General features: G+C 64.7%; 196 protein-coding genes (2 of these 196 running past the window's edge). 103 read left to right on the forward strand and 93 right to left on the reverse strand.

The genetic code is table 11. The features are described from left to right. The 5 genes from ACSQ3P_RS21745 to ACSQ3P_RS21765 all read right to left on the reverse strand — a co-directional run. A protein-coding gene (locus ACSQ3P_RS21745; RefSeq protein ID WP_436167567.1) for a sugar ABC transporter ATP-binding protein crosses the window boundary here: on the reverse strand, positions 1–586 show its start. The gene continues 992 nt to the left of window position 1, outside the view; 586 of the gene's 1,578 nt are visible here — the first part of the coding sequence; it begins with the start codon at positions 584–586; its stop codon lies beyond the left edge, outside the window. A gap of 218 nt (positions 587–804) precedes the next feature. After that, a complete protein-coding gene (gene ytfQ, locus ACSQ3P_RS21750) occupies positions 805–1,758 on the reverse strand; it encodes a galactofuranose ABC transporter, galactofuranose-binding protein YtfQ (RefSeq protein ID WP_436167785.1) in 954 nt (317 codons plus the stop codon). 142 nt (positions 1,759–1,900) lie between these two features. Next, complete coding sequence (locus ACSQ3P_RS21755; protein ID WP_436167568.1) at positions 1,901–3,001, reverse strand: aldose epimerase family protein; 1,101 nt, start codon at positions 2,999–3,001, stop codon at positions 1,901–1,903. Between the two features lie 152 nt (positions 3,002–3,153). Continuing rightward, a complete protein-coding gene (locus ACSQ3P_RS21760; protein ID WP_436167569.1) occupies positions 3,154–4,782 on the reverse strand; it encodes a PAS-domain containing protein in 1,629 nt (542 codons plus the stop codon). A gap of 264 nt (positions 4,783–5,046) precedes the next feature. Next, a complete protein-coding gene (locus tag ACSQ3P_RS21765) occupies positions 5,047–5,913 on the reverse strand; it encodes a LysR substrate-binding domain-containing protein (protein WP_436167570.1) in 867 nt (288 codons plus the stop codon). A 276-nt stretch (positions 5,914–6,189) separates the two neighbouring features. On the opposite strand from ACSQ3P_RS21765, the gene ACSQ3P_RS21770 reads away from it, so the two are divergent. The 3 genes from ACSQ3P_RS21770 to ACSQ3P_RS21780 are packed head-to-tail and all read left to right on the forward strand — an operon-like array spanning position 6,190 to position 9,184. Beyond that, positions 6,190–6,789 (forward strand): glutathione S-transferase family protein, encoded by a 600-nt coding sequence (locus tag ACSQ3P_RS21770; protein ID WP_436167571.1) that lies wholly within the window; start codon positions 6,190–6,192, stop codon positions 6,787–6,789. After that, positions 6,786–8,156: a 3-carboxy-cis,cis-muconate cycloisomerase gene (pcaB, locus tag ACSQ3P_RS21775; RefSeq protein ID WP_436167572.1), complete on the forward strand. Its 1,371-nt coding sequence runs from the start codon at positions 6,786–6,788 to the stop codon at positions 8,154–8,156. The genes ACSQ3P_RS21770 and pcaB overlap by 4 nt, the downstream gene beginning before the upstream one ends. A 44-nt stretch (positions 8,157–8,200) precedes the next feature. Next, on the forward strand, positions 8,201–9,184 hold the full coding sequence (locus tag ACSQ3P_RS21780; protein ID WP_436167573.1) for a tripartite tricarboxylate transporter substrate-binding protein: 984 nt from the start codon (positions 8,201–8,203) through the stop codon (positions 9,182–9,184). A 202-nt stretch (positions 9,185–9,386) separates the two neighbouring features. Here the strand turns inward: ACSQ3P_RS21780 and ACSQ3P_RS21785 are convergent, their stop codons facing one another. Further along, a complete protein-coding gene (locus ACSQ3P_RS21785) occupies positions 9,387–10,145 on the reverse strand; it encodes an SDR family NAD(P)-dependent oxidoreductase (protein ID WP_436167574.1) in 759 nt (252 codons plus the stop codon). Positions 10,146–10,328: 183 nt separating this feature from the next. On the opposite strand from ACSQ3P_RS21785, the gene ACSQ3P_RS21790 reads away from it, so the two are divergent. The 8 genes from ACSQ3P_RS21790 (at position 10,329) to ACSQ3P_RS21825 (ending at position 19,117) form a co-directional block, all read left to right on the forward strand. After that, positions 10,329–11,588, forward strand: a complete 1,260-nt coding sequence (locus tag ACSQ3P_RS21790) for an extracellular solute-binding protein (protein ID WP_436167575.1) — start codon at positions 10,329–10,331, stop codon at positions 11,586–11,588. 81 nt (positions 11,589–11,669) lie between these two features. Continuing rightward, the gene (locus tag ACSQ3P_RS21795) at positions 11,670–12,575 is read left to right on the forward strand and encodes a carbohydrate ABC transporter permease (RefSeq protein ID WP_436167576.1); all 906 of its coding nucleotides are present in this window, start codon (positions 11,670–11,672) and stop codon (positions 12,573–12,575) included. Then, positions 12,568–13,419: a carbohydrate ABC transporter permease gene (locus ACSQ3P_RS21800; RefSeq protein ID WP_436167577.1), complete on the forward strand. Its 852-nt coding sequence runs from the start codon at positions 12,568–12,570 to the stop codon at positions 13,417–13,419. Before ACSQ3P_RS21795 ends, ACSQ3P_RS21800 begins: the two co-directional genes overlap by 8 nt. A gap of 46 nt (positions 13,420–13,465) precedes the next feature. Continuing rightward, positions 13,466–14,563, forward strand: coding sequence for a Gfo/Idh/MocA family protein (locus tag ACSQ3P_RS21805; RefSeq protein WP_436167578.1), 1,098 nt, complete (start codon positions 13,466–13,468; stop codon positions 14,561–14,563). Between the two features lie 36 nt (positions 14,564–14,599). Beyond that, the gene (locus tag ACSQ3P_RS21810) at positions 14,600–15,241 is read left to right on the forward strand and encodes a ThuA domain-containing protein (RefSeq protein ID WP_436167786.1); all 642 of its coding nucleotides are present in this window, start codon (positions 14,600–14,602) and stop codon (positions 15,239–15,241) included. Continuing rightward, positions 15,241–16,320, forward strand: a complete 1,080-nt coding sequence (locus tag ACSQ3P_RS21815; RefSeq protein ID WP_436167579.1) for a LacI family DNA-binding transcriptional regulator — start codon at positions 15,241–15,243, stop codon at positions 16,318–16,320. The genes ACSQ3P_RS21810 and ACSQ3P_RS21815 overlap by 1 nt, the downstream gene beginning before the upstream one ends. 464 nt (positions 16,321–16,784) lie before the next feature. Further along, on the forward strand, positions 16,785–18,671 hold the full coding sequence (locus ACSQ3P_RS21820) for a S8 family serine peptidase (protein WP_436167580.1): 1,887 nt from the start codon (positions 16,785–16,787) through the stop codon (positions 18,669–18,671). A 230-nt stretch (positions 18,672–18,901) separates the two neighbouring features. Next, positions 18,902–19,117, forward strand: a complete 216-nt coding sequence (locus ACSQ3P_RS21825; protein ID WP_436167581.1) for a hypothetical protein — start codon at positions 18,902–18,904, stop codon at positions 19,115–19,117. A gap of 143 nt (positions 19,118–19,260) precedes the next feature. Here ACSQ3P_RS21825 and ACSQ3P_RS21830 read toward each other — a convergent pair whose 3' ends face one another. From ACSQ3P_RS21830 to ACSQ3P_RS21840, 3 genes are all read right to left on the reverse strand, one after another. After that, the gene (locus tag ACSQ3P_RS21830; RefSeq protein WP_436167582.1) at positions 19,261–20,226 is read right to left on the reverse strand and encodes a hypothetical protein; all 966 of its coding nucleotides are present in this window, start codon (positions 20,224–20,226) and stop codon (positions 19,261–19,263) included. Positions 20,227–20,329: 103 nt separating this feature from the next. Further along, positions 20,330–21,244: a hypothetical protein gene (locus ACSQ3P_RS21835; protein WP_436167583.1), complete on the reverse strand. Its 915-nt coding sequence runs from the start codon at positions 21,242–21,244 to the stop codon at positions 20,330–20,332. A gap of 76 nt (positions 21,245–21,320) precedes the next feature. Beyond that, on the reverse strand, positions 21,321–23,303 hold the full coding sequence (locus ACSQ3P_RS21840; RefSeq protein ID WP_436167584.1) for a BTAD domain-containing putative transcriptional regulator: 1,983 nt from the start codon (positions 23,301–23,303) through the stop codon (positions 21,321–21,323). A gap of 825 nt (positions 23,304–24,128) precedes the next feature. Here ACSQ3P_RS21840 and ACSQ3P_RS21845 point away from each other — a divergent pair. The 4 genes from ACSQ3P_RS21845 to ACSQ3P_RS21860 all read left to right on the forward strand — a co-directional run bounded on the left by ACSQ3P_RS21845 (position 24,129) and on the right by ACSQ3P_RS21860 (position 26,654). Next, positions 24,129–24,473, forward strand: coding sequence for an ArsR/SmtB family transcription factor (locus ACSQ3P_RS21845; RefSeq protein ID WP_436167585.1), 345 nt, complete (start codon positions 24,129–24,131; stop codon positions 24,471–24,473). An 87-nt stretch (positions 24,474–24,560) separates the two neighbouring features. After that, positions 24,561–25,019 carry an SRPBCC family protein gene (locus ACSQ3P_RS21850; protein WP_436167586.1) on the forward strand — a complete coding sequence of 153 codons (459 nt, stop codon included), beginning with the start codon at positions 24,561–24,563 and terminating at the stop codon, positions 25,017–25,019. 107 nt (positions 25,020–25,126) lie between these two features. Continuing rightward, the gene (locus ACSQ3P_RS21855) at positions 25,127–25,873 is read left to right on the forward strand and encodes a DUF899 domain-containing protein (RefSeq protein WP_436167587.1); all 747 of its coding nucleotides are present in this window, start codon (positions 25,127–25,129) and stop codon (positions 25,871–25,873) included. Between the two features lie 70 nt (positions 25,874–25,943). Then, on the forward strand, positions 25,944–26,654 hold the full coding sequence (locus ACSQ3P_RS21860) for a DUF1428 domain-containing protein (RefSeq protein WP_436167588.1): 711 nt from the start codon (positions 25,944–25,946) through the stop codon (positions 26,652–26,654). Between the two features lie 83 nt (positions 26,655–26,737). On the opposite strand, the gene ACSQ3P_RS21865 is transcribed toward ACSQ3P_RS21860, so the two are convergent. After that, the gene (locus ACSQ3P_RS21865) at positions 26,738–27,964 is read right to left on the reverse strand and encodes an SMP-30/gluconolactonase/LRE family protein (RefSeq protein ID WP_436167589.1); all 1,227 of its coding nucleotides are present in this window, start codon (positions 27,962–27,964) and stop codon (positions 26,738–26,740) included. Positions 27,965–28,330: 366 nt separating this feature from the next. On the opposite strand from ACSQ3P_RS21865, the gene ACSQ3P_RS21870 reads away from it, so the two are divergent. After that, a complete protein-coding gene (locus ACSQ3P_RS21870; RefSeq protein ID WP_436167590.1) occupies positions 28,331–29,164 on the forward strand; it encodes a sulfite exporter TauE/SafE family protein in 834 nt (277 codons plus the stop codon). Between the two features lie 13 nt (positions 29,165–29,177). Continuing rightward, complete coding sequence (locus tag ACSQ3P_RS21875) at positions 29,178–29,666, forward strand: N-acetyltransferase family protein (protein ID WP_436167591.1); 489 nt, start codon at positions 29,178–29,180, stop codon at positions 29,664–29,666. Between the two features lie 225 nt (positions 29,667–29,891). On the opposite strand, the gene ACSQ3P_RS21880 is transcribed toward ACSQ3P_RS21875, so the two are convergent. Together ACSQ3P_RS21880 and ACSQ3P_RS21885 are read right to left on the reverse strand one after the other, a co-directional pair. After that, the gene (locus tag ACSQ3P_RS21880; protein ID WP_436167592.1) at positions 29,892–30,068 is read right to left on the reverse strand and encodes a DUF1289 domain-containing protein; all 177 of its coding nucleotides are present in this window, start codon (positions 30,066–30,068) and stop codon (positions 29,892–29,894) included. Further along, the gene (locus ACSQ3P_RS21885; protein WP_436167593.1) at positions 30,065–30,937 is read right to left on the reverse strand and encodes an adenosylcobinamide-GDP ribazoletransferase; all 873 of its coding nucleotides are present in this window, start codon (positions 30,935–30,937) and stop codon (positions 30,065–30,067) included. Before ACSQ3P_RS21885 ends, ACSQ3P_RS21880 begins: the two co-directional genes overlap by 4 nt. A gap of 115 nt (positions 30,938–31,052) precedes the next feature. Here ACSQ3P_RS21885 and cobT point away from each other — a divergent pair, with 115 nt between their 5' ends. Beyond that, entirely contained in the window at positions 31,053–32,084 is a 1,032-nt protein-coding gene (gene cobT / locus ACSQ3P_RS21890) for a nicotinate-nucleotide--dimethylbenzimidazole phosphoribosyltransferase (protein WP_436167594.1), read from the forward strand. Between the two features lie 7 nt (positions 32,085–32,091). On the opposite strand, the gene ACSQ3P_RS21895 is transcribed toward cobT, so the two are convergent. Beyond that, entirely contained in the window at positions 32,092–32,973 is an 882-nt protein-coding gene (locus tag ACSQ3P_RS21895) for a LysR substrate-binding domain-containing protein (RefSeq protein ID WP_436167595.1), read from the reverse strand. Positions 32,974–33,235: 262 nt separating this feature from the next. On the opposite strand from ACSQ3P_RS21895, the gene ilvD reads away from it, so the two are divergent. After that, positions 33,236–35,077 (forward strand): dihydroxy-acid dehydratase, encoded by a 1,842-nt coding sequence (gene ilvD / locus ACSQ3P_RS21900; protein WP_436167596.1) that lies wholly within the window; start codon positions 33,236–33,238, stop codon positions 35,075–35,077. Positions 35,078–35,135: 58 nt separating this feature from the next. Here the strand turns inward: ilvD and ACSQ3P_RS21905 are convergent, their stop codons facing one another. Continuing rightward, positions 35,136–36,653: a sensor histidine kinase gene (locus ACSQ3P_RS21905; RefSeq protein ID WP_436167597.1), complete on the reverse strand. Its 1,518-nt coding sequence runs from the start codon at positions 36,651–36,653 to the stop codon at positions 35,136–35,138. A gap of 86 nt (positions 36,654–36,739) precedes the next feature. On the opposite strand from ACSQ3P_RS21905, the gene ACSQ3P_RS21910 reads away from it, so the two are divergent. The 8 genes from ACSQ3P_RS21910 (at position 36,740) to ACSQ3P_RS21945 (ending at position 44,560) form a co-directional block, all read left to right on the forward strand. Then, a complete protein-coding gene (locus ACSQ3P_RS21910; RefSeq protein WP_436167598.1) occupies positions 36,740–37,291 on the forward strand; it encodes a thermonuclease family protein in 552 nt (183 codons plus the stop codon). Positions 37,292–37,562: 271 nt separating this feature from the next. Next, the gene (locus tag ACSQ3P_RS21915) at positions 37,563–38,057 is read left to right on the forward strand and encodes a MarR family winged helix-turn-helix transcriptional regulator (RefSeq protein ID WP_436167599.1); all 495 of its coding nucleotides are present in this window, start codon (positions 37,563–37,565) and stop codon (positions 38,055–38,057) included. Between the two features lie 51 nt (positions 38,058–38,108). Continuing rightward, positions 38,109–38,945, forward strand: coding sequence for a carboxylating nicotinate-nucleotide diphosphorylase (gene nadC, locus ACSQ3P_RS21920; protein ID WP_436167600.1), 837 nt, complete (start codon positions 38,109–38,111; stop codon positions 38,943–38,945). A gap of 22 nt (positions 38,946–38,967) precedes the next feature. Continuing rightward, positions 38,968–41,019: a phosphonate metabolism protein/1,5-bisphosphokinase (PRPP-forming) PhnN gene (gene phnN, locus ACSQ3P_RS21925; protein ID WP_436167601.1), complete on the forward strand. Its 2,052-nt coding sequence runs from the start codon at positions 38,968–38,970 to the stop codon at positions 41,017–41,019. Between the two features lie 133 nt (positions 41,020–41,152). Next, a complete protein-coding gene (locus ACSQ3P_RS21930) occupies positions 41,153–42,142 on the forward strand; it encodes an ABC transporter substrate-binding protein (protein ID WP_436167602.1) in 990 nt (329 codons plus the stop codon). Further along, positions 42,139–42,987: an ABC transporter ATP-binding protein gene (locus ACSQ3P_RS21935; protein ID WP_436167603.1), complete on the forward strand. Its 849-nt coding sequence runs from the start codon at positions 42,139–42,141 to the stop codon at positions 42,985–42,987. The genes ACSQ3P_RS21930 and ACSQ3P_RS21935 overlap by 4 nt, the downstream gene beginning before the upstream one ends. After that, a complete protein-coding gene (locus ACSQ3P_RS21940; RefSeq protein WP_436167604.1) occupies positions 42,984–43,733 on the forward strand; it encodes an ABC transporter permease in 750 nt (249 codons plus the stop codon). Before ACSQ3P_RS21935 ends, ACSQ3P_RS21940 begins: the two co-directional genes overlap by 4 nt. Before the next feature lie 38 nt (positions 43,734–43,771). Then, positions 43,772–44,560: an ABC transporter permease gene (locus tag ACSQ3P_RS21945; protein WP_436167605.1), complete on the forward strand. Its 789-nt coding sequence runs from the start codon at positions 43,772–43,774 to the stop codon at positions 44,558–44,560. An 85-nt stretch (positions 44,561–44,645) separates the two neighbouring features. On the opposite strand, the gene arsJ is transcribed toward ACSQ3P_RS21945, so the two are convergent. Together arsJ and ACSQ3P_RS21955 are read right to left on the reverse strand one after the other, a co-directional pair. Beyond that, entirely contained in the window at positions 44,646–45,890 is a 1,245-nt protein-coding gene (gene arsJ, locus ACSQ3P_RS21950; protein WP_436167606.1) for an organoarsenical effux MFS transporter ArsJ, read from the reverse strand. Positions 45,891–45,895: 5 nt separating this feature from the next. Further along, positions 45,896–46,939 (reverse strand): ArsJ-associated glyceraldehyde-3-phosphate dehydrogenase, encoded by a 1,044-nt coding sequence (locus ACSQ3P_RS21955; protein WP_436167607.1) that lies wholly within the window; start codon positions 46,937–46,939, stop codon positions 45,896–45,898. Between the two features lie 134 nt (positions 46,940–47,073). Between ACSQ3P_RS21955 and ACSQ3P_RS21960 the strand changes: the two genes are divergently transcribed. Both ACSQ3P_RS21960 and ACSQ3P_RS21965 read left to right on the forward strand, forming a co-directional pair. Beyond that, positions 47,074–47,592: an arsenate reductase ArsC gene (locus ACSQ3P_RS21960; RefSeq protein ID WP_436167608.1), complete on the forward strand. Its 519-nt coding sequence runs from the start codon at positions 47,074–47,076 to the stop codon at positions 47,590–47,592. A 41-nt stretch (positions 47,593–47,633) separates the two neighbouring features. Continuing rightward, positions 47,634–48,485 (forward strand): helix-turn-helix domain-containing protein, encoded by an 852-nt coding sequence (locus ACSQ3P_RS21965; RefSeq protein ID WP_436167609.1) that lies wholly within the window; start codon positions 47,634–47,636, stop codon positions 48,483–48,485. A gap of 207 nt (positions 48,486–48,692) precedes the next feature. Here ACSQ3P_RS21965 and ACSQ3P_RS21970 read toward each other — a convergent pair whose 3' ends face one another. Together ACSQ3P_RS21970 and ACSQ3P_RS21975 are read right to left on the reverse strand one after the other, a co-directional pair. Beyond that, on the reverse strand, positions 48,693–51,803 hold the full coding sequence (locus ACSQ3P_RS21970; protein WP_436167610.1) for an efflux RND transporter permease subunit: 3,111 nt from the start codon (positions 51,801–51,803) through the stop codon (positions 48,693–48,695). Continuing rightward, positions 51,800–52,924, reverse strand: coding sequence for an efflux RND transporter periplasmic adaptor subunit (locus tag ACSQ3P_RS21975; RefSeq protein WP_436167611.1), 1,125 nt, complete (start codon positions 52,922–52,924; stop codon positions 51,800–51,802). The genes ACSQ3P_RS21970 and ACSQ3P_RS21975 overlap by 4 nt, the downstream gene beginning before the upstream one ends. 95 nt (positions 52,925–53,019) lie before the next feature. Here ACSQ3P_RS21975 and ACSQ3P_RS21980 point away from each other — a divergent pair, with 95 nt between their 5' ends. After that, complete coding sequence (locus ACSQ3P_RS21980) at positions 53,020–53,658, forward strand: TetR/AcrR family transcriptional regulator (RefSeq protein WP_436167612.1); 639 nt, start codon at positions 53,020–53,022, stop codon at positions 53,656–53,658. A gap of 86 nt (positions 53,659–53,744) precedes the next feature. On the opposite strand, the gene ACSQ3P_RS21985 is transcribed toward ACSQ3P_RS21980, so the two are convergent. Both ACSQ3P_RS21985 and ACSQ3P_RS21990 read right to left on the reverse strand, forming a co-directional pair. Beyond that, positions 53,745–54,272, reverse strand: coding sequence for a GNAT family N-acetyltransferase (locus tag ACSQ3P_RS21985; RefSeq protein WP_436167613.1), 528 nt, complete (start codon positions 54,270–54,272; stop codon positions 53,745–53,747). Next, complete coding sequence (locus tag ACSQ3P_RS21990) at positions 54,260–54,655, reverse strand: DUF1778 domain-containing protein (RefSeq protein ID WP_436167614.1); 396 nt, start codon at positions 54,653–54,655, stop codon at positions 54,260–54,262. Before ACSQ3P_RS21990 ends, ACSQ3P_RS21985 begins: the two co-directional genes overlap by 13 nt. A gap of 392 nt (positions 54,656–55,047) precedes the next feature. On the opposite strand from ACSQ3P_RS21990, the gene ACSQ3P_RS21995 reads away from it, so the two are divergent. The 4 genes from ACSQ3P_RS21995 to ACSQ3P_RS22010 are packed head-to-tail and all read left to right on the forward strand — an operon-like array spanning position 55,048 to position 57,271. Continuing rightward, entirely contained in the window at positions 55,048–55,659 is a 612-nt protein-coding gene (locus tag ACSQ3P_RS21995; RefSeq protein ID WP_436167615.1) for a glutathione S-transferase family protein, read from the forward strand. Continuing rightward, positions 55,660–56,145: a hypothetical protein gene (locus tag ACSQ3P_RS22000; RefSeq protein ID WP_436167616.1), complete on the forward strand. Its 486-nt coding sequence runs from the start codon at positions 55,660–55,662 to the stop codon at positions 56,143–56,145. After that, positions 56,142–56,615 carry a hypothetical protein gene (locus ACSQ3P_RS22005; RefSeq protein WP_436167617.1) on the forward strand — a complete coding sequence of 158 codons (474 nt, stop codon included), beginning with the start codon at positions 56,142–56,144 and terminating at the stop codon, positions 56,613–56,615. The genes ACSQ3P_RS22000 and ACSQ3P_RS22005 overlap by 4 nt, the downstream gene beginning before the upstream one ends. Then, on the forward strand, positions 56,612–57,271 hold the full coding sequence (locus ACSQ3P_RS22010) for a uracil-DNA glycosylase family protein (protein WP_436167618.1): 660 nt from the start codon (positions 56,612–56,614) through the stop codon (positions 57,269–57,271). Before ACSQ3P_RS22005 ends, ACSQ3P_RS22010 begins: the two co-directional genes overlap by 4 nt. On the opposite strand, the gene ACSQ3P_RS22015 is transcribed toward ACSQ3P_RS22010, so the two are convergent. From ACSQ3P_RS22015 to ACSQ3P_RS22025, 3 genes are all read right to left on the reverse strand, one after another. Further along, on the reverse strand, positions 57,262–57,630 hold the full coding sequence (locus ACSQ3P_RS22015; protein WP_436167619.1) for a hypothetical protein: 369 nt from the start codon (positions 57,628–57,630) through the stop codon (positions 57,262–57,264). The two genes, ACSQ3P_RS22010 and ACSQ3P_RS22015, sit on opposite strands and share 10 nt — an antisense overlap. 185 nt (positions 57,631–57,815) lie before the next feature. Beyond that, positions 57,816–58,910, reverse strand: coding sequence for a TRAP transporter substrate-binding protein (locus ACSQ3P_RS22020; RefSeq protein ID WP_436167620.1), 1,095 nt, complete (start codon positions 58,908–58,910; stop codon positions 57,816–57,818). Between the two features lie 335 nt (positions 58,911–59,245). Continuing rightward, on the reverse strand, positions 59,246–60,331 hold the full coding sequence (locus ACSQ3P_RS22025; protein WP_436167621.1) for a TRAP transporter substrate-binding protein: 1,086 nt from the start codon (positions 60,329–60,331) through the stop codon (positions 59,246–59,248). A gap of 330 nt (positions 60,332–60,661) precedes the next feature. On the opposite strand from ACSQ3P_RS22025, the gene speB reads away from it, so the two are divergent. Both speB and ACSQ3P_RS22035 read left to right on the forward strand, forming a co-directional pair. Beyond that, complete coding sequence (gene speB / locus ACSQ3P_RS22030; protein WP_436167622.1) at positions 60,662–61,714, forward strand: agmatinase; 1,053 nt, start codon at positions 60,662–60,664, stop codon at positions 61,712–61,714. After that, entirely contained in the window at positions 61,711–62,196 is a 486-nt protein-coding gene (locus ACSQ3P_RS22035) for an Lrp/AsnC family transcriptional regulator (RefSeq protein WP_436167623.1), read from the forward strand. The genes speB and ACSQ3P_RS22035 overlap by 4 nt, the downstream gene beginning before the upstream one ends. A 108-nt stretch (positions 62,197–62,304) precedes the next feature. Here ACSQ3P_RS22035 and ACSQ3P_RS22040 read toward each other — a convergent pair whose 3' ends face one another. Further along, a complete protein-coding gene (locus ACSQ3P_RS22040; RefSeq protein ID WP_436152454.1) occupies positions 62,305–62,766 on the reverse strand; it encodes an Lrp/AsnC family transcriptional regulator in 462 nt (153 codons plus the stop codon). Here ACSQ3P_RS22040 and ACSQ3P_RS22045 point away from each other — a divergent pair. Next, positions 62,765–63,898 carry an ornithine cyclodeaminase family protein gene (locus tag ACSQ3P_RS22045; protein WP_436167624.1) on the forward strand — a complete coding sequence of 378 codons (1,134 nt, stop codon included), beginning with the start codon at positions 62,765–62,767 and terminating at the stop codon, positions 63,896–63,898. The genes ACSQ3P_RS22040 and ACSQ3P_RS22045 overlap by 2 nt on opposite strands. A gap of 169 nt (positions 63,899–64,067) precedes the next feature. On the opposite strand, the gene ACSQ3P_RS22050 is transcribed toward ACSQ3P_RS22045, so the two are convergent. Beyond that, the gene (locus ACSQ3P_RS22050; protein WP_436167625.1) at positions 64,068–64,724 is read right to left on the reverse strand and encodes a TetR family transcriptional regulator; all 657 of its coding nucleotides are present in this window, start codon (positions 64,722–64,724) and stop codon (positions 64,068–64,070) included. A 112-nt stretch (positions 64,725–64,836) separates the two neighbouring features. Here ACSQ3P_RS22050 and ACSQ3P_RS22055 point away from each other — a divergent pair, with 112 nt between their 5' ends. Both ACSQ3P_RS22055 and ACSQ3P_RS22060 read left to right on the forward strand, forming a co-directional pair. Further along, the gene (locus ACSQ3P_RS22055) at positions 64,837–65,424 is read left to right on the forward strand and encodes an isochorismatase family protein (RefSeq protein WP_436167626.1); all 588 of its coding nucleotides are present in this window, start codon (positions 64,837–64,839) and stop codon (positions 65,422–65,424) included. A gap of 30 nt (positions 65,425–65,454) precedes the next feature. Beyond that, positions 65,455–65,805 (forward strand): DUF1330 domain-containing protein, encoded by a 351-nt coding sequence (locus ACSQ3P_RS22060; RefSeq protein WP_436167627.1) that lies wholly within the window; start codon positions 65,455–65,457, stop codon positions 65,803–65,805. A 138-nt stretch (positions 65,806–65,943) separates the two neighbouring features. Here ACSQ3P_RS22060 and ACSQ3P_RS22065 read toward each other — a convergent pair whose 3' ends face one another. Further along, complete coding sequence (locus ACSQ3P_RS22065; protein WP_436167628.1) at positions 65,944–66,807, reverse strand: DMT family transporter; 864 nt, start codon at positions 66,805–66,807, stop codon at positions 65,944–65,946. Positions 66,808–66,892: 85 nt separating this feature from the next. Between ACSQ3P_RS22065 and ACSQ3P_RS22070 the strand changes: the two genes are divergently transcribed. Continuing rightward, complete coding sequence (locus tag ACSQ3P_RS22070; protein WP_436167629.1) at positions 66,893–68,317, forward strand: PLP-dependent aminotransferase family protein; 1,425 nt, start codon at positions 66,893–66,895, stop codon at positions 68,315–68,317. A 74-nt stretch (positions 68,318–68,391) separates the two neighbouring features. On the opposite strand, the gene ACSQ3P_RS22075 is transcribed toward ACSQ3P_RS22070, so the two are convergent. After that, positions 68,392–69,063 carry a spermidine synthase gene (locus ACSQ3P_RS22075; protein WP_436167630.1) on the reverse strand — a complete coding sequence of 224 codons (672 nt, stop codon included), beginning with the start codon at positions 69,061–69,063 and terminating at the stop codon, positions 68,392–68,394. A 290-nt stretch (positions 69,064–69,353) separates the two neighbouring features. Between ACSQ3P_RS22075 and rocD the strand changes: the two genes are divergently transcribed. The 5 genes from rocD (at position 69,354) to ACSQ3P_RS22100 (ending at position 74,790) form a co-directional block, all read left to right on the forward strand. Then, positions 69,354–70,574 (forward strand): ornithine--oxo-acid transaminase, encoded by a 1,221-nt coding sequence (gene rocD, locus ACSQ3P_RS22080; RefSeq protein WP_436167631.1) that lies wholly within the window; start codon positions 69,354–69,356, stop codon positions 70,572–70,574. 477 nt (positions 70,575–71,051) lie between these two features. Further along, the gene (locus ACSQ3P_RS22085; RefSeq protein ID WP_436167632.1) at positions 71,052–72,296 is read left to right on the forward strand and encodes an MFS transporter; all 1,245 of its coding nucleotides are present in this window, start codon (positions 71,052–71,054) and stop codon (positions 72,294–72,296) included. Between the two features lie 198 nt (positions 72,297–72,494). After that, the gene (locus ACSQ3P_RS22090) at positions 72,495–73,274 is read left to right on the forward strand and encodes a transporter substrate-binding domain-containing protein (RefSeq protein ID WP_436167633.1); all 780 of its coding nucleotides are present in this window, start codon (positions 72,495–72,497) and stop codon (positions 73,272–73,274) included. 74 nt (positions 73,275–73,348) lie between these two features. Further along, positions 73,349–74,077 carry an ABC transporter permease gene (locus tag ACSQ3P_RS22095; RefSeq protein WP_436167634.1) on the forward strand — a complete coding sequence of 243 codons (729 nt, stop codon included), beginning with the start codon at positions 73,349–73,351 and terminating at the stop codon, positions 74,075–74,077. Then, positions 74,074–74,790 carry an ABC transporter permease gene (locus ACSQ3P_RS22100; protein WP_436167635.1) on the forward strand — a complete coding sequence of 239 codons (717 nt, stop codon included), beginning with the start codon at positions 74,074–74,076 and terminating at the stop codon, positions 74,788–74,790. The genes ACSQ3P_RS22095 and ACSQ3P_RS22100 overlap by 4 nt, the downstream gene beginning before the upstream one ends. 27 nt (positions 74,791–74,817) lie before the next feature. On the opposite strand, the gene map is transcribed toward ACSQ3P_RS22100, so the two are convergent. Next, positions 74,818–75,567 (reverse strand): type I methionyl aminopeptidase, encoded by a 750-nt coding sequence (gene map / locus ACSQ3P_RS22105; RefSeq protein ID WP_436167636.1) that lies wholly within the window; start codon positions 75,565–75,567, stop codon positions 74,818–74,820. A 147-nt stretch (positions 75,568–75,714) separates the two neighbouring features. Here map and ACSQ3P_RS22110 point away from each other — a divergent pair, with 147 nt between their 5' ends. After that, the gene (locus ACSQ3P_RS22110; protein ID WP_436167637.1) at positions 75,715–76,581 is read left to right on the forward strand and encodes an NAD(P)-dependent oxidoreductase; all 867 of its coding nucleotides are present in this window, start codon (positions 75,715–75,717) and stop codon (positions 76,579–76,581) included. A 201-nt stretch (positions 76,582–76,782) separates the two neighbouring features. Here ACSQ3P_RS22110 and ACSQ3P_RS22115 read toward each other — a convergent pair whose 3' ends face one another. The 5 genes from ACSQ3P_RS22115 to solA form a co-directional block, all read right to left on the reverse strand. After that, the gene (locus ACSQ3P_RS22115; protein WP_436167787.1) at positions 76,783–78,447 is read right to left on the reverse strand and encodes a TRAP transporter large permease; all 1,665 of its coding nucleotides are present in this window, start codon (positions 78,445–78,447) and stop codon (positions 76,783–76,785) included. Between the two features lie 206 nt (positions 78,448–78,653). Beyond that, complete coding sequence (locus ACSQ3P_RS22120) at positions 78,654–79,253, reverse strand: TRAP transporter small permease subunit (RefSeq protein ID WP_436167638.1); 600 nt, start codon at positions 79,251–79,253, stop codon at positions 78,654–78,656. A 116-nt stretch (positions 79,254–79,369) separates the two neighbouring features. Then, complete coding sequence (locus tag ACSQ3P_RS22125; RefSeq protein WP_436167639.1) at positions 79,370–80,560, reverse strand: multidrug effflux MFS transporter; 1,191 nt, start codon at positions 80,558–80,560, stop codon at positions 79,370–79,372. Between the two features lie 11 nt (positions 80,561–80,571). Further along, on the reverse strand, positions 80,572–81,468 hold the full coding sequence (locus ACSQ3P_RS22130) for a DMT family transporter (protein ID WP_436167640.1): 897 nt from the start codon (positions 81,466–81,468) through the stop codon (positions 80,572–80,574). Between the two features lie 27 nt (positions 81,469–81,495). After that, entirely contained in the window at positions 81,496–82,635 is a 1,140-nt protein-coding gene (gene solA, locus ACSQ3P_RS22135) for an N-methyl-L-tryptophan oxidase (protein WP_436167641.1), read from the reverse strand. A gap of 314 nt (positions 82,636–82,949) precedes the next feature. Here solA and ACSQ3P_RS22140 point away from each other — a divergent pair, with 314 nt between their 5' ends. The 4 genes from ACSQ3P_RS22140 (at position 82,950) to bioB (ending at position 87,321) form a co-directional block, all read left to right on the forward strand. Continuing rightward, positions 82,950–84,722: a methyl-accepting chemotaxis protein gene (locus ACSQ3P_RS22140; RefSeq protein WP_436167642.1), complete on the forward strand. Its 1,773-nt coding sequence runs from the start codon at positions 82,950–82,952 to the stop codon at positions 84,720–84,722. A gap of 113 nt (positions 84,723–84,835) precedes the next feature. Next, positions 84,836–85,468 (forward strand): GntR family transcriptional regulator, encoded by a 633-nt coding sequence (locus ACSQ3P_RS22145; RefSeq protein WP_436167643.1) that lies wholly within the window; start codon positions 84,836–84,838, stop codon positions 85,466–85,468. Between the two features lie 279 nt (positions 85,469–85,747). Next, complete coding sequence (locus tag ACSQ3P_RS22150; protein WP_436167644.1) at positions 85,748–86,338, forward strand: biotin transporter BioY; 591 nt, start codon at positions 85,748–85,750, stop codon at positions 86,336–86,338. Then, entirely contained in the window at positions 86,335–87,321 is a 987-nt protein-coding gene (gene bioB, locus ACSQ3P_RS22155) for a biotin synthase BioB (RefSeq protein ID WP_436167645.1), read from the forward strand. Before ACSQ3P_RS22150 ends, bioB begins: the two co-directional genes overlap by 4 nt. 457 nt (positions 87,322–87,778) lie before the next feature. On the opposite strand, the gene ACSQ3P_RS22160 is transcribed toward bioB, so the two are convergent. The 4 genes from ACSQ3P_RS22160 to ACSQ3P_RS22175 form a co-directional block, all read right to left on the reverse strand. Continuing rightward, the gene (locus ACSQ3P_RS22160; RefSeq protein ID WP_436167646.1) at positions 87,779–88,543 is read right to left on the reverse strand and encodes a hypothetical protein; all 765 of its coding nucleotides are present in this window, start codon (positions 88,541–88,543) and stop codon (positions 87,779–87,781) included. Positions 88,544–88,561: 18 nt separating this feature from the next. After that, on the reverse strand, positions 88,562–90,019 hold the full coding sequence (locus tag ACSQ3P_RS22165; protein ID WP_436167647.1) for a hypothetical protein: 1,458 nt from the start codon (positions 90,017–90,019) through the stop codon (positions 88,562–88,564). Between the two features lie 6 nt (positions 90,020–90,025). Beyond that, positions 90,026–90,622, reverse strand: coding sequence for a hypothetical protein (locus ACSQ3P_RS22170; RefSeq protein ID WP_436167648.1), 597 nt, complete (start codon positions 90,620–90,622; stop codon positions 90,026–90,028). Between the two features lie 183 nt (positions 90,623–90,805). After that, positions 90,806–91,690 (reverse strand): LysR substrate-binding domain-containing protein, encoded by an 885-nt coding sequence (locus ACSQ3P_RS22175; protein ID WP_436167649.1) that lies wholly within the window; start codon positions 91,688–91,690, stop codon positions 90,806–90,808. Between the two features lie 128 nt (positions 91,691–91,818). Between ACSQ3P_RS22175 and ACSQ3P_RS22180 the strand changes: the two genes are divergently transcribed. Further along, positions 91,819–92,520 (forward strand): SDR family oxidoreductase, encoded by a 702-nt coding sequence (locus ACSQ3P_RS22180; RefSeq protein ID WP_436167650.1) that lies wholly within the window; start codon positions 91,819–91,821, stop codon positions 92,518–92,520. A gap of 303 nt (positions 92,521–92,823) precedes the next feature. On the opposite strand, the gene moaA (ACSQ3P_RS22185) is transcribed toward ACSQ3P_RS22180, so the two are convergent. Then, positions 92,824–93,858 carry a GTP 3',8-cyclase MoaA gene (gene moaA / locus ACSQ3P_RS22185; RefSeq protein WP_436167788.1) on the reverse strand — a complete coding sequence of 345 codons (1,035 nt, stop codon included), beginning with the start codon at positions 93,856–93,858 and terminating at the stop codon, positions 92,824–92,826. A 190-nt stretch (positions 93,859–94,048) separates the two neighbouring features. Here moaA (ACSQ3P_RS22185) and ACSQ3P_RS22190 point away from each other — a divergent pair, with 190 nt between their 5' ends. Beyond that, positions 94,049–94,417: a gamma-butyrobetaine hydroxylase-like domain-containing protein gene (locus ACSQ3P_RS22190; RefSeq protein ID WP_436167651.1), complete on the forward strand. Its 369-nt coding sequence runs from the start codon at positions 94,049–94,051 to the stop codon at positions 94,415–94,417. 368 nt (positions 94,418–94,785) lie between these two features. Here the strand turns inward: ACSQ3P_RS22190 and ACSQ3P_RS22195 are convergent, their stop codons facing one another. Beyond that, positions 94,786–95,466: a hypothetical protein gene (locus ACSQ3P_RS22195; protein WP_436167652.1), complete on the reverse strand. Its 681-nt coding sequence runs from the start codon at positions 95,464–95,466 to the stop codon at positions 94,786–94,788. A gap of 233 nt (positions 95,467–95,699) precedes the next feature. Here ACSQ3P_RS22195 and ACSQ3P_RS22200 point away from each other — a divergent pair, with 233 nt between their 5' ends. Both ACSQ3P_RS22200 and ACSQ3P_RS22205 read left to right on the forward strand, forming a co-directional pair. Next, entirely contained in the window at positions 95,700–96,122 is a 423-nt protein-coding gene (locus ACSQ3P_RS22200) for a tripartite tricarboxylate transporter TctB family protein (protein ID WP_436167653.1), read from the forward strand. Further along, a complete protein-coding gene (locus tag ACSQ3P_RS22205) occupies positions 96,122–97,624 on the forward strand; it encodes a tripartite tricarboxylate transporter permease (protein ID WP_436167654.1) in 1,503 nt (500 codons plus the stop codon). The genes ACSQ3P_RS22200 and ACSQ3P_RS22205 overlap by 1 nt, the downstream gene beginning before the upstream one ends. A 269-nt stretch (positions 97,625–97,893) precedes the next feature. Here the strand turns inward: ACSQ3P_RS22205 and ACSQ3P_RS22210 are convergent, their stop codons facing one another. The 3 genes from ACSQ3P_RS22210 to ACSQ3P_RS22220 all read right to left on the reverse strand — a co-directional run bounded on the left by ACSQ3P_RS22210 (position 97,894) and on the right by ACSQ3P_RS22220 (position 99,940). Continuing rightward, entirely contained in the window at positions 97,894–98,475 is a 582-nt protein-coding gene (locus tag ACSQ3P_RS22210; protein ID WP_436167655.1) for a L,D-transpeptidase, read from the reverse strand. A gap of 191 nt (positions 98,476–98,666) precedes the next feature. Beyond that, positions 98,667–99,551, reverse strand: coding sequence for a transglycosylase SLT domain-containing protein (locus tag ACSQ3P_RS22215; RefSeq protein WP_436167656.1), 885 nt, complete (start codon positions 99,549–99,551; stop codon positions 98,667–98,669). Positions 99,552–99,580: 29 nt separating this feature from the next. Further along, positions 99,581–99,940, reverse strand: coding sequence for a RidA family protein (locus tag ACSQ3P_RS22220; protein WP_436167657.1), 360 nt, complete (start codon positions 99,938–99,940; stop codon positions 99,581–99,583). 198 nt (positions 99,941–100,138) lie between these two features. On the opposite strand from ACSQ3P_RS22220, the gene ACSQ3P_RS22225 reads away from it, so the two are divergent. Beyond that, positions 100,139–101,599, forward strand: a complete 1,461-nt coding sequence (locus tag ACSQ3P_RS22225) for a cryptochrome/photolyase family protein (RefSeq protein WP_436167658.1) — start codon at positions 100,139–100,141, stop codon at positions 101,597–101,599. Between the two features lie 26 nt (positions 101,600–101,625). On the opposite strand, the gene ACSQ3P_RS22230 is transcribed toward ACSQ3P_RS22225, so the two are convergent. Then, positions 101,626–101,940: a hypothetical protein gene (locus ACSQ3P_RS22230; protein WP_436167659.1), complete on the reverse strand. Its 315-nt coding sequence runs from the start codon at positions 101,938–101,940 to the stop codon at positions 101,626–101,628. Positions 101,941–102,077: 137 nt separating this feature from the next. Beyond that, positions 102,078–102,407, reverse strand: coding sequence for a hypothetical protein (locus ACSQ3P_RS22235; RefSeq protein ID WP_436167660.1), 330 nt, complete (start codon positions 102,405–102,407; stop codon positions 102,078–102,080). Between the two features lie 52 nt (positions 102,408–102,459). Here ACSQ3P_RS22235 and ACSQ3P_RS22240 point away from each other — a divergent pair, with 52 nt between their 5' ends. Then, positions 102,460–102,825, forward strand: a complete 366-nt coding sequence (locus ACSQ3P_RS22240) for a hypothetical protein (RefSeq protein ID WP_436167661.1) — start codon at positions 102,460–102,462, stop codon at positions 102,823–102,825. Positions 102,826–103,423: 598 nt separating this feature from the next. On the opposite strand, the gene ACSQ3P_RS22245 is transcribed toward ACSQ3P_RS22240, so the two are convergent. Continuing rightward, the gene (locus ACSQ3P_RS22245) at positions 103,424–104,161 is read right to left on the reverse strand and encodes a S24 family peptidase (protein WP_436167662.1); all 738 of its coding nucleotides are present in this window, start codon (positions 104,159–104,161) and stop codon (positions 103,424–103,426) included. A gap of 515 nt (positions 104,162–104,676) precedes the next feature. Here ACSQ3P_RS22245 and ACSQ3P_RS22250 point away from each other — a divergent pair. From ACSQ3P_RS22250 to ACSQ3P_RS22260, 3 genes are all read left to right on the forward strand, one after another. Continuing rightward, positions 104,677–104,886 carry a hypothetical protein gene (locus tag ACSQ3P_RS22250; RefSeq protein WP_436167663.1) on the forward strand — a complete coding sequence of 70 codons (210 nt, stop codon included), beginning with the start codon at positions 104,677–104,679 and terminating at the stop codon, positions 104,884–104,886. 187 nt (positions 104,887–105,073) lie between these two features. Further along, positions 105,074–105,922, forward strand: a complete 849-nt coding sequence (locus tag ACSQ3P_RS22255) for a hypothetical protein (protein WP_436167664.1) — start codon at positions 105,074–105,076, stop codon at positions 105,920–105,922. Continuing rightward, on the forward strand, positions 105,919–106,458 hold the full coding sequence (locus tag ACSQ3P_RS22260) for a hypothetical protein (RefSeq protein WP_148663416.1): 540 nt from the start codon (positions 105,919–105,921) through the stop codon (positions 106,456–106,458). The genes ACSQ3P_RS22255 and ACSQ3P_RS22260 overlap by 4 nt, the downstream gene beginning before the upstream one ends. A gap of 24 nt (positions 106,459–106,482) precedes the next feature. On the opposite strand, the gene ACSQ3P_RS22265 is transcribed toward ACSQ3P_RS22260, so the two are convergent. Beyond that, positions 106,483–106,908, reverse strand: a complete 426-nt coding sequence (locus ACSQ3P_RS22265) for a type II toxin-antitoxin system VapC family toxin (protein ID WP_436167665.1) — start codon at positions 106,906–106,908, stop codon at positions 106,483–106,485. Beyond that, a complete protein-coding gene (locus tag ACSQ3P_RS22270; protein ID WP_436167666.1) occupies positions 106,908–107,150 on the reverse strand; it encodes a type II toxin-antitoxin system Phd/YefM family antitoxin in 243 nt (80 codons plus the stop codon). Before ACSQ3P_RS22270 ends, ACSQ3P_RS22265 begins: the two co-directional genes overlap by 1 nt. Before the next feature lie 554 nt (positions 107,151–107,704). Between ACSQ3P_RS22270 and ACSQ3P_RS22275 the strand changes: the two genes are divergently transcribed. From ACSQ3P_RS22275 to ACSQ3P_RS22345, 15 genes are all read left to right on the forward strand, one after another. Beyond that, positions 107,705–108,871, forward strand: coding sequence for an ABC transporter substrate-binding protein (locus ACSQ3P_RS22275; protein WP_436167667.1), 1,167 nt, complete (start codon positions 107,705–107,707; stop codon positions 108,869–108,871). After that, complete coding sequence (locus tag ACSQ3P_RS22280; protein ID WP_436167668.1) at positions 108,868–109,647, forward strand: ABC transporter ATP-binding protein; 780 nt, start codon at positions 108,868–108,870, stop codon at positions 109,645–109,647. Before ACSQ3P_RS22275 ends, ACSQ3P_RS22280 begins: the two co-directional genes overlap by 4 nt. Beyond that, positions 109,640–110,371 (forward strand): ABC transporter ATP-binding protein, encoded by a 732-nt coding sequence (locus ACSQ3P_RS22285; RefSeq protein ID WP_436167669.1) that lies wholly within the window; start codon positions 109,640–109,642, stop codon positions 110,369–110,371. Before ACSQ3P_RS22280 ends, ACSQ3P_RS22285 begins: the two co-directional genes overlap by 8 nt. Then, positions 110,368–111,261, forward strand: a complete 894-nt coding sequence (locus ACSQ3P_RS22290; RefSeq protein ID WP_436167670.1) for a branched-chain amino acid ABC transporter permease — start codon at positions 110,368–110,370, stop codon at positions 111,259–111,261. Before ACSQ3P_RS22285 ends, ACSQ3P_RS22290 begins: the two co-directional genes overlap by 4 nt. Then, positions 111,258–112,283, forward strand: a complete 1,026-nt coding sequence (locus tag ACSQ3P_RS22295; RefSeq protein WP_436167671.1) for a branched-chain amino acid ABC transporter permease — start codon at positions 111,258–111,260, stop codon at positions 112,281–112,283. The genes ACSQ3P_RS22290 and ACSQ3P_RS22295 overlap by 4 nt, the downstream gene beginning before the upstream one ends. Positions 112,284–112,377: 94 nt before the next feature. Further along, positions 112,378–113,622, forward strand: a complete 1,245-nt coding sequence (locus tag ACSQ3P_RS22300) for an alpha-hydroxy acid oxidase (protein WP_436167672.1) — start codon at positions 112,378–112,380, stop codon at positions 113,620–113,622. Positions 113,623–113,624: 2 nt separating this feature from the next. Then, complete coding sequence (locus ACSQ3P_RS22305; protein ID WP_436167673.1) at positions 113,625–114,932, forward strand: NtaA/DmoA family FMN-dependent monooxygenase; 1,308 nt, start codon at positions 113,625–113,627, stop codon at positions 114,930–114,932. Between the two features lie 60 nt (positions 114,933–114,992). After that, positions 114,993–115,853 carry an amidohydrolase family protein gene (locus tag ACSQ3P_RS22310; protein WP_436167674.1) on the forward strand — a complete coding sequence of 287 codons (861 nt, stop codon included), beginning with the start codon at positions 114,993–114,995 and terminating at the stop codon, positions 115,851–115,853. A 170-nt stretch (positions 115,854–116,023) separates the two neighbouring features. Then, positions 116,024–116,980: a LysR family transcriptional regulator gene (locus ACSQ3P_RS22315; RefSeq protein WP_436167675.1), complete on the forward strand. Its 957-nt coding sequence runs from the start codon at positions 116,024–116,026 to the stop codon at positions 116,978–116,980. Between the two features lie 30 nt (positions 116,981–117,010). Beyond that, complete coding sequence (locus tag ACSQ3P_RS22320; RefSeq protein WP_436167676.1) at positions 117,011–117,991, forward strand: flavin reductase; 981 nt, start codon at positions 117,011–117,013, stop codon at positions 117,989–117,991. Positions 117,992–118,234: 243 nt separating this feature from the next. Further along, positions 118,235–118,942, forward strand: coding sequence for an RraA family protein (locus ACSQ3P_RS22325; RefSeq protein WP_436167677.1), 708 nt, complete (start codon positions 118,235–118,237; stop codon positions 118,940–118,942). A gap of 643 nt (positions 118,943–119,585) precedes the next feature. Next, on the forward strand, positions 119,586–120,791 hold the full coding sequence (locus ACSQ3P_RS22330) for an AAA family ATPase (protein WP_436167678.1): 1,206 nt from the start codon (positions 119,586–119,588) through the stop codon (positions 120,789–120,791). Next, positions 120,784–123,291, forward strand: a complete 2,508-nt coding sequence (locus tag ACSQ3P_RS22335; RefSeq protein ID WP_436167679.1) for a S8 family peptidase — start codon at positions 120,784–120,786, stop codon at positions 123,289–123,291. The genes ACSQ3P_RS22330 and ACSQ3P_RS22335 overlap by 8 nt, the downstream gene beginning before the upstream one ends. Positions 123,292–123,774: 483 nt before the next feature. Continuing rightward, on the forward strand, positions 123,775–125,037 hold the full coding sequence (locus ACSQ3P_RS22340) for a HEPN/Toprim-associated domain-containing protein (protein ID WP_436167789.1): 1,263 nt from the start codon (positions 123,775–123,777) through the stop codon (positions 125,035–125,037). Between the two features lie 37 nt (positions 125,038–125,074). Beyond that, on the forward strand, positions 125,075–126,139 hold the full coding sequence (locus tag ACSQ3P_RS22345; RefSeq protein WP_436167680.1) for a hypothetical protein: 1,065 nt from the start codon (positions 125,075–125,077) through the stop codon (positions 126,137–126,139). Between the two features lie 114 nt (positions 126,140–126,253). Here ACSQ3P_RS22345 and ACSQ3P_RS22350 read toward each other — a convergent pair whose 3' ends face one another. Further along, positions 126,254–127,027 carry a hypothetical protein gene (locus ACSQ3P_RS22350; RefSeq protein WP_436167681.1) on the reverse strand — a complete coding sequence of 258 codons (774 nt, stop codon included), beginning with the start codon at positions 127,025–127,027 and terminating at the stop codon, positions 126,254–126,256. A 59-nt stretch (positions 127,028–127,086) separates the two neighbouring features. Further along, positions 127,087–127,632: a hypothetical protein gene (locus ACSQ3P_RS22355; protein ID WP_436167682.1), complete on the reverse strand. Its 546-nt coding sequence runs from the start codon at positions 127,630–127,632 to the stop codon at positions 127,087–127,089. A gap of 66 nt (positions 127,633–127,698) precedes the next feature. On the opposite strand from ACSQ3P_RS22355, the gene mauJ reads away from it, so the two are divergent. The 6 genes from mauJ (at position 127,699) to ACSQ3P_RS22385 (ending at position 132,760) form a co-directional block, all read left to right on the forward strand. Beyond that, positions 127,699–129,117, forward strand: a complete 1,419-nt coding sequence (mauJ, locus tag ACSQ3P_RS22360; RefSeq protein ID WP_436167683.1) for a methylamine utilization protein MauJ — start codon at positions 127,699–127,701, stop codon at positions 129,115–129,117. A 613-nt stretch (positions 129,118–129,730) separates the two neighbouring features. After that, a complete protein-coding gene (locus ACSQ3P_RS22365; RefSeq protein WP_436167684.1) occupies positions 129,731–130,075 on the forward strand; it encodes an ArsR/SmtB family transcription factor in 345 nt (114 codons plus the stop codon). Continuing rightward, on the forward strand, positions 130,072–130,545 hold the full coding sequence (locus ACSQ3P_RS22370; RefSeq protein WP_436167685.1) for an SRPBCC family protein: 474 nt from the start codon (positions 130,072–130,074) through the stop codon (positions 130,543–130,545). Before ACSQ3P_RS22365 ends, ACSQ3P_RS22370 begins: the two co-directional genes overlap by 4 nt. Continuing rightward, on the forward strand, positions 130,542–131,195 hold the full coding sequence (locus ACSQ3P_RS22375) for a glutathione S-transferase family protein (RefSeq protein WP_436167686.1): 654 nt from the start codon (positions 130,542–130,544) through the stop codon (positions 131,193–131,195). The genes ACSQ3P_RS22370 and ACSQ3P_RS22375 overlap by 4 nt, the downstream gene beginning before the upstream one ends. A gap of 112 nt (positions 131,196–131,307) precedes the next feature. Beyond that, complete coding sequence (locus ACSQ3P_RS22380) at positions 131,308–131,820, forward strand: N-acetyltransferase family protein (RefSeq protein WP_436167687.1); 513 nt, start codon at positions 131,308–131,310, stop codon at positions 131,818–131,820. A 271-nt stretch (positions 131,821–132,091) separates the two neighbouring features. Further along, positions 132,092–132,760 carry a haloacid dehalogenase type II gene (locus ACSQ3P_RS22385; RefSeq protein ID WP_436167688.1) on the forward strand — a complete coding sequence of 223 codons (669 nt, stop codon included), beginning with the start codon at positions 132,092–132,094 and terminating at the stop codon, positions 132,758–132,760. 303 nt (positions 132,761–133,063) lie between these two features. Here ACSQ3P_RS22385 and ACSQ3P_RS22390 read toward each other — a convergent pair whose 3' ends face one another. From ACSQ3P_RS22390 to ACSQ3P_RS22410, 5 genes are all read right to left on the reverse strand, one after another. Continuing rightward, entirely contained in the window at positions 133,064–133,555 is a 492-nt protein-coding gene (locus ACSQ3P_RS22390) for an Lrp/AsnC family transcriptional regulator (protein ID WP_436167689.1), read from the reverse strand. A gap of 268 nt (positions 133,556–133,823) precedes the next feature. Continuing rightward, positions 133,824–135,167, reverse strand: coding sequence for an aspartate aminotransferase family protein (locus ACSQ3P_RS22395; RefSeq protein ID WP_436167690.1), 1,344 nt, complete (start codon positions 135,165–135,167; stop codon positions 133,824–133,826). Positions 135,168–135,251: 84 nt separating this feature from the next. Continuing rightward, the gene (locus ACSQ3P_RS22400; RefSeq protein ID WP_436167691.1) at positions 135,252–136,367 is read right to left on the reverse strand and encodes a phosphotransferase; all 1,116 of its coding nucleotides are present in this window, start codon (positions 136,365–136,367) and stop codon (positions 135,252–135,254) included. 447 nt (positions 136,368–136,814) lie between these two features. Beyond that, positions 136,815–137,411, reverse strand: a complete 597-nt coding sequence (locus ACSQ3P_RS22405; RefSeq protein WP_436167692.1) for a hypothetical protein — start codon at positions 137,409–137,411, stop codon at positions 136,815–136,817. Between the two features lie 71 nt (positions 137,412–137,482). Continuing rightward, positions 137,483–138,445, reverse strand: coding sequence for an extracellular catalytic domain type 1 short-chain-length polyhydroxyalkanoate depolymerase (locus tag ACSQ3P_RS22410; protein ID WP_436167693.1), 963 nt, complete (start codon positions 138,443–138,445; stop codon positions 137,483–137,485). 76 nt (positions 138,446–138,521) lie between these two features. On the opposite strand from ACSQ3P_RS22410, the gene ACSQ3P_RS22415 reads away from it, so the two are divergent. Beyond that, entirely contained in the window at positions 138,522–139,142 is a 621-nt protein-coding gene (locus ACSQ3P_RS22415) for a TetR/AcrR family transcriptional regulator (protein WP_436167694.1), read from the forward strand. A gap of 59 nt (positions 139,143–139,201) precedes the next feature. Here the strand turns inward: ACSQ3P_RS22415 and ACSQ3P_RS22420 are convergent, their stop codons facing one another. The 5 genes from ACSQ3P_RS22420 to ACSQ3P_RS22440 are packed head-to-tail and all read right to left on the reverse strand — an operon-like array spanning position 139,202 to position 144,092. Beyond that, complete coding sequence (locus ACSQ3P_RS22420; RefSeq protein ID WP_436167695.1) at positions 139,202–141,463, reverse strand: ATP-binding protein; 2,262 nt, start codon at positions 141,461–141,463, stop codon at positions 139,202–139,204. 28 nt (positions 141,464–141,491) lie between these two features. Continuing rightward, on the reverse strand, positions 141,492–141,995 hold the full coding sequence (locus ACSQ3P_RS22425; protein ID WP_436167696.1) for a hypothetical protein: 504 nt from the start codon (positions 141,993–141,995) through the stop codon (positions 141,492–141,494). A gap of 36 nt (positions 141,996–142,031) precedes the next feature. Next, positions 142,032–143,093 carry an HD domain-containing phosphohydrolase gene (locus ACSQ3P_RS22430; protein WP_436167697.1) on the reverse strand — a complete coding sequence of 354 codons (1,062 nt, stop codon included), beginning with the start codon at positions 143,091–143,093 and terminating at the stop codon, positions 142,032–142,034. Further along, a complete protein-coding gene (locus ACSQ3P_RS22435) occupies positions 143,090–143,656 on the reverse strand; it encodes a chemotaxis protein CheW (RefSeq protein WP_436167698.1) in 567 nt (188 codons plus the stop codon). The genes ACSQ3P_RS22430 and ACSQ3P_RS22435 overlap by 4 nt, the downstream gene beginning before the upstream one ends. Beyond that, the gene (locus tag ACSQ3P_RS22440; protein ID WP_436167699.1) at positions 143,571–144,092 is read right to left on the reverse strand and encodes a hypothetical protein; all 522 of its coding nucleotides are present in this window, start codon (positions 144,090–144,092) and stop codon (positions 143,571–143,573) included. Before ACSQ3P_RS22440 ends, ACSQ3P_RS22435 begins: the two co-directional genes overlap by 86 nt. Before the next feature lie 346 nt (positions 144,093–144,438). Between ACSQ3P_RS22440 and ACSQ3P_RS22445 the strand changes: the two genes are divergently transcribed. Further along, positions 144,439–147,030 (forward strand): methyl-accepting chemotaxis protein, encoded by a 2,592-nt coding sequence (locus tag ACSQ3P_RS22445; RefSeq protein ID WP_436167700.1) that lies wholly within the window; start codon positions 144,439–144,441, stop codon positions 147,028–147,030. Positions 147,031–147,079: 49 nt separating this feature from the next. Here ACSQ3P_RS22445 and ACSQ3P_RS22450 read toward each other — a convergent pair whose 3' ends face one another. From ACSQ3P_RS22450 to ACSQ3P_RS22505, 12 genes are all read right to left on the reverse strand, one after another. Further along, positions 147,080–147,484 carry a group III truncated hemoglobin gene (locus ACSQ3P_RS22450; protein WP_436167701.1) on the reverse strand — a complete coding sequence of 135 codons (405 nt, stop codon included), beginning with the start codon at positions 147,482–147,484 and terminating at the stop codon, positions 147,080–147,082. Between the two features lie 71 nt (positions 147,485–147,555). Then, complete coding sequence (locus tag ACSQ3P_RS22455) at positions 147,556–148,146, reverse strand: DUF2478 domain-containing protein (RefSeq protein WP_436167702.1); 591 nt, start codon at positions 148,144–148,146, stop codon at positions 147,556–147,558. A 60-nt stretch (positions 148,147–148,206) separates the two neighbouring features. Further along, the gene (gene moaA / locus ACSQ3P_RS22460; RefSeq protein WP_436167790.1) at positions 148,207–149,226 is read right to left on the reverse strand and encodes a GTP 3',8-cyclase MoaA; all 1,020 of its coding nucleotides are present in this window, start codon (positions 149,224–149,226) and stop codon (positions 148,207–148,209) included. Positions 149,227–149,288: 62 nt separating this feature from the next. After that, positions 149,289–150,050 (reverse strand): carbonic anhydrase, encoded by a 762-nt coding sequence (locus tag ACSQ3P_RS22465; protein ID WP_436167703.1) that lies wholly within the window; start codon positions 150,048–150,050, stop codon positions 149,289–149,291. Continuing rightward, entirely contained in the window at positions 150,050–150,601 is a 552-nt protein-coding gene (locus ACSQ3P_RS22470; RefSeq protein ID WP_436167704.1) for a hemerythrin domain-containing protein, read from the reverse strand. The genes ACSQ3P_RS22465 and ACSQ3P_RS22470 overlap by 1 nt, the downstream gene beginning before the upstream one ends. Beyond that, a complete protein-coding gene (locus tag ACSQ3P_RS22475; protein ID WP_436167705.1) occupies positions 150,588–150,929 on the reverse strand; it encodes a hypothetical protein in 342 nt (113 codons plus the stop codon). Before ACSQ3P_RS22475 ends, ACSQ3P_RS22470 begins: the two co-directional genes overlap by 14 nt. A 9-nt stretch (positions 150,930–150,938) precedes the next feature. After that, the gene (locus ACSQ3P_RS22480; RefSeq protein WP_436167706.1) at positions 150,939–151,787 is read right to left on the reverse strand and encodes a peptidylprolyl isomerase; all 849 of its coding nucleotides are present in this window, start codon (positions 151,785–151,787) and stop codon (positions 150,939–150,941) included. A 6-nt stretch (positions 151,788–151,793) separates the two neighbouring features. Further along, positions 151,794–152,525: a respiratory nitrate reductase subunit gamma gene (gene narI / locus ACSQ3P_RS22485; protein ID WP_436167707.1), complete on the reverse strand. Its 732-nt coding sequence runs from the start codon at positions 152,523–152,525 to the stop codon at positions 151,794–151,796. A 3-nt stretch (positions 152,526–152,528) separates the two neighbouring features. Then, on the reverse strand, positions 152,529–153,290 hold the full coding sequence (gene narJ / locus ACSQ3P_RS22490; RefSeq protein ID WP_436167708.1) for a nitrate reductase molybdenum cofactor assembly chaperone: 762 nt from the start codon (positions 153,288–153,290) through the stop codon (positions 152,529–152,531). A gap of 1 nt (position 153,291) precedes the next feature. After that, complete coding sequence (gene narH, locus ACSQ3P_RS22495) at positions 153,292–154,818, reverse strand: nitrate reductase subunit beta (protein WP_092177482.1); 1,527 nt, start codon at positions 154,816–154,818, stop codon at positions 153,292–153,294. Between the two features lie 14 nt (positions 154,819–154,832). Next, positions 154,833–158,585, reverse strand: a complete 3,753-nt coding sequence (locus tag ACSQ3P_RS22500; RefSeq protein ID WP_436167709.1) for a nitrate reductase subunit alpha — start codon at positions 158,583–158,585, stop codon at positions 154,833–154,835. 41 nt (positions 158,586–158,626) lie between these two features. Beyond that, positions 158,627–161,389 carry a nitrate/nitrite transporter gene (locus ACSQ3P_RS22505; RefSeq protein WP_436167710.1) on the reverse strand — a complete coding sequence of 921 codons (2,763 nt, stop codon included), beginning with the start codon at positions 161,387–161,389 and terminating at the stop codon, positions 158,627–158,629. A gap of 236 nt (positions 161,390–161,625) precedes the next feature. Between ACSQ3P_RS22505 and ACSQ3P_RS22510 the strand changes: the two genes are divergently transcribed. Beyond that, entirely contained in the window at positions 161,626–162,324 is a 699-nt protein-coding gene (locus ACSQ3P_RS22510; protein ID WP_436167711.1) for a cyclic nucleotide-binding domain-containing protein, read from the forward strand. A 219-nt stretch (positions 162,325–162,543) separates the two neighbouring features. On the opposite strand, the gene ACSQ3P_RS22515 is transcribed toward ACSQ3P_RS22510, so the two are convergent. From ACSQ3P_RS22515 to ACSQ3P_RS22530, 4 genes are all read right to left on the reverse strand, one after another. Beyond that, positions 162,544–164,148 carry an ABC transporter substrate-binding protein gene (locus ACSQ3P_RS22515; protein ID WP_436167712.1) on the reverse strand — a complete coding sequence of 535 codons (1,605 nt, stop codon included), beginning with the start codon at positions 164,146–164,148 and terminating at the stop codon, positions 162,544–162,546. Between the two features lie 497 nt (positions 164,149–164,645). Beyond that, a complete protein-coding gene (locus tag ACSQ3P_RS22520; protein WP_436167713.1) occupies positions 164,646–165,479 on the reverse strand; it encodes an IclR family transcriptional regulator in 834 nt (277 codons plus the stop codon). A 137-nt stretch (positions 165,480–165,616) separates the two neighbouring features. Next, on the reverse strand, positions 165,617–167,161 hold the full coding sequence (locus ACSQ3P_RS22525) for an AMP-binding protein (RefSeq protein WP_436167714.1): 1,545 nt from the start codon (positions 167,159–167,161) through the stop codon (positions 165,617–165,619). A 17-nt stretch (positions 167,162–167,178) separates the two neighbouring features. Beyond that, positions 167,179–167,955, reverse strand: coding sequence for an enoyl-CoA hydratase/isomerase family protein (locus ACSQ3P_RS22530; protein ID WP_436167715.1), 777 nt, complete (start codon positions 167,953–167,955; stop codon positions 167,179–167,181). 161 nt (positions 167,956–168,116) lie between these two features. Here ACSQ3P_RS22530 and ACSQ3P_RS22535 point away from each other — a divergent pair, with 161 nt between their 5' ends. Genes ACSQ3P_RS22535 through ACSQ3P_RS22545 form a run of 3 tightly spaced genes read left to right on the forward strand, consistent with a single transcriptional unit; the run spans position 168,117 to position 171,575 of the window. After that, complete coding sequence (locus ACSQ3P_RS22535; protein WP_436167716.1) at positions 168,117–169,682, forward strand: AMP-binding protein; 1,566 nt, start codon at positions 168,117–168,119, stop codon at positions 169,680–169,682. Between the two features lie 10 nt (positions 169,683–169,692). Then, complete coding sequence (locus ACSQ3P_RS22540; RefSeq protein WP_436167717.1) at positions 169,693–170,661, forward strand: ABC transporter permease; 969 nt, start codon at positions 169,693–169,695, stop codon at positions 170,659–170,661. After that, positions 170,658–171,575, forward strand: a complete 918-nt coding sequence (locus ACSQ3P_RS22545; protein WP_436167718.1) for an ABC transporter permease — start codon at positions 170,658–170,660, stop codon at positions 171,573–171,575. The genes ACSQ3P_RS22540 and ACSQ3P_RS22545 overlap by 4 nt, the downstream gene beginning before the upstream one ends. Positions 171,576–171,722: 147 nt before the next feature. Here ACSQ3P_RS22545 and ACSQ3P_RS22550 read toward each other — a convergent pair whose 3' ends face one another. Next, a complete protein-coding gene (locus ACSQ3P_RS22550) occupies positions 171,723–172,184 on the reverse strand; it encodes a cupin domain-containing protein (RefSeq protein ID WP_436167719.1) in 462 nt (153 codons plus the stop codon). A 120-nt stretch (positions 172,185–172,304) separates the two neighbouring features. On the opposite strand from ACSQ3P_RS22550, the gene ACSQ3P_RS22555 reads away from it, so the two are divergent. Beyond that, positions 172,305–172,739, forward strand: a complete 435-nt coding sequence (locus tag ACSQ3P_RS22555) for a MarR family winged helix-turn-helix transcriptional regulator (RefSeq protein ID WP_436167720.1) — start codon at positions 172,305–172,307, stop codon at positions 172,737–172,739. 129 nt (positions 172,740–172,868) lie between these two features. Here ACSQ3P_RS22555 and ACSQ3P_RS22560 read toward each other — a convergent pair whose 3' ends face one another. From ACSQ3P_RS22560 to ACSQ3P_RS22585, 6 genes are all read right to left on the reverse strand, one after another. Beyond that, complete coding sequence (locus ACSQ3P_RS22560; RefSeq protein ID WP_436167721.1) at positions 172,869–173,738, reverse strand: DUF4118 domain-containing protein; 870 nt, start codon at positions 173,736–173,738, stop codon at positions 172,869–172,871. Positions 173,739–173,859: 121 nt separating this feature from the next. After that, positions 173,860–174,030 (reverse strand): hypothetical protein, encoded by a 171-nt coding sequence (locus tag ACSQ3P_RS22565; RefSeq protein WP_436167722.1) that lies wholly within the window; start codon positions 174,028–174,030, stop codon positions 173,860–173,862. A gap of 45 nt (positions 174,031–174,075) precedes the next feature. Further along, complete coding sequence (gene dapA, locus ACSQ3P_RS22570) at positions 174,076–175,041, reverse strand: 4-hydroxy-tetrahydrodipicolinate synthase (RefSeq protein ID WP_436167723.1); 966 nt, start codon at positions 175,039–175,041, stop codon at positions 174,076–174,078. Positions 175,042–175,048: 7 nt separating this feature from the next. Further along, the gene (locus tag ACSQ3P_RS22575) at positions 175,049–175,261 is read right to left on the reverse strand and encodes a hypothetical protein (RefSeq protein ID WP_436167724.1); all 213 of its coding nucleotides are present in this window, start codon (positions 175,259–175,261) and stop codon (positions 175,049–175,051) included. A gap of 314 nt (positions 175,262–175,575) precedes the next feature. Beyond that, positions 175,576–181,998 carry an autotransporter-associated beta strand repeat-containing protein gene (locus ACSQ3P_RS22580; RefSeq protein WP_436167725.1) on the reverse strand — a complete coding sequence of 2,141 codons (6,423 nt, stop codon included), beginning with the start codon at positions 181,996–181,998 and terminating at the stop codon, positions 175,576–175,578. Between the two features lie 1,211 nt (positions 181,999–183,209). Continuing rightward, positions 183,210–184,580, reverse strand: a complete 1,371-nt coding sequence (locus tag ACSQ3P_RS22585) for a winged helix-turn-helix domain-containing protein (RefSeq protein WP_436167726.1) — start codon at positions 184,578–184,580, stop codon at positions 183,210–183,212. 320 nt (positions 184,581–184,900) lie between these two features. Between ACSQ3P_RS22585 and ACSQ3P_RS22590 the strand changes: the two genes are divergently transcribed. Next, positions 184,901–185,959 carry an AraC family transcriptional regulator gene (locus ACSQ3P_RS22590; RefSeq protein WP_436167727.1) on the forward strand — a complete coding sequence of 353 codons (1,059 nt, stop codon included), beginning with the start codon at positions 184,901–184,903 and terminating at the stop codon, positions 185,957–185,959. Positions 185,960–186,044: 85 nt separating this feature from the next. Here ACSQ3P_RS22590 and ACSQ3P_RS22595 read toward each other — a convergent pair whose 3' ends face one another. Next, positions 186,045–186,971: a LysR family transcriptional regulator gene (locus ACSQ3P_RS22595; protein WP_436167728.1), complete on the reverse strand. Its 927-nt coding sequence runs from the start codon at positions 186,969–186,971 to the stop codon at positions 186,045–186,047. A gap of 136 nt (positions 186,972–187,107) precedes the next feature. On the opposite strand from ACSQ3P_RS22595, the gene ACSQ3P_RS22600 reads away from it, so the two are divergent. The 6 genes from ACSQ3P_RS22600 to ACSQ3P_RS22625 are packed head-to-tail and all read left to right on the forward strand — an operon-like array spanning position 187,108 to position 193,257. Next, positions 187,108–188,955 (forward strand): CocE/NonD family hydrolase, encoded by a 1,848-nt coding sequence (locus ACSQ3P_RS22600; RefSeq protein WP_436167729.1) that lies wholly within the window; start codon positions 187,108–187,110, stop codon positions 188,953–188,955. Further along, positions 188,952–189,488 (forward strand): GAF domain-containing protein, encoded by a 537-nt coding sequence (locus ACSQ3P_RS22605; RefSeq protein WP_436167730.1) that lies wholly within the window; start codon positions 188,952–188,954, stop codon positions 189,486–189,488. The genes ACSQ3P_RS22600 and ACSQ3P_RS22605 overlap by 4 nt, the downstream gene beginning before the upstream one ends. Then, entirely contained in the window at positions 189,485–190,285 is an 801-nt protein-coding gene (locus ACSQ3P_RS22610; protein ID WP_436167731.1) for an ABC transporter permease, read from the forward strand. Before ACSQ3P_RS22605 ends, ACSQ3P_RS22610 begins: the two co-directional genes overlap by 4 nt. Positions 190,286–190,309: 24 nt before the next feature. Then, positions 190,310–191,362, forward strand: a complete 1,053-nt coding sequence (locus tag ACSQ3P_RS22615) for an ABC transporter ATP-binding protein (RefSeq protein ID WP_436167732.1) — start codon at positions 190,310–190,312, stop codon at positions 191,360–191,362. 29 nt (positions 191,363–191,391) lie between these two features. Then, entirely contained in the window at positions 191,392–192,420 is a 1,029-nt protein-coding gene (locus tag ACSQ3P_RS22620) for an extracellular solute-binding protein (protein ID WP_436167733.1), read from the forward strand. A gap of 6 nt (positions 192,421–192,426) precedes the next feature. Further along, the gene (locus ACSQ3P_RS22625; protein ID WP_436167734.1) at positions 192,427–193,257 is read left to right on the forward strand and encodes an ABC transporter permease; all 831 of its coding nucleotides are present in this window, start codon (positions 192,427–192,429) and stop codon (positions 193,255–193,257) included. A gap of 238 nt (positions 193,258–193,495) precedes the next feature. On the opposite strand, the gene ACSQ3P_RS22630 is transcribed toward ACSQ3P_RS22625, so the two are convergent. The 5 genes from ACSQ3P_RS22630 to ACSQ3P_RS22650 all read right to left on the reverse strand — a co-directional run bounded on the left by ACSQ3P_RS22630 (position 193,496) and on the right by ACSQ3P_RS22650 (position 198,478). Continuing rightward, positions 193,496–194,224, reverse strand: a complete 729-nt coding sequence (locus ACSQ3P_RS22630; protein WP_436167791.1) for a L,D-transpeptidase — start codon at positions 194,222–194,224, stop codon at positions 193,496–193,498. Between the two features lie 186 nt (positions 194,225–194,410). Next, entirely contained in the window at positions 194,411–195,160 is a 750-nt protein-coding gene (locus tag ACSQ3P_RS22635; RefSeq protein WP_436167735.1) for an SDR family NAD(P)-dependent oxidoreductase, read from the reverse strand. A gap of 158 nt (positions 195,161–195,318) precedes the next feature. Beyond that, positions 195,319–196,470: a serine hydrolase domain-containing protein gene (locus ACSQ3P_RS22640; protein ID WP_436167736.1), complete on the reverse strand. Its 1,152-nt coding sequence runs from the start codon at positions 196,468–196,470 to the stop codon at positions 195,319–195,321. Then, positions 196,467–198,047, reverse strand: coding sequence for an ABC transporter substrate-binding protein (locus ACSQ3P_RS22645; protein ID WP_436167737.1), 1,581 nt, complete (start codon positions 198,045–198,047; stop codon positions 196,467–196,469). The genes ACSQ3P_RS22640 and ACSQ3P_RS22645 overlap by 4 nt, the downstream gene beginning before the upstream one ends. 35 nt (positions 198,048–198,082) lie before the next feature. Further along, positions 198,083–198,478: an acyclic terpene utilization AtuA family protein gene (locus tag ACSQ3P_RS22650; protein ID WP_436167738.1), complete on the reverse strand. Its 396-nt coding sequence runs from the start codon at positions 198,476–198,478 to the stop codon at positions 198,083–198,085. Positions 198,479–198,549: 71 nt separating this feature from the next. On the opposite strand from ACSQ3P_RS22650, the gene ACSQ3P_RS22655 reads away from it, so the two are divergent. Both ACSQ3P_RS22655 and ACSQ3P_RS22660 read left to right on the forward strand, forming a co-directional pair. Beyond that, positions 198,550–199,440, forward strand: coding sequence for a LysR family transcriptional regulator (locus ACSQ3P_RS22655; RefSeq protein WP_436167739.1), 891 nt, complete (start codon positions 198,550–198,552; stop codon positions 199,438–199,440). Positions 199,441–199,990: 550 nt separating this feature from the next. After that, the gene (locus tag ACSQ3P_RS22660; RefSeq protein WP_436167740.1) at positions 199,991–202,426 is read left to right on the forward strand and encodes a DNA translocase FtsK; all 2,436 of its coding nucleotides are present in this window, start codon (positions 199,991–199,993) and stop codon (positions 202,424–202,426) included. A gap of 817 nt (positions 202,427–203,243) precedes the next feature. Here the strand turns inward: ACSQ3P_RS22660 and ACSQ3P_RS22665 are convergent. From ACSQ3P_RS22665 to ACSQ3P_RS22680, 4 genes are all read right to left on the reverse strand, one after another. Beyond that, positions 203,244–203,549, reverse strand: coding sequence for a hypothetical protein (locus ACSQ3P_RS22665; protein WP_436167741.1), 306 nt, complete (start codon positions 203,547–203,549; stop codon positions 203,244–203,246). Positions 203,550–203,553: 4 nt separating this feature from the next. Continuing rightward, a complete protein-coding gene (locus ACSQ3P_RS22670) occupies positions 203,554–206,952 on the reverse strand; it encodes an acyl-[ACP]--phospholipid O-acyltransferase (RefSeq protein WP_436167742.1) in 3,399 nt (1,132 codons plus the stop codon). 448 nt (positions 206,953–207,400) lie between these two features. Then, positions 207,401–207,679, reverse strand: a complete 279-nt coding sequence (locus tag ACSQ3P_RS22675; protein WP_436167743.1) for a YiaA/YiaB family inner membrane protein — start codon at positions 207,677–207,679, stop codon at positions 207,401–207,403. A gap of 37 nt (positions 207,680–207,716) precedes the next feature. Next, complete coding sequence (locus ACSQ3P_RS22680; protein WP_436167744.1) at positions 207,717–208,409, reverse strand: PspA/IM30 family protein; 693 nt, start codon at positions 208,407–208,409, stop codon at positions 207,717–207,719. A 103-nt stretch (positions 208,410–208,512) separates the two neighbouring features. Between ACSQ3P_RS22680 and ACSQ3P_RS22685 the strand changes: the two genes are divergently transcribed. The 7 genes from ACSQ3P_RS22685 (at position 208,513) to ACSQ3P_RS22715 (ending at position 228,976) form a co-directional block, all read left to right on the forward strand. Further along, positions 208,513–209,160, forward strand: coding sequence for a TetR/AcrR family transcriptional regulator (locus ACSQ3P_RS22685; protein WP_436167745.1), 648 nt, complete (start codon positions 208,513–208,515; stop codon positions 209,158–209,160). Between the two features lie 1,524 nt (positions 209,161–210,684). Continuing rightward, a complete protein-coding gene (locus ACSQ3P_RS22690; protein ID WP_436167746.1) occupies positions 210,685–211,359 on the forward strand; it encodes a transposase in 675 nt (224 codons plus the stop codon). Between the two features lie 980 nt (positions 211,360–212,339). Continuing rightward, positions 212,340–213,143 (forward strand): hypothetical protein, encoded by an 804-nt coding sequence (locus tag ACSQ3P_RS22695; protein ID WP_436167747.1) that lies wholly within the window; start codon positions 212,340–212,342, stop codon positions 213,141–213,143. A gap of 121 nt (positions 213,144–213,264) precedes the next feature. Next, positions 213,265–213,807 (forward strand): hypothetical protein, encoded by a 543-nt coding sequence (locus tag ACSQ3P_RS22700; protein ID WP_436167748.1) that lies wholly within the window; start codon positions 213,265–213,267, stop codon positions 213,805–213,807. Positions 213,808–214,346: 539 nt separating this feature from the next. Beyond that, positions 214,347–225,806: a calcium-binding protein gene (locus ACSQ3P_RS22705; protein ID WP_436167749.1), complete on the forward strand. Its 11,460-nt coding sequence runs from the start codon at positions 214,347–214,349 to the stop codon at positions 225,804–225,806. Between the two features lie 108 nt (positions 225,807–225,914). Continuing rightward, positions 225,915–227,654: a type I secretion system permease/ATPase gene (locus ACSQ3P_RS22710; protein WP_436167750.1), complete on the forward strand. Its 1,740-nt coding sequence runs from the start codon at positions 225,915–225,917 to the stop codon at positions 227,652–227,654. Beyond that, positions 227,651–228,976, forward strand: coding sequence for an HlyD family type I secretion periplasmic adaptor subunit (locus ACSQ3P_RS22715; RefSeq protein ID WP_436167751.1), 1,326 nt, complete (start codon positions 227,651–227,653; stop codon positions 228,974–228,976). Before ACSQ3P_RS22710 ends, ACSQ3P_RS22715 begins: the two co-directional genes overlap by 4 nt. Positions 228,977–229,229: 253 nt before the next feature. Here ACSQ3P_RS22715 and ACSQ3P_RS22720 read toward each other — a convergent pair whose 3' ends face one another. Next, positions 229,230–229,290: the end of a PhzF family phenazine biosynthesis protein gene (locus tag ACSQ3P_RS22720; RefSeq protein ID WP_436167752.1), read on the reverse strand. 815 nt of this gene lie beyond the right edge of the window; the window shows 61 of its 876 coding nt (coding positions 816–876); its start codon lies off the right edge, out of view; its stop codon occupies positions 229,230–229,232.

Raw genomic sequence — 229,290 nt, forward strand, 5'->3', positions numbered from 1 at the left:
CGACCTCATGAGCGTCGAGGCTGGCCGTCGGCTCGTCCAAGATCAGGATCCGTGCCGACATGTCGACGGCGCGCGCGATCGCCACCAGATGCTGCACGGCGACCGAATAATCGCCCAGCGGCGCGCCGACATCGATATCGAGGTCGAAATCACGCAGCAGGGCGGCCGCGCGGCGGCGCATCTCGCCTTCCCTGACGAGACCAAAGCGCATCGGCTGGCGTCCGAGGAACAGGTTTTGCGCGACCGAGAGGTTGGGCAGCAAGCTGACCTCCTGGTAGACGGTCGCGATACCGGCCTGCAGCGCCTCCTGTGCCGAACGGGGCGCGATCTCGGCGCCGTCCAGCGCCACGGTTCCCGCGTCGCGCGCGATGACGCCGGTGACCGCCTTTATGAAGGTCGACTTGCCTGCGCCGTTCTCGCCGAGCAGGGCATGGATTTCGCCATGCCGGAGCGTGACGTCGATGCCGGCGAGCGCGGGAAACCCCGCAAAAGTCTTCGAGAGCCCGCGTACGGCCAAGAGCGGCACGGCGTCGATCGGCGGCGCGGCCTCGATCGGGGGCAGGGGGCGGGTCGGGGGTAAGGACATGGGCAAGAACTCCACGCAGGCCGCGCCGGTGGCGCGGCCGTGGGACCAACCTCAGGAGAGAGCGCGTACGCCCTCAGAGTCTGTTTTGAAACTCGCTCTGGTGAGTCGGCTGGCGCGGATTTCGAGAACCGGAGCGCAGCGGACTTCATGTCCGTGAGCACCGGAAGCGCAGAAAGCCGCGTCAGACGGCCGCCGGAGTAGAGTTTCGGGGCAGACTCTCAGTAGCCGAGGCCCTTCTTGGAATCGTAGACCTTCTGCGGATTGTCGGCGGCGGTATAGAGCTTGGATTCGGTCTGGATCCATTTGGGCGGCACGGTGCCCTTGCTCTTATAGGCGGTCAGCGCGTCGAAGGCGGGGCCGGCCATGTCGGGTGTCAATTCGACCGTGGCATTGGCCTCGCCGGCCGCGATCGCCTTGAAGATGTCGGGCACCGCGTCGATCGAGACGGTCAGCACGTCCTTGCCCGGCTTCAGGCCGGCTTCCTTCATGGCCTGGATCGCGCCGACCATCATGTCGTCATTATGCGCATAGACGGCGCAGATCGACTTGCCGCCGCCCTCGGCCTTGATGAAGCTCTCCATCACTTCCTTGCCCTTGGCGCGGGTGAAGTCGCCCGTCTGGCTGCGCACGACCTTGATGTTGGAGGCCGATGCGATCGCCGTATCGAAGCCCTTCTTGCGGTTGGTCGCGACGCTGGCGCCGACCGTGCCCTGCAGCTCGACGACGTTGCAGGGCTTGGAGCCGACCGTCTTGGCGAGCCATTTGCCGGCGACCTCGCCCTCATGGACGCTGTCGGAGGTCACGGCAGTCAGATAAAGCTCCTTGCCCGCCGGATCGATGTCGCGATCGAGCAGGATGACCGGGATTTTGGCTTCCTTGGCTTCCTTCAGCACGGAATCCCAGCCGCTCGCGACGACGGGAGCGAGGAAGATCGCGTCGACGCCCTGCGCGACGAAGGAGCGGATCGCCTTGATCTGGTTCTCCTGCTTCTGCTGTGCGTCGGCGATCTTGAGCGTGATGTTGCGTTTCTTGGCCTCGCTCTTGGAGACCGATGTCTCGGCTGCGCGCCAGCCCGATTCCGAGCCGATCTGTGAAAAGCCGACTGTGAGTTCCGCCGCGCTGGCGGCATTGAGACCGCCGGCCAGCATGGTCGCGGCAAGCAGCGTGGTCATGGATGAAAGACGGCGCATGAGCTTCTCCCGGAACATTATCAATCGAGGCGCCTCTACGTGCGCAGCCTCGTTCTACCGGGGTCTTTTGAGCCTGTAAATAGTCATACTATCTTACTAATGGGCAGGGACATGCAGGAGCCGCTCAGGCCGTGAAACGATAGAGCGTGCGATGTCGGTAGATCATGCCCGGCGTCAGCCTGGCCGATGGGAAATCCGGACGATTGGGTGCGTCGGGCCAGATCTGCGGCTCCAGGCAAAAGGCGTCGGCCTGGCGGTGAAGCCTGCCGTGCTTTCCCGCCACGCTGCCGTCGAGAAAATTGCCGGAATAGAGCTGGAGACCGGGCTGATTGGTATGGAGCTCCATGATCCGCCCGGAGCGGGGCGCCTCGACGCGAGCGGCCAAACGTAAGCCATCCACCGGCAAGCCGTCCGTCGGCAAACCATCCGCCGGCAAGCCACCCGCAGGAACCAGGCAGAAATTATGGTCGTAGCCGCGGCCGCGCCGCAGCTGTTCGTCGGGGTGCCGGATGCGGGCGCCGATCGGATGCGCCTCGCGGAAATCGAACGGCGTGCCAGTGACGCTTCGCGGCGGCTCCTGCAACGGGATCGCGGTCTCGTCCACCGCAAGGAAATGATCGGCGGCGATCTGCAGCCGATGCTGGAGGATATCGCCTGCCGTGGTGCCGTCGAGATTGAAGAAGCTGTGATTGGTCAGGTTGACCACCGTCGCCCGGTCGCTCGTCGCGGTGATGTCGAGCAGGAGTTCGCCAGGGGCCGGCAGGCTATAGCGCAATCGGGTCTCGACCGTGCCGGGATAACCTTCCTCACCATCGGGGCTGCGGCAGGCCAGCGTCAGCGTGGGAACCGGTCCATCCTCTGCCGAGACGATCCTCCACGCCTTGCGGCTGAAGCCATCGATGCCGCCATGCAACGCATTGGGGCCATTATTGCGGGCAAGCGAAACCTGCGCCCCGTCGATGACGAAGCGGCCGCCCGCGATGCGGTTGGCGTAGCGCCCGACCGTCATGCCGAAATAGCAGCCGGGCCGGGTATAGGGCTCAAGCGCGTCAAAGCCGAGAACGACGTCGTCGATCGCCCCTGCGCTATCCGCCACCAGCAGCGCCTGGAGAGCGGCGCCATAGCTGATGATGCGCGCCGTCAGCCCGCCATCCCGCCTGAGCGTGACGCGCTCGATGGCGGTGCCGTCCGGCAGGTGCCCGAAGATCTCGCGTTCGACCGGCATTCGTCTCTCTGGTTCGGCGCTCTTCGGCAAGTCGATGTCGACAAGCCGAGGCTCACCGTCATGACTGAAGTCTGCCGCCGCAGCGGTGCGATGTACACCGTTCTCATATCCGCCGGCATGCAGCCCGCGGTGAGCGCAGTGTCCGGGGCCGGTCAGCCTGTTCGCAGCCGCGGCATCGCGGCGGCCTGTTCGGTCTGGTCTTCGATCAGGCTGATCAGGTACTGCGCTCCGTCTTCACCGCCCGAGGCGGGAAGATGCCGGATCGCCGCGACACGCTCGCCATTACCGGGCGTCGTTATCCTCCGGATCGCGACCGCGGCGGCCTTGACGGGCGGGGCCTTGCTGGTGCCCTCGATCGCCTCGGCGGTCTCCTCGCCGAAGACATCCCTTGCCGTTCGTCCGACGATGGCGGCACGCGGCAGGCCGAACAGGGTTTCCGCGGCCCGGTTGACGAGCAGATAGCGGTGGCTGAGCGCGTCCTTGGCCAGGATGGCCTCGTGCACATTCTCGACGATCGTTCCAAACAGGCGCTCCATCCGCTCAAGCGTCTGCTGCAACTGCTGCTGTTTGGTGAAGTCTTCATGGGTCGCGACCCAGCCGCCATCGGGTGTCGGCTGCTCGAACACGCGGATCTTGCGGCCGTCCTTCAAATCGACATGGCTTACCGACGGTTGACCGAGCGCGATCCGGGTCAGGATCGTTCTGACGTAGGTCTTGCTGTCTCCGGAAAACAGGCCGGATTCGGCGCGGTATCGCAGTATGTCGCGAAGATTGCAGCTCGAAGCCATGATCTCCTTCGGCAGATTATACATCTTCCGGTAGGATTCGTTCATGAGAATGACGTTCGCGTGCACATCGAGCATGATCAGGCCCTGGGCCATATTGTTGATCGCCGCAATGAGATGGACCTTGTTCTCTTCGAGGTGATCGCGTTCCCGCGATGTCGCCAGTTCGCTCTTCTGGAGCTCACGGTTTCGCTCAGTCGTGCTCTGCAGTTGCTGGACAGCCAAGGCGAGCTTGCCGATTTCATCCTTTCTGCCGGCGTACGGGATCGCTGCCAGAACCTTGCCGGAGGCGATGCTGTCGGCTGCCCATGTGATGGCGAGCAGCGGCTCGATCACCGAGGCCTTGAACAGAGAGGCTGTCAGCCAGGTCAGGGCGATAGCGCCGATGCCGAGGATCATCAGCAATACGGTGGTGAACTCGACCTGCTCTCCCAGCTTGGCGTTGGCGTGGGCGCGCTTGAAGTAGACCGTCGCGAGAGCCGCGAGATCCTCGTTGAGTGCGATGCGCACCGTGCGGTTCGCGTCGTTGTCTCCCCATTCACGACCCGCCGCCTGACTGACGACGTTCGCGCGCCGCACGAGCTCTGCGCGGAAACGGATAAACTCGGAGACACGGGTCTTGAAGGCCGCGAAGAGTTCCGTGTCGTCATCACGAACGATCCGCTGCCATTGATCCATGACCTCGGCCAATTCGCGGTTTCGCCGCAGGAGCGCGTCGCCATAGCGCTTCACAGTCGCCATATCGCTCGACATGTAGATGCCGCGCGATTCCATAACGACGGCGAAGATCAGGCCGTTGACCTTTTCGACGTTGGTGGCAGCCTGCGAGGAAACGTCAAGTTGCCTGTGATAGGCGGATTGTTCGCGGACCGAATAAACCGAAAGCCCGACCAGCATCAAAATCAGGATTAATAAACCGGCAAAGGCAGCATAAAATTTTACTTTTATACTGGATTCATGCAGGCTGTACGGTAATTTATTCGTTAACGCAGCCATTACATCTGCCTTTTGTCGCCCCTGTTTTGAGGTTTATAGCGTAGAGTATTGAATTTTTCTTTCGATCCAGCGTTTTTGAAGTTCGCTCGATTGAGCGCCTTCTGCGCAGGGCGCCCGCCGGCGGCGGCGCAATGGGCCTGTCCGCGAGCCAGCTAGTGGATAGAACCTAACGCTTGGCACGCACCCAGGACTGTCCTTCCGGCACGTCGCAAGCGACGGCCCACGCTGAATCCCGCAGGACTAACGTCTCAGGTCGGCCCCTGGTCAGCGCCTACAGAGCACTAGAAAATTGCGAAGGGCGGCACCGACGCGCTTGTCCCGCCTTACGGCCAACAACGTCTCAACCTCGCTCATATCGCGAGGCAAGGCATGGACCCGAAGGCTGTCGGCATAGTGCGACCCGGCGACGACGGCACGGGGCAGCAATGTGATGCCCATGCCCGCCGCGACGCAGCCCAGCAATCCGTCGAGCGTGCCGAGTTCCAGCCGGTTGAAGGCAGGCAAACCGATCCCGGCCAGCACATGCTCCAGTCGCTGACGATACGAACAGCCGATGCGGAACATCAGCGCAGTCAGACCGTCGGAGGCAGATTGGCGCAGGGCCTCAAGCGTATCGATGGCCGGGTCTGTCACGAGGACGAGTTCCTCGGTGAAGGCCAGGACGACATCGAGCTCCGGATGGTTGATTGGTCCGGCCACGAAGGCGCCGTCCAGCCTTCGGGCGACGACCTCATCGATCAGATGCGCAGTGGGCCCGGTGACAAGCGTGAACTTCACATACGGGCAATCGCGATGAAATCGCGCGAGCAGCGCCGGCAGGCGTACGGCAGCGGTCGTCTCCATCGATCCGATCTTCAACATACCGCGGAGCGCGCCGTCGTCCCGCGCGGCTTCCTTGGCCTCATGGAACAAGACGATCAGGTTTTCGGCATAAGGCAGCAGGCGCTCACCAGCCTCCGTGAGCATCATGCCGCGGCTTTGACGGTCGAATAAGGCAAGGCCGATCTCCTCCTCGAGCTTCTTGATGCGCGTCGTCACGTTCGACGGGACCGTGTTCAACTCGCGGCCCGCTGCGGTGATACGCTTACCCTTGGCGACTTCGAGAAAGGTGCGGAGATCGATGAGGTCCATGGAGTGCATTCTGCTCAAGAGAATGGAATGTTCAGATTAATTCAATTCTACAGAACACAAAGCCCTTTTACGGTAGGTCACACCTTGTCGGGAAGGGGGATTATGGCGCTCACGACCGTTCACACTCGATCGCTGGATACCCGGGGTCCAGTCACGCTCGCGCCCAAGCGCTCGCTCGCTTTGTGGTCGAGGCGGCTGAAGGGCTCATGGTCCGCTTGCCGCGTCGTCGCCCTCCCGCTGCGCGTGGCGGTTTGAGCAAGCCGGATGGATCGTCCCATGCAGCTCTTCTTCAACCGGACCTCGCCTTACGCCAGGAAGGCGCGCGTCGCAGTCATCGAGCTCGGCCTGGAGCAGCAGGTTACCTTCGTCGAGATCGATCCATGGACAGAGCCAGCGGAGCTGGTGAACGTCGCTCCTCTGTCCAAGGTCCCAGCCCTGCTTCTTGCTGATGGCAAGCTGGTCACCGAAAGCGACACGATCCTGCAGGTTCTGGATAGTTTGGCGCCGAATGGCCAATTGTTGCCGGCCGCTCCCGCCCAGCGGCGCGACGGCCTGGCCCGCGCTGCGCTCTGCCAAGGGCTGATCGATGCGAGCTTCATCACAGTGATCGAGGGGCGCCGGCCTGAGCCGCTGCGCTGGTCCGACTGGGTGATGCGGCAAGAACGGGCCATCGCGCGCGCCTTGTCGTTCATCGACGCCTCCTTCGCGCTGGTCCCGGGGCGCTTCGATGCAGGGGACATCAGCTTTGCCTGCGCACTCGCCTATCTCGACTTTCGCCTCCCGCATATCGAATGGCGCGAGCCGCACCCGCGTCTTGCGCAGTGGCTCGACGACGTCTCAGCCCGACCATCCATGATCGCGACACGCCCCGCATGACCTTCGCTTCCGCAACGCCATTCGCCAGTCGGCACCTTGCCGATCTTTTCAGTACGCCCGCCATGCGTGCGGTCTTCAGCGAGTTGCGGACGCTGCAGGCGATGCTCGACGTGGAGGTGGCGCTGGCTCGTGTTCAGGCGCGTGCCGGCCTGATTCCAGTCGAGGCGGCCGAGGCCATCGCAAACGCTGCCGACGCCGCTGCACTCGATCTCGACGAGTTGGCCGCAGGCACGCTTCGGGCGGGCCTGCCGATCGTCAATCTGGTCGAGCAGTTCATCCGGCTCACGGGACCGGCTTATGGCGAGTTCGTCCATTGGGGCGCGACCAGCCAGGACATCATGGACACGGCTCTCATCCTGCAGATCCGTGATGCTCTGGCGCTGGTCGAGCAGGACCTCGACCAGCTCGCGCAGGCCTTGGCCGAACTCGCCCGCCGAGAGCGGGACACCGCCATGGTCGGGCGAACCAAGCTTCAGCACGCGCTGCCGATCACGTTCGGCTTCAAGGCCGCCGTGTGGCTTTCCAGTCTGATGCGCCATCGGCAGCGCCTGGGCGAGCTTAAGCCGCGCCTGCTGCAAGTGCAGTTCGCAGGGGCTGTCGGCACCCACGCCGCGCTTGGCGCCGATGGTCCCAACATCTGCCAGGCCCTGGCTGAAGAACTGGGGCTGGCCCGACCGCTCATCGCCTGGCACGCCGTGCGCGACACGCTGGCGGAAGCCATGACCTTCCTGGGCCTGTTGTCGACGAGCCTCAGCAAGATTGCCGGCGACATCGCGCTGATGGCGCAGACGGAGGTCGGCGAGGCGCTGGAGCCGGGCGGTCCGGGGCAGGGCGCCTCCAGCACGATGCCGCACAAACGCAACCCGATCACCTGCGAACGGATTCTGAGCAGCGGCCTCGCATTGCGTCGTCTTGTGGGCAGCTTTCTGGATGCCTCCATTCACGATCATGAGCGGGCGACCGGTCCCTGGCAGGCCGAATGGCTTCTGCTGCCGGAGGCCTTCCTGCTGATCTCGGGCTCGCTGAAGGCCTGCCTGACCCTGTGCTCCGGCCTCAAGCTCCAGCCAGACGCCATGCGAACCAATCTCGACCGGACGCGGGGGCTGATCGCCGCCGAGCAGGTGATGATGACGCTCGCGCCGCATATGGGCCGGCACCACGCTCACGACGTCGTTGGCAATGCCTGTCGCAGCGCGGCCTCCTCTCACACCTCGCTGGCCGAGGCGCTGGCGCGCGACCCTGCTGTCACGGGCCTCCTTACCCCCGAGCAGATTGCATTCGCCGCCGACCCGGGCCGCTACACCGGCCAGGCGGGCGAAGAAGTCGACCGTGTCCTCCTCGCCTGGTCACACGCACCTCACAGCTGATTCCTCCGAGCTCTGTCCGTCGTTTCAACAGGAAGGCCGAGATCATGAAGCGTGCTTTGACAACGTGTCTGATACTCGCCGCAGCGCAGGCATTCCTCTCTTCAGGCAACGCCCAGACACCTTATCCAAGCCGACCGATCAGTCTGGTGGTTCCCTTTGCGGCCGGCGGCCCGAACGACGTCATGAGCCGCATCGTGTCCGAGCATATGTCTCGCACGCTCGGGCAACCCATCATGATCGAGAATGTGTCCGGCGCGGGCGGCACGACGGGATCGGGCCGGGTCGCCCAGGCGCAACCCGACGGGTACACCCTCGTCAGTGGCCATGTCGGCACCCATGCCGCGGCTCCGGCGCTCTATCCGAACCTCCGCTACGATCCGCTGAAGGACTTTACGCCGGTGAGTCTGGTGGCGGAAACGCCCATCGTGATCGCGGTGAAGCGCGACTTCCCGGCGTCGTCTCTCCAGGACTTCGTCGATGTCGCAAGGCAACGCGGCGCGGCTCTCACGCAGGGCCATGCGGGCGTTGGCTCGATCAGCCACATCAGCTGCCTCCTGCTCATGTCGGCCTTGAATCTGAAGCCGGCCGAGGTTCCCTATCGCGGCTCTGCACCCGCCATGACCGATCTTGTCGCGGGTCAATACGATTTCACCTGCGCTCTGCTCGTCGATGCCCTGCCGTTCATCAGCGGCGACCGGCTGCGGTTCCTCGCCGTCTCCGCTCCCGCGCGCGTGCCGCAACTCCCGGCTACGCCGACGGCCGCCGAGGCAAACCTCCCGCAATTCGTCGCCTCCAGTTGGTTCGCTTTCTATCTGCCGCGCGCAACGCCAATCGCAATCCGGGACCGACTGGCCAATGCCGTCGATGCCGCCCTCAACGATGTGAGCGTACGAAAGAAGCTGGAAGCAGCAGGGATGATTCTTCCCGCCTCGGATCAGCGCGGCCCGGATGCATTGACAAGAAAGATGGTCGAAGAAATCGGTAAGTGGAGAGATATTATCAAGAAAGCGAACATTCAGCTAAATTAGGTTGTTTCCAGAGATTCTGGAAGAGGTTGGTGGATTGTAGGTTTCGCGACCGGGATGTCGCAAGGCATGATATCCGGAGTTGCTGCTTATCTGTAAATATTGTACTCGGTACGGCCGCCTAATCTGAGCCGTAAACTGAGTAACGACTTACAGATTCCGCATTTTATGAACGAGAAGCATGTCTATTTCGCTCGAAGACGCGCTAGACCCACCCGCCATCCACGACATAATGCTGCGCGGTGCAGGCTGACGCTTCATCCGATGCGAGGAAAACGGTGAACTTCGCCAATTCGTCCGGCGTCAGCCGGCGCTTGAGGCATTGCCGCCGCATCAGCTCGGCCTCGCTCTCCGGCGTCAGCCATTTCTCGATCTGTCGCTCGGTCATGATCCAGCCGGGCGCGATGGCGTTCACGCGGATGTTGTAGGCGCCGTAATCGCGCGCCAGCGAGCGGGTGAGACCGATCACGCCGGATTTGCTGGCGGTGTAGGCGGCCATGCCGCCTTGGCCCGCCATCCAGGAGGTCGATCCGAAGTTGATGATGGCGCCGCCATTGTTGGCCTTCATGTCCGGCAGCACGGCTTGCGCCGCGAAGAACTGGTGCTTCAGGTTGACCGCAATCCGATCGTCCCAATACTCCGGCGTTACCTCCTCGGTCGCATGCCGCTCATCATGGGCCGCATTGTTCACGAGGATTTCAATCGGCCCATGCAGCGCGCGCGCCTGTTCGATGCCGGCCCTCAGTGCCGGGATGTCGGTCAGGTCGACAGGCTGGAAATGCGCCGCCAATCCAGCCGCGCGCAGGTCCTGCGCCAGCGCCTCGCCGGCGTCGTGCATGATGTCGAACAGCACCACGGTGGATCCCTGCTCGGCAAATCGACGCGAGATCGCCGCGCCGATGCCTGAAGCGCCGCCTGTGACCAGAACCACCTTGCCGGCAAGATCGCGATATAGGGCAGCCATCATCAACTCCGACATGCATTGGCGCTGACCGCTCGGCGCGGTTCCGCCGTGAACGGCCAGTCAGTTGCGGTACGGACGAAAGCATTCGGCGAGCGGTCATGCAACGCATTTTCTGAGTTGCGTACCTCAGAATTTGAGTTAGGTTGGCGTCAACCCGCAGACAGACGGGACTGGGAGGATGCGATGCGATTTTTCACGAGGCTGGCGCTCGCCGCCGCAGGATTGACATTGGCCGCCGGCGCAGCCGCCGCGCAGACCACCGTCCGTTGGCTCCATCTCGAGCAGAACCCCGCCCAGGTGAAGATCTGGGAGGAGGTCGCCCGGCGCTTCGAGGCCAAGAACGCCGGCGTCAAGGTCGAGATGCAGTTTCTGGAGAACGAGGCCTACAAGGCCAAGCTTCCGACCATCCTGCAGTCCAAGGACCGGCCGCACATTCTCTATTCCTGGGCCGGCGGCGTGCTGAAAGCCCAGGTCGAGGCCGGGGTTCTGGAGGATGTCACCGCCGGCGTCGGCGCCTACAAGGACAATCTTTCGGCGAGCGCAGTCGCGGCCTTCGCGATCGATGGCAAGCTCTACGGCCTGCCTTACACGGTCTCGCAGGTCGGGTTCATGTACAACAAGGATCTCTTCGCCAAGGCTGGCGTCGACGGCGGCGCGATCAAGACCTGGGACGACCTCCTGGCCGCGGTGAAGACGCTCAAGGCTGCCGGTGTCACGCCGATCGCCGTTGGCGGGCAGGACAAGTGGCCGCTGCATTTCTACTGGACGCATCTCGCGGTCCGGCTCGGCGGCAAGCCGGCCTTCGAGGCCGCGCTCAAGGGCCAGAATGGCGGCTTTGAAGGCGAGGCCTTCCAGAAGGCCGGCGAGTTGATGAAGCAGCTTGTCGATCTCGAGCCGTTCCAGAATGGCTTCCTTGGCTTCAAGAACCAGCAGGCGCTCGGCTTCTTCGGTGATGGCAAGGCCGCGATGAACCTCGCGATCTCTAGTCACTCAGCGACGCAGCGAGCGCTGGCGGCCGACAAGAAGGGCATCTCCGAGGAGAAGCTGGGCTGGTTTGACTTCCCGATGCCCGCCGGCGCCAAGGGCCGGCCGTCCGATACGCTTGGCGGCGTCAATGGCTGGATCATCACCAAGGGCGCGCCGAAGGAGGCGGTCGAATTCGTCAAGTTCTTCATCTCCGACGAGGTCCAGCGCGAGCTCGCCAAGCAGAATTTCATCATCCCGACCTTCAAGGGGGCGGAAGCGGCCCTGAGCGCCGCCTTCATGCAGAACGTGGCCAGGAACATCGCCGCGTCCCAATACCACCAGAACTTCTACGATCAGGATCTGGGCCCCTCGGTCGGCCGGGTGGTGAATGACGCGACGGCCGAGATCGCCGGCGGCTCAATGACGCCGAAACAGGCCGCCAAGGCGATCCAGGACGCCTTCAAGCAAGGCAATTGAGCAAGCTAGGCAATTGAGACCGGGCCCGGGCGCCTCAACCTGCGAGCGACATCGATGTCTCAGTACAGCGGAGCGGCCGTCATGAGCGGCAAGCCTGCAGCCTCCGGTGCTCGCCGGAGAGCGGCGACCGACGGACGCCTCGCCTCGCTCCTGCTGTTCCTGCCGCCGGCGCTGTTGCTGTTCACCTTGTTCGTGGTGCTGCCGATTGGCGAGGCAGCCTGGTATTCCGGCTTCAACTGGAACGGGTTTGGCAGCCCGACGCGCTGGATCGGCTTCGACAATTACCGCTTCGTCTTCGATTCGCGCGGCTTCGGCACGGCGTTTCGCAACAACCTGCTGATCATCGCGGTGTCGCTGGTGATCCAGCTGCCTCTGGCGCTGACGCTGGCTCTCATCCTCGCCGAGAAGTTTCGCGGCTCGGTGGCGCTGCGAATGCTGTTCTTCCTGCCCTATGTGCTGGCCGAGGTCGCGACCGGCCTGATCTTCAGCTTCATCTATGACGGTAATTACGGCCTGCTCGCCTCGATCTATCGGGCTTTTGGGGCCGAGGCGCCGCACTTGCTCGCCAGCACGCAGACCTCGATGCTGGCCATCCTGGTCGTCGTCATCTGGAAGTATTTCGGCTTCCACATGATGCTGTTCATCGCCGCGCTGCAGGGCATGGACCGAAACCTGGTCGAGGCGGCGCGGATCGACGGCGCCTCGCGCTGGCAGGTGCTGCGCCATGTGGTGATCCCGCTGCTTTACCCGACGATCCGCCTCTCCGTGTTCTTCGCCGTCGTCGGCTCACTGCAGCTCTTCGACCTCGTCATGCCGCTGACCCGGGGCGGGCCGGCCGACTCCTCCAACACGATGGTCAGTTTCCTTTACAACAACGGCGTCTCGCGCATGCGCGTCGGCTATGGCAGCGCCATCGGCGTGATCCTGTTCGTGATCTGCGTGACCTTTGCCATCACCTACAAACGCTGGTTCATGCGCGATGAGTGACACGTCCATCGTTGGCCGCCGGCCACTCGACCTTATCGTCGTCTACAAGATCCTGTTCCTCGCGCTGGTGGCGGCATTCGTCGCTGTGCCGCTGCTGGCGACCTTGCTCGGCGGCTTCAAGACGCTCGGTGAGCTGCGCACCAATCCGTTCGGCCTGCCTGAGACATGGGAGTGGCAGAACTACACGGACATCCTGTTGTCCAAACGCTACTGGCAGTTGCTGTGGAACTCGTTCGTGATCGGGAGCTTCACCGTCGTCCTGACGCTGCTCGTGGCGTCGATGGCGGCCTTCGCCTTTGCTCATATCCATTTCTTCGGCAGCTCCATGTTGCTGAGCTATCTCACCATGGGACTGTTGTTCCCGGCCGCCACCGCCATCCTGCCGCTCTTCATCAAGGTTCGCGATCTCGGCCTGCTGGACAATTATTTCGGCGTCATTCTGCCTCAGGTCGCCTTCAGCCTGGCCATGAGCATCCTGCTCCTGCGGCGCTTCTTCAAGGATCTGCCCCACGAGTTGCTGGAGGCCGCGCTCGTTGATGGTTGCAGCTACTTCGCCTTCTTCCGTCACGTGACGCTGCCTCTGTCGCGACCGATTCTCGCGACCGTCGGCACCATCACCTTCGTCCACAGCTGGAACAGCTACCTGATGCCTCTGGTGATGCTGAATTCCGAACAGCTTTATCCCTGGCCGCTCGGCATCATGATCTATCAGGGTGAATTCTCGTCGGAATGGCACCTGATCCTGGCGTTCATCACGCTGACGCTGCTGCCGACGATCCTGCTCTTCATCTTTGCTCAGAAGCACATCGTCGCGGGCCTCACCGCCGGCGCGGTCAAGGGCTGAGCGCGTCTCGAATAACCGGCCTTAGACATCAGCTATGGAGACAAGAATGCGCAAAGTCGGAATCGGCGTCATTGGCTGCGGCAACATCAGCACGAAATATCTTGAGGCGATGCGGCAGTTTCCGATGGTGGAGCTCAAGGCTGTCGCAGATATGCGCAGCGCCGCGGCGGAGAAGCGTGGCGCCGAGTTCGGCGTGCCCGGGCTGCGCGTGGGCGAACTCCTCAAGCGCGACGACGTCGAGATCATCGTCAACCTGACCGTTCCGCTCGCCCATACCGATGTCAGCCTCGCGGTGCTCAATGCCGGCAAGCATGTCCACTCCGAGAAACCGCTTGGCATCAACACGGTCGAGGCCCGCAAGGTCATGGATCTCGCCGCCCAGAAAGATCTGCGCGTCGGCTGCGCGCCGGACACCTTCCTCGGCGGTGGCCACCAGACCGCGCGGAAGCTGATCGACGACGGCGCGATCGGCACTCCGGTGGCCGGCAGCGCCTTTTTCGGCTGCCCCGGCCATGAGAGCTGGCATCCGGCGCCGGGTTTCTACTATCTGCGCGGCGGCGGCCCGATGCTCGACATGGGGCCCTACTACATCACGGATCTGGTGCAGTTGCTGGGGCCCGTGGCCGGCGTGATGGGTTCGACGGCGCGGCCGCGCTCCGAGAGGCGCGTCACCAGCCAGCCGATGAACGGCGCGCTGATCCCGGTCGAGGTCGAAACCCATGTCGCCGGGACGCTGGAGTTCGAGAGCGGTGCCGTGGTCTCGATCACGATGAGCTTCGATGTGCCTCAGCACACCCATTCGCCGATCGAGATCCATGGCGACAAGGCAAGCCTGCTGGTGCCCGATCCGAACAAGTTCGGCGGCGAGGTCAAGATCGCCAAGCCGCGGGGCAGTTGGGAATCGGTTGCCCTTTCGCATGGCCATGCCGATGGCGAGTTCCGCTCGATCGGCGTTGCCGATATGGCCGCCGCGATCATTGCAGGCCGCCCGCATCGCGCCAGCGGCGCACTCGCCTTCCACGTCCTCGAGGTGATGGAGGCATTCCAGAAATCGGCCGACGAGGGGCGCCGGATCAAAATCGAGAGCCGTGTCGAGAGACCGGCTCCCCTGCTCGCCGGGCGCACGACCGGCCAGATCGACTAAACCGAAGCAAGATCGACTGAACGAAAGATGACGAGAATGCGCAAGGCGATGATCGTATGGGGCGGCTGGGCGGGTCACGATCCCGATCTCTGCGCCTCGATGATGAGGGGCTGGCTGAAGGCTGAAGGGTTCGAGGTGCGCGTCGAGACCTCGACGGAGGCCTTTCTCGATCCCGCGATCCGCGATCTGTCCCTGATCGTGCCGATCTACACGATGTCGAAGATCGAGAAGCCGGAGGCGCTGGCGCTGTGCGATGCCGTCCGTGGCGGGGTCGGGCTGGCCGGCCACCATGGCGGCATGTGCGACGCGTTCCGCGATTCTGTGGACTACCAGTTCATGTGCGGCGGCCAGTGGGTTGCCCATCCCGGCAACATCATCGACTACAAGGTCGATATTACGAGGCCAGATGACCCGATCATGGCTGGCATCTCCGGTTTTGAGCACCGTTCGGAGCAGTACTATATGCATGTCGACCCCGCCAACGAGGTCCTGGCGACGACGCGGTTCAGCGGCGAGCATGCCTCCTGGATCGACGGCGTCGAGATGCCGGTCGTGTGGAAGAAGCGCTATGGGCAGGGCCGTGTGTTCTACTGCTCGCTGGGGCACCGCGCCTATGAGCTGGATCTGCCGGAGATACGCACCATGCTGACGCGCGGGATGCTCTGGGCGGCGCGATAATGGGGGCAGGAGACGCAGCGATCATCGGCGCAGGGGTCATCGGCCGGGCGACGCTGGAGCGGGCGACGCTGGAGGATGTCGCGCGCGCCGCGGGCGTGTCGCTCGCGACCGCGGACCGCGTCGTCAACCGCCGCGACGGCGTGCGCGACAAGACGATCGCGCGGGTCGAGGCGGCCGTCTCCAGGCTCGGCTACCGGGCCGATCCCGCAGCGGCCCGTCTCGCCCGCAATCAGAACTTCCGCTTCCTCTTCGTGCTGCCCAGCGGAGCCAACAGCTTCATGACCATGCTGGGCGAGCAGGTCGCGCGTACCGCCGAGTGGCTCGCCGCCCAGCGCGCCTTCATCGATGTGGAGCATGTCGACGTCTTCGATGCCGATGCGCTGGCGCGCGTCCTCGAGGGCGTCTTGCCCGGCTATCACGGCGTTGCGACGATCGCGCTCGATCATCCGCGCGTGCGCGCCGCAATCGACGATCTCACCGATCGCGGCGTCCCCGTTGTCACTCTGGTCTCCGACGTGCCGAGCGCGCGGCGCCTGCATTATGTCGGCATCGACAATCCCGCTGCGGGACGCACAGCGGCGACGCTGATGGGCCGCTTCCTGCGCGGCCGCCAGGGCGTCGTCGCTGTGGTCGCCGGTTCGCTTTCGCTACGCGACCATGCAGAGCGCCTCTATGGCTTCAATCAGGTCATGGCGCGCGAATTTCCTGATCTGATCATGCTCCCAGTGGTACAAGGGCGCGACGACAACGAGCAAACGCTGGCAGCGACAGCGGCCCTGTTACGGCAGCATGCTGATCTCGTCGGTCTCTATAATGCCGGCGCCGGCAACCGTGGCATTGCAGCAGCGCTGCAGCAGGCCGGTCGTGCCCAGGAGACCGTCTGGATCGCTCATGAATTGACGCCGCATACACGGCGCTTCCTGCTGCACGGCGACATCGACGCGATCATCAGCCAGGATCCAGGTCACGAAGCGCGCTCGGCGGCGCGCGTGCTGCTGGCATATTGCTCAGGCGATCGGCTGGTGGCGGATCAGGAACGCATCGGGATCGACATCTTCCTGCGGGACAATCTGCCTTGATCTTGGCGTCCAATATCTTGGCGTCCAGGCCAAGATTTTCTCGACCCAGCGATCTCTCCTGATCTTTCTGATCCCTGCATCTCGGCAAGTACCGCGTACACTGTACCAGAATTTACTATTGAATACAAAGTTTGGCGGTTTTGTCTCCCGCTAATAGCCGCGTTTTGGGCTCTGCATATCCATGGCCGTCCCCAAGACGGAAGGCAATGGTTTTGACGCTGTATTCACGGGCTCCTAACGCCCGAATGACGACCGCAACCTATCGTGGCTTTCACCGCACCCGCCACGAGGGGCACTTCTCCAATGAGCCGTTTTCACCCTTGTAACATCCGTCTTTGCCCGACTGTAGCATCGTGGAGACTGGTCGAGAGGGCCTTCAAGGCAAGCGCCACATACTATGACGAGAGCAGATCTGGCCTCGGGGTCGATGCGGGCGCTTTCCTCCGGTCAATTGGGCGGCCGATATGAAGGCCCCTCGATCCGCGGTCGACTGGTATCAGCGCCTGCCTGGCTTGGAGGCCTTGCACGCTCTCGGCGAAGGCGACCCTCGTGTCCGTATCGCTGTTCTCGATGGCCCTGCTCGGGGCTACGGCGTCATCCAGACGGAGGGCTCCGATGCCGCGCTTCGGCACGGAACGGCGATCGCTTCGATCATCGGAGGGCCAAGAGATCGGGCGCCAGCCGGCTTAGCGCCTGCATGCACAGTTGATCTCATCAATATCTATCCCGTCCTAGCCGAGCATTCATCTTCGCCGACATGCAGCTACACCGATCTGGCGCGATACATTCGCCAGGCAATCGGCTCCGGCGCGAATATCATCAACATCAGCGCTTCCCGGCAAATCGAAGGCACTGCCTTCTCCGCCGAGCTTAGTGACGCCGTAGCGGAAGCAGAGCGGTCAAATGTCCTGATCGTGGCGGCTTCCGGGAACGACGGCTGTTCGTGCGACACGCTTCCGGCGGCTTTGCCCAACGTGCTCGCGGTCGGCGCCCATGACCACGCCGGCAAACCTTTGCCGATGAGCAATTGGGGCATGAGCATGCGGACTCAGGGCATCCTCGCCCCCGGACTGGATGTTCCGAGCGCTTGCCTGGAAGGCGGGGTTTGCCGTTTCGACGGTACGAGCTTTGCCGCGGCGATCGTCTCCTCGATCGCGGCCTTGTTGATGAGCGTCGATGTGACACGAGGCATCGCCCCGAGCGGAGCGCGCATCCGGCACATCCTCACGGCCTCCGCCGACCCATGCATCCCGGAGAATACCGGACAATGCGGTCCGTTTCTGCTTGGGCGCCTGAACATAGCTCGGGCGCTTCGCATGTTGACCGAAACCACCACGCCTAACCAACAGGGGAGTAACATGGACACGATCAATGAGTTGGCGGGCTCAGGCCTCGCCAGCATGCGTGCTCTCGCACCTGCCGGCGAGCAGCGGGCCACCCATCACCCAATGCCTGGTCCGGGTGATGGCATCACCCCAGCCTGCGGCTGCGGCGGAAAGTGCGACGGAAAATGCGGAGGCGGCGCAGGCTGTACCTGCGGCGAGAAACCCAAGCCGCAGCTCGCCTATGCGATCGGTCGGCTTGGCGTCAGCTTCTCGACGCTTGCGCGCCGGGACTCGATCTGGCGCAGCGTGAACGGCGGGATGGAGGGCGACCTCAAACCGATCAGCAACGCCGCTCTGCTCGATCTCTTCGGCAAGCAGCCTTTCCAAACTCAATCGGTGCTCTGGACGCTGAGCCGGACCGAAGTGCCGATGTATGCCATCGTCCCCACTGGAGCCTTCGCGGCGGAGACCTATAAGTGGTTCGTCGAGGAATGGGCGGATGCCGAGGTCGAATTTGCTTCGATTCCTGGCGTCATTGCCGGTCAGACCACTCTTTATGACGGCAATGTGGTCGATGTGCTCGTCCCCGACCTGCGGGGCATGCACAGCTGGTCGGTCGGGGCCTACACAAAGGCGATCGTCGACGAGCGCAAGAAGGTCGAGCCAAAGGCCTCCGAGGCGATCCTGAAGCAGGACGTCTCGCGGTTCCTCGGCAAGATCCTGTTTAGCATCCGCAATAAGGGCGTGACGCCGCAGGATCGCGCGCTGAACGCGGCCGCAACGAATGCCTTCAACTTCAGCGAAGTCCTGAAGGATGCCGGCCGCGAGAGCATGACGTTGCGCGATATCTCTGTCGAACGCAGTCCGATCAATCGGGCTGGGAGTGAGTATTACGACGTCCTTCTGACATTCTTCGATCCAAGACGACGCACAGAAGTCGCGCCGTTGCTGGCCCGCTTCACTATTGACGTCAGTGATACGGTGCCAGTCCTGATCGGTGAGCCAACCGTCTGGTACGAATACTGATAATTATGGCTCCCGGGCATCCCGCCCGACGAGGAGAGGAGAGAAACCATGAAGATGCCTCAACATTTCAAGGCGAGACCAAAGGCCGAAGGCCGCCCCGCGCAGCCGGTCCGACAGCCGGCGCAGGCGGGGGCGGTGGCGCCCGCAGGCTGCTGCGCCTGGGTCGAACTACCTTTCGTCGGGCGCCACTGCGTCTCAGAATCACCGTTCTGCCCATAAGGGAGCGCATCATGAAACTTCCAACCAAATCGTCCCCTACGTTCCGTTCGCTGGACCAGATCGGCGCCGCTCAGTTGATGCGGTATGATGATGGCGTCAGCCCTCAGGGCTGCGACTTTTTTAAGAAGGCAGCGTGCGCGGTTTCGATCGCCGCCTGCGTCGCCAGCGGCACGCCGGTTCCGGCCTGCCTTGCGGCTGCGGCGCCGCATTGTCTCGAGTGCCTTTGAGGTATGATCCGTTCGGTTAAACCGAACTCTGCCAGAGGCGATCATCATCGCCTCTGGCGCCAGCCGTCGGTCCATCCGGATGCGACATCAAGGCAACGGGAGCAGCACTGTCTCGCAGACCGACCGCCTGCGCCGCCGCCCCATCAATCGAACACCAGATACTCCCAGCAAAACAGGTCGATATGCAGGGCCGAGATGACCCCATATCCCGGGGCCGGCACGCCATATTCGTCCACGTCTGCATTTCTGCCGAAGTCGCGGCCGAGGCTGTTGCGAAAGATGAACCAGCCGAGATCGTCGGGCTCTTTTCCTTCCTGAAAGCCTATGAGGCAGACAGCGTGGCCGGCGAAGGGCAAAGCTTGGGCGGGGATATCGTGCCCCTTATCGCATGGTGCCCGGACAACGCCCTGACTCTGCGCTTCTACCGTCGCCCAATTACCGACCTTGCCGTTCTCGCCCGTCGGCCATACCGGGACGGCGACGACCACCGGCTTCCCGGTGGACAAGGCGTCATGAAACAGCCGTGACAGGCGCGCCCCTCTCGGCCCTTTCGGCAAATGCGCATAACCGAATTTCGCGGCTTCCAGCTTCCTCGCCTTGGCGTCCTCATTCGCAGCGAGTAACGTGCTCGCGAGCTCGTTTGCGTTCCTAGGCTCAACCCACGTAATATTGAAGCCATCCTCGGTTCGTCCAAATCTGGCCGAGCTATAAGTCAGTTTGACCTCCAGACATGCCCCAAAGGTTGAAATCACATCTCGCGCCTGGCTGAGCAGCGTTGCTCCGTCTTGATAGCCCACAGGCGGATCACTTGTGATTGGAAATTCACAACGCATCTTCCAATACAAATAGGCTGGAGACAGCCATTGCGGCTTCGCCGCGGACCTGTGGGCAATGCGCAGCTCCAGTGCGGCTGCAGCCGCGAATGCGACGCAAGTTGGGTCGAAATCCTGATCGCGGACCGGCCAATCCGAGATCAGGTCGTGAGCGGGTGCGATACTCTTAAGTTTCTTTTCTTGTGGATCGAGTGGCAACAAGTTGTCGAAGAAATCCGACCAGGTTCGGCCTTTCAGGAAGTGCAGAGGGATCGCCGCGCCGCCGACAAATGGCATTATTTTTCTCATGCGCCACTTCCTCGCAAAAATTCAACGCCGATTCGTGTATTACATCTTATCCATCATGAGTATTTGTATATATTGACGAATTAACGCTTCTTTATTCTAATCTTAATTTCACCGGCCGAGTTAATTTTGGCTGTATGGACAATCCATCGGACAGATCCCATTCCAGCCGTGCGTCGTCGACTACCTTTTTGAAGCCAGTGCAGTCCTTCAGTTTGTCAAAAGCGAGGACGGCAAACCGTTTTCCCCCCAGCGTATCTTCCTGAAAGTGGACTCCAGCGATCTCACGGTTGTCAGCGATACGATCCGTGAGAGCTTTGATTGGCGCGTGCATCGGATGTTTGGCGCCGAAGCCGACACCGGCACTGTCGTTGAGAATGTGCCTGATGAGATGCGATTGAAGCGAGTGGCCCGAAGGAAAGGCTGGATGCGGCGGGACGGGGATCGCCGGTATTAGCGCGGGGAGCAGGTGCGACGGTCGCGGAGCTTTGAACTTGTCCTTGATATGCATCCCGACGAGTGTCCCCACTGCCATGCCGATCTCGATCAGGACGGCAGTATTGTACTTGAGGCGCAGATCGATCGAGAGCAGATGCCACCAATAGGCTTGTGGGTTCTGGTCTTGAACCGATATTTCGAATGTACGAGATGCACGTTCATTATTGCGCTTATCTAGGAGGTGATGCAGAGATGATTGCACTTTCGCCGCATCGTCTAGATCAAGCGGCAGGCATTGTTTGTCCTCGCCGATGCTTTGCCAGTCTGTCTGCGCGAATTCAGCGAGGGCCAGCTGGGCCCTCAGATGTGGCGCCCAGGCATTGTCCCGGTACTTTGCGCGCGTGTAAACATAGTACTCGGGGCCTGGAATTTCGAGCACGCCATCGAAAGGAACGGAGGGCGCGGTCGGCGCGAAGGGATTGCCCGAAGGGCCTGAGAAGGAGCCGCCATTCGATCCACCATTTGAACCGCCGTTCGAGCCACCATTTGAGATTGCGCGCTTTTCGGACATCAATGTCTTCCTCCGCTTTTGGGAAGACCACCATAAGAACGCCAACGTGATTGCAGCGTGAAAAAGCCTGAGGCGCCTACTCAGGCAGCCCGGCCCGGACGAGATGACGACCGAAGGCGGCCCGGCGAGCGGGATCGCTGAAAGCCTGGCGGCCAATGAAATCGGTGACGGTGAATTTCGGCTCCAGGACCATGACCCTGGCCGCAAGCTCCCTGGCGTCGCCAATGCGCCCCTGCTCCATGAGCCCGGCGACGGTCACCCGGATATTGGACGTATAATTTGGGTTTCGCTCATGGGAGCGCAAGCCATATCTGACGGCCTCATCGTAGTCGCCTGCGGAGAAGTGCGATATACTTGCAAAATGCTCGTAGCGAAACAGCAAGGGATCGAACGGAGACAAATCAATCGCACGCACCGCATGGCGGATCGCCGTCTCGTGATCGCCTGTATAGGCGTAGGTCGGGCTGCTCCACATCAGCGTCTCGGCATCGTTGGGAGCCAAATCCGTCGCCCGTTTCATCAGCGACAGCGCGTCGTCATAGGCGCGCGAATAGATCGCACGGTTGTGTCCGAGCAAGGCAAGAGCCCGGCCATTCATGCCGCCCAAGCGCAGCGCCGTTTGTGCGCAGCGGATCAACTCCAACGTGTCTTGCTGTGGGTTGGACGACCAGCTCTGCCCTAGCCTGAGGCTGTGCCAGTCGGCCTTCGCCACATAGGCGGCAGCGAAATTCGGTTCCCGTTCGACTGCGAGTCTGAGCAGCTCTTCGGCTTCGAAAAATGAGGCGCGATCCAGACGATATGTAGCCTCCTGCGCCCGCAGGATGAGCTGATAGGCCGTGAGCTGCTCGATTCCGTAAGCACTGGCGATCCGCAATTCGGTATTTCGAAGCGAGGGTACGATCTGCCAGGTAATCATCTGCGCAATCTTCGACTGGGCAGTGGGGAAGTCGGCCAGATCGAGATTGACAGTGTCGGCCCAGACGACCAACCCGCCATGCGTACGTGCCAGCTGCGCCGACAGCCTGAACGACTCGCCGAATTGGGTTATGGCACCGGTGAGATAGTAGTCCGCGTTGAGCTGGATCGCGGCCCTGTGAACATCCGCCTCCAAGGCTAACACGCTTCTGGTCGAGGCCGATGAAATGACGCCGATTTCGCGCAGGGCAAATATATTGCAGATCAACTCGTCTGCGATGAGGTCGCCAATGCGGGTTTGCGAGCCGTCCAGGGGCGCGCTGCGGAACGGGAAAATCGCGACAACCGGCTCGCCGGCTCCCGCTGCTCTGACGGCCTTCGTTTCGACGACGGGCGTCGTTAGGCTGAAGTCCCCCAGCTTGATGCGGACGATCAGGTCCTGTGTGCCCAGGGTCGGCTCCATCCCCATCTCCTGATCGAGAAGCTTGTAAAGCTTCTCGTATCGTGTGAGGGCAGTACCAACATCGCCGCGACGAGCGGCAGCTTCGATAAGCACGCGGCACGCGCTCTCGTTCAAGGGTTCGACATGAACCAAGATCTCTGCCAAGGTCTCCCGTGCCTTCCAGTCCAATTGACTGTTATCGGCGCCTGATGAAAGTGCCTTTGACACTCGACGTCGGATATCTGATCTAAATAAATTTAACCAATCTTGATATGTTTCACTAATATTGTCCAGATAATTTAGAAAGGAGTCATTGAATACACTTAGTATCTGGGCGTCTTCTCTTACTAGTCCGGATTCAATTTCTGGAATAAGTAATTTAATATCAACATCAATCTCGTCTATAGAGGTGTTTATGTTGACCGCTTCAAAATGAACTACTCTATTAAATTCATTCGATATAGAGCGTATTTCTTTAACAACTTGACGCATCGAATTGTTGGCTTTTGCTGCGTCGGATTCATCCCAAAGCAGTGAGGCTATTTGAGTTCGTTCAACGAGCTTGCGAGAGTTAAGGGCTAAATAAATAATTATCGCTCGAGCTTTTTTTCCTTTTACGATTATATTCCGGCCTGACTCAATAATTGAGAGTCCGTCTAAAATATTCAATCTGATATGATTGCCCGCCGATGTTTTATGCATTTTGCCAAATTTCCGAGCCTCTTCACGGCGACGTGACCCATGGGGCGATGCTAAAATACAAGACCATATACTAGACACTTACGTCAACTTGGCGGTGCTTTTCGAAGAAATCCGATATTCCTCAACGTCACTGATCGTTCGTATTGCCGCTCCGGGTCAAGGTTACCCCTGCAACAGACTTGCTGGCCAAGTTCCCGGTGCTGCTCTCTGGCCGGTGAAACCAGCGCCCCAGAGATTCATAGCTTTTCTCAGTCTGCTCATAACGATACTCTAGCACCTGGAGTTCATCCGCGAGTGCTTGCAAGCTTATCGGTCCACCTCTCTGTCGCAGCTATTTCACTCCCAATTTTTTGTAGAGACCGTTTGTCTATCGTTTTCGGATAAATTTGCTCTTGCGATTATACAATCGCGGCGATTGGCGCTGCTGCCGGTGGCGCAAGCCTTCGTAATTTGGCTGCCGCAGAAGCGCGACATGCATGTGGCATTGTGGCTATTGGACTAGTTGGCCGACAGGGATCATGTCGGCCCTGATCGTCTCTACGACGATCTAGGTATTCTCTTCGCTTGTCATGAGCGCCGACTACTAAAACGAGACGCGGCGTCGATCGGGAAACCTCCTCACGCTAATAGGTGATAAGATCTAGGTCTGCAGCGAGCCTGCGCGGCTTCTATTTACCCACAGTTCGTCGACCCAAATCCAGACGTCACGAAGATTAGCTATGGGCCAGCTTCGGAAGCGCTCCCCTCCAGTGACCGACACGTTTTTCTCTTCCTCGCCCATCGCGAGGCTTGACGGCGCCGTGTCGCGCGCCTAAACTTAACCCAATGGTTAAGTTTCAAGAGACGCAGCTCGACCGCACCTTTTCCGCTCTGTCCGATCCGACGCGGCGGGCGCTGCTGGCGCGTCTCGAGGGGGAGGACGGGCTGTCGATCAGCGACTTGGCGCGACCCTTTCCGGTCTCGCTGCCGGCGATCATGAAGCATCTCGACGTGCTCTCCGATGCCGGGCTGGTCACGCGCTCGAAGCAGGGGCGCACGGTGTCGTGCCGCCTCAACGCGGAACCGATGGAGGAGGCGATGGGCTGGCTCGCGCGCTACCAACGGTTCTGGACGCAGCGCCTCGACGCGCTGGAGGCGATGCTGAACACGCAGCGCCAAGAGAAGACGTGAAAGAGAAGACCTGAACGCGAACCGCTGAAAGACGGCGCCCGAACGAGGGCGGCGCCTGAAACAAGAAACGCGCCGGGAGGCGATGCGATGGATGCCCGAGCCAAGACCACTCCGAAAGCCAAGACCACTCCGAGCCTGACGATGAAGCGGCGCTTGAACGCCAGCCCCGCCGAGGTCTATCGGGCCTGGACCGATCCCAAGTTGCTGACGCGCTGGTTCGGGCCGGAAAACGTCGAGACGCTGGAGGCCGAACTCGATGTCCGGGTCGGCGGCGTCTACCGCATCGTGATGCTGGAAAACACCGGCGAGCGGCATCAGGTTTCGGGCGCCTATCAGGAGGTCGTCGCGAATGAGCGGCTGGTCTTCAGCTGGTCCTGGGTGACGACGCCCGAGCGCGTCTCGCGCGTCACGGTCACGCTGAAGCCCGATGGCGACATCACCATCCTGACGCTGCTGCATGAGCAGCTCTTCGACGAGCAGGCGGTCAAGGGCCACACCCATGGCTGGACCGGCTCGATGGTCAAGCTGGAGGCGCTGTTCGCTTGATCGTGAATGCGATCGGGAACGGCTTGGGGGGAAAACCGACCGGGTCATGTCCCGTCGACAACAATGTCCCGTCGACGAAACGCCCGGCCCAACACGGAGACGAGACGATGCAACATCAAGTCGTATCCCGCGATGAATGGCTCTTAGCCCGCAAGGCGCATCTCGCCCACGAAAAGGCGTTCACCCGGCAGCGCGACGCGCTCAGCGCCGAGCGGCGCGCCTTGCCCTGGGTCAAGCTCGACAAGGATTATGCGTTTGAGGGGCAGGGTGGCCGCCTGACGCTGGCCGATCTGTTCGGCAGCAACAGCCAGCTCGTGATCTATCATTTCATGTTCGGGCCGGGCTGGACGGAGGGCTGCTCGGGCTGCTCCTTCCTCGCCGACCATTTCGACGGTGCCAATCTCCATCTGAAGCACCATGACGTCAGCCTGGTGGCGGTCTCGCGCGCGCCCTTCGCCGAGTTCCAGGCCTTCAAGCGGCGCATGGGCTGGGATTTCGACTGGGTCTCCTCGGCTGGCAGCGACTTCAACTACGACTTCCACGTCTCGCCGAGCCCAGCCGAACAGGCCGCCGGCCGCTATGAATACAATTACGAGACGCGTGACGGGGAGGGCGGCGAGATGCCCGGCTTCTCGGTGTTCTATCGCAACGAGCAGGGTGAGATCTTCCATAGCTACTCGTCTTATGAGCGCGGCTGCGACCTGCTCGTCGGCGCCTATAACTTTCTCGACATGACCCCGAAGGGCCGCAACGAGGACGAGATCATGGACTGGATGCGCCACCATGATCGTTACGAGAAATCCGCCGCGACGGGAGCCCCCGAGCCGGCGCCCGCGAGCGCCTGCTGCGGCTGAGCCGCGCAACTGAACGATCCAATCGGATCGGAATTGCTCTAACCCACCTCGAACCCATGGGAGTGAAGCCATGACCTATGTGCAGGGATTCGTCGTCGCCGTTCCGGCCGCGAACAAGGAGGCCTATCGCAAGCATGCCGCAGAGGCCGCCCCGATCTTCAGGGAGTTCGGCGCGACACGCATCGTCGAGGCCTGGGGCGACGACGTCCCCGACGGCAAGCTGACCGACTTCAAGGGCGCGGTGAAGGCGACGCCGGACGAGGTCGTCGTCTTCTCCTGGCTCGAATTTCCCGACAAGGCTGTCGCCGACGCCGCAAATGAGAAGATGATGAGCGACCCGCGCATGAAGGAGATGGGCGCGTCCATGCCCTTCGACGGCAAGCGCATGATCTATGGCGGCTTCGCGTCGCTTGCCCAGCAGGGCGCCAGCAGTGGCATGGCCTATGTCGACGGCATGGTCGCGGCGGTTCCAACCGGCAACAAGGACGCCTATCGCGACTTCTGCAAGCATCATGGCGCCGTTCTGTGCGAACACGGCGCCGCCCGCGTCGTCGACAGCTGGGGCGAGGATGTCCCCGACGGCAAGCTCACCGATTTCAAGCGGGCGGTGAAGGCGACCGGCGACGAGAAGGTGGTCTATTCCTGGATCGAATGGCCCTCAAAGCAGGTCCGCGATGCCGGCTGGCAGAAGGTCATGGCCGATCCGCGGATGCAGCGCGAGATGCCCTTCGACGGCAAGCGCTTGATCCATGGCGGCTTCGCACCGATCCTCGACGCGTAGGGCCGCCTGCTTGGCCGCCGGAATGATGGAGAAGCCCCGGAGCAGACGCCCCGGGGCTCCTCCATGAGTGACATCAGGCTGGCTCAGCCCGGCCCAGCCCCCTGCGTCGCAAGATACACCGCGTAGATCGACTGGCTCGCGGCCATGAACAGCCGGTTTCGCTTGGGGCCGCCGAAGCAGATATTGCCGCAGACCTCCGGCAGCCTGATCCGGCCGATCACCTTGCCGGCCGGGTTGAACACCGTGACGCCGTTATAACCGACATTGCGCCCGGCATTGGACGAGGCCCAGAGATTGCCCTCGACATCGCAGCGCAAGCCGTCCGGCCCGCAATTGATGCCGTCGATCATGCAATCCGCGAAGAGCTTCTGGTTCGAGAGCTTGTTGTCGGCGCCGACATCGAAGACATGGATGTCGCCCTTGCCGCCCGGCCCGGTGTCGCCCGGTCCCTTGCCGGTCGAGGCGATGTAGAGCTTCTTGAAATCGGGCGAGAAGCACAGGCCGTTGGGGTCGGGCACCTGCTGCTCGGTGGCGACGATGTCGAGGCGCCCGCTCGGATCGAGCCGGTAGGTGTTGGTCGGCAATTCGCGCTTCGCCAGCCCGATGCCGGGCAACTGGCCGAGCCGCGGATTGATCTTGCCACTGGCGTTGCTTGGGCCGCCGGCCGCGTCCGGTGCGCCCTCATAGAGCTGGCCGCCATAGGGCGGATCGGTGAACCAGTAGCTGCCGTCGGGATGGGCGACGATATCGTTGGGCGAGTTCAGCTTCTTGCCCTGGAAACTGTCGGCGAGCACGGTCGCCGAACCATCGAGCTCATAGCGCACGACGCGGCGGTTGAGATGCTCGCAGGAGAGCTGCCGGCCCTGGAAATCGAAGCTGTTGCCGTTGCTGTTGCCCGAAGGCGCGCGGAAGACGCTGACACGCCCGTCATCCTCGATCCAGCGCATCTGGCGGTTGCGCGGAATGTCGCTCCAGACCAGGTATTGCCCTTGTGCGTTCCAGGCCGGCCCCTCGACCCAGAGCCCGCCGGTCCAGAGCCGTTGGATCGAAGCATTGGGCTGCGCCAGGCCATTGAAGGACGGGTCGACCGCGATGACGTCAGGATCCCAGAAATAGGTCGTAGGCTGACCGTGCGGGCTGAAATCGCGCGGTGGGTTGGTGATGGTGGTCGGCGGTGCGGCGGGGGTGGCTGCAGTCTGCGCCAGAACGGGGCCGGCTGCCGCGGCGAGCACGCCGGCGCCGGTCGCTCTGATCAGGGCTCGCCGCGAAAGCGCGCCTTGCTGGGATGTCGCTTCATAGGGGTCTGTCATCATAACCTCCCTCAATTTTTATTGATTGAAACGATTTAGTCCGGGTGCTGCGTGCCCTCTCCGAGTGGTCTCCGATCCTTTCCGATGATGGGTTGCAGCGGCGTCGATTTCAAACGTTTAGAGCATCGCTCCTGCGAAGGATGCGGTCTCAGGATCAGCCGCACAGTTGCGCGCGGTCGAGCCCCCGTGGCAAGGGGGCTGCCTTGCCGCAGCCGCATGGGATGAGCCCCGCCGCGGTCCGGCTCTTGCTTGCCTGGCTCCTGTCCAGTCCTTTCCTATCTCGGCATGCCGGCCCTGCCGCAGGCGCCTTGCCGTCGCGGGCGAAATCGCCCACAGGATGCACCTGAAAATCACCGGGCTCATCCCATGTTTGCTGGAATACCGATCGGCGATCTCGTCTTCCTCGCCGTCTCGCTCGTCATCGCAGGCGCCTTTACCGGCGTGCTCGCAGGCCTTTTCGGCGTCGGCGGCGGCGCGGTCATCGTACCCGTGCTCTACGAGGTCTTCCGCGTCATCGGCGTGCCCGAAGAGGTGCGCATGCCGCTTTGCGTCGGCACCTCGCTCGCCATCATCATCCCGACCTCGATCCGCTCCTTCAACGCCCATCGCGCCAAGGGGTTGGTCGATCTCGACATCCTCAAGGTCTGGGCCGTTCCGGTCGTGCTCGGCGTCATCCTCGGCAGCTATGTCGCCCGCTTCGCGCCGCCCGATCTGTTCAAGATCGTCTTCGTCGTCGTCGCGGTCGCCAGCGCCATGCGCCTGCTCTTCGCCTCGGATCGCTGGCAGCTCGGCTCCGAGATGCCGGGTCGGCCGCTGATGACGGTCTATGGCGGCGTCATCGGCGTACTCTCGGCCCTGATGGGTATTGGCGGCGGCCAATTATCGAGCCTGTTCATGACCTTCTATGGCCGTCCGATCCACCAGGCCGTCGCGACCTCCTCGGGGCTGGGCGTCCTGATCTCGATCCCCGGCGCGCTCGGCTTCATCTACGCCGGCTGGCCGAAGATGAACGTGCTGCCGCCGCTCTCGCTCGGCTATGTCTCCTTCATCGGCTTCCTGCTCTTCATCCCGACCTCGATCTGGACGGCCCCGATCGGCGCGCGCCTGGCGCACAGGCTCTCGAAGCGCAAGCTGGAGGTGGCCTTCGGGCTGTTCCTGCTGGTCATCGCCGCGCGCTTCCTCTGGTCGCTGCTTGTCTGAAGGAGGGCAGGTGATGACTGCTCAGGCCCGGCAAATCCGCATTCGCCCTCTCACGGAAGCCGACCATCCGGCGCTGGTGGCGCTGATGGTCGAGATGCAGGGGCATTACCGCGTGCCGTGCCCGGAGCCGGCGCAGATCCTGGCCGGCATCGCGTCGCCGCCTGCCGGCGTAGAGCTTCTGATCGCTGGGGATGGCGCGGCGCTGCTCGGCTTCGCCGCGGCGGCGGCGATCTATCCGGGACCCGGCCTGACCTCGGGCTTCTTCCTGAAGGAGCTTTACGTGGCGCGTGAGGCGCGCGGAGCCGGCATCGGCCGCGCCCTGATGCGCGCGCTTGCCGACCTCGCCTTGGCGCGCGGCCATAAGCGTCTCGACTGGACGGCGGACGCCGCCAATCCCGAATTGCTGCGCTTCTATGAGAGCCTGGGCGCAGTCGCGCAGCGGGAGAAGATCTTCTACCGGCTGGCGGGCGAAGCGCTCGTCGCGACAGCCCGAGCCGAGTGATGTCAGCTGGAACCACACCGTCATTCCGGGGCAGGTCGAAGGCCTGAGCCCGGAACCCAGAACCGATGCGTGTCGTCGTGAAGCGAGCCTGCTCCCCGTGCCTCCTCAGGCTGCGGCATCGGTTCTGGGTTCCGGGCTCGATCCTGCGGATCGCCCCGGAATGACGGCGGTGTGTCCCGAGCAATTCATCCCGCTCTGGTAGCACCGCTACGCAAGACGAAGCGGTCAGCTTCGTTGCGCCCGCATGCGCTCCGGCAGCAGCGCCATCACCGCCAGCCGCTGCGCCTCGCTCATGCCGGCCCATTGCGCGATTTCCCGGAGCGTCCGGCCGCAGCCCTGGCAGAGCTTGCTGGCGGGGTCGATCACGCAGATCTTGACGCAGGGACTGGATGCCGCCGTCACGGCTTGGCCGCTCCCAGCATGAGCGCGAAGCCGAGATAGATCGCGATTTCCGAGAGCTGCTGCATTGCGCCGACGATATCGCCGGTCTGCCCGCCGATCAGGCGGCGGCAGAGCCGCTTCAAGACCGCCCCGGTGCCGAAGCTCAGGAACAAGCCGAGCACCAGGCCGAAGGGCGGCAAGGAAAGCCAGGTGTCGAGAGCGATCGCAAAGGCCGCCGACAGGCAAAATGCGATCAGGGCCGTGCGTCCTGTCGGCCGGCCGACTGCCACCGATGCGCCCTCCCTGCGCGCCGGTTTCTCGGTCGCGAGCAGATAGATGCCCTCGCTGCGCGACCAGGGCGCGGCGATGAGGACGGCGCCGGCTGCCGCCCAGGGGCCTGCCGCCGCCAGGATCGCGGCCAGCGCGGTGACCCGCAGCAGCAGCGACAATCCCAGCGCCATCGCGCCAAATGTGCCGACGCGGCTGTCCTTCATGATCTCCAAGCGCCGCTCCGGACTATGTCCGCCAAACAGCCCGTCGGCTGTGTCGGCGAGACCGTCCTCATGGAAGGCCCCGGTGGTGAGCACGAGCGCGGTGACGGCGAGCGCGGCTGACAGCGTCGGGTTGATGCCGGCCAGGCCTGCGCCCAGCACGAGCAGTGCCGCCGGCAGCGCGATGAGGAGAGCGGCCAAGGGCAGGGCGCGCGGCACCAGCCGGAAATCCGGCATGGCGTGAGCGTCGCCCTCGCTCGCCAGGCGCGGAAACGGCAGCCGCGAATAGAAGCGCACGCAGATCGCGGTTGCCGCCAGCCAGCCCGGCCAAGTCGGCGCGTCTTGAAATGACGGCTCGTCTTGCCCAGCGTTTGCGTTCTCGGCCTGCGTCTCGCTCATGCCGTCTCGTTGTCCTCGATTGTCTTCATGCGTCCGAGCCTATAGCAGCAGCGGCGAGCCGGCCGCCATGGCGAAGCGCCCGGTGCCTTTGTCCGCATCGCCCGACGAGACGCCCATGCCCGCTTCCGGCTTGCCCTTCGACGATATCCGCCAGCTCATTGCCGCCATGCCTGGCCCCGACATGGCCGCGGCCAATGCGGTGCGTGCCCGCGACAAGGAATTGACCAAGCCCGCCGGCAGCCTCGGCCGCATGGAGGAGATCGCCGAATGGCTCGCCGCCTGGCAGGCCAAGCCGATCCCGCGCGTCGACCGGCCGCTGGTCTGCGTCTTCGCGGGAAATCATGGCGTCGTCGCCCAGGGCGTCTCCGCCTTTCCGCAGGCGGTCACGCGCCAGATGCTGGAGAATTTCGCCGCCGGCGGCGCGGCGATCAACCAGATCTGCGCGGCCTTCGATATCGGCTTCAAGGTCTTCGACCTCGCGCTCGACCTGCCGACCGGCGATTTCACGCAAGGCGACGCGCTCGACGAGCGCGCCTGCGTCGCCACCATGGCCTTCGGCATGGAGGCGCTCGCGGGCGGGGCCGATCTGCTCTGTCTCGGCGAGATGGGTATCGGCAACACCACCTCGGCAGCCGCGATCTATGCCGCGCTCTATGGCGGCGATGCCGCGATGTGGTGCGGCCGCGGCACCGGCGTCGATGATGCGGGGCTGAAGCGCAAGGTCGCCGCTGTCGAAGCGGGGCTTGCCCTGCACGCGGCCCATCTGCGCGACCCGCTCGAGGTCCTGCGCCGCTTCGGCGGACGCGAGATCGCGGCGATCTGCGGTGCCATCATCGCCGCACGCTCGCAGCGCATCCCGGTCATTCTCGACGGCTACGTCGTCACCGCTGCCGCCGCCATCCTGCACGCGCTGGAGCCGTCATCGATCGACCATTGCCTCGCCGGCCATCTCTCGGCCGAGGGTGCGCATGCGCAGGTGCTGGCCCGGCTCGGCAAGCAGCCGCTGCTGGCGCTCGACATGCGGCTGGGCGAGGGCACGGGGGCGGCGCTCGCCGCCTCGCTGGTCAAGGCCGCCGCCGCGATCCATTCCGGCATGGCGACCTTCGCTCAGGCTGGTGTGGCGGGGAAGGGGACGGCGGAGGCCTGAGGCGTCGTCAGGCTTCGCCCTGGCCGCTCTCGTCGCCGCTTTGCGTCAGCGCCTGCCGCAGGAAGTCGCGTAGCGCCCGCATGGCGGGGCTGGCCCGGCCCGGCGCCATGTGCAGCGCGATCTCGGAGGCCGGCAGGGCCGGCAATCCGTCGGCCGTGTCGAGCAGGCGCAAGCCCGGCCGCGCCGTGCCGGCCTTGACGATGGTCACGGCGGCGCCCGAAGCCGCCATGGCCTCGACCGCGCCGATGCTGGAGCTGCTGAACAGGATGCGCCAGCTCAGCCCCGCCGCATTCAGGGCAGCTAACCCCCATTCCCGGTACATGTTGGGGGCGCTGAGCAGAGCCAGCTTGAGGGGCTCCTCCAGTGACAGACCATGCCGGTCCGAGCAGGCCCAGAGTGTCCGTTCGCTGCGCAGCACCTCGCCGCGCCCGTCGCCCTGCTTCTGGGTGGTGAGCACGAGGTCGAACTCTTCGCCGAGCCTGGTCAGCAGATCGCGGGTGAAGCCGGTCGTGACCTCGAGCTCGACATCGGGATGGGAGCGGACGAAGCGGGCAAGCGTCTCCGGCAGCACGATCGTGGCGTAGTCGTCCATCACCGCCAGCCGCACCGGTCCGCTCACGCTCTGCGCATCGGCGACGTCGAGCGCTTCGTCATGCAAGGCCACGATGCGGCGCGCATAACCCAGGAAATCCTCGCCGGCGCGCGTCAGCGCCACCTCATGGGGCGAGCGCTGCAGCAAGGTGTGGCCGACCAGCTCCTCCAGCCGGCGCACCTGCGAGCTGATCGTCGACTGGCTGCGGAACAGCGCTGCCGCCGCCCGCGTAAAACTGCCCTTCTCGGCGATGGTCACCAGGCAGCGCATCAGGTCGATGTCGATGTTGCGGATCATGCGGTGTCTTCCCGACGCGCCTGCCGTCGAAACCTCCGGCCATACCTGGTTATGCCAACTCCGGCGGGCCGCCTCCAGCCACTTGCGATCGGTAATGCCGATCCTGGAAATCGAAGAATTCAATTTTGCCGGCGATGCAGCAGCGATTAGAGCAGGATGCGAAAAAGTGGAGACCGGTTTTTCGCGTCGATCCTGCTCTCACTCTTTGATGAGTGCCGGCGATATTTTGACGTCCAGTCTCCCGGGGCGGAGAGGGTGAACCATGCCGAAGCTGAGATCCGACACCACCACCAAGGGCCGCAACATGGCCGGCGCGCGCGGCCTGTGGCGCGCCACCGGCATGAAGGACAGCGATTTCGGCAAGCCGATCATCGCCGTGGTCAACTCCTTCACCCAGTTCGTGCCGGGCCATGTCCATCTCAAGGATCTCGGCCAGCTCGTCGCCCGCGAGATCGAGCAGGCCGGCGGCGTCGCCAAGGAGTTCAACACCATCGCGGTCGATGACGGCATCGCGATGGGCCATGACGGCATGCTCTACAGCCTGCCCTCGCGCGAGATCATCGCCGACAGCGTCGAGTACATGGTCAACGCCCATTGCGCCGACGCCATGGTCTGCATCTCGAACTGCGACAAGATCACGCCCGGCATGCTGATGGCGGCGATGCGGCTCAACATCCCCACCGTCTTCGTCTCCGGCGGGCCGATGGAAGCGGGCAAATACATCGCCGAGGGCGTGCTCAAGAAGGTCGACCTCGTCGATGCGATGGTCGCCGCCGCCGACAGCAAATATTCCGACAGCGAAGTCGATGTGATCGAGCGCTCCGCCTGCCCGACCTGCGGCTCCTGCTCGGGCATGTTCACCGCCAATTCGATGAACTGCCTGACCGAGGCGCTGGGGCTGGCGCTGCCGGGCAACGGCTCTGTGCTGGCGACGCATGCCGACCGCAAGCGCCTCTTCGTCGAGGCCGGGCACCTGATCGTCGACATCGCCCGGCGCTGGTACGAGCAGAACGACGAGAGCGTGCTGCCGCGCAATGTCGCAAGCTTCAAGGCCTTCGAGAACGCGATGACGCTCGACATCGCCATGGGCGGCTCGACCAATACGGTGCTGCACCTGCTCGCCGCCGCCCATGAGGCCGAGATCGCCTTCACCATGGCCGATATCGACCGGCTGTCGCGACGCGTGCCCGTGCTGTGCAAGGTCGCGCCCTCCGTGGCCAACGTCCATATGGAGGATGTCCACCGCGCCGGCGGCATCATGGCGATCCTCGGCGAGCTCGAGCGCGCCGGGCTGATCGACACCTCGCTGCCGACCGTCCATGCGGCGACGATGGCTGAGGCCCTGTCGCGCTGGGACATCACACGCACACAGAGCGAGGCGGTGCGCTCATTCTACAGCGCAGCGCCTGGCGGCGTGCCGACCCAGGTCGCCTTCAGCCAGGAGCGCCGCTTCGAGGAGCTCGATCTCGATCGCGCCGGCGGCGTCATCCGCGACAAGGACCATGCCCATTCCAGGGATGGCGGGCTTGCCGTGCTGTCCGGGAACATCGCGCTCGACGGCTGCATCGTGAAGACGGCCGGCGTCGACGCCTCGATCCTGAGCTTCTCCGGGCCGGCGGTGATCTTCGAGAGCCAGGACGCCGCCGTCGAGGGCATCCTCAACCGCAAGGTCAAGGAGGGCGACGTTGTCGTCATTCGCTATGAGGGGCCGCGTGGCGGGCCGGGCATGCAGGAAATGCTCTATCCGACGAGCTATCTGAAATCGAAGGGGCTCGGCAAGGCCTGCGCGCTGGTCACCGATGGGCGCTTCTCGGGCGGCTCGTCGGGGCTTTCGATCGGCCATGTCTCGCCGGAAGCGGCGGAGGGCGGCGCGATCGGCCTCGTCGAGAATGGCGATATCATCGCCATCGATATCCCCAACCGCGGCATCAGCCTGCAGGTCTCGGAGGAGGAGCTGGCGCGCCGGCGTGCCGCGATGGAGGCCAAGGGCAAGGACGCCTGGAAGCCCACCGCGCCGCGCAAGCGCAAGATCACGACCGCGCTCAAGGCCTATGCCGCGATGACGACGAGCGCCGCCAAGGGCGCGGTTCGGGTCGTGGACTGAACTTGGGGGCGAATGGCCCGGCGAATGGCGAAGCGTAGCATCTTCGCCATTCGCCTGTTCAGGCTGCCCGCGTCGTCGGTTCCGGCAGGGCCGCCAGCGTATCCATCACCCGCTCGGCCGGGAGCGTGATCGTCACTTCGGTTCCGGCGCGCGGCTTCGATTTCAGGTGGAAGCCGCCGCTATGCAGGTCGATCAGCCCCTTCACGATCGGCAGGCCGAGGCCTGAGCCCTGCTCGGCTGTCTTGATCGCCAGCGAGCCGCGCCCGAAGGTCTGCAGCACGATCGGGATTTCATCCTCCGGGATGCCCGGTCCCGTATCGGTGATCGAGACATATTGCCCGCCATTGGCGGTCCAGCCGACCTTGATCGAGATCTCGCCGCCCTGCGGGGTGAACTTGATCGCGTTGGAGAGGATGTTCAGCACCACCTGCCGGATCGCCCGCTCATCGGCCCAGACCTTGGGCAGATTCGGCTCGATCGCCTCGCGGATCGTCTGGCCCTTGGCCTTGGCGCGCAGGTTCAGCATGTGGCGGCAATCATCGGCGATGGCGGCGAGCGAGAGCGCCTCCTCGTTCAGCTCGTATTTGCCGGCCTCGATGCGCGAGAGATCGAGGATCTCATTGATCAGCTCGAGCAGATGCTGGCCCGAGCCGTGGATGTCGGCGGAATATTCCTTGTAGGCGGCGTTGGCGTGCCCACCGAAAACCTCGTTCTTCATCACCTCCGAGAAGCCCAGGATCGCGTTGAGCGGCGTGCGCAATTCATGGCTCATCGTGGCCAGGAAGCGCGATTTGGCGAGGTTGGCTTCCTCCGCCTTGCGCCTGGCCTCGTCGGAATTGGCGGTCGCGGTTTCCAGCTCCGCGATCAGCGCGTCCTTCTCGGCGCGGAATTCGATGGTCGAGACCGAGCTGGCATAGAGCCGGTTGGCCAGGAAGATGAAGAAGAACTGGGCTGAAGCCGCCATCAGCGCCATCGTCACGCTGTCGATGTCGTTACGGCCCCAGAAGAACAGGCCGATGCCGACGGTGATCGGAAGCAATCCGGCATAGACCGCAATCGGAATCGAGGCCGACAGCATCACGGTCAGCGCGCTGACGATCAGCAGGGTCGTGGTGACGAAGACCTTGGCGCCTGGCGCGCTGCTCTGCGCGAACAGCAACAGGATCAGGGACCAGGTGAAGCCATGGACCCCTTCCGCCAGGGCGAAGAGACGGCGCCACAGCCCGATCCGGACATCGCCGGCCTCCTGCGCGAGGAAACGCCGACACAGGATCACGATGACCAGGGAGCTGAGGATGACGGCGCCGACCCAGGGCGCGACCCTGGAGATCGGTGTCCACAGGCAGGCAGCCGCCGCGATGCAAAGTGCCAGCACCAGCGTGCCGACCGTGCCGTTCATGCGGTATTGCGCGAACAGGCGCAGCAATTCGTAGTCAAAGGCGCGTACGAGCCCGGTCGATGAGGTCAGTCGCTCGCGTACCGACTTGACCTCGCGCGTGACGAGCTTGCGGCGCGCCAATGCGTTCGGGTCGGGCCCACGCCCGCGTTGCACCTGTTCAGCCGTGACTTCTGCCATGATCGAAGCAAAAATGTCCTCGCCCGGCAGCGCAGGATGCACCGCCGGCTCGCCATCATGGTCGGTAAATCGTTAAGCTCTTCCTGATGGCGCGCTTCGGATTCGGTCGTTTCAGGTCAGGCCCCTTCGGCTGGCGGCGCGTCAGCCGGCTGGTCGATCTCGTGGTCGCCCTTGGAATCCTTGGTTTATTGGCGATAGCGGGCGCCGTGCTGCAATATCGGCTCGGGCCTGCGCGCATGCTGACCGGCGCGGCGCAGGCGATCGACGGCGACTCGCTGCGGCTGAACGGCGAGGAATTGCGCCTGGAAGGGCTGGATGCACCCGAATACCGCCAGAGCTGTACGACCAAGGCGGGCAGGCCGGTCGATTGCGGACGTAGCGCGCGCCGCGCCCTAGCCGATTTGCTGGAGCGTGGCCTCGTCACCTGCGAGATCGGCAAGATCGATCGCTACGGCCGCGGGCTTGCCCATTGCCGCGTTGGCGAGATCGACATCAATGCCGAGCTGGTGCGGCAGGGCCAGGCGGTGGCCTATGGCGGCTATCGCAGCGAGGAAGAGCAGGCGAGGGCGGCCGGGCGCGGGCTCTGGGCGCTCGACTTCGAGCGGCCCGAGACCTGGCGACGGGAACATCCGCGTTAGGCGACGACACTAAGAGCCGGGTTTCCCCTATAAACAGGGTACACTCTTCTTTCTGGTCGACAGCCTGCGGCGCGGAATCCTTGCCCTGGTTCAAATTGCTCATTTTTTGGATTATTTTTGCCGCATGCGGCGGCGCCGCAGCTGCAAAGCGCTATTGACGCCCCCTTTGGAATAGTGTGCACTCTATAAATCGAAGAGTTTAAAAGCACTCGCATCTCACAAATACTCGCGTCTTTCACAAGCACCTGTGTCTCCCAGCGGAAGGACTCGCATGCTCGCGTCAGGACAGTCGGGACCGGCGCAAGAAGCCGTCGAGAACCAACTAGCCGCCGAGAACGCGGCCCGCGCGACGCCGCCTTACGACGTCACCGAGCAGATCGGCTACCTGCTGCGGCGCGCCTATCACCGGCATCTCGCGATCTTCCAGGAGCACATCGGCGACCCGCAGATGACGGCGGTCCAGTTCGCGACTTTGTGCGCCCTCGAGCGCCAGGGCCAGGCCTCCCAGAAGGATCTCATCGCCGCCACCGCGATCGACCAGGGCACGATCCGCGGCATTCTCGAGCGCCTGCAGGCGCGCGGCTGCATCACCCTCGACAAGGATCGCCAGGACGCCCGCAAGGTCCTGGTCGCGATCACGCCGGCGGGGCGGGCCCTGCTCGACGAGATGATCCCGCGGGCGCGCGAGATCACGCACCGCACCTTGGCGGAGCTCAATCCCGCCGAGCAGGCGGCGGCGATCTTCGTTCTCAGGAAAATGTTCTGACCCGCAACCCGTTCGCATCCAACCCGTTCGCATCATCGTGAGGCAAGACGCATGTATGACCGCTTCTCCGCACTTCGCATGATCGACCTCTGGCTGGCGGAGGACATCGGCTTCTTCGACCTGACTGCCCAGCTGATGATCGATCCCAAGGCCCAGGCTACCTTTCACATGAATGCGCGCGAGCCGATCACGGTCGCCGGCATCGAGGTCGCCGCCGCTGTCTTCACGCGCTACGAGCCGTCCTGCCAGGTGGAGCTGAAGGTCGAGGATGGGCAAGCCGTCGACAAGGGCGCGGTGCTGATGATCGTCAGCGGGCCGGCCCAGGCCCTGCTCACCGCCGAGCGCGTGGCGCTCAACATCGTCCAGCGCCTGTCGGGCATCGCGACCGAGACCGCGAAATATGCCGCCGCCATCGCCCACACCAAGGCGCGGCTGCTCGATACCCGCAAGACGACGCCGGGCCTGCGGATGCTGGAGAAGCATGCCGCCGCCTGCGGCGGCTCGCTCAATCACCGGCTCGGGCTCGACAATGGCGTGATGCTCAAGGACAACCACATCGCGGTCTGCGGCAGCATCTCTGAGGCGGTTCGCCGGGCGAAGCTGAAGGTTCCGGCGCTGACCAAGATTGAGGTCGAATGCGACCGGCTGGAGCAGGTCCGCGAGGCGCTGGCGGCAGGCGCCGATGTGATCATGCTCGACAACATGGCGATCCCGGCGATGCGCGAAGCCGTTCTCTTCGTCGCTGGCCGGGCGGCGCTGGAGGCCTCGGGCGGGATCAGGCTCGATACGATCGCGGCGATCGCCGAGACCGGCGTCGATTACGTCTCGACGAGCCGGCCGCTGCAATCGGCGCCGGCGGTCGATATCGGCCTCGACGAGCCGCGCTGACGAGGCAGGCGGACGAAACCCGATGAAACCCGGCATTCTCTTCGTCATTGTTGGTGCGAGCGGTGTCGGAAAGGACACGCTGATCGCCGGTGCGATGGCCACTCTTGCGGCATCGGGCCGCTATGTCGCCTGCCGGCGGGCGATCACGCGCGCGGAAGGGCCGGGCGAGGATCACGAGCCCGTCTCTCCCGAAGAGTTCGAACGCCGCGTCGCGGCCGGCGGCTTTCTGCATCGCTGGCAGGCGCATGGGCTGAGCTATGGGCTGCCGATCGAGCTGCGTGCCGAGCTGGAGGCCGGGCGCCATGTCATCGCCAATGGCTCGCGCGGGGCCTTGGTGGGGCTTGTGGACGTCGTGCCGCGCCTCGTCGTCGTCGAGATCACGGCGCCACGCGCCAGGCTGCGGGAGCGCCTCTTGGCGCGTGGCCGCGAGACCGCCGCCGAGATCGACCTGCGCCTCGACCGCAGCCCCGATCCGCTGCCGGAGGGGATCGAGCTCCTGACGGTCGCCAATGATGCGACCGTCGAGGCCGGGATCGAGAAGCTTGTCGCGGCGATCGAGAGCGCTGCCGCGCGCATGGCGCTGCGCCGCATGCCGATCCATGCGGGGCGCACGAACATGGCGTTCCTGCCGCTGGACAGCAGCGCGGTGCCGGCTGCGACCTATGCGGGCAGCGGGCGCATCGAGCTCATGGCCGCCGGGCGCAGCGTGCGGGCCGCGGTCAGCATGGTCGAGCCGGGCACGCTTCTCGGCGACGACGAGATCGGTCTGTCGACCGAGGCCTTCGATACGCTCGCGCTGCCGGAGGGCCATAGGGTGTCGATCAGGCGGACGCCGACACCTGGCAGCCGCGCGCTGCTCTGCCGCAAGATCGATGGCGGGCGCCTATGCGCCGACGAATACGAGACGCTGTTCCGCGACATCGTCGAGGATCGCTATCCCGAGAGCGAGGTCTCGGCCTTCCTGGTCAAGACGATCCAGAACCTCGACGATGTCGAGGTCGTCGCCGTCGCCCAGGCGCGCTGCCGCTTCATGGCCAGGATCGCCTGGGACGCGCCGATCGTCGTCGACAAGCATTCGCTCGGCGGTATTCCCGGCAGCCGCATCACCCTGATCGTGGTCCCGATCGTCGCCGCCCATGGGCTGCTGATGCCGAAGACCTCGTCGCGCGCCATCACCTCGGCATCGGGCACGGCCGATGCGATGGAAGCCGCCTGCCGGGTCGACCTGACGGCTGCCGATGTCGCCCGCGTCGTGCGTCAGACCGGCGCCTGCATCGCCTGGAACGGCCGGCTCAACCATTCCGCGCTCGACGACGTGGTCAATGCGATTACGCGGCCGCTCGGCCTCGACAGCAACCGCTGGTCGGTCGCCTCGATCATGTCGAAGAAATGGACCTCGGGATCGACCCATGTCGCGGTCGATTGTCCCTACGGCCCCAACGCCAAGCTGAAGACCCTGACTGACGCGCGCGAACTCTGCCGCGTCTTCGAGCTGGTCGGCGCCGGGCTTGGCCTCACGGTGCGTGCGCTGGCCACCGACGGCAGCAGCGCGATCGGCCGCGGCATCGGGCCCGCTCTGGAACTGCGCGATGTCGGCCTGGTGCTGGATTGCGACCCGGCGGCCCCCAGTGATCTGCGCGAAAAGGCCCTGACCTTCGCCGCAGAGATCCTGTCCTTCGATCCCGCGATCGGCGATTCCACACGCGGACGGGCGCGAGCCGAGGCGCTGCTGGCGTCCGGCGCGGCGCGCGAGCGCTTCGACCGTATCGTGGCGGCGCAGGGACGGACAGTCCGGACCGAGCCGGGACCCCTGACCCATGTCGTGCGGGCGGCGCAGGCGGGCCGCGTCACCGCCATCGACGGCTGGCAACTGGCCGGTGTCGCGCGCAGCGCCGGCGCGCCGGCGGTCAAGGCGGCAGGCATCGATCTTGCGACCTCGGTCGGACAGCGCGTCGCGGCCGGCGGGGCGCTCTACACCATTCACGCGACGGGAGCGGCCGATCTGGACGCGGCCATCGAGCTGTCGTCGAGACGATCGGGCATCACGCTGAGCGAGGTTTTCGAGACGGTCTGAGTACGGTCGGGGCCTGCTGACCGCGAGCGGGACCTTGCTGATCACGGGGCTTGGCTATCCACGGGCTTTGGCTATCAACTGCGGCCGCGTTCTCCCCTTCGGAGTGCGGGCGGCGATTTTCGGGAGAAATCGTATGGCTTTCAAGACACGCAGTAAGGCTCGATCCCTGGCGGTGGCGGTGGCGTTCGCCGCGACATCGATCCTGTCCGGCGCGGCCGGCGCGGTCGAAATCTCGATCACGCAATGGGGCGCCAGCCTGTATGGCGCTCCGGTGGCTGTTGCAATCGAGCAGGGCGATTTCAAGAAGGCCGGCATCGACGTGACTGGCGTGGTCGGCTCGGGTGGCGGCGGCACGAGCGTTCGCAACATCCTGGCGAGCGATGTGCCCTATGGCGAGGTTGCCACGGCCGCCGCCCTGGCGGCCGCCCGGCAGGGGCTGCCGGTCGTGCTGATCCATTCCGGCACCCGCACGGTCGCCGAGGCCAGCCTGGTGACGATGCCGAATTCGGAGATCAAGAGCCTCGAGGACCTCGTCGGCAAGAAGGTCGCGATCACCTCGCCGAAATCGACCTCCGAAATGGTCTTCCTGATGGAGCTGGCGGCGAAGGGTATCGACGCCTCGAAGATCCAGCGCGTAGCGTCCGGCGGCTATACGCAAGGGCTGACCATGCTGGAACAGGGAGCCGTCTCGGCCGCCGTCCTGATCGAGCCGCTCTCGATCCTGCGTAGGGACCGCTACCGCACGGTGATCGCGGCCAAGGGCCTGCTGCCGGCGATGACGACTTCGGTCGGCATCACCACCCGCGACTTCGCCAAGGCCAAGCCCGAACAGCTGAAGGCCCTGATCGCGGGCCGCCGCATGGGCGTGCAGGCGATCTACCGCGCGCCGGAAGCCGCCTCCGACATGGTCGCCAAGCAGTTCAACATGGATCCCGGCCTGGCCAAGGTTGCGATGCTGAACATGATCGAGCCGCAGATGTGGAGCGAGGGCGCCTTCAGCACGGCCGAGCTGAACCGGATCGGCGAGGGCCTCAAGCTCGTCGGCGAAATCTCGGCCCTGCCGGATTGGGGCGCGCTGATCGACCGCTCCTTCCTGCCGGCCGACCTCAAGGCCGACCAATGACGGTCCTCGCCTTGGCGTCGCGCGACGCGCCGAAAGCAGCCGAGCCGCCGGCCGCGAGCCTCAGGGGCGTGACACGCCATTACCGCTTCCCCGGCAGCGGCAAGACGCTGCACGCGCTGGGGCCGATCGATCTCGACCTCCGGCAGGGCGAGTTCTTCTCGGTCGTCGGTCCGTCGGGCTGTGGAAAATCGACGCTGCTCGATGTGCTGGCGGGGCTGAACCCGCCCAGCGAAGGCACGGCGAGCTTCGAGGGCAAGCCGATCGCCGGCGTGCCCGACGGCATCGGCGTCGTCTTCCAGGAGGATGCCTCGTTTCCCTGGCTGACGGTCGAGGCCAATGTCGCCTTCGGCCTGAAGCGGGCCGGTATAGGCCAGGCCGAGATCGATCGCCGCGTCGATTATGCCGTCGGCTTCATGGGTCTGCGCGATTTCCGGCAATCCTATCCGGCGCAGCTCTCGGGCGGGATGCGCCAGCGCGTCTGCATCGCACGCACGCTCGTGCTGCAGCCGCGGCTGATCCTGCTCGACGAGCCTTTCGGTGCGCTCGACCAGCAGACCCGGCTGATCATGGGCGACGAATTGCTGCGGCTCTGGCGCGAGACCAGGGCGACCGTGCTGCTGATCACGCATTCGCTCGACGAGGCCGCGATGCTGGCCGACCGTGTCGGGGTGATGTCGGCGCGGCCGGGCCTGTTCATCGACATCATCGAGACCGGCTGGCCCAGCGACCGCGACAGCCGGATCGTCGCCGATCCGCGCTTCGGCGAGATGACCGGCCGGATCTGGGAGAAGCTGCGCACTGAGACGATGAAGCACATGCAGACGCAAGGCGCCGGACCGCGATGAGGTATCGTGCGCTTGTCACCCTGGCCGTCGTGCTGGCCTGTGTGCTGGCGCTGGAGCTGGCCTGCGCCTTGGGCTGGGTCGCCAGGACCGTGATCATCCCGCCCAGCGAGATGGTCGGCAGCCTCCGCGACATCCTGTGGTCGGGCGAGTTCAACCGCGCGATCGCCCTGACCCTGACCAATGTGATGATCTCGGTCGTGATCTCGATTTCGGCGGGGTTCGTGCTGGGTGTGGCGATCCACGCCAGCGATTTCCTGCGGCGCGCGGTCGAGCCCTATCTCGCAAGCTATTACGCCGTCCCGACCTTCATCTTCTATCCGGTCTTCATCGTGCTGTTCGGCGTCAACAGCGCCGCCATCATCGCCATCGCCGTGCTGCTCTCGATCGTAGCGATGATCACCGCCACGATGAACGGCCTCGACCGGATTCCGACCGTGCTGCTGCGCACCGCCCGGATCATGCGCCTGTCGCCGGTCAAGACCGCGCTCCTGATCCAGCTGCCGGCGGCGGCGCCGTATTTCTTCACCGGAGCGCGGCTGAGCGTGGCCTATTCCTTCATCGGCGTCATTGCCTCGGAGTTCATCCTGTCGGGCGACGGGCTCGGCTACGCCATCGCCTATGCCTACAACAATTTCGAAAACCGGCAGATGTACGGGCTGATGCTGCTCATCGTGATCGCGGTCACGGTCGTCAACATGACGCTCGACAGGCTCGACCGCCGCCTGCAATCGCGCCTGCGCCGCTGAGGTCCAAGATGCCGAGCAAAACCTTGTCGAGCAAAGCCATGCCGAGTAAAACCCTGCCGAGCCAAACCTTGCCAGGCGAAGCCTTGCGAAACATCGTGCCGCCGATCGTGCTGGCCCTGGTCCTGATCCTGTGCTGGCAGGGCCTGCACCTCGCCACCGCATCGGGCGCAATCAGTTCGCCCGCCGCGACCCTGGCGCGGCTCGTCGTCTTGATGGGGAGCGGCCGTTTCTGGCTCGACGTCGTCGAGACCGGCACGGCCTTCGCCTGGGCGCTGGTGCTGTCGATCGTGCTCGGCATCGGGCTGGGCGTCGTGCTCGCTCTGCTGCGACCGGTCGGGGAGGTGATGGAGCCGATCCTGGTGACGTTCTACTCGCTGCCGAAGGTGACGCTTTATCCGCTGGTGCTGCTGATCTTCGGGCTCGGAATGCCGGCGAAGGTCGCCTTCGGCATCATGCATGGGCTCGTGCCGATTACGCTGCTGACACGCAACGCCATCACCCAATTGAAGCCGGTCTATCTGCGCACGGCCAAGGTGATGCGGCTCAGCGCGTTCGAGGCGGTGCGCTCCGTCGTTCTGCCGGCGATCATTCCCGAACTCGTCGCCGGCATCCGGATCGGTTTCTCGCTGAGCCTGCTCGGCGTCCTGATCGGCGAAATGTTCGCCTCGAAGCGGGGCCTGGGCTTCACCGCCGTCAACGCGATGGGCCTGGGCGATCTCGACACGATCATGGCGATCGGCGTGTTCCTGGCGCTCTTCGCGGTGCTGGCGAATGGCGGGCTCCTGTCGCTGGAGCGCGCGATCCGCCACCGCTCGGCCGGCCGCTAGAGTGTTCTCGAGCGAACCGGTATCCACTTCGCTCCGCGTAGTCATCGCCGATCGAGCCGCGGGATGCACCTGTTGAAGGCTGCTTTCAGCCTTGTGCAGCTACAAGAGTACCGCGTCTTGGCAGTGCAAGCGTCGCGAGGAAGCAGGCTGCCAACATCAGTGCGGAACCGATCAGGCAGGCTGAGATGCCCCCGACTTGGTAGAGCAGGCCCGAAAGAAGCGTCCCCGCGAAGCGGCCGAGCGCGTTCGCCGCATAGTAGAAGCCGACATCCTCTGCCGATTTCTCAGAGCCGGCATAGGCCAGGATGAGGTAGGAGTGCACTGAAGAATTCACTGCGAAAGCGAAGCCGAAGACGCATAGCCCGACGACCAAAACCATGTCAGCGGGCAGGCCAGCGGTGCTGGCAAGGACCGCGGCGATAGCCACCGGCACGACGGCAAGGGCCAAAGACCACATCCGCGCCGCCGGCACCTCCGCCGAAAGCCCGTCGGAGCTCCTCTTCACGAATGCGGGCGCCGCTGCCTGAACGACACCGTATCCGATAGTCCAGAGCGCCAGAAAGGTGCCGACCATGGTGAAGGTCCACCCGGACGCATAGAGGAACACCGGCACGCCCACCACGAACCAGACATCGCGTGCGCCAAACAGCGCGACGCGGGCGAGTGCCAGCAGGTTGACGGCCCGGTTCTTGGCGAAGAGCTCGCGGGCAGTCTTGCTGGCTTTGGCCTTGCCGAGCATCGCCGGCAGCGAGGTGACGACGCCCAATAGGATCAATGCGAGCATGGCCGCCATCGCCCAAAGCGCGCCAGGGAAGCCCAGCGCCTCCAACAGCAGCCCGCCGAGGAAGAAGCCGATGCCCTTCATCGCGTTCTTCGAGCCGGTGAACCAGGCGACCCAGCGGAACAGGCGGCCCTCCGCGTCTTCGGCCTTGGCGGTGGCTTCCGCCACCTTGATTGCCGATTTCGAGGCGGTCTTGGTCAGATCCTTGGCGACCCCGCAGATTCCCTGCGCCATGACGACCCAAGTCACTGAGGCGGCCGCGGTCCAGTCCGGCGAAAGGCCCGAGAGCAGCAGGAATCCCGCGATCTGGGTCGTCAACCCCACCGCCAGCATGCGGGTGATGCCATAGCGAGCCGCGAGCCAGCCGCCGATCAGGTTGGCCGCGATGCCGGCGGCTTCATAGAGAACGAAGAGGAAGGCGAGCGTGAACGGCGAATAGCCGAGCCTGAAGAAGTGCAGCAGCACGAGCATCCGCAACGCGCCGTCGGTCAGGGTGAAGCCCCAATAGGCGGTGGTGACGATGGCATAGTTGCGCGAGCCCTCGGTCATGGGCCTCAGATCCCGACCTGTTCGAGATGGCAGGCGAGATCGACCATGCGGCAGGCATAGCCCATCTCGTTGTCGTACCAGGCGTAGACCTTGAGCATGGTGCCGTCGGTGACCAGCGTCGACAGGCCGTCCACGATCGAGGAGCGCGTGTCGCGCTGGTAGTCGATCGAGACCAGCGGCCGCGCCTCGAAGCCCAGGATGCCGGCGAGCGGCCCCTTCGCAGCAGTCCTGAACAACTCGTTGACCTCGGCGGCCGTCGTCGGGCGCTCCAGTTCGAAGACGCAATCGGTCAGCGAGGCGTTGAGCACCGGCGCACGAACGGCGTGGCCGTCGAGCTTTCCCTTGAGCTCAGGATAGATCAGCGCGATCGCGGTGGCGCTGCCGGTCGTCGTCGGCTGGAGCGAGAGCATGGCGGAGCGGGCGCGGCGCAGATCCTTGTGCGGCGCATCGACAACAACGTTCGTGTTCGTCGGGTCGTGGATCGTGGTGATCTGGCCGTGGCGGATACGCAGGTTCTCATGAACGACCTTCACCACGGGGGCGAGGCAGTTGGTGGTGCAGGAAGCGGCCGTCACGATCGGATGCAAATCGGGCTTGTAGAGATGTTCGTTGATGCCGACGACCACGTTGAGGACCGACGCGTCCTTCACCGGCGCGGCGACGATGACGCGTTTGGCACCGCGCTTCAGATGCCCCTCGATCGTCGCAGGCATCAGGAATTTGCCGGTACATTCGAGCACGACATCGACGCCGAGGTCGCCCCAAGGGATATCTCCGGGCGCAGCGTGAGCCGAGAAGCCCATCCGGCGCTCGCCGATGCGGATTCCGTCCTCGCTCTCTGGGCCTATGTCGGCGCGCCAACGGCCCTGCATGCTGTCGAATTCCAGCAAATGGGCCGTCGCCAAGGCTCCGCCCTTGATCTCGTTGAGATGCACGACGTCAAGCCGGTTGCCTGCACGCGGATCGTCGCCCTGGCGCTCGGCGGCGCCGAGTGCCGCCCTCAGAGCCAGGCGCCCGATGCGCCCCATGCCGTTGATGCCGACCCGCATGATCCATGCTCCCTACGATGATCCTGATGGGTCAATCGCCCGAACCAACATGACATGTCAATATGTCGATTGACTCCGACATATAAATCAATCAGCTATTATGTCGGCCTTAACCGACATAATGAGATCAAGCTATGGAAACAGCTCCCCTGAAGGTCCTCTTCGTCTGCAAGGGCAACCACGCCCGCTCGATCATGGCGGAATCCATCATGCGGCGGCTCGCCGGCGACAAGTTCATGGTCTTTAGCGCCGGAAGCCAACCGCAGCCGGAGATCAGCCCATTCGTTGCTCGGCTGCTGAAATCCCTGAATCACGATATGGCGGGCTTGCATCCCAAGAGCTGGAACGAGTTCGCCCAACCCGGCTCGCCGGAGCTCGATTTCGTCTTCACCTTGTCCGAGACCGCAGCCAACGCGGTGCCGCCCGCCTGGCCCGGCAACCCGATGGCTGCGCTCTGGACGCTGCCCGACCCTGCCACCGTCGAAGGGGAAGACGTGCAGAAGGCGCTTGCCTTCGCGGACGCCTACCGCATGCTCAATAATCGGATCTCGATCTTTTCGAGCTTGCCGCTGTCAACGCTGCAAGGCATGGCGCTGCAGCACCGTCTCGACGCAATCGGGAAGGATATGGGCAGAAGGGACGACGCGGCGTGACGCCAGGACTTGACGGATCGAGGCTGGATTCTCCCGACGCAGTGGCGCTGCTCGGCGCGCTGGCGCAGCCCACGCGGCTGGAGATCTTCCGCCTGCTCATGCGGTATCGCCCGCATGGGCTTGCCGCCGGAGACATCGGCCGGCTGCTGGCCGTGGCGCACAACACTTTGTCGACCCATCTGGGCGCGCTCGAACAGGTCGGACTGCTGGCGTCGCGGCGGGAAGGCCGCCACATCATTTTCGCCGCTCAGGCCCCGCGCGCCGACGCGCTGCTCGCCTTCCTCTCCGACGCCTGCTGCAGCGAGAGGCCTGTGGGATGCGCGCCCATTTTGCTATCCGTCCCGGCTCGCCGGGAGTTTGTTGCCAGCGAGCGTCCCTTGCGCGTGCTCGTGGTCTGCACGGGTAATTCGGCCCGCTCGATCATGGCGGAGGCGGTGTTGAATCGTGAAGGTCTCGGGCGGATCCAGGCCTATTCGGCCGGTAGCCGTCCGCAGGAGGTGCCTCATCCGCTGGCTCTCGGCCTGCTCGCCGACCTCGGCTATGACATTTCGGCGATGCGCTCGAAGTCCTGGGACGAGTTCCTCGCTACCGCTGCCCCTGAACTCGATCTCGTCATTACGGTCTGCGACGACGCGGCCGAGGAGATATGCCCCGCTTTCCCTGGCGTGCCGATGCGGGTGCATTGGGGGCTGGACGATCCTGCGTCGGTCTCGGGCCCGCAAGCGGCCAAACGTGCCGCCTTCCTGCAGAGCTATCGCGACCTGACCGCTCGCGTCACGGCCTTCGTCAACCTGCCGTTCGAGGAGATGCCGCTGCGCGAGCTGGAACCTGTTCTGATCGCCATCGGCCGGATGGACGGCGCGACTGATAAATCGCTGGAGCAGGCCGCATAACCACCGCTCCGGCCACAACCTCGCCGGCAGGATCTCACGCAAAGTTCTCTGTAAAGCTGGCATGGAGCCCGCATGTCATCGAGCTCTTCCAGTTGCTAGAGCAATTTCCGATCCCATTGGATCGTTCACAGCTAGAACAGGATCGCTCATGTGCGGACCGTCGAGCCCGACGGTGCCGTTCAGCCGTTTCGGCGCTTGGCCGGAACCCTACTCGGCAGCCAGTGCCGGTCGCAGTTCCGGTTCCCCCGTTGAAACCTCATGGTTCCCGTCCACAGTCGGCTTGATGCGGAACCATGTGGCATAGAGGGCCGGGAGGAAGAGCAGGATGAGCACGGTCCCGGCCGCCGTGCCGCCGATCAGCGTGTAGGCCATTGATCCCCAGAACACCGAATGGGTGAGTGGAATGAAGGCCAGGACCGCTGCCAACGCGGTCAGGATGACTGGCCGCGTCCGCTGCACCGTCGCCTCGATCACGGCGTGATAATCGTCAAGTCCGGCCGCCTGGTTTTCCTGGATCTGCTCGGTCAGGATCAGCGTGTTGCGCATCAGGATGCCCGCCAGACCGATCAGGCCGAGGATGGCGTTGAAGCCGAACGGCTGGTCGAAGACGACCAGCATCGGAACCACCCCGGCTAGCCCGAGCGGCGCGGTCAGCATGACCATGGTCATCGTCGAGAGGCTGCGGACCTGCAGGATGATGACGATCAGCATGGCGGCGATCATCACCGGGAATATCTTGGCGAGCGCATCGTTGGCCTTGATCGATTCCTCGATGTTGCCCGCCATCTCGATGCGGTAGCCGACCGGGAGCGAAGCGATCAGGGGCTGCAGCGTCTTCATGACCTGCTTAGAGACTTCCGGTGGCTGGGTCGCCTCGTTGACGTCGGAGCGGATCGTAATGATCGGCGTGCGATCGCGGCGTTTAAGGATCGGCTCCTCGAACCGGATTTCGGAGCGCCCGATCTGATCGAGCGGTACCTGGCGGCCATCCCGGCTCATCAGCGAGAAATCGGCCAGCCTTGCCGGGTCCAAACGGTTCTCGCCGGCGCTGCGGGCTACGACCGGCACGTTGCGAATATTTTCGCGAACCTGCGTCACCGGGATACCGCTGACCAGCATCTGCATCTGCTGGCCTGCCTCTGCCGGCGACAGCCCGATCAGATTGAGCCTGTCCTGGTCGGGAATGTAACGCAGCACGGGCGAACGGTTGCCCCAGTCCCGGTTCGCCTGCCGAACATCGGCGACGCCCTTCATCAGGCCGAGGGCTTTTTCGGAGATCTGGTAAAGCTGCGCCGGATCGGGCCCCATGACGCGGAATTCGACGGGGAACGGCGTGTAGGGCCCGAACACGAGCTGCGTGACGCGGATGAAGGCTTCGGGCGCGAGGCCCTCCGATATCGCATCGCGCAGCCGATGCTTCAGCGTCTCGCGCGCTTCGGCATTCGCGGTCAGCACGACGATCTTGGCAAAGGCCGGGTCCGGCAGTTCCGGCGCCATGGCGAAGAAGAAGCGCGGCGCGCCCTGGCCGACATAGCTCGTGACGATCTTCGCCTCGGCCTGATCCTTCAGCCAATGTTCGACTTTTGCGACGGCGGCCGTCGTCGTTCCGATGCTGGAGCCCTCCGGCATGCGAACCTCGATCAATACCTCCGGTCGATCGGATGTCGGGAAGAACTGCTGTTTCACCGCGCCCATGCCGAGCCCGGACAGGCCCATGGCGATCACGACGACGGCGCAGGTCACGAACTTGTGGCGCACGGTGAACTTGATGACGCTGCGCAAGCGCCGATAGTTCGGCGTGTTGTAGATCGCGTTATGGCCACCCTCGACCGGCTTGATGTCCGGCAGCATCTTGACGCCGAGATAAGGGGTGAAGACCACGGCGACGATCCACGAGACGATCAGCGCGAAGCCGACGACCCAGAAGATATTGCCGGCATATTCGCCGGCGCTCGAACCGGCGAAGCCGACTGGCATCAGGCCGATGATCGTGACCAGCGTGCCCGAAAACATCGGCGCGGCCGTGTGGCTCCAGGCGTAGGCAGCCGCCTTGATCCGGTCCATGCCTTCTTCCATCTTTACCACCATCACCTCGATGGCGATGATGGCGTCGTCGACCAGCAGCCCCAGCGCGAGGATCAGCGCGCCGAGCGTGATGCGATCGAAGAAGCGGCCGGTTTCCAGCATGATGAGGAAGACGACGGCAAGGGTGAGCGGCACCGCGAGCGCGACGACGATGCCGACGCGCCAGCCCAGGGCGACAAGGCTCACGAACAGCACGACGCCGAGCGCCATCGCGAATTTCAGCATGAACTCGCTGACCGCGGCTTCGATGTTGACGGCCTGGTCACTGACTTTCGCGAGCGTCATGCCGAGCGGAAGCCGCTCGGCGATCGCGCTCGATCGCGCTTCGAGCGCCTTGCCCAGTTCCAGCCCGTTCCAGCCCTGCTGCATCACCGCGCCGAGCATGATGGCGGGTTCGCCATCATGGCGGATGATGTAGGTCTCCGGGTCCTGATAGCCGCGGCGGACATCCGCAACATCGGAGAGTTTCAGCGTACGTCCGCCGGCGACGATCGGCGTGTCGGCGATCGCCTGGATGCTGTCATAGGCGCCGTCGAACCGGACGAAGACCTGCGGGCCGCGCGTGTCGATGGAGCCTGCCGGCGTGACGGTATTCTGGCGTTGCAGCGCACTGGCGATGTCGCGTGCGGACACGCCGAGGGTTGCGAGCTTGGCATAGGAGAACTCGACGAAGATCTGTTCGGGCCGCTCGCCGAGAATGTTGATCTTCTTGACGCCGGGCACATGCAGAAGGTCCTGACGGATGACCTCGGCCTGACGCGCCAGTTCGCGCATCGGCATGCCCTTGGCTTTGAGCGCATAGAGGCCGAAGCTGACATCGGAGAATTCGTCGTTGACGAAGGGCCCGAGCACGCCCGGGGGCAGGTTGCGGGCCTCGTCTCCCAGCTTCTTGCGGGCCTGATAGAACTCCTGTTCGACCGCCGAGGGAGGCGTGCTGTCCTTCAACGTGATCGTGAGAAAGGCGAAGCCGGGACGCGCTATGGTTTCGACGCGATCGTAATATGTCAGCTCCTGGATACGTTTCTCGAGCGGCTCGGAGACGAGGTCCTGCATCTCGCGGGCGGTCGCGCCGGGCCATGCGACGGTGACCGTCAGGCTCTTGATCGTAAAGGACGGATCCTCCGCCCGTCCCAGCTTGACGAATGCGTAGAGGCCCGCGGCCGCCAGCAGAATGATGAAGAACAGGGTGATGGCTCGCTCGCGAACCGCGATCGCTGAAAGATTGAAGCTCATCGACTCGCCGCCTGTGCTTGAACACCGGTCCGGACGGCGGCGCCGTCCGTCAGAAGATGAGCACCGAGCGAAACAACCGGCTCGCCCGCGCTCAGTCCGGAGATCACGGCAGTCTCGTTGGTCACGCGCACCAGCCTGACGGGGCGAAACCTCACCGTCGAGGTCGCTTCATCCATCAGCCAGACACCGGTTTTCTGGCCGTCATCCAGGACCGCTCCGAGCGGCACTTCCATCTCCGGCTGGCTCGCCTGGTTTGCCAGCCGGATGGTCACGGTTGCCCCGAGCGGTGCTGCTGCGCCCTCGCCATCAAGCACATAGCGCGCTTCATAGGTGCGGGTCTGGGCATCCGCAGAATCCGACAATTGCCGGAGCGTGGCCGCGTAGCGGCGAGCCTCGCTCCCATAGAGGCTGGCCACGGCCGCCGAGCCGATGGCCGGCCTGATCGTCTCGGGCAGTGCGACGACCGCCTCGCGAGGGCCGGCCTGGGCCAGCCTGATGACGGTCTGGCCGGCGGTGACGACCTGTCCCGGCTCACCGAGGGTTTCGACAACCGTGCCATCGGCATCGGCGATCAGAAGGGAATAGCTCGATCCGTTTTCCGCGACCTTCTCGTCCGCTTCCGCGGCGGCGAGCTGCGCTGAGGCTGTGTCCAGCGCCGCCTTTGCCTGTTCGTAGCGCTGCGGGCTCGCGGCGAAGCCATCCCTGACCAGAACGGCGTAGCGCTTTTCGTCAGCCCTTGCCTGAACCAGGACGGCGCGCGCCGCCGCAGCGGCATTGCGTTTTGCGGTGAGCGCGAGCCGCAGGTCGGTTTCGTCGATCCGCATCAGCGCCTGGCCGACTGTCACGGCCTGGCCGACATTCACGAGCCGTTCGACGATCTTGCCGGTAACGCGGAAGCCGAGATTGCTCTGGACCCTGGGAGCGATGACGCCGGTGAAGCGGCGTTCGGCTTCGGCGACCGGTGTTGCCGCAACCAGCCTGACGATCGGAGCATTCTGCCGCGGGTCGCTCACGGCAGAAGCCTTCTGCGGGCGCGCCGAGAGCACGACGAACGCCGCCACCACTGAGGCTGCGAGCACGACGCTTCCTGCGGCGATCACCGATCTCTTTCTCTTGCCCATAGCCTTCTTGCCCATCGCCTGCTTGCCAATTAGATTGTATTCGAACTCTATATCGATTATAGATGTCGAACGCAATCTAATTATGGAGATCGGCAATGCGGGTCAGTCGTGTCCAGGCGCAGGAAAACCGGCAAGCGGTGATCGATGTGGCAAGCCGGCTTTTCCGGGAGCATGGTTTTGACGGCATCGGCCTGAAGGATCTGATGGCTGGTGCCGGGCTGACGCAGGGCGCCTTCTACAAGCAGTTCGAATCCAAGGACGACCTGGCCGCGCAGGCCTCCAGGCGCGCCTTGGAGAGCGCCTTGGGCAGGTGGTCGGCCGCTGCCGGGGCCAGCCCTGAAGACCCGCTTTCGGCCGTGGTCGAATTCTATCTCAGCATGGGTCATTGCGCGGAGAAGACAGATGGCTGCCCGGTCGTCGCGCTGGGTTCCGATGCCGCCAGGCAAGGTCCCGACGTGAAGGCGTCGTTCGAAGCCGGGATAAAGGACTATCTGGACATGATGGCAGGCTGGGTCGGCAAGCCGACAGACGACAAGTCGACCGACGACAAGCTGGCCGAGGGCGACGAGCCGGACGGTCGGGCCATGGCCGTCCTCTCGACGATGGTCGGAGCGGTGCTCCTCGCGCGCGCCGTCAACGACGAGCAGATGTCGAAGCGGTTCCTGCAGGCTGCTGCCGAGAGCGTGCTGCTGCAATCGTCGGCGGGCCATGCACGGCCGGGACAGCACCAATGACGATGGCTTGCGTTAAGGCGCGCAGCGCAATTGTCGCAATTCCTGCGGCTGCAGCCTTATGAGGTTTCGTTGAACTTCGCTGTGTTTCAGCCGAGAGCCCTAATCGCAGTCTCAATCGGCATGAACATCGTCCTGCTCTCCGCAGGGAACTCAATGAAGTCGAAACGCTTGTAGAAGGCCGCGGCATTATCATCGACAGCGTGCACGAGGACGCCTCGCACGCCGATGATTTTGGACGCTTGGATTGCCCGAAGAAGAGCGTCCTTCAGAAGGCCGGCACCAATACCTCGTCGCTCGTGAGATTTGCACACCGCCAAGCGACCAAGCACGATCATCGGCACGGGGTCCGGGCTATTTCTCCGCAGCTTTCCAGGGGCTGCAGCCAATCTGACAGAGGCGCTCGAAATGCAGTAGTAACCCACGACGAGATTGCGCTCGGCGCAGACATATGTGCGGCTGGTTTGCCCTTCGCTTTTCACGGCGCGAGCCTTTAACCAATCGTCGAGGGCATCGTGGCCGCAGGCGAATTGGCTCAGATCGTGATGAGAGGTGATAGGGCTCGGGGGCGACAGGCCGCCCCCGAGCTTCGTCGATATGTCCGTTACTTCTCCCATGGGGATTTCTCTGCGAACAATCTCTTCAGTCGTGAGCTAGGCGGCGGCGGATTGTCGAGGACATCCATAAACGCTTCGAACTGCGCCTCATTCAGAGAGAACAGCTTCTGATCGATCAAGACATCGATCGCGTGCTGCTTCGCACTCTCCAGCATGAACTCCGTACGCGTTTTCCCGACGACATTTGCAGCGGTATCGATGAGATCTCGTGTCTGCCGGGGTACTCTCAGATTTATCGTTGTCGTCTTCGTCTCCGATGCCGGTCGCTTCATTACAGCTGCGGCGGGTGGCATTGTCAGGGTTCCATTCTCTCCGGGTTGATCGCGCTTGGCTGCGCGGGTTGATCGATCTGCCAATCGGTCAACACATCGTTGATAAGCCATATTCGTATCCACATCGTCAACACACATAACGTCGTATGCGCATTGCAGTTCCAGCACGCAGCAATCTGGGCACGGACGAAATCTTGACCACGATCGGCAATGATCGAGCATGATTGCCCCAGATTCGACCCTAGGAGTGATTTGGGCCTGAACCGCACCGTCATTGCGAGGAGCGCAGCGACGAAGCAATCCAGGTGCGGCAGAGCAAGCCTTCCTGGATTGCTTCGGCTCATGCTCGCAATTGTCCTGGATGGTATCGACCGAACCGAGGCCCGCTTCCACGCGTCGCCCGTGATAGTCATCGCCAAACATCGATCATGAAATGGCGTCATCCTGTTGACCGCAAAGGCCTCGCCATGGTCGGGTCGGCCCGCAAAAGGGAGGGGTCTTCGATGAAGCTCTATGATGGCGGGCGGGCGCCCAATCCACGGCGGGTGCGGATCTTCTTCGCCGAGAAGGGTATCCCTCTGCCCGAGCTCGTGCCGGTGGATATCGCCAAGAAGGAGCACAAGAGCGAAAGCTTCACGCGCATCAACCCGCTGCAGCGGCTGCCGGTGCTCGTGCTCGACGATGGCACCGCGCTCGCCGAGACCATCGCGATCTGCCGCTATATCGAGAGCCTCCACCCGCAGCCGCCATTGTTCGGGGTCGATCCGAAGCAGCAGGCGCTGACCGAGATGTGGAACCGCCGGGTCGAGCTCGGCCTGTTCAGCAGCGTCACCGCCGTCTTCCGCCACAGCCACCCCTCGATGGCGGAGCTGGAGGAGCAGGTTCCCGAATGGGCCGAGGCCAATCGCGAGCAGATCGAGGACCATCTCTGGATCCTCGAGCTCCAGCTTGCCGGCAACCGCTTCGTCTGCGGTGAAAACCTGACCGTGGCGGATATCACGGCCGGCATCGCGATCGATTTCATGAAGCCCTCGCGTATTTCGCTGCCCGAGGATTTCGTCCATATCCGCCGCTGGCACGCCGAGCTCTCGGCGCGCCCGAGTTGGAAGGCCTGAATGCGCGCGATTGTCGTCTTAGTGCTGGCAACATTGGCGCTGGCATCTCTGGCGCTGGTCTCACCCGCCTCCGCCGCCGAGCGGCTGAGCGGCGAGGCGATCAAGCGCGCTTTTGAGGGCAACACGGTCAGCGGCCGCTATACCAATGGCGGCTTCTTCACCGAATATCACGACACGGATGGCCGCGCGCTCGGCCATAATGGCTGGCAGCCCAACAAGGACGCCTGCTGGATCACCAAGGAGGATCAGGTCTGCTATTATTACGGCCCGCCGACCGACCGCACGGTGCATTGCTTCACGGTCGAGGCCACCGAGAAGCTCTATGTGCTGCGCAACGTCTCCAACGGCCAGATCAATGCCTTTGCGACGGTCGAGCTCGGCAATCCGCGCAAGCACAGCGACAATGGCGCGCCCTGGTATTGCGACGGGCTGATCTCGCGGGCGCCGGCCCTGCCGATGTCGCGGCGCAGGTTCGCGGCCCGATGATGCGGCGGCTCGCCTGCGCTGTCCTGGTCGTGGGCCTGTCGCTTTCCGCCGGTGCCGTCGGCCATGCCGCCGAGCGCCTGAGTGGCGATGCCATCCGCAAGGCATTCGAGGGCAATACGGTGAGCGGCCGCTATTCCAACAACAACCTGCCCTTCAGCGAATTCCACCACCCCGACGGCCGCGCCAGCGGCCACAACCGCAATGTCGCCAATACGGACGCCTGCTGGATCACCACGGCGGAAGCGGTCTGCTACTACTATGGACCGACCGAGACGCGCCGGACCTATTGCTTCACGGTGGAGCTGAGCGGCCGGCTCTATGTGCTGCGCAGCCGGTCGAGCGGGCGCATCAACGGCGTCGCCACCATCGAGCCCGGCGATCCGCATGGCTTCAGTGCCGGCGCTGCGCAATGGACCTGCGACGGGCTGATCTCGCGTGCGCCCGGCCGGTCCCGCTTGGCGCGGCGGTGAGCCTGGCGGAGCCGCTCGAGGCGGTGCTGCGGGATCTGCGCGCCTGCCGGATCTGCCGCGATGCGCCGCTTTATCCGCCGCCCTTGCCGCATGAGCCGCGCCCGGTCATCCAGGCGAGTGCGACGGCGAGGCTCTGCATCGCCGGGCAAGCGCCGGGCACGCGCGTCCATGCCAGCGGCAGGCCTTTCACCGATCCCTCCGGCGTCCGTTTGCGCAGCTGGCTCGGGCTCGACGAGGCCGCCTTCTACGATGAGGCCAGGGTCGCCATCGTGCCGATGGGGCATTGCTTCCCCGGCCTCGACGACAAGGGCGGCGACCGTCCGCCGCGCCGCGAATGCGCGCCGCATTGGCGCGCCCGCGTCCTCGCGGCGCTGCCGGAAATCGAGTTGGTGCTGGCGATCGGTCGCTATGCCCAGGCCTGGCATCTGGGGCCGAGCGGGGGCGCTTCGCTGTCCCAGACGATGGCGAGCTGGCGCGAGATCCTGGCGCGGCCGGTCATGCCGCGCGTGCTGCCGCTGCCGCATCCCTCCTGGCGCAACAATGCCTGGCTGACGCGCAACCCCTGGTTCGAGGCGGAACTGGTGCCGGTCCTGCGCGCCGAGATCGCGCGGCTGGTTTCGAAAGCTGTAACGGTGGCCCCGCCAGCTCAGCGATAGCCGTAAGTGTAGCCGTCGAGCCCGCGGTCGACGCGGCCCCTGGCCTGGATGACGGTGCGCACCGGACCCAGGGTCGTCTGGTCGCGGGTTTCGAGACGCACGCCAGCCTGTGCCGCCGAGCCGGTCCGGCCGCCCGTGCGGACACCGTATTCGACGGCGACGGAGCCGCCGAGCCGCACGCAGGCCGTGCTGCCTTCCATGCGCACGAAGCCCGGGCCGTATTCGGGGCAGGGGCGGGCGGTCGTGGCGGGTTTCCAGGGCGTCGCCTTGGAGGTCGTCGTGCTCTGCCCGGGAATCGGCTCGCCGATGACTTGCGCCATGGCGGGACCAGCCGCGACCGCGAGCGTCGCGAATGCCAAGGCTCGGATCAGTACAGTGAATCGGATCAGCACGGTCGGAACCTTCGGATGCGCGATGCGACGATGGTAACGACAGAATTCCGGCGAAGCCATGGCCGCGGGCCTTGGGAGAGGAAAAACCCCGGCCTTGCGGCCGGGGTTCGTCAGGCTTCGAGTTGGACCAGAAAACTGGCCGGTCGCTCTTTTCAGAGCTGATTGGCCGCGCGCGCGCGGATCAGGAAATTGTCATAGGAATATTCGGCGATCTGGAACCAGAGATACTGGTCGCCGCGGAAGGCGGACATCGCCTCGTAGATCTTCTTGAAATCGGCGTTCTTGGCCGAGGTCTCGGCATAGACCTCCTTCGAGGCCTTGAGGCAGGCTTCCAGGATCTCCTGGGAGAAGGGTCGCAACTGCGCGCCCGCACCGACGAGCCGCTTCAGCGCGGCCGGGTTGCGCGCGTCGTATTTGGCCTGCATGTCGACATTGGCGAGTGCCGCGGCCGTGGTCAGGATCGATTTGTAGACCTTCGGCAAGGCGTCCCATTTCGCCGTGTTGATGAAGAAATGCAGCGCTGCGCCGCCCTCCCACCAGCCCGGATAGTAATAAAATGGCGCGACCTTGTTGAAGCCGAGCTTCTCGTCATCGGCGGGGCCGACCCATTCGGCCGCGTCGATCGTGCCCTTTTCCAGCGCCGGATAGATGTCGCCGCCGGCGATCTGCTGCGGCACCACGCCGAGCTTGCTCATCACCTGCCCGGCGAAGCCGCCGATGCGCATCTTGACGCCTTGCATGTCGGCGACGGTCTTGATCTCCTTGCGGAACCAACCGCCCATCTGGCAGCCGGTATTGCCGCCGGGCAGCGCGTAGATATTGGCCTTCTTGTAGAACTCGTTGAGCAGCTCCATGCCGCCGCCATGGTAGAACCAGGCGTTCTGCTGGCGGGCGTTGAGGCCGAAGGGCACGGCGGTGCCGAAGGCGTAGGTCGGATCCTTGCCGACATAGTAATAGGACGCGGTGTGGCACATCTCGACGGTGCCGTTGGTGACGGCGTCTGCGGCCTGCAGCCCGGGCACGATCTCGCCGGCGGAGAAGACCTGGATCTGGAACTTGCCGTCGGTCGCCTCCGAGACGGCCTTGGCCAGGATTTCCGAAGCGCCGTAGATCGTATCGAGCGATTTCGGGAAGGATGAAGTGACGCGCCACTTCACCTCGGGCATCGCTTGCGCGATGGCCGGGCTCGCGATCACGCCGGCGGCTGCGCCGGCTCCTGCAGCCTTCAGAAAATAGCGACGCTTCATCTGGACTTGTCCTCCCTCAAAGACGGTGCGCGTGCCGGGTTGGTCCAGTCTTCGCGTTCCCACAAACAAAGCAGGTCTTTTCGCCAGCGCAAGCGAAAAAGCATGGCGAGCATGCAAAAATGACATGGCTGCTTTAAAATCCACTACCTTTGCGCGCAAGACTCTGCATTTCCGGCGGGGCAGGGGCATATCAGTGAGTTCATGCTGTCAGCTGACATGAAAAAAGCCCGGCAACCGCCGGGCTTTGAGGGAGAACTGTCGTTGAGGGGGAAGGCCGCGCCGGAGCGCGGCCGTCCACGAAGTGGGAAATGCCGCGCCGGAGCGCAGCCCCTGCCTCAGCGAGAGCGCGTGCGCACCTGGAAGACGTCGAAGGTCAGTTCCGCGACCTGCCACCAGAGATAATGGTCTCCGCGGAAAGCGGCCATCGATTCGATCGCTTTCTTGAAGTCGGGGTTCTTGGCCGAGATCTCGGCATAGAGCTCGTTCGAGGCCTTGAGGCAGGCTTCCAGGATCTCCTGCGAGAACGGCCGCAATTGCGTGCCGGCACCGACGAGGCGCTTCAGCGCCGGCGGGTTCACGACGTCGTACTTCGCCGCCATCCAGTTGTTGGCATGGGTGCAGGCGGCGGTCAGCGCGGCCTGGTAGGCCTTGGGCAGCGAATTCCACTTCTCCAGGTTGACGAAGGCATGGACCGTCGGCCCACCCTCCCAGAAGCCCGGATAATAGTAGAACGGCGCGACCTTGGAGAAGCCGAGCTTCTCGTCGTCATAGGGGCCGACCCATTCGGCGCCGTCGATCGTGCCTTTTTCCAGGGCCGGGTAGATATCGCCGCCGCCGATCTGCTGCGGCACCACGCCGAGCTTCTGCAGCACCTGCCCGGCGATGCCGCCGATGCGCATCTTGATGCCCTGCAGGTCGGCGACGGTCTTGATCTCCTTGCGGAACCAGCCGCCCATCTGCGCGCCGGTGTTGCCGCAGGGCAGGCCGTAGATGTTGAACTTCTTGTAGAACTCGTTGAACAGCTCGTTGCCGCCGCCCTGGTACAGCCAGGCGTTCTGGCCCCGCGCATTGAGGCCGAACGGCACCGAGGCCGCGATCGCGAAGGTCGGATCCTTGCCGACATAGTAATACGACACCGTGTGGCACATCTCGACGGTGTTGTTGGTCACGGCGTCGGCCGCCTGCAGCGCCGGCACGATTTCGCCGGCGGCGAAGACCTGAATCTGGAATTTGCCGTCGGTCAGGTCGGAGACCATCTTGGCCATGACCTCGGCGGCGCCATAGATCGTGTCGAGCGACTTCGGGAAGCTCGAGGCCAGGCGCCATTTCACTTCGGGGTTGGACTGGGCGACGGCCGGCATGGCGACCGCTGCGGCGGCAGCGCCGGCAGTGGCGGTCTGGATGAATTGACGACGCTTCATGGGAACATTTCCTCCGGGATTTCAGCAAAATGATGCGCAGACGGGTTTGCCCCCATCCTGCGATGTTTCAGGACAATGATGGCTGGCGGCAGCAATCATCAAGGCCGGGCGCATTGTTCTTTGGTGCAACGCGCTCTTGTGTGCGGCCCTATACTTGCACGTTTTTCTAGCACATCTCCCCAAACATCCCGTGACCGTCGAGCAATCCTGTGGGCTCGACAATTGCGCCTGGAACATGGCACGGCTGCGCCGGGAGCGCATGAAACTTTTCACGCATGCGGTCAACCTCCGCGCGATCTCAAGCGGACGAAATTGCGAAAGGCGCGCAAGATGGACCAGGACAAGCTAGCCAGCCTGAGGGCGCGCTATGCCGGCGCGAGCGGGGCCGATATCCACGATCCGCGCTTCGCCAAGGTCGCCGCCGACCAGTTCAAGGGCGACAAGCGCAAATGGCCCTTCTCCGACGTCGCGACCTTCATCAGCGCGCCCTATAGGCCCGATGCGCTGAGCCTGCCCGATCTCGGCGGCCTCGATGTCGCGATCGTCGGACTGCCGATGGATCTCGGCGTCACCAACCGCGCCGGCACGCGGCTCGGGCCCCGCGCCGTGCGCGCCGTCGAGCGCATGGGGCCGATGGACCATGTCCTGGGCACGGCCCCCTTCGGCATGCTGAAAGTGGCCGATATCGGCGACGTGCCGTTCCGCTCGCGCTATTCGCTCGAAAGCTGCCATGAGGACATCGAGGCGACCTTCAAGACCATCGTCGCAGCCGGCGTCTCGCCGCTCGCAGTCGGCGGCGATCATTCGATCACCTATCCGATCATGCGGGCGGTCGGCGAGAAGCGCCCGGTTGGCATGGTCCATATCGACGCCCATTGCGACACTTCGGGGCCCTATGAGGGCTCGAAATTCCACCATGGCGGCCCGTTCCGGCAGGCGGTGCTCGACGGCGTGCTCGATCCCGCTCGCGTGATCCAGATCGGCATCCGCGGCGGGGCCGAATATCTCTGGGAGTTCTCCTATGAGAGCGGCATGACCGTGATCCATGCCGATGAGGTCGACGCGCTCGGGCTCGACGCCGTCATCGCCAAGGCGCTTGCCGTCATCGGCGACGGGCCGACTTACGTCTCCTTCGATGTCGATTCGCTCGATCCGGCGTTTGCGCCCGGCACCGGCACGCCCGAGGTCGGCGGGCTCACCCCGCGCGAGGCGCTCGCCATCCTGCGCGGGCTGAAGGGCTCAAACATCGTCGCCGCCGACGTGGTCGAGGTCGCGCCGCAATATGATGCGACCTCCAACACGGCCCAATGCGCGGCGCAGGTGCTCTTCACCGAATTGTGCCTGATCGCGGAAGCCCGCGCCCTGGGCAAGGGCAGGCCGTGAAGCGCAGGACGCTGACGCTCGACGCGATCGACCGCCGGATCATCGCGGTCCTGCGCGGGGAGGGGCGCATCACCAACCAGGCCCTCTCCGAGCGGGTCGGGCTCTCCGCCCGGCCCTGCCTCGAGCGCGTGCGAAAGCTGGAGGCGTCCGGCCTGATCCGGGGCTATGGCGCGCGTCTGGCGCCCGAGCTTGCCGGCCACGCCATCGTCGCCTTCGCCCAGATTTCGCTGCGCGACCACTCGGTCGGCCGGCGCGAGCGCGTCGAGAAGGTGCTGAAGAGCTGCCCCGATGTCGTCGAGGTCCAGGTCGTCAGCGGCGAGGCCGACTATCTCGCCCGCATCGTGGCGGGCTCGCTGGCCGATTATGAGGAATTGACCGGCGCCTGGCTCGCCGACGCGCAGCTCGGCGTGGCGAGAATCGCCACCACCTTCGCGCTCAAGGCGCTGAAGGAGTTCGAGGGTTATCCGCTGGGCGAGGACTAAGCGTTTTCGAGCGAAGTGGCTGCCGGTTTGCGTGAAGACAACGCGTTAAAACAAAGAGCAGCAGCTGTTGAACGATCCAATTGGATCGGAAATTGCTCTAGGCCGGCGTCAAAGCGGCAGCAGCGCATCGGGCTTCACATCGCCGATCGATGCGTAGCTGTGCGTCTCCCTGACGCCCGGAAGCGGCAGGATGACCCGCTGCAGGAATTCCTGAAACGTCGCCATGTCGGCGATGCGCGCTTTGACCAGATAGTCGAAACCGCCGATCACCATATGGCATTCAATGATTTCGGGCGCCTTCGCGACAGCCTCCGCGAAGCGGTCGAAGACATGCGGGGCGGTGTGATCCAACCTGACCTCGATGAAAACGAGCGTGCCGCGCCCGATCTTCGACGGTTCGAGCACGGCCCGGACGGCGCGGATGAAGCCTTCGCTGAACAGGCGCTTGATCCGCTGCGACGCTCCCGTCGGCGACAGCCCGACGCGCTGGGCGAGATCGAGCACGGTGCGGCGGCCGTCCTCCTGCAACAGCCCGAGCAGCAGCCGGTCGACGCGGTCAAGATCGCTCATGTTGGATTCGCACTTATCCGGGGTTGATTGCGTGATAATCGCGCAAACGAAGCGAAATCATCATATTTCATCGCGCTGCTTTGCCGCAATACCGTTGAAAGGCACTAAGCGCCGAAACGGAACCAAGGCAACCAACATCATGGACAGCACACAAGCTGCATCGAGCAATCACGCAAAAGGCGAGATCGAGCTTCTTTCGCTGAGCGAAGCGGAGATCAAAGACTGTATCGACCTGCGCAAGCTGCTCGATGCGTTGGCGGAGGGCTTCAAAGCCCTTTCCGGTGGCCGCGTCGTCATTCCAGCGCGGCCACAACTCGACATTCCCGATGTAGGCTATTCGCTGGCGATGCCGGCCTGGACCGCGGGCATGCATCTGACCGTAAAGCTGGTCAACGTCTTCGAAGGCAATATCGCCCGGGGCATGCCAAGCCACCTCGCGACGATCCATCTCTTCGATCCGGAGACGGGAATGCCCGTCTGCATCATGGATGGAACCTATATCACGGCGGTGCGCACCTCCGGCTCGGCCGTGCTCTCGGTGCGCGAGCTCGCCAGGCGCGATGCCAGGATCGCGACCGTCGTGGGTGCCGGTGTCCAGGCGAGCCAGCACCTCAACCTGTTGCCGCTCGTTCGCGATTTCGAGGAAATCCGGGTATTCTCGAAGAACTTCGCCGATGCGCAGGCGCTGGCTTCGCGCCATGCAGGTGTCACGGCCGTCGCGGATATCGAGGCCGCCGTGCGTTCTTCGGATGTCGTATGCCTCGCGACGCACTCATACGTCCCCGCAATATCCGCCGAATGGGTCCAGCCGGGAACGCATGTCTCCTCGGTCGGCGTGGCGCCGCCGGGCGGCGAATTGCCGATCGACCTCATCGCCCGCGGCAGTCTCTTCGTCGAGGCGCGGGATGCCTTCGCGCCGACACCGGTGGGCTGCTGCGAACTTGCCGATATCGATCCCGCAGCAGGCACCGATCTTGGCGCGATGCTGCTGGGACGACGACCGGGCCGGACATCGGACCGGCAGATCACGATCTACAAGGCCATGGGGGTTGCCATGGAAGACATGGTGGCGGCCGACCTCGCCTACCGCGAAGCCAGGCGCCAGGGTGTCGGCCGAGCCATGTTTCTTTAGCCTCCACGGCAGCAGCGCCATGCACCATCCGCGTGGCGCTGCTGCGGACTGGAATGAGGGTCGCAAGCCGACAGGGCGGTGCCTTCTTCGCATGCCGCCCTGCGGCGAATTACCAAGTCCTGTTGCCCTGACAACGGATCGGCTACGCGGCTCGACATGAGCCAGCCGGTCAAGCCGTCTCCTGCGTAGCCGCGAGATGCCGCCGCAGCATCTCGCGCAGCTCTGCAACCGCAGGGTCACGGATGGCGAGATCATCGTCGGCGCGCAGCATCGCCGCCATGCGGATCAGATGCAGGATCAGAGCGGCCAGAGGCGCGAGCCGTTCGCGCGGCAGCGGCGGCTCGATCGTCTGCAGCAGGCCGGCAATGCCGCCGCGCAGCCGCGCCCGCGCCTGCTTCTTGACCACTGGGTCGAGGCTGCGGCGCTCGCCCAGCACGAGGAAGGCCGGATTGGCCTCGAGATAGACCAGCAGGCGCTGGAACAAGTCGTCGATGATCCCGTCGCTCGCCGCGCCGTGCTCGCTCGCAGCACCTTGCGCCTCGGCGGCGAGGTTGTCGAAGACGGCGGCAAGGCTGTCGAGATGGCGGGCATGCAGCGCCGCCGCCAGATGCTCCTTGGTCGGGAAGAACTGATAGAGCGAGCCGATCGAGGCCTTGGCGCGCCGCGCGATCTCGGTCGTGGTCGCCGCCTCGTATCCAGCCTCAGCGAACACGGCGGATGCGGCGTCGAGCAGGGCGCAGACGCGCTGCACGCCGCGGCCGCGGCTGGGCGCCTTGGTGATCTTGGCAGTCTTGCCCGCGCTTGCGCTTGACTTTTGTGAGTCCATTCTCATAAATCATAAATGTGAGGATTACCTCATATTGACGAGCGCCGCCTGGCTCAAGCCTGCAACTGGCCCGAATCTGCCCGGCGCGACGCCCCGGCTTCCGGAGATCACCATGACCTTTCATCTCGACCCTGGCAAAACCGCTCTTATTCTCATCGATGTCCAGAACGGCACGCTCGCCATGCCGCTGGCGCCCTATGACCGCGCCGCGCTCGTCACGGCGACGCAGCGGCTCGGGCAGGCTTTTGCGGCAGCCGGAGCGCCGATCGTGATCGTGACGATCGCGTTCTCGCAGGACGGCGGCGACCGGCTCGCGCAGGCCGTCGACATGCCCATGCAATTGCCGGCTGGCGGGCCACCTCCCGGCTGGTCGGAACTGGCGCCCGAGATCGCCGCGCTGCCGGCCACGGTCAGCATCGTCAAGCGCCAATGGAGCGCGTTCTTCGGTACCGAGCTCGACCTGCAATTGCGGCGGCGTGGCGTCAGCAGCATCGTGATCGGCGGCATCGCCACCAATTTCGGGGTCGAATCGACGGCACGGGATGGCTGGCAGCATGGCTACGCCGTCATCGTCGCGCAGGATGCATCGACCTCGCTGGGCGCGGAGATGCATGAATTCGCCCTTACCAAGACGCTGCCGCGCGTTTCGCGCATCCGCAGCAGCGCCGACATCATCGCCGCGCTCGGGCAAAAGGCCTGAGTGGGCGAGCTATCCGGGAAGGAGCACGGCATGGCGCGCGCTTATGTGATCTCCGACGTGACCCTCCGGGATGGCGAGGCGCTGGCGGCCTACCGGGAGCTGGCAGCCCGGTCGATCGCGGCCTTCGGCGGGCGCTATCTCGTGCGCGGCGGCGAGATCGGCGTGCTGGAAGGCGATTGGCGGCCGAGCGCGATCGTGATCGCCGAATTCGTGGACGCCGCGACCGCGCGGGCCTGGTACGGCTCGCCGCTCTATGCTCAGGCGCTCGCCTTTCGCCAGGAGGCGCTGACGCGCAACCTCATCCTGGTCGAAGGCGTCGCGGATGCAGATGCGCTGCCGCTGCGCGCCGCCGCCTTGGACGAAGGCCGGTCCGGGCTGTAGGCTGCGACGTGATCGAAGCTCCTGCTCGGGACGGCGCGGACGTGGTCCGACCCAAAAGCAGCTTCATGACGGGTCACCTGACAATGGCACGCGTGGGGCTGCCGATTGGGCGGTCAGATCGGCGCCAGGCCGGAGGCGCTAGCTGGCGTATTTCTTGGCGCCTGCGACGCAGGCGACGACCGCGACGGTCACGAGCACCATCAGGGAGTTGACCTGCTCGCCAAGCAGCGTCGCCGCGAGCGTCAGGCCGAAGAACGGCTGCAGCAGTTGCAACTGTCCGACAGCCGCGATCCCGCCCAGCGCCAGCCCCCGGTACCAGAAGACGAAGCCGATCAGCATGCTGAACAGCGAGACATAGGCGAGGCCGATCCAGGCCGGTTCCTTGACCGCTGCGAAGGAGGCCGGCCAAGTGAATGCGGTCAACAGCATCATCAACGGCAAGGACAGGACCAGCGCCCAGGAAATGACCTGCCAGCCGCCGAGCTTGCGCGACAATGCCGCCCCTTCCGCATAGCCGAGACCGCAAACCAGGATCGCCGCCAGCATGAGAAGGTCTCCGGTCGAGGACGCCGCCACACCCTGAAACAGGGCAAAGCCGGCGACGAGGGCGCTCCCCAGGCAGGAAAACACCCAGAAGGCCGCGCGCGGCCGCTCGCCGCCGCGAAGCACGCCAAACAGCGCCGTCGCCAGAGGCAACATGCCGATGAAGACGATGGAGTGTGCCGAGCTCACATGCTGCAGGGCCAGGGCGGTCAACAAGGGGAAGCCGACCACGACGCCGAATGCGACGATGATGAGCGACAGCAGGTCGCTCGTCTGGGGCCGCTTCTCGCGGAAGATCGCGAGCAGCAGCAGCGCCAGAACGCCGGCGATCGCGGCGCGTGCCACGGTCAGAAAAATCGGATCGAAATCCATCACCGCCACGCGTGTCGCGGGCAGCGAGCCGCTGAAGATGATCACGCCCAGCAATCCGCTGATCCAGCCGCTTGTCGCCTTGTCCATCTCATTCTCCGAAAGCCGGGCGGACTATTCGGGAAATCGGGCTCGCCGAGCAAGGGACGATTGGGTACAATCTGGATAAACCGTCATGCTCACTGGAGCAGTACAGATGATGCGCGCGACACGAAGGCCGGATGAGACGCTGACCGAAGCCGTCGCCAGTGAGATCCGCAACCGGATCAACACCCGCGCCCTCAAACCCGGGGCCAGGCTCCCGTCCATAAGGGCGTTTGCCGATATGATGGAGGTGTCGAAATCCACCGTCGTCGAGGCTTATGAACGGCTATCGGCCGAGGGCACGATACGGGCGCGCAAAGGCTCCGGGTTTTATGTGGATGCCCCCCTTGCACCGCTTTCACTGGCCGATATGGGCCCGAAACTCGACCAGGAAGTCGATCCGCTCTGGATTACGCGGCAATCGCTCGGCCGCAATGAAGAGCTTCTCAAGCCTGGTTGCGGCTGGCTGCCGCCGTCATGGCTCCCGCATGATGCCATTCGTCGCGCATTGCGATCGCTGTCCCGGGCCGAGGCGGCAGTGCTGACCGACTATGGCACGCCGCTTGGATTGCCCGCACTCAGGCAATTGCTCGCCAGGCGCATGCACGCCCAAGGCATCGAAGTGTCGTCCGACCAGATCATCTTGACGGAGTCCGGCACGCAATCGCTCGATCTGATCTGCCGGTTCCTGATCGAGCCCGGCGATACCGTTCTGGTCGACGACCCCTGCTACTTCAATTTCCATGCGCTGCTTCGCGCGCACCGGGCAAAGGTCGTCAGCGTTCCCTATACGCCGGCAGGCCCGGACCTGGAGCTGTTCGAGCGCGTCCTGAGCGAGCATCGGCCGAGGCTCTACATCACGAATTCCGGCATCCACAATCCAACCGGTGCGACGCTCTCGCCGATCATCGCACATCGCCTCCTCAAGCTCGCCGAACGGACGGAGATGACCATCGTCGAGGATGATATCTTCGCCGACTTCGAGGTGGCTGCAACGCCCAGGCTCGCCGCCTTCGACGGCGTGGAGCGCGTCGTCTATTGCGGCAGCTTTTCGAAAACGCTCTCGGCCTCCGTGCGCTGCGGCTTCATCGTCGCCAAGCCGGCCTGGATCGACGGCCTGAGCGACCTCAAGATCGCCACGACATTCGGCGGCGCCAGCCTGTCGGCGGAGCTGGTGCTGTGTTTGATGACGGATGGCGATTACAGGCGCCATGTCGACGGCCTGCGCACGCGGCTTTCCCGCGCGCGCACTGAGACGGCAGGCAAGCTGCGCGAGCTCGGCATCAATCCCTGGATCGATCCGCAGGCCGGCATGTTTCTCTGGTGCCGGCTGCCTGGCGATATCGATGCCGCCGATGTCGCGCGCCGCGCTTTGGCCGACAATGTCGTTCTGGCGCCCGGCAACGCCTTCAGCCTCTCGCAGACGGCCCGCGGATACATGCGTTTCAACGCCGCGCAATGTGGGGAAAATCGGGTTTTCTCCGCTGTGCGCAAAGCGCTTCATGCGGCAGCGTGACCGGCAGACGGAGCCGGTCGCGAGCTTCTAACGCTCTGATCCAGCGCACGCACCGCTTGCCTGGAGCCCGACCGTCAGCGCCGCGCCGCCAGCCAGATCACATGCCGGGCGCCGCTGCGGCCCTTATGGGCCCGCACCATCTTCTCCTCGACCGAAAAACCCGCCTGCCGCAGTCTCTGCGTGAAGCGGCGGTCCGGGCCTTGCGACCAGACGGCGAGCACGCCGCCGGGGCGCAAGGCCTGGCGCGCGACATGCAGGCCCGCATCGCTGTAGAGCCCGTCATTGGCCGGTATGGTCAGCCCTTCCGGGCCATTGTCGACATCGAGCAGGATGGCGTCGTAGCGCGCAGGCGCGGCGGCGATGGCAGCGCCGACATCGGTGACCGTCACGCTGACGCGGGGATCGTCGAGACAGCCCGCGAAGACCTCCGCCATCGGCCCCTTCGCCCAGGCGACGACCTCGGGCACCAGTTCTGCCAGCTCGACGCTGGCTCCGGGCCCGAGAACCTGTAGCGCCGCGCGCAGGGTGAAGCCCATGCCGAGCCCGCCGATCAGGATCTGGGGCTGCGGCGCATCCCGCAATTGCGCGCAGGCCAGCGTGGCGAGTGCTTCCTCGGAGCCGCTGAGCCGGCTGTTCATCAACTCGATCGTGCCGAGCATGATCGAGAATTCGCTGCCGCGCCGCTTCAGCCTGAGCTCGCCCTGGCCGGGCAATTTCGCGCTGTCGATCAGGGTCCAGGGGATCACGGGCTAGGGTCTCACGGCGGGGCAGGGGGGTGGCAGGTATGGCTATAGCCTTGTCGCGGCGACGCGGCGAGCCTGGCCCACCTGGTCCTGTCGTGCGAACGACAGATTCGGCTGCGTTCTTCGGACATCCCGGACATGTTCGGCTGCTCCTGCGGGCCTATCCTCGTGCCCAGAGCGTTTTCGAGCGAAGTGGATACCGGTTCGCGTGAAGAAAACGCGTCAAAACAAGAATCTAGAGCAATTGAACGATCCAACTGGATCGGACATTGCTCCAGCGAGGGAGAGCCGCCATGAACGCCATCGACCGGGAACAGGCCGTCTGCGCGCAGAATTATGCGCCGCTGCCGATCATGCTCTCCCATGGCGAGGGCGTCTGGCTGACCGATACCGCCGGCGTCCGCCGCCTCGACATGATGAGCGGCTATTCCGCCGTCAGCCTCGGCCATGGCCATCCGCGCATCCTGAAGGTGCTCTCCGAACAGGCGCGCAAGCTCGCGGTCACCAGCCGCGCCTTCCACACCGAGCCGCTCGGCCCGTTCCTGGCCAAGCTCTGCGCGGTCTCCGGGCAGGAGATGGCGCTGCCGATGAACACCGGCGCCGAGGCCGTCGAGACCGCGATCAAGGCGGCGCGGCGCTGGGGCTATCGCGTCAAGCGCATTCAAGACGGCGCAGCCGAGATCATCGTCGCGGCCGGGAATTTCCACGGTCGCACCACGACCATCATCGGCTTCTCCTCGGAGGAGAGCTATCGCGACGGCTTTGGCCCGTTCACGCCGGGTTTCGTCACCGTGCCCTTCGGCGATGAGGCGGCGATGGCGGCCGCGATCACGCCCAACACCGCCGCGATCCTGATCGAGCCGATCCAGGGCGAGGCCGGCATCGTCGTGCCGCCGCCCGGCTATCTGCGCGCGCTGCGTGCGCTCTGCGACCGGCACAATGTCCTGCTCATCCTCGACGAGGTCCAGTCGGGGCTTGGCCGCACCGGGCGCTGGTTCGCGCATCAGCATGAGGGCATCCGCGCGGACGGGCTGATCGTCGGCAAGGCGCTGGGCGGCGGGGTCTACCCCGTCTCGGCCTTCCTCTCCTCGCGGGCGGTGATGAGCCTGTTCGAGCCCGGCTCGCATGGCTCGACCTTCGGGGGCAATGCGCTCGCCGCCGCGATCGGGTTGGAAGCGCTTGCCGTGATCGAGGAGGAGCGCCTGGTCGAGCGCTCGGCAGAGCAGGGCGCTTATATGAAGGCGCGGCTGGAGGCGATGAGCGCGGGCCTAGCCCGTTCCGTGCGCGGCCTCGGCCTCTGGGTCGGCGTCGAGATCGATCCCAGGGCCGCTTCCGCCAAGGCTCTGGTCAAAACCCTGGCCGGGGCCGGGGTGCTGACCAAGGAGACGCATGAAACCGTCATCCGCTTCGCTCCGCCTCTGACCATCACGCGCGCCGAGCTCGACTGGGGGCTCGCCCGCTGCGAGGCGGTGTTCAAGGAGGCGATAGCCTCAGGAGCCAGGGCGGCCGCCTGAGCGCCGCGCATCGCATATGGGGCTATCGCATTTGCCCCCCACAGCCCTCATCCTTCGAGGTCTGACATGAATGGGCGAAAGGCGCGGGGAACCCTTCTCCTGCATCGAAGTCGGGTTTACCCGACTTCGACACTTTGAGTGCTGATCTCGGGCAAGCCCGAGATCAGTGAGAAGGGCAGGGATGAGGTGTCGGCCCCTTGACCAGCGAGACGCCGAGCCGACCGTATGAGGCGGTAAGGGCTCGCTGCACGCGGCGAACGGCCTACACCTCACCCTGCCCTCTCCTTACAGGAGAGGGTTCTCTGTCGAGGGTCCGGTGTCATTCAAAATGGGCGCGGGAGGCACATCCCCATCATGCGATAAAGGCATGGCTCGTCCCGCCATTGCCTGTTGATCCGGCGCGGGCAGCATGGGTAACACTCATGCTGCGCTGCAGCGCGATTGCTGCGCTGCCGGTATAGGGAAGGGACGACATCCATGACGGCCGCGACCGAGACGCGCCATGCCGACATCGCCGTGGCGGTCGGCCAGCCCTCGACGCATCTGGCGCTCGTCCTGTTCGCGCTCGCCATGGGCGGGTTCGCCATCGGCACCACCGAATTCGCCGCGATGAGCCTGCTGCCCTTCTTCTCCAGGGGGCTGGGCATCGACGAGCCCATGGCGGGGCATGTGATCAGCGCCTATGCGCTGGGCGTCGTCGTCGGCGCGCCGATCATCGCGGTTCTGGCGGCGCGGATCACGCGCCGCACCCTGCTGATCGGTCTGATGAGCGTCTTCGCCGTGGCCAATCTGCTGAGCGCACTGGCGCCGAGCTATGGTTGGATGCTCGCCTTCCGCTTCCTCAGCGGCCTGCCGCATGGCGCCTATTTCGGCGTGGCGGCGCTGGTCGCAGCCTCGCTCTCCCCGCCCAACCGGCGCGCCCAGGCCGTGGCGCGGGTGATGCTGGGCTTGACGATCGCCACCATTCTCGGCGTGCCGCTCGCCAACTGGATGGGCCAGGCTCTCGGCTGGCGCTGGGGCTTCGGCATCGTGGCGCTGCTGGCGGTCTCGACCGCGCTCCTGGTCTACGCCTTCGTGCCGCGCGATCGCTTGCAGCCGGGCGCCAGCCCCTTGCGCGAGCTCGGCGCGCTGAAGCGCCGACAGGTCTGGCTGACGCTCGGCATCGGCGCGATCGGCTTCGGCGGCATGTTCGCGGTCTACACCTATGTCGCCTCGACCTTGCTGGAGGTGACCCAGGTTTCGCCGGCGCTGCTGCCGATGGTGCTCGCCATCTTCGGGCTCGGCCTGACGGCGGGCACGCTCATCGGCGGCTGGGCGGCGGACAAGGCGACCATGCCGGCCGCCGGCGCGATGCTGCTCTGGAGCGCGGCTTCGCTCGCGCTCTTTCCCATCGCTGCCGGCAACATCTGGGCGATCTCGCTGGTGGTCTTCCTGATCGGCTGCGGCGGCGGGCTCGGCATCGTGCTGCAGACCCGCTTGATGGACGTGGCCGAGGATGCGCAGACGCTTGCCGCCGCGCTCAACCACAGCGCCTTCAACACCGCCAATGCGCTCGGTCCCTGGCTCGGCGGCATGGCGATCGCGGCCGGCTATGGCTGGACCTCGACGGGCTGGGTCGGCGTCGCGCTGGCGCTGGGCGGGCTCGCCGTCTGGCTGATTGCGCTCCTCGACGACCGTCTCAATGCGGCCGCGCGTCGCTCGCGCGCCCATCTCATCGGCTGAAGCAGCAGGCCGTTTTTCGCGGGGTGGCTGATTTTCCCAATGAAAACAGCGGATTGATCTGCGGAATAATTGGGCGCGCCGGCCCATAAAAGGCGCGCATGCCCACTTGCGGCAAGGATGCAAGATCGCCCAATCTATGAGCACAAGCTGGACCAGGGAACTCGAAACGCCCGGCCGGCCGAACCTGTGGGAGGTACTATGAAAGGTTTCGTTCGTTTCATCGCCGCGGCCGCGTTGACGGTCGTCGGCGCGACCGGCGTTCTGGCGCAAGCCAAGGAGTGGAAGGAGATCCGGATTGGCACCGAAGGCGCCTATCCCCCCTTCAACAACCTCAACGCCAAGAAGGAGCTGGAAGGCTTCGAGATCGACTACGGTAATCTTCTCTGCGAGAAGATGAAGGTGAAATGCAGCTGGGTCGTCCAGGACTGGGACGGCATCATCCCGGCGCTGCTCGCCAGCAAATACGACATCATCATCGCCGGCATGAACGCCACCGATGAGCGCAAGAAGCGGGTCGATTTCACCTCGGTCTACACCAAGACCCCGATCTGGATCATCGGGCCGAAGACCACGACCTCGACCGACGTCTCGCCGACCGCGCTCAAGGGCAAGGCGATCGGCGTCCAGGGCTCGACCGTGCACGCCAACTTCGTCGAGAAGATCTACAAGGACTCGACCGCGCGCCCCTATCCGACGCAGGAGGAGGCCAACCTCGATCTGCTCAGCGGCCGGCTCGACTACATCATCGCCGACTCGCTCTCGCTCGAGGATTTCCTCAACGGCAAGGGCAAGGATTGCTGCAAGCAGATCGGTGTGATCGAGCGCGATCCCGCGATCCATGGCGCCGGCGTCGCCGGCGCGGTGCGCAAGGAGGATGCTGCGCTGAAGGAGATGTTCAACAAGGCGATCGCCGAATCGCTTGCCGACGGCTCGCACAAGAAGATCGCCGACAAGTATTTCAAGATCCCGATCCTCTGATCGGGCCGGCCTGATCGACCGGCGCGGGTTCTCCGCGCCGGCTCACACCTTCAGCCCCGAGCACCGGCTGCTTCATGTTCGACAAGTTCGCTTTGCTCGGCTTCGGCCCCGGCGGCTGGGGTCTTCCTCTGCTCCAGGGCGCCGGCATCACCATCTCGATCGCGCTTGCGACCCTGCCTTTCGGCCTGGCGCTCGGCCTGATCGTCGCGCTCGGCAAGCGCTCGGAGAAGATCGTTCCGCGCTGGCTGGCGACGGTCTACGCCACGGTTTTCCGCGGCGTGCCCGAATTGCTGACGCTCTACATCATCTATTTCGGCATCCAGGTGGTGCTGCAGGAGCTCTGGCAGCGGCTTGGCCTGCCCGGTAATTTCTCGATGCCGCCCTTCGTCGCGGGCATGGTCGCGCTCGGCGTCGTGCTCTCGGCCTTTTCCAGCGAGGTCTGGGTCGGCGCGTTGAACTCGATCCAGAAGGGCCAGCGCGAGGCCGCCGCCGCGCTCGGGCTGTCCCGGAGCCAGGCCTTTCGCCTGATCGTGTTTCCGCAGCTCATCCGGGTGGCGCTGCCCGGGCTCGGCAACAACTGGATGGTGCTGCTGAAGGAGACCTCGCTGGTCTCGGTCATCACCTTGCCCGACATCATGTTCATCACCACGCGCGCCAATGTCACGACCAAGGAGCCGTTCCTGTTCTTCGGCGCGGCGATGCTGATCTATCTCGCCTTTTCGCTGGCCTCGGCCTGGGGCGTGGCGAAGCTGGAGGCCCGCAGCAATCGCGGCATCGCCGCCTTCGGGGGCGCGACGCGATGAACTGGTGCGAATATCCCGGCTGGCTCCTCGGCAGCGAGGTCTTCCAGAACTATGGCTGCCGCATGGCCGGCGGCCTCTGGATCACCACCGAGCTGGTCGTCATCTCCGTCGTGATCGGCTTCATGCTGGCCGTCGGGCTCGCCATTGCCAGGCTGTACGGGCCGCGCTGGGCGCAAATCTCGATCAACGGCTACACCACCTTCTTCCGGGGCACGCCGCTGCTCTGCCAGCTCTTCCTGATCTATTACGGCCTCGGCCAGTTCCGCCTGTTCTGGCAGGATGTCGGGCTGTGGTGGTTCTTCCGCGAACCGTTCTATTGCGCGCTCTTCACCTTCACCATCAACACCGCCGCCTACCAGGCCGAGATCCTGCGCGGCGCCATCCAGTCGATCCCGCGCGGCCAGTTCGAGGGCGCGCTGTCGCTCGGCCTGCATCGCTGGGCGACCTTGCGCCATGTCATCATGCCCCAGGCGATGATCCTGGGGCTGCGCCCGCTCGGCAATGAGTTGATCGTGATGATCAAGTCGAGCGCGGTCGCCTCGCTGGTGACGCTTTACGATCTGATGGGTGCGACCAAGCTCGCCTTCTCCCGCTCCTTCGACCTGACGATCTATCTCTATGCGGCGCTGATCTATCTCGTGCTGGTCGAGGTGATCAGGCGCATCTGGGACAGGGTCGAAATCAGGCTGACGCGACATATGGCGCTGCGCTGACGGGGCGCTGCGCCGGCGCCACGGCCATCAACCCGGCAATGTCAGGACCAGCGGCCCGTTCGTCGTCGCCACGACGGTATGCTCGTACTGGACCGTCGGCGCGCGCGGCTCGCCATAGAGCGTCCAGGGGTCGTCGCCGCTCTCGGCCCAGTTCGCGCCCAGCGACAGGAAGGGCTCGACCGTGAAGACCAGGCCGTTATGCATCAGGCGGCGTTCCGAGCGCTCCGGCCAGGTCGCGATCTCGGTCGGCTCTTCATGCAGCGAGCGGCCGACGCCATGGCTCGCCAGGTTGCGGACCAGCGTATAGCCGTTCTTCCCCGCAAAGCGGCCGATGGCCTGCCCGATCCCGGCGAGCGGCTTGCCGGCGCCGACCTGGCCGAGCCCGGCCCAGAGCGCGCGGCGGCCGTCGCGGCACAACCGCTCGGTTCGGCGCGAGACCGGCGGCACCGCAAAGGAGGCGCCCGTATCGGAGAAGAAGCCGTTCTTCTCGGCGGAGACGTCGATATTGACGAGATCGCCGGCGGCGATCCGGCGCGGGCCGGGAATGCCGTGAGCGATCTCCTCGTTCACGCTGATGCAGGTCGCGCCGGGAAAATTATAGGCGAGCTCCGGAGCCGGGCGGGCGCCGGCGCTTTCCAGCGCCGCGCGGCCGATCTGGTCGAGCTCGGCCGTGGTCATGCCGGGTTCGAGCGCCTTGCCCATCGCCGCCAGCGTATTGGCGACGATGCGGCTGATCTCGCGCAACTCCTTCAGATCGTCATCATTGGATATCGTCATGGCCGCATGCCCTATCCGCTCCGGCGGCGGGCGACAACATGCGGTGCCCATTGCGTGCATGAGCGGGACACGGGCGCGCTGCTTTTCAGTTGGCCCGCCGCGCGCTAAGCCGGTTCCGGCATTTCAAGAAAAGCAGCGGAGCGGAACATGACCAAAGTCGCCTTCCTCGGTCTCGGCGTGATGGGCTATCCCATGGCCGGCCATCTCAAGGCCAAGGGCCACGAGGTCACGGTCTACAACCGCAACCCGGCCAAGGCGAAAGCCTGGGTCGCCCAGCATGGCGGCACCAGCGCGCCGACCCCGGCCGCGGCGGCCAAGGGCCAGGAGATCGTCTTCGCCTGCGTCGGCAATGACGATGATCTGCGCTCGGTGACATTGGGCGAGGGCGGCGCCTTCTCTGGCATGGAGAAGGGCGCGATCTTCGTCGACCACACCACGGCTTCCGCCGGCGTCGCCCGCGAGCTCGACGAGGCTGCGACCGCGGCCGGCTTCGGCTTCATCGATGCGCCGGTCTCGGGCGGCCAGGCCGGCGCCGAGAACGGCGTGCTGACGGTGATGTGCGGTGGCGAGCCGGAGGTCTATACCCGCGCCGAGCCGGTGATCGCGAGCTTCGCGCGCATGTGCAAGCTGATGGGCCCGGCCGGCTCCGGCCAGCTCACCAAGATGGTCAACCAGATCTGCATCGCCGGCCTCGTCCAGGGCCTGTCGGAGGGCGTCCATTTCGCCAAGCGCGCCGGGCTCGATGTCGAGGCGATGCTGGAGGTGATCTCCAAGGGCGCGGCCGGCTCCTGGCAGATGGAGAACCGCGGCAAGACCATGAATGCCGGCAAGTTCGATTTCGGCTTCGCCGTCGACTGGATGCGCAAGGATCTCGGCATCGTGCTGGAGGAGGCGCGCCGCAACGGCGCGCAGCTGCCCGTCACCGCGCTGGTCGACCAGTTCTACGCCGAAGTCCAGAAGATGGGCGGACGGCGCTGGGACACCTCGAGCCTGATCGCGCGGCTCGAGGACTGAGCGGCGTCTTCGCTGCACCCGTCATTGCGGGCGTGAGCCGAAGCAATCCAGAGGGCTGGGCTCCACGTCCCCCCTGGATTGCTTCGTCGCTGCGCTCCTCGCAATGACGGCCAGGAAAGCGGCGACTTAAGAAAAAGGCCCCGGATCGCTCCGGGGCCTTCCACGTTTTGAGGGCCGCGCCTTTGGAAAGCGCTGTTCGCCTCAGTTCAGGTTGAGCTTCGGCGGGGCGTTGAGGTCGAGCCCCGGAAGGCCGCCGGAGCCGCCGAGGCCCGGGATCTGGATCGAGTCGAACTGCTTGTCGATCGACTTCTGGTCGAGCTGCACGGCCGACGCCTTGTAGTGCATCACCATGCTCGGGAAGACCACGACGAGCGCGACCATGATGCACTGGATCACCACGAAGGGTACGGCCCCCCAATAGATCTGCGCGGTCGTGACCGGATCCATCATCTTGGAGGTCACCTTGTCGCGATAGGGGTTCTTCGGTGCCACCGAGCGCAGGAAGAACAGCGCGAAGCCAAAGGGCGGGTGCATGAACGAGGTCTGCATGTTGACGCCCAGGATGACGCCGAACCAGATCAGGTCGATGCCGAGCTTCTCCGCGGCGGGGCCCAGCAGCGGCACCACGATGAAGGCGAGCTCGAAGAAGTCGAGGAAGAAGGCGAGCAGGAACACCATCACGTTGACGACGATCAGGAAGCCCGTCGCGCCGCCCGGCAGGCCGACCAGCAGATGCTCGACCCAGACATGGCCGTTGACGCCGTAGAAGGTCAGCGAGAACACGCGCGCGCCGACCAGGATGAACAGCACGAAGGCCGAGAGCTTGGCGGTTGATTCGGTCGCCTGCTTGAGCAGGTCGAAGGACAGGCGCCGCTTGCCGAAGGCGAGCAGGATCGCGCCGGCCGCGCCCATCGCGCCACCTTCGGTCGGGGTCGCGAGGCCGATGAAGATCGTGCCGAGCACCAGGAAGATCAGCGCCAGCGGCGGCACCATCACGAACACGACCTGCTCGGTCATGCGCGAGAGCAGGCCCAGGCCCAGCCATTTGTTGGTGAGCGCGATCACGAAGGACACGCCCACCGCGATCGACATGGTCAGCACCACGAAGTCGGCGCCGGCGCCGACCTTGGTGAAGTACTTCATATAGGCGATGGCGATGCCGAAGGAGAGGATCGTCACCACCAAGAGCGAGCGCCGCCGCGTCTGGCCGTCGGAGTCGCGCAGGGTCTGCGCCTCCGGCGGCAGGCCGGGCGCGCGGTCGGGATAGACGATCGTCACCAGGAAGACATAGCCGGCATAAAGGCCCGCCAGCACGAGGCCGGGAATGAAGGCGCCCTCATACATGTCGCCGACCGAGCGGCCGAGCTGGTCGGCAAGCACGATCAGCACGAGCGAGGGCGGGATGATCTGCGCCAGCGTGCCGGAGGCCGCGATGACGCCAGAGGCGAGGCGGCGATCATAACCGTAGCGCAGCATGATCGGCAGCGAGATCAGGCCCATCGAGATGACTGAGGCCGCGACCACGCCGGTAGTGGCCGCCAGCAGCGCGCCGACGAAGATGACCGCATAGGCGAGGCCGCCGCGGATCGGCCCGAACAATTGGCCGATCGTGTCGAGCAGGTCTTCCGCCATGCCGGAGCGCTCCAGCACCAGCCCCATGAAGGTGAAGAACGGGATCGCCAGCAGCACGTCGTTGTTCATCGTGCCGTAGATGCGTTCCGGCAGCGCCTGCAGGAAGTTCTCCTGGAACAGCCCGAGCTCGATGCCGACGATGGCGAAGAACAGGCCGTTGGCGGCGAGCGCGAAGGCGACGGGATAGCCGAGCAACAGGAACAGCACGAGCGCCGCGAACATCACCGGCGCCATGTTGACGCGCAGGAAATCGCCGAGGCCGGCCGCCTGGGCGTCACCGGTATGGAGGCTGAAGAAGGCGGTGACGGTGAGCGCGACCAGAAGGCCGGCGCCGCGCGCGAGGCGGGATGCGGTCATGGAAGGGGTCCGGACGTCTCTGGAGGTCTCTGCGCGGCCAGGAGTTTTCACGAAGCCGAGTTGCTTCCCGAAGCCAAGGTTCTTCACGAAGTCAGGCCTTGAGCCTTGGCCTGGTCGAGCAGGCGCTGGGCTTCGGCCTCGGCCGCGGCGGCGTGGCCGCGCAGCGTCTCGTCGTCTTCGAGATCTCCCCGCATGATCGCGATCTGCTTGATGATCTCGGAGACGCCCTGGAAGGCGAGCATCACGAAGCCGATGAACAGCAGGCCCTTGGCCGGCCATTGCGGCAGGCCGCCGGCCGAGAGCGATTGCTCGCCGATCACATAGGAACGGGTGAAGAAGGGCCAGGAGTGGTAGATCATCAGCACGCAGAACGGCATCAGGAAGAGCGTGTGGCCGATCAGGTCGATCCAGCGCTGCACGCTCTTGGGCAGCTGGCTGTTCACGATGTCGATGCGGATATGCTCCTTCACCTGCAGCGTCCAGGAGGCGCAGAGCAGGAAGACCGCGCCGAACAGCATCCATTGCAGTTCGAGCCAGGCATTGGACGAGACGTTGAAGAGCTTGCGGACGATCGCATTGATTGTCGCGACGATGACGGCGAGCAGGATCAGCCAGGCCACTTTCCTGCCGATCTGGCCGTTGATCGTGTCGATCACGCGGCTGACCTTGAGTAGTCCTTCCACGTCTATCCTCCCGAAGCGCGCAACATCCCGCCTGTGTCCCGCTTATGGCGGGTATGCAGCGCTGTTATATCAAGGCGTGGGACAGCACAAGATTGTGCGCTGCAATCTGCGGGGGATCAGGGATTGCGTGTGATCTCATTGAAACGCAACGCGAATAGCCCCGCCGCCATCATCAGCCACATCATCACGACGAGCGCCTGCGGCCAAAGTGTAACGAGCCAGCTGATCAGAATGGTCACAAGCGCGCTCGAACCGAGCTGGATCGCGCCCATCAGCCCCGCCGCCGAGCCCGCCAGTTCGGGCCTGGCCGAGAGCGCCTCGGCCGTCGCGCCGGGGATCGTCAGCCCGTTGCCCGCTGCGTTGAAGGACAGCGGCAGGAACAGGGCGAGCGGCGTCCAGACCGGGCTCAGCGAGAGCGCCAGCGCCACGCACATGGCAGCAAAGGAGATGATCAATCCGATCCGGATCAAGCGCTTCGTGCCGAGCTTCACGGCCAAGCGCGACATCGCGAAATTGCCGGCCATGTAGCCGAGGGCGTTCAGGATGAAATAGGCGCCATAAGCGTCGGGCCCATGCCCCATCGTCTCGACCACGATGAAGGGGGCCGCGGCCACGAAGCCGAAGAAGGCCCCCGAGGTCATCGACAGGGCGATCACATTGGTGACGAAGCCGCGGTCGCCGATCAGCAGCGGGAAGGCGCTGAAGACGCCGAGCAGCGGGCTGCGCTGGCCGAGATTGGGTGCGGTCTCCGGCAGCCGGGCTATCGTCAGCAGCAGCACGCCGGCCCCGAACGCCGTCATGAACCAGAAGATCATGCGCCAGCCGAACCAGGTCTCGATCTGGCCGCCGAGATAGGGCGCGAGCATCGGCGCCACCACCATCACCATGGTGACGCTGGCGATCTGGCTTGCCGCCTCGTCGCGGCTGGCGCTGTCGCGGATGATGGCGCGTGACAAGGCGAAGACCGAGCCCGAGCCAGCGCCTTCGAGCACACGCGCCAGCAGCAGCATGTCCGTCGAATGCGAGAGGGCGCCGAGCACGGAGCCGAGCAGGAACAGCGCGATGCCGGCATTGACGCAAGGCCGCCGGCCGAACCTGTCCGAGAGCGGGCCGATGACGAGCTGCATCAGCGCGACCGCGACGAGGAACAGCGTCAGCGTGAGCTGGATCGTGGCGTAGCTCGCGGTGAAATGCCGGGCGAGTGCCGGCGTCGAGGGGGCGAGCAGGTTGAGCGCGATCGGCTGCAGCGTCGAGATCGCCACCAGCACGGTCAGCGTCGGTTTGGCGCGCAGGGACTCAGGGCGCATGGCGGCGGCGTTCATTCGGCTCTGGCGATCTTGAGATTGGAATCGGGGCGCACCCGCTGCCGGTGCATGGTGTAGAGCCCGCTGCCGACGATGAGCGCGATGCCGGCGAAGGCGAGGGGGTCTGGAACTTCGCCCCAGCCGAGATAGCCGATGATGACGGCGAAGATCACGATAGAATAGCGGAAACCCGAGATGACGCCGACATCGGCGTCGCGGAAGGCGCTGATGATGAAGAAGCTGCCGGCCGAGACCAGCACGGCCGCGACCGCGACATAGGCTGTCTCGCGCCGCCAGACCGGCTCCCAATCCTCGGCGATGCCATAGCCCAGGGCGATGATCCCGACGATCAGCGTCGTGGTGAAGGAGACCACGGTCGAGGGGATGTCCTTGTCGATCCGGCGGGTCAGGAGGTCGCGGAAGCCGACGAGCAGGGCGCTGAGCAAGGCGACGATCGCGGCGGGGCTGAAGCCTTCCGCCGTCGGCCTGACGACGATCAGCACGCCGCAGAACCCGACCGTGACGGCAGCCGTGCGCCGCCAGCCGACCTTCTCGATGCCCATCAGCACGGCGAGCACGACGATGATCAGGGGCGAGGCCATGCCGATGGCGGTGATGTTGGCAAGCGGCAACCGGCCGAGTGCCCAGACCATGGACAGGGCGACGCCGGCCTCGATCACGCCGCGCAGCAGCACCACGGGGCGCAATGCCAGCAGCAGCTTGTCGCCCTCGCGGAAGGCGAGCACCAAGGCGAGCCCCGCTGCCATCGCAAAGATGGTGCGCAATGCGATCGCCTGGCCGGCGGGATAGGCTTCGCGCGCCAGTTTCATCAGCGCGTCATTGCAGACGAAGAGCGACATCGCCGTCAGCATGGCGATGATGCCGCGGCGATTTGTGGCTGCACTGGCCAAGGCTGGCTTTCGTTGCGCGGCTGTCGCTCAGGCCGCGAGGCGGGCGAGCGAGAACGGCGTGAGGTCGAAGGCCGATTGGCCGGAGGTGGAGAGATCGGCGAGGATCTCGCCGATCGCGCTGGCGAATTTGAAGCCGTGGCCGGAGCAGCAGGAGGCGAAGACGGCCTGCGGCACGCCCGGCACCGCATCGATGATGAAATCCTCGTCGGGCGAGACGGTGTAGACGCAGCCCTTGAGGGTCAGCGGGTCGCCGGCGGCGTCGGGGATGTAGCGCCGCAGGCATTCGCGGATCAGTGCGACCTGGCGCGGGCTCGGCGTGCGGTCGTCGTCGCGCGGATCCATCGGCTCCCGGCCGAAATGCGGACCGCCGAGCTTGAAGCCCGGATGCTCGTAGAGCGGGAAGCCGTAGAAGGCGCCTTCCTCGACGCTGAGGATGAACACCGGAAAGGCGCCCTCGCGAAACAGCTCCGGCCGGCGCGTCGTGAACCAGCCGATCGCCTGGCGCACGGTCGAGACCTTGCTGGCGAGCGCCGGCACGGCATCCGCGATCCAGCCGCCCGAGGTGATCACCAATCGCCCGGCCGAGTAAGTGCCGCGCTCGGTGCGCACCACGACACCGCCTTGCGCGGTCGGGGTCCAGTCGAGCATCGGCTCGCCGGTGCGGATCTCGGCGCCGCGCGACTGCGCCAGGCCGACATGGGCGTAGATCGCCTTTTCCGAGGCGACGAAGCCGCCATCGGGCTGCCACAGGCCGACATGGCCCTCCGGCAGCTGGAAGGCGGGGAAACGCCGGGCGATCTCGCGGCCGTCGAGCCGCTCATGGACGAGCCCGTGGTCGAGGCAGGATTGCAGCGAGGATTCGACCGGGCCCAAGCCCTCCGGCGCGAGGTCGATCGAGCCGGTGACGTGCAGGAGCTTCATCCCCGCCTCGTCTCCGGTCATGCGCCACAACTCATGGGCGCGCCGCACGATCGGCACGTAATGCGAGCCTTCGAAATAGGCGAGGCGGATGATGCGATTGAGCCCGTGCGAGGAGCCCATGGCATGGCCGAGGTCGAAGCGCTCGAGGCCGAGCACCTTGAGGCCGCGCTTGGCGAGGTGCCAGCAGGCGGCCGAGCCCATGGCTCCGACACCGGCGACGATGACATCGTAGCTATGGCTCGTCATGGCAAGGTACTCGGGGAAAAGGCTGGACTCTGGCGGCAGCAGGCGAGGCGGGCGCCGAGCTTTATCGTCCGCTTTCCCCAGGGTCCATGCCCAGAAGGTCTAGCGCAGGATGCGAAAAAGTGGGGACCGGTTTTTCGCATCAATCCTGCGCTCACTTTTAGATGAGAGACGGATTCAGATTTCAGATGGAATCACGGAGTGATCCCATCTGAAATCATCCGGCTCTCGGCCGGTCTGCGGCCTGCGCCGGTGAAGCTTTGTTAACGATGTCGGCTGATAAAAGATCGCTTTCTCCATGACTTCAGGATTGGCTGATGCTCGGCAAGGTTCGGCGCTGGTTAGGCAGTCGAAACCACGTGGCGGCCGGGCAGGGTCCCGCCATGGGCGAAGCGCTGTCGGTGCCTGTGAGCGAGGCCTCGCTTGAAGGCGCCGCCGACGACGGCGCGCTGCACGAGGCCGTCAGCACGCTGGAGCAGGATGTCGTGGCGGCGATGCGCCGCCTGACCGGCGGTCTTGGCGAGGCCGAGCAGTTCTCCGCCCATGCCGAGGGGCGCTCGCGCGAGATCCATGACAGCATCGTGGCGCTACGTTCCGCGACCTTGACCGCCAGCATCAATTCGACCTCGCTGGCGACTGCGACGCAGCAGGTCTCGGATGCGGCCGAGCATGTCGGCGCGACCATGATCAGCGCCCGCGACAGGCTCGACGCCGCCGCCATTCGCGCCGGCGAGGCGACGGAGATGATGACCGGGCTCGCGGTCGCCACGGTCGAGATCCGCAGCATCGTCGATTCCATCGCCGAGATCGCCAGGCAGACCAATCTGCTCGCGCTCAACGCGACGATCGAGGCGGCGCGCGCCGGGGAGGCAGGGCGCGGCTTCGGCGTCGTGGCGCAGGAGGTCAAGACGCTCTCGGTCGAAGTGCGAGAGGCGGTCGACCATATCCGCCGTCGTGTCGACAACCTCTCCCAGACGGCGCAGGGCTCGGCCGCGATCGTCAACGACGCGCTCACCATGGTGCGCGACGTCAACCCGGTGATCGCCTCCATCGGCGGAGCTGCGCAGGAGCAGGCTGCGGCTGCAGCCGAACTCTCCCGCAGCGCCGGCGAGACGGCGCGCTTCGTCGAGACCGTGCTGCATCGTGTCGACGAGATCGACCGCGTCGCGCTCTCGGCCGCCGACGACAGCGCCAGGGCACGCAGCTCCCTGTCCGATGGCGTGCGCCAGGCCGACAACATGCTGCGGCGCTTCATCCCGACCTTGCGGCACGCCGCCTTCGCCGACCGTCGCCAGCATGACCGCTTTCCCGCCGAGCACCGCGCCGAGCTCAGCCTCGGCGCGGTGCACATCATCAGCCAGACCATCGATCTCGGCTTTGGCGGAGCGCTGCTTGCAAGCGTCGCCCAGGCGCCGCGGCTCGGCGTCCGGGGCACGATCAGGATCGATGAGCTTCCGCCGCTCGCCTGCCGCCTGATGGCGACGAGCGAACTCGGCCTGCATATCGCCTTCGAGCCGGGCGCGGTCGAGGCGAATGCGCCATTGCGGGCGCTGCTTGGCGAGATCGAGCACTCATACAGGCCCCTGATCGTGGCGGCGCAGGGTTTTGCCGACAGCATCGCCGAGGCCATGCTGCAGGCGCTGCGGGCGCGCCGGCTGAGCGAGGACGAGCTCTTCGACATCAACTACCGGCTGCTGCCCGAGACCGATCCGCCGCAATACGCCAACCTCGCCTTGCCGACGCTCGAGGAGACCCTGCCGCCGCTGCTGGCGAAGACCCTGGCGAGCGATCCCCGCCTGGTCTTTGCCCTGGCGATCGACCGCAACGGCTATATACCGGTCCACAACGCAGCCTTCGCGCAGCCGCAGCGTCCAGGCGATCTGGCTTGGAATATCGCCCATAGCCGCAACCGCCGCATCTTCGACGACCGGGCCGGCATCATGGCGGCGCGCTCGGTGCGCCCCTTCCTGGTCCAGTCCTATCGGCGCGACATGGGCGGCGGCGTCACCGACCTGATGCGCGAGGTCGATGCGCCGCTCCGGATCAATGGCCGCCACTGGGGCGGCGTGCGCATGGCGTATCGGATGTGAGTGCGAGCGGCCGCGAGGCCGGCGCGACGACGGGGCAATGTCTTGGCTCGACGGTTTCCTGGCTCGCTGTTTCTTGGCTCGACGGCAGGTGCCGCCCGAATTATCTATAAAATATGACCACGGCCAAGGACGACACGCTCGCCATCCGGATCAGCAGGGTTTTGGCGGACCGGATCATCTCCGGGGCGCTCGAGCCCGGCTCACGGCTTGGGCAGGACCATATCGCCGAGGAGTTCGGCGCGAGCCATGTGCCGGTGCGCGAGGCGTTCCGGCGTCTGGAGGCGCAGGGGCTTGCCGTGAGCGAGCCGCGCCGGGGCGTGCGGGTCGCCGGCTTCAGCATGGGCGAGGTCAAGGAAGTGGCCGAGATGCGCGCCGCGCTCGAGGTTCTGGCGCTGCGCCATGCCGTGCCGCATCTGACCAGGGCCGTGCTGGACCAGGCCGAGGAGGCCAACCGGGCCGGCGACAGGGCCGGCGACGTGCAGGCCTGGGAGGAGGCGAACCGCAGCTTTCATCGCCTCATCCTGACGCCTTGCGCCATGCCCCGCCTGCTCAAATCCATCGACGATCTGCACACGGCAAGCGCCCGCTTCCTGTTCTCGGGCTGGCGCGCTGAATGGGAAGCGCCGACCGATCGCGATCACCGCGCGATCCTGGATGCCCTGAGGGCAGGGCAGGTCGAGACGGCGGCCTCGGTGCTTGCCCGGCATGTCCAGTGGGTCGGCCAGAAGCCGCGCAAGGCCGGCTGATCGCGCGGCAATCGCTCGATAGACGACCGCTCGGCCGCCCGCCCCGTCATTGCGAGGAGCGTCAGCGACGAAGCAATCCCGGAGGGCTCGCTCTACGCCTCCCTGGATTGCTTCGTCGCTGACGCTCCTCGCAATGACGGAAAGGGCAGCACGGACAGCCCTCCGACAGCCTCCAAAGCGAACCACACGCCCCAGCCCTTGCCATGCTCACGCTTCTATGGATTCATTTAGCGATAGAATCTCAAAATTATCTATAATTATCGCTGAAGGAGTATCGAGATGAGCGACGCCGCCGCAAGGCCGAACGAAAACCGCATGGCGCCATCCGCCCGGACCGCGCTGACCGTCCTCACTGGCGCGGCCGTGATGACGCTTGCCGCCAAGGTGCAGATTCCGTTCTGGCCGGTGCCGATGACCCTGCACACGCTGGCCATGATGGCCTTCGCCGTGGCCTTCGGGCCGCGCCTCGCCATCTCGATCTTTCTCGCCTATCTCGCGGCCGGCGCAGCCGGCCTGCCGGTCTTCTCCGGCACGCCGGAGCGCGGCATCGGCCTTGCCTATATGGTCGGCCCGACCGGCGGCTATCTCATCGGTTATCTCGTCGCCTCCGGGCTGGTCGGCGCGCTGGCGCAGGGCAGGAGCAGCCTTGGACGCATTGGCGCGATGCTGGCCGGGATGCTGGTGATCTATGCGATCGGCGCGGCCTGGCTCGCGCTCTTTGTCCCGGCCGGCCAGCTCCTCGCCGTCGGGGTCGTGCCCTTCCTGCTCGGCGATCTCGTGAAGATCGGCGTCGTCGCAGTCGGCAGCGCGCTGCTGCCGGCGTCATTCGCCCGGCACCTGGGCGCCCGGCTCCTGGGCAAACGCCCATGACGGCGGCGGATGAAACGATCCGGCATGATTGGACGGTCGAGGAGATCGTCGCCCTGCATGATCTGCCGCTGCTCGAGCTGGTCGGGCGGGCCAATGCGGTGCATCGCCGGCACCACGACCCGAACAAGGTCCAGAAGGCCAGCCTGCTCTCGATCAAGACCGGGGGCTGCCCGGAGAACTGCGCCTATTGCCCGCAATCGGCGCATCACCGTGAGGTCGACCTGACCCGCGACAGGCTGATGGACCCCGACAGCGTGGTCGCGCTGGCGGCGACCGCCAAGGCGGCCGGCGCCGAGCGTTTCTGCATGGGCGCGGCCTGGCGGCAGGTCCGCGATGGCCGCGAGTTCGACGCCGTGATCAGGATGGTCGAGGGCGTGCGCGGGCTCGGCATGGAGGCCTGCGTCACGCTGGGCATGCTCAGGCCGCATCAGGCCGAGCGTCTCGCCGCAGCCGGGCTGACGGCCTATAATCATAACCTCGACACCAGCCCGGAATTCTACGGGCGGATCATCACCACGCGCACCTATCAGGACCGACTCGACACGCTGGCGACAGTGCGCTCCTTCGGCATCGATCTGTGCTGCGGCGGTATCATCGGCATGGGCGAGACGATCCGCGATCGGGCCGCGATGCTGCAGGTCCTGGCCGGAATGGCGCCGCATCCCGAAAGCGTGCCGATCAACGCGCTCGTGCCTGTCGAGGGCACGCCATTGGCCGGGCGCCCGCGCATCGATCCGCTGGAGCTGGTGCGGATGGTGGCGACGGCCCGGCTGGTCATGCCGGGTGTGACCGTGCGGTTATCGGCCGGCCGCTCCAGCCTCAACCGCGAAGCGCAGATCCTGTGCCTCGTCGCCGGAGCCAATTCGGTCTTCTACGGGGACACACTGCTGACGACGCCCAATGCGGGCATTGGCGAGGATGCGGAGCTCTTCGCCGCGATCGGCCGGCCGGAGCGCTCCTGCATCTCCGCCTCCGCAGCTTGAGAAACCAGGGGGCGGTCATGCAGGAGAGGGTTGCTCCCCGGGACAAGTCATACCAACGGCGTTTGACCGTAACTTATGGCTGAAGCTCCGCCGTCATTCCGGGGCGATCCGCAGGATCGAGCCCGGAACCCAGAACCGATGCCGCTGCTTGAGAAAGCACGGGCAGCCGGCGCGCTTCACGAGGACGCGCATCGGTTCTGGGTTCCGGGCCCATGGCTGCGCCATGTCCCGGAATGACGGTGGAGAATAACGCCCGCGCTCAGCGCCGAAGGCCATCAGTATAAGATCCGCTTCACATCGAGGTTGAAACATCCGGGTCATCCCGGATCGGCGCGGCTAAAGCCGCTTCGCGCGGGATGGCAACCTCTTGAATCTGGCTGACAGAGACGTGCCGTAAGATCTTGGAAATGATCAGGTTTATCCCATTCTGACGACGCCGTCAGAATGGGATGCGACCCTAAAGCCGGTCCCAGGCGAAGGGGATGTTGAGCGCCCGCAAGGCCTGCTGCCAGAGCGAACTCGCCTGTTCGAGCCGGGCGGCATCGTAGACGCCCTGGACCTGATGCACCTGCAGACGCCATGAGGCGCCGTCGGCATCAGACCAGGTCTTGCCGACGAGCCGGCGCAGGCGCTCGGGATCGCGCGCGCCGGGGCTGTTGCCGAAGACGGTGAATTGCGGCGAGTTCTGCAGCATGTCGGAGACCAGGAGCAGCGCCCGGTCTCCGCTCGGCACGCGGTTCTCGCGGCGCGCCAGCACGTCGCCGATCGCCTCGACGATCGGCGACTGGTTGCCCTTGGCCGGCTGGGCCAGCACGGTCAGCGCCTCGTCGAGCGGGCGGCCGAATTTCTCGACCCATCTGACATAGTCGCGGCGCGGATTGCCGATCAGTTCGCTGACCGTGCGGCCGGGATTGCACAGCGCCAGCAGCGGCGGGAAATTCGGCTCGAACACGTCCTTGAAGACATAGATCGACATCAACCGGTCGGCCGGCAGCGCCTCGCCGACCTCCTTGACCAGCTTCTTCAAGCGCGCCGCCTGAACCTCGCTCCAGGGGTCGGTCTTGTCGACGAGGATCAGCGTATGCCCGACCGGCCCGCTCTTCTGGCAGAGCGTCTCGGCGTCGCGCGGCGGCCCGCTGAGCAGTTTTGGGGCGGCGAAGAAACCGGCCAAAGAGAGGCCGGCCAGGATGGTGGCGGTGATCGCCCAATGTTCGCTTTTCATGCCTCGTCGCAATTCAGCTCAGCGCGGCGTCGCGGAAAATTCCGCATGGATCGTCTTGCGGTTGGCTTCCTCCCGCTCATAGGCCTCGCGCCCGGCCTCGACCGCGCGTGTCTTCAGGCGCTCGATCTCGCCGGCGAGATCGACCCCGCGCACCAGCGCCAGCTGGTCCTTGAGCTTGGCCTCGATCAGCGCCGGCATATTGACGAACTGGCGCTCGACATCTTCGATCAGCGCCCGCAGCCTTGCATGGTCGACGAGCTCCGCCGGCTGGTCGATCTCGGGCAGGTTGATGCCTTGCGAGAAATAGGCCGGCGGCAGATCGGTGCGCACCCTGAGATTGGCCTCGCGATACTGCATCACGGCGGCGTCCTTGGCGGCGCGCAATTGCGCGACGCGGGTGAGATAATGGTCGCGGATCTGGTCGGCGCTGGCCTTGGCGAGCTGGAGCCGGCTGATCTCGCGCTGGCAATCCTCGCGGAACCCCTCGACCTGGCCGCGGATCTGTTCGAGTTCGGGCGCGAGCTCGGTGTCGAGCCGGCGGCGCTCCCGCTCCACCGCCTCCCAGCGCTGCCGCCAGCGCTTATAGGCGAAGGCCTGGCCGGGATAGCTGCCGAAGGCCGAATAGCCCTTGGAGGCGGAGAGGAAGGCGATCAGGCAGCCGATCAGCACGAGCGCGATCGATTTGAGCTCGTAGACGCCAAGCGGGTTCGCCAGCATATGCGGCACCACCTGCTGCGAGGCGGCGTCGGGATTGGCGATCAGCAACTCGCGGTAATGCCCGACGGCAAGGTTGAACAGCACGATCAGCGCGATCATCCCGGCATAGGCCGGCAGCGCCCAGAACAGATGCGAGGCCTTGACGTGCTGGCAATAGCGCGCCGGCCACAGGCCCATGACGAAGCCGAGCGAGATGTTCAGCGCCGAGATGATCACGGCGGTCGCCGCCCCGCCGATCAAGCCGAAATCGCTGGCATCGGCGAAGAAATTGCCGTTGAGCAGGCTCTCGATCGCCAGCGGCACCACCAGGAAGGCAAGGATGAACTGCCATTTGTCCAGCTTCGGGTCGCTGCTGCGCTGGTTCACATAGTTGAAGTACTCATATTCGCGCTTGGCCTTCAGCGCGTCGAAGACAGTCTGCTCGAGCTCGCCGCCATGCTTGTTCAGCAGCGCCCGCATGCCGGATTCGATGCGCCTGATGCGGGTCTCGTAGCGCTCCGCCGTCAGCGCCTCGCGCTTGCCGATGATCTCGGCATGGAGCGCGTTGAGCTTCGCCGTCGCCTCCTGCCGGATGCCGTTGAAAAGCTCGCTGACGCGGGCGAGCAGGCCGAGTTCGGTCTGCGAGGGCAGGGCGGAATGAGCCGGCGGGTTGTTGGCGAGCGCGTCGCCGGCGCCGCGCAGGCCGGCCTGCACCGTCTCGGCCAGATGGTAGCCGGAAATCGGTGGCGCGCCTGTGCCGTTGCCGCGATCATCCGTCATGCGCGATCAACCATCATGGGAGGCTCTCGCCAGATAGCCCCGGACATCGACGATATCGGCGTGGAAATCGCGGAAGCGCGGAAAGGCCGGGCGGCGATAGGCCCTGTCGAACCAGAGCGCGGCCAGAATCAGGATCGGCGTGGCGATGAAGAGCCCGCTGTGACCAGGCAGCGAGGCCGAGCCGGCAGCCACCGCCGCAAGCCCCAGGGCCGCGACGCCGGCAGCGATGAGCGCAAGCATCGTCAAAAGCGCGCCGATCCGGTGTCGGCCGGTGTCGTAGGACAGGCGCAGCAGCCCTTGCAGCGCAGTCAGCGCGCTGGCGGCGCATAATTCCAGCACGATGAGGAAGGCGAAGGCCGCGGCGATGCCGGGGCCGATCGCCGTGGTCGCTGCCGGCCGCAAGGTCGAGAACACCGCTTTCGCCGAGAAACCGGCGAATGCCAGGCAGAGAACGAGGACGCCGGTCAGCAGCAAAGCGGGGAAGCGGACATCGCGCCATAGCTTGATCGCCGCCAGCACGAGCCTCACGAAGACGGTGTCCTGCACCAGGCGGAACGCGGCGCGCAAGAACGCCTTGATCCGGGAATGGACACGACTCAGCATGAAACGCCTGCAACCGGAACGGGCCAAAACGTTAGCCCAACCGGCTATCGGGTCAAGTTGTAACGAGTTGGGGTGGCGGGACAGCTTGAGTTCCTGCCGCGCTTCAAATCGTCATGCGCCAGAGCATTGCGCGAAAAAGTGGGTACCGGCTTTTCGCAAGAGCAATGCTCTAAACTTTTAGAATCACTGCGGCCTCGGCTTGCTCTCGTCGAGCAGCCAGGCGCGAAACAGCGCGACCTCGGGGCGTGTCCGCGCCAGCTTCGGCGTCAGCAGGTAGAAAGCCCGCTCCGAGACGAGGCGGATATCGGTCCCGAAGGGGGCGATCAGCCGGTGCTGCGCGATATCGTCGGCGACCAGGGCGAAGGGAGCGAGTGCTACGCCCTGGCCATCGAGCGCCGCCCCCAGGGCGAGCGCGGTCTGGCTGAAGCGCTTGCCGACTGTCAGGGGCGCCTGGGCGTTCGCCAGCTCCAGCCAGAGCGGCCAGGCGTCATGGGCGTCGTGCAGAAGCGTTGTCGTCAGGAGATCGGCCGGTGTCATCAGCGTCGCGGCGAGCGCCGGACTGCAGACCGGAAACAGATCATCGGCGAGCAGCCGCTCGGCCTCAAGCGCGCGATCGAAGGGCGGCGCCGAGAGCCGCACGGCGAGATCGGGCAGGCCGGGCCCGCCTAGCCGCTCCGTCGCTTCCGATGCCAGCACGCGCACCTCGACATCGGGAGCGAGCGCGGAAAAGCTGCCGAGCCGCGGGATCAGCCATCTCGCCGCGAAGGAGGGCGTCACCGTCACCGTGACGCCGCGCCGCTCATGCTCCTGCCTCGGTTCGATCGCGGCCATCGCGCCCGCGATCAGGGCGAAGGCACGGCGGATCTGCGGGTGGAAGGAGCGTCCTGTCGGCGTCAGCGCCAGGCCTCTGGGCTCGCGCTCGAACAGCGCCACGCCGAGGCTGGCCTCCAGCGCCCGGACCTGCTGCGCGACGGCGCCATGCGTCACGTTCAGCTCTTCGGCGGCGAGCCTGAAGTTAAGATGGCGAGCGGCGGCGTCGAAAGCGCGCAGGGTTGCGAGAGGAGGCATTCGCTGCATGGCAGGCGTGTACATGGCAAGGGTGTAGCAGCGCTACAGGGTCCCTGCACGGGAAATCGATGGTTCAAGGCGGCGCCGAACCCTATGAACAGTGGCATCAACCAGGAAAAGAGCGCGCTATGACGAAGAAGGTGGCTATCATCACGGCCGGCGGCAGCGGCATGGGCGCAAGCGCCGCGCGGCGTCTCGCCAAGGACGGCTTTGCGGTGGCGATCCTGTCCTCATCCGGCAAGGGCGAGGCGCTGGCCAAGGAGCTCGGCGGTATCGGCATCACCGGCTCGAACCAGTCGAATGACGACGTCAAGCGCCTGGTCGACACGGTCTTCGAGCGCTGGGGCAGGGTCGACGTCCTGGTCAACAGCGCCGGGCACGGGCCGCGCGCTCCCATCCTGGAGATCCCGGACGAAGACTGGCAGCGCGGCATGGAAGTCTATTTCCTCAGTGCGGTGCGGCCGGCGCGGCTGGTGACGCCGATCATGCAGGCGCAGCGCTCGGGCTCGATCATCAACATCTCGACGGCCTGGGCCTTCGAGCCCGCCGCGATGTTCCCGACCTCGGCGGTGTTCAGGGCAGGCCTTGCCTCCTTCACCAAGATTTTTGCGGACACATACGCGCCCGACAACATTCGCATGAACAATGTGCTGCCCGGCTGGATCGACAGCCTGCCGGCGACGGATGAGCGCCGTCAGAGCGTTCCCCTGCAGCGTTACGGTCGGGCCGACGAGATCGCCGGGACGATCGCCTTCCTGGCCTCGGACGACGCCGGCTACATCACCGGGCAGAACATCCGCGTCGATGGCGGCATAACCCGGTCGGTCTGATGGACCGGCGAACTCACTGACGGCCTTCAGCTCTGAGCGATGGCGTCATTCTCCGCCGTCATTCCGGGACATGGCGTAGCCATGGGCCCGGAACCCAGAACCGATGCGTGTCGTCGTGAAGCGAGCCGGCGACCGGCGCTGTCTCAAGCAGCGGCATCGGTTCTGGGTTCCGGGCTCGATCCTTCGGATCGCCCCGGAATGACGGCGCGGGGGTGTCAAGCGATAGGAAGTCCCCTGATATCGCTCGGTTCATTTCGAACCACGCTCTCAGGATGAGGGCTCGCGGAGTTTCAAAACGGGCTCTCAGCCGCCGGTGACGCTCATATGGCGGCCGACGGCGGGTTTTGCGCGGCGCCGGTCGATGATGAAGTCATGGCCCTTGGGCTTGCGCGAGATCGCCTCTTCCATGGCGCGGTGGAGGCCCGCATCGTCGGGCGAGGCGCGTAAGGGTGCGCGCAGATCGGCGGCGTCCTCCTGTCCCAGGCACATATAGAGCGTGCCGGTGCAGGTCAGGCGCACCCGGTTGCAGCTCTCGCAGAAATTATGCGTCATCGGCGTGATGAAGCCGACGAGCCCGCCGGTCTCCTTGACGCGGACATAGCGCGCCGGCCCGCCGGTCCGGTAGGGATCCTCGACCAGATTGTAGCGATCCATCAATCGCGCCCTGACGACCGAGAGCGGCAGGAACTGGTCGATGCGGCCGGGTTCGATTTCGCCCAGCGGCATCACCTCGATCAGGGTCAGGTCCATGCCCAGCCCGTGCGCCCAGGTCATCAGCCCTTCGATCTCGTCCTCATTGACGCCCTTGAGCGCGACCGCGTTGATCTTGACCCGCAGGCCTGCCTTGCGCGCCGCCTCGATGCCGCCGAGCACCTTGTCGAGATCGCCCCAGCGCGTGATCTTGCGGAACTTGTCGGGGTCGAGCGTGTCGAGCGAGACATTGATCCGGCGCACGCCGTAATCGGCCAGTTCCTGCGCATAGCGGTCGAGCAGCGAGCCGTTGGTGGTCAGCGTCAGCTCTTCCAGCACACCGGTGGTGAGGTGGCGCGAGAGCGAGCGGAACAGGCTCATCACATCGCGCCGCACCAAGGGCTCGCCGCCGGTGAGCCTGAGCTTGCGGGTGCCGCGCGCGACGAAGGCGGTGGCGACGCGGTCGATCTCCTCCAGTGTCAGCAGGTCGCGCTTGGGCAGGAAGGTCATGTCCTCGGACATGCAGTAGACGCAACGGAAATCGCAGCGATCCGTCACCGAGATGCGCAGATAGGAGATGTCGCGACCGAACGGATCGACCAGCGGCGCGCGCGCGAGCTGCTCGATCGCATCGGGCTTGGCGGTCATATCGGGCTTGATGTCGTCGAGGAGCACTCTGCTTCATCCCTGAAGACGGCCAAATTCTGAAAACGACCTTGCTGCACGCGGGCAGGTGCATGGCGGTGGCCGCATCGCTATATCCGGTGAGACATTGGCATTGCGGCTGCCAAGGTCAAGCGCGGCCATCGTCGCACAGGCCACGGGAGTGAACACAACCATGTCAGCATGGCCGACCGAGATCCGCCTCGCCAAGGATCGCCGTACCCTGCATGTCGCCTTCGAGGATGGCGCGGCCTACGCGCTGCCGGCCGAATTGCTGCGGGTGGAAAGCCCCTCGGCCGAGGTCCAGGGCCATGGCCCCACGCAGAAGAAGACCGTGCCGGGGAAGGCCGAGGTCGAGATCATCGGCGTCGAGCCTGTCGGCCATTACGCCGTCAAGCTCACCTTCGACGACATGCACGACACCGGCATCTTCGCTTGGGACTATCTGCGCGAGCTCGGCGAGCATGGCGAGGCGAAGATGCAGGCCTATCGCGACGCGCTGGCGGAGCAGGGTCTGTCGCGGGAGCGGGTGAAGCGAGGGTAGCGCGGCTGGGAGCCGCTTAGCGCCTGTTTGAGGGCTCAGAAGATTTTCAAACGGGCGCTGCGCAATATCTCAAGGCAACGAGCGCAAAGGAAGCATGGCGATGAGGTCGTTCGTGGCGCGCTCTTCCCTTCTCCCACTCATCTCGGGCTCGCCCGAGATGAGCAACCCAAAGTGCCAAAGTCGGCAACAGTCGACTTTGATGCGGGAGAAGGTGGCGCGCAGCGCCGGATGAGGGGGCGCCGTGCCCTATCCAACTAGCGTTGTGTTCGGCCAGGCGGAAAGCTCACGGCGCCCCCTCATCCGTCAGCGCTACGCGCTGCCACCTTCCCCCGCCAGGGGGGAAGGGAAACTCGCCCGCGCTCGATTGCCTACCTGCCGAGGCCGGCTTCGCCGATCTGGCGGGCGACGCCTCCCGTCACCAGGTCGATACCGGTTCGATACTGGCTCGGCATCCAGCGCTCCTTGGCCAAGCCGGCGGTGAGATCCATCTCCGTCGCAATGCGGCGTGTCAGAGGGGCTCTTGCATAGGCATCGATCACGTTTTTCAGGAGGCGCGGGGTTGGATTGCTCATATCCGCTCCCTCTTCTGACCGCTTCACTTGCGCCAGTTCCGCGACCGCCTCCGGCACCAGGCAATCGAGCTTGACGGTGGCGTGGAAGCGGCCATCGGCCGGTTCGCTGCCGACCCTGCTGCCGACGGCCGTGCAGCGGATGCGCTTCGAACTCTCGACGATGTATCTGGCCATCAATCGTTTCAGCTCGCTCCCCGAGGGATCGGTCTTCACGGTCAAGGTCGCCATCCGCTTGAGCTGCCACGCGATCGGATCGTTGAACATCGTCATGTCGATGTAATCCCGGCCTGCGGATTCCGGCCGCAGGGCCTTGTTCAAGCGCAAGGCTCCGGAGCGATCGTAATTGAGCCAGGCGCGATAATAGAGTTCCGCCGTCTGTTCGAGCGTCGGCTCCGAGGCCCTGGCGGGGAGGGCGCCCTGATATCCGGTCAGGGCCGCGATGAGCAGGAAGGCTGAAAGAAGGCTGGTTTTTCTCATATCTGATGCGTCGGTTCTCGCCGGATGATGGCTGAAGCGTCGCAGAACGGCGGCTTTGCGACAAGCTTGTGGAGCTGCCATGGCGCGGCCTGACGGCCCGCTCCATGCGCCGGGCGCAGGTCTGCTGGCTCGCGACCGCTTGGCAGGAGCGTGGATAGCGCCGGTGTTCCGCTTGACGGTGGTTCCATGGAAAATAACAATCAAATGAAATAATCCGCCCAGGGAGCACAGGCATGGTCAACCAGAATTCCGCGCGAGGGATTTTCCTCGCGGCGGTAGCGCTCTTCTTCATGCTGAACGCGCTGCGCTATCCGCTTGGTGATCTGGCCCATGCCGGCCCCGGGCTCTTCCCGCTCCTGCTGAGCGGCCCGCTGCTCGCCATTGCCTTGCTGATGATCGTGCAAGCGCGCCTGGCCGCTCCCGTACCGCTCAGCTTCAACCTCAAGAACATCGCCTTGATCATGCTCGGGCTGGTGGCCTTCGTCGTGGGGGCCCAGCTCGTCAACGCCGCCTTGGGGATCGTCCTGATGGTCTTCATCGCCGGCTTCGCGGCGGCGACCTATTCCTGGACGCGCAATCTCAAGATCGCGCTCGGCCTCATCGTCGTGGCCTATGGCTTCGAGCATTTCCTCGGCCTCAATCTGAGGCTCTTCTGATGGAGATCCTGCATAATCTCGCCTTCGGCTTCGAGCACGCGCTGACGCCGGAGAACCTGCTCTATTGCGCCATCGGCTGCGTGGTCGGCACGCTGGTCGGCCTGCTGCCCGGGCTTGGGCCATTGGCGACGATCAGCCTGCTCCTGCCATTGACCTATTCGCTGCCGACCGGCGGCGCTCTGATCATGCTCGCGGGCATCTATTACGGCGCCCAATATGGCGACAGCGTCAGCGCCATCACCATGAAGATCCCCCATGCCAGCAGCATCGTGGCCTGCATCGACGGCTACCAGATGACGCTGAAGGGCAAGACCGGCCTTGCCCTCTTCACCGCCGGCGTCTCGAGCTTCATCGGCGGGACGGTGGCGATCCTCGTGCTGGCGAGCCTTGCGCCGACGCTCGGCCAGGTCGCGCTGCTGTTTGGCCCCACCGATTATTGCGCGCTGATGCTGGTCGGCTTCGTCTGCGTCAGCTTCATCACCACCGGCAGCCTGCTGAACGGGCTGGCGATGTGTCTGCTCGGCGTGCTGCTGGGGCAGGTCGGCACCGATCTGGAGACCGGCCTGGAGCGCTTCACCTTCGGGCTGCCCTCGCTCACCGACGGCGTCAGCCTTGTCAGCCTGGCGCTGGGCTGCTTCGGCATCGCCGAGATCACCAAGAACCTCGATGCGCGCGAGGAGCGCACCCCCTTCAACGGCAAGATCCACCTGATGCCGACCTGGCCGGAGTTCAAGCGCATCATCCCGAGCGCACTGCGCGGCAGCGTCGTCGGCTCCTTCCTCGGCATCCTGCCGGGCGGCGGCCCGGTGATCGCGCAATTCGCCGCCTATGCCCTCGACAAGAAGGTCAGCAAATACAAGGACGAGATCGGCTCCGGCGCGATCGAGGGCGTCGCGGGACAGGCGGCGGCCGACGAGGCGGCGGCGCGAACCAGCTTCATTCCCCTGATGAGCATCGGCATCCCCGAGAACGCCGTCATGGCGCTGATGATGGCGGCTTTCATCATCAAGGGGATTCAGCCGGGCCCGAACATGATCGCCAAGCATCCCGACCTGTTCTGGGGCCTCGTCGCCAGCATGTGGGTCGGAAACTGCTTCCTGCTGATCTTGAACGTGCCGCTGGTGCGGTTCTGGCTCTCGGTCTTCAAGATCCCCTACAACGTGCTGTTCCCGTCGATCCTGTTCTTCTGTTGCATCGGCACGTTCAGCGTCAACAACAGCCTCAACGACATCTTCACGACGGCGGCGTTCGGCCTGATCGGCTACACCATGATGCGCCTGTCGCTCGATCCGGCGCCGATGATGCTCGGCTTCATCCTCGGGCCGATGCTGGAAGAGTATTTCCGCCGCGCGATGATCATCAGCCGGGGCAGCTTCACGACCTTCTTCACGCATCCGATCAGCGCGACGCTGCTCTGCCTGATCGGGCTGTTCTTTGCCTTTCAGCTGTTCGTTGCGTTCCGGGCCAAGCGGGCGATGGTGGTCGAGGCGCCCGCCGCATAGGGCGGAGCGCTGGTGATTCGAAGTCCGCTGTACGCGTCGCGTTACCCGTCATTGCGAGGAGCGCAGCGACGAAGCAATCCAGGGGGCGTCGAGCGAGACCCTCTGGATTGCTTCGCTGTGCTCGCAATGACGGTTCGGGCTGCGTGGAAAGCGCTCCAGACGCGCGACGGCGCTCCCGCCTTCCGTCAGGACAAACGAAAAGGCCGGCGTCACCGCCGGCCTTTGCTTTGGAAACGAGCTTCGTTGAAACCCGGTGTGTCTCGTGCCGCTCAGCGGGCGACGACGACCCGGGTGCCGACCTTGGCGCGCTCATAGAGGTCGATGACGTCCTCGTTCAGCATGCGGATGCAGCCGGAGGAGACCGCCTGGCCGATCGTCTCCGGCTCGTTCGAGCCGTGGATGCGGTAGAGGGTCGAGCCGAGATACATGGCGCGCGCGCCGAGCGGGTTTTCCGGGCCGCCGGGCATGAAGCGCGGCAGGTCGGGGCGGCGCTTCAGCATCTGCGAGGGCGGCGTCCAGCTCGGCCATTCCGCCTTGCGGGTGATGCTCTGCGAGCCGGCCCAGTCGAAGCCAGGGCGGCCGACGCCGACGCCGTAGCGCATCGCCTTGCCGTCGGGCATCACATAGTAAAGCCGGCGCTCGCTGGTGTTGATCACGATGGTGCCAGGGCGCTGCTTGCCGTCATAGGAGACGAGCTCGCGCGGGATCGCGGTCGCCTGCGCCTTGGCCGGGTCGGCGCTCTGCATCAGCGGCTGGCGCGTCAGCGGATCGATCTCATAGGCATGGGCGGATGAGGCAGCAGCGAGCAGGCCAAGCCCGGCAAGCGTGGCCATACGGAAGAAACGGTTCATCGGGACCTCGGACGGATGGCAGGGGAGCGCTAGGCTCGAAGTTGACCCAAATGTGTCAACATCTCCTCAATTTTCTGTCAGAGCGGCTCGGTCGGCGCAATTGCGCCATCATCACATCGGTGCGAGGTCAGGGGCTTTGACGCGCTCCGTTGCGCGTGAGCAACAGGCCGCAAGTCGGCTCAGCTCTCGCCTCAGCTTTTCAGCACCACGCAGGCGCCCCGGTTGTCCTGAATGCGCCGGCACAGGGCGGTGGCTTGCGCCCGAGTCGCTGCCGGCAATCTGACCCGGTAGAAGGCGCGCGTGCCCCGGCTGCGCAGCCTCGTGCCGATCACCATCGGGGAGAGATCGGCAATGATGGCGCGATGCCGGGCGCTCGCCCGCTGAAAGGCCGAAAGCGCCCGCGCCTTCGAGAAATTGGCCGCGAGCTGCACGCCCCAGGGCGCGAAGGGCGCCTGCGCGATGGCAAGCGCGCCGCGTCCCGCACGGATCAGCGCGACCGTGGCCAGGCACGGCGCGTGGCTGTCCGGGCTCGCCGGCCGGGCGGGGCGGGTCTCGCCTTCCGTCCCTGCCCGCGCATACTCGGCCCAGGCCTCGGCGGTCGCGCCGGTGATCGAGAGGACATAGTTCTCGGTCTCCATGGGCAGGAAGCCGCGCCCCGCGATCCAGCTCGAGACGCGGGTGGGGCCGCCATTATAGGCTGCCGCCGCCAGCCCCCAATTGCCGAAGCGCTGGCGCAATTCGCTGAGGAAATGCGCCGCCTTGGGCACGGCCTGCTCGGGGTCGAACGGGTCGGCGAGCCCGCGTTCGCGTGCCGTTCCGGGCATGAACTGCGCCACGCCCTGCGCGCCCGCCGGGCTGGTGACGCTCGGGCGGAAGCTCGATTCCTGGAAGATCAGCCGCGTCAGGAAGCCGGCGGGCACGGCCTGCGCCGCCGCCGCATCGTCGATCAGGCGGCAGAGCGCAGCATCGATGCCCGAGGAGGGCGGCTCCTGCGCCAAAATGGGCGAGGCACCCAGCAGGGCAAGCAGCAGGCCTGGCAGGAGTAAGCCGAGGATAAGCCATGGCCGCCTTGTCATGCCGCGCCCATCCCCATCCCTGCGGTGGTTCAGACGGAACGCTTGGCAGCGACCGCGGTGATCTCGATCGCATAGCCCGGCGAGGCCAGTTCCGCCTGCACCGTCGCCCGCGCCGGGGCATTGCCGGGCGCGACCCAGGCGTCCCAGACCGCGTTCATCTCGCCGATCGCCTTGATATTGGTCAGGAAGATCTGGACGCTGAGGATGCGCTCCTTGCCGCTGCCGGCGGCCTCCAGCGTTTCCTCCAGCAAAGCGAGAACCTCCTGCGTCTGCTCCGTGAGGGAAGCGCCTTGCGTCTTCTCCGCGCAATGCCCGGCCAGGAAGACGATGCCGTTGAAGGCGGCGGAATCGCACCAGCGCGGCGTCAATCCGGTCCGTTCGATGGTCATGTCTTCAGTTCCTCATCCTGGATCACGTCCGAATCCGAAAAGCGCGATCGATCCTAAAAGCCGTGAGCAATGCTCTGGTCGGTCCAAGCGCCTGCTTACCCGCAATGTCGCGCAGCGGACAGGCCCCGATGTCGCGGCGTCCACAAAGCGCAGAGCAGCACCTTGCCGGGCGGCACCGCCGCACCCTACTCAAGCGGGATGACAAGAGCCGCCTTGCACTGGTTCCGCGACGATCTGAGGCTCGCCGATAATCCGGGGCTCGCCGCCGCGATCGCTCACGGCCCGACGCTGTGCCTCTATATCCTCGACGAGGGCGGCGAGCGTCGCCGCCTCGGTGGCGCCTCGCGATGGTGGCTGGCGCAATCGCTGCGCGCGCTCTCCGCCTCGCTTCGCGAGAGGGGCGCCGAACTCGTGCTGATGCGCGCAGATCCCGCCGATCTCCTGCCGAAGCTCGTGGCAGCGGCCGGAATCGATCTCGTGACCTGGAGCCGGCGCTATGAGGCGGCCGCGATCGCGCTCGATCGCGGTCTGAAGGAGACGCTGGTCGGCGCGGGCGTCACCGTGCGCAGCTTCAACAGCCATCTCCTCAACGAGCCCTGGCAGGTGTCGAGCAAGCTCGGCGAGCCGATGAAGGTGTTCACGCCCTATTGGCGCGCGGCGCGCGCAAAGGGCGAGCCGGCTGCGCCCGAGCCTGCGCCGCAGCGCATTTTGCCGCTGCCGCTCCCGAGCGCTCTCGCCAGGGCGGCGGTCGACCTCGCCGATCTCCCGCTCGAGCCTTCCAGGCCGGACTGGGCCGGCGGCCTGCGCGCCGAATGGACGCCAGGCGAGGCGGGCGCGGCCGGGCGGCTCAGTGATTTTCTCTCCGGTTCGCTCGGGGGCTATGGCGAAGGGCGCAACAGGCCTGATTTTGTCTCGACATCGCGGCTTTCGCCGCATCTGCGCTTCGGCGAGATCGGCCCCCGCCAGATCTGGCATGCCTGCCAGACGGCGTCAGCGGCCGGCATGGCGGCGGGCGGCGTGTCCGATATCGACAAGTTCCTCTCGGAAATCGGCTGGCGCGAGTTCTCCTACCATCTGTTGTTCTACAATCCCGAGCTCGCGACGAAGAACTACAATGCCCGCTTCGATGCCTTTCCCTGGAGCCCGGAGGCCGAGGCGCTGAAGCGCTGGCAGCGTGGCCAGACCGGCTATCCACTGGTCGATGCCGGCATGCGGGAGCTCTGGGCGACCGGCTGGATGCATAACCGGGTGCGCATGGTCGTGGCCTCCTTCCTGATCAAGCATCTGCTGACCGACTGGAGGCAGGGCGAGGACTGGTTCTGGGATACGCTTGTCGATGCCGACCCGGCCAGCAACGCCGCGAGCTGGCAATGGGTCGCGGGCTCAGGCGCGGATGCCGCACCTTATTACCGCATCTTCAACCCGGTGACGCAGGGCGAAAAATTCGACCCCGGGGGCGACTATGTGCGCCGCTGGCTGCCCGAGCTCGCACAACTCGACGCCGGCACGATTCACGCGCCCTGGCAGGCGAATGCGGCGACCCTGCGCGATGCCGGCGTCAGGCTTGGCGAAACCTATCCGCGCCCGGTCATCGACCTGGCCTTTGGACGCCAGCGCGCGCTCGACGCGCTGGCGACGATCCGCGGCGCTGCGGATTGATCCGCAGGCGCCGCGTTGCGCGAAAGCTACTGGATGATGCCGCGCTTCGAGCCGAAGCCATCGATATAGCAGCCGCAGCCTGCGCCGACCGGGGCGGGACGGGTCTCGCAGCTGCCGCGTGAGGTCACGCACATTTCGCCGAAGCGGCGCTGGCGATAATAGGGCCGCTCGTCGTCATAGCGCGGCCGCCGGCGCTCATATTCCCAGTCGCGCGGCGGCGGCCGGTCATCGTAGCGTGGCGGGGGCGGGCGGCCATAGGGGTCGTAATACTGCGCCTGGGCGGCAGTTCCCGACAGGGCGGCCAGCCCCGCCAAGGCGACCAACGCAAAAATCCTCGACATGGCGAACTCCCTTCCGGATTGCCGTGACCGGCCGTGAGGCCGAACAAAGGCGCAAGCTGCACGCCAGGACATGAACACAGCCTGACGGGCGATGTTCCGTGCGGCCGGGCGTCGAGGGCCCGGGCCGAGAAAGCCCTTCACGCCGCCACCGCGTTCAGCCGCATGTCATGGGCGAAATCGGCGGCGTCTGCGGCGCTGCAATCCTCGCGCTCCGCGATGTGGCTCTGATAGGCCTTGCGGATGCGAGACTGGCCCCGGGGGCGGGCGAGATCGCCGGCAACCCACTCGGTCACGCCCATGACCAGCCACGGCATGGTCTGGCTGCGCTTGCTGGCGATGATGTCGATGACGGCGAAGTCGACGCCGTCCTGCGTCTCGATCTCGATCAGGTCGACGCCGCCGATGCAGACATCGCCATGATCGAAATCGCAATCCTCGAACGGGAATGTCGCGGCGCTGGCGCTCATCCGGGTCTCTCCTGCGATGGAGAAATGATACAAAATGTATCGAGTTGCGTCAATGCGTATCGTATCGCCGTTGCTGCGATTTATTTTGAGGAGGCAGCCGATTTTCGACTCGACTTCAGGTTGCCGGGCTGGCTTAAATGAGAACATTAAGGGAACAAAAGAGGGTTCGGCCATGAGCAGCGTTTGCCGGGAGATGTCGCGAGATAAGCCCGGCCTGGCCGATTTTGCTGCGCTTTATATCCGCTGCGACGATTGCGGCAACGAGAAGCGCATGACGCCGCAGGTGCTGGCCCGGTTCGTCGATCGCGGCATTCATTGCGCCGACGAGCTCAGGCCGAAATTGACCTGCTCGGTCTGCCGGGCCGGCGGCGGAATCGGCAAGAACGTCGCGCTTATCCCGGCCTTCAGATGGGGGTAGGGGGGCGTTCCAGTGAAGTGGAGACCGGTTCGCGTGGAGACAAAGCGCCGGAGCTTGCTGCCTTGGCAGGGAAACGCGCCGTCATCCCGGACAAGCGGCCCCCGGATCCGGCCTTTGGCCGGCCCGAGGACAGGCTCCGCCGCGCCGATCCGGGATCCATCGTAGAGCGTCATTCTCGGGGCTCTGCGCTTCGCTCCGCCCGAGAATGACGCGCCCTTTTTCCCTTCTCCCCTCGTGGGAGAAGGTGGCGCGCAGCGCCGGATGAGGGGGCGCCGTGCCCTGTCCGATTGGCGTCATGTTCAGGCCAGACGGTTGAGCTCACAGCGCCCCCTCATCCGTCTCGGCTGCGCCGAGCCACCTTCTCCCGCGAGGGGAGAAGGGTTCCCCGAGCCCTGCCGTCACGCTCGGGCGCGGGCCTGAGAAACTCACAACCAGAGTGCTCTGATTTACGAGATGGTCGGGTCAAACCCGACCATGACGCGCTTCGGATCCCGGGGCTGCGCGGAGTTTATCCTTGGGCGATCGAAGATTGGACCCGAGGGCTACGCCCAGGATGAGCGCCGCGTTTCCGAGCATAAACAGCCTGCTCCAGGCTCCTTCACTCGCCCCGAAGCTCCCGCTCCGGGATCACGCGCAGGATTTGCTTGATCGCGTTGGCGTCGAATTCGAGCCGGCCGGCGGGGTTGAACTGCTCGACCGTGACCCTGCCGGAATTCATCGAGACCAGGCGCTTGATGAAGGATTTGCCGGGGCGGCCGTCCTCGGCCGGCTTCAATTCGATGACGACATAATCGCGGATCGCGGGCTTGCGCTTCTCGACATAGACGCGCTCGCCATCCTCATATTTCGGCGCCATGCTGTCATTGGAGACGCGCAGCGCGAAGACGTCCTTGCGGTCCAGGATGCCGATGGGCCGCTTGACCATGTCGATCACCTGGCCGTTCATCTCGAAGGCGTCGTCATCGCTGGCAAAGCCGCCGACCGTGATGCCGAGTTCCTGGATGTCGCTGGGCCCATGGGTTTTCGGCAGCGCGGCCTGGCCCTCGAAGACCACGTTGGGCTCGGCCAGATAGCCGCGCGGCGAGGCGGGCCTTTGGACGACGCCGTGGCCGTCAGCGCCGCTGGGCGCCTCGCCATCGCCGAACAGGATCCAGCCCGCCTTGACGCGGAAGGCGCTGGCATATTTCTCCGCCACGGGCTGCTTGATGCCGCGCCCGCCATTCTCATGGGCGCGATAAGTGACCTCGTTCCAGCCGAAGGCCTGGGCGGCCTCCGTCGGGCTGGGGAAGCCTCTCAGCTCCCGGGCGTTTCGCAGGCGATTGGCTGGTGTGTCCATTGCTCCTGTATCGCACGCTTCACGATACGTTTCATCTTGACTCGGTACGATACGTTATGTATCGCAAGAGGTCATGGCAACCCCGTTCACCAATCCGCCGCCCGGACGGCGCGTGTCGCGCGGCGCTTCAGCGCCCCGATGCAAAGCGATGGCCCTATGAAGGCCATCGCATCCGAGGCTTTTCCCCCGCGCTCGTCTCGGCGCGCAACTGGCGGGGCGGCCCGTGACCGCCGCCCCGCGCTTTCCGGATACTCCGCGAGCGCTCATCCTGACGGCCTTCAGCGATGGCCGATGGCGTCATTCTCTGCCGTCATTCCGGGGCAGGCCGCAGGCCTGAGCCCGGAACCCAGAACCACAGGCGGACAAGAAAGAGTGCTTGACCGGGCCGCTTCGTTCGGCAGCGACAGCGGTTCTGGGTTCCAGGCCCATGGCTACGCCATGTCCCGGAATGACGGTGGGCGCGACCACAGCGCGATCCGCCATGCCTGCCGGAAGATCGATGCGAGGACCGGGCAATGACCGCCAGCATCATCTCCTTCAAGGACGCCTCGACCCGGCTCTACCGTCAGGCCCAGCTCAGGCGCGAGCAAGAACTGCGCGAACAAGAGCTGATCGAGGCGGCGGAAGCCGAGCTCGACAAGACGCCTGTCCTGTCGGGGTTGATCATTCGCTCGCTCGCCCATCTCCGCGATCGGGACACAGGTCGTGATCGGGACGCGCCATGAAGCCGTTGTTCTCCACCGTCATTCCGGGGCAGGCCGCAGGCCTGAGCCCGGAACCCAGAACCACAGGTGGAACAGAAAGAGCACGTGACCGGGCCGCCTCGTTCGGGAACGGCATCGTTTCTGGGTTCCGGGCTCGATCCTTCGGATCGCCCCGGAAAGACGGCCGCTGCACAAGCGAGGCATCGCGATGAGCCGCTGGTATCGCGCCTATGCCGGCACGGTGAAGGACGACAAGCTGGCCGAGGTCGCGGTCATCGCGGCCTGCTCGCGCTCTGTTGCCATTGCGGTCTGGCATGCGCTGCTTGAAAGCGCGGCAGAAACCGATGCTGGCGGCCGCTTCGAGACCACGCCGCGCCGCGTTGCCGCCGCCCTGTGCGAGCCGGCCGGCACGATCGCGGCCACCTTCGCCGCGATGGCCGAGATCGGCATGATCACGGGTGATGCGGTGAGCGCCTGGAAAACCCGCCAATATGAGAGCGACAAGAGCACCGAGCGCTCGCGCAGGCACCGTGAGGCCAAACGCAGCGGCGAGGCTGTGTTGCCGGGACGTTGCGCAACGCCCCCAGAGTCAGAGGCAGAGTCAGATTCAGAAGACGATTCCGCTGGCGCGGCATCGTCTGCGCCGCGCGCGCCTGATCTGGATCTGATCGAAGCCGAAAGGCGCTGCTGCGAGGCTGCAGGCTCGGAGAGGCTGGGATCCTTCGCGCCGATCGCCGAATTGCTGCATCGCCAGGCCGATCTCGAGCGCGACATCCTGCCGGTCATCCGGGCCAGGCCTGCGTCGGGCGGCCGGGTCAGCTCGTGGAAGTTCTATGGCCCGATCATCACCGAGGCGCTGCTGAAACGCAGCCCAGTGCCAGCGAGCCAGGGGCCGCCAAAAACCTTCGTCGTCAAGGGCACGGCGGAATGGCGCGAGCGCGTGGCGGCCGGCCACAAGCCGGGGATGACGACGCAGGACCCCAGGACCAAGGCCGAGGGCTGGTATTTCCCGGCCCCTGAAAACCACGACAAGGCAGAAAAGGACAAGGCAGCATGAGCAGGCCCGGAAAGAAGCGCGCGATGGTCTTGCGCGAGCCCAATGGACGCCCGCAACGCCCCACCGCCGCCGAGCGGCAGGCGGCGCGCCTCAAGCGCGAGCAGGGCGAGCGGGCAACGGTGCTGGCCCAGCCGCATCGCCGAGGCAATCAGGACCAACTCTGCGCCTCGCCGCTCGGCCGGCATGTGCTCGATTGCCGCCTGCGCCGCGAACTCTACGACGCCGGCGAGGAATATACCGAGACGACGCGGCGCTGGCGGGCGGCCAAGGGCGTGCCGGTCGGCCTCATCGTGGTCGGGGTGGGCTCGGGGCGGGAGTTGTCGGATGAAGTGATCCTGCGCCTCCAGTCGCGCCTCAACGCCATGCGCAAGGCCGTCATCGACGGGGCAGGGGAGGCGACGCTCCAGGCGCTCGACCGCGTCGCCCTCGACCATGAGACGATTCCAGGCGCGGTCGGCTTCCGCGTCACGGCCGCGCTGCTCATCCTCGCCGAATATCTCGGGCTGGTCCCCCGCAATGCCCATCCGTATCGGTGAGGGCGATCACGCCAGCAATCTGGATCACGCCAGCAATTGCGTGGGCACGCCGAGCGCTGGGCCGGCCTCGGTGAGCCGCTGGTCGAGCGTGTGCACGGTGGCGCCATGCTCCGATGCGATGGCGAGATGCAGCGCGTCGCCGGCGCGAAGCCCCAGGGCATGCTGATCGGCAAACTTCGCTGCCGTCCGGAACTGCCCGCTTGTCACGCCGAGCACGGTGAAGCTCTCGGTGGTGAGCTTGTTGAACATGGCGAGCGCTGCCGCGCGCTGCTCCAGGCTGATCTGTCGCGTCCGCAATTTGATCGCCATGGCTGAGGACATCTCGGTGATGGTCCAGTCGCTGATAAGAAGCTGCGCCGGATCCTGCTCCGCCAGCCAGGCTTGCACGCGTGGCGTCATCGCTTCGTTGGAGAGCGCCGCCACGATCAGCGATGTGTCGAGATAGAGCATCAGTAGCGGTCGCCATCCCGCATCGACCGCACCAGATCGGCGGCGCTCTGGGGCTGCGCCGGCATGGTCACTGTCAGCGCCGCGAGCAGGGCGGCGTCGATCGGCTTGCGCGGCCTGGCCAGGGCGGTGAGCCGGGCAACCGGCTTGCCGCGCCGGGTGATCTCGATCGAAGCGCCAGCCTCGACCCGGTCGACCAGCTCGCTCAGATGGGCCTTGGCATCGGCCAGATTGATCGCGTTCATGTCAGGCCCCTGCAAGTCACGCTCATGACCATCTAGATGGTCATATAGCGCGTCGCGTCTAAGAGTTCCAGCGCGGCCGCCATGCCTAGCAGTCCGAGAGGCCAACGGCCTCGGCGGTGAACTCCGGGCCGATCCGGGATGATGGCGTGGTTCCGAGGATGAACGGCCTATTCTAACGCCCCCAAGGCCGTACTTTCGAGCGAAATGGGCTCCGTTTCGCTTGACCGCACATCCGCCGTCACGGCGCGACCTATTAGCTCAGCCGATGAAACCCATCATGATTTGCCCGGTTTTCAAGAAGGCTCGGATGATCCTAGTTTACAGGCAGACAGGTTCGGCGGGGGGCGCAGGGCGCAGTTCGGGGGCAGGGCGTAGCGCCCGGTTGCGAGGCCAGGAGATGCGGGACTGACGAGGCAATTCTGACGACGAACACCAAAGCGCTTCGGCGGCTCATGAAGACGCCTATGCCGACCGCCGCACTCCCTGGAGATGCGGCGTAGCGGATCAAAAAAATCGATAGGGCTGGAAAACGGCCATTGCGGAGGGAAGACAAGATGGATTTGCGCGAACTGGCACGTGCGGGGCTCTGCGCCGCGATAAGCCTTGGCCTGTGCACGGCCTCTGGAGCCGCTGATACCTACAAGATCGGGATGCTGACCTCGCTCTCCGGCTATGTCGCCAATATGGGGCTCGGCGGTCGCGACGGTCTCATGCTCGCGGTCGAGGAAATCAACAAGCGCGGCGGCGTCAACGGTCGCAAGCTCGAGATCGTCCAGCTGAACGACGAGTCGGACGCGACCAAGGGCGTGCCGCTGGCGGTCAAGCTGATCGAAGGCGAAAACGTGCTGGCGATCGTGGGGCCGGTGCGCAGCGACATCACCGAGGCGGTCGCGCCGATGATGACCAAGGGCAAGGTCGTCAACATGGTCGGCTCGACGATCCTGCCGACCAAATCGGATTACAGCTTCGCCACCGCCCCGACGCCGGAAGAGGAAGCGCCCGCCGCGATCGCCTTCCTCAAGCAGAACGGTGCGAAATCGGTCGCCATCCTGAGCGCGATCGACGTCTGGGCGCGCACGCTGGGCAAGACTTGGGCCGAGGAGGCCAAGAAGCAGGGCCTGACGGTCGTGGCGGCTGAGAGCTATAATTCCGCGACCGACAAGAACTTCATCCCGCAACTCTCGAAGTTCAAGGCGGCCAAGGCCGACTGGATTCTCGTGACCGGGGCTGGCCCCGCCGCCGGCCTGATCCTGAAGCAGAAGGCGGAACTCGGCTACGACGCCAAACTCTTCGGCAGCACGACCTTCCCCGTGGCCGGAATTGCGGCGCTGATCGATATCGGCGGGCTTGCCGCGGTCGAGGGCACCTATTTCGCGGCGACCCCGTTCTCGGTCTGGGATACCTTCCCCAAGGACGATCCGCGCGCCAAAACGATCGGCGCCTTCCGCGAGGCCTTCAAAGCCAAATACGGCCGCGATCCCGAACAGGCGCAATGGTGGGTCGCGCAGAACTACGACATCGGCATGCTGCTTGCGGCGGCCATGACCAAGGCCGGGCCGAATGTGACCGGCGAGACGCTGAAGGCGGCGCTCGAAGCCACGCAAGGCCATCAGGGCGTGCTGGGGGTGACCTACGGCTATGATCCGGCGCGGCATTCCGGCGTCAGCGGCGTCGTCGTCGCGCAGATCAAGGATGGAAAAGTGGTGCTGGTGTCGAAATGACGGCGGCGCCGCTCATCGATGTCCAGGGGCTGTGCAAGCGGTTTGGCGGTGTCACGGCCCTGGACAATGTCGATTTCTCCGTCGAGCCCGGTCAGATCTCGGGGCTGATCGGGCCGAACGGGGCGGGGAAATCGACCTTCTTCAATGTCCTGATCGGCGTCTTTCCCGGCAATGGCGGCGAGATCCGCTTCGACGGCAAGCGGATCAACCATGTCCGGCCCCATGACCGGGTCGTGCTGGGGATGGTGCGGACCTTCCAGAAGATCCACCCCTTCCACGGCATGACGGTGCTCGAATCCGTCATGGTCGGTTGCCACGCCCGGGGTCGCGCCGGGCTGATCGCCGCCATGCTGCGCTTGCCCTTCGTCAAGCGGGAAGAGCGCGGTTTCCGCGAGGCGGCCGAGAGCGCCCTGGCCTTTGTCGGGCTGACCGGTCAGGCGCAGATGCTCGCCGACGTGCTGCCGCTCGGCCATCAGCGCCTGCTGCAACTGGCCTGTGCGCTGGTCACGCAGCCGCGCGTCCTGCTGCTCGATGAGCCGGCCTCGGGGCTGGATGCGAGCGAGACCGCGCGCCTGGCCGATCTGCTCCTGGCCATCCGGGCGCAAGGCAAGACGCTGGTCGTCGTCGAGCATGACATGAGCCTGGTGATGAAGATCTGCGACCGGATCACCGTTCTCAGCTTCGGCAAGCGGCTGGCCAACGGCACCCCGGAGCAGGTGCGGCACGATCCGAAAGTCATCGAGGCCTATCTGGGAGGCGGTGAGCCGCGTGCTTGAAGTTCAAAATCTCAAGGTTTCCTATGGCCGGATCGAGGCCCTGAAGACCGTCTCGCTCAATGTCGGCGAGGGTGAGTTCGTCGGGGCGATCGGCTCGAACGGGGCGGGCAAGACCTCGCTGCTGATGGCGATATCCGGCGCTGTCGGTGCAAGCGGTGGCCGCGTCTCTTTCGACGGCGAGGACATCACCCATCTGCCGCAGCATCTGCGGGTCTCGCGCGGCATCGCGATCGTCCCCGAAGGCCGCCAGGTCCTGGGGCCGCTCAGCGTCATCGAGAATCTGGAGCTCGGCGCCTACTGCCGCCGTCGCCAGCCCCGCGCCGCGATCGCCCGGGATCTCGACATGGTGCTCGAGCTGTTCCCGATCCTGCGCCAGCGGGCGCAGCAGCTTGCAGCGACGCTTTCGGGCGGCGAGCAGCAGATGCTGGCGATCGGGCGCGCCTTGATGAGCCGCCCCAAGCTGCTGCTGCTCGATGAGCCGTCCTTTGGGTTGGCTCCAAAGATCTTCGCCGAGATCCTCGCCACCTTGCGACGGCTGCATGCGGACGGCCTTGCCTGCCTGATGGTGGAGCAGGACGCCCATGTCACGCTGGAGACGACCAGCCGAAGCTACGTCTTCCGGACCGGTCAGATCATCATGGCGGGCTCGAGTTCGCAGCTGCGCGAGCGCGGCCTGGTTCTCGTGGAAGAGAGCTATCTGGGTGCGGGAGAGCTTGTCCAATGATGGACCTCATCCCCCTCCTGTTGCTGAACGGCGTCGTCTTCGGGGCGATCTATGCCCTCAACGCCGTCGGGATCGGCCTGGTCTACAATACCACCGGGATCATCAACTTCGCCCAGGGCGATTTCGTCATGCTCGGCGGCATGACCACGGCCTATTTCTACGGCTTTGCCGGCCTGCCGCTGCTGCTCGCGATCCTGTGCGGCGTGACTGTGACGGTGCTGGTGGGGTTGCTGGTCGAGCGGCTCCTGATCAGGCCGCTCTGGCGGCGCGGCGCCAAGGACTGGACCTATGTGTTCATGCTGTTTGCCGCAGCCACCGTCATTCCCAACATCGTCATGCTGGCCGTCAGCCGCGACCCGCTGACATTCCCCGCCTTCGGATTGCTGCCGGCGATCCGGCTGGATTCGCTCAATCTGAGCAGCCAGGCGGTCTGGGTGCTGCTGACCACGGTGGTGCTGTTCATCGCGCTCCAGGGCTTCTTCAGCCGCACCATGCTGGGCAAGGCGATGAAGGCGACGGCGATCAACCGCCGTGTCGCCGCCTGGCTCGGCATCGGCACCGAGCGGATGGTCGCGATGTCGTTCGGGCTCGCAGCGCTGCTCGGCGCGATCGGCGGGGTGATCTTCACGCCGCTGATCAGCACGCAGTTCGATATCGGCGTCTCCATGACCTTGAACGGCTTTGCCGCCGCGATCATCGGCGGGCTCGGCAATATGCGCGGCGCGATCGTCGGGGGCCTGGTGATCGGCATCCTGCAGTCGCTCAGCACGGCGTTCATCTCCTCGGTCTACGGCGATGCGGTGACCTATGGCGTGCTCTTCGCCCTGCTGATCGTCCGGCCGGCCGGCATCTTCCGGCCTCTCGTCGAATTGAAGGACGAGGAAATATGAGCAGGCTGACGAACAACACCAAGGGCGTCGTCCTGCTGGTTGCAGCCGCGATCGCCTTTCCGCTCGTCGCCAGCGGCTCGTTGGTGACGGTGATGGCGCTGGGCGGGCTCTTCGCCATCGTCGCCATCGGCCTCAACCTGCTCGTCGGCTATGCCGGCAAGATCTCCTTCGGGCACAACGCCTTCATGGCGCTCGGCGCCTACGCCACCGGAATCCTGACCGTGAACTACCAATGGTCGCCGCTCGCCGCCATGCTCGCCGCGACCATCGGCACGGGGCTGGTGGCCCTGCTGATCGGCGCGCCGATCCTGCGCCTGCGCGGGCATTACCTGGCAATGATCACGCTCGCCTTCGCCCAGATCGTCATCATCGTCAGCACGCGCTGGACGGAGGTCACCGGCGGTTTGACCGGGATACCGGCTGTGCCGAACTTCAGCCTGTTCGGCTTCGAGTTCGATACGCGCCTGAAGATGTATTACCTGATCTGGTTCGTCGCGATCGTGCTGTTCCTGCTCTCGTTCAGGATCGTCGATTCCCGCTTCGGCCGGGCGCTGCGGGCCCTGGGCGCGCATCAGGCGGCGGCAGGTGCGCTGGGCATCGATGTCGTGCGCTGCCGCATCCAGATCTTCGTGCTGAGCGCGGTCTATGCGGCGCTCGCTGGCAGCCTCTACGCGCATTTCCTCAACTATGTGAACGGCACCTTCTTCGACCTCAGCGTCATGATCCAGTTGATGGCGATCCTCGTCGTCGGCGGCATCGGCACGCTGTGGGGGCCGATGGTGGGCTCGATCCTGCTGATCTGGATTTCCAACAGCCTCGGCGGCTACGCCGAATACAGCCATCTGATCTTCGGGCTGATCTACGGGGCGGCGCTGCTCTTCCTGCCGCGCGGCCTGGTCGGGGAGATCGCCGGGCGGCTGCAGCCGCGCGGCAAGCGCGTGCCGGTCGATCAGCCGGATGCCGCGAGCTCGCCGGCCGCGGCCTCGCCAGCTGCGGCCTCGCCAGCCGCGAGTTCGTCATGACGGCAAGGACCCGCGACCTCGTGTTCCCGACGTCGCGAAGGGCTCCCGGCCTTATCGCGCCGCCCATGCAATCCAAGGGACTCGATACGACACCATGAGACTGGATCAGGCGATCAATCTTGACGATATCAGGATCCTGGCCCGCAAGGCCCTGCCGCGGATCGCGTTCGACTTCATCGATGGCGGGGTCGATGGCGAGGTCGCGCTCGAGCGCAACCGCGCCGCCTTCGAGCGCTACAAGCTGCTGCCGCGCTATCTCGTCGATGTCGAAAAGCGCCACCAGAAGGTGACGCTGTTTGGCCATGACTATGCCAGCCCCTTCGGGATTTCGCCGATGGGGATCGCCGGCTTCTTCCGGCCCGGCGCCGACCTGATGCTGGCGCGGGCCGCCGCGCGCTTCGAGCTGCCCTATATGATGTCGAGCGCCAGCTGCGATTCCATCGAAGCCGCGATGGCGCTGGCGCCGAAGACGACCTGGCTGCAGATCTACGGCACCCGCGACCCCCATATCACGCTCGATCTCGTCGCCCGCGCCAAGGCGCTCGGCGTCCGGGTGCTGGTGATGACCGTCGACACCCCGGTCATGGGCAAGCGCGAGCGCAATATCCGCAACGGCTTCCGCCGCCCGATGAAGCTGACGCCGGGCGTCATCCTGCAGGGGCTGAGCCGGCCGGGATGGACCTTTCGCTATCTCGCCAAGGGCGGGATTCCGATGATGGAGAACTGGCGGCCCTATGCGGCGCCGGGCGCCGATGCCAATGCCGTCGCCGATCTCTACGGCACGCAGACGCCGGCGCCGGCGCAGACCTGGTCGATCTTCGCCGAGGTCCGCAAGGCCTGGGACGGACCCCTCGTCGTCAAGGGGGTGATGCACCCCGCCGATGCGCAGAAGGCGGTGTCGCTCGGCGCCGACGGGGTCATGGTCTCCAACCATGGCGGCCGCCAGCTCGACAGCGCCCCAGGCTCGCTCGACATGCTGCCGGTGATCGCTGATGCGCTCGCGGGCAGGGCCGAACTCATCATCGACAGCGGCTTCCGGCGCGGCAGCGATATCGCCAAGGCGCTCTGCCTGGGCGCGAAGGCGGCCTTTCTCGGCCGCCCCGCCATGTTCGGGGTCGCGGCTGCGGGCGAGGCCGGCGCTGCCAAGGTGCTCGAGATCATGCGCCAGGAGCTCAGCCTGGTGATGGGCCAGCTCGGCTGGACCGATACCGGCTGCGCCGGTGCGGAAAGCCTCATTGACCTGATGGAGCCGCGCCCTGCCGCGCGGGCCGCACCCGCGACCGACCAGATCGACGCCAACACCGAGATCGACGCCAACACATTGCGAAAGGCCGGCTGACGATGAGCAAGCGCATGCATCTGATCGGCTTCTACATGCACAGCCCGATCAACCACACCTCGCTGAGCTGGGCCGATCCGGAGGATGACCGCCTGGAGGGGCTGGCCTCGTTCGAGCACTGGAAGAAGCTGGCGCGGACGCTGGAGCGCGGGCGCTTCGACGCCGCCTTCTTCGCCGACACGCCCGGCGGCATGGAGCGCTACAAGGACAGCTTCGACGATTATGTCCGCTACGGCGTGACCTGGCCCTGCCATGACCCGATGGCCGTCGTCGGCGTCATGCTGGCCGAGACCAAGCATCTGGGCCTGGCGGTCACGATGTCGACCTCGGGCGGGCACCCCTACAGCACCGTGCGACGCCTCTCGACGCTGGACTATCTCAGCGGCGGGCGCGTCGGCTGGAACATCGTCTCGGGCCATCTGCGCGGCGAGCATCGTGCGCTCGGCATAGCCCAGCTCGAGCATGACCTGCGTTACGACCATGCCGACGAGTACATGGAGATCTGCTACGCGCTCTGGAACGGGGTGAAGCCCGGCGCCATCCTTGCCGATGCTGAGAGCGGCCATTTCGCCGATCCGAGCAAGGTCTCGGTGATCGACTTTTCCGGCGAGCATTTCCAGTGCCAGACGGTGCCGCCGGTTCTGCCCTCGGCGCAGGGCCGGCCCGTGCTGTTCCAGGCGGGCTCCTCCGGGCGCGGCCAGAAATTCGCGCTGAAGCATGGCGACATCGTCTTCGCCATCCAGTCCCGCGAACGCGAGATGCAGCAATTCGTCGAGAAGCTGAACGCGGCCTCGCATGCCGAGGGGCGGGCTGAGGCGCCGAAGGTGACCTTCGGCATCCAATGCGTGCTCGGCGGCACCGAGGCCGAGGCGAAGCGGCGCCAGGTCGAGATGTCCGAGCGGATTCCGCTGGATGCGGCGCTCAGCCGGATGTCGGGCACGATGGGGATCGACTTCAGCAAGATCGATCTCGACACGCCGCTCGCCAACAACACCACGGACGCATCGCGCGGCATGCTGATGGCGCTGGCGAACATGACCGGCGACGGCAAGGCCACGGCGCGCGACGCGGCTCGGGTTTTTGGGGCCAGCGTCGGCATGCCGCAACTGGTCGGCACGCCCGAGCAGGTCGCCGACCAGATGGAGCATCTCTGGCGGGTGAGCGGCTGCCACGGCTTCAACATCACGCCGACGACGAACCTCAAGAGCATCGAGCATTTCGTCGACGAGGTCGTGCCGCTGCTGCAGGCCAAGGGCATCCACCGCACCGATTACGAGGGCGAGACCCTGCGCGACAATCTGGCGAACTGACGCCATGGCCGCCTCCCGAGAAACCGCATGTCTCACCAAACCGATTTCAGGTCAGCCGGCATGACGACCACAACCACAACCACGCCCCTGCGCCGGCCGCGCCTGGCGCTCCCCCCGGGCGCCTGCGACACACATATGCATTTCTACGACAGCGCCTATCCGGCCTCCGACCGGGCCTGGCTGTTTCCGCCCGATTTCACGGTCGCGCAGTATCGCAAGGTGCAGGCGCGGACCGGCCTGCAGCGATTGGTCCTGGTGCAGCCGGTGACCTATGGCTTCGACAATCGCTGCATTCTCGACAAGGCGGCCGAGTTCGGCGACGCCGCCCGCGCCGTCGTCACCGTGCCGGTGAGTACGAGCGATGCCGAGCTTGCGGCGCTCTGGCGGCGGGGCGCGCGCGGCCTGCGCTTCCACCAGATGCGCGGCGGCATGATGGACTGGGCCGAGCTTCCGGTGATGGCTGAGCGCATCCGGGGCTCAGGCTGGCATGTCCAGCTCCAGCTCGATGGGCTCGAACTGCCCCGCTATGAGAGCCTGATCGCGAGCCTGCCCTGCACCGTGGTGATCGACCATATCGGGCGCTATTCTGAGCCCGTGCCGGTCGCGCATGCGGCGTTCCAGGCGCTGCTGCGGCTCGCCGCGCGCGAAAACATCTACGTCAAGCTGTCCGGCGCCTATCACATCTCGCGGACCGGCGGGCCGGCTTACGCCGATGTCGCGCCGCTGGCCCGGGCGCTTGTCGCCCAGTCCAGCGAGCGCCTGCTCTGGGCCTCCGATTGGCCGCACCCGACGGAGACTGCCGAGACCATGCCTGATGAGGCGGATCTGCTCGACCTGCTGCTGGACTGGGCGCCGGAGCGTCAGGCGCAATGCGCCATCCTCAGCGACAACCCGGCCCGCCTCTATGGCTTTGGTGGGTAAGCCCGATGCAACCCGCCGCAGCTCTGTCCCGGTCACCGAAAGCAGCCTTCCCGCAAGCGGCCGGGCGCATCCGGGATCGATCGGCTGTATGGATCGATCGCCGGGCCGGTTCCACCACGACGCAAAAGCGCCCGGCCTGGCCCTACTCCAGCCATCGGGTTGAACGCAGCATGCTCACCAGAGTGACCTTGGATCAGCTCCAGATGCTGATCGCCATCGCGGAGGCGGGGAGTTTCTCCGCCGCCGCCCGCAAAGTGAATCGCGGCCAGTCCGCCGTCAGCCAGGCGATCCAGTCGCTGGAGGCTGTGCTCGAACTCAAGCTCTTCGACAGGTCGCGCAAGCTGCCCTTCCTCACCGAGGCCGGCCGGGCGATCGTCGAGGATGCGCGCAAGATCGTGAACGGCACCGATGCGCTGCGCATGCGCGCCAAGAACATGGCGACGGTGGCCGAGCCGGAAATCAGCCTCGCGATCGAGCAGGTTTTTCCCAGCACGGTGCTGATCGAGAGCCTGAGCGCCTTTCGCACCCAGTTCCCGCTGGTTTCGGTCAACCTCTTCGCCGAGGGGCTCGGCGCCCCCGAACAATCCCTCTTCGAGGGCTTGGTCAGGTTGGCGATCTACTCGACCGCGCGCGACGGCATGCCCGGCTTCCAGATGGAGTTTCTCGGCGAGGTGCCGATTTCGCTCGTCGCCTCCGCCCAGCACCCGCTGGCGCAGGTCGAGGGCCTGATCCCGCAAGCCGTGCTCGAGGAGCATATCCAGCTCACCATGATCGACCGCACCAAGCGCTATCGCGGCGTCGTCATGGGCACGCGCACCTGGAGCTTCATCGACCAGTTCAGCCGGCTCGATTTCGTCCGCAACGGTTTTGGCTGGTGCGCCATGCCGACGCATCTGGCGCAGGCCTATCTCGAAACCGGCGAAATGGTCGAGCTCAAGCTCGCGGCCCATCGCGGTTTGCCGCTGAAGTTCCCGCTCTATGCCGTGCACCGGATCGAGCAGCCGCCAGGCCCCGCCGCGCTCTGGCTCCTGAGCGATCTCAGGCAGCGCTTTTCCGACTGGATCGACGCCTCCACCGCCGAGCGGCCGCCGGGGCCGGGAATCCAGATCCGGGTCACGACCGTCTGACGGGGGATCAAAAGGGATGACGAGGTCACCATGAGGACACCGGTTGAAAGCGGGGACCCCCGCATCGAGCCCGCAGGTTTTCGGCGCAGCCTTGGCGAATTCGCCACGGGCGTGACCGTCATCACCACCAGCCTCGGTGGCATCAGCTACGGCATGACCTCGAACTCCTTCGCCTCGGTCTCGCTGGAGCCGCCTCTGGTGCTCTGGTCGATCCGCCGGGAAAGCACCAGCTACGCGGCCTTTGAAAGCTGCTCGCATTTCGCGGTCCATATCCTCGCCGACAACCAGATCGACCTGTCGCAGCGCTTCGCGCGCTCGGGCGCCGACAAATTCTCAGGCCTGGATTGCCAGGCCGGGCTCGGCGAGGCGCCGCTTCTCGACCATGTCGCGGCACGCTTCGAATGCAGCCGCAGCCAGGCCTATGACGGCGGCGACCATCTCATCCTGCTCGGCGAGGTCCAGCGCTATTGCCGCTACGACCGCCCGCCGCTGCTCTTCGCCAAGGGCCGCTACGCCGTGGCGGCCGACCACCCGGAGACGCGCGTCTTCGACATCGCCGGCATCGTGCCCGGCCAGGATGGCGGCGAGGAGCGGGTTCTCTCCAACCTGATGATCCGCGCCTACAGCACGGTCGCCGCGCGCTTGGAGACCGGGCGGAAATCGGCCGGGCTGGGGCTGACGCTGATGCAGGCGCGGCTGCTGCGCGCCGCGGCGACCTCCCCGGACAAAACCCTGGAGGATCTGCTGCCCGAGCTTCTGCTCGATTTCAACGCCAGCCAGAACCTGCTGAGCTCGATGATCGCGCTCGGGCTCGTCGCGGTGGATGGAGAGGCCCGCATGCGCCTGACGGGCGCGGGCGAGGAGAGCTTAAAGGCCATCATCGCCCATGCGCGCGCCAATGAGGAGCTGCTGTTCCAGGGCATCCCCGAGGACGATCTCGCCACGGTCAGGCGCGTGCTCGCCGGCATTGTCTCAAGCCAGACCGGCGGACCAGCCCGAGCCACGGCGTGAGAGCCGGTTTGGGCCTGGCCTTGACCACCCACGCGCCGTCATTCCGGACAAGCCGCGTCAGCGGCGCAGATCCGGAATCCATCGGAGGGCTCCGGAACTCTACGATGGATTCCGGAGCTCCGCTGCGCTGCGTCCGGAATGACGGCGCGGGTGATGGCGAGCGATCAGGGGCCAAGCCCAGCGCCCCCGTATCGAAACCCCAGCCCCAGCACATCGACAATCCAGCCGAAAGAGGACTACGCCATGCAACCCGTCGTCTACACGAAGATTCCCCGCCTCGATCCGGCCCTGATCGAGCGCGCGAAAAAGATCAACGTCGCCGATCTGCATGAGGGGCTCGGCCCCATCATCGGGCGGCAATGCCTGATGCAGCCGCAGATGCGTGGCCTGTTCCAGACGGCGCGCATTTGCGGGCCGGCGATCACCTCGTTCAACTTTCCCGGCGATAATCTCATGCTGCACGCGGCCTTCCGCGTCGCCGAGCCCGGCGACATCCTGGTCGTCAGCAATGGCGGCAGCCCGCATGGCGCGATGTGGGGGGAGATGGCGACCTATTACAGCCGGATCAGGAAGCTCGGCGGGGCGCTGATCGACGGCGCCGCGCGCGACTCGCTGCAGGTCTGCGAGGCGGGTTTCCCCGTCTTCGCCTCGCATATCTCGGTGTCCTATCCCGGCAAGCGCGGCCCCGGCGCGGTCAATATCCCCATCGTCGTCGCCGGCGTCACCGTCAATCCAGGCGATCTCGTCGTCGGCGATGCCGATGGCGTCATCGTCATCCCGCCCGGCCATATCGAGACGGCGATCGTCAATGCCGAGGCGCGCATGGCCAAGGAGGCGGGGCTCAAGCGGCGGCTCGACGAAGGCCTCAACATGTATGACGCGATGGGCCTGGAAGCCGCCTTCAAGGCAGCCGGCATCGTCGAGATCGAGGGCACCTGGAACGGGCGGTGAGCGCGTGAGGGGGTTGGGCGGGGGCGGGCGAAGCGGCGCGTTGATCATGCGCGCCGGGCTTCCGGGGCTGATCGCCCGCAAGGCCCGAGGGAGGGCGGCTGGTCGTCCATGTTTGAAATCGCGGCGCCGCTGACGGGCCTGTCGCCGGGCTGGTGCAACGCCTGGTGGCGGCATGGGCGGATCGCATGGCCGTCCAACGCCTGCTCCTGGGGCAAGACAATCATATGAGGGGCGGCGTGCTTGTGGCGCATTGCCGACGTTTGGGACGTCCGCTTGCTGGCCGGCTGGTAGAGATGCCTCACAATGGGCAGGTCCGAGTTTTCTCGTAATCTTGGAAGGCTTGCATCCCGGGTGGTGTCAACGGCCCGGTCGCCGACCGAGGCTGATTCACCCGATGTAATATGTAGTTGCCGGACTTGAGTCTTTGGCCGCGGCCTTGTGTTTTTCGCGCTTCCCGCGGGTCTGGAACGAGCTTTACACCATGACCGTCCCTAGTGTGCAGCGTCAGCGGACGCTGCTTCTCATCGGCCTAGCGCGCATCAAACAAGAGAATTTATGCAACAAATGCTTGTTGATTGGCATCAACATATGGATTATACGCATTAATATCGCGCTGTGACGCAACGAAGCGCAAAGGGCAAAGATGGATCATTTCACAATCGTGCAAGCGCTTTGCCGCGCGGCTATGGCCGACGCCTCCCCGGCCTTGCGCAAGCAAATTGAGCGTTTACGGGACGCCCTAGCCAAGGATGGGGTCTCGAAGCAGGCTGCCGCACTTACGAGCATCCTGACGACGGCGGATCGGACGAAGGAGCTTTCGCCGAGCCGCATAGAGCGTTCGAAGGCTCAGATTCCTGGCGAGATACTGACCCGAAACACGCCCGTTCCTGTTGATCGAGAGACCGCCGCAGCGCTGGCAGAGGTGATCTTCCCGGCGGATATTCAGCCGGCCGCGCCGCTGTTCAATGCGACGGTCAGTCAAGCCATCGGCACCATCATCGAGGAGTGGGCCAATTTCGACGCCCTATCCGAAATCGATATCCGGCCGTCGAAGACTTGCCTCATCTACGGGGCGCCGGGCACGGGGAAGACACGGTTAGCGTTGTGGATTGCTCAGCAGCTTGATTTGCCAGTCGTGCTGGTGAAGCTGGACGGCCTTGTGTCGTCCTTCCTGGGAACCACAGCGCGCAATATCGGCAATCTATTCACGTTCGCAAACCGCCATCGTTGCATTCTTCTGCTGGATGAGTTCGACGCGATCGCGAAAGTCCGCGATGATCCGCAGGAAGTGGGGGAGATCAAGCGTGTCGTGAACGCGCTCCTGCAGAACTTGGATGCGCGCCGGGATGTTGGATTCACGATTGGGATCACCAATCATCCCAAGCTGCTCGACACAGCCGTCTGGCGACGGTTCGAGGTTCAGCTCGAAATCCCCAAACCAGACTTTGAGATGCGAAAAGCGATCGCGGCGTATTTCATGCCGCCCGTGAAAGCTCCAAGCATCCATTTGCGGTTGATTTCGTGGTTCACGGAGGGATCGACGGGGGCGGAGATCGAGTCTCTGGTGCGCACTTACAAGAAGGCCACCACTGTTCGAGAGGAGGACCGGCGGGGACTACTCGACACCTTGCGCCAGTTCGCAACGTTGAACGCGGCCCGTGTTCAAAGTGAGCGCCGCGCGCTGCTGTTTGACGATTCGAGCAATTTGTTTCGCGCGATGCGGGACGATCCGATCCTCGGCTTCTCCCTTGCCGACATTGGCGAGATCGCCGGCAAGGACAAGTCGACAGTAAGCCGTCAGCTCGGCCGAGCAATCAAGTCCGGTGAAGGCGAGGTGGCGAATGGCTAGCCCGATCCAGATTGTGCTCAATCCAGAAAATTACGAAGAGGCCCGCGAGGCTGGCGGCGGCGGCGGACGAAAGGATTTCTTTGCACACCGCGATGCCGAGTTTGTGACCCATAGAAACGCCCTGCTAAGCCAGCTTGACACGATTTCCGGCGTGCTCAGCGCTCAGTCGCAGGGGGACGTTGGTTATGTGAAGGTCGTCTTGCGCCGCGATGCATGGGCCAAGAGTCATCGGCCTGTTGCAAGCCTCTTTCGCGACAATCGCACACCTGTCGTGGGCGGTGGCGATCTCGGCGTCATGATCGTCGAAGCGAGACCCGGCACGCTCCGGCAAGTTGCAGCTGAGATGGCACGGGCCGAAACTCACACTGAGATGCGGTTCAACGAACAAAAGCAAAAGGATGAGCCACATCCGTCCGCGCGAAAGAGCGAGACAGGCGCGATCGACCGTGTCGAACTTTATGGGCCAGCTGACCGTCGCAGCTTTTCAGTCGAGGAGGCCGTTGCGTGGCTTTCAAATCCGATGACCGGAAGCGCCTATCAAGTTGAGTTGTTCGACAACCCACCGCCGCGCTCCGAGTGGGATCGCCTCGATGCTGGTCACCGTCGCCTCGCGGAAAGTTTCGTAGCCGGCTTCAATGCGCTGGAACACGGACTCTCAGTCGAGCGGCTGCCAAGCCATCGTAACAAGCAGCCGATCCTATCGGTCAGGCTCGACCAATCAAGCGATCAGCCCGTCCTGCGGTTGAATGAGGCGCCGGTCGGAGAGCGTCGTCGCGAACTGGCTTTGTTCAATCCCGACGCCAATCGCCACGCACGGCTTCTCGCCTTTCTCGACCGCCATCCGTTGGTCCGGCGGATCGAACTGCCTGGAATCGTCGTCCGGGCTGCCAGTCCGTCCGTGCCAAGCACGCGCATTCGACCAACCGAAGTGACCGTTCCGGTTCGCGACAGCCGACGCACCCATCCCCGCATGGGCATTATTGATGGTGGAATCAGTGAGGCGCTGTCGGATTGGGTGATTGACCGTTGGGACATCCTTGCTGACGAAGACGTTGATCTTGCCCATGGCACGTTCATCGGTGGTCTGGCTGCGATCGGTGGTGCACTCAACGGCGTGGAAATCTGTCCGGAGCCGGACGGTGCAGAGTTGGTCGATGTTGCTGTCTTCCCGAACGAGCGTAAGGCTGGCGCCTTCGCCTCCTACTATCCGGACGGCCTGCCGCAGTTCTTCGACGAGATGGAATCAGCCGTCTCGGATGCCCGCGCCCGCCACGGGGTGCGGGTGTTCAATATGAGCCTCAATATCCTTCAGCCCGCCGCACCGGATCGATACAGCCCCCACGCGGCGCGGCTCGATCAGATTGCGGAGGCCAACAATGCAGTGGTGTTCATTTCGGCCGGCAATATCCAACCCCAGGATCTCCGCGCCGAGTGGCCCGCAGATCCCACGGCGGCTCTCGCTAGTCTTGTCAACGCCCGCAATGACGGCTTGCTCACGCCTGCGGAAAGCGCCCGCAATGTCGCTGTGGCCGCTCTCAATCCGCCCGGGCACGACGGCTGTGTGCCCTTTGCCCCGACACGTTTCAGCCGGCGGGGGCCTGGCTTGCGCGCCGGGGTGAAGCCTGACCTAGCCCATATTGGCGGAGCGGGTTCCCAGCATTCGACGCTTGGGCACGGGCTGTTCTCGATCTTGCCCGACGGAACGATCATCGACGGATGCGGCACGAGCTACGCTTCGCCGCTTGCTGCAAAAACGGCCGCTGTGCTCGACCACGCGATCGAGGGAGAGGTCTCGCGCGAGACTCTGATCGGTTTGCTCGTCCACCACGCGCAGATGCCGGTGCCATTGCAGGCCACGGCGCTTGCACCCATTGCGCGGCACATGGTCGGCTTCGGCATGCCGCCATCCGCTGACCGGATTCTCGAGACCGGCGACCATGCGATCACGCTCGTCTTCGCATCCCGCATCAGGCGCGACCAGCAGATCAACTTCCGGTTTCCATGGCCCGCCTCGCTGGTCGGTCCAGGCGGAAGGTGCCGCGGCCGAGCGAAGATCACACTCGTCTCAACGCCACCGCTTGATGCACGATTCGGTTCGGAGTTCGTCCGCGTCAACATCAACGCGACACTGCAGCAGGAGCAGGCGAGCGGTGGATGGAAGGGACGGCTTGAGCCGCTCTATCTCCCCACGAGACGCGAATCGCCGGCGGTCGAAGCGGAATTGATCGAGCACGATCTGAAGTGGAGCCCGGTCAAGGTTCTGGCCAAGAATTTCCCGCAAGGCGTCGGCCCATCTTCGAACTGGCGATTATTCGTCGATTACCTGACCCGAGCGGGTGAAGCTATGCCCGAGGAAGGTGTACCCTTCACGGCTATCGTCACGATCAGCGATCCCGATGCCGAGCAGCCGGTGTTCAACGACATGCGCCAAAACCTGCAGGCCCTCGGTACGCAGATCGCCGATATTCGAACGGCCGCGCGGATCACGCCGCGTATCTGATCCTACAAGCCCAGCATGTCGAGGAGGTAATCGTGGCAAAGTCAGTGTCTCTCAGAACGGGGCGAACCTTTGCAACCGTCACCGCTGCCAAAGAGCATTTCTCCGGGATTTTAGACGACCGACAGCTAAAGCAACAATTTTGCGATGACGATCTGGCTGACGTTCGCGCAGTCTATGAGGGTTACTGCGCCAGGACCGGTTGGGCATTGAAATCGGCTCCCGCGTCTTTCTATCCAACTCGCGATCGCGGTCCAGGTTATACAACTCGATGCTTTGGCGTGACCTTCGAAGACGGGACAATGGATAGTTTCTCGATGGACAAGGCGCTTAGGGCGATCGCGGCGTAGACTCCGTTCGGCTGCGGGATTGTAGGCCGGCGTTCAGTTGGTTCTAGCCGTAGTGACCAAATAGAAAAAGCAATCGATATTCTAAAGAGGGCGCGGCCACGCGTCCTGAGATCTGGAGTGCCGTCGCTTGGGATCAATGATTCATTTGACGCTTGGCCGCGTGCAGCTCGACTGGGGTAAGAACGGCGGATTTCAGAACCATAGCGCCCTGTTTCGACCCGGCGACCTTGCCGATATCCCGTATTTTTACGCTGCGGACGAAGATGACCCAGAAAGCGCAGACCTTCCCCTAATTCGGCGCTCGGATAATTTCAGCTACCGGCTGATCACGGAGATGAAGCAAGGATATTCTGCGCCCCTGCGAACGGTTGCCCGGCGTCTCCTCTTGCTGGGCTACACCGATGACTACTGCAGAGCAGAGTTCAAGGCGCTGATCGAAATTGGTTATGCAAATCACGACTTCGGCTTTGATGACCTGAAGGCCTTGATGTCCGCTGCGAACGTCGGAGCGGCGAACTTCCGGCCAGACGTTGGAGGCGAGCATTTCGACCGCTTCTTCGCGGAGCACGTGTTGGCTGGGCCGGAGGCGAAAGCTCGGCTCCAATCGCACACTCTGGACGACGGCGAAATCAGCGGGCTCAGCGCCTATACTATCATTCGTCTCCTTGCCAACAATCCAACTGCTCAGGAATTGCCTGTCACGTGGCAGTTCGCTGACGTCGCAGATGGCGGCTGGGCGCCGAGCGAAAGTTTCGAAGCTGCCATCCGCCAGCCGAACCGCTTTCTCATCGTCACGGAGGGCACATCTGATGTTCAGATCATCAAGCACGCCATCGAGCTGCTTGCGCCAGATCTCGCTGACTTCTTTGATTTTGTCGATATGCGCGAGAACTATCCATTTTCTGGAACGGGTAATCTTTACAACTTCGTGCGCGGCCTCATTAGCATTCGCATCCAGAATAATGTCGTCGTCATCTTCGATAACGACGCGGAGGGCGTGTTCAATTGGGAACGATCGACGCGATTGAACCACCTGGAGAACATGCGGATCGTGAAGCTACCCGATCGCTCGGCGTTCGAGAAATTTCGCACGATTGGCCCGACAGGTGAGCAGCGCGCCGACATCAATGGCAAGGCAGCGGCCATTGAATGCTACCTTGATCCTGGCCCAGAGCCGATGGTGCGCTGGACAAGCTACGACCAAAAGCGCGACTGCTACCAAGGAGTCATCGAAGGCAAGGAGGAGATCGCGCGTCAGTTTCTTGGCCATAAGAAACCTGAGCTGGGATACGACTACTCCGGCCTCGAATCCATCCTGACCATGCTCATCGGGGAGTGCGTCCGGATAAGCGAGGCGGAGGCCAAAGCCACACTCGAAGCCGAATGCCCCGATGATTAGAGCTCAGTTAATTTGAAGTTTTGCCTGATCATTATCGGTGAAGAATGAATTTAGAAAGAAAATGATACAGAACAGACCCGCCATTTTGCTTGGAGATGCGACTTTTCGCACCTTGCCGAAGCTTCCGCTTTCGCTGGATTGGACTTCCATTCCTGAACTGATCCGCATCGCGATGCTCGACCTCGGTGGCGTTCAGCCGATTACGACGGCGATGGCGAAGGCCGCAGGTGGAACCCTGTACGACAAGCCCAGCGACGGCGAAGTCGAGCTGTTCCGAAAGCGCGGCACGAAGTTTCAGCTCATTTCTGTGGTGCTCAGTTGCGTTGCGGCCGGCGAGGCGGACGGGGGCATGCAGGTCAGACCCTTCGCTGTTACGTTGATACCTGCTTCGAAGCGGAATGAGGTCGAATGTCGAACGATCGAGCTTGTCGCCAAGCTCGACGTCAGCAAATGGCTCGAAACTGAGCCGATGTATTCGGGCTATGATCCATTTTCAGGAGAGTGGGCGCTTTACGGAAATCTGCCCGGGTACCTCGATGGGAAGCGAGAAGGGTTCCTCGATGAAATTGGCCTTGTGGTAGATCAATTCTTCCTGGCGACCGAGATTCCCGAGGATGACGAAATCCTGATGATAGATTTGCGGATGCCGTCGAATGAGATGAAGGCGAGGTTCGAGAAACATCGAAAGAAGCTTCTCTTTACGCCCTTCAAGAGGGTTGAAGCGCGCCGGGTATGGGGAGCGGAAACGCCCATCGAGCTATTCTTGATTCAGGCGCTAGCCAAGGAAAAGCTATTTCCTGAGAGCCAGATCCTTATCATGGACGACGGGGCAACATTTCCGTCTTTGTATCACCTTTGGCAGGATATCGAGTTTCGCCACAGTGAGGGTTTGGTAACGGAAGCCGACCTGTATTTTCCAACAGAGCGCGTTGCCGTCTTTTGTGACGGCGCCCATCACGCGCGCTGTAAGCAGAAGGCGAAGGACGCCGCAATAAACGCAAAACTGGAGGCAGTCGGAATTCGCCCCATCCGGATCCCCGGTGGCGAAATCAAATTCGACCTCCTCAGGGCAGTATCTCGTGTGAAGGAGGCGCTCTGTTAGTACGCGCCATTCATATCAGCGGCGATGTCCGGTTTCGGGCAATCTATCAATGTCCGTAGCTGGCGCGCTAATGCCGAGATGTATTCGCCCTTGCTTGACATCAGGACCAACAGCTTATGGGTTTCCTTCTTGGCAATGTGGACAGCTTGGGTCCGGCGTGCGGCGCTTGACGTATTGGTGATGCACGTCAGCAATTTCGGTAGGGTGATAATGGCCGATCAGCCATTCGGCTGGCACATCCTGGTGCAGGGTGAATGTAAAATCGAGATCCGGTACCCAATCGGGCCGATTGACCTTGATCCGTGCCCATTCCTGCAACAGCACCTTCGCCAACTGTGTACGTTCGTGCGTGGTCGCTGCGCTTAGTGGAAGATCAAGCTGCAGCATCGTGGGCACACCGCGCTTACGGAGGGCCTCATGGCCTGGAAATCCCAGCATGCACATGAACCACTCTCCTCCATAAAGGAGGTAGTGGCCGGCCGATTCCACCAAACCTTTATCATCGGCGGTGAGATAGACACGCCCCTTGTCTCGTTCGAAGAGCTCCTGGTCGGCGAGGAGCTCCTCTACTTTCGACCTGTGGTAGGCAAGGCTTTCTTCCTCATCAAGCAGCATGCGAAGCCGCGCCGCTAGAACCGCTGGGTCATTCCTGAGAATGCCTTCGCGAAAGTAGACGCCGGCGTCACCGACTCGACACCCGTGGAAGGCTCGGATTGATGCAGATGACAGCGCCTCACCGAGGATCTCGGTCAGTGCTTCACAAGGCATACGCAGCACCGTCTGGACGATTTTTAGCCAAGTATGATCGTCGTGACAGATATCCTGCTCGCCCGTTCGCTCAAGCGTTCGCACTCCCTGGCAGAGATAGGGTCTCAACCACCGTGACATCGGTGATACCCACGATCGCGGCCGTCGCCACTCGATCAGTCTGTCGTTCCAAATCGCACTCATAAGCTGGTCCCCTCCGCCGAGCGCTTTGGAGCGTAGAGGATAAAAAACTCTCGCCAAAAGCGGACTACGACCTCAAGGATCTGCATTGCGGTGTACCAGCGGTGGCTGCCGGCCTCTACGCCGAAGTCGAACAGGAGAAAGGCGCGGGCTCCCGTAAGAAAGGGAGCAGGCCCGTCCCAATGGCCTTCATCAAAGCCGGCATCTGGCAGATCGAACGCGAACGGCAGAAGCCCGACTTTAAGCGCCTTGAAGTCGTCGCGCCGTTGAAAATGCTTCGTACCGTTTGTCAGCGCCTGGACAGTCGAAAACCAAGGGCATGCTCGGTCGATCCACTGCAAAAACCCCTCTCTGTCGCGAATACCGATCGCTTTCCGGGTCTTATAGTCCGTTTTCAGCCAGTCTCCCCAGACCCATTCATGAAGGTGGTAAGCAGTAATGGCGCAGTTGAGAGCAAGGCGGGCAGACTCAGGCTGCTGTTCAAAATCTGCGAAATCTGCCTCGAGTTTGGACAGAAAATCATGCGAAGTCGTGATCCCGAACATGCTCATTTCAGATCGTGAAAACTTTGAACGGAGCCGCGCAGTTAACCCCTAACACGTCGGAAAGAAATGTACGCACGTCAGCTTTGCAGCCTGCTCCATCAGGCATTGGCTTCGCCGAGCCCCTACGAAGAGACGGAGCAGCGCTTCGAGAGCCTGAGGGGATGCCGCCGATTGCCTGCTGGTCGCGAGAATGCCGGACGGCGGCTCACGGACGAGCAAATTGCCAGCGCGGTGCTCGGCTTCGTGCCGACGCTCGCGGGTTGGGCCGGCCATGCATCGCTCGTAGTGGGCGGGTTGCGTCCGGTCGGCGGACCTGCGGCATCCATCGCTCGCTCGGCGAATTTGCTTGAAGCGGTTGCGGCTGTCTTGGCCAGCGACGGCGCCTGCAAATCCTTGGTGAGCTTCTCGATTGCCATTGTCAGGAAGGATAACGACGACGAATATGGTGCCAGATGCGTCTTCGAAGAAGACGGCGAGCGGAGGGTCACCTCTTATGTGTCGTCCATGGCCGTGTCGCTGCTGCACGAGGGGGCCGATAGAGGCTACAACCACGAGCGGATGGGTGGCCCATCCGCTCGGCAATTGGTGCTGACGCAAGAATTCTTCAGAAAACTGCGGAGAGAGGTCGTCCTATCGCGCCGTCTTGATCTTCCACTTCAGACCAATTGGCACGAGTACGAGAGTGAAGAGGAACGGGGCGAGTTCCATCGCAAATTGGGGGCACGGCCTGGGTCGTGTTTCTTGAACCTTGCCGTGGATACCAACGTGGCCTGGCCGAAGGAGCCGACTCTTGCCGAATTCGGTGGGCATCGCTTCGTGATGTTCCCGCCGACAAAGGACAGTTCGCACTCGATCAGCATAGACCTGACGAACGAGCGTATTTCTGCAGGGGAGGCACGCACGCTGCTCAATCGCTTTCTCAGCCTAATGAGCTGGTGCGACGATCGGCACGCGGCTCTGAAGGACGGTTGGTCGGGCAACCCCGTACCGGTCCCGATCCAAAGGTCCAACGGAGGGTTCCACACCGCTTCGCCTTGGCTCTTCGCTCGATCCATCCCGAACGACGCCGAATTGCTCCAGCGGCTGGCCTATTATAGGGAGGGTCTGAACGCGCGACACGCGGGGTTGGTGACCTTCGCTGTCCTGAGCTTCTACAAGGTCTTCGAGAAACGGGAGCGATCGAGAGCCGGAGTCCCGAATCCGACCAAGCTCTGGATCGCCGCAGCCTTCGACACCGCGGTAAAGTCGCTTGAGGTGGAAACGATTCAGCGCTTCGATGCCGACAGAGGCGGCGTGGCAGTCGAGCAATACCTGGCCGAGAACTGCCGCGTAGCGACCGCGCATGCCTCGGCGGCCGTCCCCTCCGATGCCGATGCATCCCTCGAAATCCGTCGCTTGCACTCCGCCGCCGACATCATCCATGCGCTGGCGCGGCACCATATCGCGACGGAGTACGGACTCTCGCAGTCACCTCTCTCTGACTGAGGGCGGATGGCGCTGCTGCGTCCGGTGCTTGCTGACGGCGATGGGTGGACAGGGCGCGGGGCTGACAGCCATTTTGCCTGCGCGACGACATCTTGGCGCCACAAGCGGGGAGGGGCCGCTGCCCGCCGCTCCCGACCTTCGGATCGGCTAGACCGGCCGGCGTCTGCCCCGCGATCTCAACGCGCGCCAGCCCCACTCACTTCCCCGCCTTGTGAACATCCGTCGCGAGCGTCATTTCGTCGATCCTTGGGTCGTAGCGCAGCCTGCGCTGCGTCGCCCGGATGCTCTTGAAAGGAGAGGGCGGGATGATCGAGACGTCGCTGGAGACCAGCTTGACCCGTGTCCAACGCCAGCTTCTCGCGCCTGGCCTCGTCGGTCTCGTTGACCGCCGCGGTGGTGAGCGCGTCGCGCCCCGGGTTTGAGTGTTGCGCCCAGCCGTAGAGCCCAGCCGGTCTGCCGGTTTGCGGGTCGCGAACAGGGCCTGCGAGCTTCAGGGCGCAGGGCATCCCTATCCGGCGCGGGGCCGCCTGAGAAAATCGTCCAGACCGGGATGGCGTCCAGGGAACCGGTTCCCGGTTGACTCCTGTCTGTTCTCAGGTCAACACTTAAGCAAATGCTACAGTATCAAACCAAGCCGCTCGACCTCGCCTTCCAGGCCCTGTCCGATCCCGGACGCCGCGCCATGGTCGAGCGCCTGTGTCTTGGTCCGGCCTCCGTCAGCGAGTTGGCTAGGCCCCTGCCGATGACCCTGTCGGCGGTGGTCCAGCACCTGAAGGTTCTGGAGGAAGCCGGGCTGGTGAAGAGCCAGAAGCTGGGCCGCGTGCGCACCTGCAGCCTGGAGCTCAAGGCCATGAGGCAGGTCGAAGGCTGGATCGCCGAGCGCAAGCGCTTCTGGGAACAGCAATACGATCAACTGGAGGCCTATCTGGCCCAAACCGCAGCAGAGGAGGACAAATGACCATCACCAACGCCACATTCACCATCGAGCGCCTTCTGAACGCCTCGCCCGCGCGGGTCTTTGCGGCCTATGGCAGCCTCGAGGCCAAGAGCGTGTGGTTCAGGGCGCCGTCTGATATCGAAACCCTGAATCGCGACTTCGACTTCCGCGTCGGCGGCAAGGAACGGTTCCACGCCCGCTGGCCCAGCGGCATGATCACCGATTTCCAGGCCACCTATCACGACATCGTCGAGAACGAGCGGATCATCCTCGTCTACGACATGTTCCACAACGGCGATAAGCTGTCGGTGTCGCTGCTGACGCTCGAACTCAGGGGCGAGGGCGGCAGGACCCGGCTGATCCACACCGAACAGGGCTCCTATCTGACCGGCGGCACTGAAGCGGTGCAGGGGCGCGAGCACGGGACGACCTGGCATATCGACAACCTGGTCGCGGTCCTTGAGGGGCGCGAACCGAGGGCCTTCTCATGACGCTCGAACTCTTCGCCCATCCGTTCTCGTCATACTGCCAGAAGGCGCTCATCGCCTTCTACGAAAACGAGATCCCGTTCACCTACCGGATGCTGGAGGACGCCGGCGTGAGCGAGGAGCTCGCAGCGCTGTGGCCGATGAAGCGCTTCCCGATCCTGCGCGACGACGGCCGCGTCGTGCTGGAGGCCTCCATCGTCATCGAATACCTTGGGCTGCATTATCCTGGGCCGGTGAAGCTGATCCCCGAGGATCCCGACCTCGCCCTCGAGGCGCGCATGCTCGACCGCTTCTTCGACAATTACGTCATGACGCCCCAGGGCAAGTTCGTCTTCGACAAGCTGCGCCCGCCTGGGAGCCGCGACCCTTACGGCGTCGCGGATGCGCGCAGGATGCTGGACACCAGCTATGCCTGGCTCGACCAGCGCATGCAGGGGCGCAGCTGGGCGGTGGGCGAGACATTCAGCCTCGCCGACTGCGCCGCCGCGCCTTCGCTGTTCTATGCCGACTGGACGTATCGAATCCCTGCCCATTTCAGCCATCTCGTGGCCTACCGCGCGCGCCTGCTGCAACGGCCGTCCTTCGCCCGCGCGGTGGAGGAGGCGCGGCGCTTCCGCCACTACTTCCCGCTCGGCGCCCCGGATCGGGACTAGGCGCAGCCGCCTGCGTCAGCATCCGGGCTGGCCAAGCCCAAGGCTCCGATGCGGCCCGGTGAACGGGGGCTCCCACATCCGTTGTCAGCCTATCCAGAAAGGTCTTGGATCGATGCCGAGTGACGAAGTCCTGATCAGGACCGGACGTACCGACGACATTCCCGAATTGATGGCCATTTTCAATCACTACATCGAGAACACGAACGCCCGCTTCACCACGGAACCGCTCACCCTGGAAAGCTGTCGGGCATGGTTCGACGGTTATGGCGCAGGCCGCTATCGCCTGCTGGTGGCGCATGACGGCGCCCATGTGCTTGGAACCGCCTATAGCAGCCGTTATCGGCCGTCTGCCGCCTTCGATACGACGGTTGAAACCAGCATCTATATGCGTCCCGATCGACGCCATGGCGGAACGGGGACGAGGCTCTACAGCGCCTTGATCGCCCTGCTGCAGGGCGAGGACGTCCATCTCGCCGTGGCCGGCGTCGCGCAGCCCAACGAGGCCTCCAACGCCCTGCATCGCAAACTGGGTTTCGAAGAGGTCGGAACCTTCAAGGACTATGCGCGCAAGCGGGGCATCTGGATCAGTTCGACATGGTTCCAGCGGCTCGTGAAGGACGACTAGCGGGACCAGCGCGAGCTCGACCCGTCAGGCTTCCAAACGGCGGGGTAAGCGGCATGGCGCCGGCGAGGAGCGATGTCGACGTGATTGCGGCAAGCGCGTCATTCCATGGGCGCAGCCCCGTCCGGACAGGCAAACGATCTGCTGCGACGGCAATTATCTGCAGCAATTCCTGCTCGACATGGTCGCGATACAGGGCCCGCCGCAAGGTCGCCGGACACTATGATCGCAGCGGAAGCGAGGCCGATCGCTTCGCCGATCAGGAGCAGCGATGATGAGTGTCTTCAAACCCAAATACGTGACCTTCGATTGCCACGGGACCCTGATCTATTTCGCGATGGCGGACGCTGCGCGCGCGCTTTACGGCGCAAAGCTGGACGAGCCCGCTTTGCGCAAGCTCATCGATGACTTCTCGGCCTACCGCCTCGATGAGGTGATGGGCGACTGGAAGCCTTACGAGGCGATCGTCTACAACGCGCTCGAGCAGAGCTGCCGTCGTAACGGCGTCGCGTTCCGCCCCGAAGATGCGCGCTGGGTCTATGAGCAGGTCCCCAGCTGGGGCCCGCACGCGGATGTGCCGGCGGGCCTCGCCAAGGTGGCGAAGGAGATCCCCCTCGTCATCCTCTCCAATGCGATGGACGAGCAGATTCCGCACAATGTCGCCCGACTCGGCGCGCCCTTCCATGCCGTCTACACGGCGCAGCAGGCCGGGGCCTACAAGCCGCGCTTCAAGGCCTTCGAATACATGTTGGACAAGCTCGGCTGCGGGCCCGAGGACATCTGCCACGTCTCCTCCTCGTTCCGCTACGACCTGATGTCGGCGCATGATCTCGGCATCAAACACAAGGTCTGGGTGAATCGCGGCCACGAGCCGCCCAACCCCTATTACGGCTATGTCGAGATCCCGGACATTGGCGGTCTGCCAGGGGTGTTCGGGCTCTGAAGCCAAAATGCGTCCATTCAATCCCTTGTCCTGATTGCGGCGGCATCCGTCACGATGCCGCCGTCGGAAACGCCATGCCGCGTGATCCCGACGAGGCGCCGTCAATCGGCTGAGTAGAAATCCAGCGCGGTTTTCGATCTGAGTGAAACACAGACCGTCATTGCGAGAAGCGAAGCGACGAAGCAATCCAGGAGGACGTAGAGCTCTGCCGTTCCTGGATTGCTTCGCGGAGCCTGTACTCGGGCTTGCCGAAGGCAAGACCCGGGTGCTCGCAATGACGGTTCAGTCAGATCGAAAACCGCTCTAGCGCTTCGGCAGTATATTTCGCAGCGGGACGGTCCGTGTCTCGAATGGCTTTCTCAGGACGATCCTGTTGGAGAACTTGATGATGCCGACATCGAGCTCGAGCATGTGATCTCTGATCGCGCTGAAGCGTGACAAGCTCTCGACGATGATCTTCAGAATATAATCGCAGCCACCGCTGACATTGTAGCATTCGGTGATTTCCGGCAGTGTCTCGGCCGCCTCCTCGAACAGGCGAAAGCTGTCGCGTCGGTGTTCGCTGATGGTGATCTCGCTGAAAACCGTGATGAAACTGCCGAGCTTCTCGAGCGCGATATTGGCGTCGTAGCCCCGGATCACACCGGCTTCAAAAAGACGTTTCATCCGGGCGAGGCAGGGACTGGGTGAGAGTCCCACGGCGGCCGCCAGCTCAACGTTCAGACAATGGCCGTTTCGCTGGATATGATCGAGAAGCTTGATGTCGAGCCAATCGAGTGAAACTGCAGTTTCCATGCGCTTACATTCGTCCGGGATCGTGAACCGCGCTGCCCAGGCGCTGCTTCTTTGCCGCCTCTAACCCCTGCGAGCCATGCTGATCGACCGGCCGTACGGGGCGAGCGATGCTGAGGGTGTTCGACCGACCGCGCAAGTGTCGGACGCCCGGCATGATCCTCCTGCGGACGACGCGTTGCGCAAGCGCGAGGGGCTGGGCCGAACGCGCTTGAGATCGGTGCAGCGACGACGCGCGCGCCCTTGCGCTGATCATCGCCTCGCGCAGCCCCTATGGGGCGGCAGTGCCCAGCGCGTCCTGAAGGGCCTGGAGGAAGCGATCGACATGAGCCGCCTCGCAGATCAGCGGCGGACGCACCTTGAGCGTGTCTTCATTCGCACCCGTAGTGCTGATCAGAACGCCGTCATCGCGCAGGGCATTGACGACGTTCAAGGCCATGGCGCGGCGCTGAGCGGCGGCCATCCCCTCGAGGCCGATATCGATGCCGAAGAACAGGCCGGCATGGCGCACGGCCCGGATGCCTTCCGCTCGGCCTGCAAGCTGCTCGAGACCGGCGTTCAGGCGCGCGCCCATGGCGAGTGCGTTCTGCGGAATCCGGTCCCTTTGCAGAATCGTCAGAACCGCATCGGCGGTGGCGATGCCGACGGTGTTTCCGGCGAATGTATTCGAGTACCGGGCCGTGGCGCCGAAACGGTCCATCGCGGCATGACGCCCCACAACCGCGCCGATCGGGAACCCGTTGCCCATGGGCTTTCCGAGCGTGGCGAGGTCGGGCGCGATGCCATGCCGCTCGAAGCCCCACATATGCGCGCCGGTGCGTCCGAAACCCGGCTGAACCTCGTCGGCGATGAAGAGACCGCCGGCCTCGCGCACCGCCGCGACCGCGCCGGCGATGAAGCCGGGAGGATCGACCCAGACACCGTCGCTTGAAAAGATGCTGTCGATCAACAGCGCCGCAACGCCGATGCCGCGCCGGTTCAGATCCTTGATCGCGGCGCGCACCTGCGCTTCGAAGAACGCGGCAGCCTGCGCATCCGGCACGCCTGCGGGGCCGGGCAGGTTGACCATGCGCACGGAGGGGCTGAGCTGCACGGCCTCGCCGAGATTGGGCGAGACCATCGCCACCGCCGCGCTCGTGCCGTGATAGGCGTAGGACGAGACGATCACGCCCTCATTCCCGGTGACGAGCCTGGCGATCCTGAGCGCGAGGTCGTTGGATTCGCTCCCCGTGCAGGTGAAGACGACCCGGTCGAGTTCCTCGGGAAAGGTGGCGACGAGCCGCTCGGCATAATCGACCAGCTGCGGTTCGAGATAGCGCGTATTCGCGCTGATCCGGCCGGCCTGCGCCGCCATGGCCGCGTTCACCTCGGGGTGGCAATGGCCGAGAGAGGGAACATTGTTGTAGAAATCGAGATAGGCGCGGCCATCGGGGTCGTAGAGCCACATCCCTTCACCGCGCACGAAGTGAACCGGCCGGCGATATTGCAGGCGATAGGACGAGCCGAGCACCGCGTCGCGGCGGGCGATCAGCGCCGCATCGCGTGGCGCGATATCGGCCTCACCCGGCCTGTAGCGGTTGGGCATGAGATCGACGGGTATGAGATCGACGGACATGAGCTTCAACCTGTTCGACAGTAATGCGGGGGCAATCCGGTGTGAGGCGCCCGGCGACGCCTGCATAGGCACAATCGCGGCAATCTACGACATCGCTGCCGCTGCCATGACGGCTTCCCGCTCGCTGGCGGGGTCGAGCGAGGCGAGGATGGCCAGGCCCCGTTCAGCCCGGGCGACGTTCTTCTTGATGTACTCGGCATTGCCGGGAAACAGGTGAGCGCGCCAGTAATTGATCAGGATCAGGGCGCTCTGGCGCGCGCGCATCAGCCCGACGAGCAATCGCGCTTCATCGGGCGAAAGCGGCAGCGCTGCGGCATAGCCGGCAATCAGATGCTCCGCGCCGCCGAGCGGCAGGGCAGGGTCGCTCACCAGATGGCTCGCCGCGATGGCGAGGTCCTGGATCCTGGGGCCCCAGCAGCCATCGCCGAAATCGATGAAGGCGATGCCAGCCTCGCTCACCAGCGTATTGAACGGGCTCGGGTCGTTATGAGCGATCTGCCAGGGCACGCTGCCGATCGCGGGCGCGATCTCACGCTCGTAATCGCGCATCGAGCGGGCAACCGCTTCGGCGACCGGCCCGGGCGGCAGATGGCGCTGCAGCTCCAGCAAGCGCGGCCAGCATCTGACATGCCAGAGCACAGGCCGATGCATCGCCGGCAGGTCGCGCCGGCTCAAGGCGAGATCGAGCCGTCCCAGCGCGGAGCCGACATCGCGCAGCAACCGCGGCGACCGCGCCACCCTATGCATGGGTGTGCCATCCAGGCGGGTCTGCAGATAGCCGCAGACGCCGTCCTGCGCGAACATCAGCGCGCCGCCGCCGGTCGGCAGGATAGTGGGCGCGACGAACCCGGCCGCGCCGGCCACAGCAGCGATCGCGGCCGACTGGAAACGGAAGCTTTCGACCGCCTCGGGCCGTCGCGACGTCTTCAGGATCAACCGCCGGCCATCGGGCAGCGCGACCTCGGCCGTGCATTCGACTTCGGACGACAAGGTCGTGATCTCGCCGGAGAGGCCATAGTGCAGCGCCAGCAGATCCGCCAGCACGCCATCCGCGACGACGCTCGGCGGCGCCGCCAGCACCGCCGCGGCATCGCGGAAATAGGCCTCCTGCACGACCGGGGAGGGCTCCCACGCCCTGCCGGCCGAGATGATGGACCCGCCCGCATCGCCAGCAAGACCAGCATCGTCATCGACACTCAAAACCGCTCTCCGCAATGGGCCGCGATCGACGATCGGGCGCGGGCGCTCCGTCCTCGCCTCGACGCCATGCCCGGTGGCCCGATGAGATTAGACGGGGGCCGGCGCGTAAGATCGGCGGCCGCCTGCAATCGGAAGCAGAAGATGTCGCGTTTCTCACAAGCTTCGGCAGAAGATTGGGAGAGCTTCGGGAATGGCGATGGTCGGGGTTTTAAAGGCCTGTGCAGTCGCCTTTCTGTCGATTTGGAGGGGAGTTTAGCAGCGGGGCGATCCGGCCGATCGCTTTCGGGCAAGTCATCGCCCGAGCAGGACGTCATCGCCCGAGCAGGACGTCATCGCGCGCGCCGGCCGGCGGGCGGGTAGCCGGGCTCGCTCAGCAGCGTCCTGGCCTTCTGCACGTCATAGGTCGGGCAGGGCGCCTGCGGCTTCGGAGGCTCCGACGCAGGGCCTTTAAGATCGCCTCGGATTGTATCGGGTGGCTGTCAGCCGCTCGGAGACCGCGCAAGACTTGCTGTCCCGAAAGCCCGCCTCGCGCAGCGCGGCCCTGATGGCGCCGTCGCCATAGCCGATATTGTGTCCTTTGAGGTAGATCGCCCAGATTGGCAGATCGGGGCATTGTGCCTGCGCCGCTTGAGCCGCGGTGAGATCGTCGGGGCCCTCGATGCGGGCGATGATCATTGCCGCATCCGCGACATCCTCGGTCAAGGCGCCCTCCAGAGCATCAGTCAGCGCAGCATCGTCGCAAGCACCGACCAGGAAGACTTTTGCATCCTGCTTGAGCCCCAGTTTGGCGCGCAGGCTCGGCGGCGGGGCGGCAATCGCCCTGGACCATTTATCCGCCGCAAGGGCGCCCAGATGCAGCAAGACGGCTTCGCCATTGCAGGTGAAGCAAAGGGCCTCGCCCTCCACATGGACATTGACGAGGCGGTCGCGCGGGAAGCGTCGGCGGATGTCGCCACGCAGGATCAGCTCCGTGCTTTCAAGCAGAACGCGGACATCGCCCGCTTCGCCACCGATCTCCGCTCGTGCGACTGCCTCGCGTCCCATGTCACCCGCCAGTTGAGATTATGTGTTGGCAGCCGGTCGTTGACGCGGCCTTTCCGCCCAAGCATTCCCGCTCATCGCGGGTGGCTGCGAAAGAACTCCCAGATCGTGTCGGTCGCGTCGATCGGGGCTGCGGTTTCCGCGCCGCCGGCAAAGCGGCCCCTGCCGGGCGATCCCGGCCAGGAATGGCCGCCTTGCGGCAGGTCGTAGAACACGACATCCGCCCGGCCACGGCAGGCTTTGCTGAGTTCCTGCTGTAGCCCCGGCGTTCTGGTTACGGAGGGCGCGCCGGTGCATCCGTTTGCCTTGCGCCAGAAATCCACGGCATCGCGGACGGGCCGGTACGGCATGGTCTGCGCCTTCGCGACAAAGCCGGTCTGGCTCATCCCACCGTTGAAGCCCACGGCCGGATCCTGTTCACCGTGGATGATGAGCATGGGCACGGGCGTGCGCGGCGCGGCTTCGTTGCCGAACAAGGCACCCGACACCACGGCTGCCGCCGCGATCCGGCTGCCGAGCGCGATGGCGACGCGATGGGTGAGCATTCCGCCATTGGAAAAGCCGGTAATATAGATGCGCCTTGGATCGATCGGCGTCTGTTTCGAGACATCGTCGATCAGCGCGTTGATGAAACCGATATCGTCGACACCGCGCGACACCGCTTCGCCGCAGCAGCCGGTGGCATTCCATGTCCCCATCCGGTCGTTGCGGCCGATCCCCTTTGGCGCGGCGATGACCAGGCCCGCTGCGCGCGCCTTGTCCGCCCAGCGCGGCATCATCGTCTCGGGGCTCCCGCCGCCGCCATGCAGCACGATCACCAGCGGCGCCGGGCCATCGCCACGCGATGCGGCAAGCAACAGGTAGCTGCGCTCGAGGCCGCCGACGCGCAATGTCTGCGTGACAGCCCCGCTTGTGCCCTGGGAATGCGCGCTGCGCGACTCGCGCCACCGCTCCAGCAAACGGGGCTGTGCCTCCGCCGTCCCAGCGAGCAAGACGCCCATCATGGCGCCGACGATGGCGATACCGAATGCCCGCATCTATCCGCTCCTCCCGTGATCAAGGGATGAATTCGAATCTGTTACTGATCAGTAACGCTTTGTTCCCATCGAGTATATGGCTATCACCGACGGCATGACCAGCAGCTATGCGGACATGCTCGACGAACATCGCGCCAACCGGCGCGCCTTGCTGCTGGTCAAGGCGGCGGAGGCGATCGACACGCATGGTCTTCGCAGCGTCACCATCGATGCCATTGCCGACCATGCCGGGGTCGCGAAGGTCGTGCTCTATCGCTACTTCCGATCGAAGGATGCGCTGATCGATGCCGTCCTCGCCGATATGGTCGATGCCCTGCTCGGGGTGGACGACATGCCGGCGCAATGGTGGACCGAACGCCTGCCGCACACGCTGGCGCTGGCCCATGAAAAGCGCGCTGCGCTGCGCGTCCTGTTGCGCCAGGCGTCTTACGATCCCCGCTTCGGCAAGCATGTGAAGCGTCTGCATGCCGTGCTGGCCGAGCGCACCATCGGGCGCATCCGGGAGGCGCTGGGCGAACCGGGCGCAATGCCCGGCGATGCTTCCATGCTGGCGCAGATGATCTCGAACTTCCTGCTCGATGCCTATCTGCTTTGGGTGGACCGCGGCGACCCGGCCAAGGACGCCGAGTTTCTCGAATGGCTCGTCGCCAGTGTCAGGTTCATGACCCGCCAATGGTGGAATGCGCCGGCGGATTGACGAGCGATCGGAGCGCCTGGGCCGGTTGGCTCGACATCGCCAGCAGATGCCGGGGCGCGTTATGCAGAGGCTGCGCTCGCCGCTATGTCCCGCGAGGGGGCGCCGGCTTCCATCGTCAGGATCGTGCGCAGCAGCGTTGCCTGAAGTACGGCGAGGTCCACCGCCCCGCTCGCCTCGATCGCGCGCTCGGCGATTCCTGCGGCGGTTGCGACGGCGGCGAGCCCGAGCGTTCCAGCCACGCCCTTGAGCGTGTGCAGTTCGCGGATCGCGCGCTCGGTCTCGCCTGCCGCGAAGGCCTTGCCCGCGGCTGAGACCATGCGTGTCGCGTCGGGCCAGAAATCCCGCGTCAGCTCGTCGAGGAGATCATCGCCGAGCTCGCGCCGCAATGCGTCCCGCGCAGCCTGGTCGATCAGCCCGGGCCCGCCATGGTCGTCGAAACGGTCGGACCTGACCGCATCGGGTTGCGGCGCGATGGCCGAGGCGCCGCCCGGCAGCCATTTCGCGAGAATGGCCGTCAGCTTCGCACGGTTGATCGGTTTGGCGACGAAGTCGCTCATGCCGGCCGCCAGGCAATCCTCGCGATCGCTCGAGAACGCGTTTGCCGTCAGCGCGATGATCGGCAGGGTTGCCGGGCCCAGCCGGCGGATCGAACGCGTTGCCTCGAGCCCGTCCATCACCGGCATCTGCATGTCCATCAGGACGAGGTCGTAATGCGTGGCGCCGACCAGATGAACGGCGATTTCGCCATTGGGCGCATGATCCGCCTGAAGGCCGAGGCGCTGCAGCAATTCGCTGACGACGACGAAATTGATCTGGTTGTCTTCCGCCACCAGAACCCGGCCTGAAAAGCTTCGATCATGGGAAGATTCTTGGGTCTGGGACGATTCTTGGGTCTGGTCTGGTTCTTGGGCAGGCGCCGAGGCCGTTGCGCCCTGCGACGCCGCAACCGGGCCGACGGGGAATGTGAACCAGAAGCGGGAGCCTCCGCCCTCGCGGGGGCTGACGCCGATCTCGCCGCCAAGCGCGCCGATCAGCCGGCGGCAGATCGCCAGGCCGAGCCCGGTGCCGCCGAAGCGGCGGTTGATGGTGATGTCGAGCTGGCTGAAGTCCTGGAACAGCCGGTCGCGGGCCTCGGCCGGGATGCCGATGCCGGTATCCTCGACCTCGACGCGCAGGCAGTCCTGGCGGTCCAGGCTGCAGGCCAGCCTGACCCAGCCGCTATCGGTAAACTTCACGGCGTTGCCGACAAGATTGAACAGGATCTGCCGAAGACGCGTCGCATCCGTCGTGACGAGAGCCTGCGGATTGTCGACATGCAGCATGATGCCCTTCTCGCGAGCGCGCTGCCCCATCACGTTGCTTACCGCGGTACAGACCTCGCCGAGTTCGAATGGGACGAGCTCGAATTCCACCGCCCCCGATTCCAGCTTCGAGAAGTCGAGGATGTCGTCGATCAGCGCCAGAAGCGTGTCGCTGCAGTCGCCGATGACGGCAAGCCTGTCGCGCTGGCCTGCGCTCATGGCGGAATCGCGCATGATGTCGACCATGCCGATGATGCCGTTCAGCGGCGTCCGGATCTCATGGCTCATGGTCGCCAGGAAGATCGACTTGGCGCGCGCGCCAGCTTCCGCGCGCTTGGCGGCCTCGGCATTTTCGATGCTGAGGCGCTCGGAGCGGCGCCTGGCGATGCGGATATGGCGCAATTGTATGCCGAGATAGATCACGATCGCCGCCAGCGACACGATCAACGCCGTCATCACGCTCGCCAGCTGGGCGTAAACCGATCTCAGCTCGGCGCGATCTTGAACCCTGATGCGGGAATGGGCGAGGTTGGAGACGTTGAGCAGACGCTCGGAGAGATGCGCCATCGTCTCGAGTTCGAGCAGCAGCGGTGACACTTGCCGCGCCGGCTCCCCGGCTAGATCGAGCCCATCGATCAGCGAGGCCAGCGTCAAGATGCGCAGCCGCGCCTCCTGCGCCAGCATGATGAGCTCAGTCTCGCCGCCGAATTTCGTGGCGTAGTGGTCGCTCGTGAGCACGCTCGCGCGGCTGTACAGGATGTCGTAGCGCAGGGTTACCTCTGCGCGCCGCGTTCGGGTGAACTCGGTCTCCAGCTCGCGAACCGCCCCGCTGAGTTTCTTGACCTCCCTGTCGAGTTGGTAGGCCGCCCAGACGGCATCCTCGCGCACGCTCTCGTCGCTGGCCCGCTGGCGCGTGCCGATCGCCGAGAACGTCGCTACGACGGCGCAGCCGAGCACTATGCTGACGCCCACCAGCGCCATCACGCCGTAGTCGAACAGCCGGGTCTTGCGTGTCAGCATCGGATGCGACCCTCGCCCCAGTGGGTCGTCATCGCACCTCTATCGTTTTCAGCTGCCAGGCGGAGCGTCCGAAATAGAGCTCATTGTAGAGCGAGGGGTCCTGATCGAAGGGATAGATCACGAAGACCGGGCCTTTCTCGCGAACGGAGATCGGCTTGCCGTCGATCTTCGTCGCCAGGATGACCGGCCATTTCCGGAAATCGGCGACCGGAATCTCGACGACATAGTCGTTCAGCGCCGTCACCCGCAGCACGGTTCCACTCGCGCCGACCAGATCGAGCACAGCGGCTCCGATCGGGCCCTCGAACCGGGTCTTCTCCGGATACCATGGCGTGTTGGTGACGGTCTCGCGGCTCGGCAGGGCCTGCAGCATCGCGGCATCGAACGCAGCGCCCTCCGCGCTGTTGCTGTTCGTGATTTTCCCGGTGACGGTCAGAATAACCGGATCCTTCGGCGCCGGAATGGTCTCGGCGAGGGCAAGGCTGATTGCGCCGAGCATGGCGAGGCAGGCTATGGATAGGCGCTTGAGCATGGCTTCGATCCCCTTCGTTGAAATGGCTGCGTGAGCTCAGCCGGCCTGCGCGACGACGGAGGATGCGGGGGCTTGCGAGGTTCGCATCAAGGCGGCGATCTCGCTCCAGCGCGCCTCGAACGCCGCCACGCAGGCGGGGTCGAAATGGCTGCCGGAGCCGGATCTGATGAAGTCGCGCGCATCGCCGAGCGGCCAGCCGGGCCGGTAGACGCGGTCGGCGCAAAGCGCCTCGAAGACATCGGCCACGGCTGCGATCCGCCCCTCGATCGGGATAGCCTGGCCGGCGATGCCGCGCGGATAGCCCTTGCCGTCCCAGCGTTCGTGATGAGAGCTCGCGATCCGCTCGGCGCAGCGCATCAGGCTCGACTGTCCATCGGCCAGGATCGCCTCGCCGATCGAGACATGCGTGCGCATCAGCGCCATCTCCTCCTCGGTGAGGCGGCCTGGCTTCTGCAGAATGGAATCGGGGATGCCGATCTTGCCGACATCGTGCATCGGCGCAGCCGCGAAGATCGTCTCGCACTGCTCATCGCCCAGGCCGAGGCCCTGGGCGATGAGGCGGCACAGCCCCGCCATGCGCGCGACATGGTCCCCGGTATGGCCGTCGCGGCAGTCGATCGCGCGCGAGAGGCGGCGTGCCATGTCGCGCTGGCTTTCGACGAGCTCCTGCGTGGCCTGCCGAACCTCGCTGGCGAGCCAGGCGGCGCGGTCGCGCATCAGCGTTTGCGCCTCGCGCAGCTGAAGCAGGTTGTGGACGCGCACACGCAGCTCGACAGGCTCGACCGGCTTCCGCAGGAAATCGGTCGCTCCCGCATCCAGCGCGGCGATCCGCGTTTCGCGCTGTTCGGCCGTGGTGACCATGACGATGGGCTGGTGATGATGGTTCGGCAGCTGCCTCAACGCGCGGATGAACGCGACGCCATCCATTTCCGGCATCAGGTAATCGACGAGGATCAGGTCGAATTCGGTGGTTTCTGCCGCAGCCAGCGCCTCCAGCGGGTTGGCGAAGACGGAAATCTCGTGCCGGCCGATATTGTTCACGACACCGCGCAGCACCATCAGATAGGTGCGGTTGTCATCGACGATCATGATCTTCATGCGCGGCCGCCTTCGGCACCGCCGATCGCGACCAGGTCGAGCAGGCCGATGATCTCGCTGTCCCGGGTGATCAGCCCGTGCAGCAGGACAGCGTCACAGCAATTGGGGGGAGCCGGCAGAAGCTCGCCGGGCAGAAACTCGACGATGTCGGAGACGGCATCTGCCAGAATGCCGATCATGCGTTCGCCCAGATCCGCGACGACGACGACGCTGGCGAGACCGATCGCGTTGCGGCCGAAACCAAGCCTGGCCTGCAGGTCGAGCACCGGAACGATGGCGCCGCGCAGATTGATCACGCCGAGCATATGGTCCGCCGACTGAGGCAACTCGGTCGTTGGCTGCCATCCGCGGATCTCGCGGACACAGTCGACATCGATGCCGAAGGCTCGCCCCGCCAAACGGAAGACGACCATTTTCCGGATCTGCGCGGCCTGGCGAGCGGCCTGCTCATCGGAGCTGATTTGATTGTGCACGGGCTTACTCCTCGCCCTTGCCGATGCGCAGATACTGGCGGTCGTCGTATTCGATGAGCGCTGGCGATATCCTGATCGCGGCAGCTTCACTCACGGCGGACGGCTCAAGAAGCGAAAACGACATGGCGCCCCTCAGATGAGCCGAGATGGCTCGATTTATCTCTGTTGGGCACAACTGGGGGAGTATGAGCTTAAAAATATCTGAAACAAATTCTACAAAGAACGATTCATGCTGTAAATTGATCTGAATCAATCTTATTGTTTGATATAGATCAACTGGAATGACAGTTGCGTCGGGCGTTCCTTCCGAAAACAACCGGCTGCGCCGGTTCTTGATCGCATCCGTCACGCCGATCGAGCGAAACGCGCCGGCAACGGATTGCTCTTGCAAGATCAGCGCATCGACCTGCCGTGGTTTCGCGGCGAGCGCTTGCGCTTTGTGGTGCTTCTCCCGCCTCCGGTCCGCCTCTCCGCCCGAAAGCATGATCCGGGAAGACCAGCGCAATGGCGGGACGAACCACCTCATCTCTCCGTTGCGGTCTTTAGCGTCGCAACTGTCGGCCAGTGTTGGCCGGTCTGCAATCCAGGGACAGAGGCGGCCAAGGTGTCGAGATATTGATCTAGATCAATACTGGAGGAATACGCGACGACATAAATCGATAATTAATAAATGCGACACTAGGTTTGCGCAAACTCGATCAGATTGTAGATATATTGGGTATCGAATCAGGATTATGAATATTGAATTCGATATTCATTGATATGGCGAGTAAGTTGAATCGTTTTTATTATAAAATAGACCTTACAATACCGAATAACAGCTTCCGCTGCGATGAAAGCGAGAACGCGTCCGTTCTACCTGGGAGATGATGATGGGTTTGTTCGAGAGCGCTCTGCGGAGCGCCAGTGCCAGTTTGTGCAAGGACGTGGTTCGCCAGGCCGTGACGAACGAGCAGCTTGACGGGATCGATCCGAAGCTGTTCCGCTTTGCCGGGCGCAGCTCGCCGCTGGCGCTGGCCTTCATCTCTCCGAATGTCGATTTCGCGGAGGTTTCGCGCAGGCTGACGGCTTTGGCGGGGGGGACGCCGATCATCGCCATGACGACGGCCGGCGAGCTCTGTTCGCAGCCGAACGGGCGCATTTATCTGGATACGCCGAACGACTGGCGCACCATCGTCGTCCAGGTCTTCTCGCCGGCGCTGATCGAGCGCGCCGAGATCTTCTCGGTTCCGCTGCATTGCCAGGATATTCGCGGCAAATCCGCCGTCACGCTGGAGCATGAGGAGCGCGTCGACAGGATCGCGGCCGAATTGGCCCGCGTCACCCCGTCCTTCCGCCTGGATGCGCGCGACAGCTTCGCGCTGACCTTCATCGACGGGCTGTCGAAATCCGAGAACTACTTCATGGAGGCGGTTTATCGCGCCGCCAAGTTCCCCTGCATGTTCACCGGCGGCTCGGCCGGCGGCAAGCTCGATTTCGTCAAGACGTGCCTGTATGACGGCACGCGCATTCTCGAAGACCACGCTGTGATCGCCTTCGTGAAGCTCGCGCCGCGCCAGCGTTACGGCCTGTTCAAGAGCCAGAATTTCCGCCAGCTCGATCGCTCCTTCGTCGTCGTCGAGGCTGACGTCAATCAGCGCTCGGTGCAATCGGTCTTCGATGCCTCGACCGGGACGGTCCACGCCTTCATCGACGCTCTCTGCAAGAGCTTCGATTGCCGTCCCGACGGGCTCAAGGCAGCCTTGGCCAACAAAGCCTTCGGAATCGAGCTCGACGGGGAAATCTTCGTCCGCTCCGTCGCCAGCCTCGATTTCACCGACGGAAAAATCACCTTCTACTGCGATATCTCGGTCGGCGACCGGCTCGTGATGCTCGAGGAAACCGATTTCGTCGAGCAGACGCGCAAGGACATCGCCGCCTATCTGCAGGGCAAGCCGAAGCCGTCTGCCGTGCTGATGAATGATTGCATCCTGCGCCGGCTGTCGAACCCCGGCGCCCTGGCGGGAGCCACGAACCTGTGGCCGGTTCCCGCCGCCGGCTTCTCGACCTTCGGCGAGCTTTTCGGGATCAACGTCAACCAGACGCTGTCGGCGATCGTGTTCTTTTCCGATGTCGGCGAGGATTACGAGGACCCGCTGATCGACAGTTTTCCGGTTCTGTACGCCAAGTTCTCGAACTATTTCGGCCGCCGCAACCTGACGCGTATCGAGCGGGCCCGCATGCGCCAGGATCTGCAGCGGGCGTTCGGGGACGTCATCACCTCGGCAGTGGCCGGCGACTTCTCCAAGCGCGTGACCGTGCAGTTCGCCGATATCGAATTGAACAAGCTGGCCAACAACGTGAATACGCTCGTCGAGACCGTCGATCGCGGCCTCGGTGAAACCGGCGCGGTGCTGGCGGCGCTGGCCGATGCCGATCTGACGCAGATGGTGACGGCAACCTATCAGGGCCGCTTCGCCCAGCTGAAAGAGGCGATCAACGGAACCATCGAGCGCCTGTCCGAGACGCTCCACACCATCCAGGCGACGTCGAACGAGGTCACCTTGACCGCCCGCGAGATCACCGCCGGCGCCAACGACCTGTCGCAGCGCACCGAAGAGCAGGCCTCGAACCTCGAGGAAACCGCCGCGACGACCGAGGAGCTCGCCGCCTCGGTGAAGGCCTCCGCGCAGGCGGCCCGCCAGGCGACGCAGATGGCCAATCAGGCGAAGGAGGCAGCCAGCAGCGGCGCCGCCGTCGTCGGCGACGCGGTCGATGCGATGGCGCGCATCGAGGCGGCTTCGCAGAAGATCTCCGCCATCATCCGGGTGATCGACGACATCGCCTTCCAGACCAATCTCCTGGCGTTGAACGCGGCGGTGGAAGCCGCGCGCGCCGGCGATGCCGGCAAGGGCTTCGCGGTGGTGGCCTCGGAAGTGCGCACGCTGGCGCAGCGCTCGGCCGCTGCCGCCAAGGACATCTCGGCGCTGATCTCATCCTCGAATGCGCAGGTCAGCGAGGGCGTGACGCTGGTGCGTGCCGCCGGCACGGCCCTGACGCAGATCAACGAGGCGTCGTCACGCGTGTCGGCGACCATCGGCGAGATCTCGACGGCCAGCGCCGAGCAGGCGCATGGCATCGAGGAGATGAGCCAGACCGTGGCGCATCTCGACGGCATGACCCAGCAGAACTCGTCGCTGGCCGAGGAAAGCGCCGCCTCCGCGACGGTCCTGACGGAAAGGATCACGGAATTGCGGGCGAGCCTTGCGCGCTTCAAGACCAGGGCCAAGCCGCAGGACGCGGCATTCCACGACCTGGCCGGGCAAGTGAGCGATCTCAGGCAAGTGAGCGATCTCAGGCAAGCGAGCCATCTCAGGCAAGCGAGCCATCTCAGGGAGGTCGCCAGGGTGATGTCGGACCAGATTGCGCCGCCGGCTCCCAGGCAGGCGAAGACGCGTGCGGCGGTGGGCTGGAACGAATTCTGAGGCTCAGGCGCGATAGAGCTGGAGCCGGGCGCGCCAGCCCGGTTGCCCCTCAGCGCGGCCCGGCTGCGGGAAGGTTCAGCGCCTTCGGGCCGATGCCGAGGCTGATCTGGAGGCTGTCGGCGATGCGCCCGGCCCGGTCGATGAACAGGGCGGCGGCCTCGGGCTCACAGACCTGTCCGGCCGTTGCGGCAAACAGGCTGAGCCATCGCCCGAACATCTCCGGCGTCAGGCCAAGTCGCATATGGGCCTGATGCGGCTTGCCGGAATAGCTCCCCGTCTTGAGCACGACGGACGACCAGAAGCGCACCATGGTTTCGAGATGGGCATCCCAGCGATGCGAAAGCGCCTGCTCGAATATGGGCGCCAATTCGGCATCGTCGAGAACGCGCCCATAGAAGCTGTGGACCAGCGTCCTGATATCGGCCTCGGTTATGCGTTCGGCTGCCCCGGTCATGGGGCGCGCCGCCTGGCTCGTCTGGACAGACATCATTGGACCCGGTTCGCTCGAGATCTTGCAGGCATGGCTTACTGCGAAAGGCTGGAATGCGGCTCGCGATGGCGCGCCAGGCCGGGGCGAATGGTAAGGCCCAGCGCAGCGCAGAGGGCCTCTTCATCGGCGGGCAGGAGGCTGAGATCGTATTCCCGCGCCATCTCGCCGGTGAAATGCCGCCAGCCTTCGATATTGCGCCATGGCACCGCGACCAGGAGCGGCAGGCCGGCCTCGATCGTCTCGGCGATCAGCGGGCGCAATCCGCCGCCCTCCGCTTCGGTCTTCCCGAATTTGTTGAGGATCACCAGGTCGGGCTTCTGGCACAGCGAGGCACGCGTGATCTGCATCGCATTCAGGAGCTGGCCGATATCCAGCGAGCAGCCGCGCGCCAAGCGGCCGCGATCCTGCGTGATGCCGGTCAGCGCGCCGCTCGCCAGGTCTTCCAGCTCCATGTCGCAGCGCGAGCGCCCGGGATTGGGCCGGTTATGCTGCACGAGGCCGGCAAGCCTGCAGCCCCTGTCGCGCAGCGCCGAGCAGACGCTGTGCAGGGCCCGGTCGGCCGCCTCGCCATCGCTGTAGACCAAGGCGGTGATTGGCAAAATTTTTGGCGTCCCTATTCCTGGCATCCGTCATCTCCTTTTCGGTCTTCGATCAGCCGCCGGTCACGCTCTTATGGAAGCCGGCGGCTAGCCGCCGGTGACGCTCATATGGCGGCCGATAACGGGCTTTGCGCGGCGCCGGTCGATGATGAAATCATGGCCCTTGGGCTTGCGCGAGATCGCCTCTTCCATGGCGCGGTGCAGCGCCGCGTCGTCGGGCGAGGCGCGTAAGGGCGCGCGCAGATCGGCGGCGTCCTCCTGTCCCAGGCACATATAAAGCGTGCCGGTGCAGGTCAGGCGCACCCGGTTGCAGCTCTCGCAGAAATTATGCGTCATCGGCGTGATGAAGCCGACGAGCCCGCCGGTCTCCTTGACGCGGACATAGCGCGCCGGCCCGCCAGTCCGGTAGGGATCCTCGACCAGATTGTACGTATCCATCAATCGCGCCCTGACGACCGAGAGCGGCAGGAACTGGTCGATGCGGCCGGGCTCGATTTCGCCCAGCGGCATCACCTCGATCAGGGTCAGGTCCATGCCCAGCCCATGGGCCCAGCGCATCAGCCCTTCGATCTCGTCCTCATTGACGCCCTTGAGCGCAACCGCATTGATCTTGACCCGCAGGCCCGCCTTGCGCGCCGCCTCGATGCCGCCGAGCACCTTGTCGAGATCGCCCCAGCGCGTGATCTTGCGGAACTTGTCGGGGTCGAGCGTGTCGAGCGAGACATTGATCCGGCGCACGCCGTAATCGGCCAGCTCCTGCGCATAGCGGTCGAGCAGGGAGCCGTTGGTGGTCAGCGTCAGCTCTTCCAGCGCGCCGGTGGTGAGGTGGCGCGAGAGTGAGCGGAACAGGCTCATCACATCGCGCCGCACCAGGGGCTCGCCGCCGGTGAGCCTGAGCTTGCGGGTGCCGCGCGCGACGAAGGCGGTGGCGACGCGGTCGATCTCCTCCAGCGTCAGCAGGTCGCGCTTGGGCAGGAAGCTCATATCCTCGGACATGCAATAGACGCAGCGCAGATCGCAGCGATCCGTCACCGAGATGCGTAAGTAGGAGATGTCGCGGCCGAACGGATCGACCAGCGGCGCGCGCGTGACCGGCGCGATGCCGATGAGGCCAGGCTCGCCGCCCGGGCCGGATGTGGAGGGGCGATCGTGAGGGACATTCGACAGGGTCACGCGCGTTCCTCCGTGGCGGCCGGGCAGGAACAGCCCGTCGCGGCCTCGCGTCGCGCCCGGTTGGCGCGGCCGGTGTGAGCCTTGCGCCGGGCAGGCGCAGCGCCCCCGACCGGGGTGAGGACGCGCTGGTCGATCGAGGGCAGGGCGTCGCGCTCGCCAATCGATGACAGATGCGGGCCGAGCTCCCGCAGCAGGCCGTCCTGGATGCGGTAGATCCAGCCATGCAGGTTGAGCTCCTGGCCGCGCGCCCAGGCGTTCTCGACGATCGGCGTCTGCGCCACCCGGCGAACCTGCATCTCGACATTGATCTCGCACATCCGGTCGAGGCGGGCGGTTTCGTCCCGGATCGCGTCGAAGGTCGCAAGATGCTTGCGATGGAGCATCGAGATCGGCTGCAGCCAATGGTCCAGAATGGCGCCGCGTTCGGCCATCAGCGCGCGCTCGACACCGCCGCAGCCATAATGGCCGCAGACGATGATGTGTTCGACCTTCAGCTGCTCGACGGCATATTCGATCACCGACAGGATGTTCATATCGCTGGTGTGGACGATATTGGCGATGTTGCGGTGGACGAAGACCTCGCCGGGGTCGAGGCCGAGCACGTCATTGGCGGTGACGCGGCTGTCCGAACAGCCGATCCAGAGATAGCGCGGCGTCTGCTGCTCGGCCATGCGCCGGAAGAACTCCGGGTCGTCGCGCGTCTTGGACCGCGCCCAGGCGACATTGCGGTCGAAGAGATGGTCGAGCGTGCGCGACATCAGGCTGGCACTCCGCGCCGTTCCTTCATGGTCCGGCTCATCGCTTTCAGGTCTTCGCGCCGCAGCCGAATGCGGGCGATGGCCAGGACGATGCCGTTCTCCGCCGCCATGTGAAGATGCTCGCTCGCCGCATATGACAGCATCAGCTTGCACATGCCGCGCGCCAGCTTCACCGGGTCTTCCGCCGGCCGCCCGGTCAGGGCGCCGATGATGGCCTCGACCGATTGCCGGGACTGGCGGTGGTCTTCGGCAAGGCGGTCGAGCGCCGCGGCGAGATCGTCCTCGGGCAAAGCGCGGCGCAGCAGCAGCGGAAACAGGTCCTCGTCCTCGTCGCGGTAATGCAGGACAAGGTCGCGACGCAGATAGGCCGTGATCATCTGCGCCTCCGCGCGACCGACATGGCCCGCCTCGGCATGGTGGCGCAGCGCGGCGCAGAGACGGCGCTGGCGAAAATGATCGGCGAAGATATACGCAAGCGGATCGTCGAGGAGCGCCGGGGGCAGGGCCTCGATGCCGAGCTGGTCGCGGCGAGCGGGCTCATGAGTGGCCATCGCAGCCTCCGGAGCCGCATGAGCAGCCCCCCGTTTCCGGAACTGGCGCGGTGTCGCGCGCGATCGCCCAGCGCAGCATCTTGCCGATCACGGCCCGGCCTGGATCCTCGGCGCGCTCGATCGCCGTCATCAGCGCCAGCCAGTCCTCGTCGCTCGCCAATGCAGCGTAGCGGCGCGAGGCATTGGCGACATACTCGCCTGGAGTCTCGTCATGCTCGTCGCCCAGCGCCTGGATCTGCGCGAGCAGGACGACGTCGCCCAGCGCATCGAGCGCGGTCGCCGCGTCGGTCTCGTCCGACAACCGGGTCAGAAGTGCTCCAAGCTGCATGGCGGCCTCCTACTGGACGAGCGGTGACGGGCTGGACGCGATCTCAACCCCGGTGATCTCGGCACGGCCTGCGAGAATCGTGATGTATTGCTGGATCGCCAGGCGGCGGACCTTCTCGCCGAGCCAGGCGCCGATCCGCTGGCGCACGGCCTCGAAAGGCAGCTTCTGCCCCGCGATCCGGCGCTCGACCCACACGACATGCAGGCCATAGCGGGTCTCGACCGCAGCCTCGCCGACCGTCCCCACCGGCAGATGGCCGAGCGCCGTCTCGAATTCGGGTACGGTCTGGCCCGGGCCGATCTGCCCGAGATGGCCGCCGGTCTTGCCCGATGGGCAGGCCGAGACCGCCGCCGCCAGATCGGCGAAGCAGGTGGGCTCCTGCTGGATCTGCAGGATCAGCAGCGCGGCATGCCGGCGGGCTTCCGCGCGGGCGACCTCATCCTTCGGCCCGGCCGGCAGCAGGATATGCCTGGCCTCGATGATCGCCGGCGACTGGAAGCGCTGGCGGTTGGCGTCGAAATAGCGCCGGCAGGCGGCCTCGTCGGCCTCGGGCGTGACGATTTCCTGCGCGACGAGCTGGCGGATCAGCGCCTCCTCGTCGGTCTCGCGCCGGCCTTCGTCATCCTCAGCCGGATCGGGCTGGAGCGCCAGGCGCCTGGCCTCCTGCAGCAGGAGCTCGCGCACGGCGAGCGCCCGGGCCGCCGCCTGCCAGGCCTCGATCGGCTTGGCGGCGGGGTGGTTTTGCGTCTCGCGGCCGATGGCGGCACGCGAGATCGCGACGCCATTGACGCTGACGGTCCGGGGCTTGGCCGTGATCGCGGGCTTGACCGCGCAGGGGGAGGCAAGGGGTGTGGTCATGATGTCTTACTCCGCCGGCTGCGTGGAGGATCGGCCGGCGCTGCGCGGCGCGAGCGCGCGGCGGGTCCGGACAAGCTGGAAGCCCCTGCGGCCGAGATACCAGACCGGTGCGGACCAGACATGGACGAGGCGCGAGAACGGGAAGATCAGGAAAATCGTCATCCCCAGCACGAGATGGAGCAGATAGGGCCAGGCCAGGCCCTGCAGCGTGGCGCCGTCGACAGGCTGGAGCGTGACGATGCCCTGGGCCCAATGGGCCAGCGTCAGCATCACCGAGCCGTCGGAATGCGACAGCGAGAAGGGCAGGGTCAGGAGGCCGAGGCAGAGCTGCACCCACAGGATGGCGAGGACCGCGATGTCCATTGTGGTCGAGGTCTGGCGGATGCGCGGATCGAACAGCCGGCGATGCAGCAGCAAGGACAGGCCGACGAAGCAGAGGCTGCCGGCGATGCCGCCGGCGACGATGGCGATCAGCTGCTTCTGCTCGACCGTGATGAACAGGGTGTAGATGAATTTCGGCGTCAGCAGCCCGGCCGCATGGCCGAAGAACAGGAACAGGATGCCGACATGGAAGAGGTTCGAGCCCCAGCGCATCTGGCGCTTGCGCAGAAACTGGCTGGAGCTCGCCTTCCAGCTGTACTGCTCCCGGTCGAACCGGATCAGGCTGCCGAACAGAAAGGCGGTGAGGCAGAAATACGGATACCAGACGAAGAGAACTTGAAAGATCATGTCGCGCATGGCTCAGGCTCCCGTGCGGGGCGAAACGCCGGAATGGGTAATCTGGGTGCGGGGTCTGGCGCCCGGGACCGGCTCCAGCCCCGGGGCGGGACGGCGCGCCTGGCGCAGCTTCGCCGACAGCGTGTCCTTGCCACAGTCGTCAGCGGCGGCGCCTGGACCAAACAGCACCTCCTCTTCCGCCCAGGCGGCGTCCAGCGCCTCGAGATCGTCGGGCTCGGGATCGGGCTCGGCCAGCAGCCGCGCGATCATGGCGGCGTCGGGCTTGACCTTGCTGAGCTTGCCCAGCGCGGCGAAGACGGCCTCGTAAGGCGAGCTGCGCTTGCGCAGCCGCTCGCGCAGCGCCGCAAAGACGTGCGCGGGCTGGCCGATGAGCTCGACGGCCTCCGCCGGTGCGCGCGTCGCGGCGTATTCGAGGAAGAGCGGCAGGAAGTCCGGCAGCTCGGTCACGGTCGGGATGTAGCCGCCATCCTCATAGACCTTGATCAGGTCGACCATCGCCTGGCCACGGTCGCGGCTTTCGCCATGCACATGCTCGAAGAGATGCAGCGAGAGCGCGCGCGTCCGGTCGAACAGCAGGATGTAGCGCTCCTGCAGATCCATCAGATCGCCATCCGCCAGGCCGTCGATCAGCCGCTTCACCGCGGCGCGCTCGGTCCCCGGCAGGACGCCCTCGCGCTCGATCACCGCGATGAGCTCGCCGCGCGCCGCGAGCAGGTCTTCGGTCGGATAGGATAGCAGCGCGGAGAGAACCTTCAGCGTTTTCATCTCACAGCGCTCCCAGCTTCGGTTTGTCGTTCTTGGCCTTGACCCCGCCGAACAGGTTGACGCCCGTATCGGAGGGCAGGCAGCCGTCGCCGAAGCTGAAGCCGCAGCTGCCGCGAAGCTCATAGGCGTCTTCGCTGACCTCGCGATGCGTGGTGGGGATGACGAAGCGGTCCTCGTAATTGGCGATCGCCATGACGTGGTACATCGCCTCGATCTGCGCGGCGGTGAGCCCGACGCGCCTGGCGATGGCTTCGTCGATCACGCCGTCGACGGTCTTGGCGCGCATATAGGCGCGCATCGCCAGCATGCGTTCGAGCCCCCTGGCGATGGGCGCCTCGTCACCCGCGGTGAGCAGGTTGGCGAGGTATTTCAGCGGGATGCGCAGCGACTTCACATCCGGCATGCCGCCATCGATGCCCATCTTGCCGGCCTCCGCGGCAGCGGTGATCGGTGAGAGCGGCGGCACGTACCAGACCATCGGCAGCGTGCGGTATTCCGGGTGCAGCGGAAAGGCGACCTTCCACTCCATCGCCATCTTCCAGATCGGCGATTGGCGCGCCGCCTCGAGCCAGTTTTCCGAGATGCCGTCGGCGCGCGCCTGGGCGATGACCGCCGGATCGTTGGGGTCCAGGAAGATGTCCATCTGGGCTTCGTAGAGATTCTGCTCGGATGGCGTCGATGCCGCCTCCTGGATGCGGTCGGCGTCGAAGAGCATCACGCCGAGATAGCGGATGCGGCCGACGCAGGTTTCCGAGCACACCGTCGGCTGGCCGGCCTCGATGCGCGGATAGCAGAAGATGCATTTCTCGGATTTGCCCGAGGACCAGTTGAAGTAGATCTTCTTGTAGGGGCAGGCCGAGACGCACATGCGCCAGCCGCGGCACTTGTCCTGGTCGATCAGGACGATGCCGTCCTCCTCGCGCTTGTAGATCGCGCCCGAGGGGCAGGCGGCGGCGCAGGTCGGATTGAGGCAGTGCTCGCAGAGCCTCGGCAGATACATCATGAAGGTGTTTTCGAACTGGCCGTACATCTCCTTCTGGATGCCTTCGAAATTGGCGTCCTTGGAGCGCTTGGCGAATTCGCCGCCCAGGATTTCCTCCCAGTTCGGCCCCCATTCGATCTTCTCCATGCGCTCGCCGGTGATCAGCGAACGCGGCCGGGCGGTCGGGAAGGCCTCCAGCTCCGGGGCCTTCTGCAGGTGCTCGTAGTCGAAGGTGAAGGGCTCGTAGTAGTCGTCGATCTCCGGCATGTCGGGATTGGCGAAGATATTCGCCAGGATCCGCCATTTGCCGCCGATCCGCGGCTCGATCTTGCCGTTCGACTTGCGGCGCCAGCCGCCCTTCCACTTGTCCTGGTTCTCCCAGTCCTTGGGGTAACCGATGCCGGGCTTGGTCTCGACGTTGTTGAACCAGGCGTATTCCATGCCCTCGCGGTTCGTCCAAACGTTCTTGCAGGTGACCGAGCAGGTATGGCAGCCGATGCATTTGTCGAGATTCAGCACCATGCCGATCTGAGCGCGGATTTTCATCGTCGTCGTCCTTTTCACTCAGCGGCTTGGGCGAGGGGGGAGGCGTTCGCCGCGTCTTTGTGCGGGCGCTCCAGCCAGTCGACGGTCTTGACCTTGCGGATGACCACGAACTCGTCGCGGTTGGTTCCGATCGTGCCGTAATAGTTGAAGTCGTAGGACAGCTGCGCGTAGCCGCCGATCATGTGCGTCGGGTTGATGACGATGCGCGTGACCGAGTTGTGGATGCCGCCGCGATTGCCGGTCATCTCCGAGCCCGGCATGTTCACGATCTTTTCCTGGGCGTGGTACATGAAGAGCGTGCCGTCCTTCATGCGTTGCGAGACGACGGCGCGGGCGACCAGGGCGCCGTTGCTGTTGAAGGCTTCGACCCAGTCATTGTCGACGATGCCGGCGCGCGCGGCGTCGGTCTCGCTCAGCCAGACGATTGGCCCGCCGCGCGAGAGCGTCAGCATCATCAGATTGTCGGTATAGGTGGAGTGGATGCCCCATTTCTGGTGCGGCGTGATGAAGTTGAGGACGATCTGCTTCTCGCCGTTCGGCTTCAGGTCGATCACCGGAGCGACCGAGCGCAGGTCGAGCGGCGGGCGGTAGACACACAAGCCCGCGCCGAAGGCGCGCATCCAGAGATGGTCCTGGTAGAGCTGCTGGCGGCCGGTCAGGGTGCGCCACGGGATCAGCTCGTGGACGTTGGTGTATCCGGCGTTGTAGCAGACCTTCTCGCTTTCCAGCCCCGACCAGGTCGGCGCGGAAATGATCTTGCGAGGCTGCGCGACGACATCGCGGAAGCGGATCTTCTCGTCTTCCTTCGGCAGCGCCAGATGGGTGTGCTCGCGCCCCGTCGCCTTGCCGAGCGCGGCCCAGGCCTTGACCGCGACCTCGCCATTGGTCTCCGGCGCCAGCATCAGGATCATCTCGGCGGCGTCGATGTCGCTGACGATCCGGGCGAGCCCCTTATTGGCGCCTTCGAGATGCACGCCGTTCAGCGCCTTCAGATGCTCCACCTCATGGCCGGTCTTCCAGGCCATGCCCTTGATGCCGTTGCCGACCGTGTCCATCAGCGGGCCGAGCGCGGTGAAGCGGGCATAGAGGTTGGGATAATCGCGCTCGACCACGCTCACCACGGGCATCGTCTTGCCGGGGATCGGCTCGCACTCGCCCTTCTTCCAGTCCTTCGGCTCGAAGGGTTGCGCGATCTCGTTGGCGCTGTCGTGCTTGATGGGGTTGAGGACGACGTCCTGCTCGACGCCGAGCACCTCGGGGGCGACCTGCGAGAAGGCCTTCGCCAGCCCCTTGTAGATCTCCCAGTCCGAGCGCGCCTCCCATGCCGGATCGACCGCGCTGGTCAGCGGGTGGATGAAGGGGTGCATGTCGGAGGTGTTGAGGTCGTTCTTCTCGTACCAGGTCGCCGTCGGCAGGACGATGTCGGAATAGACGCAGGTCGTCGACATCCGGAAGTCGAGCGTGACCAGGAGGTCGAGCTTTCCCTCCGGCGCTTTCTCGTGCCAGACCGCCTCGGTCGAACGCGCCTTGCCCTCCTGGCCCAGATCCTTGCCGAGCACGCCATGGGTCGTGCCCAAGAGATGCTTCAGGAAATACTCATGGCCCTTGCCCGAGGAGCCGAGCAGGTTGGAGCGCCAGACGAACAGGTTGCGCGGCCAGTTCACCGGGTTGTCGGGGTCCTCGCAGGAGAGCTTCAGCGAGCCGTCCTTCAGCGATTTCGCGACATAGTCCTTGGCCTCCATGCCGGCGGCTGCGGCATCCCTGGCGACCTGCAGCGGGTTGGTTTCCAGTTGCGGCGCCGAGGGCAGCCAGCCCATCCGCTCGGCGCGGATGTTGTAGTCGATCAGCGCGCCGTCCCAGGGGCCATCGGGCGCGGTCGGCGAGACGAGATCGCCGACGCGGACCGTCTCATAGCGCCACTGGTCGGTATGGGCGTAGAAGGCCGAGGTCGAATTCTGCTGCCGCGGCGGGCGGCCCCAGTCCAGCGCGAAGGCCAGCGGCGCCCAGCCGGCTTGCGGGCGCAGCTTCTCCTGGCCGACATAATGCGCCCAGCCGCCGCCCGACTGGCCGACGCAACCGCACATCACGAGCATGTTGATCACGCCGCGATAGTTCATGTCGGCGTGGTACCAGTGGTTCATCGCCGCCCCGATGATGATCATCGAGCGGCCCTTGGTCTTCTCGGCATTCGTCGCGAATTCGCGGGCGACCTGGATGATCTTGTCGCGCGAGACGCCGGTGATCTTCTCCGCCCAGGCCGGGGTGTAGGGCGTGTCGTCATCCAGCGAGGCGGCGACATTGTCGCCGCCATAGCCGCAATCGACGCCGTAATTGGCGAGGAAGAGGTCGTGCACCGAAGCCACGAGCGTTTCGCCCTCGCTCAGCGCCAGGCGCTTCACCGGCAGGCGGCGCTTCAGGATGCTGCCGTGATCGGTCGAGGCGAAATGCTCGTGCTCGATATTGCCGAAATAGGGAAAGGCGACCTCGGCCAGATCGTCCTTGATCTCCGCCAGCGAGAGCCGCAGCCGCGTCTCGACGCCGCCTGCGTCCTTCTCCTCGAGATTCCACTTGCCGCTCTCGCCCCAGCGGAAGCCGATCGTGCCGCCGGGGACGACGATCTTGCCGGAGGTCTCGTCATAGGCGACGGTCTTCCATTCCGGGTTGTTGGCCTCGCCGAGGCCGGCGTCGAAATCCGATGCCCGCAGGAAGCGGTCGGGCACGAGGTTGTCGCCCTGCTTCACCAGCTTCACCAGCATCGGCATGTCGCTGTACTGGCGCACATAATCGCGGAAATACGCCGCCTGCCGGTCGACATGGTATTCCTTCAGGATGACGTGGCCCATCGCCATCGCCAGCGCCGAATCCGTGCCCTGCTTCACGCTGAGCCAGATATCGCCGAACTTGGAGGCCTCGGAGTAGTCGGGGCAGATCACCGCGCTCTTCATGCCGCGATAGCGCGCCTCGGTGTAGAAATGCGCGTCGGGCGTGCGGGTCTGGGGCACGTTCGAGCCCCACAGGATGATGAAGCCGGCATTGTACCAGTCGGCCGATTCCGGCACGTCCGTCTGCTCGCCCCAGGTTTGGGGGGAGGCGGGCGGCAGGTCGCAATACCAGTCGTAGAAGGACATGCAGACGCCGCCCATCAGCGACAGGTAGCGCGAGCCCGCGGCGTAGGAGACCATCGACATCGCCGGGATCGGCGAGAAGCCGAAAACGCGATCGGGGCCATAGGTCTTGGCCGTATAGGCATTGGCGGAGGCGATGATCTCGGTCGCCTCGTCCCAGCCGGCCCGCACGAAGCCGCCATGGCCGCGCTTGGAGGTGTAGGCGGCACGCTTGTCGGGGTTCTCGACGATGCTCTTCCAGGCCGCGACCGGCGTCAGGGTGGCGCGCGCCTCGCGCCACAGCTTCAGCAGCCGGGCGCGGATCAACGGGTATTTCACCCGGTTCCCGGAGTAGAGATACCAGCTGTAGGAGGCGCCGCGCGAGCAGCCGCGGGGCTCGTGGTTGGGCAGGTCCGGCCGGGTGCGCGGATAGTCGGTCTGCTGCGTCTCCCAGGTGACGATGCCGCCCTTGACGTAGATCTTCCAGGAGCAGGAGCCGGTGCAGTTGGCGCCGTGGGTGGAGCGCACGATCTTGTCGTGCTGCCAGCGCTTCCTGTAGCCGTCCTCCCAGCGCCGGTCTTCGCTGGTCATGATGCCATGACCGTTCGAGAAGGGCTCGGAGACCTTGTTGAAGAAGGTCAGGCGATCGAGAAAGTGACTCATGTCGGATCCCTCTCAGGGAAGTCAGGGGCGCAAAGCGAGGGTCATTCGGCCGCGGTCAGGGCGGGCGTGGCGGGCGCTGCCTTGCGGCCGTGCTCGGTCTCGAAGAGCAGGCCGCCGCGCCTCGTGTAGAACCACCAGGTGATCGCGATGCAGCTCAGATAGAAGCCGAGGAAGCCGTAGAGCGCTGCCGAGGCGCCGCCGGTGGCGGCGATCGAGGTGCCGAAGCTCTTGGGAATGAAGAAGGCGCCATAGGCGGCCACCGCCGAGGTGAAGCCGATGATGGCAGCGGCCTCCTTGTCGGATTGCTTGACGCGTTCTGCCGGATTCAGGCCGGGCTCAAGGCGCGCCACCTCGATGCGCATGATCGCGGGGATCATCTGGAAGGTGGAGGCGTTGCCGATGCCGGTCGCGGCGAAGAGGAAGAGGAAGCTCGCGAAGAAGACCGGGAAGGCGCTCGGGTCGCCCTTCATGCCGATGGCGTAGAGCACGCCGGCGACGCCGAGGCTCATCGCGATGAACACCCAGAAGGTGATCCGCCCGCCGCCGATCCTGTCGCAGGCCTTGCCGGAAGCGGCGCGCGAGACCGCGCCGACCAATGGCCCCAGGAAGGCGTATTGCAGGACGTTCACCTCCGGGAAGAGGATCTTCGAGAGCAGCGGGAACGCCGCGGAGAAGCCGATGAAGGAGCCGAAGGTGCCGGTATAGAGCCAGCACATGATCCAGTTATGGGTGCGCCGGAAGATCACCGCCTGGTCGGCGAAGGAGGCCTTCATCGTCGCGATGTCGTTCATCCCGAACCAGGCCGCGAAGGCCGATGCGACGATGAAGGGCACGAAGACGAAGCCGGCATTCTGCAGCCAGAGCGTCGAGGTCACGCCCGCCACGGTCGCCGTCTGGGGCAGGCCGCCCAGGCTGCCGAAGACGCCGGCCGTGATGGCGAGCGGCACCACGAACTGGACCACGCTGACGCCGAGATTGCCGAGCCCGGCATTGATGGCGAGCGCGTTGCCCTTCTCCGCCTTGGGGAAGAAGAAGGAGATATTGGCCATGGAGGAGGCGAAGTTGCCGCCGCCGAAGCCGCATAGCAGCGCCAGGCCGAGGAAGATCCAGTAGGGCGTCTGCGGATCCTGCACCGCAAAGCCCATGCCGAGCGCCGGGATCAGCAGTGACCAGGTTGCCAGCGTCGTCCAGAGCCGGCCGCCGAAGATGGCCGGCATGAAGCTGTAGAAGATGCGCAGCGTCGCGCCCGACAGGCCCGGCAGCGCGGCGAGCCAGAATAGCTGCTCATTGCTGAAGGCGAAGCCGACGCTGGGCAGCTTGGCGACGACGACCGACCAGACCATCCAGACCGCGAAGGACAGCAGCAGGCAGGGAACGGAGATCCACAGATTGCGCCGCGCGATGGCTCTGCCCTGGGTGTCCCAGAAGCTCCTGTCTTCCGGGCGCCAGTCGGCGATGGCGCCGCTGGCCGCGAGCGCGCCCGTCTGGGCCGCGCCATGGACCGGCTGCATTTCGGGAAGCTCGGGCAGGTTGCGCGCCGGCACGCCGGCCTCGGCTGCGGCCTTCTCCATCTGCCGGACGGCCATATGCATCCAGATCAGCGAGACGGACGCGACCAGGAAGAGCAGCCAGAAGCAGCTCTGCCAGACGCCGGTGAGATCGTTGAGGGCGCCGAAGGCGATCGGCATGACGAAGCCGCCGAGGCCGCCGACAAGGCCGACCACGCCGCCGACCGCGCCGACGCGATCGGGATAATAGACCGGGATGTGCTTGTAGACCGCGGCCTTGCCCAGGCTCATGAAGAAGCCGAGCACGAAGGCCACCACCATGAAGCCGGCCAGGCTCATCCGCGTCGAGAACGCGATGGGGCCGCCAATGCCTTCGATCACATACTGGGTCGGCGGATAGGCGAGCACGAAGGTGCAGATGACCGCGACCAGGAAGGTCCAGTACATGATCCGGCGGGCGCCGTATTTGTCGGAGAGATGCCCGCCATAGGCCCGGAACACCGAAGCCGGGATCGAATATGCGGCGCCGACCATGCCGGCCGTGGCGATGTCGAGGCCGTAGACGCCGATCAGATAGCGCGGCAGCCAGAGCGCAAGTGCGACGAAGCCGCCGAAGACGAAGAAATAATAGAGCGAGAAGCGCCAGACCTGAATGTTCTTCAGCGGCTCCATCATCGCCGAGAGCGGCTCGGGCTTCTCGCCGGAGGCGCGGCGGCGGGCCAGGTCGGGGTCGTCCTTGGTGAAGAGGAAGAACGCCACCGCCGTGATCGCAAGCGCGATCGCCCACACCAGCGCGACCGTCTTCCAGCCATAGGCGACCATGATGACGGGGGCCGCGAATTTGGTGACGGCCGCGCCGACATTGCCCGCCCCGAAAATGCCGAGCGCCGTGCCCTGCTTCTCCCTGGGAAACCACTTGGCGACATAGGCGACGCCGACCGAGAAGGAGCCGCCGGCAATGCCGACGCCGAGCGCCGCGATCAGGAAGGTGGTGTAGTCATAGGCGAAGATCAGCAGCGCAGTCATCACCGCCGCCGAGAGCATGGTGATGGTGTAGACCACCCGTCCGCCATACTGGTCGGCCCAGATGCCCAGCAGCAGGCGGATCAGCGATCCCGTCAGGATCGGCGTGCCGACCAGGAGGCCGAACTGCGTGTCCGACAGTCCGAGGTCCTTCTTGATCTGGATTCCGATGATCGCGAAGATCGTCCAGACGGCGAAGCAGACTGTGAAGGCGACTGTGGAGAGCCACAGGGCCCTGCCTTGTTCAGCCGATGAGATCGGGGCACTCGCCATGTGTCGTGTCCTTCGCCAAGCTAGCGATACTTGCTGGCGACAGGATTTTCAGGGCGGCTATAGTTTAGCTTTGATCCAAATCAACGCGGGATCAGCAGCGAAATCTTTCAAGGATACGCTGGCGTTTGATCAAGGGCCGGTGCTTTTTTCTGCAATTCAATTGTCTTGATCAACGGCTCATATTCTTGATATTAATCAAGTTCTGACTTGTATCGCGGCGCGGCAGGGGCTGGGACATGCGCAACGACGAAATCGAGGAGATGCGCACGATTCGGCTGTTTGACGGCGTCAGCCCGGCACATGCCGAGATGATGCTGCGGGCTTCGTTCCTGCAGCGCTTTCCCGCGCATGTCGAATTGGCGCGGGAGGGAGATCCCGCCGATTTCCTGCATGTCGTCATCGACGGCCAGATCGAGATGTATTCCGCCTATCGCGACCGGGAGACGACGATATCGATCGTCGGGCCCGGGCACGGCTTCATCGTCGCGGCGGTGATCAGCGACCGCGTCTATCTGAAGTCCGCCCGGACGCTGGCTCCCTCGCGCGTCCTGCTGATTCCCGCGGAGATGGTGCGCCGGGTCTTCGCCGAGGATGCAGCCTTCGCGCGAACCCTGGCGCTGGACCTGGCGATGGCCTATCGCGGCGTCGTGTGCGAGCTGAAGAACCAGAAGCTCCGTTCCAGCCTGGAGCGGCTCGCCAACTGGCTGCTGAGCCACGATCTCGAAACCGGCCAGACCGGCCGCTTCACCTTGCCTTTCGACAAGAAGGTGCTGGCCGCGCGCCTGGGCATGGCCCCGGAGGTTCTCTCGCGCTCGATCTCGGCCCTGATCCCATACGGGGTCGCGGTTTCCGGCCCGGCAATCGAAATCCGGGACCGGGAAGCCTTGCTGGGCCTGGCCCAGCCCTCGAAGACAATCGACGGCCCGTCGGCCTGACTGCGTCGGGATTGGCCGGGCGTATCATCGTGCGAGCAGGACGTCATGGCGCGCGCTGGCCCATGGGCGGACAGGGCGCGGGGCTCGCGACCATTGCGGCTCTGCGACGACATCCTGGCGGCACAAGCGGGGAGGGGGCGGCAATCGCCCTTCCGGCCTTCGGACTGGCAACTGCCCGGCCGGCTCAAGGCGCCTCAGCCCTGCGCCTCTCCCGGCCGCTCACTTCCCCGCTTTGTGGACATCCGTCGCGAGCGTCAATTCGTCGATCCTTGGATCGTAGCGCAGCCTGCGCTGCGTCGCCCAGATGTTCTTGAAATGATAGAGCGGGATGATCGCGACGTCGCTGGAGACCAGCTTCACCGCGTCCAGCACCAGCTTTTCGCGCCTGGCCTCGTCGGTCTCGCTGATCGCTGTGGTGGTGAGCGCGTCGAGCGCGGGGTTTGAATACTGCGCCCAGTTATAGAGGCCCCAGCCGGTCTGCTGGCTGCGGGTCGCGAGCAGGTCGCGCAGCAGGCCGGTGCCCTCCATCGAGTTGTTGCTCCAGCTGCCGAGATAGGCGGAGAACTGGCTCTTGGCGCCGCGCGTGGAGTAGACGCTGAAGGGCATCGCATCGATCGCGACCTCGACGCCGATCCGGCTCCACATCTGCGCCAGCGCCTGGGCGACCTCGACGCTGTAGGGCGTGCGGTCATTGGCGGTCGAGAGCGTCAGCCTGAAGCCGTCGGGGAAGCCGGCCTCGCTCAGCAGCTTCTTGGCCTTCTGCACGTCATAGGTCGGGACCGGCGTCGCGGCATCATAGCCGGGGATGCCGGCCGGCAGCCACTGGCCGGTCGGGGTCGCCGTGCCCAGCACCACGCGCTCGGTGATCCCGGCGCGGTTGATCGCCAGCGAGAGCGCCTCGCGCACCTTCTGCTTGGTCAGCGGCGAGGGCTCGATCTTCACGCCCTTCTTGTCCAGCACCGCGGGCGCGTCGGGCGCCGGCTGGATCATCGGCACGACATAGTTGACGCGCATGCCGGCGATCTCGGCGACCTTGACCTTGTCGGAGGATTGCAGGCGCGGCAGGTCGCTGGCCGAGGGCTGGTCGATCACGTCGATATCGCCCGCCAAAAGGGCTGCGGTGCGCACGGCGACATTGGGGATCAGGCGCAGCGTCACGCTCGTCCAGGCGGGTTTCTTGCCCCACCATGTGTCATTGGCGACGAGCTCGATGCGCTCGCCCGGCTGATAGGCAGAGAATTTGAACGGCCCGGTGCCGATCGCGGCCTTGCCGCTGTTGTAGTCGGCCGTGGTCGCGTCCTGCCCGGCATGGCGCGAGACGATGGCGAGACGCGTCAGGTCGCTCGGCAGGTTGGGGATCGGCGTCGCGGTGGTCAGGCGGATCAGCAGCGGGCCCGCCACCTCGACACCGGTGATCGGCCGGATGATACCGGCAAAGCCGCCGAGATTATTGGGCACGTCGAGTGCCCGCTTCAGCGTGAAGGCGACATCGTCGGCCGTGAACGGCTTGCCGTCATGCCAGATCACGCCCTCGCGCAGCGTAAACTCCCAGATTGTCGGTGAGGTCGCGCGCCATGCCGTCGCCAGCCCCGGCGCGAGCTTTCCGTCGGCCAGGCGGTCGACTAGCCGGTCGAAGATGTGGAAGGCGACGAGGTTGTTGGGGGTGGTCGAGTAGAAATGCGGATCGAGCGAGTTGACGGAGCCGCCGAGCCCGATGGTCAGCTTTTCTGCAAGGGCCGGAACGGCGCCCAGCGAAGCGGCGCCCATCGCAACGGCGAGCGTGCCGGCTAGGCGCGGCATCCGCAGCGTCAGAGAAGAAGCCATGGCCATCCCCTTTATTATTGTATGTCAATAACTAATATTTGAAGACAATTTCTGTGGGCTGTCAAGGTAGGGGCGGGGTGGCGCTCTTTTGCGGCGAGATGACGCGAAGTGCCGGATGAAGGGCGCGGGGAACCCTTCTCCCCCCGCGGGAGAAGGTGGCTCGGCGCAGCCGAGACGGATGAGGGGGCGCTGTGAGCTCACCGTCTGGCCTGAACGCGACGCCCACCGGACAGGGCACGGCGCCCCCTCATCCGGCGCTACGCGCCACCTTCTCCCGCCAGGGGAGGAGGCAAGAAGGGCGCGTCATGGTCGGGCAGAGCGAAGCGCAGACCCGGAATCCGAAGCGCGTCATGGTCGGGCTTGATCCGACCATCTCGTAAACCAGAGCACTCTGGTCATGCGATTCTCGGGGCACAAGCCCGAGAATGACGCTTTTGGATGGATTCCGGATCGGCGCCGCTACGCGGCTTGTCCGGAATGACGGCACGGGGGATGCCTCAGGAGATCAGCGTCTCGGTCGCGCGGGTTGCGGCTGCTGCCACCAGCGGTGCGAGCTGCGCGATGGCCGCCTGGCGCTCGAAGCGGGTGGTCAGGGTCGAGAGATTGATGGCGCCCACAGCGCGGCCGGCTCGGTCATGCACGGCGGCGGAGACCGAGATCGAGCCCTGCTCCATGTTCTTCTCGGTGACGGCGAAACCCGCAGCCTTCACCGCCTCGAGCAGTCGCATCATCTCGGCTGCGGTCTTGGCCTGGGTGCGCGACGGCACCGAGTCATGCGAGGCGCTCCAGATTTTCTCGATATGGGCCGGGGCGGAATGCCCGAGCAGCACCTGGCCGGAGGAGGAGGACAGTGCCGGGAAACGGGTGCCGACCGGCAGGTTGATCGAGGAGATATGCGTGCTGGGAATCGTGGCGATGATGACGATCTCGGCGCGGTCGACCTCGACCCAGGAGATCGTCTCGCGCGTGCGCTCAGCCAGCTCGCGCATGGCGGGATAGGCGGCGTCGAGCGCGACGTTCGAGGAGACCGCGCTCTGGGCGAAGCGGAAGACCTTCCTGGCGAGCGTATAGCGCTTGGTCTGCTCGTCCCGGTCGAGATAGCCGAGCCGTTCGAGCGTGTAGATGAAGCGCTGCGAGGCGCTGCGGCCAAGCCCGGTGCGTATAGCGATGTCGGACAGGCTCAAGCTCGCCGTGGTCTTGTCGAAGGTCTCCAGCACCTTCATCGCCTTGCCGACCGAGGCGACGAAGAGCCGCTCGTCGATCTCGCCTGCGACCGGGCCGGCATCGCCGCGCGGCAAGGCCGTGCTTGGTTTCGTCGTTGCGTCCGGCATTGCGCCTTCTTGCTTTCCTGTCGATGAGGCGCAGCGCGAGAGCATTGCGCGAAAAAGTGGCTACCGGTTTTTCGCAGGAGCAATGCTCTCAACGCTTGGACGCTAGCATCTTTGCACGCCTGCTAAAACCCGGCGATTCAGCCCCGGAATGCACCTTCAAAGCGCGCCTTGAGCAGGTTTTTCTGGATCTTCCCGAGCGTGTTGCGCGGCATCTCCGCGACCAGCTCGATGCGCTTGGGCACCTTGTATCCGGCAAGCGAGCGCTTGAGCGCGGCGATCGCGGCGCTCGTATCGAAACTCTCCGCCTCGCCCGAGAGCTGCACCACCGCCAGCACGGCCTCGCCGAAATCGGCATGGGGCACGCCGATGACGGCGCTCTCAGTGACGCCGTCCAGCGCATTGACGGCGGCCTCGACCTCGCGGGGATAGACGTTGAGCCCGCCCGAGATGATCAGATCGGCGCCGCGCCCGAGCACGCTGACATAGCCTTGCGCATCCAGGCGGCCGAAATCGCCTGTTCGAAACCAGCCGTCCCGGAAAGCCTGCGCCGTCTTTTCCGGGTCCTGCCAATAGCCGAGGAATGGGTAGGGCTGGCGCAGCTCGATCATGCCGACGGTGCCTGTCGGCACGGGCTCGCCCTGCTCGTCGACGATGCGGATCGTAGAGTCCGGCAGCGGTTTGCCGGAGGTGTCGGGCCGGCGGCTGTCGTCGGGCCGGTTCGAGGTCGCGATCAGCACCTCGGTCAGGCCGTAGCGATCGAGCAGCCGATGGCCGGTGCGTTCGGTGAGGGCCTCGAACGCATCGGGGCGCATCGGCGCCGAGCCGGTCACGAACAGGCGCATCCCGGCGCAGAGCGCCCGGTCGAAGCGCGGATCGGCCATCAGCCTGGCGTAATAGGTCGGCACGCCCGCAAAGATCGTCGCGCGCGGCAGCGCGGCCAGCACGCTTTCAGCCTCGAATTTCGGCAGCAGGATCATCGCGGCCCCGCCCGCCAGCGCCGGCGTCGTCGTGCCGAACAGGCCATAGGCCATCGGATTGGCGTGGAGCAGCGTATCGCTCTCGGTGATGCCCCAGCAGGCGGCGAGCGAACGCGCATTCCAGATCACGGAGCCGGCTGAGAGCAGCGCGCCCTTCGGCCGCCCGGTCGTGCCGGAGGTGTAGACCATCGCATTGGGGTCGGACGGTGCGACGCTCTGGAGCGCGCTCTCGGCCGGCATCGTTTCGCTTGATGCAATCAGGCTGCCGGCGCCGCCGGCATCGAGGGTCAGGCAGCTGCAGCCGGCGGTGCGGACGACGTGTTGCCGGACGACGTTCGCGCGCGTGGGGTCGCAGATCACGAGCTTCGGCCTGGCATCGCCGAGGATATGGCTGATCTCGGCATCGGTCAGGCCGATATGCACGGGCACATAGACCGCGCCGAGCCGGCAGGCCGCGAGATAAAGCAGCACGGCCTCGGGCGATTTCTCGAGGATGCCGGCGACGAAGTCGCCCTTGCCCACCCCCTCGCTTGCCAGCAGGCCGGCATAGCGGGCCGTGATGGTGGGCACCTCGCCAAAGCGGATGACGCGCCCGTCCGCGTTTTCCATGAAGACGCGCCCGGGGTCGCGCGCCGGATCGATCAGGGCGGAAAAGACATTGGCATTGTCGGGCACGGTGATGGCGGGCACGGTGATTGTGGACATGGCGTCGTCCTGTGGGCTTAGCGGCCGGTGAAGACGGGCTTGCGCTTCTGCGCGAAGGCGAGCGAGCCCTCGCGGTAATCGGCGCTGCGGTCGGCCATGTCGGAGAGGGCGGCGATTTCGCCTGCGACCTCGGCGAGCCGGCCCTGCAGCATCGCATCGCAGGCGAGCTTGGCGGCCCGGATCGAGAGCGGCGCATTGGCGATCATCGGCTCGGCCAGGCGCAGCGCCGCCTCGACGACATCGCCTTTGACGACCTCCGAGACCAGGCCGCAGGCCAGGGCCGCGCGCGCATCGATAAGCTCGCCGGTATAGAGCATGCGCCGGGCCATACTGACGCCGGCGGTGGCGGCGAGAAGCTGCGTGGAGTCGGCGGGGTAGACCAGCCCGAGCTTGGCCGGCGGCACGCCGAAGCGGGCGGTCGCGTCGGCGAGCCGGAAATCGGCCCGCAGCGCGAGCGTGCAGCCGCCGCCGACGCAAGCGCCGCTGACCGCCGCGATGACCGGCACCGGTGAGGCCGAGACGGCGGCATAGCAGGCCATGATCGCATCCCAATAGGCCTGTCGCGCCGGGGGATCGTCGCGCACGGCGGCAAAGGCGCCGATCTCGTCGCCGGCGCAGAACGCGCCGCCACGCCCGGTAAGGATGATGGCGCGGATCGAGGGATCGGAGCGCCGCTGGACGAAATGATCGCCGAGCGCCTGCCAGGCCGCGCCGTTCAGGGCATTGCGCTTGGCGGGGCGATTGATCGCGATGATGGCGACGCTGCCGCGACGCTCGCTCTCGATATCGGCCATGGCGCTCGCTCCATAGATATTGCTATATAATAATTATTATTATGAATGGCGCGACAGCCTGTCAACCGCGGCCGGGATACCGGCGGCTTGACATGAGCACAGTCGGATATCAATATTCAATTATCGTTATTGCATACCGATACATCGACGCGGACCGCCTCATGCTCACCAACGAGATCATGCAGACAAACGACATCACCATCAGCCAGCTCTGGGACCGGCGCGCCGGCAGCGACCCGGGCCATGTCTATTGCCGCTTCGGGAATGAGAGCTGGACGATCGGCCGGCTCGATGAGGCCATCAACCGGCTGGCCAATGCGCTGCTCGCAACCGGGCTGAAGCAGGGCGACCGCGTCGCGGTGATGCTGCCGAGCCATCCCGAGCACATCATCGTCATCTTCGCCCTGGCCAAGGCCGGGCTCCTGCGCATTCCCGTCAATACCCATCTCAAGGGGGCTGCGCTCGATTTCGTCTTCGACCGCTTCGAGCCGCATGCGCTGATCACTGATGCGGCCTATGCCGGGCCGCTGGCGCCGGTCGTCGGGCGGTTGCCGGAGCTCCCGGTGTTCTGGCGCGGCGGCGATGGCGCGCAAAGTCTGGCCCAGCTGTTCGAGCGCGGCAGCCTCTTGCCGCCGCCGGTGACGGTCGCGGCCGACGACATCATCGCGATCACCCCGAGTTCCGGCACCACAGGCGAGCCGAAAGGCGTGCTCAAGACCGATCGCAGCCTGCGCGCCGGCCCGATGGGCACGCTCGCCTTGACGGGCGCGAGTGCGGGCGACGTCTTCCTGCTCTGGGAGCCGCTGCATCACGGCGCCGGCGTCGCGGTGCTGATCGCGGCGCTGATGCAGCCGATCACGCTCGCCATGGTCGAGAAGTTCAGCGCCTCGCAATTCTGGGAGCAGGTGCGCCGCTTCGACGTCACCCATATCCATTATCTCGGCGGCGTCCTGCCGCTGCTGCTGAAGCAGCCGGCAAGCCCTCGTGACCGCGAGCACAAGGTCCGGATGGCCTGGGGCGGTGGCTGCCCGCTCGATGTCTGGCGCGCTTTCGAGGAGCGCTTCGGCGTCTCGCTCTATGAGGGCTACGGCCTCTCGGAGATGACGACCTTCGTCACGATCAACCCGGAGGGCCGGCTCGGCTCCTGCGGCAGGCCCTTGCCCTTCTACGAGGTGCGCCTGCTCGACGAGGCGGGCGCCGAGGTCGCGGTCGGCGAGCCCGGCGAGATCGTGGTGTTGCCGCGCGAGCCCGGCCTCGCCTTCAAGGGCTATTTCCGCATGGAGGAGGCCGGCGCGGCGCTGGTCAAGGATGGCTGGTTCTCGACCGGCGACCTTGCCCGCCGCGACGAGGACGGCTTCCTGTTCTATTGCGGGCGCAAGAAGGACAGCGTCAGGCGGCGCGGCGTCAACATCTCGGCCTGGGAGGTCGAGCGCGTCGTCCTGACCCATGACGAGATCGAGGAATGCGCGCTGATCGGCGTGCCCAGCGAAATGGGCGATGACGACCTCAAGCTCTTCATCCGCCCTGCGCCCGGCCGCGCACTCGACCCGGCCGGCCTCGTCGCATGGTGCGAGCAGCGGCTGCCCTATTTCCAGATTCCGCGCTATATCGAGGGCATCGACGAATTCCCGAAGACGCCGACGCAGCGCATCAAGAAGAGCGAGCTGAGCCGCAGCGTCGCCGGGTGCTTCGACCGCGAAGGCGCCGGCTCCAAGCTCGGCAGGTAGCGGGGGAACGATGGCTGGATGGTTCCTTCAGCGCCTGCTCCAGGCCGGGTTCGTCGTGCTGGCGATGACGGTGATCGTCTTCATCGGCATCAGCGTCATCGGCGACCCCGTCGCGGTGCTGATCTCGCCCGATGCCGACCAGGCCGAGCGGCTGCGCGCGATCACGGCCTTCGGGCTCGATCGCCCGCTCTGGGCGCAGTACCTGTCCTTCCTGAACGGGGCGCTGCATGGCGATCTCGGCCGCAGCTTCGTCTATAACGAGCCCGCCCTGAAGATCATCCTTCAGCGCATGCCGGCGACGCTCGAACTCGCCGTCTGCGCCATGCTGCTGGCGACCTTCATCGGCATACCGCTGGGTCTCTATGCCGGCCTCAAGCCCAACGCACCCCTGGCGCGGGTGATCATGACCGGCTCGATCCTGGGCTTTTCCCTGCCGGGCTTCTGGGTCGGCCTGCTGCTGATCATGGTCTTTGCGGTGCAGCTCGGCTGGCTGCCCTCGGGCGGGCGCGGCGAGACCAGGGTGTTCCTCGGCATCGGCTGGTCCTTCCTGACGCTCGACGGTCTGCAGCATCTCGTGCTGCCGGCGCTCAACCTGGCGCTGTTCAAGATCTCGCTCGTGATGCGGCTGGTGCGGGCCGAGACCCGCGAGGTCGTGCCCCAGGACTTCATCCGCACGGCGCGCGCCAAGGGCCTGCCCGAGGGCCGGGTCATCTTCCGGCACCTGCTGAAGAACATCATGATCCCGGTCGTCACCATCATCGGGCTCGAATTCGGCTCGGTGATCGCCTTTTCCGTGGTGACGGAGACGATCTTTGCCTGGCCCGGCATGGGCAAGCTGATCATCGACAGCATCCATGTGTTGGATCGGCCGATGATCGTCGCCTATCTCATGATCATCGTGCTGATGTTCGTGATCATCAACCTCCTCGTCGACTGCCTCTACACGGCGCTCGATCCGCGCGTGAGGATGGGCAAATGACCGCGCCGGCCTCGAGCGCAGAGATTGCGAGCCCGCCGCGCGCGACGCCGCTGCGCCGCTTCCTGCGCGCCTTCGCCTCCTCGCATCTCGCCATGGCAGGCCTCGTCGCTTTCGCGGCGATCGTGCTGGCAGCGCTGCTGGCGCCCTGGATCTCGCCGCAGAACCCCTATGACCTGATGCAGCTCGACATTCTGGACGGGCGCCTGCCGCCGGGCGCCGTCTCTGGCACCGGCATGACCTTTTGGCTGGGGACCGACGACCAGGGCCGCGACATGCTCTCGGCCATTCTCTACGGGCTGCGGATCTCGCTTGTCGTCGGCATCTCATCGGCCCTGCTGGCGGCGGCGGTGGGCACGACGCTGGGGCTGTTTGCCGCCTATGCCGGCGGGCGCATCGAGACTGCGCTGATGCGGCTGGTCGACCTGCAGCTCTCCTTTCCGACCATCCTGATCGCGCTGATGATCCTCGCCTTCCTCGGCAAGGGCATCGCCAATGTCGTGCTCGCGCTCGTCATCGTGGAATGGGCGGTCTATGCCCGCACCGCCCGCGCCAGCGCGCTGATCGAAAGCCGTAAGGAGTATATCGAGGCGGCCCGCGCCATGGGCGCGCGGCCGATGCGCATCCTGCTGCGCCATCTCCTGCCGAACTGCCTGCCGCCATTGATGGTGATCGCGACCGTGCAGATCGCGCGCGCCATCGCGCTGGAGGCGACGCTCTCCTTTCTTGGGCTCGGCGTGCCCGTGACCGAACCGAGCCTGGGCATGCTGATCGCCAATGGCTACCAGTACATGCTCTCGGGCAAGTTCTGGATCAGCTTCTACCCCGGCCTCGCCTTGCTCGCGACCGTGGTCGCGATCAACCTGATCGGCGACCATCTGCGCGACGTGCTCAACCCGCGCCGGCAGGTCGATTGAAGCGGCAGGGGGATTGAAGGGGCAGGGCGGCTGAGTCGTCATATCGCGACGGCTTGCGTCAGGCTTCGTGTATCGGCGTGACGGCGCTGCCCCAGCCGGGACAGGCACAGGACTGAAGCGGGATCGCGCCTGTCGGCTTACCAGCCTCTATGTTTGGGGCGCTGCTGGCGTCAGACCGTGACGGCGCATGATCTCCGCCATCCTGGCCCGGTCCGGCGGGCCGCCGGCTGCGGCGTCGACCGCCGCGAACACCTCGCGGAAATACTCCGGACCGATCGCGGCCGGCGTAATCACGCAGAGCATCTTCGCGTCCTGGCTTCCGTTGTTGTCGAAGCGATGAACGGCGCCTCGCGGAATGCACAAGGCCTGTCCCGGCCCGACATCGATGTGTTTCCCGTCGACGGTCCAGGTCAGCACGCCGTCCAGGCCGTAGATCGTCTCTTCGTAATGGTCGTGGCTGTGGGCTGGAGCGGGCAGGCGCTGCGCGGCGGGGACCATCAGCTCAAAGGCCGCAATGCTGCCGTTCGAGTGATCTCCGGCCAACAGGAAGCGAACCGCGAGCCCCTTGGTGGCGATGGCCTCCTCGGAAGGATTGACGTGAGGGTCCATGACTGACTGAGACATTGTGACTGACTGAGACATTGTCCGACCTCCCCAAGTAAACTACATTTACCATCCAACGGTAAACTCCATTTACTAAAAGTCAATACCTACCCCGAAAGCTTGCCGATGAAGACCGAGGACATGCTGATCGGCGCCCTGCTGCGCGTTCCGGCGCAGGTGATCCAGCGCCGGCTTATCAAGGAGCTCAACGCTGCCGGTTTCGACGAGTTGCGCCTGCCGCATATGGCGGTCCTGCAGTTTCCCGGGCCGGACAAGGTTCGCCCGGGTACGCTCGCCGAGCGCGCCGGCATGAGCAAACAGGCCATCAACCAGCTGCTGGGGAGCCTCGAGGGGTTCGGCTATATCACCCGGTCCGATGTTCAAGGTGAGGGCGGCGCGCGTCTGGTTTACTTTACCGAACGCGGGCACGCCGCATTCTCAAGGATGGTCGACGTCTTGCGCGACATCGAGCGCGAGTGGAGCGCCGAACTTGGGCCGGAGCGTTTCGCCCAGCTCAAGGCGCTGCTGTTTCTCGTCTGGGATAGTCCGCTGGCTCGGTAGAGCGTTTTCGAGCGAAGTGGGCACCGGTTCTCCCGCGACAAACGCGAAGCGTTTGCGCGGAGAAAACGCGTTAAAACAAAGAGCCGGAGCAATTGAACGATCCAATCGGATCGGGCATTGCTCCTGGTTTCAACCTGCTGGCCGAGCAGCGTGACCAACCTTGAAATGCTGACGTTCAAGGGCCTGCGCCAGAAATCGTCCGACGACGTCGACAAACGCCGCAGGCGCCCATGGACGCTCGTCGGGATCGAAGGCGACGCCGATGACCGCGCACTGGCCTGCTGCTGTCGGCACAGGCCAAAAGTCAAAGCGCGTGTCCAAATTGGGGTAAACGCCGGCGCGCGCAGCAATGCCTGCCGCCAATGACGCGCGTGCCGCTGCAAATTCGGCCTCTTGAGGCTCCATTTTGCCGACATTCTCAACGAAAACCACTTCGCCATCCGCAAAGAGCATCACGACGACGGGAACTTGGAAGAGCGCTGCAAGAGCCTGGGAGGTGGTTGAAACGATGGCTTTCGTATCGTCTGCCGCCAGGATGTCGCGGCTGTAGCCTTGCAGCGCCAGCGCCTGTCCTTTCAGGAGCGCCACGTCACTTGCCCTGCGGCGGGAGGTGAAGGCCGCTGTGCTCACGATGAGTCCGACGACAAGAAGCAGCCCGATCGCCCAGATATTGGCCGGGTCGTCCACAGCCAATGAATAGCGAGGTTCGGTCAGAAAGAAATTATAGGCGAGAGCACCAAGTATCGCTGCGCAGAGGGAGGGGCCCAAACCCAAGCCGACGGCCGCGATGACAACAGGCACGACAAATACGAGCGAGAGGTTCGGGATCGTCACCTGGCTGTCGACAGCGACGGCCACGGCTGTCGCGACAGCAACCATCGCGAAGGTGGCGAGATAGCCAAGGGCCGCCGGATTGTCGGAGGATATCGAACTCAAGAGCGGATCGGCACGCGATATCGGAATGATATCCGGTTTCAGCTTCGATTTGACAGCGATCATTGGCTTAACTCCACCCGATGACATGCCGTCCTGGACGGCAGCTCGCCAGTGCAAGGGGATGCTCAGCGAGAACCGCGATCACGGCCGCGATTGGCGGACCGGGCATTGCGCAGGCAAGGCCTCAACTATTGGGCATGGTGAACCAGACGCGAACAGCCAATACCCCTGCCAGGACCATGAGCACGATCAGCACCTGCAGGAGATCTTTGACTCCATGGCCCTGCTGGCCTGCTCGCCGGGAAACACCATAAATGGCTTCGCGACGACGACGATACGCTTCGAACGTGGCCATTCCGAACTCCTTCGAGCGCAGGATCGGGCAAATCGACGTAATGGCTCAATACCGATGCCGAATATGGGCATAAGCGCCGCATAAATCTGCCTTTCCAGGGCTGTCCGCGCCGGCGCTTTCGGCAGCTTTGGGCCGGGGCGAGTCGTCGAGCGCATGACGAAGCTCTTCGACCAGCTCCGGAACTGCCGGTGTCAGCGGGGATCGGCAATCGGGCTTTATGCCCGCATGCTGCAGCGACACTGCGAGTTTCACGACGATCGGATCGGGTTGGCTCGCCAGCAAGTGGTGCAAGGGAATGAGGCGGCGCTGCAGGACCTGCGCTCGCTCATAGGCGCCCTCTCGAAGGGCTGCCTGCATCCGCGACAACAGCCCGGGCGCAACGTTGCCGATGCTCGATATCGCTCCGCAGCCGCCTGAAAGCATGAAGGCCGGGATCGTATCGGCTGCGCCGGTCAATCGCATGAATTGCCTGCTGCAGGCCCGTGCGATGCGATCACAGCGGACGAGATCGCCGCGACGTTCCAGGACGCCGACGATATTCGGCGTTTGGGACAGCTCGGCCAGAGCGTCCGTCGAAATCTCGATGCCGCAGCGGTCGGGATCATTATCGAGAACGATGTCGAGCGTCGTCGCCTCGGCTGCGCTGCGCAGATGCTGCACCACGCCGGCTTGAGAGGGCCGATTATAGTATGGCGTGCGCAACAGGATCGCATTCGCGCCGGCTTGCGTTGCCCACTCGATCTCACGGACGGTTGCGGCGGTGGCGTTGCTGCCGACCGCCGCTATGACCGGAAAGGTCGGGCCGGCAGCGGCCCGGATCAGCGCGAGAACATGCCAGCGCTCGCCGGTCGTCAGCGTTGAATCCTCGCCTGTCGCGGAGCCGACCACGATACCATTCGCACCTTGCCCAACCTGCCAGGCCACGAGCCTGCACAGGGCTTTGTCATCGATCGATGAGCCATCGAATGGTGTGACCAGGGCGGTGAACATGCCATGAAGCCAGTGGTTCATGGCAAGCTCACAAGGTCAGCTGCAAGGGCGTTCGGCTGAACCGCACCGCATTCGCACGGTGTCCCGTCTCGAATTCGGCGTAGCGGAGTGCGGTCTTGCGGTCGGTGAAAATGCCACCACCACGTCCATGCGTCTCAACGGCGACCCAGTGTCCTGTATCGTCAAGACCGACGACGAAGCTGGACGGTTCGTTGAGCTGAGAAATACGGATATTGACCATAGCCTTGACTGTTCCAAGCGGCCGGATCGGCCGCACTCGAACACATGGTCAATCTGCCATAAGACCTCCAAGGGCATTCCGGCGGCAAGACATCAAGCGCACATCAAGACATCAAGCGCGCATAAGGCTCAATTCGGTCTTCGAGTCCGTTTGAGAATTCCCTCAGCCCTCATCCTGAGGAGCCGCGTAAGCGGCGTCTCGAAGGATGATCCAGCCCCGCACGGGAGCCTCCTGGAGCATCCTTCGAGACGCCATTCCCAAGGGAATGGCTCCTCAGGATGAGGGCTGAGGGAATTCTCAAACGGTGTCTCAGCTCAAAAGCTGACCCTCAACTGGGCTGTACCGCCGATGCGGCGGGTCTTTGCCGCGAGTTCGGAGTCGAGGCGCATGCCGAGGCTGACGCTGGGGCTGAGCTTGATGTCGGCCCCGGCCGAGAGCAGGGCGGCGTTGCGGTCTGGCCTCGCCCCCGTGATGCTGAAGCTCGCGCCGGCAAGCCCGTTGATCGAGGCGGTGAGCTCTGCGTCGCGCTGGTAATAGCGCGCCCAGGCGGCGCGGACGAAGCCGGTGACCGGGGTTGCGCCGAGCATCAGCGTGGCGTCGAGCTGCAGGCCGAGCTCGCTGCGGCTGGTCATGTCGGAACGCCGGGCCAGTGTCAGCATGCCCGCTGTCGCGCCGGCCCTGTCGCGCTCGACCGCGGCGGGGCTCTTGGCCTGCACCGCTTGGAAGGCGGCGAAGGGCGCGACAGTGAACCCGCCCCAACCAGCCATCGGGATCGTCGCCATCGGGACAGTCGCCTCGATCCGCCCGCTCCACGCCTGCGTGACATAGGAGGCGGCGACGCCGCTGCGGGCGAGGGCGGGAATGGCGCGGTTGGTATCGGTGTCGAGCCTTGCATAGCCGAGCGCCGCGCCGAGATGGACCGGGCCAAGCACAGTCCGGCCATAGAGGCCGGCCTGGAAGACATCGGCCTGCGCCTTGCCGAGCCCGCCCGCAAGCGAGGCGCGCGACTGGCCGCCCGAGACCGCGGCGCCCACCACCGTGTTGCTGCCCAGCCGGATATCGGCGCCGACAGCGAGATGGCCGTCGGAGAGGGTGCGGTTCGCCGAGCCCACGGCCCTGTCGCCGTCGATGCGCCCGGTCGAGCCGAAGCTCGCGCCCCAGAGCGAGAAGCGCGCCGGGTCGAGGCTCGCCCGTACCGGCCCGTCTTGCCGCGATGGCAAGTCGGCTGTGAAGCCGGCCGCGCCTCCGGGGCCGTTCGAGAGCCGCCCAGCGCCCGACCCATCGAGCATGGTGCGCAGGAACTGCCCCGCCGCACTGTTGGCCATCGCGGGCGCGGCGGTGTGGGCCTCGCCGGAGAGCTGGTTCACGGCGCCGGGAATGGCGGCGGCCGGCAGGTTGTAGATCGCAAAGAGCACAGACGGATCGGCGCCGTTTGCCACTGCCGCGTCGATGCCCCGTGCCACCGCATAGGCATTGGTCGAGCGGCCCAAGCCTGGTTGACCTGAGCCTGGTTGGCCCGAGCCAGGACCCGGGGCTGGCGTTGGGGTGGGGTCAACAACGATTGGCGCCAGCGGCTTTGACGTCAGGGTCAGCTGCACCTCGGTTGCGGTATAGGCGACGCTGGTGGTGACGCCGTCGCCGAAGGTGCCTGTCGTATCGACCGGGCTGAAGCTGCCGGTTCGACCGCCTGCCGCCGAAAGCAGCGTGTAGGGCGCGGAGAACACAAACGCGCCGCCCAGCGGCACCAGCCGCAGCGTGCCGGCGAGCGAAGCCGTGCCGGTGACATTGATCCGGTCAGACACCGCGCCCTGGATCTCGGCGAGATAAGTCGAGCCCGCCCCCAGCACGAGATTGCCGTTCGCCGTCAGCGTACCCGGCGAGTTCCCGGGCGAGACCGTGCCGTTCACGGTCAGCGAGGGCAACTGGCCCGAACCGCCGATCGAGGCGCCGGCTGCCACGGTGACGCCGGACGAGGCGAGGATGGAGCCGTTGACGATGAGCGTGCCGCCAGTGACCGCGGTCGCGCCGGTATAGCTGCTGACGCCCGACAGGGTCTGCGTGCCGGCGGCGAGCGTCAGCCCGCCACTGCCGGCGATCGTACCGGAAAATAGGGTGGATGCGGCGTTGGCGAGCGTCAATCGCCCGGCACCGAGCGCCACATTGCCCGCCCCGGCGAGCGAGGCGATGGCCTGATCGAAGCCGTTGGCGTCGAGGGCGGCTCCCGCCGCGATCGTGACTGCGCTCGCGGCGCTGAACCGGTTGGCCGCATTCGCCCGCAGCGTGCCGGCATTGACCGCTGTCGCGCCGAGATAGCTTGCCGCGCCCGCCAGCGTGGTGACGCCGCTGCCGTTCTGCTGCAGCGCGCCGGTGCCCGAAATGTCGCCGGGCAGCGTCAGCGCATCCGTGCGGTTGACCGCAAGGGCAGCGTTGTTGGTGATATCGCCGACAATCGAGCCGGTGGTGCCGCCATTGCCGATCTGCAAGGTGCCGGCATTGATGGTGGTGCCGCCGGTATAGATGTTGGTGCCGGTCAGGATGAGCGTGCCGGTGCCGTTCTGCTGCAGCACGCCGGTGCCTGAGATATCGCCGGGCAACGTCAGCGCGTCCGAGCGGTTGACGGCAAGGATCGCGTTATTGGTGACATCGCCGACAATCGAGCCGGTGCTGCCGCCATCGCCGATCTGCAGGATGCCGGCATTGATGGTGGTGCCGCCGGTATAGAGGTTGGTGCCGGTGAGGATGAGCGTGCCGCCGCCGTTCTGCTGCAGCACGCCGCTGCCGGACACGACACCGGCAAGGGTCAGCGTGTCCGAGCGGTTGATCGCAAGGACCGCGTTGTCGGTGACATCGCCGATGATCGAGCCGGTGGTGCCGCCATCACCGAGCTGCAAGATGCCGGCATTGATCGTGGTGCCGCCATCATAGCTGTTGGCGCCGGTCAGGATGAGCGTGCCGGCGCCCTGCTTGGTCAGGCCGATGCCGGTGCCGGCGATGGTCGAGCCGATTGTCGCCGTGACGCCTGCATCGGTCGTGATGAAGCTCCTGGTCGGATCGCTGAAGGGATCGCCGGTCATGGTCAGGGTTCCGCCGATCATCGAATAGCCGTCGACCGTGAATTGCAGGCCCTGGATGTTCTGCGCGCCGGCGAGGGTGACCGTGCCCGCCACGCCTGCGAAAACGCCGACGCCGCCACGCTGCTGGTCGTTGATCCCAGCGCCGGGCTGCGAGGTCCAGTTGGTGTTGACGGCGCTCCAGGAGCCGGTGCCGCCATCGACGGCCCCGTTGCCGGTCGCGTCGGTGCCGTCCCAGAATTGAACGATCTGGCCGGCCCCGGCCAGCAGCACGTTCAGCTGGTTTGGAATCGTCGTATAGATCGTATGGTTCAACGCGCCGGAATTGACGGTGCCGTAGGATCCGGCAATCGTTCCCGCCACGTCGTAAAGGCGGTACCAGCCTGCCGTCGCAGCATTGAGGTTGAGCGTGCCGCCCATCGACAGATTGCCGCCGACTTTCACGAAATCATTGCTCGCGCCGCCAACGACACCGGACTGACCAAGCTCGAACGTGCTGATCGCGCCACTATCCTGAACCAGGTTGCCGGTGATGGTCAGTGTCCCCGGGCTGAAGCCCGCGGACAGGGTGCCGCCTGCATTGACCGCGACATTGCCGCCGACCGTGCCGCTTCCGCCCAGCGTGCCGCCAGTGTTGACGTTGACGGCGGCCGCACCATTGCCGAGCGTTCCGCTTGCGCCCAGCAGCAGCCTGCCGGAATTGATATTGACCGTGCCGCTGAACCCGGAGCTGTTCCCCGTCAGCGTCTCGGTGCCTGCCGTCAGCGCCAACCCGCCGCTGCCATTGATGGCACCGCCAAACGTGCCTGACGCGTTCGACAGCGTCAGCGTCCTGGTGCCGAGCGCCACAGTGCCGCCGCTGCCGGCCAGCGACTTGATCGTCGCGCCACCACCTGTCGAAGCGGAAATATCAAAGGACGCGCCCGCTGCCGTGCTCACGCCGCTCGAGGCCACGATGCTGCCGACGCCGCTCAGCGCCAGCGTGCCGCCATTGACGGTGGTCGCGCCCGAATAGCCATTGGTCCCGCTCAGGGTCTCGGTCCCGGCCGTCAGCGCCAACCCGCCGCTGCCATTGATGGCGCCGCCAAATGTGCCTGACGCGCTCGACAGCGTCAGCGTCTTGGTGCCGAGCGCGACGGTGCCGCTGGTACCGGCCAGCGACTTGATCGTTGCGCCACCGCCTGTCGACGCGGACAGATCAAGCACTGCGCCCGCTGCCGTGCTCACGCCGCTCGATGCTGCGATGCTGCCGGCGCCGCTCAGCGCCAGGGTGCCGCCATTGATCGTGGTTGCGCCCGAATAGCCATTGCTCCCGGTCAGGGTCTCGGCGCCAGCCGTCAGCGCCAACCCGCCGCTGCCATTGATGGCGCCGCCAAATGTGCCTGAGGCGTTCGACAGCGTCAGCGTCCTGGTGCCGAGCGCCACGGTGCCGCCGCTGCCGGCCAGCGACTTGATCGTCGCGCCACCGCCTGTCGACGCGGACAGATCAAGCACCGCGCCCGCTGCCGTGCTCACGCCGCTCGATGCCGCGATGCTGCCGGCGCCGCTCAGCGCCAGCGTGCCGCCATTGATCGTGGTCGCGCCCGAATAGCCCAGGCTCGCGGTCAGCGTCTCGGTCCCGCCCGTCAGGGCCAGCCCGCCGCTTCCATCGATGGCGCCGCCAAATGTGCCTGAGGCGTTCGACAGCGTCAGCGTCTTGGTGCCGAGCGTCACGGTGCCGTCGGTGCCGTCCAGCGACTGGATCGTCGCGCCACCGCCCGTCGCAGCGGAAATATCGAAGAATGTGCCTGCGGCCGTGCTCACGCCGCTCGAGGCCGCGATGCTGCCGGCGCCGCTCAGCGCCAGGGTGCCGCCATTGATGGTGGTCGCACCGACATAGGTGTTCGTGCCGGAGAGAATCTGCGTGCCGGCCGCAAGCGTCACCCCGCCCCCATCCATAATCGCGCCGCCGAACGTTCCCGAGGCGTTTGAAAGGGTCAGCGTGCGCGAACCGAGCGTCACGATGCCCCCAGCCCCGGCCAGCGCCTGGAGGGTCACATCGGAGGAGTTCGTCCAAGTGAGGTCGAGACCCGCATTGGCCGCAAGGTTCACGCCGCTGGACGCGGCGATGCTGCCATTGCCGGCGATAGCCAGAACGCCGCCATTGATGGTCGTCGCGCCGGTATAGCCATTGTTCCCGAACAGAGCTTCGCTGCCGGCCGTCAGCGTCAGCCCGCCGGTTCCGTTGATGGCGCCGGCGAATGAGCCGGAGGGGTCAAAGAAGCCGGCCGTGGCGTTCGACAGCGTCAGCGTCTTGGTTCCGAGCGTCACGCTTCCGCCAAGGCCACCCAGCGACCGGATGGTCGCGCCGCTGCCCGCCGAAGCGGAGATGTCGAGGACCGCGCCTGCTGCAGTGCTCACGCCGCTCGAGCCCGCTATGCTGCCGGCGCCGCTCAGCGCCAGCGTGCCACCGTTGATGGTGGTCACGCCGGTATAGCCATTGCTCCCGGTCAGGGTTTGGGTGCCGGCCGTCAGGGTCAGCCCGCCGCTTCCGTTGATCGCGCCGCCGAACGTGCCTGACGCGTTCGACAGGTTGAGCGTGCCGGAGCCGAGCACCACGGCCCCCGTGCCAGCCAGGGTCTTGATGGTCGTGCCGGGGGCCTTCGAAAGTTCGTGGGCATTGGAAAGGTCGAACACCGCGCCCGCTGCTACGACGACGCCACTTGAGGCCGCGATGCTGCCGAATGCGGCGGAAAAGCAGACATTGGGGTTGATGCAGGCGCCCGCCACGCCAAGCGCCAGAGTGCCTTCGTTGATCGAGGTGAGGCCGCTATAGGTATTCACACCGCCCAGCACCAACTGCCCGGACCCGATCTTGGTGAGCGCGCCGGGACCGTTGCCATCAGCAATAACTCCCCGAAGAGTCAGGGCGTGTGCCTGCGTGTCGACCCTGCCGTTGGTCGTGTTGATCGCGAATTCATTGTCGATGGTGAGAAGAGCACTGGCAGCCTGCAGTGTCCCGCCATCGAGCGTGACGAGCCCGTCGCTGAGTGACATGATGTGCATCACGGCCAGTGCACCGGCCGAAATCGTCGTGCCGCCGGCGTAGAGATTGGCCGTAGCCAGTGTCAGGGTTCCGGTCCCATTCTGAATGACCGCCCCATCACCCTGGATCATCGAGCCCAGAATGACGTCGACGGACTGATTGAACGTCACGCTGCCGGAGAGGTAGATACCACCGGTCAGAACCCAACCCGGCTGGAGAGTCAGCGTGTTGGCGCCGCCTGTGAATTCAATCGCAGAGTTGACATTGCCCTCTTGATTCACGCCACCCGCGATCGTTCCGCTATTGACGATGGTCAGGTTGAAACCGCTGACGCCGGCGCCGCCGAAGGGGATGCCGCTGAGCGCGGCGTTGGCGCCCCCGGTGCCGCCCGTGATGGTTCCGCTATTCGTCAGTGTCGAACCCGAAGTCGTGAATTTGACGCCGGCTCCGCCATCGCCACCTTGGCCGCCAGTGCCGGCATACTCCCCGCCGCTCGCCGCTCCAGCAGCGCCGCCTGCCCCACCAGTGCCGCCGGTGATCGTGGAGAGGTTGCTGACGGATGTCGCCCCGGTCACGAGAAGGCCGATACCGCCGGCGCCGCCGCCGCCGCCGCCGCCACTGATGTCAGCTGAGCCAGGCATCACGCTTACGCCGCCGACGCCGCCCGCTCCGCCAGATCCGGCGGACAGTGGAGCGAAAATCGTGGCCGGTCCCACCGTCGTCGAACCGTTGACGCCGCCACCGCCGCCACCGCCACCGCCGCCTTCCCCGAATTGCGTGCCGTTCCCTCCCGCTCCGCCAGCCCCCCCGCCAGCCGTGCCGGCCGTGCCACCGGCGCCACCTGTGTCACCGGGAACTGAGCTAACAGCGCCAGATCCGCCGGCGCCGCCGACAGTACTTCCGGAACCGCCGCCTCCGCCGCCGCCACCGCCCGATATGAAAGACGTTGCTTGGCAAGCGCCGCAGGTCCCGTCCGCCCCCGCTAGGCCGTCCGCCCCACCGTTGCCACCATTGACGTCGCTCCGGCCACCGTCGCCACCTTCGGCGGCGGCCGGAGCGGGGTAAACCGTCAGTCCGGCGATCTGGACGAGTGACATGACAGCGACGAGCGCGGTGGCGGCGAGCAGGCCGCGGCGGCGTTCCGAGACATTCAGGGAGCGACGATCGCTGCGCGAAAGAGTGCGGTGAGATGAGACCAGAATACAAACCAAGACAAATTCCCCGCAGCCCAGATATCGCGTTTGACGTTCCCGGCCTTTGCAGTGCCGGTCGTGCGTGGACCCGTTGAGCGGGGCTACGGTTTCAGGAGGGCCGCGATGCGCTTCATGGCGAGGCGGGCAGCGCGACATGATCCCTGCGCGCAGCTAGGCAGAGGCGGCGGCGCCCGTCCTGAAACCCGAACGAAAAACATCCGAAATTTACCCGAAACCTAACGGGATAGGCTTGTTCTCGATATTTCCCCGAAGACGCCTTTTTGCCGTTCGGCAACCATGTTTCGGCTGATCAGGGACAGTTCATCCGCAAACGGAGCCACCGAGTGACTGGCGCAACGCTTCGCTGCGCAGCGCTTTCGAAAACGCTCTAAGAACCCGTTTGGAAACCCCGCGAGCCCTCATCCTGAGGAGCCATTCCGCCTACAGCATCAGGCCGAATATCGTATTCGGCCTGATGCTGTAGGGCTTTGATCCTGCATCGGCTTGTCCCGAAAACCGGTTCCCACTTTTCGGGCCGATGCTCTGGGAATGGCGTCTCGAAGGGTGCTCCAGGAGGCTTTGGGACCATCTGGAGCATCCTTCGAGACGCGGGCTTACGCCCGCTCCTCAGGATGAGGTCTGGAGTTTCCAAACGGGCTCTAACGGCCGACTTGGACCCAGCCCATCCGGTGCAGCGGGGCCAGCACCGCCGTCTCGAAACGGGCGCGATAGGCGGCCTCGTCCGACACGCCAAGCGCCCGCAGCGGACGCGCCAGCAGCGCCAGATCCCGCTGCCGCAGATTGGCATCGAGCGCCTGCGCCTCGGCCAGGCGACCGGCGCCTTGCAGCGCAACCAGGCGATAGAAAAGCCGTTCCTCAGTTGGGAAACTGAGCGCGGTCGACGTCAGAAAATCATCGGCTGCCTGGTCCGGCTGCCCCGTCATCAGCTTCGCCAAGCCGAGATAGACCCGCCAGCCTGCCGAAAACTGGTGAAGAGGGCTTTCCTGCAATGCGGCCCGCAGCGGCGGCTGGGCGGATTCGGCGTCGCCCAGCATCAGATGCATGATACCGGCATTGGCACGGTCTATGACCCGGCCGGCGCGCTCGTAGAAAACGATTGCCTCGGCGAAGCGGCGCTGCTGCCGCAGGACGGCCGCCTGGGCCGCTAGCGAAAGGGACGCCTCAGGACTTGCCGCCATCGCCACGGCAGCCAGGCGCTCCGCCTCGCGCAAGTCCAGCTCCGGGTCCCGGCTGACACCGGTGGTGCGCAGATTGGTATGGACGAAAACCGCCTCGGCGGCCGCGTCGGCCAGGCGCGGTTCGAGCGCGAGCGCGCGCAGGAACAGCGGCAGGCTCGCACGCAGGCGTTCCTCATAGGTCCCGTCGCCCTGCTGGGCGATGCGCCCTTCCGCCAGCAGCTGCCGCGCCTCGTCCCAGGAGGAGGGCTGCGCAGATGCCACGACGGACGGCGCTGCCGGAGCAGGCAGGCGGCTTGCGCCGATCCAGCTGCCGGCCGAAAACACGAGACCCAAGCCACCCACGACAAGGGCGAAGCCAGCCACGACAAGGGCGGCCCAGGCCAGGCGGCTGCGCGGCCGACTGCCAGCCTGCATCGCTGCTTCCGAGCCGGGCGGCGTTGCGGCATCGGGGCCGGCACCCGGGGTGAGCAGCCCTGACGGATCGGCGGCTGGCGCAACCGGGCGCAGCCGCGTCGCCATCACATAGCCCCGCCTTGCATGGGTCTGCAGCATGTCCGCCTGGACGGTTCCCAGCGCGCGCCGGATTTCCGAAACACATTGCGTCAGGCTGTCATCCGAGACGGCAACATCGCCCCAGACGACGCTGAGCAAGGCGTCACGCGACACGATCTGGCCGGCATGGGCGAGCAGATGGGCGAGCACCGCCGTGGTCTTGGGGCGCAGCACCACCTCCCGCGCCTCGGCAGTCAAAACCCCGCGCGTGAGGTCGAGGACGAAGCCATCGAAGGCGAGGAGGGTGCGCGGCGCTTCCAGTTGGTCAGTCCCCGCCAAAGCAATCCAGGCCCGCCCCAATTGGCAGGTCCGGAGTAAGCCTATTATATCGTTGGCTTGTCTACTTCCGTCCTGCCCGTTCCGGCTGGCACGGACGAGATCGGAATACAGACCAGAACAAGCTCCCCGCAGCCCAAGGCGGCCGGGCAGGGGATCTTGCGGTCATTTTCTGCGTCGATCTGACAACGCCTCATGGACCTGTGCCGGATGCCAATTCTGAAGGCTCTTGCGTCTTGGTCGCCAAATCTGTCCATGCACCGCCAAATCTGTCTATGCTGCGGGTGCGCGCGGCTGCCGCGGCCGGGATGGGGACATAATCGATGGCCGTGCCCGTGATCGATCCAGCGCAGCTGGCGCTGTTCGATGTCGTCCGGGCAAGGCATCCGGGAGATTTGGACGGCCGGTTGCGCGTCACCGAACGCGTCGCCAAATCGGACCGCATCTACACCTACCAGCTCCAGAACCGCGCGCTGTGGAGCGCGAAGTTCGACAAGCCGATTTTTACGCTCGCGACCCGTGCCGCCGGCTCGATCCTGGCAAGCTACGCCGATAGCAGCTTCGCAACGGATGTCTCGGTCGATGGCGATGAAGGCGACCTGTTTTGCTTCACGACGATGCTCAGCGGCCACATCACATTGCTCAAAAACGGGAGTTCCGCGACGGCCATGGCCGGTCGCGGCCTCGTCTGGAGGCCCGGCCCCGGCGGCCGGCTCCTGATCAGCGATGACAACGCGCGCACGAATGTCTTCTTCAAGGTCGCCGATGTCGAGGATGCGCTGGAGCAGATGCTCGATCAGCGCCTCCGGCAGCCGCTCGAATTCGGGCCCGACCTCGATTGGGGCCGCGGGCTGGCAGTCAGCCTGAAGCGCCAGCTCGATTTTGTCATGGATGAGTTTCAGCGACCGGACGGCGTGGCCAGCAACCCCGTCGCATTGGCATCTTTGACCGATCTGCTGATCGCGCTGGTGCTCTGCGGCGCGCCACACAACTATCTCGATCAGTTGGACAGGGGCGCTTCCGCCGTGGTCCCGGCCTATATTCGGCGGGCGGAGGACTTCATGCGCGCACATGGCGCTGAGCCGATCCGCATGCCCCACGTCGCCGCCGCTGCCGGATGCAGCGTGCGGACCCTGGGCCATGTCTTCAAGCATTTCCGCGGCAGCACGCCCCTTGGCGTGCTGCACGCCATCCGGCTTGAGTTGGCGCGTGACGATCTGGTTCTTGGTGCATCCGGTCTTGGTGCGTCCGGCGCTTCGGTGACCACGGTCGCGCGCCGCTACGGTTTCACCAATTCGTCCCGCTTCGCCACCGCCTTTCGCCGCCGTTTCGGCGAGACGCCAGCTGAGGCCGCGCGACGCTCAGCGCGCTCCTCGCGTTGAAATCACGGTGCGGGCCTACCCGGTCCCATTGCGTCTCCGATGCCGCAGCGCGCAGCCTCGCGTGTCTGGCGTCGCTGCCGCCGATTCAAGGCCCATTGCTCGAAAACCCGGCGAAGTCCTTCGATTGCATTCCGGCGATCCTGGCGATCTGGTCGGCAAGTTCCGTGACCACCGGCGAACGTGACTGCCAGGCTGGGTAGAGGAAGCCGTACTGCAAGGGAAAGGCGGGCCGAAACGGACGCAAGACCAGGTTGGCGACGCCGCTCGATCTCGCGACGAACGGGTCCGACAGGCAGCATCCCAGGCCCCGCCCAGCGAGTTGACACGCGATCATGCCGTTCGTCGCCTCGAAACGGATTTTCAGGGACTTCCCGGTTTCGCGGCAGAGCCGTTCAAGATGCTGGCGAAGGATCGAACGCGGGTGAGTGACGATGATCTCGGCCTCCACGAATTCCTCGAACGCGATCTCCTCCTTGGCCGCGAGCGGGTGATCGGGAAGCATCGCGACCATTGCCTCGACACGCAGGAACTCTTCCACTTCGAAGGCCGGATGCACCACCGGCAGGATCGTGACACCGAGATCGAAGGTCTCCTGACCGACCCATGCCTCGATATCGAGACGGACGCGGGATTCAATCGAAGCCGTGAATGTCCGCGACCGCTCGGCGAGGACGGCGATCGCATCCGCTACGATCGCATGCGCGATGAAAGGTGCCGTCAGCACGCGAACATGGTCACGGCCGCCACCCCGCCGCATCTGGGCGGCAAAGCGTTGCAGGCCATCATGGCCGAGGAGAACGCGCTCCACCTGTGTGTAGAATTCCCGTCCCTCGCGCGTCAGCGTCAGTGGCCGGCTGTTTCTTCCAAATAGGGAGAACCCGACCTCTTCCTCGAGGCTGGTGAGGAGGCGGCCCACCTGCGGCTGAGTCCGGCCCAAGCGTTCCGCAGCCTGGGATACGGAGCCGGTTTCGACAAAGGCGCGAAACGCTTCAAGACCGCGTTGGCTCGGCATCGTTGCTCCTCATTTAAGTGCGATTTACGCATATAATCTTACGTATTACGCATTTGACGCACAATATCGCCGCTGTCATCTTTTTAGCCATCAAGGGCCGACGCCGGATTTTTAGGCGGCCTCGCCAGGGCAGCAGATGAACGCACATCCAGACACCCAACAGGCCTGGCTCGTGTCGCCGGCGGACTATGTGGCGATGCGACCTGTCGATTTCCGGCTGGGAGAGCCGGCATCGCACTATGTGACGATGGCTGACGGATGCCGGATCGCGGTCGATGTCTACCTGCCTCAACCCGCCACCGATGCGGCAAAGCCAGGTCCTTTCCCGGTGATCGCGTTGTTCACCCCCTATTACCGCCGCTTCAAGCTGCGGCCGGGCGGCACCGGCGAGGTCAATCCCAATACGGGCAAGTTTCGCGATTTCTTCGTGCCGCGAGGCTATGCCGTCGTGGTCGTGGATGTGCGCGGCACCGGGGCGAGCTTCGGGACGCGCGACAGTTTCCGCTCGCCCAAGGAGCGTCAGGACAGCCGCGAGATCGCGGATTGGATCGTGGCCCAACCCTGGTCCAACGAGATCATCGGCTCGACCGGCATCTCCTATCTTGGCGCCGCGGCGGATTTTCTCGCAAGCACCGGCCACCCGGCGGTCAAGGCGATCGCGCCGTTGTTTTCGGTCTGGGATACCTATGCCGATAATTACTTCCCCGGCGGCATCCAGCTCAAGTCGCTGACCAAGACCTATGACGATCTCATGGTCGGGCTCGATCATGACGAGCGCGAGGTCCTCAAGCAGTTCTCTTATTTCAGCAACCCGGATTTCGAGGGGCCGCAGCCCGTTGACGACGACCCGGAGGGCGTCCTGGTCCAGGACGCCGTCAAGCAGCATCTCGGCAACTTCCGGCAGACGGAATTCATGCCGGAGTTCCGGTTCCGCGAGGAGGGCCTGCCCTATGATCCGGGCTTCAGCTCCGCCTCGTTCAGCCCCTACTCGATGTCGCAAGGTATCAGGCCCGACGTCGCCGTCCTGTCGGTCTCCGGCTGGCTGGACGGAGCCGGTTACATGAACGGGGCGGTGTCGCGCCATCTGACGCTGAAGGACAATCCGCGCCATCTTCTCCTCGGTCCCTGGGACCATGGCGCGCGCATCGACATTTCGCCCTGGCGCAAGGGCGTCGAGGCGGATTTCCCTCTGCTGGGGGAAGTGCTGCGCTTTTTCGATACCTATCTGCTGGGGCTCGATACGGGCCTGCGTGAGGAAGCGCCGATCCATTATTTCGCGCTGCATGCGCAGGAATGGCGTGCGGCTCGGGCGTGGCCCCCCGTTGCGGCCGAGCAGAGCTTCTTCCTCGCCCCCGAGGGGGCCCTCAGCACCACCGCTCCGGCGGGCGGGAGCGACAGCTACAAGGTCGACTTCACGCTCGGGACCGGCGATGGCACGCGTTATGAACGCATCGCGGGCATCGACAGCAGAACCTATTACGCGGACTGGCAGGGCCGCAGCGACAAGATGCTGAGCTACACCTCGGCGCCCCTGGCCAGCGCGGCCGAACTTGCAGGCCACGGTCTTGCAGATCTGTGGCTGCAGTCGAGCGAGCCTGATGCGGCCCTGTTTGTCTATCTCACGGAAGTCGAGGCGGACGGCACCGAACGCTATGTCACCGAGGGTCTGCTGCGCGCGCTGCACCGCAAGGAAGCTCCGGCGCCCGAAACCTATGTCACGACATGGCCGTTCCGCAGCTTCTCGCGCGCTGATGCCGAGCCGCTGAGCCCCGGCCGCATCGAACGCATCCGTATTCCGATGCTGCCGGTCGCCTGGCGTTTCTCTGCCGGCAGCCGCATCCGCCTGTCGCTGGCGGGAGCCGATGCCGATCACTGCGGCCAGGTTCCCCACGGCCGGCCGCCGCTGCTCAAGCTCGCCTTCGGCGGGCAACAGGCGTCGGCGCTCATACTCCCGCTTGTCGGCGCCGAGGAGAGGGCGCGATGACGCTTGCAGCCGTCGAGCCTCCCGCCACTATACCGGGGCCGGTGCTTGCGGCCTTGACACGCGTTCTCGCCGAGCCCGACCAGCCCGAGGCCACGCTTCGCGTGCTCGATCGCGCGCTCGACGAGCTTATCGGCCACAAGCTGTTCACGGCATTGCTCTATCGCCCGGCGCTCGGCATGGCGGCGCGGCTCTACAGCAGCCGGCCCGAGATCTATCCCGCGAAAGGTGCGAAAGCGCTCGACGATGCCCCGGCGATGAAACGGGTGCTGACCTCCGGCAAGCCCTATATCGGCCGGAACGCTGGCGACATCGAGCGCGACTTCCCCGACCACGCGAAGATCTTCGCACTCGGCTGCGGCAGCATCCTGAACATGCCGGTGCGGTGGCGGGGCGGGGTGCTCGGCCAGATCAACCTCCTGAATGAATCCGGGCATTTCCGCGACGCGCATCTGCCGACTGTCGAGGCGATGGCACAGATCGTGGTGCCAGCCTTCCTCGCGGCTGCGGCGCAAGAGCCCGGAGGCTTGCGATGAGCGCGCCGCGCCTAGCCTATCGCAGCTCGGTCGCACTCGGCTATGGGCTGATGCTCCTGCCCGTCGCGATGGTGCTCCTGATCAGCGTGTTCCGGGACGAGATCGTTTCGTTTCCGCCGAGCGGACTGACCTTCCGGTGGTACGTCAATGCCTGGCAGCGCCGCGAATTCGCCAACGGATTTCTGGTCAGCGCCCAACTCGCGCTGATTGCGACGATGGTCGGCGTGCCGCTGGGCACGGCGGCTGCGCTTGCGCTGTCGCGCAGCACGATCTCGGCCAAGGGTGCAATCAGCACGCTTCTGCTCGGCCCTCTCGCCGTGCCGGGCGTTGTCGCCGGAACGGCGCTCTATCTCTTCTATCTGAAGGTCGAGAACGGGCTCGACCATGACATCGTCGGCACCTTGCCCGGCCTCATCGGCGCCCATGTCCTGCTGACGATTCCCTGGACGGTGCGGGTCGTCACAGCCAGCCTCCAGGGCCTCGACCGCGCTGCCGAGGAGGCCGCATCCAATCTCGGCGCCAGACCCTGGACCGTGTTCTGGCGGATTACCTTGCCGATGCTCAGGCCGGGCGTGGTGGCGGCCTGCATGTTCTCCTTCATCCAGAGCTTCGAGAACCTCGAACTCACATTGCTGCTGGTCGGACCGGGCAAGACGACGCTGCCGGTTGCGATGCTGAACTACCTCGAATTCCGCATGGACCCGACGCTGGCCGCCGTTGCGACGGTCCAGATCATGATCGTGGCGGCGCTGATGCTGATCACCGACCGCTTCGTGAAGCTCTCGCGCGTCGTCTGATCACCCTCGAAAGGAGGATACGTCATGGGCACGCTTCTGCTCGAAGGGCTGCGCAAGGAATACGGCCGGGCTGTCGCCGTGGAGCGTGTCGACATCGACGTCGGGGAGGGTGAGCTTGTCTCGCTGCTCGGACCCTCCGGCTGCGGCAAGACGACGACGCTGCGCATGGTCGCGGGCTTCATCGAGCCGACCGCGGGGCGCGTCGTGATCGCGGGGAAGGATGTCACCGCGACACCGCCCTATGCGCGCCAGACCGGCATGGTCTTCCAGTCCTATGCGCTCTTCCCGCATATGAGCGTCGCGGACAATGTCGGCTTCGGGCTGGAGATGCGCAAAGTCGGCCGCGCTGAGCGTGACAGGCGCGTCGCGGACGCATTGAAACTCGTCAGGCTCGATCAACTCGCCGATCGATTGCCGCGCCAGCTTTCGGGGGGGCAGCAACAGCGTGTGGCGCTCGCCCGCGCTTTGGTGATCAATCCTGCGGTCTTCCTGCTCGACGAGCCGCTGTCCAATCTCGACGCCAAGCTGCGCGCGGATGTCCGTGGCGAGATCCGCGCCTTGCAGCAGCGGCTGGGCCTCACGACGCTCATGGTGACCCATGACCAGGAGGAGGCCCTGACCATGTCGGATCGTCTGGTCGTGATGGAAGGCGGCCGCGTCCGCCAGGTCGGCACGGCTGAAGATCTCTATGAGAACCCCGCCGACGCCTTCGTTGCCGACTTTGTCGGGCGCTGCAACATCATTCGCGGAACGGTCGAGGGCGCCGCGCTGCGCAGCGAGGGCGGCAGCCTGCTGCCATGCCAGGTCGAGGGCGCGCGGAAAAACGCAAGCGTGCTGGCCTTGCGCCCCGAACGGATCACGCTGCAGCCCGGCACTGACGGCGCGGGCATACCCGCGCGGCTGGCCGCAATCCTCTATCTCGGGGCCCAGACCGAGTACCGGCTGGACCTCGACGGCACCACTCTGACGGCGATCCGCGCGACGCCGACGGAAAACGACGCCATGCGTCGCATCAAGACCGGGGACACGGTCAAGGTGAGCTGGGATGCCGCCGCGGCGCGGCTGCTTCCGGCCTGAACATCAAACAAGCCACAGGGGACAAGACCATGATCGAACTCACGCGTCGCGGACTGATAGCTGGGGCGGCGGCAACCACATTGCTTCCGAATGTCGTGCGGGCGCAGAGCTCGCAGGTCGTCGTCGGGACCTGGGGTGGCGACTATGGTGATCTGCTTCGCGACGGCGTCGACCACGCCATCATGAAGCTTGCGGGCATTGACGTGCTGCAGGATATTTCGGGGCCGGTCCCGCGCCGGACCAAGCTCCTGGCCGAGCGTCAGAACCGCCGCGGCAGCATGGATGTCGCCTGCCTGGCGGATTTCGACATGTTCGCCGCCACCCAGCAGAACGCATTGGAGGCGGTCAACGAGACGAACGTGCCGCGCCTGGCGAAGGTGCTTCCCTTCCTGAGGAAGGGAAGCTCGATCCCGCAGATCTATTCCGCTCACACGATCGTCTACAATACCAACCGCGTGCCGACGCCGCCGAAATCCCTCAACGATCTCTGGGATCCGAAATATCGCGGCAAGCTCGGGCTTTCCGACTTCCTGTTCACCACGAACACCGCTTTCGCCGCGATCGCCGGCGGCGGCTCGATGACGAATTTCGAGCCGGCCAAGAAGAAGCTCATGGAATGGCGCTCGCTCGACGTGAAGGTGCTCTCCTCGACCGAGGCGGTCGCGGCGGCGCTTAAGTCCGAGGAGATCTGGTTCACGATCATCGCCGCGGCGCGTGGTTTCATGTGGAAGCAGGCCGGCATCCCGCTTGGCCATGTCATCGCGGAAGAGGGCGCGTTTCCGACACTGTACGAAGCGGCGGTTCCCAGGAATGCCCGCAACAAGGAAAATGGCCTGAAATATCTCGACGCGATGCTGCAGCCCGCCGCGCAGAAGGTGTTTGCGACGAAGATGGGCTATGTCCCAACCGTCTCCGACGCGCCGCTCGAGCCCGATCTCGACAAGCAGATCAACTTCTCGGAAGCCGAACGTGAGCGGTTCTGGAAGCCGGATTTCGCCTATCTCGCAGCCCAGCAGGCGGCAATGCTCGACTTCTGGAACAAAGATTTCAAAGGGTGAGGTGACATGGCCATCTTCATCCTGCCGGCTGGACTGCTCGTCTGCGCGCTGCTCGTCGTGCCGATGCTGATGATGGCCCGCATCTCGCTGAACCAGTACGACGCCACGTCCCTCATGATCGAGGCCCTGACGGCGCAGAACTATCTGCGCGCCGTCGCGGACCCCTATTATCAGCGCGTGCTGGCGACGACGCTCGGGGTGGCGCTGTCCTGCACTGTCTTGACCGTCCTGCTCGCATTTCCAGCCGCCTACTGGCTGTCGCGCATGGAAAGCAAATGGAAGAGCATCGTCACCATTCTGACGCTGTTTCCGCTGCTCGTCGGCAATGTCGTGCGCTCTGCGGGCTGGATCGCGCTTCTCGGCAATGATGGGCTGATCAATGCGACGCTCCAGGGGATCGGCGTCACATCGGCACCGCTCAAGCTGCTCTACACGCCAGGCGCCGTGATCATCGGCATCGTCGGCGTGGTCCTGCCCTATATGGTCCTGACGCTCTCAGCCGTGATCGAGGGCATTCCGCGTCAGACCGAGGAGGCGGCGGCCAATCTCGGTGCGAGGCCGCTCACCGTGTTCGCGCGTATCGTTCTTCCGCTCGCGACGCCCGGTGTCGCCGCCGGGAGCGTGCTTGTCTTCATCTTGTGCATGAACGCCTATGCGACGCCGGTGCTGCTCGGCGGCCCGCAATTCCAGATGATGGCGCCTGCCGTCTACGACCAGTTCAGCCGCGTCAGCAACTGGCCCTTCGGCGCGGCACTGGCCTTCATCCTGCTCATTGTCACGCTGTTCATGACCGCCATCGGCAGCGCGGCGCTGGGTCGCAGGTATCGCGCGGCGTGAAGAAGCTGGTTCGCGCCATCGCATGTCGTGGCAGCAGGCTCGGCCTGCAGCCTGTTCGCGGACACCGTGATCCGCTCTATCGCCAGGATTCCAACGCCAGGATTCCATCACCATGGCTCTCATGAACGCCATGGCTGCGGGAACGACCCCGGTCCTTGCGCCGCCCGCAGGGGCGAGCGCCTGGACCGGAGACTGAGCGTTGCCATGCCGGCAAGTCGCTTTACGCCGGCACGTCGCCTTACGCCGCCAGGACGACCACCTTCGTCTTGACCGGCGTGCGGTTATAGAGGTGGATCATGTCCTGGCTGAGCAGGCCGACACAGCCGCTGGTGATGCCTGAGCCGATCGTTTCCGGGTCGCTTGAGGCATAGATCGTGTAGAGCGTGTAGACGCCGTTCTGGTAGAGATGGAGCGTGCGGGCGCCGAGCGGGTTGTCGAGGCCACCGGGCATGCCACGGGCGTATTGGGCGGCCTCGGGCTGGCGCTTGATCATCTCCTTGGGCGGGGTCCAGGTCGCCCATTCCGATTTGCGCCCGACATAGGCGGCACCGCTCCAGCGGAAGCCGTCGCGGCCGACATTGGCGCCGTAGCGGGTGGCGGAGCCGTCATCCTCGATGCGGTAGACATAGTAATTGCCGGGATCGACGATGATCGTGCCGGGCGCTTCCTTGGTCTCGTAGCGCACGGTGCGGCGGAAATATTGCGGATCGACCTTGCTGACATCGACCGCAGGAATCGGGAATTTCTCCTCCGGCACCGGCCCGTAGACCTTCTGCGCCTCGGCGAGGCTCATGCCGTCGGTCGTGGCGCAACCGGCGAGGCCGAGCGCGCTGAGACCGGCGGCGGAGCCCGCCAGAAACGCGCGGCGGTTGAGAAGCCCCGCCTGAGGCCTAAGCCGAGCGCTCGCGTCCATCTCGCCGGCATCGGTCGAACCGGCCAGAAACGAATTGCCACCGTCCATGATCATGATTTTGGTGTTTCCCATATCCTCGCCGGACGAGAGCATCATCCGGCATAGATCCGTCAAGCGTCTTGGACCCGTCAAGCGTCTTGCGCGGAGCGGAGATTGTCTTGCCGGGCGGAGATTGCCGTCACAGCGCGCGGCTGGCAAGCCCGGTGAAACGCTCAGCGGTTCCTGGTGGATGAGCCGGGATCAGGGCCCGACGAGTTGCCCGCCATCGACCACGATGGTCTGGGCGGTGACCCAGCTGGCTCTCGCGGAAGCGAGGAAGAGCACGACCTCGGCGACCTCCTCGGGCTTGCCCATCCGGCCGAACGGGATGTTGGCCAGCGTCGCCTGATAGAGGTCGGGGTTGGAGGTCTTGCGGTCTTCCCAGGTGCCGCCCGGAAACTCGATCGAACCGGGCGCGACGCCGTTCACCCGGATGCCCTGCCGCGACAGCATCTTCGCCTGGCTCGCCGTGTAATGCATCACGGCCGCCTTGACGGCGCCGTAAGGCGCCGAACGCGACGAGGCCCGCAGGGCCGAGATCGACGAGACGTTCACGATCGACGAGCCCGGTTTCATGTGGGGGATCGCCGCATGGCTGCCGCGGACAACGGCCATCATGTCGATAGTGAGCGAGGCCGCCCAGCCCGCCTCGTCATCCGAGTGGCCGAAGCCCGAGGCGTTGTTGACGAGGACGTCCAGCCCGCCCAGCGCCTTCACCGCCTCGGGCAGATAGGCCTCGATCGCAGCCGCATCGGCGAGGTCGACGCTCGCCGCGTGCGCGGTGACGCCGAGCGCCTCGAGCTCCCGGCGCGTCGCTTCGAGTGGGCCTGCGCCCCGCGCACAGATCGAAACGGAGGCGCCTGATGCCGCGAAGCCCAGCGCAATGGAGCGTCCGATGCCACGGCTGCCGCCCATCACGATCACGCGCTTGCCGGTGAATTCCTTGGCCATACGGGCATGTCCTTCCTAATCGTGTACTGGCGCCTTTATTGCGGCGCTGAGGGGCTTGGTTTCAACCCCGACACATGCAGTGCCGACATGTGCCGCCGCGTTGGCGTGCCCCGGCCCGGCCGGTCTCGCCGGCGCAAGTCCGGCATCATCCCTCAATCCTAGAGCTGGCCGAGCACGGCCCGCTTGAAGGCGAAGCGTTCAGCCTTGAAATCGATGCCGTAGCTCGCGGCGAAGGGCGGCTGCGGGTGGCATGACAGCGTCACGATGACGACGTTCGCCCGGCGATTGACGTAGAGCGTCTGGCCGGCGAAGCCGGAGGCGACCATGGCGCCGTCGGGATCGATCCACCAGCTATAGCCATAGCCGTCGGCCCCGTAGCTGTTGGTCGCCGGATCCAGGGCGAAGATGCGCGAGCCCGCGGCATCGAGCCATCCGTCGGGGAGGATGGGCTCGCCGGCGATGACGCCGCCGCCAAGCAGGAAGCGGCCGAAGCGGCCGAAATCCCGGAGCGCCATGCCGGCGCGGCTGCCGCCGATCTCCTGCCCGCCTTCCGATTCCAGCGTATAGAAGGCGTCGAACTCCATGCCGAAGCGCGACCAGATCTTGCGCGACATGTAGTCCGCCAGGGTCTGCCCGGTCGCCGCCGAAAGCAGTGCGCCCAGCACATAGGTGTCGCCGGTGTTGTAGTTGAACCGGTGGCCTGGCGGATGCAGGCCCTGCACGCCGCCCATCAAGGCCAGCACGCCGCCGGGCACCTTGTCGCCCAGCGATTTGCTGTAGCGGTTCACATGCGAGTTGCGGTCGGTGTAGTCCTCGTTCCAGTCGACACCCGACGACATGGTGATGAGGCTGCGGACGCTGACCGCATCATAGGCGCTGCCGCCCAGCGCCGGCAGGTAGCGCGAGACCGGATCGTCGAGGCTGGCGATCGCGCCGTCCTTGAGGGCCGCGCCCACCAGCGTCGAGGTCAGCGACTTGATCATCGACATCGACGACCAGCGCAGATGCTCCTCCAGCCCGAGCCCATAGCGCTCGAGCCGGATGGTGTCGCCCTGCAGCACCAGAAGCCCGGCGACATTGGTGCGGTGGATATAATCCTCGACCCCGTGAAGTACGCCGCCGAGCTCATATTCCGGCGCGATCTCCGGGCCGCGCGCGAGGGGAAAGGCGGCCTCGCCCCGCGCAATCGCCCGCGTCGCGAAGATGCGGTCGACATTGCGGTAGGCATAGGCCTGCCAGCTCGGCGAGAGCAGCAGGAAGTCCTCGCCGCGGGGAAGATACTGGCGCGGTTGCGCGGGGTCAGTGCTCATCTCCGGCGGACTCCATAAAACAGCGGCAGGCCCTTCTGCACGCCCGTCAGGTTGCTGCGATAGGCCGTCTGCTGGAAATACAGGCCGGTCGGCGCGTAGGGCATCGTTTCAAAGGCGACGCGCTGGATTTCCGCACAGATCGCGGCTTGCGCCTGTTCGTCGGGCGCTCGGAACCAGTTCATCCGCAACTCCTCCAGGCGCGGGATGTCGGACCAGCCGAAGATGGCGGAGGTGCCGCTGCCGCGCAGGAAATTGTTGCTCGACGGATTGAGCAGGCCGACGCCGGCGGTGAAGGTTCCAACCAGATGCCAGCCCCCCTTGTCGGGCGCCTGCCGGTTATTGGGCCGGGCGAGGACCGTGCCCCAATCCATCATCTGCATGTCCACGGTGAAGCCGGCCTGGGTCAGCGCGTCGGTCACCACCTCGCCCTGCGCCTTGATGGAGGCGATGTCGCCGGGCACGAGGAAGACGAGCGGCTCGCCCTTGTACCCCGCCTGCTTGAGCAGGCGTCGCGTCGCGTCCCTGTCGGGCGGTTCCTTCAAGGCGTCGAGGCCGGTCTCGCTCGCCATCGGCGTACCGGGCAGGAAGAAGCCGACCTTGTCCTTCCAGCGCTGGCGATCCTCGCCGATGACGGCGGTCATCACATCCTTCTGGCTGATCGCCGCCAGCGCGGCCTGCCGCACGAGAGCATTGCTGGTCGGCCCCTGCAGGAAGTTGAAACGGATGACCCCGGCCGATCCGAACGGGTCGATGAGGTCGAGCCTGACGTTCTTGTTCTCTCCCAGGAGCTCCCAATAATCGGCCGCGGGCTGTTCCCACCAGTCGATCTCGCCGGTCTGGAGAGCCGATGCCGCAGTCGCCACATCGGGCATGACCAGCCACTCGACCCTGTCGAAATGGACAAGCTTCGGACCGGCCAGAGCGCTTGTGCGCCCGCTTTGACGGGGGACGTAATCGGCGAATTTCTCGTAGACGAGCCTGCTGCCGGGAACCCGCTCTTTGGGCAGGAAGCGATAGGGACCGCTGCCGACCATCTCCGCGACCTGAACCGTGGGCTCGGTCAGCGCCAGCCGCTCGGGCATGATCACGGCGTTGTTGGTGCCGAATTTCCCGAGCGCGTCGGGCAGCATCGGAAAGGGGAGCTTGAGCCGGAACCGAACGACGCGATCCGAAACGGCCGAAAGCTCGTCCGTGGTCGCCGCCAGCACCTGGCCGACATTGTCGCGCGCCCACCACCGCTTCAGGCTGGCGACCACGTCACGGGCGAGCACCGGTGTCCCGTCATGGAAACGCAAGCCCTCCCGCAGGGTGAGAGTCCACTGAAGGCCGTTCTGCTCCACGAGATGGCCCTCGACCATCTGCGGCTGGACGCGGTTGTGCTCGTCGGCTCCGTAGAGGGTGTCGAAGATCATCATGGCGTGATTTCGCGTGACGTAGGACACGCTCATGATCGGATCGAGGATCGCGACGTCCGATTGCGGCACGAATTTGAGAACCGAGGCGCCCTGTGCCCGCACGATGGAAGGCAGGCTCAGCGCCGATGTCATGCCGGCGAGAAATCCGCGTCTTGTGGTCATGGTCGATCCCCCCTTTTTTGATGACGATTGCCTGGTCAGGCCGTGCCGTCCCCGCAGCGTGGCGGAGTGGGCAGGTCGAGATCGAGCGGCGCGGAACTCAGCGCCTTGCCGTGCGCGTCCCGCGCCAGCGACCGGGCGATGTCACGAACGCGTTGCGCCGCCGCCAGCGGATTGGCGGCGCCCATATGGGTGACGATCCGCGCGCCGCCGGCACGGCAGGTCGGGAGGGCCGCCGGGACGCGCTGTTCCGGCAGGATGTCATAGCCCTCGTGCGGATCGGCGAGCCGAGCCTGCCGGGCCAGCGCGATCATCCGCTCGGCGAAGCATTCGAAGCGGAGATCATCGAGGCACCCATGCCGCGCGAGCGCGACGGCGGGCTCGATCCGATCCCCCGCGTAACCCGCCTCCGCACCGATCCCGATGGTTCGCATGCGGCCGAGACTGGGCCGGCGGAAACGATCTAACAATTGAAATGATTCAATCTCTGCAATAGCTTTTCTCTATGGATTTCAGCATTCGGCAAATCAGGGCCTTTGTCGCCGTCGCGCGGCTGGGCAGCTTCACCCGCGCCGCCGCGTTGCTGCATGTAGCCCAGCCGACCCTGACGGTGCAGATCAGGAAACTCGAGGAGGCTCTCGCTGTCCGGCTGTTCGACCGGACCTCGCGCTCGGTCGCGCTGACGCAGAGCGGGCGCGACATGCTGCCGGTGCTGGGGCGGCTGGTCCAGGATCTGGACGGCCTGCTCGGTGAGGTTCGCAACCAGGGCACCGGTTATCAGGGTCTGGTGCGGATCGCCGCGCTGCCCACGGCGGCCGCCGCCCTGCTGCCCAAGGCCATCAAGTCATTCCGTGCCGTGCATGCCGGGGCCGATTTCCGCATTCGTGACGTCATCGCCCGCCGCGTTCTGGCGCTCGTGGAAGCGGAGGAGGCCGATATAGGCATCACCGGCGGCCCGACGAACGCCGCCGACGTCGACGTGCTGCTCGCCATCGAGGACCGCATGCATGTCGTCTTTCCGCAGGCTCACCCCCTGGCGGAGGTGGAGACGATCACCCCGGACCTGCTCATGCGCTACCCGCTGATCATGATGGATCCCGACACCAGCGTCCGTGCCGTGGTGGAGGCGGGCTTTCACGCCGCCGGCCTGATCCCGCGGCCGGCCGGGGAGGCGACCTATATGATGACGGCCGTCGGAATGGTGCAGGCGGGGCTCGGCATCACGATCCTGCCGTCTTCAGCACAGGAGATCCGTGCCGATCCGACATTGCAGGCGCGCGCGATCGAGGCCGTTGGTTTCGTCAGGCAGATCAGCCTCGTGAAGAAGAGCGGCCGAACGCTGTCTCCGCTCGCGGCCCTCTTCGTGCGCCACTTCTGCGACATGACCACCCGCTAACGGCGGTGCCGGGGGCGGGGCGTGCGTGAGGGGGCGGGGCAAAATTTCGCTGGCCGTTGGATCAGCTCGGCATCGCACCGACCAGCGCGCGGGCAATCTCTGCCGCCGCAGATCAGGCCGGGAGATCAGGCCATGCCCGACTTGCGGCGCATCTGGAGCAATGTCCGATCCAGTCGGATCGCTCAATGGCTCCAACTCTTTGTTCTTACGCGATTTCTTCGCGCGAGCCGGTCTCCGCTCCGCGCGAAAGCGCTCTCGGCAGCGGAACATTTATCGCCTCTTAACCCTGCCGGACTAGGCCTGTGGGCGGTCAGTAAATCTCTAAAACCTGCGGTATCCGATGCCTGAGTTCGACGTTGACAGCCTGGCGCAAGATGCCGTTTCCGAGCGATTTCCAACATCCCACATCGATCGGCCCATTGGTTCCGAGACGCGCGCCGGCCAGGCGCGTGACAAGGCCGGGATCAAGACCTTGCCGGCTGTTCCGACACCCAACAGGCTCAGGCGCGCAAACCCGGTCCTGAATCCGGCGCCAGCGCAGGGGGGCCAAGTGCACGGGGGCCAAGTGCGTGGGGCTTTGGCCGGCCCTGCGGCGATCACGGCATATGGCGGCGTCGACAATCCGGCCGGGATTCCCAAATCGGAGCCAAGCCAATCCCGGCGCAGCGAGGTGCGCTATTGGCGCACGCCGGACCGCCTGCTGAAGCAGCCGGCCGAGCCGGAGATGCTTCCCTCAGCGGTGCCGGAGGCCGATCACGCTTTCCATGATGGCGAGGCCGAAGCGGCTGCGGCCCCAGTGCGGGATGACGCAGCCCCAGCGGAGGATTGCGCCCCGGCCGATGATGTCGCGGCGTCGACGCCCTTCGCCTTGATCTCCGACCACGCCTTCTGGGAGTTTCTGCCCGAAAACGGTCCGCGGGACGTCGAAGCCGAGCGGCTTGCCGACAAGATCGAGCCCGCCATTGCAGGCGTGGCGCCCTTCGGGCTCGCTGAAGCGGACCGTGTCTTGCCCCCCGAGCATGTCGCGCCCCGCAAGGGCGTCGCCATTCCCGTAGCCTTGTCTGTTCCCGTAACCTTGCCGGCAGCCGATCCCGCCGAGCGCTGGACGAGCGCGAGCCAAGCCTACACTGTGAGCGTCAAGCTATCGCCGCGGTCATGGTCCGATGCCGGCCAGGGCAGGGCCCCTGCGACCACTTCACCGGTCACGTCACTTGCCGTCCCGCTTGCCGTGGACGTCTCACCCGCCACTGATGCCATCCCCGCGGCCGGCCGCGGCATCGTCGTCACGCGCAAGACGCGCGAAATCGGGGCGGCGCAGGCAGCCAAGTCTTCTCGCATAGAGTCTTCGCGCATCGAGCCTTCTCGCGTTGAGCCCTCTCGCAGTGAGCCAACCCGCATCGTTCCAACCCGCCTTGTTGCGCAGGTGCTTTCGCCGGCCGTGCAGCCGGCCGCCTTCGAGCTGCCGCCGATCACGATTCTCGCCGAGCCGCCGCGGACGTTCGAGGCCACCGTTCCCACCGAAATCCTGCAGCAGAACGCCGGGTTTCTCGAGGGTGTGCTCGAGGATTTCAACGTCCGTGGTGAAATCGTCCAGGCCTGCCCCGGCCCGGTGGTGACGCTCTATGAGCTTGAGCCGGCGCCGGGCACGAAGTCGTCGCGGGTGATTGCGCTCGCCGACGACATCGCCCGCTCGATGAGCGCGATCGCCGCCCGCGTCGCCGTGGTCCAGGGCAAGAACGCCATCGGCATCGAATTGCCCAACGCCAAGCGCGAGACCGTCTTCCTGCGCGAATTGCTGGCCAGCCAGGATTTCGAGAGCTCCAAGCACAAGCTCGCCTTGGGTCTGGGCAAGACCATTGGCGGCGAGCCGGTGATCGTCGATCTCGCCCGCATGCCGCATCTGCTCGTCGCCGGCACTACCGGCTCGGGCAAGTCGGTGGCGATCAACACCATGATCCTGTCGCTGCTCTACCGGCTGAAGCCGGAAGAGTGCCGCCTGATCATGGTCGATCCAAAGATGCTCGAACTCTCCGTCTATGACGGCATTCCCCATCTGCTCACGCCCGTCGTCACCGACCCGAAGAAGGCGGTCGTGGCGCTGAAATGGGCGGTGCGCGAGATGGAGGAGCGCTACAAGAAGATGTCGAAGGTCTCGGTGCGCAACATCGACGGCTTCAACGCCCGCGTCGGCGAGGCGAAGGCGGCCGGCGAGGTCATCACCCGCACCGTGCAGACCGGCTTCGACAAGCATTCCGGCGAGGCGATCTATGAGGAGGAGGTCATGGACCTCGAGCCTCTGCCCTATATCGTCGTCATCGTCGACGAGATGGCCGATCTGATGATGGTCGCCGGCAAGGAGATCGAGGGCACGATCCAGCGCCTGGCCCAGATGGCGCGTGCGGCCGGCATCCATGTCGTGCTGGCGACGCAGCGCCCCTCCGTCGACGTCATCACCGGCACGATCAAGGCGAACTTCCCGACCCGGATCTCCTTCCAGGTCACCTCCAAGATCGACTCGCGCACGATCCTGGGCGAGCAGGGCGCCGAGCAGCTGCTCGGCCAGGGCGACATGCTCTACATGGCCGGCGGCGGGCGCATCACCCGCGTCCACGGCCCCTTCGTTTCCGACGCCGAGGTCGAGAAGGTCGTCGCCCACCTGAAGACGCAAGGGCGGCCGCAATATCTCGAAGCCGTCACCTCCGAGGAGGAGGAGGGCGCAGCTGAGGGCGAGGACGGCGCGGTCTTCGACAAGAGCGCGATGGGCCAGGCCGAGAGCGACGACCCTTACGACCAGGCTGTGGCGGTGGTGCTGCGCGACAAGAAGGCCTCGACCTCCTATATCCAGCGCCGCCTCCAGATCGGCTACAACCGCGCTGCCTCGATCATGGAGCGGATGGAGAACGAAGGCATCGTCGGCCCCGCCAACCACGCCGGCAAACGTGAGATCCTGGTCGAAACCGGCAGGGCTCGCGAAGACGAGGATTGAACGCCGGCGTTGCGGCCTCAAATCGCCACGAGAGCGCTGCGACAGCAGGCGTGTGATAGCGTGCTGTTCATCCCCCGCTCTTCCCTGAGGGGAAAGCACGCACAGACAAGCGCGGGGAACCCTCTCCCGTAGGGAGAGGGCAGGGTGAGGGGTCGGCCGTTTGACGCTTTGGCCGCGACCTCACCGCTGCGCCGCTGTGAGGTTTTTACGCAACTGGTCCGGGGGCCTACACCTCACCCCTGCCCCTCTCACTGAACCCGGGTATACCCGGGTTCAGCACTTGGAGTGTCGAAGTCGGGTAGACCCGACTTCGATGCAGGAGAGGGGTTCCCCGCGCGCTGCCTGTAGAGGTTCAGGCATGGATCGCGGGTCTGCGCGGAGTTTACCTTGGGCCGATCGAAGATCGGACCCGGGGGCTTCGCCCAGGATGACGTCCTAGCCGTCATGCTCGCCCTTGTGGCGAGCATCCACGTCTTGAACACGATCCTCGACCAGCGAAGACGTGGATGGTCGGGACAAGCCCGACCATGACGGATGTTACGAACGGTCCGTGCCTCAGCGACTCATGGCCGCGGCGCCGCCGTCTTTCCGGGGCGATCCGAAGGATCGAGCCCGGAACCCAGAACCGATGCCGCTGCTTGAGAAGAGGTAGCCGGCTCGCGTCACGACGACGGGCATCGGCTCTGGGTTCCGGGCCCATGGCTGCGCCATGTCCCGGAATGACGGCAGAGAATAACGCCATCGCTCAGCGCTCAAGGCCGCCAGTATAAGCGCTGGAATCCTTCAAACACGCGCGGACTAGCTCATGCATCCCGCCTCAATGATGAGCTCCTGAACCGGCAAGCGGACATACCGCGTCGAAGGCGCGCCCGCCGCAACGCCCAGCCTGAAGACGTTGACGAGCCGGCGTCCCGCGGGAACGCGCATGTTGCGCGACCAGCATCCGGTTCGCCTCGGGCCAATCGGCCAGAACCGAGACCGGGCAGGCGGCGAGGCCAAGTCGCTCGATCGTCAGCCAGGCGCGGTAGAAGGCCTGGCCTGTCTCGAGCGGATCCTCCCTGGCGGGGCGGTGAAACAGCGCGATAGCGCCCGATGCGGTCTTGGCGCGCTCGCTCGTGAGCATCGCGTCAGGCGGCCAGCGCGGCGGAGCGTTCGCGCACCAGGCGCGTGACGCCGGCGAAGTCGAGCTTGCCCGAGCCGAGCACCGGCACGGCCGGCACGACCAGGACCTCGGCGGGGACCATCAATTCGGAGGCGCCCTTGCTCTTGGCATGGGCCTGGAAGGCCGCCTTGGTCGCGTCGCGCTGGGCCGTGACCAGCACCAGGCGCTCGCCCTTGCGCGCATCGGGCAGGCTCGCCACGGCCGAGAGCGCATCGGGCCAGAGCTCGGCCGCCAGGGTCTCGATCGCGGCGAGCGAGACCATTTCGCCGGCGATCTTGGCGAAGCGCTTGGCGCGGCCCTTGATCACGACGAAGCCGTCCTTGTCGATGGTGACGATGTCGCCGGTGTCGTGCCAGCCATCGACCGGGGGTTCCAGCATGCCGGGATTCTCGGCGCGCAGATAGCCCAGCATGATATTGGGGCCGCGCACATGCAGGCGCCCGCCCTCATCGACGCCGGGAACCTGTTCGAGCCTGGCTTCCATGCCCGGCATGATCCGCCCGACAGTGCCGAAGCGGTTGAACATCGGCGTGTTGATCGCCAGCACCGGCGCGGTCTCGGTGACGCCGTAGCCTTCCAGGATGCGAACGCCGAACTTCTCCATATAGATCCGGCGCGTCGCCTCCTTCACCGGCTCGGCCCCGGCCAGGATGTAGCGCAGCGAGCGCAGATCATAGGGGTGCGCCGCCCGGGCATAGCCGGAGAGGAAGGTGTCGGTGCCGAACAGGATGGTGGCGTTGGAGCCGTAGACCAGCTCCGGCACCAGCCGGTAATGCAGCGGCGAGGGATAGAGATAGACCGGCACGCCCGAGACCAGCGGCAGCACGAGGCCGACCGTCAGGCCGAAGGAATGGAACACCGGCAGCACGTTGAAGACCTTGTCGCGCCGGCCGAAATCGATCCGCGCCGCGGCCTGGGCCGTGTTGGCGAGCATGTTGGCATGGGAGAGGACGACGCCCTTGGGCGTCCCCTCCGAGCCCGATGTGAACAGGATCGCGGCCCGGTCCTGCCCTTTCGAGGCAAGGATCGGCCGGCCATGGCGCCACAGGGCCTTGAGCTTGTCGCTGGTCGAAACCGTGGCGCGGACATCCTCCAGATAGACGATCGCGACGGTCTCCCTGAGCGCCTCGACCAGCGGCCCCATCCGGCCCTTCTCGACGAAGGCGCGCGAGGTCACGATCGTACCGATCTCGGCCGCCTTGCAGGCCGCCGCGATATTGGTGGCGCCGGCAGTGAAGTTGATCATCGCCGGCACGCGGGCCGCCGAGAGCAAGCCGAGCAGCGTCACCGCCGCGCCATTGGCATTGGGCAGCATCACGCCGAGCGCTTCGCCCGGCTTTGCCAGCGGGGCGAGCTTGCGGCCGAGCACCTCGGCGCCGATCAGCAGGCGCTTATAGGTCAGTGAGCCGGTGATCGGATCCTCGACCGCGACGCGGCCCATGCCATGGACCTTCGCGGCCTCGACGACGGCCTCGAAGACGCTGCGGTCGATATCCGTGGTCTTGAAGATCAGGTCCGACATGATCTGGTAGAGCGCGGCCCCCGCCGCCTGGCGGCGCGCCTTGCCCTTCAATTCCTCGGCAACGCTGAGCGCGACCGGCTCCAGGATGGTGACGCGCACCTTCGGGAACCAGCGGCGGCGGACCTGCTCGCGGGTCAATCGCGAGAACACGGTCGCCTCCAGCCCCTCGATGCGAACCGGCACGACCATGGCGCCGGATTTCTCGGCGATCATGGCGGCGCCGTCATAGACCTTCATCAGGCTGCCGGTGACGGTGAGGCGGCCTTCCGGGAAGATGATCAGGCTCTCGCCTGATTTCACCGCATTGATCAGCGAGCGCGTCGCCAGCGGGCGCGTCGGGTCGAGCGGCATGGCGCGCGTCAGCTTCAGGAAGGGCTTGACCCACCAGCGCTGGGCGATGCCGTGGTCGATGGCGAAGACCGGGTCCTTGTCGAGGATCGAGAGCGCCAGCGCCGCATCGAGGAAGCTGACATGGTTCAGCGCGATGATCGCATTGGGGCCGGCCTTGCCGATGTTCTCCTGGCCGGTGATCTCGAGCCGGTAGAAAGCGCGCAGCAGGATCGAGAGGAAATCGCGCAGCGGATTGGTCGGCAGCGTCCTGAAGATCCAGATGGCAGCGGCGAGCGTGCCCGCGCCGATGATCAGGAAGAGCTGCGACAGGCTCAAGCCCGCAGCCTGCAGCAGCGCGACGACGACGGCGCCCGCGACCATGAAGGCAGCCGAGAGCACATTGGCGGCGGCGATGATGCGCGCGCGTTTCTCGGCCGGGGCCCAGACCTGCATCGCGGCGAAGGAGGGCACGATGAAGACGCCGCCGGCGATGGCGAGGCCGACGAGATCGATGCCGGCGCGCCAGGCCAGGCCGTCCACGAAGAAGGCGGCGACATCGCGCGCCGGCTGATGCGCCACCACGCCGGAGATCGCCCAGCCGAGATCGAGCGCGAACAGGCCCATGACGAGGCAGGCGACCGGCACCGGCAGGAGCACGATCCGCCCGCTCGACAGGAAGGAGCCGATGCCCGAACCGACCGCAATCGCGATGGCGAAGAGACCGAGATAGACGCTGACCACGAGTTCGGTGCCGCCCATGCCGTTCTTGACCAGCGAGGGCAGCAGCGACATCACCACCGCCCCGATCAGCCAGAACAGGCTGACCATGACGCCGGTGCGCCAGAGCCGGGCATCGGCCCAGAGATCCTTGAGCAACCCGCCGGTCGAGCGGAAGATATTGGCGTCGATCGCGAGTTCGGGAGCGGCGGCCTCGGTCTTCGGGATAAACAGGGTCGCAACCCAGCACGCGAGCGCAAAGACCATGATCAGGGCGCTGAGCGAGGCGACATTGCCGCCCTCCCGCGCCGTCAGGCCGCCTGCGACGGTGCCGAGCAGGATCGCGATGAAGGTCGCGCCCTCGATCAGCGCATTGGCCGTCGGCAGCTCCTCGCGCCTGAGGTGATCGGGCAGGATGCCGTATTTGATCGGGCCAAACAGCGCCGCGATGATGCCGAAGGCCGCCAGCGCCACGAACAGCACTGGCACCGATTGCAGCATGAAGCCCACAACCGCGATCCCGGATGCGCCGATTTCGGCGAGCTTCAAGCGGCGTGCGATCAGCGCCTTGTCGAAGCGGTCGGCCATTTGGCCGCCGAGGCCCGAGAGCAGGAAGAACGGCGCGATGAAGATGCCGCCGGCGAGCGTTACCAAGGCTTCGCCATGCGAGCCGGCGAGCTTGTAGAGGATGATGAAGACGAGCGCGTTCTTGAGGAAATTATCGTTGAAGGCGGAGAAGAACTGCGCCCAGAACAACGGCGCGAAGCGCCGCTTCAGCATCAAACTATCGGTCATGGCTTGCTCGCGTTGCGTTCGAGGGAGGGTTGCATCGCCATGGGAAAACAATCGTTTCACGCGAATGGCGATGCGGTTTCTCGGTTAAGTCGCACTTACCGGCGCGCCGGAGTTTTGCGCGATCGGGCGGCTCAGAGCCCGTTTGGACATTCGAGCCCTCATCCTGGGGAGCCTGGCCGATAGCGTCGGCAAGGATTTCAGTCGGCTGGAGTTTCGGGAAACGCGCCGTCATCCCGGGCGACCGCAGGGAGACCCGGGATCCATTCCGGAACCTCACCTGCAAGCGCTCCGGCATGGATCCCGGATCGGCGCCGCTGACGCGGCTTGTCCGGGATGACGGCGCGTTTTTCCGCGATATTCGAGCTTTTGAGAACAGCGGCATCGTTATCGGCCACCCTCTGAGGCGCCGTGTGAGCGGCGTCTCGAAGGGCGAGGGCCAGACCGTCCCTCAGAGCGCCGGCTTGCCGACATCCATCAGCAGGCGCTCGGTGCGCGCATCCTCGATGCGGTTCACCAGCCGCGAGGCCTCGTGCATGTCGCGCACCGTCTTGGTCATGGTCACGCAGGACTGGACGAGCATGATCGCGCCCATGCCGAGATAGCCCTTGGCCCACCAGTCGAGCGGCAGGAACAGGATGCCGGTGCCGACCATGACGGCGGCGGTGAAGAACGAGGCATAGGTGAAGCTGACCCAGGCGCCGCTATGGGGTTGGGAATTCTGGTTCATCGAAGATCTCCGTGCGTGAGAGGGCAGTGGTGATTGGTCAGGCGGTCGCGGCGGACTGGCCGCGCAGGCGGGCGAGCACGTCATCGGCGGTCGGCTTCAGTCGCGGGCCGTAGCCGCGCGCGGCGAGCTTCTCCGTGACCGAGATTGTGGCCGCGCCGTCGAGTTCATCGAGCGCGAGATCGGCCGCCTCGGCTTGAATCTGGCGCTCGCGCAACCGCTTCAGCGTCTGCTCGGCCTCTCCAAGCGTCGCCTCATGGGGCCGGGCGGCTTCCGTCCGGCCGCGGCGCATCTCGCGCACCGCCTCCGAGGCCCGCGCCAAGCGCCGGCCGCGATCGAGCTCGGCGATGCGCGCCTGGGCCTGGGCGAGATGGCGCCGCAGCCGCAGGATCTCCGTGGCGAAGAGAGCCTGCGCCGCGGCAGCGGCATCGCGATCGGCCTCCAGCGCAGCGATGGCCTCGGCGCCCTCGCGGGCCAGGATCTCGTCGCCGGCAGCAAGCGCCGCGCCGACCCGGTGCTCCAGATCGACGACCCGGCCTTTGGTCGCAGCAAAGCGGGCGCTCTCCTGCTGGTCCTGGGCGATCGCCACGGCGAGCGCCTTCTTGGCCCGGTCGAAGGCGGCGGTCGCATCGCGCAGCTGCTGGTCGAGGATCAATAGCGCGTTGCGGTCGGCGATGGCTTCACCCGCCTCGGCGACGCTGCCGCGGAAGAGGGTCACAAACATCTTGAACATGGCTGGCACTCCGTTATGAACGTTGTTCACGACGATAGGCATGACACGAACTTGAACGCCGTTCAAGGCATATTTTGAACGTTGTTCAAAACTAGGGTGGAGCATGGTCAAGACGACGGAACGCCGCGAGCGGCAGCGCGAGGCCCTGGTGCTGGCGGCCGAGCGCGCCATTGCCGAGAGGGGGCTTGCCGGCCTCAAGGCGCGCGAGCTGGCGAGCGAAGTGGGCTGCGCGCTGGGGGCGATCTACAATCTCGTCCAGGATATGGACGAGCTCGTGCTGCGCGTCGGTTCGCGAACGCTGGCACGGCTCGACGCCGCTTTGGCGCAGGCGACGCAAGGCCGCCGCTTGGATTCCACGGAAGAGGCGAGCGCCCAGCTGGTCGCGATCGCGCAGGCTTACTGCGCCTTCGCGCGCGGGAACCTGCAGCTCTGGCGCACCCTGTTCGAGCATCGCATGGCGGAAGGCGCGATCGTGCCGGACTGGGCGATCGACGAGCAGATGACGATGTTCCGCTACATCCTGGCGCCGCTGCAGCGGCTCCAGCCCCAGGCTGGCGAGCCCGATCTTGTCCTGTTGAGCCGAACCCTGTTCTCAGCCGTCCACGGCGTCGTCATGCTCGGGCTCGAGGAGAAGCTCGTGGCGGTGCCGCAGCGCGAGCTCGACCGGCAGGTCGAGCGGCTGGTGGAGCTCGTTTGCCTGGGGCTTGCGAGCCAGATGCTGCGCGCGATGCCCTCGCGAGCAAGGAGTTGAGGGGCTGTTGTGAGTGCAGATTCGCCTAGCCTCAAGGACGGCTGACATGTCGCCGAATCCTCGCTCCGGCCAGTGAGGCCGGCTGTTTCGGTGTAACACCGATGGTTGTGTTTGCTGGCGAGGGGGCGGATTGACGGAAATGCTGGGATTTCAGCGAATTTGTCGAAAATGCGCCAAAATAGCCATCTTCACTTTCCACCTCCGCGTCAGGGCAACGAAGACGCCGAAATATGAAACATTTGCGAAAAGCGGATGCCTTTGAAAAAACAGATTACCCTTGCGGACCGCAGCCTTCTATTCTCGCATAGGTAGTGAATCGAGGGTGGCCGCCGGAATGATGTTGTCATTGGTTCGGGCCGGCTGGCCTGATGGAACCGCTGCTGTTGCGTCAGTGGCGGAGCGCAGTTTTGGCTTTGGAGCCGAAGCGATCTGATGCGTATTGCGCTGGTCTTTGCGGCGGTTGGATTGCTCGCCGTCGTGCCGATGCAACTTTTCGGTGGTTCTTAATTTTATGAGTCAGAGGGCGTGGAGGGCCTTGGTGGGTGCTGCAGCTTTCGCTGGCGTTATCAATCTGCTTGGCCTCGCTGGCCCGTTGTTCATGCTGGAAATCTACGACCGCGTGTTACAAAGCCGGAGTCTTTCGACTTTGGGCGCGCTTCTATTGTTGATTGAATTCGATAAAACTATGATAGGCCGATGAATAATGAAATCATTTACAAGATTAACATTGGCTGCCGCCGTCGTGCTTGTTCCGCTTTCTCTTGGTGGATTGAATGCTACGGGACTGTGTATATCCCAACTTCGTTACGTTCCTGGGGATGAATTCCTGCAAAACGCTATTTTTTATCGAGCGAAATACATGAGGGGCATGTCACAAGATCCAGGAATGGAGGACATATCTCGATATCTTAAAAATAATCCAAAGTGCTGTCGCCTTGAAAGTTCATCGGAATTTTTCAGCAATTCGTTTTTTTCATATATATTCGGATACAATAAGCGATGGGTTCACATAATACATCCGCTTGCTGATAAATTACGAAATGACAATGAAGGGCAATTTTCGGATGTTTACATATCTTTAGACAATTGCGGCACCGCTACGGGTCAGATTGGACAACTTTATTCTCGCGGACCATCGGAAATAAACTGACGTATCGGGAGATTGCCTATGACGTACAATTGGCAAGACTTGACTCCTACGACGATTACTAATCTATTTCTTTATGGAACAGAGACCCCGCCCACCGATTTGATTAGCAACGCGCTTATCCGCCCTCCGGAGACCAAAACGACGATCAAGGTCGACGCCGTCTCGTTCATGACTTCCGGGCCAGGTCGATTTGCAAACGCGGCGCTGTCGCCGGTAGTCGGGGCTTTTTTCGATTCTGTCTTGCCCGTGTTTCAGGAAACTGGAGTTCGGCGAGAATACTCCCGCGATGCGATGGCTTCTCTTCTCGGATCAGAAGCCAAGTTTAGTATTACGGTGACAGTTTACTAATTACTCCGCACTGCTACCGTGCGCGCATGACCCGTCTCGCCCGCCTCGTGGTTCCTAGCCTTGCCCATCATGTCACGCAGCGCGGGAACCGGCGCGAGCGCGTGTTCTTCGGGGACGACGACTACGAGGCCTATATCGGGCTCCTGAAGGCCTATGCGCCCAAATCCGGTACGCGGCTGATCGCCTGGTGCCTGATGCCGAACCACGTCCATCTCCTGGCTGTTCCCGAGACGCCCGATGGCCTGCGCGCTCTGCTCGGCGAGGCGCATCGCCGCTACACGGCGCGGATCAATGCCCGCAACCGCTGGACCGGGCACCTCTGGCAGGGGCGCTTCGGTTCGGTCGTCATGGACGAGGGCCACCTTGCCCATGCTGTGCGCTATGTCAGCCTCAATCCGGTGCGGGCCCGCCTCGTCGCCCGGGCTGAAGAATGGCCGTGGTCGAGCGTCCGCGCCCATCTGAGCGGGGATGCCGATGGCCTGACCGATCTCGGGCCGGTGCTGGAGCGCTTTCCCGATTTCGCCAGCCTGCTGGAGACAGAAGAGGACGCGGCTGCGGCCAATGCCCTTCGCCTGGCGGAGACGACCGGCCGTCCACTGGGCGCGCCGTCGTGGATCGCTACGCTTGAAACGGCGGCCGGCCGCGCGCTTGCGCCGCAAAAGCGCGGGCCCAAGCCAAAATTAAGTAAACTGTCGCCGTAATTGCTGGTCGAAACCGGCAGGGCCCGCGAAGACGAGGATTGAACGAAGGCGTTGCGGCCTCAAAGGGCATCGAGAGCGCTGCGGCAGCGGGTGTGCGATCGCGAGCGGCGGCGTCAAGTGCAACGCTGCGCTTAGGGCCCGTTTGGAACCTCCAGCCCTCATCCTGAGGAGCCGCGAAGCGGCGTCTCGAAGGATGCTCCAGCTTGCGGGGAGCCTCCTGGAGCATCCTTGGACCTTCCCGTTCAAGCTCTGTCGGCTGATGCGATCGCCGATCTGTCCGGAACACTCGGAATCAACGGTCCCCTGTCCGCCCTCCAGATCCGGCAGGGTCTCGATCGATAGATTCGCGGGGAGGGCTGCACCTCGCGAGCGCGGCGGTGAGGCTCTGTTGTGAGCGCGGACACGCCCCACTCCAACGATGGTTCGCGTGTCGCCGACTCCTCATCCTGGCCAGCGAGGCCGGTTGTATCGATGCGACACCGACGGTTGTGTTTACTGGCGACTGGGCGGAACGACGGAAATGCTGGAATTTCAGCGAATTTGTCGAAAATGCGCTGAAACAGCCGTCTTCACTTTCCGTCTCTGCGTTGGCGCACCAAAGACGCCGAAATATGAAACATTTGGGAAAAGTCGACGCCCTTGAAAAAACACATTGCCCTTGCGGCCCGCCGCCTCTTATTCTCGCATAGGTAGCGAATCGAGGGCGGCCGCCGGAATGATGTTGTCATGGGTTCGGGCCGGCTGGCCTGATGGAGCCGCTGCTGTTGCGTCAGTGGCGGAGCGCAGTTTTGGCTCTGGGGGCGAAGCGATCTGATGCGTATTGCGGTGGTCCTTGCGGCGGGGGGATGCGTTGGTCGCGCCTGCTCGCTAGCACTCGTAAGGGTTGAAATGCGAGGTCGAGTGAGAATGAATTCTTGGCAATCCCATTCCGTCGCCACGCCGGTCGAGCACACAACGCTCATGTGGCGGCGACAGGCGCTGTGAAGAAATTCATTCGTATCCTGGCCGCGCTCACAGTGGCGACCCTGCTGGTTCCGTTTGTATGGCTCGCAGCTGCGGCCATGGAAGAACTCGCGAATAGCTGGACCTATCGCTACCGATTGACGCTGTCGGTTTTGGCGGATGGCATGATGCATACCGGCACGGCAGTGGTTCAAGTTCGCGTCACGCGAAAATCCGGCATGCTTCCCCAAACCCGTGGTGTCTCGACGAGCGTGTCGGGCGAGGCGGTAGCAGTGAACCTTGGCCCCCGTGGCGTGCTGTTTGCGCTGTTGAAAGATATTGAGCGGCCATTCAAGCCCATCAGGATGTGGCGCTCCTCTCCAGACGAAATCGTTCAGTCAGCCTTCCCGCGCGCGGATGACGACAAAAGCGACGAGGGGCTGCCGCGTTCGCTGGAGCGTTATGCTCGTGCTGGCGAAACCAGAGAGTTGCAACCCGAGCAGCTCCCGCTTCTCGTCAGATTTCGCGACATGAGCGACTCCAGAACAGTCGAGCGGGTTGATCCGAACGCCTTGGAGGCGTCGTTTGGACCGGGCGTACGCCTGACCAGGGCGACGATCGAGACCGTGCCTGTCGGCATGCTGTCATATCTGCCTTTTGGCTGGGCCGGGCCACAATGGCTCACAGGCGTACCGGTAACGCGGCATATGCTGAGGCAAAAGCTGCCATGGCTGTCGTCAATCCCAGAACATTACCTGATTGAAGCGTCTGGGCGTACCGGCGAACCTTATCTGAATTTTACGACGCATGGCGATTTCATTAAGGAGTACCATACGGGATGATGGTGTTCAGCGCCCGGTCGAATCCGGATTCAGGAGAATAAATGCCCCGTGGGTCAATTGATCGGGCTTGGAGCAATCCGCGATCTCAAGCCTCTAATGCTCGCCTTGATGGAGGCGCATGATGACAGGGTATATTTTTTCACGTGCGTCAGCTGCCGCTGCACTGCTGTTTCTCTCGCTAAGCGAAACGCTACCCGCAAGGTCAAATACCATTTATTCTTATTTCCAAGACATCAAAAATGTTTGTTCTCAGATAGAAATTTACCCGCCTACAGCCGATCAAACGCTAATTAGCTCCGTGAAACGCATCACTAACTCTGAGATTTTAAGCATCTCTCGTAGCCGCAATTTGAACGTAAAATTTGAAGAAGGCAACCAGTGTTCTTCCAAATCTCAAGATCGCGGCAATCTAAAGGTTGTTTATACAATCTCAGTTGAGCCTGTTCCGGGCACCCAATTGCAGGCTCTGTCATCGATGGTCGAGTTATATTCTACTCATATCGAAGGCAGACTTCAGCGCGTGGCGCCTCCGAAAGTCTCTTTCTGCGCGACCAGCGACGCGCTTGCATCATGCATATCTAAAGAAATAATAGAATTATCAGAGATCTATGTTTTGGAAGGCCTAACAAGATCTATGTTATCTACTAGTGGGGGGAATCCATGACAAATGCTGCGCAGAATATTTCGGGATTACTCACCGGAAGCAAGTGGAATAATAGTACTATTACGTTTTCATTCCTAACGGAGATGCCGCTGTACCAGTCGGACGTTACGCCTGCATCTGGACAACCTATTCTTTTTTCTGAGCAGCAGAAATCAGCTATACGTGCGTTATTTGATCAGATCGCAAAGATTATCAATGTCACATTTGTCGAAGTAATACAAGATAACTCAACGGGTTCTATAGGCGATATAGCTTTTGGATTGAGCCCCAATATTCCTCATCCCACTGCTCCAGCGATAGCAAATCTGAACCTCAATTCTCCGGGCGCCGGAGGGGATATTTGGTTTAAGGATAATTTTAATGGGGGCAATACTCAAGGGTTCCGTTCCACAGTTCTCCACGAGATTGGCCATGCATTGGGCTTGGCTCATCCTGATTCTTCGCTCGACGCCTCAAGTAGAAGATATACTGTAGAGGCGTATTCATCAGACGGGCTGGTTGATTCAAATGGGAGTGCCTATCTTCCCGACAAATTACAATTGTATGATATTAGCGCTCTGCAGTACTTGTACGGATCAGCGTCAAATAATACTGAAAATAATACTTATAGTTATGCAGGTAATGTTTTAGAATCAATTTGGGATACCGGAGGCATAGACACACTCTCTGCGCAAGGGCTGACCTCCGAGGTCGTCCTTAATCTAAATGATACAGCTTTTAGTTCGATCGGGCCTTGGCCGAATCGGGGGCTTAACGCGGTTGAGGGGCCAGCCAAGAATATTTCAATCGCAAAGAATGTCGAGATCGAGAATGCTACTGGAGGTTCGGCGAACGACCTCATAATCGGTAATGAACTTAAAAATGAGCTTAAGGGAGGGGCGGGTAATGATGTCATTTTCGGTGATGAAGTGGAGGCTCGCCGACAGTTAGGAGACGGTGGTCCGTTCCGTGGCTGGCTTCTAGGCGACGACCTGCTGGAGGTGAAAAGCTACCAGGCAGCTGGCACCACGGATGCTCAAGACAACGATAAAATACTTGGCGAAGCGGGTGAGGATTGGGTATTTGCAGGGCGCGGCGACGATGAAGTCGACGGAGGAGCCGGTAACGATTTTCTGGATGGCGGTGCTGAATCGGACACCGCTGTATACGACGGTATCACAGGCGAGATTACGCTCCGCTTGAAACCGCAGGGCGAGGTACCTCAGGGGGTTAAACCTGATGGATCTCCAGTTCTAACGGTGGAGTTCACTCGGTCCGGCCAATCCGGCGCTGAAATAGATCAAATTCGCAACTTTGAAACAGCTCGCTTCGGTGATGGTACGAGTTCAATTCATCTGAAATTATTTGAGGAGATGGGCGGTGAAAACAACAAAATCATAAAAGTCGATGCCGGAAGCGGCTCCGAAGACAAGTTGGATTTGAGCGGGATCACTAGCAAGGGGGTTCATCTTGATGGAGGAGATACATTAAAATTCGGGGGCTTGGAGTTCTCAGGTTTTGAGAAATTCGTTCTGACGGCGGAAGCCGATACGTTTAGTGCCACAAGTGCAACGAAGGCCGTCGATGTAAATGGTGGCGGTGGAGACGACAATCTGGAAGGCGGCGGCGCCGACGATATTCTCGCTGGCGGCGACGGGAACGATACCCTGAATGGCGGCGAAGGACAGAATAAACTATCCGGCGGCGATGGGAATGACGAATTAAGAGGTGGCACGGAAGGTAACGTTTTTGACGGTGGGGCCGGCTCTGATAGCTTCCATGTTAATCCTTCGGATAGAGTTCTGGATAGTGGCGTAGATGATAAATTGTATTTAGGTGATATGAACGTTACGAAAGTCAAAGTATTATCTGTTGGTAGAGAGTATGCTGACTTTCCTACTGATCAGTATCTAGCTGGTTATAACGGATTCTACCTCGGATATACCACTCCTGAATTTGCAAGTGGTCGGGATGCATTTTCTAGGGGGCCAATATTCATTCATTCCCAGGATAACCTATTCATTTACGGTCCCGGTGGAGCGGTCGCTGTTCTTTCGGATTACGCTTCCGGGGATTTCGGCCTGAAGACCGCTGCCGACATGAGCTACGTGGAGACTGCGCGTGCAGATTATGATTCACGCCCTCACCATACCAACTCGAATTTTTTCGTTACACCCTATCTTAAATTGCTTGCGTACTCTGTTAAGATCAATGCCAGGTTGAGCGATGCCAATCCTGATAATGACGATCTTGCCCTAGATGCCGCTGATCAGGCGTACGTCGACTCACTATTCGGCATTTCCGGCGAGGCGAGACAGAGCCGAGCCGCCGCTACAGGAAGCGCTTCGGATGATAGCCTCAACTTTGCGCAGGAAGATTCAATGGGTTTCCATCAGGAGACCTCGCTTGCGACAAATGTTGTGCCAACTCAAGTAGCTGGTACTGCCGCGTTCGAAGTGCTGCAGGGGACAGAGGGAAATGATGAGATCAGCGGCGGCGGCGGCATCGATCTGTTGATTGGCGGAGGCGGGTCCGATACATATTTGTATCGCCCAGTAGATGGCTCTTATTATATTGCGGAGAGCGCGTCAGGAGGTGGCGAGGCCGACGTACTGCAGTTTCAAAGTTTGAATTCCGCAGACATCGAGTTTGTTATGTCTGGATCGGATCTCATATTATTTGCTCGAACGTTCGACGACCCGGCCACACATGTTTATGGCGTAGATCGGAATATCTTCATATTTGATCAGTTCTCGGGCGACGGCGAGAGCGGTATTGAGCAAATCATTTTTGCAGATGGCACCATCTGGGATCGCGCTCAGATCGCCGCGCGAGCCGCCAGCACCGAAAATCACGCGCCAACAGATCTTTTGTGGAGTGGATCTGCTGTTACAGAAGTATCTTTGAGAGATCGTTTTGTTGGTCAGGCACTTGGGAAGGACCCGGACGGCACCCACAGCGCGTACTATTACCTCACTAATGATGCGAATGGGCGGTTTCGGATTACGGCTGATGGGTATGTCTATGCAGTAGCCGGCGCTGATATAGACTTCGAAACCGCATCGTCCCACGAAATTACCGTTGGCATAAGCGACAGCGGCGGGCTCACTTTCGAAAAGTCCTTTACGATCTCGGTCGCAAACGGTCCCGAAATCGTCGGTACGTCAAGTGGCGATAATCTCACAGGAACCGCGGCGGGCGAAGTTATATATGGACGCGATGGCAATGACCGAATTGATGGCGGGGGCGGTGACGACAGTTTGGCCGGCGGCTCAGGTAACGATGTTTACGTGTTTGGAGACGCATTCGGGAACGACTTTGTTTTTGAGAACTACGACGCTACGGCGATCGATGCCATTGAATTCGGCGCTGGCGTGGCACCTGCTGACCTGATTCTCAAGCGTGTCGGCGATAATATCCGGATAGCTCTCCCCTCTGGGGCAAGCATTGAGATCCATGGCCAGTTCGCTGCGGAAGGGCCGCGGATTCAGGAGTTCCGCTTTGCGGACCTCACAATTTGGACGGCACTCGATATTCAAAAGGCCTATCTGCAACAAGCCGGCACCGACGGTAACGACTATCTGGTCGGCTTTGATGCCGACGACGTTTTTAATGTGGGCGCTGGTGACGACGATGTTTTTGCGGGAGAGGGTGATGATAACGTCGATGGCGGTGCTGGTGATGATGTTCTGTCCGGAGGCGGCGGAAGCGATGCAATTATAGGTGGTGTTGGAGACGACCAGCTCAGCGGAGGCGAGGGCGCGGACCTCTTTGTGTTTGAACCCGGTTTCGGAAAAGACGTCATTAGCGACTTCTCTCCCCACCAGCGACAGGGACAGGTGTACGATCCTGACGGTGACAAACTCGTTTTTGATAGAGCCGTTTTTAAAAATTTTTCAGAGGTAATGTCTGCCGCAATCCAAGCCGGTCCTAATACAATTATTTACGTTGACAATGACAATTACATTACCCTGAATTGGGTAAAAACCAGTGACCTTACTGAGGATGATTTTGATTTCGTGGGTGAAGAGCCCACCTGGGACGCGACGATCATCGGGACTACCGCATCGGAGACGATCGAGGGCACAGCGATTGAGGACATCATCTTCGGCAAGGAGGGAGATGACACAATCAGCGGCAGCGCGGGCGGCGACGTCTACATCTACCGCTCCGGCGACGGCAGCGACACGATCAACGACGGTGCCGGCTACACCGACAATGTCGACGTGCTGCGCTTCACCAACCTCAACGCCAGCGACCTGTCGCTGACGCGGGCGGGCGACGATCTCAAGATCACAGTCATTCCGACCGGTGAGGTGATCACCGTCGCCATGCAGTTCTACTCAACCACCGAGAGCTGGGGCATCGAGCGCTTCGACTTCGCCGACGGCACGAGCTGGGATCTCGCGACCATCAACGCAAATGCGGCTATCGACCCAACGGGCGATGCCACTGTCATCGGCACGCAGGCCGGAGAGACGGTCCTGGGTACGGCAATCGAGGACATTATCTTTGCCAAGGAGGGCGACGATGTAATCACCGGCGGCGCCGGTGGCGACGTCTACATCTACCGCTCAGTGGACGGCAGCGACACGATCGCGGACGAAGCCGGATACACCGACAATGTCGACGTGTTGCGCTTCACCGACCTCAACGCCAGCGATCTCAGCCTGACGCGGGTGGGCGACACGCTGAAGATCGCAATCATACCTACTGGCGAGCTGATTACAGTCGAGCGACAGTTCTACTCGACTGAGGAGAACTGGGGCATCGAGCGCTTCGACTTTGCCGACGGCACGAGCTGGGATCTCACGACGATCAATGCCAATGCTGCGGCTGGCCCCACGGGGGATGCGACGATCGTCGGAACATCAGCCGGAGAAGTGATTGCAGGCACCGGGGTAGAGGACATCATCTTCGGCAAGGAAGGCGACGATCAGATCACCGGCAGCGCCGGCGGCGACATCTACATCTACCGCAGTGGCGACGGTAGCGACACGATCGATGACCTGGCAGGGTACACCGACAATGTTGACGTGCTGCGATTGACCGATCTCAACGCGGCCGACATCAGCCTTGTTCGAGATGGTGACAAGCTGAAGGTGACCGTGACCTCGACGGGAGAGGTCATCACTATCGACCATCAGTTCTACTCGACGACCGAGAACTGGGGCATCGAGCGCTTTGACTTCGCCGACGGCACGAGCTGGGATTTGGCGACCATCAATGCCAGTGCAGTGGTGGATCCCAATGGGGCGCCGACTGTGGTCGGAACCTCGGGCAATGACATCCTCGTAGGTTCGGCCGGAGTTGACGTGATCCTTGGCGACACCGGCGATGATGAGATCACCGGCGGCGCCGGCAACGACACGCTGGACGGCGGCGCCGGAGCTGACACGCTCATCGGCGGAGTCGGCAACGATATCTACCTGGTCGACAATGCCTCGGACGTCGTGACCGAAGCAGCCGCCGAGGGCATGGACGAAATCCGCACCAGCCTTGGCGCCTATACACTCTCGGCCAATGTCGAGAACCTGACCTATACCGGCTCGGGCAGCTTCGCCGGGACCGGCAACGGCTCCGCCAACGTGATCACCGGCGGGTCCGGGGACGACACGCTGGATGGCGGCGCCGGAGCTGATACGCTCATCGGCGGTGCCGGCAACGATATCTATATCGTCGATGACGCTTCCGACATCGTGACGGAAGCTGCGGCCGAAGGCACGGACGAAGTCCGTACCAGCCTCGGCGCTTACACGCTCGCCGCCAATGTCGAGAACCTGACTTATACCGGTTCGGGCAACTTCGCCGGGACCGGCAACGACTCTGCCAACGTGATCACCGGCGGGGCCGGGGACGACACGCTGGACGGCGGCGCTGGAGCCGACACGCTCGACGGCATGGCTGGGTCAGATACGGCGAGTTACGCGACCAGCGCAGCCGCTGTCACGGTCAACCTGGCTACAGGCATCAATACGGGTGGCGACGCCGAAGGCGATATCTTGATCGGTATCGAGAATCTGGTCGGGTCTGCCTTCGATGACAGCCTGACCGGAGATGCCGGCAATAATGGGCTGACGGGAGGGGCCGGCAACGACACGCTGGATGGTGGCGCCGGAGCTGACACGCTGATCGGTGGAGCCGGCGACGATATTTACCTGGTCGACAATGCTTCGGACATCGTGACGGAGGCCGCGGCCGAGGGCACCGACGAAGTTCGCACCAGTCTCGGTGCTTATACGCTCACCGCCAATGTCGAGAACCTGACCTATACCGGTTCGGGCAACTTCGCCGGGACCGGCAACAGCGGCGCGAACGTCATCACGGGCGGCGCGGGCGATGACACACTTATCGGCGGCGCTGGCGCCGACACGCTGATTGGCGGCCTCGGCTCCGATACCGCGTCCTATAGCGGCAGCTCCGCGGCCGTGACGGCAAATCTGGCGACGGGCGTCGCTACAGGCGGTCACGCGGCTGGCGATGTGTTCGCCGAAATCGAAAACCTGACGGGCTCGTCCTTTGGCGACAGCCTGACGGGTGACGCTGCAGTAAATAGTCTGAGCGGAGGCGCCGGCAACGACACGCTGGTCGGTGGCGCTGGCGCGGACACGCTCGACGGGGGCGCAAACACGGACACAGCCAGTTATGCCGCCAGCGCGAGCGCGGTCACGGTCAATCTGGCGACCGGCGTCAACACGGGCGGCGATGCAGAAGGCGATGTGCTCATCAGCATCGAGAACCTGGTTGGATCGGCCTTTGACGATACCCTTCGTGGAAACGGATCCGCCAATGTCCTGACGGGTGGCGCGGGCGCCGACACGCTGGATGGCGGCGCAGGCGGCGACACGCTGGCTGGCGGCACGGGCGACGATATCTATCTGGTCGACAACGCCGCGGACGTCGTGACCGAAGCGGCGGCCGAGGGGACCGACGAAATCCGCACCAGCCTTGGCGCCTATACGCTCTCGGCCAATGTCGAGAACCTGACCTATACCGGCACCGGCGACTTCACGGGCACGGGCGATGGCGGCGCCAATCTGATCACGGGCGGGTCCGGCAACGATACCCTGATCGGCGCCGGTGGAGCCGACACGCTGAATGGCGCGGGCGGGTCCGACACCGCCAGCTACACGACTAGCGCAGCAGCGGTCACGGTCGATCTCGCCACGGGCGTCAATACGGGCGGCGACGCCGAAGGCGATGTGCTGATCAGCATCGAGAACCTGATCGGCTCGGCCTTCGACGACACCCTGTCCGGGGACGTCAACAACAATGCGCTGACGGGAGGCGCCGGCAACGACACGCTGAATGGTGGCGCGGGCGCTGATACGCTGGATGGCGGCACGGGGGCAGATACGCTGGTCGGCGGGATCGGCGACGACATCTACGTCGTCGACAATGTTTCCGACGTCGTGACGGAGGCTGCGGGCGAGGGCACGGATGAAATCCGCACTAGCCTCGGCGCTTACACGCTGTCCGCCAATCTTGAGAATCTGAGCTTTATCGGCACCGGCACCTTCACCGGCACGGGCAACGCGTCCGCCAATGTGATCACGGCTGGGGCTGGCGATGACATCCTGATCGGCGCCGGCGGCGCGGACACATTGAATGGCGCGGCCGGGTCCGACGCGGCGAGCTATGCGGCAAGCGCTGCCGCCGTCACGGTCAATCTGGCGACGGGCGTCAATACGGGCGGCGATGCAGCCGGGGACACGCTCACCAGCATCGAGAACCTGATCGGCTCGGCCTTCGCGGACAGCCTGACGGGCGACGGCGCGAACAATGTTTTGACGGGCGGCGCCGGTGCGGACACCCTGGACGGCGCGGCTGGGTCCGACACGGCGAGCTATGCGGGAAGCACTGCCGCCGTCACGGTCAACCTGCTGACAGGCGTCAACACCGGCGGCGATGCGCAAGGCGATGTCCTCACCGCGATCGAGAACCTGATCGGCTCCAGCCTGGTCGATACGCTGAAAGGCAATGCCTCGGCGAATGTGATCGAAGGCGGCGCGGGCGCGGACACCATCGATGGCGATGCCGGCTCGGATACGGCGAGCTACGTCTCCAGCAATGCCGCGGTCACCGTCAACCTGACGCTGAGCACGCAGTCCGGAGGCCACGCCCAGGGCGACGTCCTGACCAATATCGAAAACATCATCGGCTCGGCTTATGCCGATACGCTGACCGGCAATACCGGCGTCAACGTTCTTTCCGGCGGTGGCGGAAACGACACGCTGATCGGTGGCGCCGGAGCCGACACGCTCAACGGCGATGATGGCAGCGATACGGCGTCTTATGCCGCCAGCGGAGCTGGGGTCGCGGTCAATCTCGCGACGAATGTCAACACTGGAGGCGACGCTGCAGGGGACCTCCTATTTGGTGTCGAGAATGTGACCGGCTCGGAGTCTGCCGACACGCTGATTGGTGATGCGGGTGCCAACATCCTACGAGGCGGAGGTGGTGCGGATCTGATCCAGGGTGGTGCCGGCGCCGATACGCTGGACGGCGGATCTGATCCCGGCTCAGGCGTCGGCGACACGGTGAGCTATGCGAGCAGCGGGTCGGCTGTGTCGATCAACTTCCAGACGGGTGTGAACACGGGCGGCGATGCGCAAGGCGACGTGCTGAGCGGGTTCGAGTTCGTGGTTGGCTCGGCCTATGGCGACACCTTCACGACGGCGAACAATTATGTGGGCTATACCTACTGGACGGGTGGGGCTGGCGACGACCTTTATGTGATCAACAACAACTACACCTACGACCTCGTGACGGAGGCGGCGAACGCGGGCACGGACGAGGTGCGGGTCAGCGTCCTTGGCTCCTACACGCTGACGGCCAATGTCGAGAACCTGACCTATACGGGGACGGGCGGCTTCACCGGCACGGGCAATACGCTGGCCAACATCATCACCGGCGGCAACGGCAACGACACGCTGGTCGGCGGCGGTGGCGCCGACACCCTGATCGGCGGGGCGGGCACGGATACGGCGTCCTATTATGGTGGCGCGGGCGTGACGGTGAACCTGGCGACAGGCGTGCACACGGGCGACGCTGCGGGTGACGTGTTCATCGGGATCGAGGTCTTCCAGGGCTCGGAGTCTGCCGACACGCTGATTGGTGATGCGGGTGCCAACATCCTACGAGGCGGAGGTGGTGCGGATCTGATCCAGGGTGGTGCCGGCGCCGATACGCTGGACGGCGGATCTGATCCCGGCTCAGGCGTCGGCGACACGGTGAGCTATGCGAGCAGCGGGTCGGCTGTGTCGATCAACTTCCAGACGGGTGTGAACACGGGCGGCGATGCGCAAGGCGACGTGCTGAGCGGGTTCGAGTTCGTGGTTGGCTCGGCCTATGGCGACACCTTCACGACGGCGAACAATTATGTGGGCTATACCTACTGGACGGGTGGGGCTGGCGACGACCTTTATGTGATCAACAACAACTACACCTACGACCTCGTGACGGAGGCGGCGAACGCGGGCACGGACGAGGTGCGGGTCAGCGTCCTTGGCTCCTACACGCTGACGGCCAATGTCGAGAACCTGACCTATACGGGGACGGGCGGCTTCACCGGCACGGGCAATACGCTGGCCAACATCATCACCGGCGGCAACGGCAACGACACCCTGATCGGAGCTGGTGGCGCCGACACTCTGATCGGCGGGGCGGGCACGGATACGGCGTCCTATTATGGTGGCGCGGGCGTGACGGTGAACCTGGCGACAGGCGTGCACACGGGCGACGCTGCGGGTGACGTGTTCATCGGGATCGAGGTCTTCCAGGGCTCGGAGTCTGCCGACACGCTGATTGGTGATGCGGGTGCCAACATCCTACGAGGCGGAGGTGGTGCGGATCTGATCCAGGGTGGTGCCGGCGCCGATACGCTGGACGGCGGATCTGATCCCGGCTCAGGCGTCGGCGACACGGTGAGCTATGCGAGCAGCGGGTCGGCTGTGTCGATCAACTTCCAGACGGGTGTGAACACGGGCGGCGATGCGCAAGGCGACGTGCTGAGCGGGTTCGAGTTCGTGGTTGGCTCGGCCTATGGCGACACCTTCACGACGGCGAACAATTATGTGGGCTATACCTACTGGACGGGTGGGGCTGGCGACGACCTTTATGTGATCAACAACAACTACACCTACGACCTCGTGACGGAGGCGGCGAACGCGGGCACGGACGAGGTGCGGGTCAGCGTCCTTGGCTCCTACACGCTGACGGCCAATGTCGAGAACCTGACCTATACGGGGACGGGCGGCTTCACCGGCACGGGCAATACGCTGGCCAACATCATCACCGGCGGCAACGGCAACGACACGCTGGTCGGCGGCGGTGGCGCCGACACCCTGATCGGCGGGGCGGGCACGGATACGGCGTCCTATTATGGTGGCGCGGGCGTGACGGTGAACCTGGCGACAGGCGTGCACACGGGCGACGCTGCGGGTGACGTGTTCATCGGGATCGAGGTCTTCCAGGGCTCGGAGTCTGCCGACACGCTGATTGGTGATGCGGGTGCCAACATCCTACGAGGCGGAGGTGGTGCGGATCTGATCCAGGGTGGTGCCGGCGCCGATACGCTGGACGGCGGATCTGATCCCGGCTCAGGCGTCGGCGACACGGTGAGCTATGCGAGCAGCGGGTCGGCTGTGTCGATCAACTTCCAGACGGGTGTGAACACGGGCGGCGATGCGCAAGGCGACGTGCTGAGCGGGTTCGAGTTCGTGGTTGGCTCGGCCTATGGCGACACCTTCACGACGGCGAACAATTATGTGGGCTATACCTACTGGACGGGTGGGGCTGGCGACGACCTTTATGTGATCAACAACAACTACACCTACGACCTCGTGACGGAGGCGGCGAACGCGGGCACGGACGAGGTGCGGGTCAGCGTCCTTGGCTCCTACACGCTGACGGCCAATGTCGAGAACCTGACCTATACGGGGACGGGCGGCTTCACCGGCACGGGCAATACGCTGGCCAACATCATCACCGGCGGCAACGGCAACGACACCCTGATCGGAGCTGGTGGCGCCGACACTCTGATCGGCGGGGCGGGCACGGATACGGCGTCCTATTATGGTGGCGCGGGCGTGACGGTGAACCTGGCGACAGGCGTGCACACGGGCGACGCTGCGGGTGACGTGTTCATCGGGATCGAGGTCTTCCAGGGCTCGGAGTCTGCCGACACGCTGATTGGTGATGCGGGTGCCAACATCCTACGAGGCGGAGGTGGTGCGGATCTGATCCAGGGTGGTGCCGGCGCCGATACGCTGGACGGCGGATCTGATCCCGGCTCAGGCGTCGGCGACACGGTGAGCTATGCGAGCAGCGGGTCGGCTGTGTCGATCAACTTCCAGACGGGTGTGAACACGGGCGGCGATGCGCAAGGCGACGTGCTGAGCGGGTTCGAGTTCGTGGTTGGCTCGGCCTATGGCGACACCTTCACGACGGCGAACAATTATGTGGGCTATACCTACTGGACGGGTGGGGCTGGCGACGACCTTTATGTGATCAACAACAACTACACCTACGACCTCGTGACGGAGGCGGCGAACGCGGGCACGGACGAGGTGCGGGTCAGCGTCCTTGGCTCCTACACGCTGACGGCCAATGTCGAGAACCTGACCTATACGGGGACGGGCGGCTTCACCGGCACGGGCAATACGCTGGCCAACATCATCACCGGCGGCAACGGCAACGACACGCTGGTCGGCGGCGGTGGCGCCGATACCCTGATCGGTGGGGCGGGCAACGATACGCTGACCGGTGGCACGGAGAGCGACAGCTTCATCTTCGTCTCCGGCTTCGGCAAGGACACGATCACGGACTTCGTGGCTGGAGCGGGCTCCGTCGACGTCATCGAGTTCGACGATGCGGTCTTCGCAAACCTCAGCTCGGTGCTGGCAGCTGCAAGCCAGGTCGGTGCGGACACGCTGATCACCTATGACGCCAACACCACGATCACGCTGAAGAACGTGACGATGAGCAATCTTCACGCTGACGATTTCCGGTTCGTGTGATCGATTGATGCGCCATTTGATCCTCTCACCGGCGCGGGTCTTGTCCGCGCCGGTTCAACCTTCGCTGGATGAACCCGCCGCGCTGTCGCGAGCCGGGGAGGCGCGCTCGTGAAGCCGGGTTCGCCTCAGTCCAACGCCGCCTCGATCGTCGCCGCCGCGCTCGCCTCCTGCCGCGGCGCTTTTGCTGCGGTTGCCGTCTTCTCCGGCATCATCAATCTTTTGATGCTGTCGGGCTCGTTTTACATGCTGCAGGTCTATGACCGGGTGCTGAGCTCGCGCAGCGTGCCGACCCTGATCGGGATTTCGCTCCTGCTGCTGGCGGCCTATTGCCTGCAGGGCTTTCTCGATGCGGTGCGCGTGCGCATGCTGGCGCGGATCGGGGCGCGTTTCGATGAGGAGGTCTCGCCTGCAGCTTTTGCTGCGGCGCAAAAGTTGCCGCTGCTGGGCCTGCGCGCCGACCAGGCGATGCAGCCGATCCGCGATCTCGACCAGATCCGCGCCTTCCTGTCGTCGCTTGGCCCCACCGCCCTGTTCGACATGCCGTGGATGCCCTTGTTCTTCGCCGGCTGCTTCCTGCTGCATCCCTGGCTCGGCTGGCTTGCGGTCGCCGGCGGGGTCGTCATCCTGGTCCTGACCTTTCTGACCGAGATGGGCAGCCGCGACGCCAACAAGGCGCAGATGGCGAGCGCAGCAGTGCGACAGGCCGTCGCCGAGGCCAGCCGCCGCAATGCCGAGGCGCTGACCGCGATGGGCATGGCGCCAGCCTTCCAGGTGAAGTGGCGCACAGCCAATCTCCGCCATGTCCGCGACTGGCTCAGCGGCGCGGATGCGACCAGCGGGATCGGCGCTTTCGCAAAAGTCTTCCGCATGGTGCTGCAATCGGCCGTGCTGGGCCTGGGCGCCTATCTCGTCATGCGCGGCGAGCTCTCCGGCGGCGTCATGATCGCAGCCTCGATCATGACCTCGCGGGCGCTTGCCCCCATCGAGATCGCGGTCGCGCATTGGAAGGGGTTTGTTTCGGCGAGGCAGGGGCTGAAGCGGCTGAAACAGGTGCTGGATTCGCCGGCCTTCCTGCCGCGCGAGCGCACGGCCTTGCCCGCGCCCGCCCGCGACCTCTCGGCGGACAACCTGATCGTCGCTGCGCCCGGCCGCCAGCTTGCGATCCTGCAGGGCGTCTCGCTCAGGCTCGAGGCCGGGCAGGGGCTCGGCATCATCGGCCCGAGCGCCTCGGGCAAATCGACGCTGGTGCGTGCATTGGTCGGGGTCTGGCGCCCGCTCAAGGGCGAGGTCCGGCTCGATGGCGCGGCGCTGGAGCAATGGGAGCCGGCCGAGCTTGGCCGCCATATCGGCTATCTCCCGCAGGATATCGAATTGTTCGACGGCACCGTGGCTGAGAATATCGGCCGCTTTTCCCAGGAGGCCTCCGACGAGGCGATCATCGCAGCCGCAAAGGCTGCCGGCGCGCATGATCTCATCGTCAAGCTGGAGCAGGGCTACGATACCCGCATCGGCGAGGGCGGCGCCTCGCTCTCGGGCGGCCAGCGCCAGCGCGTCGGCCTGGCGCGGGCGCTCTATGGCGAGCCCTTCCTGGTCGTGCTCGACGAGCCCAACTCCAATCTCGACCATGATGGCGACGAGGCCCTGACCATGGCCGTCAAGGGCGTGCGCGAGCGCGGCGGCATCGTCATCGTCGTGACCCATCGCCAGACCGCGATCGCCGGCGTCGACCACATCGCGATGATGGCCGATGGCCGCATCCACAGCTTTGGCCCCAAGGAGGAGATCCTGCAGAAGGTGCTGAAGCAGGGGGGTCTGCCGAGCGTGCAGCGCCAGACGGTGGCGTCATGAGCAAGACGACGCAGCCCGCCGAGGCGCAGCCCGAGTTCAAGCGCGCGCTCAGGCGCCTTGCCCTGCTGGGCGGCGCCGGCGTCGCCCTGTTTGCCGGCACGGTCGGGGTCTGGGCGGTCGCGACGACTTTGTCTGGCGCCGTCGTGGCGTCCGGCCAGTTCGTGGTCGACGGCAACGTCAAGAAGGTCCAGCACGCCACCGGCGGTGTCGTCGGCGAGTTGCGGGTCCGCGAGGGTGACCGGGTCGAGCAGGACCAGGTGGTGATCCGGCTCGACGACACCGTCACCCGCGCCAATCTCCAGGTCGTCACCAAGCAGCTCGACGAGTTCGCCGCGCGTCGCGCCCGTCTCCAGGCCGAGCGCGACCGCAAGGACGGGGTGACAGTTGCTGCCGAACTCGCCCAGCGCATGAGCGAGCCGGAGATCGAAGAACTCGTCCTGGCGGAGCAAAGCCTGTTCGAGGCGCGCCGCACCGCGCGCGACGGTCAGAAGGCGCAGCTCGCCAAGCGGATGGGCCAGCTCTCCGATGAGATCAGCGGGTTGCGCTCGCAGCAATCCGGGCGCGATCGCCAGGCCGTGCTGATCGAGGAGGAATTGCTCGGCGTCCGCGGGCTCTATGCCAAGAACCTGGTCTCGCTCAGCCGTAAAGTTCAGCTCGAGCGCGAGGCCGCCAGCCTCGAAGGCCAGAAGGGCCAATTGATCGCCTCGGTCGCGCAGGCTGAGGGCAAGATCGCCGAGACGCAGCTCCAGATCATCCAGATCGACGATACGCTGCGCGAGGAGGTGCTGAAGGAGCTGCGTGAGATCCAGGGCAAGAGCGCCGAGCTGGTCGAGCGCCGGATCGCCGCCGAAGACCAGCTCAAGCGCGTCGACATCCGTGCCACCAGCGCGGGCTTCGTGCACCAGCTCGCGGTCCACACCGTCGGCGGCGTCATCACCCCGGCGGAGCCTGCCATGCTGATCGTGCCGGCCGAGGACGCGCTCCAGGTCGAGGCGCGCATCAACCCGCCCGACATCGACCAGATCGCGCTCGGCCAGCACGCCCAGATCAAGCTCCACGCCTTCAACCAGCGCACCACGCCCGAGCTTGCCGGCACGGTCAGCCGCATCTCCGCCGACACCAGCCGCGACCAGCAGACCGGGGCGACCTTCTACACCATCCGCGTCGCGGTCTCGGCCCAGGAGCTCGCCCGCATCGCGCCCAACCACATCTCTGCCGGCATGCAGGCCGACATCTTCGTCAAGACCGAGGACCGCACCCCGCTGGAGTTCATCGTCAAGCCGCTCAAGGACCAGATCGCGAAGGCTTTCAGGGAGAGGTGAGCGCGGACGCGTTGGCGCCAAGAGCCGGAGCTTGCTGTCTTGGCAGGGAAACACGCCGTCATCCCGGGCGTAGCGAAGGTCGTCCCGGGATCCATCATAGGGCCGCGACGGAGCCCTATGATGGATCCCGGATCGGCGCGGCTTCGCCGCTTGTCCGGAATGACGGCGTGGTTCCGAGGATGAATGGCTTGCTCCAGGAGGCTCCGGAGCTATCTGGAGCACCCTTCGAGACGCCGCTTCGCGGCGACCGCGTTCAGGCGGCCAGGGTCCCGTTCACCGTGGTGATGCAGGACCCGCCGACCTGAACCTTGCCA

Source organism: Allobosea sp. LjRoot9 (assembly GCF_964252745.1).
GTDB lineage: Bacteria > Pseudomonadota > Alphaproteobacteria > Rhizobiales > Beijerinckiaceae > Allobosea.

Coding starts and splice junctions, on each gene's coding strand:
- ytfQ (WP_436167785.1), bottom strand. CDS start 1,758: ATGACCACGCTGCTTGCCGCGACCATGCTGGCCGGCGGTCTCAATGCC.
- ACSQ3P_RS21755 (WP_436167568.1), bottom strand. CDS start 3,001: ATGCCGGTCGAACGCGAGATCTTCGGGCACCTGCCGGACGGCACCGCC.
- ACSQ3P_RS21760 (WP_436167569.1), bottom strand. CDS start 4,782: ATGGCTGCGTTAACGAATAAATTACCGTACAGCCTGCATGAATCCAGT.
- ACSQ3P_RS21765 (WP_436167570.1), bottom strand. CDS start 5,913: ATGGACCTCATCGATCTCCGCACCTTTCTCGAAGTCGCCAAGGGTAAG.
- ACSQ3P_RS21770 (WP_436167571.1), top strand. CDS start 6,190: ATGCAGCTCTTCTTCAACCGGACCTCGCCTTACGCCAGGAAGGCGCGC.
- pcaB (WP_436167572.1), top strand. CDS start 6,786: ATGACCTTCGCTTCCGCAACGCCATTCGCCAGTCGGCACCTTGCCGAT.
- ACSQ3P_RS21780 (WP_436167573.1), top strand. CDS start 8,201: ATGAAGCGTGCTTTGACAACGTGTCTGATACTCGCCGCAGCGCAGGCA.
- ACSQ3P_RS21785 (WP_436167574.1), bottom strand. CDS start 10,145: ATGGCTGCCCTATATCGCGATCTTGCCGGCAAGGTGGTTCTGGTCACA.
- ACSQ3P_RS21790 (WP_436167575.1), top strand. CDS start 10,329: ATGCGATTTTTCACGAGGCTGGCGCTCGCCGCCGCAGGATTGACATTG.
- ACSQ3P_RS21795 (WP_436167576.1), top strand. CDS start 11,670: ATGAGCGGCAAGCCTGCAGCCTCCGGTGCTCGCCGGAGAGCGGCGACC.
- ACSQ3P_RS21800 (WP_436167577.1), top strand. CDS start 12,568: ATGAGTGACACGTCCATCGTTGGCCGCCGGCCACTCGACCTTATCGTC.
- ACSQ3P_RS21805 (WP_436167578.1), top strand. CDS start 13,466: ATGCGCAAAGTCGGAATCGGCGTCATTGGCTGCGGCAACATCAGCACG.
- ACSQ3P_RS21810 (WP_436167786.1), top strand. CDS start 14,600: ATGCGCAAGGCGATGATCGTATGGGGCGGCTGGGCGGGTCACGATCCC.
- ACSQ3P_RS21815 (WP_436167579.1), top strand. CDS start 15,241: ATGGGGGCAGGAGACGCAGCGATCATCGGCGCAGGGGTCATCGGCCGG.
- ACSQ3P_RS21820 (WP_436167580.1), top strand. CDS start 16,785: ATGAAGGCCCCTCGATCCGCGGTCGACTGGTATCAGCGCCTGCCTGGC.
- ACSQ3P_RS21825 (WP_436167581.1), top strand. CDS start 18,902: ATGAAACTTCCAACCAAATCGTCCCCTACGTTCCGTTCGCTGGACCAG.
- ACSQ3P_RS21830 (WP_436167582.1), bottom strand. CDS start 20,226: ATGCCATTTGTCGGCGGCGCGGCGATCCCTCTGCACTTCCTGAAAGGC.
- ACSQ3P_RS21835 (WP_436167583.1), bottom strand. CDS start 21,244: ATGTCCGAAAAGCGCGCAATCTCAAATGGTGGCTCGAACGGCGGTTCA.
- ACSQ3P_RS21840 (WP_436167584.1), bottom strand. CDS start 23,303: ATGCATAAAACATCGGCGGGCAATCATATCAGATTGAATATTTTAGAC.
- ACSQ3P_RS21845 (WP_436167585.1), top strand. CDS start 24,129: ATGGTTAAGTTTCAAGAGACGCAGCTCGACCGCACCTTTTCCGCTCTG.
- ACSQ3P_RS21850 (WP_436167586.1), top strand. CDS start 24,561: ATGGATGCCCGAGCCAAGACCACTCCGAAAGCCAAGACCACTCCGAGC.
- ACSQ3P_RS21855 (WP_436167587.1), top strand. CDS start 25,127: ATGCAACATCAAGTCGTATCCCGCGATGAATGGCTCTTAGCCCGCAAG.
- ACSQ3P_RS21860 (WP_436167588.1), top strand. CDS start 25,944: ATGACCTATGTGCAGGGATTCGTCGTCGCCGTTCCGGCCGCGAACAAG.
- ACSQ3P_RS21865 (WP_436167589.1), bottom strand. CDS start 27,964: ATGACAGACCCCTATGAAGCGACATCCCAGCAAGGCGCGCTTTCGCGG.
- ACSQ3P_RS21870 (WP_436167590.1), top strand. CDS start 28,331: ATGTTTGCTGGAATACCGATCGGCGATCTCGTCTTCCTCGCCGTCTCG.
- ACSQ3P_RS21875 (WP_436167591.1), top strand. CDS start 29,178: ATGACTGCTCAGGCCCGGCAAATCCGCATTCGCCCTCTCACGGAAGCC.
- ACSQ3P_RS21885 (WP_436167593.1), bottom strand. CDS start 30,937: ATGAGCGAGACGCAGGCCGAGAACGCAAACGCTGGGCAAGACGAGCCG.
- cobT (WP_436167594.1), top strand. CDS start 31,053: ATGCCCGCTTCCGGCTTGCCCTTCGACGATATCCGCCAGCTCATTGCC.
- ACSQ3P_RS21895 (WP_436167595.1), bottom strand. CDS start 32,973: ATGATCCGCAACATCGACATCGACCTGATGCGCTGCCTGGTGACCATC.
- ilvD (WP_436167596.1), top strand. CDS start 33,236: ATGCCGAAGCTGAGATCCGACACCACCACCAAGGGCCGCAACATGGCC.
- ACSQ3P_RS21905 (WP_436167597.1), bottom strand. CDS start 36,653: ATGGCAGAAGTCACGGCTGAACAGGTGCAACGCGGGCGTGGGCCCGAC.
- ACSQ3P_RS21910 (WP_436167598.1), top strand. CDS start 36,740: ATGGCGCGCTTCGGATTCGGTCGTTTCAGGTCAGGCCCCTTCGGCTGG.
- ACSQ3P_RS21915 (WP_436167599.1), top strand. CDS start 37,563: ATGCTCGCGTCAGGACAGTCGGGACCGGCGCAAGAAGCCGTCGAGAAC.
- nadC (WP_436167600.1), top strand. CDS start 38,109: ATGTATGACCGCTTCTCCGCACTTCGCATGATCGACCTCTGGCTGGCG.
- phnN (WP_436167601.1), top strand. CDS start 38,968: ATGAAACCCGGCATTCTCTTCGTCATTGTTGGTGCGAGCGGTGTCGGA.
- ACSQ3P_RS21930 (WP_436167602.1), top strand. CDS start 41,153: ATGGCTTTCAAGACACGCAGTAAGGCTCGATCCCTGGCGGTGGCGGTG.
- ACSQ3P_RS21935 (WP_436167603.1), top strand. CDS start 42,139: ATGACGGTCCTCGCCTTGGCGTCGCGCGACGCGCCGAAAGCAGCCGAG.
- ACSQ3P_RS21940 (WP_436167604.1), top strand. CDS start 42,984: ATGAGGTATCGTGCGCTTGTCACCCTGGCCGTCGTGCTGGCCTGTGTG.
- ACSQ3P_RS21945 (WP_436167605.1), top strand. CDS start 43,772: ATGCCGAGTAAAACCCTGCCGAGCCAAACCTTGCCAGGCGAAGCCTTG.
- arsJ (WP_436167606.1), bottom strand. CDS start 45,890: ATGACCGAGGGCTCGCGCAACTATGCCATCGTCACCACCGCCTATTGG.
- ACSQ3P_RS21955 (WP_436167607.1), bottom strand. CDS start 46,939: ATGCGGGTCGGCATCAACGGCATGGGGCGCATCGGGCGCCTGGCTCTG.
- ACSQ3P_RS21960 (WP_436167608.1), top strand. CDS start 47,074: ATGGAAACAGCTCCCCTGAAGGTCCTCTTCGTCTGCAAGGGCAACCAC.
- ACSQ3P_RS21970 (WP_436167610.1), bottom strand. CDS start 51,803: ATGAGCTTCAATCTTTCAGCGATCGCGGTTCGCGAGCGAGCCATCACC.
- ACSQ3P_RS21975 (WP_436167611.1), bottom strand. CDS start 52,924: ATGGGCAAGAGAAAGAGATCGGTGATCGCCGCAGGAAGCGTCGTGCTC.
- ACSQ3P_RS21980 (WP_436167612.1), top strand. CDS start 53,020: ATGCGGGTCAGTCGTGTCCAGGCGCAGGAAAACCGGCAAGCGGTGATC.
- ACSQ3P_RS21985 (WP_436167613.1), bottom strand. CDS start 54,272: ATGGGAGAAGTAACGGACATATCGACGAAGCTCGGGGGCGGCCTGTCG.
- ACSQ3P_RS21990 (WP_436167614.1), bottom strand. CDS start 54,655: ATGGCTTATCAACGATGTGTTGACCGATTGGCAGATCGATCAACCCGC.
- ACSQ3P_RS21995 (WP_436167615.1), top strand. CDS start 55,048: ATGAAGCTCTATGATGGCGGGCGGGCGCCCAATCCACGGCGGGTGCGG.
- ACSQ3P_RS22000 (WP_436167616.1), top strand. CDS start 55,660: ATGCGCGCGATTGTCGTCTTAGTGCTGGCAACATTGGCGCTGGCATCT.
- ACSQ3P_RS22005 (WP_436167617.1), top strand. CDS start 56,142: ATGATGCGGCGGCTCGCCTGCGCTGTCCTGGTCGTGGGCCTGTCGCTT.
- ACSQ3P_RS22020 (WP_436167620.1), bottom strand. CDS start 58,910: ATGAAGCGTCGCTATTTTCTGAAGGCTGCAGGAGCCGGCGCAGCCGCC.
- ACSQ3P_RS22025 (WP_436167621.1), bottom strand. CDS start 60,331: ATGAAGCGTCGTCAATTCATCCAGACCGCCACTGCCGGCGCTGCCGCC.
- speB (WP_436167622.1), top strand. CDS start 60,662: ATGGACCAGGACAAGCTAGCCAGCCTGAGGGCGCGCTATGCCGGCGCG.
- ACSQ3P_RS22045 (WP_436167624.1), top strand. CDS start 62,765: ATGTTGGATTCGCACTTATCCGGGGTTGATTGCGTGATAATCGCGCAA.
- ACSQ3P_RS22040 (WP_436152454.1), bottom strand. CDS start 62,766: ATGAGCGATCTTGACCGCGTCGACCGGCTGCTGCTCGGGCTGTTGCAG.
- ACSQ3P_RS22050 (WP_436167625.1), bottom strand. CDS start 64,724: ATGGACTCACAAAAGTCAAGCGCAAGCGCGGGCAAGACTGCCAAGATC.
- ACSQ3P_RS22055 (WP_436167626.1), top strand. CDS start 64,837: ATGACCTTTCATCTCGACCCTGGCAAAACCGCTCTTATTCTCATCGAT.
- ACSQ3P_RS22060 (WP_436167627.1), top strand. CDS start 65,455: ATGGCGCGCGCTTATGTGATCTCCGACGTGACCCTCCGGGATGGCGAG.
- ACSQ3P_RS22065 (WP_436167628.1), bottom strand. CDS start 66,807: ATGGACAAGGCGACAAGCGGCTGGATCAGCGGATTGCTGGGCGTGATC.
- ACSQ3P_RS22070 (WP_436167629.1), top strand. CDS start 66,893: ATGCTCACTGGAGCAGTACAGATGATGCGCGCGACACGAAGGCCGGAT.
- rocD (WP_436167631.1), top strand. CDS start 69,354: ATGAACGCCATCGACCGGGAACAGGCCGTCTGCGCGCAGAATTATGCG.
- ACSQ3P_RS22085 (WP_436167632.1), top strand. CDS start 71,052: ATGACGGCCGCGACCGAGACGCGCCATGCCGACATCGCCGTGGCGGTC.
- ACSQ3P_RS22090 (WP_436167633.1), top strand. CDS start 72,495: ATGAAAGGTTTCGTTCGTTTCATCGCCGCGGCCGCGTTGACGGTCGTC.
- ACSQ3P_RS22095 (WP_436167634.1), top strand. CDS start 73,349: ATGTTCGACAAGTTCGCTTTGCTCGGCTTCGGCCCCGGCGGCTGGGGT.
- ACSQ3P_RS22100 (WP_436167635.1), top strand. CDS start 74,074: ATGAACTGGTGCGAATATCCCGGCTGGCTCCTCGGCAGCGAGGTCTTC.
- map (WP_436167636.1), bottom strand. CDS start 75,567: ATGACGATATCCAATGATGACGATCTGAAGGAGTTGCGCGAGATCAGC.
- ACSQ3P_RS22110 (WP_436167637.1), top strand. CDS start 75,715: ATGACCAAAGTCGCCTTCCTCGGTCTCGGCGTGATGGGCTATCCCATG.
- ACSQ3P_RS22115 (WP_436167787.1), bottom strand. CDS start 78,447: ATGGCGCCGGTGATGTTCGCGGCGCTCGTGCTGTTCCTGTTGCTCGGC.
- ACSQ3P_RS22125 (WP_436167639.1), bottom strand. CDS start 80,560: ATGCGCCCTGAGTCCCTGCGCGCCAAACCGACGCTGACCGTGCTGGTG.
- solA (WP_436167641.1), bottom strand. CDS start 82,635: ATGACGAGCCATAGCTACGATGTCATCGTCGCCGGTGTCGGAGCCATG.
- ACSQ3P_RS22140 (WP_436167642.1), top strand. CDS start 82,950: ATGCTCGGCAAGGTTCGGCGCTGGTTAGGCAGTCGAAACCACGTGGCG.
- ACSQ3P_RS22145 (WP_436167643.1), top strand. CDS start 84,836: ATGACCACGGCCAAGGACGACACGCTCGCCATCCGGATCAGCAGGGTT.
- ACSQ3P_RS22150 (WP_436167644.1), top strand. CDS start 85,748: ATGAGCGACGCCGCCGCAAGGCCGAACGAAAACCGCATGGCGCCATCC.
- bioB (WP_436167645.1), top strand. CDS start 86,335: ATGACGGCGGCGGATGAAACGATCCGGCATGATTGGACGGTCGAGGAG.
- ACSQ3P_RS22160 (WP_436167646.1), bottom strand. CDS start 88,543: ATGAAAAGCGAACATTGGGCGATCACCGCCACCATCCTGGCCGGCCTC.
- ACSQ3P_RS22165 (WP_436167647.1), bottom strand. CDS start 90,019: ATGACGGATGATCGCGGCAACGGCACAGGCGCGCCACCGATTTCCGGC.
- ACSQ3P_RS22170 (WP_436167648.1), bottom strand. CDS start 90,622: ATGCTGAGTCGTGTCCATTCCCGGATCAAGGCGTTCTTGCGCGCCGCG.
- ACSQ3P_RS22175 (WP_436167649.1), bottom strand. CDS start 91,690: ATGCCTCCTCTCGCAACCCTGCGCGCTTTCGACGCCGCCGCTCGCCAT.
- ACSQ3P_RS22180 (WP_436167650.1), top strand. CDS start 91,819: ATGACGAAGAAGGTGGCTATCATCACGGCCGGCGGCAGCGGCATGGGC.
- moaA (WP_436167788.1), bottom strand. CDS start 93,858: ATGACCGCCAAGCCCGATGCGATCGAGCAGCTCGCGCGCGCGCCGCTG.
- ACSQ3P_RS22190 (WP_436167651.1), top strand. CDS start 94,049: ATGTCAGCATGGCCGACCGAGATCCGCCTCGCCAAGGATCGCCGTACC.
- ACSQ3P_RS22195 (WP_436167652.1), bottom strand. CDS start 95,466: ATGAGAAAAACCAGCCTTCTTTCAGCCTTCCTGCTCATCGCGGCCCTG.
- ACSQ3P_RS22200 (WP_436167653.1), top strand. CDS start 95,700: ATGGTCAACCAGAATTCCGCGCGAGGGATTTTCCTCGCGGCGGTAGCG.
- ACSQ3P_RS22205 (WP_436167654.1), top strand. CDS start 96,122: ATGGAGATCCTGCATAATCTCGCCTTCGGCTTCGAGCACGCGCTGACG.
- ACSQ3P_RS22210 (WP_436167655.1), bottom strand. CDS start 98,475: ATGAACCGTTTCTTCCGTATGGCCACGCTTGCCGGGCTTGGCCTGCTC.
- ACSQ3P_RS22215 (WP_436167656.1), bottom strand. CDS start 99,551: ATGACAAGGCGGCCATGGCTTATCCTCGGCTTACTCCTGCCAGGCCTG.
- ACSQ3P_RS22220 (WP_436167657.1), bottom strand. CDS start 99,940: ATGACCATCGAACGGACCGGATTGACGCCGCGCTGGTGCGATTCCGCC.
- ACSQ3P_RS22225 (WP_436167658.1), top strand. CDS start 100,139: ATGACAAGAGCCGCCTTGCACTGGTTCCGCGACGATCTGAGGCTCGCC.
- ACSQ3P_RS22230 (WP_436167659.1), bottom strand. CDS start 101,940: ATGTCGAGGATTTTTGCGTTGGTCGCCTTGGCGGGGCTGGCCGCCCTG.
- ACSQ3P_RS22235 (WP_436167660.1), bottom strand. CDS start 102,407: ATGAGCGCCAGCGCCGCGACATTCCCGTTCGAGGATTGCGATTTCGAT.
- ACSQ3P_RS22240 (WP_436167661.1), top strand. CDS start 102,460: ATGCGTATCGTATCGCCGTTGCTGCGATTTATTTTGAGGAGGCAGCCG.
- ACSQ3P_RS22245 (WP_436167662.1), bottom strand. CDS start 104,161: ATGGACACACCAGCCAATCGCCTGCGAAACGCCCGGGAGCTGAGAGGC.
- ACSQ3P_RS22250 (WP_436167663.1), top strand. CDS start 104,677: ATGACCGCCAGCATCATCTCCTTCAAGGACGCCTCGACCCGGCTCTAC.
- ACSQ3P_RS22255 (WP_436167664.1), top strand. CDS start 105,074: ATGAGCCGCTGGTATCGCGCCTATGCCGGCACGGTGAAGGACGACAAG.
- ACSQ3P_RS22260 (WP_148663416.1), top strand. CDS start 105,919: ATGAGCAGGCCCGGAAAGAAGCGCGCGATGGTCTTGCGCGAGCCCAAT.
- ACSQ3P_RS22265 (WP_436167665.1), bottom strand. CDS start 106,908: ATGCTCTATCTCGACACATCGCTGATCGTGGCGGCGCTCTCCAACGAA.
- ACSQ3P_RS22270 (WP_436167666.1), bottom strand. CDS start 107,150: ATGAACGCGATCAATCTGGCCGATGCCAAGGCCCATCTGAGCGAGCTG.
- ACSQ3P_RS22275 (WP_436167667.1), top strand. CDS start 107,705: ATGGATTTGCGCGAACTGGCACGTGCGGGGCTCTGCGCCGCGATAAGC.
- ACSQ3P_RS22280 (WP_436167668.1), top strand. CDS start 108,868: ATGACGGCGGCGCCGCTCATCGATGTCCAGGGGCTGTGCAAGCGGTTT.
- ACSQ3P_RS22290 (WP_436167670.1), top strand. CDS start 110,368: ATGATGGACCTCATCCCCCTCCTGTTGCTGAACGGCGTCGTCTTCGGG.
- ACSQ3P_RS22295 (WP_436167671.1), top strand. CDS start 111,258: ATGAGCAGGCTGACGAACAACACCAAGGGCGTCGTCCTGCTGGTTGCA.
- ACSQ3P_RS22300 (WP_436167672.1), top strand. CDS start 112,378: ATGAGACTGGATCAGGCGATCAATCTTGACGATATCAGGATCCTGGCC.
- ACSQ3P_RS22305 (WP_436167673.1), top strand. CDS start 113,625: ATGAGCAAGCGCATGCATCTGATCGGCTTCTACATGCACAGCCCGATC.
- ACSQ3P_RS22310 (WP_436167674.1), top strand. CDS start 114,993: ATGACGACCACAACCACAACCACGCCCCTGCGCCGGCCGCGCCTGGCG.
- ACSQ3P_RS22315 (WP_436167675.1), top strand. CDS start 116,024: ATGCTCACCAGAGTGACCTTGGATCAGCTCCAGATGCTGATCGCCATC.
- ACSQ3P_RS22320 (WP_436167676.1), top strand. CDS start 117,011: ATGAGGACACCGGTTGAAAGCGGGGACCCCCGCATCGAGCCCGCAGGT.
- ACSQ3P_RS22325 (WP_436167677.1), top strand. CDS start 118,235: ATGCAACCCGTCGTCTACACGAAGATTCCCCGCCTCGATCCGGCCCTG.
- ACSQ3P_RS22330 (WP_436167678.1), top strand. CDS start 119,586: ATGGATCATTTCACAATCGTGCAAGCGCTTTGCCGCGCGGCTATGGCC.
- ACSQ3P_RS22335 (WP_436167679.1), top strand. CDS start 120,784: ATGGCTAGCCCGATCCAGATTGTGCTCAATCCAGAAAATTACGAAGAG.
- ACSQ3P_RS22340 (WP_436167789.1), top strand. CDS start 123,775: ATGATTCATTTGACGCTTGGCCGCGTGCAGCTCGACTGGGGTAAGAAC.
- ACSQ3P_RS22350 (WP_436167681.1), bottom strand. CDS start 127,027: ATGTCACGGTGGTTGAGACCCTATCTCTGCCAGGGAGTGCGAACGCTT.
- ACSQ3P_RS22355 (WP_436167682.1), bottom strand. CDS start 127,632: ATGTTCGGGATCACGACTTCGCATGATTTTCTGTCCAAACTCGAGGCA.
- mauJ (WP_436167683.1), top strand. CDS start 127,699: ATGTACGCACGTCAGCTTTGCAGCCTGCTCCATCAGGCATTGGCTTCG.
- ACSQ3P_RS22365 (WP_436167684.1), top strand. CDS start 129,731: ATGCTACAGTATCAAACCAAGCCGCTCGACCTCGCCTTCCAGGCCCTG.
- ACSQ3P_RS22370 (WP_436167685.1), top strand. CDS start 130,072: ATGACCATCACCAACGCCACATTCACCATCGAGCGCCTTCTGAACGCC.
- ACSQ3P_RS22375 (WP_436167686.1), top strand. CDS start 130,542: ATGACGCTCGAACTCTTCGCCCATCCGTTCTCGTCATACTGCCAGAAG.
- ACSQ3P_RS22380 (WP_436167687.1), top strand. CDS start 131,308: ATGCCGAGTGACGAAGTCCTGATCAGGACCGGACGTACCGACGACATT.
- ACSQ3P_RS22385 (WP_436167688.1), top strand. CDS start 132,092: ATGAGTGTCTTCAAACCCAAATACGTGACCTTCGATTGCCACGGGACC.
- ACSQ3P_RS22390 (WP_436167689.1), bottom strand. CDS start 133,555: ATGGAAACTGCAGTTTCACTCGATTGGCTCGACATCAAGCTTCTCGAT.
- ACSQ3P_RS22395 (WP_436167690.1), bottom strand. CDS start 135,167: ATGTCCGTCGATCTCATACCCGTCGATCTCATGCCCAACCGCTACAGG.
- ACSQ3P_RS22405 (WP_436167692.1), bottom strand. CDS start 137,411: ATGGGACGCGAGGCAGTCGCACGAGCGGAGATCGGTGGCGAAGCGGGC.
- ACSQ3P_RS22410 (WP_436167693.1), bottom strand. CDS start 138,445: ATGCGGGCATTCGGTATCGCCATCGTCGGCGCCATGATGGGCGTCTTG.
- ACSQ3P_RS22415 (WP_436167694.1), top strand. CDS start 138,522: ATGGCTATCACCGACGGCATGACCAGCAGCTATGCGGACATGCTCGAC.
- ACSQ3P_RS22420 (WP_436167695.1), bottom strand. CDS start 141,463: ATGCTGACACGCAAGACCCGGCTGTTCGACTACGGCGTGATGGCGCTG.
- ACSQ3P_RS22425 (WP_436167696.1), bottom strand. CDS start 141,995: ATGCTCAAGCGCCTATCCATAGCCTGCCTCGCCATGCTCGGCGCAATC.
- ACSQ3P_RS22430 (WP_436167697.1), bottom strand. CDS start 143,093: ATGAAGATCATGATCGTCGATGACAACCGCACCTATCTGATGGTGCTG.
- ACSQ3P_RS22440 (WP_436167699.1), bottom strand. CDS start 144,092: ATGAGGTGGTTCGTCCCGCCATTGCGCTGGTCTTCCCGGATCATGCTT.
- ACSQ3P_RS22445 (WP_436167700.1), top strand. CDS start 144,439: ATGGGTTTGTTCGAGAGCGCTCTGCGGAGCGCCAGTGCCAGTTTGTGC.
- ACSQ3P_RS22450 (WP_436167701.1), bottom strand. CDS start 147,484: ATGACCGGGGCAGCCGAACGCATAACCGAGGCCGATATCAGGACGCTG.
- ACSQ3P_RS22455 (WP_436167702.1), bottom strand. CDS start 148,146: ATGCCAGGAATAGGGACGCCAAAAATTTTGCCAATCACCGCCTTGGTC.
- ACSQ3P_RS22465 (WP_436167703.1), bottom strand. CDS start 150,050: ATGTCGCGCACGCTCGACCATCTCTTCGACCGCAATGTCGCCTGGGCG.
- ACSQ3P_RS22470 (WP_436167704.1), bottom strand. CDS start 150,601: ATGGCCACTCATGAGCCCGCTCGCCGCGACCAGCTCGGCATCGAGGCC.
- ACSQ3P_RS22475 (WP_436167705.1), bottom strand. CDS start 150,929: ATGCAGCTTGGAGCACTTCTGACCCGGTTGTCGGACGAGACCGACGCG.
- ACSQ3P_RS22480 (WP_436167706.1), bottom strand. CDS start 151,787: ATGACCACACCCCTTGCCTCCCCCTGCGCGGTCAAGCCCGCGATCACG.
- narI (WP_436167707.1), bottom strand. CDS start 152,525: ATGCGCGACATGATCTTTCAAGTTCTCTTCGTCTGGTATCCGTATTTC.
- narJ (WP_436167708.1), bottom strand. CDS start 153,290: ATGAAAACGCTGAAGGTTCTCTCCGCGCTGCTATCCTATCCGACCGAA.
- narH (WP_092177482.1), bottom strand. CDS start 154,818: ATGAAAATCCGCGCTCAGATCGGCATGGTGCTGAATCTCGACAAATGC.
- ACSQ3P_RS22500 (WP_436167709.1), bottom strand. CDS start 158,585: ATGAGTCACTTTCTCGATCGCCTGACCTTCTTCAACAAGGTCTCCGAG.
- ACSQ3P_RS22505 (WP_436167710.1), bottom strand. CDS start 161,389: ATGGCGAGTGCCCCGATCTCATCGGCTGAACAAGGCAGGGCCCTGTGG.
- ACSQ3P_RS22510 (WP_436167711.1), top strand. CDS start 161,626: ATGCGCAACGACGAAATCGAGGAGATGCGCACGATTCGGCTGTTTGAC.
- ACSQ3P_RS22515 (WP_436167712.1), bottom strand. CDS start 164,148: ATGGCTTCTTCTCTGACGCTGCGGATGCCGCGCCTAGCCGGCACGCTC.
- ACSQ3P_RS22520 (WP_436167713.1), bottom strand. CDS start 165,479: ATGCCGGACGCAACGACGAAACCAAGCACGGCCTTGCCGCGCGGCGAT.
- ACSQ3P_RS22525 (WP_436167714.1), bottom strand. CDS start 167,161: ATGTCCACAATCACCGTGCCCGCCATCACCGTGCCCGACAATGCCAAT.
- ACSQ3P_RS22530 (WP_436167715.1), bottom strand. CDS start 167,955: ATGGCCGATATCGAGAGCGAGCGTCGCGGCAGCGTCGCCATCATCGCG.
- ACSQ3P_RS22535 (WP_436167716.1), top strand. CDS start 168,117: ATGCTCACCAACGAGATCATGCAGACAAACGACATCACCATCAGCCAG.
- ACSQ3P_RS22540 (WP_436167717.1), top strand. CDS start 169,693: ATGGCTGGATGGTTCCTTCAGCGCCTGCTCCAGGCCGGGTTCGTCGTG.
- ACSQ3P_RS22545 (WP_436167718.1), top strand. CDS start 170,658: ATGACCGCGCCGGCCTCGAGCGCAGAGATTGCGAGCCCGCCGCGCGCG.
- ACSQ3P_RS22550 (WP_436167719.1), bottom strand. CDS start 172,184: ATGGACCCTCACGTCAATCCTTCCGAGGAGGCCATCGCCACCAAGGGG.
- ACSQ3P_RS22555 (WP_436167720.1), top strand. CDS start 172,305: ATGAAGACCGAGGACATGCTGATCGGCGCCCTGCTGCGCGTTCCGGCG.
- ACSQ3P_RS22560 (WP_436167721.1), bottom strand. CDS start 173,738: ATGATCGCTGTCAAATCGAAGCTGAAACCGGATATCATTCCGATATCG.
- ACSQ3P_RS22565 (WP_436167722.1), bottom strand. CDS start 174,030: ATGGCCACGTTCGAAGCGTATCGTCGTCGTCGCGAAGCCATTTATGGT.
- dapA (WP_436167723.1), bottom strand. CDS start 175,041: ATGAACCACTGGCTTCATGGCATGTTCACCGCCCTGGTCACACCATTC.
- ACSQ3P_RS22575 (WP_436167724.1), bottom strand. CDS start 175,261: ATGGTCAATATCCGTATTTCTCAGCTCAACGAACCGTCCAGCTTCGTC.
- ACSQ3P_RS22580 (WP_436167725.1), bottom strand. CDS start 181,998: ATGCCTGGCTCAGCTGACATCAGTGGCGGCGGCGGCGGCGGCGGCGCC.
- ACSQ3P_RS22590 (WP_436167727.1), top strand. CDS start 184,901: ATGGCCGTGCCCGTGATCGATCCAGCGCAGCTGGCGCTGTTCGATGTC.
- ACSQ3P_RS22595 (WP_436167728.1), bottom strand. CDS start 186,971: ATGCCGAGCCAACGCGGTCTTGAAGCGTTTCGCGCCTTTGTCGAAACC.
- ACSQ3P_RS22600 (WP_436167729.1), top strand. CDS start 187,108: ATGAACGCACATCCAGACACCCAACAGGCCTGGCTCGTGTCGCCGGCG.
- ACSQ3P_RS22605 (WP_436167730.1), top strand. CDS start 188,952: ATGACGCTTGCAGCCGTCGAGCCTCCCGCCACTATACCGGGGCCGGTG.
- ACSQ3P_RS22610 (WP_436167731.1), top strand. CDS start 189,485: ATGAGCGCGCCGCGCCTAGCCTATCGCAGCTCGGTCGCACTCGGCTAT.
- ACSQ3P_RS22615 (WP_436167732.1), top strand. CDS start 190,310: ATGGGCACGCTTCTGCTCGAAGGGCTGCGCAAGGAATACGGCCGGGCT.
- ACSQ3P_RS22620 (WP_436167733.1), top strand. CDS start 191,392: ATGATCGAACTCACGCGTCGCGGACTGATAGCTGGGGCGGCGGCAACC.
- ACSQ3P_RS22625 (WP_436167734.1), top strand. CDS start 192,427: ATGGCCATCTTCATCCTGCCGGCTGGACTGCTCGTCTGCGCGCTGCTC.
- ACSQ3P_RS22630 (WP_436167791.1), bottom strand. CDS start 194,224: ATGATCATGGACGGTGGCAATTCGTTTCTGGCCGGTTCGACCGATGCC.
- ACSQ3P_RS22635 (WP_436167735.1), bottom strand. CDS start 195,160: ATGGCCAAGGAATTCACCGGCAAGCGCGTGATCGTGATGGGCGGCAGC.
- ACSQ3P_RS22640 (WP_436167736.1), bottom strand. CDS start 196,470: ATGAGCACTGACCCCGCGCAACCGCGCCAGTATCTTCCCCGCGGCGAG.
- ACSQ3P_RS22645 (WP_436167737.1), bottom strand. CDS start 198,047: ATGACCACAAGACGCGGATTTCTCGCCGGCATGACATCGGCGCTGAGC.
- ACSQ3P_RS22650 (WP_436167738.1), bottom strand. CDS start 198,478: ATGCGAACCATCGGGATCGGTGCGGAGGCGGGTTACGCGGGGGATCGG.
- ACSQ3P_RS22655 (WP_436167739.1), top strand. CDS start 198,550: ATGGATTTCAGCATTCGGCAAATCAGGGCCTTTGTCGCCGTCGCGCGG.
- ACSQ3P_RS22665 (WP_436167741.1), bottom strand. CDS start 203,549: ATGCTCACGAGCGAGCGCGCCAAGACCGCATCGGGCGCTATCGCGCTG.
- ACSQ3P_RS22670 (WP_436167742.1), bottom strand. CDS start 206,952: ATGACCGATAGTTTGATGCTGAAGCGGCGCTTCGCGCCGTTGTTCTGG.
- ACSQ3P_RS22675 (WP_436167743.1), bottom strand. CDS start 207,679: ATGAACCAGAATTCCCAACCCCATAGCGGCGCCTGGGTCAGCTTCACC.
- ACSQ3P_RS22680 (WP_436167744.1), bottom strand. CDS start 208,409: ATGTTCAAGATGTTTGTGACCCTCTTCCGCGGCAGCGTCGCCGAGGCG.
- ACSQ3P_RS22685 (WP_436167745.1), top strand. CDS start 208,513: ATGGTCAAGACGACGGAACGCCGCGAGCGGCAGCGCGAGGCCCTGGTG.
- ACSQ3P_RS22690 (WP_436167746.1), top strand. CDS start 210,685: ATGACCCGTCTCGCCCGCCTCGTGGTTCCTAGCCTTGCCCATCATGTC.
- ACSQ3P_RS22700 (WP_436167748.1), top strand. CDS start 213,265: ATGACAGGGTATATTTTTTCACGTGCGTCAGCTGCCGCTGCACTGCTG.
- ACSQ3P_RS22715 (WP_436167751.1), top strand. CDS start 227,651: ATGAGCAAGACGACGCAGCCCGCCGAGGCGCAGCCCGAGTTCAAGCGC.